The organism is Stenotrophomonas sp. ESTM1D_MKCIP4_1, from assembly GCF_003086895.1.
GTDB lineage: Bacteria > Pseudomonadota > Gammaproteobacteria > Xanthomonadales > Xanthomonadaceae > Stenotrophomonas.
Genome location: NZ_CP026004.1, coordinates 3,274,393 through 3,505,078, shown reverse-complemented (window position 1 = coordinate 3,505,078; position 230,686 = coordinate 3,274,393). Strand labels below are relative to the sequence as shown.

Annotated in this window: 204 protein-coding genes, 2 tRNA genes and 2 pseudogenes (2 of these 208 running past the window's edge); 134 read left to right on the top strand and 74 right to left on the bottom strand. The window is 66.1% G+C overall.

Annotation, left to right across the window (positions count from 1 at the left end; genetic code table 11):
- The 5 genes from C1924_RS15960 to C1924_RS15940 all read left to right on the top strand — a co-directional run.
- Positions 1–2,525 carry the 3' portion of a TcfC E-set like domain-containing protein gene (locus tag C1924_RS15960; protein WP_108766179.1) on the top strand. It extends 196 nt beyond the left edge of the window, so only the last 2,525 of its 2,721 coding nucleotides appear in the window; its start codon lies off the left edge, out of view; the stop codon is at positions 2,523–2,525.
- Positions 2,522–3,664 carry a CfaE/CblD family pilus tip adhesin gene (locus tag C1924_RS15955; RefSeq protein ID WP_254051157.1) on the top strand — a complete coding sequence of 381 codons (1,143 nt, stop codon included), beginning with the start codon at positions 2,522–2,524 and terminating at the stop codon, positions 3,662–3,664. Before C1924_RS15960 ends, C1924_RS15955 begins: the two co-directional genes overlap by 4 nt.
- Before the next feature lie 18 nt (positions 3,665–3,682).
- Positions 3,683–4,378, top strand: a complete 696-nt coding sequence (locus tag C1924_RS15950) for a fimbria/pilus periplasmic chaperone (RefSeq protein ID WP_108766178.1) — start codon at positions 3,683–3,685, stop codon at positions 4,376–4,378.
- A gap of 64 nt (positions 4,379–4,442) precedes the next feature.
- Positions 4,443–9,329, top strand: coding sequence for an ESPR-type extended signal peptide-containing protein (locus C1924_RS15945; RefSeq protein ID WP_108766177.1), 4,887 nt, complete (start codon positions 4,443–4,445; stop codon positions 9,327–9,329).
- Between the two features lie 63 nt (positions 9,330–9,392).
- Positions 9,393–10,136 (top strand): hypothetical protein, encoded by a 744-nt coding sequence (locus C1924_RS15940; protein WP_159094821.1) that lies wholly within the window; start codon positions 9,393–9,395, stop codon positions 10,134–10,136.
- A gap of 101 nt (positions 10,137–10,237) precedes the next feature.
- Here the strand turns inward: C1924_RS15940 and C1924_RS15935 are convergent, their stop codons facing one another.
- Together C1924_RS15935 and C1924_RS15930 are read right to left on the bottom strand one after the other, a co-directional pair.
- Positions 10,238–10,882 carry a hypothetical protein gene (locus tag C1924_RS15935; protein ID WP_108766175.1) on the bottom strand — a complete coding sequence of 215 codons (645 nt, stop codon included), beginning with the start codon at positions 10,880–10,882 and terminating at the stop codon, positions 10,238–10,240.
- Positions 10,883–11,120: 238 nt separating this feature from the next.
- Complete coding sequence (locus C1924_RS15930; RefSeq protein ID WP_108766174.1) at positions 11,121–13,541, bottom strand: penicillin-binding protein 1A; 2,421 nt, start codon at positions 13,539–13,541, stop codon at positions 11,121–11,123.
- A 219-nt stretch (positions 13,542–13,760) separates the two neighbouring features.
- Between C1924_RS15930 and C1924_RS15925 the strand changes: the two genes are divergently transcribed.
- From C1924_RS15925 to C1924_RS15855, 15 genes are all read left to right on the top strand, one after another.
- The gene (locus tag C1924_RS15925; RefSeq protein WP_108766173.1) at positions 13,761–14,819 is read left to right on the top strand and encodes a pilus assembly protein PilM; all 1,059 of its coding nucleotides are present in this window, start codon (positions 13,761–13,763) and stop codon (positions 14,817–14,819) included.
- Positions 14,819–15,694 carry a PilN domain-containing protein gene (locus C1924_RS15920; RefSeq protein WP_108766172.1) on the top strand — a complete coding sequence of 292 codons (876 nt, stop codon included), beginning with the start codon at positions 14,819–14,821 and terminating at the stop codon, positions 15,692–15,694. The genes C1924_RS15925 and C1924_RS15920 overlap by 1 nt, the downstream gene beginning before the upstream one ends.
- Entirely contained in the window at positions 15,691–16,344 is a 654-nt protein-coding gene (gene pilO / locus C1924_RS15915) for a type 4a pilus biogenesis protein PilO (protein ID WP_108766171.1), read from the top strand. The genes C1924_RS15920 and pilO overlap by 4 nt, the downstream gene beginning before the upstream one ends.
- Positions 16,341–16,877, top strand: a complete 537-nt coding sequence (locus tag C1924_RS15910; RefSeq protein ID WP_174208967.1) for a pilus assembly protein PilP — start codon at positions 16,341–16,343, stop codon at positions 16,875–16,877. Before pilO ends, C1924_RS15910 begins: the two co-directional genes overlap by 4 nt.
- Positions 16,878–16,898: 21 nt before the next feature.
- Positions 16,899–18,875, top strand: a complete 1,977-nt coding sequence (locus C1924_RS15905) for a type IV pilus secretin PilQ family protein (protein WP_108766170.1) — start codon at positions 16,899–16,901, stop codon at positions 18,873–18,875.
- A 233-nt stretch (positions 18,876–19,108) separates the two neighbouring features.
- Complete coding sequence (locus C1924_RS15900; RefSeq protein WP_108766169.1) at positions 19,109–20,125, top strand: MoxR family ATPase; 1,017 nt, start codon at positions 19,109–19,111, stop codon at positions 20,123–20,125.
- Between the two features lie 8 nt (positions 20,126–20,133).
- A complete protein-coding gene (locus C1924_RS15895) occupies positions 20,134–21,063 on the top strand; it encodes a DUF58 domain-containing protein (protein ID WP_108766168.1) in 930 nt (309 codons plus the stop codon).
- The gene (locus tag C1924_RS15890; protein WP_108766167.1) at positions 21,060–21,509 is read left to right on the top strand and encodes a DUF4381 family protein; all 450 of its coding nucleotides are present in this window, start codon (positions 21,060–21,062) and stop codon (positions 21,507–21,509) included. The genes C1924_RS15895 and C1924_RS15890 overlap by 4 nt, the downstream gene beginning before the upstream one ends.
- Positions 21,506–22,510, top strand: coding sequence for a VWA domain-containing protein (locus C1924_RS15885; protein WP_108766166.1), 1,005 nt, complete (start codon positions 21,506–21,508; stop codon positions 22,508–22,510). The genes C1924_RS15890 and C1924_RS15885 overlap by 4 nt, the downstream gene beginning before the upstream one ends.
- Positions 22,507–24,333 carry a VWA domain-containing protein gene (locus C1924_RS15880; RefSeq protein WP_254051155.1) on the top strand — a complete coding sequence of 609 codons (1,827 nt, stop codon included), beginning with the start codon at positions 22,507–22,509 and terminating at the stop codon, positions 24,331–24,333. Before C1924_RS15885 ends, C1924_RS15880 begins: the two co-directional genes overlap by 4 nt.
- On the top strand, positions 24,330–26,024 hold the full coding sequence (locus C1924_RS15875; protein ID WP_108766164.1) for a BatD family protein: 1,695 nt from the start codon (positions 24,330–24,332) through the stop codon (positions 26,022–26,024). Before C1924_RS15880 ends, C1924_RS15875 begins: the two co-directional genes overlap by 4 nt.
- A 57-nt stretch (positions 26,025–26,081) precedes the next feature.
- Positions 26,082–27,416: a dicarboxylate/amino acid:cation symporter gene (locus C1924_RS15870; RefSeq protein ID WP_108766163.1), complete on the top strand. Its 1,335-nt coding sequence runs from the start codon at positions 26,082–26,084 to the stop codon at positions 27,414–27,416.
- A gap of 156 nt (positions 27,417–27,572) precedes the next feature.
- Positions 27,573–29,570 carry a transketolase gene (gene tkt, locus C1924_RS15865; RefSeq protein WP_108766162.1) on the top strand — a complete coding sequence of 666 codons (1,998 nt, stop codon included), beginning with the start codon at positions 27,573–27,575 and terminating at the stop codon, positions 29,568–29,570.
- A 262-nt stretch (positions 29,571–29,832) separates the two neighbouring features.
- Entirely contained in the window at positions 29,833–30,111 is a 279-nt protein-coding gene (locus C1924_RS15860) for a type II toxin-antitoxin system RelE/ParE family toxin (protein WP_108767092.1), read from the top strand.
- Between the two features lie 11 nt (positions 30,112–30,122).
- Positions 30,123–30,410 carry a HigA family addiction module antitoxin gene (locus C1924_RS15855; protein WP_108766161.1) on the top strand — a complete coding sequence of 96 codons (288 nt, stop codon included), beginning with the start codon at positions 30,123–30,125 and terminating at the stop codon, positions 30,408–30,410.
- 21 nt (positions 30,411–30,431) lie between these two features.
- Here C1924_RS15855 and C1924_RS15850 read toward each other — a convergent pair whose 3' ends face one another.
- The 3 genes from C1924_RS15850 to C1924_RS15840 all read right to left on the bottom strand — a co-directional run bounded on the left by C1924_RS15850 (position 30,432) and on the right by C1924_RS15840 (position 33,632).
- On the bottom strand, positions 30,432–30,983 hold the full coding sequence (locus C1924_RS15850) for an NADAR family protein (protein ID WP_108766160.1): 552 nt from the start codon (positions 30,981–30,983) through the stop codon (positions 30,432–30,434).
- Between the two features lie 104 nt (positions 30,984–31,087).
- Complete coding sequence (locus C1924_RS15845; protein WP_108766159.1) at positions 31,088–33,040, bottom strand: acetyl-CoA hydrolase/transferase C-terminal domain-containing protein; 1,953 nt, start codon at positions 33,038–33,040, stop codon at positions 31,088–31,090.
- A 34-nt stretch (positions 33,041–33,074) separates the two neighbouring features.
- Entirely contained in the window at positions 33,075–33,632 is a 558-nt protein-coding gene (locus C1924_RS15840) for a flavin reductase family protein (RefSeq protein WP_108766158.1), read from the bottom strand.
- Positions 33,633–33,753: 121 nt separating this feature from the next.
- On the opposite strand from C1924_RS15840, the gene C1924_RS15835 reads away from it, so the two are divergent.
- Genes C1924_RS15835 through C1924_RS15825 form a run of 3 tightly spaced genes read left to right on the top strand, consistent with a single transcriptional unit; the run spans position 33,754 to position 35,934 of the window.
- Entirely contained in the window at positions 33,754–34,119 is a 366-nt protein-coding gene (locus tag C1924_RS15835) for a BlaI/MecI/CopY family transcriptional regulator (protein WP_108766157.1), read from the top strand.
- Complete coding sequence (locus tag C1924_RS15830; protein WP_108766156.1) at positions 34,112–35,365, top strand: TonB family protein; 1,254 nt, start codon at positions 34,112–34,114, stop codon at positions 35,363–35,365. Before C1924_RS15835 ends, C1924_RS15830 begins: the two co-directional genes overlap by 8 nt.
- A gap of 8 nt (positions 35,366–35,373) precedes the next feature.
- Complete coding sequence (locus tag C1924_RS15825) at positions 35,374–35,934, top strand: hypothetical protein (protein WP_108767091.1); 561 nt, start codon at positions 35,374–35,376, stop codon at positions 35,932–35,934.
- A gap of 42 nt (positions 35,935–35,976) precedes the next feature.
- On the opposite strand, the gene C1924_RS15820 is transcribed toward C1924_RS15825, so the two are convergent.
- Positions 35,977–36,777 (bottom strand): MBL fold metallo-hydrolase, encoded by an 801-nt coding sequence (locus tag C1924_RS15820; RefSeq protein ID WP_108766155.1) that lies wholly within the window; start codon positions 36,775–36,777, stop codon positions 35,977–35,979.
- A 10-nt stretch (positions 36,778–36,787) separates the two neighbouring features.
- Complete coding sequence (locus C1924_RS15815) at positions 36,788–37,606, bottom strand: S1/P1 nuclease (protein WP_108766154.1); 819 nt, start codon at positions 37,604–37,606, stop codon at positions 36,788–36,790.
- Between the two features lie 113 nt (positions 37,607–37,719).
- Here C1924_RS15815 and C1924_RS15810 point away from each other — a divergent pair, with 113 nt between their 5' ends.
- Positions 37,720–38,847, top strand: a complete 1,128-nt coding sequence (locus C1924_RS15810) for a GGDEF domain-containing protein (protein ID WP_108766153.1) — start codon at positions 37,720–37,722, stop codon at positions 38,845–38,847.
- Positions 38,848–39,032: 185 nt separating this feature from the next.
- On the opposite strand, the gene C1924_RS15805 is transcribed toward C1924_RS15810, so the two are convergent.
- On the bottom strand, positions 39,033–39,662 hold the full coding sequence (locus tag C1924_RS15805) for an OmpW family outer membrane protein (protein WP_108766152.1): 630 nt from the start codon (positions 39,660–39,662) through the stop codon (positions 39,033–39,035).
- A gap of 193 nt (positions 39,663–39,855) precedes the next feature.
- Between C1924_RS15805 and gap the strand changes: the two genes are divergently transcribed.
- The 8 genes from gap (at position 39,856) to C1924_RS15765 (ending at position 50,777) form a co-directional block, all read left to right on the top strand.
- Entirely contained in the window at positions 39,856–40,860 is a 1,005-nt protein-coding gene (gene gap / locus C1924_RS15800) for a type I glyceraldehyde-3-phosphate dehydrogenase (protein WP_079222994.1), read from the top strand.
- Positions 40,861–40,983: 123 nt separating this feature from the next.
- Positions 40,984–43,629: a DUF2339 domain-containing protein gene (locus C1924_RS15795; protein ID WP_108766151.1), complete on the top strand. Its 2,646-nt coding sequence runs from the start codon at positions 40,984–40,986 to the stop codon at positions 43,627–43,629.
- Complete coding sequence (locus tag C1924_RS15790; protein WP_108766150.1) at positions 43,626–45,002, top strand: DUF3999 domain-containing protein; 1,377 nt, start codon at positions 43,626–43,628, stop codon at positions 45,000–45,002. Before C1924_RS15795 ends, C1924_RS15790 begins: the two co-directional genes overlap by 4 nt.
- A gap of 155 nt (positions 45,003–45,157) precedes the next feature.
- Positions 45,158–46,333, top strand: a complete 1,176-nt coding sequence (locus C1924_RS15785; protein ID WP_108766149.1) for a phosphoglycerate kinase — start codon at positions 45,158–45,160, stop codon at positions 46,331–46,333.
- On the top strand, positions 46,330–46,998 hold the full coding sequence (locus tag C1924_RS15780) for an HAD hydrolase-like protein (protein WP_108766148.1): 669 nt from the start codon (positions 46,330–46,332) through the stop codon (positions 46,996–46,998). Before C1924_RS15785 ends, C1924_RS15780 begins: the two co-directional genes overlap by 4 nt.
- Positions 46,999–47,210: 212 nt before the next feature.
- A complete protein-coding gene (gene pyk, locus C1924_RS15775) occupies positions 47,211–48,677 on the top strand; it encodes a pyruvate kinase (protein WP_108766147.1) in 1,467 nt (488 codons plus the stop codon).
- A gap of 225 nt (positions 48,678–48,902) precedes the next feature.
- Positions 48,903–49,907, top strand: coding sequence for a class I fructose-bisphosphate aldolase (locus C1924_RS15770; RefSeq protein WP_108766146.1), 1,005 nt, complete (start codon positions 48,903–48,905; stop codon positions 49,905–49,907).
- Between the two features lie 135 nt (positions 49,908–50,042).
- Positions 50,043–50,777 (top strand): hypothetical protein, encoded by a 735-nt coding sequence (locus tag C1924_RS15765; protein WP_108766145.1) that lies wholly within the window; start codon positions 50,043–50,045, stop codon positions 50,775–50,777.
- 66 nt (positions 50,778–50,843) lie between these two features.
- Here the strand turns inward: C1924_RS15765 and C1924_RS15760 are convergent, their stop codons facing one another.
- Together C1924_RS15760 and cysK are read right to left on the bottom strand one after the other, a co-directional pair.
- Complete coding sequence (locus C1924_RS15760; protein WP_108766144.1) at positions 50,844–51,440, bottom strand: O-acetyl-ADP-ribose deacetylase; 597 nt, start codon at positions 51,438–51,440, stop codon at positions 50,844–50,846.
- A 269-nt stretch (positions 51,441–51,709) separates the two neighbouring features.
- Complete coding sequence (gene cysK / locus C1924_RS15755) at positions 51,710–52,669, bottom strand: cysteine synthase A (protein WP_108766143.1); 960 nt, start codon at positions 52,667–52,669, stop codon at positions 51,710–51,712.
- 207 nt (positions 52,670–52,876) lie between these two features.
- Between cysK and C1924_RS15750 the strand changes: the two genes are divergently transcribed.
- From C1924_RS15750 to C1924_RS15715, 8 genes are all read left to right on the top strand, one after another.
- Positions 52,877–53,860, top strand: a complete 984-nt coding sequence (locus tag C1924_RS15750) for a LysR family transcriptional regulator (protein ID WP_108766142.1) — start codon at positions 52,877–52,879, stop codon at positions 53,858–53,860.
- A gap of 814 nt (positions 53,861–54,674) precedes the next feature.
- Positions 54,675–55,781: an efflux RND transporter periplasmic adaptor subunit gene (locus C1924_RS15745; RefSeq protein WP_108766141.1), complete on the top strand. Its 1,107-nt coding sequence runs from the start codon at positions 54,675–54,677 to the stop codon at positions 55,779–55,781.
- Entirely contained in the window at positions 55,778–58,903 is a 3,126-nt protein-coding gene (locus C1924_RS15740; RefSeq protein WP_108766140.1) for an efflux RND transporter permease subunit, read from the top strand. Before C1924_RS15745 ends, C1924_RS15740 begins: the two co-directional genes overlap by 4 nt.
- Positions 58,896–59,492 (top strand): GNAT family protein, encoded by a 597-nt coding sequence (locus C1924_RS15735; RefSeq protein ID WP_108766139.1) that lies wholly within the window; start codon positions 58,896–58,898, stop codon positions 59,490–59,492. Before C1924_RS15740 ends, C1924_RS15735 begins: the two co-directional genes overlap by 8 nt.
- A gap of 422 nt (positions 59,493–59,914) precedes the next feature.
- Positions 59,915–61,423 (top strand): alanine/glycine:cation symporter family protein, encoded by a 1,509-nt coding sequence (locus C1924_RS15730; protein ID WP_108766138.1) that lies wholly within the window; start codon positions 59,915–59,917, stop codon positions 61,421–61,423.
- Positions 61,424–62,260: a TrmH family RNA methyltransferase gene (locus C1924_RS15725; protein ID WP_108766137.1), complete on the top strand. Its 837-nt coding sequence runs from the start codon at positions 61,424–61,426 to the stop codon at positions 62,258–62,260.
- Positions 62,261–62,596: 336 nt separating this feature from the next.
- Positions 62,597–63,583, top strand: a complete 987-nt coding sequence (locus tag C1924_RS15720; RefSeq protein ID WP_108766136.1) for a hypothetical protein — start codon at positions 62,597–62,599, stop codon at positions 63,581–63,583.
- Between the two features lie 12 nt (positions 63,584–63,595).
- Positions 63,596–65,047: an alanine/glycine:cation symporter family protein gene (locus C1924_RS15715; protein ID WP_108766135.1), complete on the top strand. Its 1,452-nt coding sequence runs from the start codon at positions 63,596–63,598 to the stop codon at positions 65,045–65,047.
- 60 nt (positions 65,048–65,107) lie between these two features.
- On the opposite strand, the gene C1924_RS15710 is transcribed toward C1924_RS15715, so the two are convergent.
- The 4 genes from C1924_RS15710 to C1924_RS15695 form a co-directional block, all read right to left on the bottom strand.
- Entirely contained in the window at positions 65,108–66,529 is a 1,422-nt protein-coding gene (locus C1924_RS15710; protein ID WP_108766134.1) for a M28 family peptidase, read from the bottom strand.
- 198 nt (positions 66,530–66,727) lie between these two features.
- Positions 66,728–67,132: a large-conductance mechanosensitive channel protein MscL gene (gene mscL / locus C1924_RS15705; RefSeq protein ID WP_108766133.1), complete on the bottom strand. Its 405-nt coding sequence runs from the start codon at positions 67,130–67,132 to the stop codon at positions 66,728–66,730.
- A 70-nt stretch (positions 67,133–67,202) separates the two neighbouring features.
- Complete coding sequence (locus C1924_RS15700; protein WP_108766132.1) at positions 67,203–67,925, bottom strand: fumarylacetoacetate hydrolase family protein; 723 nt, start codon at positions 67,923–67,925, stop codon at positions 67,203–67,205.
- 69 nt (positions 67,926–67,994) lie between these two features.
- Positions 67,995–68,279, bottom strand: coding sequence for a hypothetical protein (locus tag C1924_RS15695; RefSeq protein WP_108766131.1), 285 nt, complete (start codon positions 68,277–68,279; stop codon positions 67,995–67,997).
- A 179-nt stretch (positions 68,280–68,458) separates the two neighbouring features.
- On the opposite strand from C1924_RS15695, the gene C1924_RS15690 reads away from it, so the two are divergent.
- Positions 68,459–68,794, top strand: a complete 336-nt coding sequence (locus C1924_RS15690; RefSeq protein ID WP_108766130.1) for a Rieske (2Fe-2S) protein — start codon at positions 68,459–68,461, stop codon at positions 68,792–68,794.
- Positions 68,795–68,936: 142 nt separating this feature from the next.
- Here C1924_RS15690 and C1924_RS15685 read toward each other — a convergent pair whose 3' ends face one another.
- The 4 genes from C1924_RS15685 to thiS all read right to left on the bottom strand — a co-directional run bounded on the left by C1924_RS15685 (position 68,937) and on the right by thiS (position 72,703).
- On the bottom strand, positions 68,937–70,784 hold the full coding sequence (locus tag C1924_RS15685; protein WP_108766129.1) for an SLC13 family permease: 1,848 nt from the start codon (positions 70,782–70,784) through the stop codon (positions 68,937–68,939).
- 27 nt (positions 70,785–70,811) lie between these two features.
- Positions 70,812–71,546, bottom strand: coding sequence for a tRNA (guanosine(46)-N7)-methyltransferase TrmB (gene trmB, locus C1924_RS15680; RefSeq protein WP_006387461.1), 735 nt, complete (start codon positions 71,544–71,546; stop codon positions 70,812–70,814).
- Complete coding sequence (locus C1924_RS15675) at positions 71,546–72,355, bottom strand: thiazole synthase (protein WP_108766128.1); 810 nt, start codon at positions 72,353–72,355, stop codon at positions 71,546–71,548. Before C1924_RS15675 ends, trmB begins: the two co-directional genes overlap by 1 nt.
- 147 nt (positions 72,356–72,502) lie before the next feature.
- Entirely contained in the window at positions 72,503–72,703 is a 201-nt protein-coding gene (thiS, locus tag C1924_RS15670; protein ID WP_108767090.1) for a sulfur carrier protein ThiS, read from the bottom strand.
- Between the two features lie 206 nt (positions 72,704–72,909).
- Between thiS and C1924_RS15665 the strand changes: the two genes are divergently transcribed.
- From C1924_RS15665 to C1924_RS15630, 8 genes are all read left to right on the top strand, one after another.
- Complete coding sequence (locus C1924_RS15665; RefSeq protein ID WP_108766127.1) at positions 72,910–74,742, top strand: autotransporter domain-containing protein; 1,833 nt, start codon at positions 72,910–72,912, stop codon at positions 74,740–74,742.
- 141 nt (positions 74,743–74,883) lie between these two features.
- A tRNA-Gly gene (locus C1924_RS15660) sits at positions 74,884–74,957 on the top strand.
- 160 nt (positions 74,958–75,117) lie between these two features.
- Positions 75,118–75,996 carry a 30S ribosomal protein S6--L-glutamate ligase gene (gene rimK, locus C1924_RS15655; protein ID WP_108766126.1) on the top strand — a complete coding sequence of 293 codons (879 nt, stop codon included), beginning with the start codon at positions 75,118–75,120 and terminating at the stop codon, positions 75,994–75,996.
- A 266-nt stretch (positions 75,997–76,262) separates the two neighbouring features.
- A complete protein-coding gene (locus C1924_RS15650) occupies positions 76,263–76,742 on the top strand; it encodes a hypothetical protein (protein WP_108766125.1) in 480 nt (159 codons plus the stop codon).
- Positions 76,743–76,838: 96 nt separating this feature from the next.
- A complete protein-coding gene (locus C1924_RS15645; RefSeq protein ID WP_108766124.1) occupies positions 76,839–77,318 on the top strand; it encodes a hypothetical protein in 480 nt (159 codons plus the stop codon).
- A 138-nt stretch (positions 77,319–77,456) separates the two neighbouring features.
- The gene (locus tag C1924_RS15640) at positions 77,457–78,134 is read left to right on the top strand and encodes a response regulator transcription factor (RefSeq protein WP_005410804.1); all 678 of its coding nucleotides are present in this window, start codon (positions 77,457–77,459) and stop codon (positions 78,132–78,134) included.
- On the top strand, positions 78,097–79,464 hold the full coding sequence (locus C1924_RS15635; protein ID WP_108766123.1) for a HAMP domain-containing sensor histidine kinase: 1,368 nt from the start codon (positions 78,097–78,099) through the stop codon (positions 79,462–79,464). Before C1924_RS15640 ends, C1924_RS15635 begins: the two co-directional genes overlap by 38 nt.
- Positions 79,465–79,682: 218 nt before the next feature.
- Positions 79,683–80,099, top strand: a complete 417-nt coding sequence (locus C1924_RS15630) for a hypothetical protein (RefSeq protein ID WP_108766122.1) — start codon at positions 79,683–79,685, stop codon at positions 80,097–80,099.
- A 176-nt stretch (positions 80,100–80,275) separates the two neighbouring features.
- Here C1924_RS15630 and C1924_RS15625 read toward each other — a convergent pair whose 3' ends face one another.
- The 4 genes from C1924_RS15625 to C1924_RS15610 all read right to left on the bottom strand — a co-directional run bounded on the left by C1924_RS15625 (position 80,276) and on the right by C1924_RS15610 (position 84,187).
- Positions 80,276–81,328, bottom strand: coding sequence for an AI-2E family transporter (locus C1924_RS15625; protein WP_108766121.1), 1,053 nt, complete (start codon positions 81,326–81,328; stop codon positions 80,276–80,278).
- A gap of 105 nt (positions 81,329–81,433) precedes the next feature.
- Positions 81,434–82,045: a dephospho-CoA kinase gene (gene coaE / locus C1924_RS15620; protein WP_108766120.1), complete on the bottom strand. Its 612-nt coding sequence runs from the start codon at positions 82,043–82,045 to the stop codon at positions 81,434–81,436.
- 10 nt (positions 82,046–82,055) lie between these two features.
- On the bottom strand, positions 82,056–82,919 hold the full coding sequence (locus C1924_RS15615; protein ID WP_108766119.1) for an A24 family peptidase: 864 nt from the start codon (positions 82,917–82,919) through the stop codon (positions 82,056–82,058).
- 8 nt (positions 82,920–82,927) lie between these two features.
- On the bottom strand, positions 82,928–84,187 hold the full coding sequence (locus C1924_RS15610) for a type II secretion system F family protein (RefSeq protein WP_108766118.1): 1,260 nt from the start codon (positions 84,185–84,187) through the stop codon (positions 82,928–82,930).
- A gap of 356 nt (positions 84,188–84,543) precedes the next feature.
- Here C1924_RS15610 and C1924_RS15605 point away from each other — a divergent pair, with 356 nt between their 5' ends.
- From C1924_RS15605 to pilB, 6 genes are all read left to right on the top strand, one after another.
- Positions 84,544–84,948, top strand: a complete 405-nt coding sequence (locus C1924_RS15605; protein ID WP_108766117.1) for a pilin — start codon at positions 84,544–84,546, stop codon at positions 84,946–84,948.
- Between the two features lie 99 nt (positions 84,949–85,047).
- Positions 85,048–86,970, top strand: coding sequence for a hypothetical protein (locus tag C1924_RS20365; protein ID WP_159094820.1), 1,923 nt, complete (start codon positions 85,048–85,050; stop codon positions 86,968–86,970).
- Complete coding sequence (locus C1924_RS15600) at positions 86,970–87,440, top strand: GtrA family protein (protein ID WP_108766116.1); 471 nt, start codon at positions 86,970–86,972, stop codon at positions 87,438–87,440. Before C1924_RS20365 ends, C1924_RS15600 begins: the two co-directional genes overlap by 1 nt.
- On the top strand, positions 87,437–88,981 hold the full coding sequence (locus C1924_RS15595; protein WP_108766115.1) for an NAD(P)/FAD-dependent oxidoreductase: 1,545 nt from the start codon (positions 87,437–87,439) through the stop codon (positions 88,979–88,981). The genes C1924_RS15600 and C1924_RS15595 overlap by 4 nt, the downstream gene beginning before the upstream one ends.
- A 101-nt stretch (positions 88,982–89,082) precedes the next feature.
- Positions 89,083–90,060 carry a UDP-glucose 4-epimerase GalE gene (galE, locus tag C1924_RS15590; protein WP_108766114.1) on the top strand — a complete coding sequence of 326 codons (978 nt, stop codon included), beginning with the start codon at positions 89,083–89,085 and terminating at the stop codon, positions 90,058–90,060.
- A gap of 113 nt (positions 90,061–90,173) precedes the next feature.
- Entirely contained in the window at positions 90,174–91,901 is a 1,728-nt protein-coding gene (pilB, locus tag C1924_RS15585) for a type IV-A pilus assembly ATPase PilB (RefSeq protein ID WP_108766113.1), read from the top strand.
- Positions 91,902–92,227: 326 nt separating this feature from the next.
- On the opposite strand, the gene C1924_RS15580 is transcribed toward pilB, so the two are convergent.
- The gene (locus tag C1924_RS15580; protein ID WP_108766112.1) at positions 92,228–93,601 is read right to left on the bottom strand and encodes a sigma-54 dependent transcriptional regulator; all 1,374 of its coding nucleotides are present in this window, start codon (positions 93,599–93,601) and stop codon (positions 92,228–92,230) included.
- Positions 93,602–93,655: 54 nt separating this feature from the next.
- Positions 93,656–95,269: an ATP-binding protein gene (locus tag C1924_RS15575; RefSeq protein ID WP_108766111.1), complete on the bottom strand. Its 1,614-nt coding sequence runs from the start codon at positions 95,267–95,269 to the stop codon at positions 93,656–93,658.
- A gap of 383 nt (positions 95,270–95,652) precedes the next feature.
- Between C1924_RS15575 and sucC the strand changes: the two genes are divergently transcribed.
- The 3 genes from sucC (at position 95,653) to C1924_RS15560 (ending at position 99,562) form a co-directional block, all read left to right on the top strand.
- Positions 95,653–96,822, top strand: coding sequence for an ADP-forming succinate--CoA ligase subunit beta (sucC, locus tag C1924_RS15570; RefSeq protein ID WP_108766110.1), 1,170 nt, complete (start codon positions 95,653–95,655; stop codon positions 96,820–96,822).
- 21 nt (positions 96,823–96,843) lie between these two features.
- A complete protein-coding gene (sucD, locus tag C1924_RS15565) occupies positions 96,844–97,719 on the top strand; it encodes a succinate--CoA ligase subunit alpha (RefSeq protein WP_108766109.1) in 876 nt (291 codons plus the stop codon).
- A 208-nt stretch (positions 97,720–97,927) separates the two neighbouring features.
- A complete protein-coding gene (locus tag C1924_RS15560) occupies positions 97,928–99,562 on the top strand; it encodes an NAD+ synthase (RefSeq protein WP_108766108.1) in 1,635 nt (544 codons plus the stop codon).
- Between the two features lie 259 nt (positions 99,563–99,821).
- Here the strand turns inward: C1924_RS15560 and C1924_RS15555 are convergent, their stop codons facing one another.
- Positions 99,822–100,709: an outer membrane protein assembly factor BamD gene (locus C1924_RS15555; RefSeq protein ID WP_108766107.1), complete on the bottom strand. Its 888-nt coding sequence runs from the start codon at positions 100,707–100,709 to the stop codon at positions 99,822–99,824.
- Between the two features lie 113 nt (positions 100,710–100,822).
- Between C1924_RS15555 and rluD the strand changes: the two genes are divergently transcribed.
- The 3 genes from rluD (at position 100,823) to C1924_RS15540 (ending at position 103,112) form a co-directional block, all read left to right on the top strand.
- Positions 100,823–101,812, top strand: coding sequence for a 23S rRNA pseudouridine(1911/1915/1917) synthase RluD (gene rluD, locus C1924_RS15550; protein WP_108766106.1), 990 nt, complete (start codon positions 100,823–100,825; stop codon positions 101,810–101,812).
- Complete coding sequence (gene pgeF / locus C1924_RS15545) at positions 101,812–102,579, top strand: peptidoglycan editing factor PgeF (RefSeq protein ID WP_108766105.1); 768 nt, start codon at positions 101,812–101,814, stop codon at positions 102,577–102,579. Before rluD ends, pgeF begins: the two co-directional genes overlap by 1 nt.
- Before the next feature lie 110 nt (positions 102,580–102,689).
- Positions 102,690–103,112, top strand: coding sequence for a thiol-disulfide oxidoreductase DCC family protein (locus tag C1924_RS15540; RefSeq protein WP_108766104.1), 423 nt, complete (start codon positions 102,690–102,692; stop codon positions 103,110–103,112).
- A gap of 56 nt (positions 103,113–103,168) precedes the next feature.
- On the opposite strand, the gene C1924_RS15535 is transcribed toward C1924_RS15540, so the two are convergent.
- The 5 genes from C1924_RS15535 to C1924_RS15515 all read right to left on the bottom strand — a co-directional run bounded on the left by C1924_RS15535 (position 103,169) and on the right by C1924_RS15515 (position 111,423).
- Positions 103,169–104,470: an OmpA family protein gene (locus C1924_RS15535; RefSeq protein ID WP_108766103.1), complete on the bottom strand. Its 1,302-nt coding sequence runs from the start codon at positions 104,468–104,470 to the stop codon at positions 103,169–103,171.
- A 380-nt stretch (positions 104,471–104,850) separates the two neighbouring features.
- Entirely contained in the window at positions 104,851–106,215 is a 1,365-nt protein-coding gene (gene otsA, locus C1924_RS15530; RefSeq protein WP_108766102.1) for an alpha,alpha-trehalose-phosphate synthase (UDP-forming), read from the bottom strand.
- Positions 106,212–107,993 (bottom strand): glycoside hydrolase family 15 protein, encoded by a 1,782-nt coding sequence (locus tag C1924_RS15525; RefSeq protein WP_108767089.1) that lies wholly within the window; start codon positions 107,991–107,993, stop codon positions 106,212–106,214. Before C1924_RS15525 ends, otsA begins: the two co-directional genes overlap by 4 nt.
- 40 nt (positions 107,994–108,033) lie before the next feature.
- Positions 108,034–108,792, bottom strand: coding sequence for a trehalose-phosphatase (otsB, locus tag C1924_RS15520; protein WP_108766101.1), 759 nt, complete (start codon positions 108,790–108,792; stop codon positions 108,034–108,036).
- Positions 108,793–108,990: 198 nt separating this feature from the next.
- On the bottom strand, positions 108,991–111,423 hold the full coding sequence (locus C1924_RS15515; RefSeq protein WP_108766100.1) for a TonB-dependent receptor: 2,433 nt from the start codon (positions 111,421–111,423) through the stop codon (positions 108,991–108,993).
- 243 nt (positions 111,424–111,666) lie between these two features.
- Here C1924_RS15515 and C1924_RS15510 point away from each other — a divergent pair, with 243 nt between their 5' ends.
- From C1924_RS15510 to C1924_RS15495, 4 genes are all read left to right on the top strand, one after another.
- Entirely contained in the window at positions 111,667–112,143 is a 477-nt protein-coding gene (locus tag C1924_RS15510) for a DUF3574 domain-containing protein (RefSeq protein ID WP_174208966.1), read from the top strand.
- A gap of 36 nt (positions 112,144–112,179) precedes the next feature.
- The gene (locus C1924_RS15505; protein ID WP_108767087.1) at positions 112,180–113,037 is read left to right on the top strand and encodes a hypothetical protein; all 858 of its coding nucleotides are present in this window, start codon (positions 112,180–112,182) and stop codon (positions 113,035–113,037) included.
- Between the two features lie 111 nt (positions 113,038–113,148).
- On the top strand, positions 113,149–114,867 hold the full coding sequence (locus C1924_RS15500) for a thiamine pyrophosphate-dependent enzyme (RefSeq protein WP_108766099.1): 1,719 nt from the start codon (positions 113,149–113,151) through the stop codon (positions 114,865–114,867).
- A 653-nt stretch (positions 114,868–115,520) separates the two neighbouring features.
- A complete protein-coding gene (locus C1924_RS15495) occupies positions 115,521–117,119 on the top strand; it encodes a hypothetical protein (RefSeq protein ID WP_108766098.1) in 1,599 nt (532 codons plus the stop codon).
- 83 nt (positions 117,120–117,202) lie between these two features.
- Here the strand turns inward: C1924_RS15495 and C1924_RS15490 are convergent, their stop codons facing one another.
- Positions 117,203–117,913, bottom strand: coding sequence for a glutathione S-transferase (locus tag C1924_RS15490; RefSeq protein WP_108766097.1), 711 nt, complete (start codon positions 117,911–117,913; stop codon positions 117,203–117,205).
- A gap of 164 nt (positions 117,914–118,077) precedes the next feature.
- Here C1924_RS15490 and C1924_RS15485 point away from each other — a divergent pair, with 164 nt between their 5' ends.
- Both C1924_RS15485 and C1924_RS15480 read left to right on the top strand, forming a co-directional pair.
- Positions 118,078–118,902 (top strand): DUF3014 domain-containing protein, encoded by an 825-nt coding sequence (locus C1924_RS15485; protein WP_108766096.1) that lies wholly within the window; start codon positions 118,078–118,080, stop codon positions 118,900–118,902.
- A 67-nt stretch (positions 118,903–118,969) separates the two neighbouring features.
- Positions 118,970–120,322 carry an aspartyl protease family protein gene (locus tag C1924_RS15480; protein WP_108766095.1) on the top strand — a complete coding sequence of 451 codons (1,353 nt, stop codon included), beginning with the start codon at positions 118,970–118,972 and terminating at the stop codon, positions 120,320–120,322.
- Positions 120,323–120,328: 6 nt separating this feature from the next.
- On the opposite strand, the gene C1924_RS15475 is transcribed toward C1924_RS15480, so the two are convergent.
- The 4 genes from C1924_RS15475 to C1924_RS15460 all read right to left on the bottom strand — a co-directional run bounded on the left by C1924_RS15475 (position 120,329) and on the right by C1924_RS15460 (position 125,821).
- The gene (locus tag C1924_RS15475) at positions 120,329–121,456 is read right to left on the bottom strand and encodes a cytochrome c peroxidase (RefSeq protein ID WP_108766094.1); all 1,128 of its coding nucleotides are present in this window, start codon (positions 121,454–121,456) and stop codon (positions 120,329–120,331) included.
- A 37-nt stretch (positions 121,457–121,493) separates the two neighbouring features.
- The gene (locus C1924_RS15470; protein WP_159094819.1) at positions 121,494–124,292 is read right to left on the bottom strand and encodes a TonB-dependent receptor; all 2,799 of its coding nucleotides are present in this window, start codon (positions 124,290–124,292) and stop codon (positions 121,494–121,496) included.
- Positions 124,293–124,355: 63 nt separating this feature from the next.
- Positions 124,356–125,318 (bottom strand): FecR domain-containing protein, encoded by a 963-nt coding sequence (locus C1924_RS15465; RefSeq protein WP_159094818.1) that lies wholly within the window; start codon positions 125,316–125,318, stop codon positions 124,356–124,358.
- A gap of 8 nt (positions 125,319–125,326) precedes the next feature.
- Positions 125,327–125,821, bottom strand: coding sequence for a sigma-70 family RNA polymerase sigma factor (locus C1924_RS15460; RefSeq protein WP_108766091.1), 495 nt, complete (start codon positions 125,819–125,821; stop codon positions 125,327–125,329).
- Positions 125,822–126,074: 253 nt separating this feature from the next.
- Between C1924_RS15460 and clpB the strand changes: the two genes are divergently transcribed.
- The 3 genes from clpB (at position 126,075) to C1924_RS20360 (ending at position 130,549) form a co-directional block, all read left to right on the top strand.
- Complete coding sequence (clpB, locus tag C1924_RS15455) at positions 126,075–128,660, top strand: ATP-dependent chaperone ClpB (RefSeq protein WP_108766090.1); 2,586 nt, start codon at positions 126,075–126,077, stop codon at positions 128,658–128,660.
- A 160-nt stretch (positions 128,661–128,820) separates the two neighbouring features.
- Positions 128,821–130,107, top strand: coding sequence for an aminotransferase class V-fold PLP-dependent enzyme (locus tag C1924_RS15450; protein WP_108766089.1), 1,287 nt, complete (start codon positions 128,821–128,823; stop codon positions 130,105–130,107).
- A gap of 295 nt (positions 130,108–130,402) precedes the next feature.
- Positions 130,403–130,549, top strand: coding sequence for a hypothetical protein (locus tag C1924_RS20360; protein ID WP_159094817.1), 147 nt, complete (start codon positions 130,403–130,405; stop codon positions 130,547–130,549).
- 165 nt (positions 130,550–130,714) lie between these two features.
- Here C1924_RS20360 and ybaL read toward each other — a convergent pair whose 3' ends face one another.
- Entirely contained in the window at positions 130,715–132,412 is a 1,698-nt protein-coding gene (ybaL, locus tag C1924_RS15445; RefSeq protein ID WP_108766088.1) for a YbaL family putative K(+) efflux transporter, read from the bottom strand.
- Between the two features lie 219 nt (positions 132,413–132,631).
- Positions 132,632–135,019: a TonB-dependent receptor gene (locus tag C1924_RS15440; protein ID WP_108766087.1), complete on the bottom strand. Its 2,388-nt coding sequence runs from the start codon at positions 135,017–135,019 to the stop codon at positions 132,632–132,634.
- 336 nt (positions 135,020–135,355) lie between these two features.
- Here C1924_RS15440 and C1924_RS15435 point away from each other — a divergent pair, with 336 nt between their 5' ends.
- Entirely contained in the window at positions 135,356–137,221 is a 1,866-nt protein-coding gene (locus C1924_RS15435) for an ABC-F family ATP-binding cassette domain-containing protein (protein ID WP_108766086.1), read from the top strand.
- 84 nt (positions 137,222–137,305) lie between these two features.
- Here C1924_RS15435 and ampR read toward each other — a convergent pair whose 3' ends face one another.
- The gene (ampR, locus tag C1924_RS15425) at positions 137,306–138,169 is read right to left on the bottom strand and encodes a LysR family transcriptional regulator AmpR (protein ID WP_108766085.1); all 864 of its coding nucleotides are present in this window, start codon (positions 138,167–138,169) and stop codon (positions 137,306–137,308) included.
- Between the two features lie 176 nt (positions 138,170–138,345).
- Between ampR and blaL2 the strand changes: the two genes are divergently transcribed.
- Positions 138,346–139,260, top strand: coding sequence for a L2 family extended-spectrum class A beta-lactamase (gene blaL2 / locus C1924_RS15420; protein ID WP_108766084.1), 915 nt, complete (start codon positions 138,346–138,348; stop codon positions 139,258–139,260).
- A gap of 63 nt (positions 139,261–139,323) precedes the next feature.
- Here blaL2 and ggpS read toward each other — a convergent pair whose 3' ends face one another.
- Both ggpS and C1924_RS15410 read right to left on the bottom strand, forming a co-directional pair.
- Positions 139,324–141,573, bottom strand: coding sequence for a glucosylglycerol-phosphate synthase (gene ggpS / locus C1924_RS15415; protein ID WP_108767086.1), 2,250 nt, complete (start codon positions 141,571–141,573; stop codon positions 139,324–139,326).
- Between the two features lie 65 nt (positions 141,574–141,638).
- Positions 141,639–142,880 (bottom strand): MFS transporter, encoded by a 1,242-nt coding sequence (locus tag C1924_RS15410; RefSeq protein ID WP_108766083.1) that lies wholly within the window; start codon positions 142,878–142,880, stop codon positions 141,639–141,641.
- Between the two features lie 134 nt (positions 142,881–143,014).
- Here C1924_RS15410 and C1924_RS15405 point away from each other — a divergent pair, with 134 nt between their 5' ends.
- The 3 genes from C1924_RS15405 (at position 143,015) to C1924_RS15395 (ending at position 146,611) form a co-directional block, all read left to right on the top strand.
- A complete protein-coding gene (locus C1924_RS15405; RefSeq protein WP_108766082.1) occupies positions 143,015–144,244 on the top strand; it encodes a cation:proton antiporter in 1,230 nt (409 codons plus the stop codon).
- Positions 144,245–144,347: 103 nt separating this feature from the next.
- The gene (locus tag C1924_RS15400) at positions 144,348–145,901 is read left to right on the top strand and encodes a glycosyltransferase family 39 protein (protein ID WP_108767085.1); all 1,554 of its coding nucleotides are present in this window, start codon (positions 144,348–144,350) and stop codon (positions 145,899–145,901) included.
- Positions 145,902–145,969: 68 nt separating this feature from the next.
- Positions 145,970–146,611, top strand: a complete 642-nt coding sequence (locus C1924_RS15395) for a hypothetical protein (protein ID WP_108766081.1) — start codon at positions 145,970–145,972, stop codon at positions 146,609–146,611.
- An 83-nt stretch (positions 146,612–146,694) separates the two neighbouring features.
- On the opposite strand, the gene C1924_RS15390 is transcribed toward C1924_RS15395, so the two are convergent.
- Positions 146,695–147,432, bottom strand: a complete 738-nt coding sequence (locus C1924_RS15390) for a DUF3011 domain-containing protein (RefSeq protein WP_108766080.1) — start codon at positions 147,430–147,432, stop codon at positions 146,695–146,697.
- 159 nt (positions 147,433–147,591) lie between these two features.
- On the opposite strand from C1924_RS15390, the gene aspS reads away from it, so the two are divergent.
- The 22 genes from aspS (at position 147,592) to C1924_RS20355 (ending at position 168,423) form a co-directional block, all read left to right on the top strand.
- On the top strand, positions 147,592–149,343 hold the full coding sequence (gene aspS / locus C1924_RS15385) for an aspartate--tRNA ligase (RefSeq protein ID WP_108766079.1): 1,752 nt from the start codon (positions 147,592–147,594) through the stop codon (positions 149,341–149,343).
- Positions 149,344–149,359: 16 nt separating this feature from the next.
- Positions 149,360–149,677, top strand: coding sequence for a DNA primase (locus tag C1924_RS15380; protein WP_108766078.1), 318 nt, complete (start codon positions 149,360–149,362; stop codon positions 149,675–149,677).
- A gap of 32 nt (positions 149,678–149,709) precedes the next feature.
- Entirely contained in the window at positions 149,710–150,231 is a 522-nt protein-coding gene (locus C1924_RS15375; protein WP_108766077.1) for a GNAT family N-acetyltransferase, read from the top strand.
- A 77-nt stretch (positions 150,232–150,308) separates the two neighbouring features.
- Positions 150,309–150,938, top strand: coding sequence for a cobalamin adenosyltransferase (locus C1924_RS15370; protein WP_108766076.1), 630 nt, complete (start codon positions 150,309–150,311; stop codon positions 150,936–150,938).
- A 162-nt stretch (positions 150,939–151,100) separates the two neighbouring features.
- On the top strand, positions 151,101–151,832 hold the full coding sequence (locus C1924_RS15365) for a YebC/PmpR family DNA-binding transcriptional regulator (RefSeq protein WP_108766075.1): 732 nt from the start codon (positions 151,101–151,103) through the stop codon (positions 151,830–151,832).
- Positions 151,833–151,937: 105 nt separating this feature from the next.
- Positions 151,938–152,459 (top strand): crossover junction endodeoxyribonuclease RuvC, encoded by a 522-nt coding sequence (ruvC, locus tag C1924_RS15360; RefSeq protein WP_108766074.1) that lies wholly within the window; start codon positions 151,938–151,940, stop codon positions 152,457–152,459.
- A gap of 13 nt (positions 152,460–152,472) precedes the next feature.
- Complete coding sequence (ruvA, locus tag C1924_RS15355; RefSeq protein ID WP_005410756.1) at positions 152,473–153,066, top strand: Holliday junction branch migration protein RuvA; 594 nt, start codon at positions 152,473–152,475, stop codon at positions 153,064–153,066.
- Positions 153,067–153,115: 49 nt separating this feature from the next.
- Positions 153,116–155,035: a potassium transporter Kup gene (locus C1924_RS15350; RefSeq protein WP_108766073.1), complete on the top strand. Its 1,920-nt coding sequence runs from the start codon at positions 153,116–153,118 to the stop codon at positions 155,033–155,035.
- 502 nt (positions 155,036–155,537) lie between these two features.
- Positions 155,538–156,578: a Holliday junction branch migration DNA helicase RuvB gene (gene ruvB / locus C1924_RS15345; protein WP_079222898.1), complete on the top strand. Its 1,041-nt coding sequence runs from the start codon at positions 155,538–155,540 to the stop codon at positions 156,576–156,578.
- The gene (ybgC, locus tag C1924_RS15340) at positions 156,568–156,999 is read left to right on the top strand and encodes a tol-pal system-associated acyl-CoA thioesterase (RefSeq protein WP_108766072.1); all 432 of its coding nucleotides are present in this window, start codon (positions 156,568–156,570) and stop codon (positions 156,997–156,999) included. Before ruvB ends, ybgC begins: the two co-directional genes overlap by 11 nt.
- Before the next feature lie 10 nt (positions 157,000–157,009).
- Positions 157,010–157,789, top strand: coding sequence for a protein TolQ (gene tolQ / locus C1924_RS15335; protein ID WP_079222896.1), 780 nt, complete (start codon positions 157,010–157,012; stop codon positions 157,787–157,789).
- 24 nt (positions 157,790–157,813) lie between these two features.
- On the top strand, positions 157,814–158,242 hold the full coding sequence (gene tolR / locus C1924_RS15330) for a protein TolR (RefSeq protein ID WP_108766071.1): 429 nt from the start codon (positions 157,814–157,816) through the stop codon (positions 158,240–158,242).
- A complete protein-coding gene (tolA, locus tag C1924_RS15325) occupies positions 158,232–159,290 on the top strand; it encodes a cell envelope integrity protein TolA (RefSeq protein WP_108766070.1) in 1,059 nt (352 codons plus the stop codon). The genes tolR and tolA overlap by 11 nt, the downstream gene beginning before the upstream one ends.
- Before the next feature lie 176 nt (positions 159,291–159,466).
- Positions 159,467–160,786 (top strand): Tol-Pal system beta propeller repeat protein TolB, encoded by a 1,320-nt coding sequence (gene tolB / locus C1924_RS15320; RefSeq protein WP_108766069.1) that lies wholly within the window; start codon positions 159,467–159,469, stop codon positions 160,784–160,786.
- Between the two features lie 63 nt (positions 160,787–160,849).
- A complete protein-coding gene (gene pal / locus C1924_RS15315; protein WP_108766068.1) occupies positions 160,850–161,368 on the top strand; it encodes a peptidoglycan-associated lipoprotein Pal in 519 nt (172 codons plus the stop codon).
- Between the two features lie 3 nt (positions 161,369–161,371).
- Positions 161,372–162,193, top strand: a complete 822-nt coding sequence (gene ybgF, locus C1924_RS15310; protein WP_108766067.1) for a tol-pal system protein YbgF — start codon at positions 161,372–161,374, stop codon at positions 162,191–162,193.
- Between the two features lie 177 nt (positions 162,194–162,370).
- Positions 162,371–163,072, top strand: coding sequence for a 7-carboxy-7-deazaguanine synthase QueE (queE, locus tag C1924_RS15305; RefSeq protein ID WP_108766066.1), 702 nt, complete (start codon positions 162,371–162,373; stop codon positions 163,070–163,072).
- Positions 163,073–163,150: 78 nt separating this feature from the next.
- Positions 163,151–163,816 carry a 7-cyano-7-deazaguanine synthase QueC gene (gene queC / locus C1924_RS15300; RefSeq protein WP_108766065.1) on the top strand — a complete coding sequence of 222 codons (666 nt, stop codon included), beginning with the start codon at positions 163,151–163,153 and terminating at the stop codon, positions 163,814–163,816.
- A 1,005-nt stretch (positions 163,817–164,821) separates the two neighbouring features.
- Positions 164,822–164,897: transfer RNA gene (locus C1924_RS15295), tRNA-Lys, on the top strand.
- 527 nt (positions 164,898–165,424) lie between these two features.
- Positions 165,425–165,697: a hypothetical protein gene (locus C1924_RS15285; protein ID WP_159094815.1), complete on the top strand. Its 273-nt coding sequence runs from the start codon at positions 165,425–165,427 to the stop codon at positions 165,695–165,697.
- Between the two features lie 100 nt (positions 165,698–165,797).
- On the top strand, positions 165,798–166,787 hold the full coding sequence (locus C1924_RS15280) for a hypothetical protein (protein ID WP_159094814.1): 990 nt from the start codon (positions 165,798–165,800) through the stop codon (positions 166,785–166,787).
- Positions 166,777–168,423 (top strand): hypothetical protein, encoded by a 1,647-nt coding sequence (locus C1924_RS20355; protein ID WP_159094813.1) that lies wholly within the window; start codon positions 166,777–166,779, stop codon positions 168,421–168,423. Before C1924_RS15280 ends, C1924_RS20355 begins: the two co-directional genes overlap by 11 nt.
- Positions 168,424–168,479: 56 nt before the next feature.
- On the opposite strand, the gene C1924_RS15270 is transcribed toward C1924_RS20355, so the two are convergent.
- The 16 genes from C1924_RS15270 to C1924_RS20620 all read right to left on the bottom strand — a co-directional run bounded on the left by C1924_RS15270 (position 168,480) and on the right by C1924_RS20620 (position 175,828).
- Positions 168,480–169,625 carry an integrase gene (locus C1924_RS15270; RefSeq protein ID WP_216821552.1) on the bottom strand — a complete coding sequence of 382 codons (1,146 nt, stop codon included), beginning with the start codon at positions 169,623–169,625 and terminating at the stop codon, positions 168,480–168,482.
- Entirely contained in the window at positions 169,625–169,840 is a 216-nt protein-coding gene (locus tag C1924_RS15265) for a hypothetical protein (protein WP_099819101.1), read from the bottom strand. Before C1924_RS15265 ends, C1924_RS15270 begins: the two co-directional genes overlap by 1 nt.
- A complete protein-coding gene (locus C1924_RS15260; protein ID WP_108766059.1) occupies positions 169,837–170,127 on the bottom strand; it encodes a hypothetical protein in 291 nt (96 codons plus the stop codon). The genes C1924_RS15265 and C1924_RS15260 overlap by 4 nt, the downstream gene beginning before the upstream one ends.
- Complete coding sequence (locus C1924_RS15255; RefSeq protein ID WP_108766058.1) at positions 170,124–170,777, bottom strand: hypothetical protein; 654 nt, start codon at positions 170,775–170,777, stop codon at positions 170,124–170,126. The genes C1924_RS15260 and C1924_RS15255 overlap by 4 nt, the downstream gene beginning before the upstream one ends.
- A 125-nt stretch (positions 170,778–170,902) precedes the next feature.
- Positions 170,903–171,097 (bottom strand): hypothetical protein, encoded by a 195-nt coding sequence (locus tag C1924_RS15250; protein WP_159094812.1) that lies wholly within the window; start codon positions 171,095–171,097, stop codon positions 170,903–170,905.
- Positions 171,094–171,801 (bottom strand): hypothetical protein, encoded by a 708-nt coding sequence (locus tag C1924_RS15245; protein WP_108766056.1) that lies wholly within the window; start codon positions 171,799–171,801, stop codon positions 171,094–171,096. The genes C1924_RS15250 and C1924_RS15245 overlap by 4 nt, the downstream gene beginning before the upstream one ends.
- A gap of 11 nt (positions 171,802–171,812) precedes the next feature.
- Positions 171,813–172,190: a hypothetical protein gene (locus C1924_RS15240; RefSeq protein ID WP_108766055.1), complete on the bottom strand. Its 378-nt coding sequence runs from the start codon at positions 172,188–172,190 to the stop codon at positions 171,813–171,815.
- A gap of 5 nt (positions 172,191–172,195) precedes the next feature.
- A complete protein-coding gene (locus tag C1924_RS15235) occupies positions 172,196–172,699 on the bottom strand; it encodes a hypothetical protein (protein ID WP_108766054.1) in 504 nt (167 codons plus the stop codon).
- A complete protein-coding gene (locus C1924_RS15230; protein ID WP_108766053.1) occupies positions 172,696–172,935 on the bottom strand; it encodes a hypothetical protein in 240 nt (79 codons plus the stop codon). The genes C1924_RS15235 and C1924_RS15230 overlap by 4 nt, the downstream gene beginning before the upstream one ends.
- Positions 172,932–173,258 carry a hypothetical protein gene (locus C1924_RS15225; RefSeq protein WP_108766052.1) on the bottom strand — a complete coding sequence of 109 codons (327 nt, stop codon included), beginning with the start codon at positions 173,256–173,258 and terminating at the stop codon, positions 172,932–172,934. Before C1924_RS15225 ends, C1924_RS15230 begins: the two co-directional genes overlap by 4 nt.
- Entirely contained in the window at positions 173,255–173,527 is a 273-nt protein-coding gene (locus C1924_RS15220; RefSeq protein ID WP_108766051.1) for a hypothetical protein, read from the bottom strand. Before C1924_RS15220 ends, C1924_RS15225 begins: the two co-directional genes overlap by 4 nt.
- 14 nt (positions 173,528–173,541) lie before the next feature.
- The gene (locus C1924_RS15215) at positions 173,542–173,862 is read right to left on the bottom strand and encodes a hypothetical protein (RefSeq protein WP_108766050.1); all 321 of its coding nucleotides are present in this window, start codon (positions 173,860–173,862) and stop codon (positions 173,542–173,544) included.
- A 2-nt stretch (positions 173,863–173,864) separates the two neighbouring features.
- Positions 173,865–174,014 carry a hypothetical protein gene (locus C1924_RS20430; RefSeq protein WP_174208965.1) on the bottom strand — a complete coding sequence of 50 codons (150 nt, stop codon included), beginning with the start codon at positions 174,012–174,014 and terminating at the stop codon, positions 173,865–173,867.
- On the bottom strand, positions 174,011–174,331 hold the full coding sequence (locus tag C1924_RS15210; protein WP_159094811.1) for a hypothetical protein: 321 nt from the start codon (positions 174,329–174,331) through the stop codon (positions 174,011–174,013). Before C1924_RS15210 ends, C1924_RS20430 begins: the two co-directional genes overlap by 4 nt.
- Positions 174,328–174,552 carry a hypothetical protein gene (locus C1924_RS15205; RefSeq protein WP_108766048.1) on the bottom strand — a complete coding sequence of 75 codons (225 nt, stop codon included), beginning with the start codon at positions 174,550–174,552 and terminating at the stop codon, positions 174,328–174,330. The genes C1924_RS15210 and C1924_RS15205 overlap by 4 nt, the downstream gene beginning before the upstream one ends.
- Before the next feature lie 577 nt (positions 174,553–175,129).
- Positions 175,130–175,828: a S24 family peptidase gene (locus C1924_RS20620; RefSeq protein WP_254051152.1), complete on the bottom strand. Its 699-nt coding sequence runs from the start codon at positions 175,826–175,828 to the stop codon at positions 175,130–175,132.
- Between the two features lie 563 nt (positions 175,829–176,391).
- Here C1924_RS20620 and C1924_RS15190 point away from each other — a divergent pair.
- The 29 genes from C1924_RS15190 to C1924_RS15040 all read left to right on the top strand — a co-directional run bounded on the left by C1924_RS15190 (position 176,392) and on the right by C1924_RS15040 (position 204,202).
- Complete coding sequence (locus C1924_RS15190; protein WP_108759573.1) at positions 176,392–176,922, top strand: hypothetical protein; 531 nt, start codon at positions 176,392–176,394, stop codon at positions 176,920–176,922.
- 73 nt (positions 176,923–176,995) lie between these two features.
- Positions 176,996–177,154, top strand: a complete 159-nt coding sequence (locus tag C1924_RS15185; RefSeq protein WP_216821550.1) for a hypothetical protein — start codon at positions 176,996–176,998, stop codon at positions 177,152–177,154.
- 175 nt (positions 177,155–177,329) lie between these two features.
- Complete coding sequence (locus C1924_RS15180; protein WP_108766047.1) at positions 177,330–179,744, top strand: DUF5906 domain-containing protein; 2,415 nt, start codon at positions 177,330–177,332, stop codon at positions 179,742–179,744.
- Between the two features lie 342 nt (positions 179,745–180,086).
- On the top strand, positions 180,087–180,731 hold the full coding sequence (locus tag C1924_RS15170; RefSeq protein ID WP_108759570.1) for a hypothetical protein: 645 nt from the start codon (positions 180,087–180,089) through the stop codon (positions 180,729–180,731).
- The gene (locus C1924_RS15165; protein WP_254051151.1) at positions 180,728–182,659 is read left to right on the top strand and encodes a phage terminase large subunit family protein; all 1,932 of its coding nucleotides are present in this window, start codon (positions 180,728–180,730) and stop codon (positions 182,657–182,659) included. The genes C1924_RS15170 and C1924_RS15165 overlap by 4 nt, the downstream gene beginning before the upstream one ends.
- Complete coding sequence (locus C1924_RS15160; RefSeq protein ID WP_216821548.1) at positions 182,656–182,973, top strand: hypothetical protein; 318 nt, start codon at positions 182,656–182,658, stop codon at positions 182,971–182,973. The genes C1924_RS15165 and C1924_RS15160 overlap by 4 nt, the downstream gene beginning before the upstream one ends.
- Before the next feature lie 79 nt (positions 182,974–183,052).
- Positions 183,053–183,265 carry a hypothetical protein gene (locus C1924_RS15155; RefSeq protein WP_108766045.1) on the top strand — a complete coding sequence of 71 codons (213 nt, stop codon included), beginning with the start codon at positions 183,053–183,055 and terminating at the stop codon, positions 183,263–183,265.
- 13 nt (positions 183,266–183,278) lie between these two features.
- On the top strand, positions 183,279–184,757 hold the full coding sequence (locus C1924_RS15150) for a phage portal protein (RefSeq protein ID WP_254051150.1): 1,479 nt from the start codon (positions 183,279–183,281) through the stop codon (positions 184,755–184,757).
- A gap of 2 nt (positions 184,758–184,759) precedes the next feature.
- Positions 184,760–186,742 carry a prohead protease/major capsid protein fusion protein gene (locus C1924_RS15145; protein ID WP_108766043.1) on the top strand — a complete coding sequence of 661 codons (1,983 nt, stop codon included), beginning with the start codon at positions 184,760–184,762 and terminating at the stop codon, positions 186,740–186,742.
- A gap of 20 nt (positions 186,743–186,762) precedes the next feature.
- Positions 186,763–187,128 carry a DUF2190 family protein gene (locus tag C1924_RS15140; protein ID WP_108766042.1) on the top strand — a complete coding sequence of 122 codons (366 nt, stop codon included), beginning with the start codon at positions 186,763–186,765 and terminating at the stop codon, positions 187,126–187,128.
- A gap of 79 nt (positions 187,129–187,207) precedes the next feature.
- Positions 187,208–187,639 carry a structural protein P5 gene (locus C1924_RS15135; RefSeq protein WP_108766041.1) on the top strand — a complete coding sequence of 144 codons (432 nt, stop codon included), beginning with the start codon at positions 187,208–187,210 and terminating at the stop codon, positions 187,637–187,639.
- Positions 187,639–187,980, top strand: coding sequence for a hypothetical protein (locus tag C1924_RS15130; protein WP_108766040.1), 342 nt, complete (start codon positions 187,639–187,641; stop codon positions 187,978–187,980). Before C1924_RS15135 ends, C1924_RS15130 begins: the two co-directional genes overlap by 1 nt.
- Positions 187,977–188,468, top strand: coding sequence for an endopeptidase (locus tag C1924_RS15125; RefSeq protein WP_108766039.1), 492 nt, complete (start codon positions 187,977–187,979; stop codon positions 188,466–188,468). Before C1924_RS15130 ends, C1924_RS15125 begins: the two co-directional genes overlap by 4 nt.
- Positions 188,468–189,235: a hypothetical protein gene (locus C1924_RS15120; protein WP_108766038.1), complete on the top strand. Its 768-nt coding sequence runs from the start codon at positions 188,468–188,470 to the stop codon at positions 189,233–189,235. The genes C1924_RS15125 and C1924_RS15120 overlap by 1 nt, the downstream gene beginning before the upstream one ends.
- Complete coding sequence (locus tag C1924_RS15115; protein ID WP_108766037.1) at positions 189,232–189,558, top strand: hypothetical protein; 327 nt, start codon at positions 189,232–189,234, stop codon at positions 189,556–189,558. The genes C1924_RS15120 and C1924_RS15115 overlap by 4 nt, the downstream gene beginning before the upstream one ends.
- 55 nt (positions 189,559–189,613) lie before the next feature.
- Entirely contained in the window at positions 189,614–189,991 is a 378-nt protein-coding gene (locus C1924_RS15110; protein WP_108766036.1) for a hypothetical protein, read from the top strand.
- 34 nt (positions 189,992–190,025) lie between these two features.
- A complete protein-coding gene (locus C1924_RS15105; RefSeq protein ID WP_254051149.1) occupies positions 190,026–190,781 on the top strand; it encodes a hypothetical protein in 756 nt (251 codons plus the stop codon).
- Positions 190,778–191,209, top strand: a complete 432-nt coding sequence (locus C1924_RS15100; protein ID WP_108766034.1) for a hypothetical protein — start codon at positions 190,778–190,780, stop codon at positions 191,207–191,209. Before C1924_RS15105 ends, C1924_RS15100 begins: the two co-directional genes overlap by 4 nt.
- A gap of 180 nt (positions 191,210–191,389) precedes the next feature.
- Positions 191,390–194,371: a phage tail length tape measure family protein gene (locus C1924_RS15095; RefSeq protein ID WP_108766033.1), complete on the top strand. Its 2,982-nt coding sequence runs from the start codon at positions 191,390–191,392 to the stop codon at positions 194,369–194,371.
- A complete protein-coding gene (locus tag C1924_RS15090; protein WP_159094810.1) occupies positions 194,364–194,780 on the top strand; it encodes a hypothetical protein in 417 nt (138 codons plus the stop codon). Before C1924_RS15095 ends, C1924_RS15090 begins: the two co-directional genes overlap by 8 nt.
- Entirely contained in the window at positions 194,780–195,259 is a 480-nt protein-coding gene (locus C1924_RS15085; RefSeq protein ID WP_108766031.1) for a DUF1833 family protein, read from the top strand. Before C1924_RS15090 ends, C1924_RS15085 begins: the two co-directional genes overlap by 1 nt.
- Positions 195,256–195,585 carry an NlpC/P60 family protein gene (locus C1924_RS15080; protein WP_108759553.1) on the top strand — a complete coding sequence of 110 codons (330 nt, stop codon included), beginning with the start codon at positions 195,256–195,258 and terminating at the stop codon, positions 195,583–195,585. Before C1924_RS15085 ends, C1924_RS15080 begins: the two co-directional genes overlap by 4 nt.
- Positions 195,578–198,100: a phage tail protein gene (locus C1924_RS15075; protein ID WP_108766030.1), complete on the top strand. Its 2,523-nt coding sequence runs from the start codon at positions 195,578–195,580 to the stop codon at positions 198,098–198,100. Before C1924_RS15080 ends, C1924_RS15075 begins: the two co-directional genes overlap by 8 nt.
- Positions 198,100–198,750 (top strand): hypothetical protein, encoded by a 651-nt coding sequence (locus C1924_RS15070; protein ID WP_108766029.1) that lies wholly within the window; start codon positions 198,100–198,102, stop codon positions 198,748–198,750. The genes C1924_RS15075 and C1924_RS15070 overlap by 1 nt, the downstream gene beginning before the upstream one ends.
- A complete protein-coding gene (locus C1924_RS15065; protein ID WP_108766028.1) occupies positions 198,747–199,133 on the top strand; it encodes a hypothetical protein in 387 nt (128 codons plus the stop codon). The genes C1924_RS15070 and C1924_RS15065 overlap by 4 nt, the downstream gene beginning before the upstream one ends.
- A 9-nt stretch (positions 199,134–199,142) precedes the next feature.
- On the top strand, positions 199,143–201,305 hold the full coding sequence (locus C1924_RS15060; RefSeq protein WP_159094809.1) for a hypothetical protein: 2,163 nt from the start codon (positions 199,143–199,145) through the stop codon (positions 201,303–201,305).
- A gap of 3 nt (positions 201,306–201,308) precedes the next feature.
- Entirely contained in the window at positions 201,309–202,082 is a 774-nt protein-coding gene (locus C1924_RS15055) for a hypothetical protein (protein ID WP_108766026.1), read from the top strand.
- A gap of 202 nt (positions 202,083–202,284) precedes the next feature.
- Entirely contained in the window at positions 202,285–203,076 is a 792-nt protein-coding gene (locus C1924_RS15050; RefSeq protein ID WP_108766025.1) for a DNA adenine methylase, read from the top strand.
- 376 nt (positions 203,077–203,452) lie between these two features.
- On the top strand, positions 203,453–204,202 hold the full coding sequence (locus C1924_RS15040; RefSeq protein ID WP_108766024.1) for a DUF5343 domain-containing protein: 750 nt from the start codon (positions 203,453–203,455) through the stop codon (positions 204,200–204,202).
- Positions 204,203–204,650: 448 nt separating this feature from the next.
- On the opposite strand, the gene C1924_RS15035 is transcribed toward C1924_RS15040, so the two are convergent.
- A complete protein-coding gene (locus C1924_RS15035) occupies positions 204,651–205,901 on the bottom strand; it encodes a Y-family DNA polymerase (RefSeq protein ID WP_108766023.1) in 1,251 nt (416 codons plus the stop codon).
- Positions 205,885–206,367, bottom strand: coding sequence for a translesion error-prone DNA polymerase V autoproteolytic subunit (gene umuD, locus C1924_RS15030; protein ID WP_108766022.1), 483 nt, complete (start codon positions 206,365–206,367; stop codon positions 205,885–205,887). Before umuD ends, C1924_RS15035 begins: the two co-directional genes overlap by 17 nt.
- Before the next feature lie 362 nt (positions 206,368–206,729).
- Between umuD and C1924_RS20710 the strand changes: the two are divergent.
- Positions 206,730–207,090 (top strand): annotated as a pseudogene (locus C1924_RS20710) (addiction module antidote protein).
- A 17-nt stretch (positions 207,091–207,107) separates the two neighbouring features.
- Here the strand turns inward: C1924_RS20710 and C1924_RS15020 are convergent.
- From C1924_RS15020 to C1924_RS15010, 3 genes are all read right to left on the bottom strand, one after another.
- Positions 207,108–207,521: a hypothetical protein gene (locus tag C1924_RS15020; protein ID WP_108766021.1), complete on the bottom strand. Its 414-nt coding sequence runs from the start codon at positions 207,519–207,521 to the stop codon at positions 207,108–207,110.
- A 120-nt stretch (positions 207,522–207,641) separates the two neighbouring features.
- The gene (locus tag C1924_RS15015; protein ID WP_108767083.1) at positions 207,642–207,959 is read right to left on the bottom strand and encodes a hypothetical protein; all 318 of its coding nucleotides are present in this window, start codon (positions 207,957–207,959) and stop codon (positions 207,642–207,644) included.
- A 78-nt stretch (positions 207,960–208,037) separates the two neighbouring features.
- Positions 208,038–208,388, bottom strand: a complete 351-nt coding sequence (locus C1924_RS15010) for a hypothetical protein (RefSeq protein ID WP_108766020.1) — start codon at positions 208,386–208,388, stop codon at positions 208,038–208,040.
- Positions 208,389–209,205: 817 nt separating this feature from the next.
- Between C1924_RS15010 and C1924_RS15005 the strand changes: the two genes are divergently transcribed.
- Together C1924_RS15005 and C1924_RS15000 are read left to right on the top strand one after the other, a co-directional pair.
- Positions 209,206–210,057 (top strand): alpha/beta hydrolase-fold protein, encoded by an 852-nt coding sequence (locus C1924_RS15005; protein ID WP_108766019.1) that lies wholly within the window; start codon positions 209,206–209,208, stop codon positions 210,055–210,057.
- A gap of 14 nt (positions 210,058–210,071) precedes the next feature.
- Complete coding sequence (locus C1924_RS15000) at positions 210,072–210,500, top strand: SMI1/KNR4 family protein (protein WP_108766018.1); 429 nt, start codon at positions 210,072–210,074, stop codon at positions 210,498–210,500.
- A 122-nt stretch (positions 210,501–210,622) separates the two neighbouring features.
- On the opposite strand, the gene C1924_RS14995 is transcribed toward C1924_RS15000, so the two are convergent.
- Positions 210,623–211,045, bottom strand: coding sequence for a response regulator (locus tag C1924_RS14995; RefSeq protein WP_108766017.1), 423 nt, complete (start codon positions 211,043–211,045; stop codon positions 210,623–210,625).
- An 81-nt stretch (positions 211,046–211,126) separates the two neighbouring features.
- Positions 211,127–211,883 (bottom strand): annotated as a pseudogene (locus C1924_RS14990) (CPBP family glutamic-type intramembrane protease).
- A 147-nt stretch (positions 211,884–212,030) separates the two neighbouring features.
- Between C1924_RS14990 and C1924_RS14985 the strand changes: the two are divergent.
- Together C1924_RS14985 and C1924_RS14980 are read left to right on the top strand one after the other, a co-directional pair.
- On the top strand, positions 212,031–212,333 hold the full coding sequence (locus C1924_RS14985; RefSeq protein WP_108766016.1) for a zf-TFIIB domain-containing protein: 303 nt from the start codon (positions 212,031–212,033) through the stop codon (positions 212,331–212,333).
- Positions 212,334–212,617: 284 nt separating this feature from the next.
- Positions 212,618–213,580: an IS110 family transposase gene (locus tag C1924_RS14980; RefSeq protein WP_108763628.1), complete on the top strand. Its 963-nt coding sequence runs from the start codon at positions 212,618–212,620 to the stop codon at positions 213,578–213,580.
- 54 nt (positions 213,581–213,634) lie between these two features.
- Here C1924_RS14980 and C1924_RS14975 read toward each other — a convergent pair whose 3' ends face one another.
- The 6 genes from C1924_RS14975 to C1924_RS14950 form a co-directional block, all read right to left on the bottom strand.
- Entirely contained in the window at positions 213,635–214,147 is a 513-nt protein-coding gene (locus tag C1924_RS14975; RefSeq protein ID WP_108767082.1) for a GNAT family N-acetyltransferase, read from the bottom strand.
- A gap of 68 nt (positions 214,148–214,215) precedes the next feature.
- Positions 214,216–215,199, bottom strand: a complete 984-nt coding sequence (locus C1924_RS14970; protein ID WP_108766015.1) for a copper resistance protein B — start codon at positions 215,197–215,199, stop codon at positions 214,216–214,218.
- Positions 215,196–217,031: a copper resistance system multicopper oxidase gene (locus C1924_RS14965; RefSeq protein WP_108766014.1), complete on the bottom strand. Its 1,836-nt coding sequence runs from the start codon at positions 217,029–217,031 to the stop codon at positions 215,196–215,198. Before C1924_RS14965 ends, C1924_RS14970 begins: the two co-directional genes overlap by 4 nt.
- Positions 217,032–217,088: 57 nt before the next feature.
- Positions 217,089–217,469, bottom strand: coding sequence for a CopL family metal-binding regulatory protein (locus C1924_RS14960; RefSeq protein WP_108766013.1), 381 nt, complete (start codon positions 217,467–217,469; stop codon positions 217,089–217,091).
- A gap of 127 nt (positions 217,470–217,596) precedes the next feature.
- Positions 217,597–219,402: a DNA helicase RecQ gene (gene recQ, locus C1924_RS14955; RefSeq protein ID WP_108766012.1), complete on the bottom strand. Its 1,806-nt coding sequence runs from the start codon at positions 219,400–219,402 to the stop codon at positions 217,597–217,599.
- Positions 219,403–219,756: 354 nt separating this feature from the next.
- The gene (locus tag C1924_RS14950; RefSeq protein ID WP_254051147.1) at positions 219,757–220,311 is read right to left on the bottom strand and encodes a Dps family protein; all 555 of its coding nucleotides are present in this window, start codon (positions 220,309–220,311) and stop codon (positions 219,757–219,759) included.
- 86 nt (positions 220,312–220,397) lie between these two features.
- On the opposite strand from C1924_RS14950, the gene hrpA reads away from it, so the two are divergent.
- Complete coding sequence (gene hrpA, locus C1924_RS14945) at positions 220,398–224,480, top strand: ATP-dependent RNA helicase HrpA (RefSeq protein WP_108766011.1); 4,083 nt, start codon at positions 220,398–220,400, stop codon at positions 224,478–224,480.
- Between the two features lie 70 nt (positions 224,481–224,550).
- Here the strand turns inward: hrpA and C1924_RS14940 are convergent, their stop codons facing one another.
- The 4 genes from C1924_RS14940 to C1924_RS20350 form a co-directional block, all read right to left on the bottom strand.
- Entirely contained in the window at positions 224,551–225,075 is a 525-nt protein-coding gene (locus tag C1924_RS14940; RefSeq protein WP_108766010.1) for a hypothetical protein, read from the bottom strand.
- 58 nt (positions 225,076–225,133) lie between these two features.
- A complete protein-coding gene (pgaD, locus tag C1924_RS14935) occupies positions 225,134–225,586 on the bottom strand; it encodes a poly-beta-1,6-N-acetyl-D-glucosamine biosynthesis protein PgaD (protein ID WP_108766009.1) in 453 nt (150 codons plus the stop codon).
- A complete protein-coding gene (gene pgaC, locus C1924_RS14930; RefSeq protein WP_108767080.1) occupies positions 225,583–226,839 on the bottom strand; it encodes a poly-beta-1,6-N-acetyl-D-glucosamine synthase in 1,257 nt (418 codons plus the stop codon). Before pgaC ends, pgaD begins: the two co-directional genes overlap by 4 nt.
- Positions 226,840–226,992: 153 nt before the next feature.
- Positions 226,993–227,175, bottom strand: coding sequence for a hypothetical protein (locus C1924_RS20350; protein WP_159094808.1), 183 nt, complete (start codon positions 227,173–227,175; stop codon positions 226,993–226,995).
- Positions 227,176–227,365: 190 nt separating this feature from the next.
- On the opposite strand from C1924_RS20350, the gene C1924_RS14925 reads away from it, so the two are divergent.
- On the top strand, positions 227,366–229,537 hold the full coding sequence (locus C1924_RS14925; RefSeq protein ID WP_174208964.1) for a bifunctional (p)ppGpp synthetase/guanosine-3',5'-bis(diphosphate) 3'-pyrophosphohydrolase: 2,172 nt from the start codon (positions 227,366–227,368) through the stop codon (positions 229,535–229,537).
- A gap of 30 nt (positions 229,538–229,567) precedes the next feature.
- Positions 229,568–230,686 carry the 5' portion of a hypothetical protein gene (locus C1924_RS14920; protein WP_108766008.1) on the top strand. The gene runs 453 nt beyond the window's last position, so only the first 1,119 of its 1,572 coding nucleotides appear in the window; the start codon lies at positions 229,568–229,570; the stop codon falls past the right edge of the window.

The window sequence follows — 230,686 nt, the reverse complement described above, 5'->3', positions numbered from 1 at the left end:
AGCTGGAAGACCCCGCGCGCGTGCTGCAGGCGCTCGATCTGTCGCCTGAAGCACAGGCCGCACTGCTGCCTGCACTGTCGCAGCCACTGCCGCGCAACAGCCATCTGGCCTGCCGCTTTGGTGGCGCCGAGGCTGGCTGCGGCTACCTCGATCCGCCGGAAGATCCCCACGCTGTGCGCGCGCTGTACGACGAAGGCGAGGGCGCGGTGCGCCTGTTCGTGGCCAAGCAGTGGATCACGGCCGAGCCTGCGGCAAGCCGTTTCCACCAGATCAGCAGCAATGCCGAAAACGCGTTCCTGCATCAGCAGACACTCAACCTCAGCGGCGGCCGTGGCTACCAGGCGCTGACCGCGCAGGGCGCCGGTGCACTCGGCCTGTTCCAGCGCGGCCACGTGGCAGTGGATTGGAACTTCAACAGCCAGCAGTACCGCGGTGGCCGTCGGCGCCACGATTTCCAGTTCGACAACGCCTATTACCGCCATGACCTCGGCCCGCAGCACTACCTGCAGGCCGGGCGCATGGACCGCCGCAACCTGTCCAGCCCGCAGGGCGGCACCTTCAGTTTCAGCATGCTGCCGATGGACCGCTTCGCCGGCCTGCGCATCGGCACCACCCAGGCCTATGTGGATACCGAAGCGGCCATACAGACCACGCCGCTGACCGTGCTGCTGGCCCGGGACGCGCGCGTGGATGCCTTCGATGGCGAGCGCCTGCTGCAGAGCTTCTACCTGCAGGCCGGCATCAACGATCTGGACACGCGGCGTTTCCCGTTCGGCAGCTACACCGTCACCCTGCGCATCTACGAAGACGGCGTGCTGGTGCGTAGCGAAGACGCGCCCTTCGACAAGGGTGGCGACTGGGCCAACAGCAGCGTGCAGTGGTTCCTGCAGGGTGGCCGCCGCAACGAGCGCCGCAGCGACCGCTTCGATGGCGAGATGGCGGCGATGGCCGGCCTGCGCGTGCCGATGGGGCGCGATGCGGCCGTGACCGCCGGCGTGGCCGACCTGGGCGGCTTCAGCTACGGCGAGCTGCGCGTTGACCTGCGCCACATGTTCAAGACCCAGGATGTGCGCGCCAGCTTCAGCGGCATGCGCGGCAGCGATGGCAGCAGCGGCCAGCAGCACCAGCTGTCCTACCGCCGCAAGGCGTCCTGGAACGTCTACCAGCAGCGCCTGCGCGGGCGTGCCTGCCAGTTTGAAAACGATACCCGCGACCGCCTGGCCTGCGCTGATTCGCTCAGTGCCTCGATGTCGCTGCCGGTGGCCGGTGGCAGCGCCTATCTGGCCTTCACCCGCCGACAGACCTGGAGCCGCGGCACCGTGCTCAACAACGATCCCGACGACCCGATGGCCGCGCTCGACCCGCTGCTGCCGTGGGAACCGCGCTACAGCCGCGAACCCAACCTCACCCGCACCTGGCAGGCCAGCTACAGCCGCGTGCAGCGCTGGCAGGAATTCAGCGTATCCACCCGCGTGGGCGTCTGGCAGCAGGGCACGCAGAGCAGCCTGCGCGACAGCCACGACCGCGGCATCTTCATCAACCTCAGCCTGACCCGCCTGCAGCGCCGTGACATTGGCAACTCGCAGCGGCGCTACGCCATGGATGTGCGCCAGCCGCAGCACGCGCGCCCGGACGTGAACTACAGCGCGGCGCAGACCGTGCGCCAGGAAGTGGATGCGCAGTACCGCGATGCCACCTTTGAACTGCGCGGCAACAACAGTGATCGCTACAGCGCATCGCTGGGCGGGCAGACCCAGAACAAGTACGGCCACACCGGCGCCAGCGTCGCGACCTTCCGGCAGCGCGGCGGCAGTGAGCTGACCTACAGCGCCACGCACAGTTCCGGGCTGGCACTGGGCCGCCGCGGCCTGTACTGGGGCGGCGGCCTGGGTGCCGAGGCCGGCCTGGCCGTGCAGGTGGATGGCACCGACGATCTGGAGCTGACCGGCGTGGCCGCCGAACTGCAGGTGGGCGGACAACGCCGCCAGCGCCTGGCGCTGGGCGAGCGCCGCCTGCTGCCATTGCCGGCCTACCAGCAGCATCAGGCCGAAGTGCAGGACGCCAGCGCACTGAACAGTGATGCCGCCATCCGCGTGACCGGTGTGGGCGGCGCGCGTCCGCTGTTCCTCGCACCCGGCCGCCTGATGCGCATGGCCGTGCCGATTGAAGTGACCTACACCTTCATCGGCAATGCCCGCGACGTGGCCGGCGTGCCGCTGGGCGGCGCCCGCATTCTCAATGCCCCCGTGCCCGGTACCGGCAGCAACGGCGGCTTCGTGGCCGATTTCCCGCGCCGCGAACGCACCCTGTACCTGCTGCAGGACGACCGCCTGCTGCAGTGCCCGCTGCAGGTGCGCGAACGCCGCAGCGTGGTGATGCTGGTGGGCGCGGTGCAGTGCGAGCCGCTGGCCGTGGCGCAGCTGCCGGCTGACATCCGCCAGCAGGCACGGGTAACCCGGCTGCTGCAGGAACAGGCGTTGATTGCAGGCACGCAGCAGACCGCTGCGGCAGGAGGTACGCCATGAAGCGCGCGCTGCGTGGATTGATGTGGGTGATGTTGAGCACGGCGTTGGTGGTGATGGCGCCGCGGGCGCTCGCGCAGCGGCCGCCGGACCAGGCGCCCGTAGATGTAGGCCAAGACTTCAACCTGTCTTGGGATCGGTCAGCCGTCCCCAGCATGATTGAGTTGGTACCTCAAAAGACAGTGATTGCTAATGATCGAACAGGGCTGGATGGCTACGGAAAGCTGTTCTACACGTGCGTCTCCAGTGCGGATACGCAGCAAGGACGATGCCCCACCTCCGACACGATGGACCCCGCTGCAAACAGGGCGAGCACTATTGCTTTGCAATTCCGCGAAAAGCGTAGCGGAATGCGGATCGATGTGGATGTTGAAGGTGAACTACTACGGATTCAACCGACTGCGGCGTGCTTTTCAGACTATTGGGACCAGACGGCCCACTACCTCTGGTCTTCCCAGACGGCCGAGTGCAACTTTAGGGATCCCGCCGGGACTGCTCTTGGCCTACGTATTCAACAAAGAGAGCTTGAAAAGCTGGTGGCCGGGCATTGGGTTGCCACGCTTTCGATCGATCTTCGCAAGCCCCCGAGTCAGTTGCTACTGAAGAATGATTTTCGGCTTGAGCTTGCGATAACTGATCGTGATGCAGTAGCCATCTACTTCCCACAGTTCGACGAGATCGCCCCCCACGTTGGCATGAACCTGCGCTACGACCCCATCGCGCAGACGGTTGGCGGAGGCACCACGGTCGACATGTGTCTGTACGACGGACTCGGCTCGCAGGCAGCTTACCTCGGCGTCACCGTGCGCGATTCGGGTGCGCGTGCGCCGGGGCCATTGGGCTTCAGTGCATGGCACCGTGACAGCGGCGGCAGTGGCGACAGCGAGCGCCTGGATTACACCGTCACCCTTGATCACAGCGGCGCGCTCATCCCCATGCGCAATGGCATCGAAGAGCAGCTCACCGGCATCGACAGCGCCAAGCTGAAACTGGTGCTGCTGCCCGGCATGAGCCAGCCCGTGTTCTGCGTGCATACACCGCTGCGGCTGAATATGCCGCGCGTTCCCATCGCCGAAAAGCAACCCGGCTATTACCGCGGCGATCTCAAGGTCGAGCTGCGCGTGCCCACGGGCGTGCCCTGATCCCCAGCAGGAACTTCCATGAAACGACACTCTCTCTATCTGCTTCCGTTCTGCCTGCTGCTTGCGCTGCCCGCACAGGCCAACCTGACCGTGCATCCCATGCGCACCTCGGTGGATGCCAAGCGCGGCACGCAGATCCGCGTGTACTCGCAGTCGACGCAACCGCAGTACATCCAGGCCTCGCTGCGGCGCATCGACGATCCTGCCGGCGCAGACGAAACCGAAGTAGACGTCCAACCGGATGAGGCAGCTATCGCCGTCACCCCCGGCAAGTTCGCGCTGTCCGGTGGCGGCAACCGCCTCATCCGGGTCATCCCGCTGCAGCCGGTGGAACGGGAGACCGCCTACCGGGTGTACTTCGAAGGTGTGGCCGGCCCCGAAGAAGATCGCGGCGGCACCGCTGAAGCAGCGTCCGCCAACGTAGGCGTCAGCCTGGTCTGGGGCGCACTGGTAAACGTGCTGCCGCCCGAAGGTACCGTGCAGCCCCGGGTACAGGGCAACACCCTGCACAACGATGGCACGTTACGCCTGGGCGTTACCAGCATCGCTGATTGCATGGGCAGCCGCTGCACCGCGCACGAAGTCTCCAGAAGTCTCTATCCCGGCAGCTCGCTGCAACTGCCTTTCACCGTACAGGCGGGCCACACGGTGCAACTGCGCTACCGGCTCACCCGCGATGGCTATCGCGAACACGTGCAGACCCTCTCCCCCTGATGCGCTCCCGCCGTGCGAACGCGGCGGCGGGCTCTCTTTGTCTTTCCTGTTAAGGAGTATTGCAATGAACAAGATCTACCGACGTCTGTGGTCCAGCGCACGGCAGTGCTGGGTGGTGACCAGCGAACTGGCTTCGCCGCGCGGCAAGCCGGCATCCACGCTGCGCCGACAGGCAACGCTGGCGCTACTGCTGTCGGCCTGCCCTGTGCTGCAGGCTGCTGCGGCGAACGACGCAATCTTCATTGAATGCAGCCGATACGACGTCCTTCTGAACTGTGTGCCGACCTGGGGGCACGATTCGGAATTCCAGCAGGTTCTCGCCACGATGAGGTCGGGGCACTTCCTTGCAATGGGAAACGGAGCCACTGTTGATGGCTCCTACTCCATTGGATTCGGCCATCGCGTCAGCATGCAGGGGGATCGTATCGCGGCGTTTGGCTATGGCGCGGCCGCAAAGCAGGGTTACTCCACCGTGGTAGGTGCCTATGCCAGTTCCAACGGAATTGGTACCGTCGCCATTGGCCACTGGACCAATGCCAATACAGAAAATTCCATCGCAGTCGGCAGCAACGCCAGCACCGCAAGTGGTGCTGGCGTCTCCCGCATCGCCATCGGGGGCAATGCCAAAGCGGGTACCGATGGATGGACCGGCGCGGTCGCGCTCGGCGGCAACGCCAAGGCGAGCCACGACAGTATCGCGCTAGGTCATCAGGCTGAGACCACGGCAAGCGGAGCCATCGCGATGGGCCGCGACGCGAAGGCCTCAGCGGTTGGTTCGATTGCACTGGGGCACAACTCGCAGGCGACGGAAGCGAATACAGTTTCCGTCGGCACCAGCACGTCAAAGCGACGCATTGTCAATATCCAGAACGCGCGTCTGAGTAGCGACAGCACCGATGCAGTCACCGGTCAACAGCTGTATGCCACCAACCAGCGGCTGGATACGGTCAACGGCCTGGTCAGCCAGACCGCTTCCAATGGCCAGATCCGCATCGGAGCCGCAAACACCGGCAATGTGGTCACCATCAGCAACAAGGACGGTGCGCTGCGCTATCTCAACGGTGTGCGAAATGGGACGATCAGCGCCACCAGCAACGACGCGGTAAACGGCCAGCAACTGTTCGCCACACGCCAGGTGCTTGATCCGCTGGTGAAGCTGGTAGCCGGCGGTGCAATGGGGGGTAAGGAGAACGCCCGTGCGCAGGGCGAGGGTGCCCTGGCGATGGGCGCAGAGGCTATCGCCAACGGCAACCATGCGACGGCGCTGGGTCTGGATGCACAGGCCACCGCCAACCAGGCGACAGCCATTGGTCGGCAGAGCCGGGCGAGCGGGGTGTTCTCCGCAGCCCTGGGTAACAACGCGCAGGCCACTGCACAGAGCGCACTGGCACTAGGCGACCGCGCCGTCGCCTCGCACAGCGGTAGCGTTGCGCTGGGCTTGCAATCGCAGACGACCGGTAGCAATCAGGTCTCTGTGGGCAACAGTGGCCTCAAACGGCGCATCGTGAATGTTGCTGATGGTGCGGTAAACGCCAGCAGCCATGACGCTGTGACGGGTAGGCAGCTCAATGCCACGAATGTCGATGTTGCCTCGGTGCGTGCGGTGGCGACGACGGCACAGACTGCCGCCGCAGCGGCCAAGGTCGCGGCCGATGATGCGCTTGGCAAGGCCAATGCCCTTGGTGGTCTGGTCAGTCAGGCCGGGGGCGATGGCAACGTGCGTCTGGGGGGCAGCAATACAGGCACCGTACTGGATGTTCGCAACCAGTCGAATACCAACCGCACCCTGGTTGGACTGGCAGACGGTGCAGTCAATGCAACCAGCACTGAGGCCGTGACCGGCAGGCAGTTGCAGGCCACTCATGATCGCATCGATACAGCGCAATCCCGTGCGAACGCTGCGCACAGCAGCGCCACGGCTGCGCAAGCTACTGCCAACCAAGCCAAGATCAAGGCAGATGCCACCGGCAATGCGTTGGCTACGGCCGGTGCCATCGAGGACCGTAACCGCGCCACCGCTACCGGCAATCTGGCCATGGCTCTGGGGCAGGCTGCCAAGGCCGATGGCGTGGCAGCATTCGCCATGGGGAACAGTGCGAATGCAACCGGTGACAACGCGATGTCTCTGGGTAGCGCATCCTCTGCTACGGCAAAGGCTGCGGTCGCGCTCGGCGGCAATGCCAAGGCCAGGCACGAGAACTCGGTGGCGCTGGGTGAGCGCTCGGAGACCAGCGGTGCCAACGAGGTGTCGGTGGGTAACGCTGCGACGGATCTGAAGCGCCGAATCGTCAACGTGGACGAAGCAGGTCTGACCGACAGCAGCAACGATGCGGTGACCGGCAAACAGTTGTTCGCTACCAACGAGAAAGTTCAGGCGAACGCGGGTGTGCTTGCAGGCCACACCCGCGATCTGGCAGCGCAGTCTGGCCACATTGCCGACAATCGGCGCGATCTGGATGCATTGCGTTCGGAGTTTGAGGACTTCGATCCGGACTTGGATCATGTGGTGAAAATTTCTGCCGATGGGAGCGTGGATATCGCCGGTGGGAAGTTGCGCGGAGTGGCTGCGGGTGACATCAGCTCTGCAACTAGTACGGATGCTGTGAATGGTGGGCAGTTGTTCGCTACGAATGAGAGAATTGGCTCAATTGAGCGGTTGAATCAGTTCCTGTCCATTGGCGCTGGAGGCGACCAAGATGCGTCTATCGCGGGTCAGATATCGGTCGCAATTGGTGACTCCGCTCTTGCCTCGCCTAAGGGGGAGGGCGCGGTCTCCGTTGGTGCTTACTCAGCTGCACTTGGAGACAATTCGGTCGCCATTGGTCGAGCAGCGTCGGTACGCGAGAATGCAGACAGTGCATTCGCTCTCGGCACACAGTCCCTCATTGAAGCTAGCGGAGGGCTAGCGCTTGGTGCGCGTAGCCGTGTGTCGACCGGAGCCTTCGGCAGTGTGGCGCTTGGGAATTTCTCGGTCGCGGATGAGCCTGGGACAGTGTCCGTAGGACATTCGACACTGCAGCGCAGAATCACCAATGTTTCCGACGGGAAGTCCTTGACAGACGCGTCCACCATTTCCCAACTTGGCGCAGCCGTTCGTGCACTTGGTGGCGATGCGAAGGTCGATGCCAATGGCAACATCATCGCTCCCAACTACAACGTCCAAGGCGGCACTCAGAACAACGTCGGAGATGCCTTGGCCGCACTCGACAGCGCCGTGGTCACTGCGGACAGCCGCGTGGATAGCTTGGAAGGCAAGCTGCGATCTGCATTCCTGGATGGCCCGTCGGTGCGTGCCGATGGTCTGAACCAGCTGGCGCTTGCAGGCGCCCACGGCTCGGTGCTGACCAATCTGGCCGACGGCCGCATTGCTGCCGGCAGCCGTGATGCGGTGACCGGTAGCCAGTTGTTTGAGGCAAAGCAGGAGATCGACCGCAATCGTAGTGACCTGGACGATCTGCGCGGTGAACGCGATGAACTGCTGTCGCATGGAATGATGGCAGCGGGGCAGGGCAATGTGATCGACTATGGCGGCGCGCGGTTGACGGGTGTTGCTGATGGGGTGATCTCTGCGGATAGCCGTGATGTGGTCAATGGCCGGCAGCTGTTTGCTTCCAACCAGCGCATCGCTGGCCTTGAGAGTGGCAAGCGGTTTATTGCCATTTCATCGGACGATGAGAGTGTGAATGCAAAAGCAGGCGGGTTCTCGACGGCCATCGGTGATGGAGCCAGAGCAGGCGGCGTTACTGCGGAGGGAGCTACAGCAGTTGGCTTTTACGCTACCGCGTTGGCTGGAAATTCGATTGCTCTGGGTAGCAGTTCATATGTGCTCCCTGATGCAGAGTACGGGTTCGCCTTGGGGGCTACTTCGGAAGTGCACAGTCGCCATGGACTGGCGCTTGGAACCAGAGCACTGGTGCTCGAAGGGGCAGATGGGTCCGCCGCGCTTGGAAGTGGTTCCATTGCTCGTGAAATGGGTGTCATCTCGGTCGGCTCCGATAACACTAGACGCCGCATCGTCAACGTTGCCAACGGCCGCAACGCCACCGACGTTGCCACCGTAGGCCAGCTCCGCGGTGCCCTCGCCACGGTCGGCGGTGATATCGACGCCAACGGCAACATCATCAATCCGTCCTTCAACGTCCAGGGCGGCCAGCAATCCACCCTCACCGACGCCCTGTCCACCCTCGACTCCGCCGTCGTCACCAGCAGCAACCGCGTCGACCGCGTCGAGTCCCAGCTCAACGCGGTATTCCAGGACACCCCCACCGTCCGCAACGACGGCCTCAACCAGCTCACCTTCGCCGGTGCCAACGGCATGGTGCTGTCCAACGTGGCCAACGGCGCCATCGCCGCGGGCAGCCGCGATGCGGTCAATGGTGGCCAGCTGCACTCCATGCAGCAGCAGCTGAACGGCCGCATGGATGGGCTGGAGCATCGCATTGACGGCCAGCCGCAGTCCCGCACCTTGGCCACCGTTGCCGGCGACGAGCCGTCCGCGCCGACGCCGCCGGCAAACGCCGGGGACAAGGCGCTGGCTGACACCGGCAACGCACCGAAGTCCTCGCCGCAGCCGCAGGCCGATGCCCCCAAGCCGGAAGCACCCACCCCGCAGGTGGACACCGCCGAACTGGAGAAGATGCTGGCCCGTGCCAACGAGTACAGCGATGGCATCTCCCGCGAGGTGGATGCGCGCCTGGACAAGATGGACAAGCGCTTCAACCGCATGGCAGCCATGACCAGCGCACAGAGTGCGATGGCCATGAACACTGCCGGCCTGAATACCTACAACCGCCTCGGCGCGGGCGTGGGCTACAGCGAGGGTGAATCGGCCATGGCCGTGGGCTACCAGCGCGTGTTGAACGACAAGGGCTCGGCCACCTTCAGCCTCAATGGTGCCTTCACCAACAGTGGTGAACGCAGCATGGGCGTGGGTGTGGGCATCGGGTGGTAAGCCGTGCTGCCCCGGTGTGGTGCGCCAAAACCCGCCCCCAGCGCCGGGGCACTCAAGAAGGAGATGGCGATGTACAGCCGATTCAGCCGATTCATGACGTACCGGCGCTTTTACATCTGGCGCGCGCGTTTCAATTATCTGGTGCACAACGTCAACGGATGGACCCTGGTGTACGTCCTGCTGTTCCTGGGCTTGTTGTATTCCTGTTGGATCATCTGGAAACTCAGCAACCCGCCGGTGCCGCGTGTGCATCCGGAGGCGGCAAAGGTGCAGGTACGGATGATGAGCGAGCAGGCATCGCATCGCGTCGCCGTCGCCAACAACGGTGGCGGAAACCCCGGCGCGGTGGTCAGCACGCCGGAGGAACTGCGAGCGGCGGCCCTGCGTGCGATGAAGGCCCGCAGCACGTACCTCGGCGCGGAATCAAAGCAGTTGCAGGCCCATATGCTTGCGGATATTTCCGATTACATCCGCGTGTCGGGGGTGTGTGCGCCGTATCTGTGCTGGCATGTGAGCGAGAACGTGTCCCGGTTGCGCAGGGCGGGGCAGCGTTCGGCGGATCTGGATGCGGCCCTGCGGCCGATGCTGGATGCGCCGGATGGCGACCTGCCGCTGCTGGAGGGCGATCAGGATCGGTTGCAGACGGTGTGGTCTGACACCTACCAGGATGTGGTCTTCCACGGCTGGGCACTGGGCGATGTGCAGGTGATGCACGCGAAGATGATGAAGGAGTATCCCGAGCGGGCACCGATGCCATGGATGGCGCGGTTGATGGACAAGGCGGTGGATCCGCTTTACGCCTTGTAAGGTGGCCAAATAGCTCTCCCCTCTGATGGATGCCGACGGAAGTTGGCATCCATCAGGGCGGGGCACCGAGGCGCCCCCGCCGGGCTGCCGCTGGGGCTGGCTCAGCCGACGAGGTAGTCCGTGATTTCGGTCTCGGCCAGCAGTTGCCGTAGCTGGCTGATCGACGCACGTCGCATCGGCTTCTCATCCACGGGCGACAGGGGGGCCTGGCGCAATGCATCGTAGGGCAGCACGGCGAGGTCGAAGGTCAGTTCCTCGGCGCTGAACACCCACACCGGTACGTCCAGGCTGCGTTCGCGGTCCAGACGCAGCCGGCGCACGCGCGATTCGGCGGGGATGCCATGTTCGTCCAGGAAGCGGTGTACGGCTTCCGGATCGTCGCTGTGCAGGTGCAGCTGCACCGGGCTGTTGGCATCGGCGGTTCCATCGAGCACCGGCCCGATCAGACGCGGGGCGAAGCCGTGCAGGAATTCCAGTGCGTTCACTGCGGCCTCGCGGCGGCGCTGCAGTTCGTTGCCGTGCTGTGCCCCGGCGAACAGGCGCTGGTACTCGCGCAGGGCGTCTTCGATCTCGACGTTGCGGGGCAGGGAGGCATCGTCGTGGATGCCGAGGCGGCTGGCGGCCTTCAGCTTGGCCTGGTGGTAGTCGCGGATGCCGCCTTCGGCCATGAGGCGGGCGGCTTCGTGGGCGAGGCGGTGGCGCCGCTCGCGGGTCTGGCTGGCAGCATGCTGACGTGCTCGATGCATGCGAAGACTCCTGAGGCGACCTGGCCACAGAGTAACGCAGGGATGTGACATCTGCGTAGGTGCGCGCCTTGGTGGTGGCCAACCTTGGTTGGCCATCAGCGGGAGCGCCAACCACAGTTGGCATCTACCGGTAGAGCCGAGCCCATGCTCGGCTGCATAAAGGCAGTGCCAACCAACGGTTGGCACCTACCAGGCAGAAGCAGTGCCAACCAACGGTTGGCACCTGCCAACACCGGCCTTAGAAGATATCGAACGCGGCGGCGTCGGCCTGCGGGGTGTTCTGCAGGTTGAGGTCGTAGTCGGTCAGGCGGTCCATGTCTTCCACCTTCACCCACTCCACCGCGCCGTTGAGCGTGGCCTGGACCATGCCGGCAGGCGGCTCGTTCTCCGCCAGCGGCACGTCCTTCAGTGCCACGCGCATGTAGTCGATCCAGATCGGCAGGGCGGCCTTGCCGCCGTACTCGCGGTAGCCCAGCGAACGGAAGTCGTCGCGGCCCACCCAGACTGTGGTGACGTACGGGCCGCCGAAGCCGGAGAACCAGGCGTCGCGGTGGTCGTTGGTCGAACCGGTCTTGCCGCCCAGGTCGGCGCGGCCCAGCACCTTGGCGGCCGTGCCGGTACCCCGCTGCACCACGTCGCGCATCATCGACACCAACTGGTAGGCGGTGCGGGCATCAATGGCGCGCGGGGCGGTGCGGGCGTCCGGGTTGGCCGGCGCAGCCGGGGTCTCGGTGGCCGGCTTGGCCGCGGCAGTAGCATCGGGCTTGGGTGCCGGGGCACCGAAGTTGAAGCCATCCACCACCTGGTTCACCGGCTGGTCGCTGGTGCCGGCGCAGTCGCGGCAGGCCAGGGCCGGGTTTTCCTTGAACACCAGGGCGCCGTCGCGGTCGTTCACCTGGTCGATCAGCCAGGTGTCCACGCGCGAGCCGCCGTTGGCGAACACGGCGTAGCCGCGGGCCACCGAAAGCGGGGTCAGCGAGGCGGTGCCCAGCGACATCGACAGGTTGGGCGGCAGTTCCGATTCGGCAAAGCCAAATTCGCTGATGTACTTGCGCGCGTAATCCACGCCCATGCCGTCCAGCAGGCGTACCGAGACCAGGTTGCGCGACTGCACCAGTGCTTCGCGCAGGCGCATCGGGCCACGGAAGCCGCCGCCGTCGTTCTGCGGCGCCCAGGTCTTGCCACGGCGGTCGCGGAACACGACCGGGGCATCGAGCACGATCGAGGCCGGGTTGTAGCCCTTGTCGAACGCGGCCGCATAGACGAACGGCTTGAAGCTGGAACCCGGCTGGCGGCGAGCCTGGGTGGCTCGGTTGAACTTGTTGCCGGAGAAGCTGAAGCCACCGACCAGGGCCTTCAGGGCGCCGCTGTGGGCATCCAGCGAGACCAGCGCGGACTGGCCGCGTGGAATCTGGTCCAGCAGCCAGGTGCCTTCCTTGTCGCCGGCGCGCACGCGCACGATGTCGCCGCGCTGCACCAGCTTGGCCGGGGTCTTGTTGGTCCACTTGGCGGCGCCAGCCGGCAGCACGATCTCGCTGCGGTTGGCCAGAACCACGGTGGCGCTGCCGTCGGCGCCGGTGCTGGCGACGATGGCCGGCAGCAGGCCGGCCTGGCCGGCGATGCCGCGCAGGTGCTCGGCCAGGGCGGCGGCATCATCACCGGCGCCCAGCTGCACCTGCTTTTCCACGCCGTGCCAGCCGTGGCGGTGGTCGTACAGCATCAGGCCATCACGCACGGCCACATTGGCCGATTCCTGCAGGGTCGAATCAATCGTCGTGGTGACGTGATAGCCCTTGTTGACCACATCACCGCCGAAGCGGGCGATCATTTCCTGGCGTACCAGCTCGGCCACGTACGGGGCATCCACCTGTACCGGCGGCTCATGCGGGGTGGCGTGCATCGGCACGGCCTTGGCCGCGTCGGCCTCGGCCTGGCTGACGAACTTTAGGTCGGCCATGCGCTGCAGCACGTAGTTGTCGCGACGCTGGCGGGCACGTTCCGGGTTGGAGATGGGGTTGCCGGAGGAGGGGAACTTGGGGATGCCGGCCAGCGAGGCCATCTCATCCAGGTCCAGCTCGTTCAGCTTCTTGCCGTAGTAGAACTCGGCGGCGGCGGCCACGCCGTAGGCACGGTTGCCGAAGAAGCTCTTGTTCAGGTACAGCTCGAAGATCTCGTCCTTGCTCAGCTCGGACTCGATCTTGCGCGCCAGCAGGATCTCGGCCAGCTTGCGGGTGTAGCTGTACTCGGAACTGAGGAAGAACTGGCGGGCGACCTGCTGGGTGATGGTCGATCCGCCCGGCACGCGCTTGTCGTTGGTGGTGGCCAGCAGCCAGACCGCGCGGGCGATGCCCTTGTAGTCCACGCCGCCATGCTCGTAGAAGCGGGCGTCCTCGGTGGCCAGGAATGCCTTCTTCAGCTTGTCCGGCACGTCCTTCATGGTGATGGGGGTGCGCCGGGTCTCACCGAAGACGGCCATCAGCTTGCCGTCGGCAGCATAGACGTACATCGGCTCCTGCATTTCCACGTCGCGCAGGGTCTGCACGTCGGGAAGCTTGGACGAAACGGCATAGTAGAGGCCGCCCACGGCGGCGGCACCGACCAGCGCCAGGACCAGGACAACAACAAAGATCCAGCGCAGCCAGCGGCGGAGACGAGTCATCGGTGTCAGATTCCGATTGCGAATTTCGTGGTCGCAGAGTATAGATTACGCAAGGTGGCGGCTGGGGCCGGTACCGGGGAATGCAAGGGGAATCGCCAGGGGCTGCGTGTTCATCCTGTGAGGGATTTCACAGCAGGGCGGTTGCCATTCGCTAAAAATACGTTATTAATGCGCGGACGCAGATCTTGCGTCCAAGTGCCCGTCGGCAGGGGAGAAACCGTGGGGCTCATCCCAAAAAGTCAGTCGCCGCTCATTGGCGTCGACATCAGTTCGACTGCGGTGAAGCTGTTGCAGCTTTCCCGCAGCGGCAATCGTTTTCGCGTGGAACACTACGCCGTGGAACCATTGCCGCCGAATGCTGTGGTTGAAAAGAACATCGTCGAAGTGGAGGCCGTGGGTGAGGCCATCCGCCGGGCGATGAACCGTTCCGGCAGCAAGGCCAAGCTGGCCGCGGCCGCCGTGGCTGGTTCGGCGGTGATCACCAAGGTGATCCCGATGCCGGCCGACCTCGACGAAAGCGACATGGAAGCCCAGATCGAGCTGGAAGCGGTCAACTACATTCCGTACCCGATCGAGGAAGTGAACCTGGACTTCGAGGTGATCGGGGCGATCCCGAACAACCCGGAAATGGTCCAGGTGCTGCTGGCGGCCTCGCGCTCCGAGAACGTCGAGCTGCGCCAGTCGGCGCTGGAGCTGGGCGGCCTGCAGGCCAAGGTGATGGACGTGGAGGCCTTTGCGGTCGAGAACGCCTTCGCCCTGGTGGCCAGCGAGCTGCCGGTGTCCCACGACGGCGTGGTGGCCCTGGTCGACATCGGCGCCACCATGACCACCCTCAATGTCCTGCGCGGCGGCCGCAGCCTGTACAGCCGCGAACAGGTGTTCGGTGGCAAGCAGCTGACCGACGAGATCATGCGCCGTTACGGCCTGAGCTACGAAGAAGCCGGCCTGGCCAAGCGCCAGGGCGGCCTGCCGGAAAGCTACGAAGTGGAAGTGCTTGAGCCGTTCAAGGAAGCAACGGTCCAGCAGATCAGCCGTCTGCTGCAGTTCTTCTACGCGGGCAGTGAATTCAACCGGGTCGACCACATCGTGCTGGCCGGCGGGTGTGCCGCCCTGGCCGGTCTGCCGGAGATGGTCGAAGAGCAGCTGGGCGTGCCCACCGTGGTGGCCAACCCGCTGGCACAGATGACCCTGGGGCCGAAGGTGCAGGCGCAGGCGCTTGCCCAGGATGCCCCCGCGCTGATGATCGCTACCGGTCTGGCACTGAGGAGCTTCGACTGATGGCACGCATCAATCTATTGCCCTGGCGCGCCGAGCGGCGCAAGCAGCGCCAGCGTGAGTTCGGCGTCATGCTGGGCATGGCCGCGCTCGGTGGCCTGCTGCTGTCGCTGTTGATCTGGTTCTACTACGACATGCAGGTCAGCGGGCAGCAGGACCGCAACGCTTACCTGCAGGCCGAGATCGAGAAGGTCCAGAAGCAGAACGAGGAGATCAAGCGCCTCGACGAGCAGAAGAGCCGTCTGCTGGCCCGCAAGGCGGTGATCGAACAGCTGCAGGCCAAGCGTTCGCAGATGGTCCATCTGTTCGACGCGCTGGTCCGCACCATCCCCGATGGCGTGGTGCTCACCTCGCTGCAGCAGGACGGTGACATGCTCACCCTGGAAGGCCGCACCCAGTCCAACGCACGCGTTTCGGCGTACATGCGCAACCTGGACGTGTCCGGCTGGATGACCAACCCGGAACTGTCGATCATCGAAGCCAGCACGCCGGAGAAGGACAAGGACATCCACCCGGGCGGCCCTGTGGCCGACATCAAGGCGCTGCCGTACGTGTTCAAGGTGACGGTGAAGCTGCCGGCGCAGAGCGACGAGACGACCACGCCCGGCCTGAACCCCGATGGCAGCGTGAGTGCGCCCGGCGCTGCGGCACCTGCCGTGGCTCCGTTGGCGGCTGGCGCGGACGCGTCGGCACCGGCACCGGGCCAGGCACCTGCCCCGGCCGGCGCGACCCCGGCACCCGCTGCCGCACCCGCAACGCCTCCGGCAACCCCGCCTGCTCCAGCGGCCAATCCGCCGGCTGCGCCCAAGACTGAAGGGAGCCGACTGGCACAACCGCCGCAGGCCTTCCATGCCCCGCTGCAGGGGGACCGCGCATGAGCAAGAAAGTCGACCTCAAGAGCCTGGATTTCAACGACATCGGCAACTGGCCGCGGAACGCGAAGATCGTGTTCTGCACGCTGATCGCCCTGGTCATCATGTTCGTTGCGTACATGCTGCTGATCAGCGGCAAGCGCGAGGAACTGGAGGGCCTGGAATCGCAGGAAGCCACGCTGCGCCAGCAGTTCAGCACCGAACAGGCGCGTGCGGTGAACCTGGAACCGCTCAAGCAGCAGCTGGCGCAGATGGAGCAGGTACTGCAGCAGATGCTGCGGCAGCTGCCCAGCAAGACCGAGATGCCCGATCTGATCATCGACATCTCGCAGACCGCGCTGTCCAGCGGCCTGACCAACCAGCTGTTCGAGCCGGAACAGGAACAGATCAAGGAGTTCTACGCCGAGAAGCCGATCAAGCTGAAGATGGTGGGCAGCTACCACCAGTTCGGCGCGTTCGTCAGTGGCGTGGCCTCGTTGCCGCGCGTGGTCATCCTGACCATGCACGACATCAACCTGAAGCCGGCCGACAAGACCGGGGGCAGCATCCGTGCCGGTGCACTGGAGCTGTCCGGTACGGTCAAGACCTACCGTTACCTGGATGAGTCGGAGATCGCCGAACAGCAGGTTGAACCCGGCAAGGAGGCACAGAAGTGATCCGTTCCTTCATTGCACGGGGTGGCATGGCGATGGCGGTGTTGTTGCTGGCCGGCTGCGGCCGCGGCATCACCAGCACGCCGGGCGACGCCCCCAATCTGGAAAAATGGGTTGAAAGCGAGCGCGCGCGACCGGCGCAGCCGCTCGAACCGCTGCCGGTGATGCAGCAGTTCGAGACCTTCGAGTACTCCGCGCAGGGCATGCGCGATCCGTTCACTGATGCCTGGGCCAATCCGCAGCAGGGGGCTGGGGGAACCCGTCCGGACCCGAACCGGCGCAAGGAGCCGCTTGAAGGCTTCCCGCTGGATGCGTTGGACATGGTGGGCACCATCGGTACAGGCGGCAGCACGGTCGCGCTGGTGATGGGGCCGGACAAGGTGACCTACCGGGTGCGCCCGGGCGGGTACCTTGGGCAGAGCGACGGGCGGGTCACCGCGGTCTACGAAGACCGCGTGGAGCTGATCGAACTTGTGCCGGACGGTGCGGGGGGCTGGCTGGAACGTCCGGCCACGCTCGCGCTCGATGATCAATGATCGTTTACTGGGGATAGCACGATGACTTTTCACCAAGCCAAGGGGCTGCGACCCATCCGGCGCTCTACCTTGAACCGCATCAGCGCGCTGGGAGTCGCGCTGATGCTGGCCTGCGCTCCGGCGCTGGCTGCCGCACCGGCCGAAAAGCCGGCCAGCACCGCCGTCGCACCGCAGGCCACCGCGCCGGCGTCGCTGTCGGTGCAGCGGATCGATTTCAAACGCGGCGATGACGGCAGCGGCCGCCTGATCGTCCAGTTCGACGGCCAGGGCGCAATCCCTGACCTGCGCACGCAGGACAACAGCGTGGTGGTCGACGTGGGCAACGCCCGCCTGCCGGCCAACCTGCAGAAGCCGCTGAACGTCACCGACTTCGCCACGCCGGTGCAGCGCATCGACGCCAAGCCGTCCGGCGCGGGCACCCAGCTGGTGCTGAGCACCGGCGGTGCGGTTGAATCGCTGGCCTACCAGAGCGGCAACGAGTACGTGGTCGAAATCAGCGCGCGCAAGGCGCCGGCTGCGGTCGGCGCGGTCACCGCTGGCAGCGTCACCCAGGCCGCCAAGGGCGTGCCGCAGCGTGGCTACAGTGGCAAGCCGGTGACCTTCAACTTCCAGGACGTGCCGGTGCGCACCGTGCTGCAGTTGATCGCCGAAGAGTCCAACCTGAATGTCGTCGCGTCCGATTCGGTGCAGGGCAATGTGACCCTGCGCCTGGTCAACGTGCCGTGGGACCAGGCACTGGACATCGTGCTGCGCGCCAAGGGCATGGACAAGCGCCAGGACGGCAGCGTGATCTGGGTCGCGCCGCAGGCTGAACTGGCCAAGTTCGAACAGGAAAAGGAAGACGCACGCATCGCCATCGAGAACCGCGAGGATCTGGTGACCGATTACGTGCAGATCAACTACCACAGCGCCTCGCAGATCTTCAAAGCACTGACCGAAGCCAAGGGCATCGGTGGTGGCTCGGGCGGTGGTGGTTCCGGTGGCAACGGCAGCGCCAGCCAGGAGGAAAGTGGTTTCCTCTCCGCGCGCGGCCGCATCGTCGCCGACGAGCGCACCAACACCCTGATGATCAGCGACATCCCGAAGAAGATCGCGCGCATGCGCGAGCTGATCAACGTGATCGATCGCCCGGTCGACCAGGTGCTGATCGAAAGCCGCATCGTCATCGCTACCGACACGTTTGCCCGTGAGCTGGGTGCCAAGTTCGGCATCAGCGGCAGCCGCGACAACGTGTACTTCGGTGGCAACCTGGCTTCGACGGCGGCAACCCGCCAGTCGCAGGTGGATACCGCCAACACCAACGCAAATGCCGTGCGCGAGTGGATTGCCGGTGGCAGCGTCGGCCCGGCGCCGATTCCGATCTCTCCGACCATTTCCCGTGGCCTGAACTGGGAACTGCCGGTGGCCTCCACCAGCAATCCGGGTTCGCTGGCGCTGTCCATTCTCAACGCGGGCTACCTGCTGGACGTCGAACTGTCGGCCATGCAGGAAGAGTCGCGCGGCGAAGTGATCTCCAACCCGCGCGTGGTGACCACCAACCAGCGCGAGGCCCTCATCAAGCAGGGTAAGGAAATCGGCTACGTGACCATCAGCGGCGGCGGTGCTGGTGGTGGTGCGCAGACCCCGAACGTGCAGTTCAAGGAAGTGGTTCTGGAACTGAAGGTCACCCCGACCATCACCGACGACAACCGCGTGTTCCTGAACATGGCGGTCAAGAAAGACGAAGTGCAGCGCTACATCACCCTGGCTGGCTACGGCGAAATTCCGGAAATCAACCGTCGCGAGGTCAACACCGCCGTGCTGGTGGAAGACGGCCAGACCGTGGTGATCGGTGGCGTGTACGAGTTCACCGACCGCAGCAGCGTCAGCAAGGTGCCGTTCCTGGGCGATGTCCCGTTCCTGGGCAATCTGTTCAAGAAGCGTGGCCGCAACAAGGACAAGGCCGAACTGCTGGTGTTCGTGACCCCGAAGGTGCTGCGCGTGGCCAAGAAGAGCTGAGCCTGCCACCACCGGATGTACGGGAGGGGCCGCCACGTGCGGCCCTTTCTCGTTGTGGATCCACGCCACAGACCCCAGTAGATCCACGCCACAGACCCCAGTAGATCCACGCCACAGACCCCAGTAGATCCACGCCATGCGTGGATGCTGTTCAGCCACCTTTGATGCCATCCCCGGACCGGCCTGCGATGATGGCGGGAACCCGTGCCGCTCCGCGCCGGTCAAAGGCCCCCATGAACCTGCCACCGCCGATGCCCGAATCCGCCTCCCCGACCACTACCTCCGCGCTGCATGCGGCCTTCACCGGTCTGCGCGATGCGCTCTCGGCCGAGATCGTCGGCCAGGCCGCGCTGGTGGAGCGCCTGCTGATCGCCCTGCTGGCGGATGGCCACCTGCTGGTCGAAGGCGCCCCCGGTCTGGCCAAGACCACCGCCATCCGCGCGCTGGCCTCCCGCCTCGAATCGGATTTCGCTCGTGTCCAGTTCACCCCGGACCTGCTGCCGGCCGATCTGACCGGCACCGAGATCTGGCGCCCGCAGGAAGGGCGTTTCGAGTTCGTACCGGGCCCGATCTTCCATCCGATCCTGCTGGCCGACGAAATCAACCGTGCCCCGGCCAAGGTGCAGTCCGCGCTGCTGGAAGCGATGGGCGAACGCCAGGTCACGGTGGGCCGCCATACCTATGCGCTGCCGTCGCTGTTCCTGGTGATGGCCACGCAGAACCCGATAGAGCAGGAGGGCACGTTCCCGTTGCCCGAAGCACAGCTGGACCGCTTCCTGATGCACGTGCGCATCGGCTACCCCGACCAGGCCGCCGAATCGGAGATCCTGCGCCTGGCGCGTGAGCGCGCCCGTGGCGCCCTCGGCGAAGCCGCGCCCGCGCCGGACAAGCTGCCGATGCAGGTGGTGTTCGATGCCCGCCGCGAAGTGCTGGACCTGCACATGGCGCCGGCCCTGGAGCGCTACCTGATCGAGCTGGTGCTGGCCTCGCGCGATCCGTCGCGCTACGACGCCAGCCTCGGTCGACGCATCGCCTGGGGCGCAAGCCCGCGTGGTTCCATCGCACTGGAACGCTGTGCACGCGCGCGTGCGTGGCTGGCCGGTCGTGACTTCGTGACCCCGGACGACGTGCGTGCCGTGGCTGCCGACGTGCTGCGCCACCGCGTGCTGCCCAGCTACGAAGCCACCGCGGAAGGCTGGGATGGCGAGCGCCTGGTGCAGGAACTGCTGGCCCGCGTGCCGGCCCCCTGAGCCTGCGCATGTCCCCTCCATCCGTACCACAGCCTGCCAGCGTGGTTGAAGGCGATGGCCTGCGCCCGCAGCTGGCGGAGCTGGTGGCCCTGCGCCGGTTGGCCCAGCGGCCACCGCCGCCGCGCCGTGGCCGCGTGGGCAATGCCGGGCAGGCGCCTTCACCGATGCGGGGGCGCGGCATGGAATACGCCGAATCACGCGAATATGTGCCCGGCGATGATGCGCGGCACATCGACTGGCGGGTGACCGCGCGCACTGGTCGCGCCCACACCAAGCTCTTCCAGGCCGAACGCGAGCGGGTCAGCCTGATCGTGGCGGACACATCGCCTGCGCTTTACTTCGGCACGCGTGTACGCTTCAAATCCGTGCAGGCCGCGCGCGCGGGTGCGGTAGCCGCATGGTCCGCACAGCGGCGTGGCGATCGTATCGGTGCCCTGCGTGGCAGTGACCGCGAAGCCCCGGTTGCACCGGCCGGCGGACCGCGTGGCGTGCTGCGCGTGCTCGATGCACTGACCCGCTGGTATGCACAGCCGCCCGCCGATGATCTTGGGCTGGAACGCGCCCTGGACCACGCCGGCCGCGTGCTGCGCCCCGGGGCGCGCATGCTGGTGCTGGCCGACCCCCAGCAGGCCCTGCGCATTGCGCCGGCACGCTGGAGTGCACTGGCCCAGCACCACGACCTGAGCCTGCTGCTGCTGGTTGATCCGCTGGAACTGCAGCCGCCCTCGGCGCCACTGCAGTTCCTGGCGGCACAGCAGCGTATCGGCCTGGACCTGCGCCGCAGCGAAGTGCAGGCACACTGGCGCGCGCACTTCGTCGAACCGCTGCAGGCGATGCGCCAGCAGCTGGCCGCACGCCGGGTCGACGTGCAGCTCCTTTCCACCGATGCGCCCAGCGATGCCTGGCTTGCCCCCGCGCCGACCGAGGTGCCGGCATGAGCGCGGCCCTGCCACTGCGCGATGTCGCGCTGCCGCCCGCGCCCTCGTGGTGGCCGCCCGCACCGGGATGGTTGATGCTGTCTGCCGCGCTGCTGCTGGTGCTGGGCATCGTTGTCTTCTTCATCCAGCGGCGGCGTCGACGGCGCCAGCGCTGGCTGCAGCAGTTCGACGACGAGCTGCACGCGGCGCCGGGTGCAGCGGCCGAACTGGCGGCCATCGCCGGGCTGCTGCGTCGCGCCGCCCGCCTGGCCCAGCCGGGCAGCGAGGCACTGTACGACCACGCGTGGTGGCAGCGTATCGACCCGAAGGAAAACCTGGCTGAGCCGCAGCGACGCCTGCTGGCTGAAGGCGCCTACCGGCCGCAGGTGGCGGCGGACGAGGTGGCCGATGTGCGCCGCTGGGCACGCGAACGCTACCTGCAACTGCTGCAGGAGCGCCGCCGATGAGCCTGCTGGCAAGTTACTGGCCCTGGCCGGATCTGCAGCTGGCCTGGCCTCTTGCGCTGCTGGCGCTGCCCGTGCCGCTGCTGATGTATTTCTGGCGACGTCGTGCCGAGCCCGGCGCCGCCCTGCGCGTGCCGTACGCCGCTGCCGAGCTGCAGGCACTGGCCGGCGGCGGGCGGGTGGATGCATCGTGGCTGCGCACGGTGATTCTGTGGCTGGCCTGGGCCGCGCTGTGCGTAGCAATGGCGCGGCCACAGCAGCTGGGTGAGGCGATCACCCCGCCGCAGCAGGGCCGGCAGATGATGCTGGCGATGGATGTGTCGGGCAGCATGAGCGAGCCGGACATGGTGCTGGGTTCGCAGGCGGTGGAACGGCTGACCGCGGCCAAGGCCGTGCTGGCCGACTTCCTCGACCGCCGCGCGGGCGACCGAGTGGGCCTGCTGGTGTTCGGTGATCGCGCCTACACGCTCACGCCGATCACCGCCGACCTGGCCAGCGTACGCGACCAGCTGCGTGACAGCGTGGTCGGCCTGGCTGGACGCGAAACCGCCATCGGCGATGCCATCGCGCTGGCGGTCAAGCGATTGCGCAGCCAGCCCGAAGGCCAGCGCGTGCTGATTCTGCTGACCGACGGCGTCAGCAATGCCGGCGTGCTGGAACCGCTGCGTGCAGCCGAACTGGCCCGTGCCGAAGGCGTGCGCGTGCATACCGTGGCCTTTGGCAGCGACGGCAGCATGCGTCTGTTCGGCATTCCCATCGCCAGTGACCGCGACCCGGTGGATGAAGCCACCCTGCGTAAAATCGCCGAGATGACCGGCGGCCGTTTCTTCCGCGCCCGCGATACCGATCAGCTGGCCGGCATCTACGCCGAACTGGACCAGCTGGAACCGATCGCGGCAAAGGGCCCGAGCCTGCGCCCGCGCAACGAATGCTATGCCTGGCCGCTGGCCCTGGCCGTGCTGTTGGGCGCGCTGGCATGGTTGTGGCCGGAGCGACGTCGATGATCGCCACGATTCTGCAGCGCCTGGAAGGCATCCTCCCGCAGTGGAGCGCACTGCATTTCCTGCGGCCGGAGTGGCTGTGGGCGCTGCTCGCGCTGCCGCTGATCATCGCTGCCACGCTCTACCGCCAACGGCGCAGCGACGCCTGGCGGCAGGCGGTCGACCCGCATCTGCTGTCGCACCTGCTGGCGGCCGGTGGTCGCCGCCGTGTGCGCCTGTCCTGGACCATCCTGCTGGGCTGGACGCTGGCGGCACTGGCCCTTGCCGGCCCGAGCTGGCGCCAGCAGGCGCAGCCGATGTACCAGGCCGGCACGCCGCTGGTGGTGGTCCTGGATCTGTCCAGCCGCATCACGGCCACCGATCTGCCGCCTTCGCGCCTGCTGCAGGCGCGGGCGAAGATCGGCGCCTTGCTGCGTGCACGCCAGGGCGGCCAGGTGGCGTTGGTGGTGTACGCCGATGACGCGTATACGGTCGCGCCACTGACCGATGACACGGCCAACGTGGCCCTGTATCTGGACGCACTGGCACCGGATGTGATGCCGCGCGACGGCCAGCATGCCGACCGCGGCGTCGACTGGGCCACCCAGCTGCTGCGCCAGACCGGCACGCTGCGCGGGCGCATCCTGCTCATCACCGACCAGGCCGACGCCGCCGCTGCACTCGCTGCAACGCAGGCGCGCAGTCTTGGCCTGCAGGTGTCGGTGCTGGGGCTGGGCACGCCAACGGGGGCGGCCTACCGCGATGGCAGTGGCCAGATCGCACAGGCCGCACTGGACGAAGGCGGTCTGCGCACAGTGGCCACCGCCGGTGGTGGCCAGTACGCGCGCATCGCCGCCGATGACCGCGACCTGTCTGCGCTGGATGTGCTTGATGCCCGTGATGGCAGCGCACGGCCGGGCACGGGGCAGGGCGCGCAGTGGCAGGACGAAGGCTACTGGCTGCTGCCGCCGCTGATGCTGCTGGCGCTGTTGGCGTTCCGCCGCCGCGCGGTGCTGGCTGCCGTGCTGGCGTTGGGCCTGTTGCCGCTGGCCGGCAACCTGCAGGCGCAACCGCGGGATACGCCGACGAAGGCCGCCGGCACGCTGTGGCAGCGTGCCGACCAGCGCGAGCACCAACGCATTGCCGAAGGCGTTCAGGCCTACCGCAACGGCGACTTCGATACCGCGCGTGCACGCTTCGAGGGCATCGACAGCGACGCCGGTCTGTACAACCTCGGCAACGCGCTGGCGCGACAGGGGGACTACGACGGCGCCATCGCCGCCTACGACCGCGCACTGGCCAAGCATCCGGGCATGGCCGACGCGGTGGCCAACCGCGCGGTGGTGGATGCCGCGCGCAAGCGCAAGCCGCCGTCGAACAAGGACCAGAACAACCGCTCCAACCCGGACAAGGGGCAGGGCCAGCAGCCGCCGCAGCAGGGCCAGCAGCAGGGCCAGCAGCAGGGCCAGCAGCAGGGCCAGCAGGGCAGTCCCGGGCAGCAGGATCCGAAGTCCGGGCCGCCGCCGGGCAAGCAGGGCCAGCAGCCACCGCAGCAGGGCACGCCCGGCGAAAAGAACAGCCAGGATGCCGGACCGCAGGCGGCCGACGCGCAGGCGCAGGCCAAGGCCGATGCCGAGCAGCGCCAGCGCATGCAGCAGGCCATGCAGCAATCGAAACCGGGCGAACAGGGCAAGCCCGCCGTGCGCGGCGATGGGCGCACGCCGCAGCAGCGCGAGGAACAGCAGGCCGTGGAGGCATGGATGCGGCGCGTGCCCGATGACCCGGGCTCGCTGCTGCGGACCAAGTTCCAGCTGGAAAACGAACGTAGAAAAAGGGAAGGACGATGATCGGCGCGTCGCGGGGGACACTTCAGGGGCTGGTGCTGTTGGCGATGCTGCTGATCGGGCTGCCATCGGCCGCGCTGGCGCAGACCCGCGCGTGGCTGCAGCCCACCCGCACCACGCTGGGCGAGCCGGTCACGCTGCAGGTGGAAACCGACCAGGGCAGCCCGGACTACACGCCGTTGCAGGCGGATTTCGTACTGGGCGCGCAGAGCAGCAACCGCCAGGTGCAGTGGAGCAATGGCGCCATGCAGCAGCGCAATGTCTACACGGTGACCCTCACCCCGCGCCGCAGCGGCACCCTGCTGGTGCCCTCGCTGCAGGTCGGCAGCCAGCGTACCGAGCCGCTGCAGCTGCAGGTGGGCACTGGCACGGTGGCCACCGCACAGAGCAACGCCGCCGCCTTCGTCGAAACCGAAGTGGATGATGCGCATCCCTACGTGCAGCAGAGCGTGGGCGTGGTGGTGCGGCTGTACTTCGCCTCGCAGCTCGCTTCCGGCGAACTGGTGCTGGATACGCCCCAGGGTGCCTCGCTGCAGCGGGTGGGCGAGGACCGCACCGATGTGCGGCAGATCAACGGCCGTCGCTACAACGTGGTGGAGCGGCGCTTCCTGCTGATTCCCGAACGCAGCGGGCCGCTGCGCCTGCCTGGTGCGCGCTTCACTGGGCGTACTGCCGGTGGCTTCTTCGATGATTTCTTTGGCGCCGCTGGCGATGGGCGCATGAATGCCGTCGCCCCCGAACGCACGCTGCAGGTGCGCGCGCAGCCGGCGCAGGCGCCGCAGCCGTGGTTGCCGCTGCACGGCCTGCAGCTGCGCTACACCAGCGCGCCCGACAGTGCGCATGCCGGCGAAGCGGCCACGGTGGTGGTCGAAGCGCTGGCCACGGGAGCCACCCGTGCCCAGTTCACCGATCTGCCGGTGCCCGACCTGGGCGATGCCGGCCAGGTGTTCGCCGAACCGGCCCAGTACGATGAGACCTTCAGCGGCAGCACGCCACGCCTGAAGATCACCCGGCGCTATTCGATCGTGCCGCGCCAGGCCGGCACGCTGGTGGTGCCGGGGCCCAGAGTGACCTGGTGGAATGTCGACGATGGCAGCGCCCAGCAGGCCACGTTGCCGGACCTGCGCCTGGCGGTGGCTGCCGGGCGGGGCGGCACTGCGGCCGCCCAGCCCATCGACACCCAGGCCGCTCTGCCCGGCGATGCAGCGCCGCCGGACGCACTAACCGCGGTGCCGGCCGGTGTGGCCGACGCACGCCCGTGGCCGTGGATCGCGGCCGCCGTTGGCCTGGCCGTGCTGTGGCTGCTGACCCTGGCCTGGGGGTGGCGCCGTGGCCGTCGCACGTCGCCGGCCGCGCCGCTCACGCCTGCTGCTGCCAGCAGCGGCGGCACAGCGCGTGGCAGCGTGGCCGAACTGCGCCGCGCGCTGGATGGCGAGGGCTTCGACCAGGTGCAGGCCCAACTGTGTGCGATGGTCGGGGTTGATCGGCTGGAGCAGGTCATCGAACGCTTGGCCGATCCTGTGCAGCGCCAGGTATTGCTGGACCTGCAGGCCGCGCGCTGGGGCGGGCAGGGCGAGGTGTCCGCGCTGCGTGCGCGCCTGCGCGAGAGCTTCCGTGACGGACCGCACTGGTTGGCACCGCAGCGCACCGCCGACACTGGCCTGGCACCGCTGTATCCCACGCAGCGACCCTGAACCGGCGCGGCTTGCGCGCTTTGTTAGAGTAGATTCATTTTTCGAGGAACGCCGCGTATGACAGCAGCTGCTGCCGACAAGAAGAAGTTGCCCCTGCACTGGAAGATGGGCATCGGCTTTGCGGTCGGCCTGGTCCTGGGACTTACCGTGCATGCCCTGGGTGGCAGCGTCGATGGTCTGCAGGCCGGTGCCAAGTGGGTCATGGACTACATCACCACGCCGGCGTCGGGCCTGTTCCTCAACCTGATCTTCATGCTGATCGTGCCGCTGATCTTCTCGGCGCTGATCATGGGCGTGTCCGAGATGGGCGACATCCGCGCCCTCGGCCGCATCGGCTGGAAGACCCTGGCCTACACCGTGCTGCTGTCCGGCATCGCCGTGGGCATCGGCCTGGTGCTGGTCAACGTGCTCAAGCCGGGTGCCGGCGTGGACCCGCAGACCGCCGCGCTGATGCTCTCGGAGAATGCCGAGCGCAGCAAGGAAATCGTGGCCGGCATCCATGGCACGCCCAAGGGCATGGACATGCTGCTGTCGATCGTGCCGAGCAACGTGCTGCAGGCTGCTTCGGACAATGGCGCCATCCTGTCGCTGATGTTCTTCGCGCTGATGTTCGGCATCGGCATGGTGCTGACCGACGAGGCCAAGGTCGCTCCGCTGCGTCGCGCCATCGAGGGCGTGTTTGAAATCTCGATGACCCTGATCAACCTGGTCATCCGCCTGGCCCCGTATGCGGTGGCCTGCTTCATGTTCAACCTGGCTGCACTGTTCGGCTTCGAGCTGATCATCCGCCTGGGCGCGTACGTGGGCGTGGTGGTGCTGGCGCTGGGCCTGCACATGGTGGTGACCTATGGCACCGCCGTGTGGCTGTCGGGCCGCTCGCCGCTGTCGTTCTTCCGCGATACCCAGGAAGCCACGGTGATGGCGTTCTCCACGGCGTCCAGCAACGCCACCCTGCCGACCGCGCTGCGCGTGGCCGACCAGATGGGCCTGCCGCAGCGGGTGTCGCGCTTCGTGCTGACCGTGGGTGCCACGGCGAACCAGAACGGCACCGCGCTGTTCGAGGGCGTGACGGTCATCTTCCTGGCCCAGTTCTTCGGCGTGGACCTGTCTATCGGCCAGCAGTTCATGGTGATGGCGGTCTGCATCCTGGGCGGCATCGGCACTGCCGGCGTCCCCTCCGGCTCGCTGCCGGTGGTGGCGATGATCTGTGCGATGGTGGGCGTGAACCCGCTGGGCATCGGCCTGATCCTGGGCGTGAACCACTTCCTGGACATGTGCCGTACTGCGCTGAACGTGACCGGCGACCTGGCCCTGACCACCCTGGTGGCCAAGGGCGAAGCGCCGGATACCCCGGCCGAAGCCGCGGCCGCCGCCGCCCGCCTGGACAACTGATTCCGACGACGCCTGAACGGGGTCGGATCCCTTTCCGCCAGGAAAGGGCTCCGGCCCCGTCCTGTTCCGGGACGACGTTGACCTGACCCTGCCCGGCGTCTGTGGGACAATGACGCGCCCGCAGTTTCGCGGCCGCCTCCCGATTCCGACAGAACCATGACGCAGCCTACCCGTCGCCAGTTGGCCAACGCCATCCGCTTCCTTGCCGCTGATGCGGTTGAAACCGCAAATTCCGGCCATCCCGGCATGCCCATGGGCATGGCCGACATCGCCGAAGTGCTCTGGAACGACTATCTCCGGCACAACCCGAACAACCCGCAGTGGTTCAACCGCGACCGCTTCGTGCTGTCCAACGGCCACGGCTCGATGCTGCAGTACGCGCTGCTGCACCTGAGCGGCTACGACCTGCCGATCGAGCAGCTCAAGCAGTTCCGCCAGCTGGGCAGCCACACCGCCGGCCACCCGGAGCGCCACGAGACCCCGGGTGTGGAAACCACCACCGGCCCGCTGGGCCAGGGTTTTGCCAATGCCGTGGGCTTCGCCCTGGCCGAGAAGCTGCTGGCACAGCGCTTCAACCGCCCGGAACTGGAGATCGTCGATCACCGCACCTGGGTGTTCATGGGCGATGGCTGCCTGATGGAAGGCGTGTCGCATGAAGCGGCTTCGCTGGCCGGTACCTGGGGCCTGCACAAGCTGGTCTGCTTCTGGGACAACAACCACATCTCCATCGACGGCAACGTCGAGGGCTGGTTCACCGACAACACCCCCGAGCGTTTCGAGGCCTATGGCTGGAACGTGGTGCGCGATGTCGACGGCCACGACCCGGAAAGCATCAAGGCCGGCATCGAAGCTGCCCTGTCGCAGAGCGACAAGCCGACCCTGATCTGCTGCCGCACCATCATCGGCTTCGGTTCGCCGAACAAGGCCGGCAAGGAATCCAGCCACGGCGCCGCGCTGGGCAAGGACGAACTGGCGGCCACCCGCAAGGCGCTGGACTGGAACTACGGCCCGTTCGAGATTCCGGAAGAGATCTACGCCGGCTGGCGTGCCGGCGGTACCGGCACCCTGCGCCAGGCCGAGTGGGAACAGCAGTTCGACAAGTACGCCGCGCAGTACCCGGCTGAAGCCGCCGAACTGACCCGTCGTTCGCACGGCGCGCTGCCGGCCGACTTCGTGGCCCAGGCCGATGCCTACATTGCCAAGGTCGCCGCTGAAGGTGCCACCATTGCCTCGCGCAAGGCCTCGCAGCTGGCCATCGAAGCCTTCGCGCCGCTGCTGCCGGAAATCGTCGGCGGCTCGGCCGACCTGGCGCACTCGAACCTGACCCTGTGGAAGGGCAGCAAGTCGGTGGCCACCGACGACGCCAACGCCAACTACGTGTACTACGGCGTGCGCGAGTTCGGCATGACCGCCATTGCCAACGGCCTGGCCCTGCATGGCGGCTTCATTCCGTTCGACGCCACCTTCCTGGTGTTCAGCGATTACGCCCGCAACGGCGTGCGCATGAGCGCGCTGATCCCGGCCCACGCCATCCACGTCTACACCCACGACTCGATCGGCCTGGGCGAAGACGGCCCGACCCACCAGCCGGTGGAGCACCTGGCCTCGCTGCGCTACATCCCGAACAACGACGTGTGGCGCCCGTGCGATGCCGTCGAATCGGCGGTGAGCTGGAAGGCCGCGATCACCCGCCAGGACGGCCCGAGCTGCCTGGTGTTCAGCCGCCAGAACCTGCCGCACCAGCCGCGCAGCGCCGAGCAGATCGCCCAGATCGAGCGCGGTGGCTACGTGCTGGCCGATGCGGCCGGCACCCCTGACGTGATCCTGATCGCCACCGGTTCGGAAGTCTCGCTGGCCACCGAAGCCAAGGCCCAGCTGGACGCCGCCGGCCTGAAGACCCGCGTGGTTTCCATCCCGTCCACCGACGTGTTCCTGCGCCAGGATGCGGCCTACCGTGAATCGGTGCTGCCCAATGCGGTTCGCAAGCGCGTGGCGATCGAAGCCGGCGTCACCGGTTTCTGGCGCCAGTTCGTCGGCCTGGACGGTGCGGTGATCGGCATCGACACCTTCGGTGCCTCGGCCCCGGCGGACAAGCTGTTCAAGCACTTCGGCATCACCACCGACCACGTGGTGGCGGCGGCGAAGGCGCTGTAAGCAGCCCTGCGAAGCAGGAAAGGGAAAGGCCGGCGCAAGCCGGCCTTTCTCGTTTCCGGGTGAACGTATTGCCTTTGCCGGAACGTTTCATCGATGAACCGGTGATGTCGCGTTGGCCTCTTCCGCATTTACCGCGCTTTCTGCGAAAACAACGACCTTCGTGGCATTCGCCGGGCAAGCCTGGTCCGGGTGATGGAGGAATCGTGCACAGGACGCATATCCCATTTGCAGGATGTAAGGTGATGCCTTACAGTTGGCGAGCGTGATCGTCAGCTTCCGGCACAAGGGGCTGAGAGCGCTCTACGATCGGGCTGACGCGTCAGGCGTCCGCGCGGACCATGTGGGCCGCTTGCGACGCCTGCTCCATCAGCTGGATCAAGCCAATCTCCCCGGCGATATGGGAATACCAGGCAATCGTCTGCACCCATTGCAAGGGAACTACAAAGGCTATTGGTCCGTGAGCGTTTCGGCGAGCTGGCGCCTGGTCTTCCGCTTCCGGGGGATCGATGTTGAATTGGTCGATTACCTTGATTACCACTAGGAGCACGTGCGATGCCGATGCATGACCCGCCTCACCCTGGGCAATCGCTACGCGAGGACATCCTGCCCGCGATCAACATGTCCATCAGTGCACTCGCGCTCCACCTGGGGTACTCACGTGGGCAGCTGTCGACGATCATCAATGGCCATGCCGGCATTTCCGCAGAGCTGGCGTACCGTCTGGAACTGGCTGGCCTGGGGAACGCACGGATGTGGCTGGCGATGCAGGCAGCCTATGATCTATGGCAGGCAGAGCATCGGGAGCATCCTCCGATCAAGCGTCTGCATGTCAGCCAGTAGATCCACGCCATGCGTGGATGGTTACGACAACGCGTCGCGGACATCCATCAATGCAAACCCCAGCAGGTTCAACCCGCGCCACTGCGCTGGGTTGTGCGCGTCGGCGTGGTCCTTGGCCAGGCCGATACCCCAGATGAAATCCACCGGGCTGGCTTCGACCAGCACCCAGCCGGCGGTGGCGCGCAGGAACGCGCCCAGTTCCGGGTTCTGTGCGAACTTGGCCCTGTTGCCTTCCACCACCAGCGCGTAGCGCGCCTGGGTCCAGCGTGCTTCATCGAAGCCTTCGATCCTGCGGCCCAGTGCCTTGGCCTTGTCCGGCGTGGTGCTGGCGAGGATCTCTCCGAGAAGGTCGGTCGCACCGAACAGGCGCGCCTTGCCGGCCATCATGTAGTGCTCGGCGGTGCGGTAGTGCACGCCATCGACATCGAAACCTGCCGCATACCACTGGCTGAAGCAGGACGCAGAGACACCGCTGCGCGGCGGCTGGTGGCCCCAGAAACACAGATAGCGCAGGTCTTCGCCCGCAGCCTGGCGCTGCTGCAGGTCATGCAGGAAACGGGAATCGTCGCTCATCGTCACAGCATACCGCGTCAGCGACGACGCCCCTGTAGCTGCCAACCTTGGTTGGCATCGCGGTCCGCGTCCGCCGGGCGTGGCCCGGCACGACCATTGCGCGGTTACGCAGTGCGGGCGAGGGCCAGCCGCAGCAGGCGTGCATTCACGCGCTCGCCCAGATCCTTTGGCGCCTGCAGGCCCATGCGCTGCAGGTACACCGCATCGCCATCACCGGCAGGTTGCCGCAGCGCAGCCCAGACAGTGCGCAGCATGTCAGCGCGCGTCTGCGTGTTCGATTTCAGCCAGCCCAGCGCCTTCACCAGCACCTGCTCGATCTCGTTGAAATCGCTGCCCAGCGGATAGTCGGGCAGCGTGCCATCGGCACGGAACGGTGCCAGCGCCGCCGCCAATGCCTGCGGGGTGTTGCGCTGCGCACGGTGTGGATCCACCTGCCGCCCGGCACGCAGCTTGCGCGAGGCATAGGCCTGCTGCAGAAGCCCGGCCTGGAACGGCGCTTCGGTGATCGCGGCCATCGCCTGCACGCAGTCGTCGTCGGTCAATGCGCGCAGATCGGCGATGCCGTACTCGTTGAGGTAGATGTCGCGCAGGTGCCGTGGAATGGTGGTGTGGCCGTAGTTCCAGCGCACGTTCGAGGCACGCTGGCCCTTGTCGTCGCGCGCGGCGCGGAACATCAGCACGCTGCGCGCCTCGGGCAGGGCATGGGCCATCGCCACGAAGTTGTACTGGCCGCCCACGCCGGATACCACGCGGCCATCCTCCAGCGCATCGGAGACGGCTGCACCCAGGGCGGTGGCCATCATGCAGGAGTTGAAGAAGCGCGCATGCCGGCGCTGCAGCCGTTCCAGCGTTTCGTTGCCGCCATACAGCTGGTTGATTTCGCTGATGCGGCGCATGCCGATCGCCCGGCATTCGTTTTCGGGCAGCGTGCGCAGCCAGTCGTAGAACTCGGGCGAACCAAGGTAGAACGCGCCGTGCAGGTACTCACCTTCGGCGTCCAGCGTGGCATGGTCGATGGACAGCGTGCTGCCATTCTCGATGCGCTGCATCAGCGCCAGATCGTCGTGCACCTTGCGCCGGATGACGCCGGTCTGCACCAGCCGCCGGAAGCCTTCGTTGAGCATCTCGCTGCAGCCATACAGGCCCACCTCGAAGGGATCGAGGCCGCCGATCTCCTGCACCAGCGGGTGGCTGGCCAGCTGCGGGTCCAGTGCGTTCAGTACGCGGCGGTAGCGCGCGTTGTCGGTGTGGCGCAGTACCAGCGCATGGCTCAGAGCATCGGCCAGCGTGCCGATGCCGATCTGCAGCGTGCCGCCGTCACGCACCAGCGTGCTGGCGTACAGGCCGATGGCGTAGTCCGCATCGGCCACCGGCTGCCGCGGCAGGCCGAACAGGGCCGGGTAGGGCGGCGGCGGGGTAATGACCAGATCGAAGAAGGACACATCCACCGTGGCCGTACCGCCCAGGTAAGGCAGCTGCGGATCGATCTCGGCCACCAGCAGGGGCCGCGGCAGGCCGCGTGCAGCCATCGCATCCAGGGTGTCCTGGGTGATGTCGTTGTTGCACGACAACGACAGCCGACGGTCGTCCGGGCGCATCGCCACCTTCTGCACGATCACCTGCGGCGCGCGCTGCGCCACGGCATCGGCCGCGTGCGTGTAGTTCAGGCTGGTGTAGCTGGACTGCGCCTGGCGTGAGCCGAGCAGCCCACCGGACTGCATGTAGAACTCCTCCACCTCCACATGCGCCGGCAGTGCATCACGGGCGATCGCATCGGCATAGGCCAGGCGCGGGAAGTCCTCACCGAAATGGCGCTGCACGAACGGCGCCATGAAGCGCGCCTCCAGGCCGTCGCCGCGTGCCTTCGGCGGATTCAGCGACAGCGCGGTGTACAGCTGCAGCGGCCGCGACGGATCCCCTTCCACGCGCGCATACAGGGCATTGAGCAGCCGATGCGGCTTGCCCAGTGCCAGCGGAGCGCCCACCCGCAGCGGCCCTTCCACGCGCGCGAACAGCCAGTCTACGGCGGCGTCCAGGTCGGTCAGGTGTTCGGTCATGCGTGGCGGTCCTGCGGCAAGGGGAGTGCTGGCATTACAGCATGTCGGGCTTGAACCGCCGTCGACGCGAGATTTCCGCGCCCGCCACCATGAACCGGCCATCGCCCCGGTAGTGGAAGGTACGCGGCAGCTTCGGCCGTGGCGCGACGTGGGCGCGCACGATTTCCCAGATGAAGAGGTTGCTGGCTTCGATCTGGCTGTCGTCGTGAAGCCGGCACTCGAAGCTGGAATGGCACTGGCCCACCAGCGGCGCGGCGACCTCGCGCGCGGGCACCGCATCCAGGCCGAAACGCGCGAACTTGTCGACCTCGCGGCCACTGCAGTTGCCGATATCCACCACGGTGTCCAGCAGCTCCACGCCGGGAACGTTGATCACGCACTGCCGGCTGTCGCGGGCCAACGCAAAGCTGTGGTTCTCGTTCCACAGGTAGGTGGCCACCAGCGAGGGCGAGAAGCCCATCACCATGTGCCAGCCCATCGTCATCAGGTTGCGTTGCCCGTGGGCCGCGGTGCTGACCAGCACGATGGGGCCGGGTTCAAGGAAGCGGCGGGCCTGTTCCACCGGGAAATCCAGTTTGCGCAGCGGCTTCATGCGGGCTCCAGCGGGGCAGGAGCGACCGATGCTGGGGCAGGCGCGATGAACCTGCAGTCGAGGGGGTTGACAACCGGATCGATTACGAGCGTAATCGGGCTGTCGATTACGGATGTAAATCATGAGCCCGATCAGCGAAGCCGAAGCCGTTGTGATGGAGGTGCTGTGGCAGCAGTCCCCCCGCAGCGCCGAAGACGTGGTGGCCGCGCTGGCCCACCGCGAGTGGGCCGAGCCGACCATCAAGACCCTGCTCAACCGCCTGCTGACCAAGGGCGCGATTGCCGCAGAGCGTGATGGCCGCCGCTACCTCTACCAGCCGCTGCTGCAGCGCCAGGCCTGGGTGGAGGCGCAGAGCCAGGATTTCATCGGCCGCGTGTTCGACGGCCGGGTGGCGCCGCTGGTGGCCCATTTCAGCGAGCGTGGCCAGCTGACGGCGCAGGACATCGCCGAACTGAAGAAGCTGATCCAGGAGATGGACGATGAATGAGCTGCTCGAAGGACTGTGGCGGGCCAGCCTGTGGCTGGCGATGGGCGTTCTGTTGCTGGCAGCGGTGCGACCGCTGCTGGTGAAGCTGGGCGGTGCTGGCCTGGCCTACCGCAGCTGGTGGCTGCTGCCGCTGCTGCTGATGGCCGTGCTGCTGCCACTGCCGGTGCTGCCGGCCCTGCAGCATGTGCCCACGCTGCCGCTGAAGGTCGTGCCCATGGGCGTTGAGGGCGTCCCGGCGCAGCTGCCGATGTGGCCCTGGTTGCTGGCCTTGGCCTGGGCCACAGGCGCCGGGCTGTGTGCGCTGCGCGAACTGCGTGCGCAACGCCGCTTCGAGCGCCGGCTGGGAACGCTGCGGGCGCGGGCCGATGGCAGCTGGCAGGCCAGCGCCGATCCGGGGCTGCCCGCACTGGTCGGCCTGTGGCGGCCGCGCATCGTGGTCGGGCCGCACTTCGACCAGCAGTTCGATGCCGAAGAACAGGCGTTGATCCTGCGCCACGAACGCAGCCATCGCGGTAATGGCGACCACTGGGCCAACGGCGCACTGCTGCTGGCACGCACCGTGTTCTGGTTCCACCCGTTGTTGCCCTGGGCCGCGCGCCGCTTCCTGCGCGACCAGGAACTGGCCTGCGATGCGCGTACCGTTGCCGCGCAGCCGATGCAGCGCCGCCTTTATGCCAGCACGCTGCTCAAGGCGCAGCTGGTCCACCCGGTTGCACCGATGGCATGCCATTGGCGCAGCCAACCCGTGTTGAAGGAGCGTATCGCCATGTTGAAGCAGTCGAAGCGGAAGGCAGTGTCGAAAGTGACCGGTCAGATGTTGCTGGTGGGGTTGTGCATGGGTGGGGCCGCGCTGGCCTGGGCGAGCCAGGGGGCGGCGACGGGGGTACCGTCGATCAGTGCCGAGCCGTTCCAGTACGCCCAGGCGGATGCTGCCAAGGATGGGCTGGACACGCCGATCCAGGTACAGAACATGTCACCCCCGAGCTATCCGGTGGGCGCGTTCGAGAAGGGCCAGACCGGTGTGGTGAAGCTGATCGTGGCCGTGAATGAAAAGGGCGTGGCCACCGATGTGCGTGTGGAAAGTGCGACCAATCCGGGCGTGTTCGAGGCTGCGTCGATCGCAGCGGCGCGCAGCTGGACGTTCAAGCCGGCAACGAAGGATGGCAAGCCGGTGGCCGCCAAGCTGCGCATTCCGATCACCTACGCCATGGACAACACCGAGGCGAACGGCGGCCAGACGCAGTGAAGGCAGCACTGAAGCGCGCACCGCTGTGCATCACAGCGGTGCTGCTGGCCGGCTGCGCTACCCAGGAACGGCTGACCACGGTTGAAACCCGCAACGAGAGCGTCGGCCACCAGCGCCTGAGCCCCGAGGGGGGCGGCGGCGGTGGCCAGATCCAGCCCTACACGCTGGCCGCCACGGAAGGCTATCGGATGCCGCAGCTGTACGCGGGTCCGGACCCGGAAGTGGGCGAGCGTGACCCACGCACCGCGCTGCCACCCACCACGGTCTGCCTGCAGGTGGTGGTGGATGCGGAGGGCAAGGTCGATCGCACCCAGCCATTGACCGACCGCAGTGCCTGCACTGCAGGAACGTTGACGGAAAATGCCCCGCTGCTGCAGGCGGCGCAGGAGGCCGTTGCCCACTGGAAATACTTCCCGGCAGCGGTCTGCCACTTTGCGCCGGGCAAGGTGCCGGATGAGCGTGGTTGCGAGGGGGCCGAGCGCGTCAATCCGGTAGCCGTCACCCTGCAGTACGCGTTCACCTTCGAGATCGCGAAGGGCCAGCACGTAGTGCGCACGCAGGGCCGGTAGCGCCGGGCGGTGCCCGGTGGCGCGCACAGGGCGGGGCTGCGGTCAGGCCCCGCCCTGGATGTTGGCCTTCACCGCCGGCTGCATCAGCTTCGGCTCGGCCAGGGTTGCATCACGTGCCTGCCGGACGCTGACGAACGCCGCTTCATCCACGCCTTCGTGCACGTGGATGTTGTGCGCGCGCTGCGCACCGATGGTGGTTTCGTTGGCGACCGCGCGGCCGCCCGGACCATAGTCGTGGCAGACGAACACGCGGGTGGCAGCCGGCAGCGCCAGCAGGCGCTGGATCGAACGGTACAGCTGCGCGGCGTCACCGCCGGGGAAATCGCAGCGTGCGGTGCCGCTGTCGGGCATGAACAGCGAATCGCCAGGGAACAGCGCATCGCCGATGAGATAGGCAATGCTGTCGCTGGTGTGGCCGGGCACTGCGATGATGCGGCCCTGCAACCGGCCCAGCGCGAAGGTTTCGCCATCAGCGAACAGATGGTCGAAATGCGTGTCCAGCGCGGGCCCATCCAGGCCGTAGCGGGGGGCGAACGTAGCCTGCACCGCGCGGATTCCCTCGCCGATGGCCAGCGTCGCCTGCGGGAAGTGCGCCTTCAACCGCCGCCCGGCCGACACGTGGTCGGCGTGGGCGTGGGTTTCCAGCAGCCAGCGCAGGTGGAGGCCCTGCCGGTCGATGGCTTCCAGCAACGGGCGCACCGGCGCATCGCTGCTGGCGTCGGTGTCGGGGTCGTAATCCAGCACCGGATCGATCAGCGCGGCCTCACCGCTGGCCGGGTCGCTGACCAGGTAGCTGAAGGTGTTGCTGTCGCGGTGGAAGAAGGATTGGACCTGGGCCGACATCGGAACCTCCTCAGCGCGTGCCGAGCACGCGGTTCAGCAGTTGTGCCAGATTCTCGCCGGCCAGCCGCAGCTGCGCTTCGGCGACCGGGCGATAGCGCGCGGTGTATTCATCGCCGATCTTGTGCGCAGCCGGGTACACGCCCGGCTGCACCGAGATGCGGCAGCTGGCCTCGGCCCAGCTCTGCGGGTCGCGCTGCGGGTTGGACTGGCGCGCCAGCTTCGGTGCAGGCAGCGCACGCAGCACCGGCAGGTAGCCGGCGTCATCCAGCTTGCGCGTGTTGAGCATGCCGCTGTCCCACAGCGAGTGCAGGTTGGTGCCGCGGTTGCCGAACTGCAGCTGGAAGTCGTTGCCACCCTTGTCGTGGCCGTAACCGGCGTGCATCGGCTGGTGCACGTCGCCCACCAGGTGCACGACGAACTTCAACGCCTGCAGGCGCTCGCCGTCGGTCAGGCTGCGGTCGCCCAGGATGGCACTCTGGGCCTTCAGCGCTTCGACGATGCAGTTGCCGTTCTTGCAGTGCTTCGGCGGCTCGTAATGGCAGCCGTCTTCGGCGATGTTGACGTAATGCCAGCCGGCGGAGCGACGGCCCAGGCCGGGGTCCTTGGCGCGCAGCTGGTCGGCCCACGGCGCGATGCTGGCCAGGGTGGCACCGGGTTCGGTGGCCAGCAGGCGGTCGACCTCGGCACGCGCGGTCGGGGTGAGGCGGGTATCGGCCACTTCGGCCACCAGGCGATGACCCTGCGCGCCCCAGGCATGGGCGGGGGCGGACAGGGTCAGCAGGGCCGGCGCAAGGGCGGCAGCGAGAATCAGGGAGTGCAGGGCTTTCATGCGCCCATTCTAGCGGGGGTGGTGGAAACGAAGCTTGACGCCGCGCGGCCAGTCGCCACGCGGTCTTGATGCCGCCGCCACTACGTTGGTGGGGATGGGCATGGGAGGGGCCGATGGCGATCACGGACAGGCGCATCACCGCAGGGCATCCAGGCGATGACGGCTTCGCCTCCGCATTCAATACCCAGGTGCGGTGGCGCATGCGCTGCGCGTGCGCGCTGGCGGCGGCATTGTCTGTGGGCTTTGCCGTGCTCGATCAGTTCTGGCTGCCGCCCGAGGTCAACGCGGTGGTACTGCGCTGGCGGCTGGGGGTGCTGCTGCCGGTGCTGCTGCTGGGGGTCCTGCTGACGTTCGTTCCCCCGTTCAGGCAGCGCCTGCAGGCACTGGGCGGCTGCGTGGTGCTGGTTGCCGGGCTGGCCCTGGTGACGATGATCTGGACCGCCCATCGTGCCGGTGTGGATTACCCCTATGAAGGCATCAGCCTGTTCCTGCTGCTGAACTACTTCCTCTGCGGCCTGCGCTTCGGCGTGGCCACGCTGACCGGCACGCTGATCACCGCCGCCTTCGTCCTGGCCGAAATCCAGGTAGGCCGGCAATGGGCGCAGATGCTGCAGGGGGTGATGTTCGTGCTGGCCAGCAACCTGGCAGGCATTGTCGGCAGCTACATTTCCGAACGGCAGGCGCGGGCCACGTGGCGGGCCGAGCAGCAGCTCGATGCCATGGCCAACCATGATGGCCTGACCGGCTTGCTGAACCGGCGCGCGTTCGACCGCCGTGCACGCGAGGTCTTCCAGGGCTACCTGCGCACGCCGCATGCGCGCGGCGCACTGCGCATCGCGATGATCGACATCGACTTTTTCAAGCGCTACAACGACCGTCACGGCCACCCGGCCGGCGACACCGTGCTGCATGCGGTGGCCGTCACCCTGGCAGCGCAGTTGCGCGATGCCGGCTCGGTCGTGGCCCGCTATGGCGGCGAGGAGTTCGTCGCGCTGGGGTACTGGACACCGGGGACGCCGGAAACCGCGCCTTTCGAGCAGATGCGGCAGCAGGTGCAGGCCCTGGCCATCGCCCACGTGGATTCAGAGGCCGCGCCGGTGGTGAGCGTCAGCATCGGCGTGGCGCGCTGGCACGATGACGGCGGCGACACGCTGGAGCGCGCACTGGCACGCGCCGACGAAGCCCTGTACCGCGCCAAGGCGGGCGGCCGCAACCGCGTGGAAGTGGCCACAGACGTGTAGATCCACGCCATGCGTGGATGCAAACAGACGTGTAGATCCACGCCATGCGTGGATGCACACAGACGTGTAGGTCCACGCCATGCGTGGATGCACACAGACGTGTAGATCCACGCCATGCGTGGATGCTCCAGGAAAAAAGCCCCGGCACACACACCGGGGCAATCTGCTGCGAGGGTCTGGGGGTCTTAGAACTTGAAGACGTACGACACGCCGTACACCAGCGGGTCGATGTTCACCGTGCCGATCTTCTCGCCGTCCAGCTTCACCTTGCTGTCGATATCGATCCAGCGCATGTCCACGCGCAGTGCACCCTTTTCGCCAATGGCGAAGTCCACGCCGGCATGCGCGGCCAGGCCCCAGGAGTCTTCGAGCTTCAGCTTGCTGCCGGCCAGCGCGCCAGTGGTGTCTTCACTGAAGAAGGTGGTGTAGTTCAGGCCCGCACCCACGAACGGCGAAACCTTGCCCTTGCTATTGAAGTGATACTGCAGGGTCACCACCGGCGGCAGCTGCTTGCTGCTGCCCACCCGGCCCAGGCCGTTGATGTTGATGTCGTGCTTGAACGGCAGGGCGGCCAGCACTTCGATGCCCAGGTTGTCGGCGATGAAGTACTCACCGGTAATGGTCGGCTTGACGTCGTTGTCCACGTCCACCTTCAGGGTGCCACCGGCCAGCGAGCCGTTGTTGGACTTCGGGGCGACCTGGTGGACGCCTGCGGAGACGGTCCAGTCACCCTTGGACTGGGCCATGGCCGGGGTGGCGGCCAGGGATACGGCGGCGGCCAGGCCGGCCAGGATCAGGGGGGAGGTCTTGCGCATCGGGGTGTTCTCGTTACGGGGTAGATGCGGCCAGTCTCGGCCTCACGCCGCGCTAACGCTTTGATCCGGATCAAATCCTGTCTGGGCGCCTGCCGGGCCGCGGCACTGGCCGGCGGTGGCCAGGGCCGTGCTGGTAGACTTGGGGGCCCTATCCACCCCGCCGCACCTGTCGCGGCTGCAGGAGCTTCTGAACATGGCAATCAAGGTTGGTATCAACGGTTTCGGTCGCATCGGTCGCAATGTGCTGCGCTCGGCGGTGCTGAACTTCGGCGATGACATCGAAATCGTGGCCATCAACGATCTGCTGGAGCCGGACTACCTGGCGTACATGCTGAAGTACGACTCCGTGCATGGCCGCTTCAAGGCCGATGTGGCGGTGCAGGGCAACGATCTGCTGGTCAACGGCAAGAAGATCCGCCTGACCCAGGAACGCGACCCGGCCAACCTGAAGTGGGATGAAGTCGGCGCCGACGTCGTCCTGGAAGCCACCGGCCTGTTCCTGACCAAGGAAACCGCGCAGAAGCACATCGATGCCGGCGCGAAGAAGGTCATCCTGTCGGCTCCGTCGAAGGACGACACCCCGATGTTCGTGTTCGGCGTGAACGACAAGACCTACGCCGGCCAGGCCATCATCTCCAACGCGTCGTGCACCACCAACTGCCTGGCCCCGCTGGCCAAGGTCATCAACGACAAGTGGGGCATCAAGCGCGGCCTGATGACCACCGTGCACGCAGCCACTGCCACCCAGAAGACCGTCGATGGCCCGTCCAACAAGGACTGGCGCGGTGGCCGTGGCATCCTGGAAAACATCATTCCGTCGTCCACCGGCGCGGCCAAGGCCGTCGGCGTGGTCATCCCGGAACTGAACAAGAAGCTGACCGGTATGAGCTTCCGCGTCCCGACCTCGGACGTGTCGGTGGTCGACCTGACCGTCGAGCTGGAAAAGGAAGCCACCTACGCCGAAATCTGCGCCGAAGTGAAGGCACAGAGCGAAGGCGCGCTGAAGGGCATCCTGGGTTACACCGAAGACAAGGTGGTGGCCACCGATTTCGTCGGTGAAACCCACACCTCGGTGTTCGATGCCGACGCCGGTATCGCCCTGGACGGCACCTTCGTCAAGCTCGTGTCGTGGTACGACAACGAGTGGGGCTACTCGAACAAGTGCCTGGAAATGGCCAAGGTCGTCGCGGCCAAGTAAGGCCCACGAAGATCCGTACACGAACCCCGGCTTGCCGGGGTTCGTCGTTCATGGGCCCGGCTGACGTAGCATGGGCCACGGACCGCTGCCGCTGGGGCGCGGCTGCGTTGGGGTAGACGAAGAATGGAAGCACTGATCGTCCTGGTGGTTTTGGCCCTGCTGGCGATACCGCTGCTGCTGGTGGTGGCGCTGGTGATGATTGCCGGCCTGCGCCGGCGCGTGGCCGCACTGGAAAGCACCTTGGCCCAAGGCGTTCCCGCCGTTGCCGCCGCGCCACGCGCGGTCGAGCCGGCCGCCGCCGCAGAACCTGCTGCACCTTTGGCCGAGGCCAGCGAACCGCCATTCCTGCGCCCGGCTGCTGCTGCCCCGCAGCCGCTGTCGCCCGCACCGGCTGTTGCGCAGCCCGCCGCCGTGCCGCCGCCGGTCCCGGCGCCGCCACCCCTGCCGCCGGAGCCTGTGCAGCCCAACGTGATCGAACGCGCCGTGGGCGCGGTCAAACGCTGGTTCACCGAAGGCAATGTGCCGGTGAAGATCGGCATGCTGGTGCTGCTGGCCGGCGTCGCCGCGCTGCTCAAGTACGTCAGCGATCAGGGCTGGCTGGTGCTGCCGATCGAGCTGCGCCTGGCCGCCATCACGGTCGGCGCGCTGGGCCTGCTGGGCTTCGGCTGGTACCAGCGCGAGCGCCGCCGGCTGTTTGCCCTGGCCTTGCAGGGCGGCGCCATCGGCGTGCTGCTGCTGACCATCTTCGCGGCCTTCAAGCGCTTTGAACTCATCAACCCCGGCTTCGCCTTCGCCAGTTCGATCCTGCTGGTGGCCGGGCTGTGCGTGTTGGCCGTGGTGCAGAACTCGCGCACGCTGGCGGTGCTGGGCATCCTCGCCGGCTTCATGGCGCCGCTGTGGCTGTCCACCGGCAGCGGCAACCATGTGGGCCTGTTCAGCTACTACGCGGTGCTCAATGCCGGCATCTTCGCCATCGCCTGGTTCCGCCCGTGGCGTGCGCTCAATCTGCTGGGCTTTGCCTTCACCTTCGGCATCGGCACCTTCTGGGGCGTGCTGCAGTACCGCGCCGACAAGTTCACCAGCACCGAACCGTTCCTGCTGCTGTTCTTCGCCTTCTACCTGCTGATTCCGCTGCTGTACGCGCGCCGCCAGCCGGCCGAGCGCCGCGATCTGGTCGACGGCAGCCTTGTGTTCGGCACGCCACTGATCGCGTTCTCGCTGCAGGCCGGCATGCTGCATGAGCAGCCGATGACGCTGGCGTTGTGCGCGCTGGGCCTGGCGGCGATCTATGCGGTGCTGGCGCGCGCGCTGATCCATCGCGCGTCCTACCGCGTGCTGGCGCAGTCGCACGCGGTGCTGGCGGTGGGCTTTGCCACGCTGGCGGTGCCGCTGGCGCTGTCGGCGCGCGCCACCGGCGCGGTGTTCGCATTGGAAGGTGCGGGCCTGGCCTGGCTGGGGCTGCGCCAGCAGCGCTGGCTGCCGCAGGTGGCTGCCGCGCTGCTGCAGCTCGGGGCCGCCTTCGCGTTCGTGGTGGGCGCCGACTACTGGCACGCGGACGCGCGGTTCCTGCTCAACCCCACCGCCATCGGCGCGCTGCTGCTGGCGCTGGCCGGCTTCGCCAGTGCATGGAGCTACCAGCGCCGCGCGCGGCACGACGTGGCGCTGGTCTATTACCTGTGGGGCCTGCTGTGGTGGCTGGGCGGCTTCATTCATGAGATCGGCCGCTTCATCGAGCGCACTGCGCAGGCTGACGCCCTGCTGGTGCTGGCCGCACTGACCGCCTGGCTGGCTGCGGAAGCGCAGCGCCGCCAGCCCGCGCGCGCGCTGGGCGTGACCGCCCTGGTGATGCTGGCGACAGGCTTCCCGCTGGCCCTGCTGCAGAGCGATGCGCACCAGCAGCCGTTCGCCGGGTACGGCGCGCTGGGCTGGGCGGTGTTTGCGGTGCTGGGCGTGCGCACCCTGCTGTGCCTGCGCCAGGGCGGCGATGGCGTGGCCCGCATCGCCCAGTTCCTGTGGTGGCTGCTGTGGCCTTCGCTGCTGTCCCTGCTTGCGTTGTGGGGCGGCGATGCCGCGCATCTGGCGCAGGGTTGGACCGCGTTGCTGGTGACTCTGCCGTGGCTGCTGCTGGCGGCCGTGTCGCTGTGGCGCTGGGCATGGCTGCGCTGGCCGCTGGGCGACGCCTTCGATGCGGCACGCACGTCGCTGCAGAGCGTGGTGTTCGCTGTGCTGGCCTGCGCATGGTGGATCGGTATCAGCCTGGCCGGCGATGCCGCGCCGCTGCCGTGGCTGCCGGTACTCAACCCCGCCGAACTGTCGCAGTGGCTGGGCCTGCTGTTGGCCGCCCGTTGGCTGTTCGGCGGCCAGGCCCCGGCCGCGCTGCAGCGCCTGCGCGTGCCGTTGCTGGCGTTGGCCGGATTCATCGCGCTCACCAGCACGGTGCTGCATGGCGTGCACCACTGGGGAGGCGTGCCGTGGGCGCCGTCGATGGCCCGCGAAAGCCTGGCGCAGACCAGCCTGACCGTGCTGTGGAGCGTGCTGGGCGTCATCGCCTGGGTCTGGGGCTCGCGTCGTGGCCAGCGCATCCTGTGGATGGTCGGTGCCGTGCTGATGGCGGTAGTGCTGGCCAAGCTGGTACTGATCGACCGCCAGCACCTGGGCAACCTGTTGGGTATCGCATCGTTCATTGCCTACGGCCTGCTGTGCACGGTCGTGGGCTATCTGGCGCCGGCGCCCCCGGGCACCGCGCCAACCGTGGAGAACACGCAATGAAGAAGTGGAGTGCGGCACTGCTGCCGATGTTGCTGGCGTTGGCCAGCGTGGCATCCGCGCAGGCCACCGACTACCGCGCGCACTATGCCGAACAGTGGCCGTTGAGCCTGTCCAGCGCGCAGTCCGGCGCCTATCGCGTGGTGTTGGAGCCCGCCATCTACCGCCGCGCCGGCCGTGCCGATCTGGCAGATCTGCAGGTATTCAACGCCGCCGGTCAGGCATTGCCATCGGCGCTGCTCGCCCCGGACCAGCCGCTGGCCCAGCCGCCGGTGCAGCGGGAGCTGCCGTGGTTCGCGCTGCCGCGGTTGGCCGAAGCACAGCGCAATGATCTGCAGCTGCTGACCGAGCGCGATACCGACGGCCGCGTGCGCCGGGTTGAAGCGCGCGTGGGCGGTGGTGCGGTGGCGAACGGGCAGGGCGGCTGGCTGATCGACGCCAGCGTGCTGGGCCAGCAGCCGCTGGCCGCGCTGGTGCTGGACTGGGCCGACAGCGGGCAGCCGTTGCAGGCACAGGTGCAGCTGGATGCCAGCGACGACCTGCAGCACTGGCGGGCCGTGGCGCGCGATGTGCCGCTGGTGGATCTGCAGCGCGCCGGCAAGCGCCTGCTGCAGCGGCGGCTGCAGGTGGATGGCAATGCGCGTTACCTGCGCGTCCTGCCGCAGGGCGACGCGCGCCTGCCGGTGCTGCGCAGCGTGCTGGCCGAACTGCCACCCGCGCCGGCGACGGTGCCGTGGGAGTGGCTGTCGCTGCAACCGACCGCCGCGGGTACGGGCGAGTACACCTTTGAACTGGACGGGCGGTTCCCGGTCAGCAGGGCCGACGTGGCCAGCGCCGACAACAGCCTGGTGCAGTGGACGCTGTACAGCCGCGACGACCCCGGTGCCGAATGGCAGCGCCGCAGTGCCCCCTGGATCGCCTATCAGGTACAGCAGGGCGCACCGGGCCAGCGCCAGCAGTCTGCCGCGCAGGCACTGGGCGGCCCTTGGCGTGACCGCTACTGGAAACTGGTGGCCAGCCCGGTGGAAACCGCCACCGCGCCGACCCTGCGCCTGGGCTACCAACCCGAAGTGATGGTGTTCCTGAGCCAGGGCGCGGCGCCGTACGCGCTGGCGGTGGGCAGTGCAACCGCACGCCGTGCCGAAGCACCGATCGCGGTGCTGATCGAGGAACTGCGCCAACGCAACGACCCCGCGTGGCAGCCGACGCTGGCGCGTCTGGAAGGCGCACCGGAGACGTTGGCCGGCGATGCCGCGCTGAAGCCGCCGCGCGACTGGAAGGCCTGGCTGCTGTGGGCATTGCTGGGCCTGGGCGTGCTGGTGGTGGGCGGCCTGGCGCTCAGCCTGCTGCGGCAGAAGCCCGCGCCCTCGGCGTAACCGCCCGGCGGCCGCGCCCCGTAGAGTCGAGCTCGCTCGACTGCCCCACGCGTCAGTCGAGCAAGCTCGACTCTACAGGGCGGTGGCCACCGGCAGCCGATACAATGGCCGTCTGCCGTACTCCGGCATCCCGTCCCTGAGCCAAAGAGTTGCCCATGTCCATCGTCCGCATGACCGACCTCGACCTCTCCGGCAAGCGCGTGCTGATCCGCCAGGATCTGAACGTGCCGATCGAGAATGGCCGCATCACCTCCGAACAGCGCATCACCGCCTCGCTGCCGACGCTCAAGCGGGCGCTGGAGCAGGGCGCTGCGGTGATGGTCACCTCGCACCTGGGCCGTCCGAAGGAAGGCGTGTGGAGCGAAGCCGATTCGCTGGCACCGGTCGCCCAGCGGCTGTCCGAACTGCTTGGCCGCGAGGTTCCGCTGGTGCGCGATTGGGTGGACGGCGTGGACGTGCAGCCGGGCCAGCTGGTACTGCTGGAAAACTGCCGCATGAATGTCGGCGAGGGCAAGGATGACGAAGCCCTGTCGAAGAAGTACGCCGCCCTGTGCGACGTGTTCGTGATGGATGCCTTTGGCACCGCGCACCGCGCCCAGGCCTCCACCCACGGCGTCATCCGCTTCGCCCCGGTGGCTGCCGGCGGCCCGCTGCTGATGGCTGAGCTGGATGCGCTGGCCAAGGCACTGGATGCCCCGGCCAAGCCGCTGCTGGCCATCGTGGCCGGCAGCAAGGTCAGCACCAAGCTGGAACTGCTGGCCAATCTGGTCGGCAAGGTCGACCAGCTCATCGTCGGTGGCGGCATCGCCAACACCTTCATCGCCGCCGCTGGTTACAAGGTGGGCAAGTCGCTGTACGAGCCGGACCTGCTGGATACCGCGAAGAAGATCGTCGCCGACGCCCAGGCCCGTGGCGCCGCCATCCCGCTGCCGGTGGACGTGGTGACCGCCAAGCAGTTCCTGCCCGATGCGACAGCGGAAGTGAAGGCCGTCGATGCCGTGGCGGAGGATGATCTGATCCTGGACATCGGCCCGCAGACCGCCGCGCAGTACGCGCAGCTGATCGATCAGGCCGGCACCGTGGTCTGGAACGGCCCGGTGGGCGTGTTCGAGTTCGAGGCCTTCAGCAAGGGCACCGAAGCGCTGGCCCGCGCCATCGCCAGCTCCAAGGCGTTCTCCATTGCCGGTGGTGGCGACACTCTGGCGGCAGTCGACAAGTTCGATATTGCCGGTGATGTCAGCTACATCTCCACCGGTGGCGGCGCGTTCCTTGAGTTCCTGGAAGGCAAGACCCTGCCGGCCGTGGCTGCTCTGGCCGCACGCGGCGCATGAGCGCGGCGCTGCGCGCTGACGGAGAAGAGCGTGCCACGCTCTTCTTCGACATGGACGGCACCCTGATCGATTCGGAAGTGGGCATCACCCGCTGCATCGCCTATGCGCTGCAGAAGATGGGCCAGCCGGTGCCACCGCAGGCAACCCTGCTCGGCTGGATCGGCCCGTCCCTGCGCACCACCTTCACCCCGCTGTTCGGCGACGACGTGCGGGTGGAGGAAGCCGTGGCGTTGTACCGCGAGCGTTTCGACGTGGAAGGGTGGCGTGAGCACACCGTCTACCCGGAGATCGAAGCCACCGTCCGCGCGCTGCATGGCCGTGGCCATCGGCTGGCGGTGGTCACGGCCAAGAACGAACCGCACGCACGCCGCATCGTCGAGCACCTGGCGTTCGGCGAGCTGTTCGATGATGTGATCGGCTCCACACCGGATGGCTCGCGCAGCAGCAAGCCGCAGCTGGTGGGTGAGGCGCTGCAGCGTCTGCAGCTGGAACCGGGACAGTGCTGGATGATCGGCGATCGCCGCATGGACATCGAGGGCGCCCGCCACCACGGCCTGCGCAACGTGGGTGTGCTGTGGGGGTTCGGCGGCGAAGCCGAGCTGACCGAGGCCGGCGCCGGCCAGCTGGCCCGCGAACCGGCGCAGCTGATCACCTTGCTGGCCTGACCGACCCAGGGGTCGGATCCCTCTCCAGCGAAGAGGGCTCTGACCCCGTCGGCCATGCCCGTGCCGGGGCGGGAACCGATTACATCCGTTCCCTGTCCGGGCGCTGTCCGGTCCATGTCCCGAAGAGTCAGGCGCCACAAGGGTGTAACCGTATACATGGGGCGTGAAGGATGTGCTAATTTCCCCCCTTTCACGGGAGAGGCCCATTCACCATGTTCGAGCGTCAGCGTCGCACCAAGATCCTAGCCACCCTCGGTCCAGCGACCGACCCGCCGGGCGTGCTGGAGGATCTGTTCCGCGCCGGCGTGAACGTGGTGCGCCTCAACTTCAGCCACGGTGATCCGTCCGGCCAGGCCAAGCGTGCTGCCGACGTGCGTGCCGCCGCGGCCCGCGTGGGCGTGGAAGTGGGCATCCTGGCCGACCTGCCGGGCCCGAAGATCCGCATCGAACGCTTTGCCGAGGGCAAGGTTTACCTGAAGGCCGGTGACCGTTTCGACCTGATCGCCAGCGAAAGCGCCGGCCCGGGCGATGCCTCCCAGGTGGGCGTGAGCTACCTGGGCCTGCCGCAGGACGTGGGCCCCGGCGACGTCCTGCTGCTCGACGATGGCCTGATGCAGCTGCAGGTGGTTGAAGTGCAGGGCGACCGCATCATCAACACCGTGCTCAACGATGGCGCGCTGTCCGACCGCAAGGGCCTGAACAAGCAGGGCGGCGGCCTGTCGCTGGGCGCGCTGACCGAGCGCGACAAGGAACTGATCGGCATCGTTGCCAAGATCGGCGTCGACTTCATCGCAGTGTCCTTCTGCCGCAACGCGCAGGACATGAACGATGCGCGCCAGATCGCCGAATCGCACGGCTGCTATGCCGCGCTGGTGTCCAAGATCGAACGCACCGAAGCCATCGAGAATCTGGAAGAGATCGTCGAAGCCAGTGACGTGGTGATGGTGGCCCGTGGCGACCTCGGCGTGGAAATCGGCGATGCCGAACTGCCGGGCCTGCAGAAGAAGATCATCAAGGCCTCGCTGGCGCAGAACAAGGTGGTGATCACCGCCACGCAGATGCTGCAGTCGATGGTGGAAAGCCCGATCCCGACCCGTGCCGAGGTGCTGGACGTGGCCAACTCGGTCATCGACGGCACCGATGCGGTGATGCTGTCGGCCGAAACCGCCGCCGGTGCCTACCCGGTGAAGGCGGTCGAGGCGATGGCCCGCATCTGCCTGGGCGCCGAGCGCCAGTTCCAGACCGAGACCGACTTCAACGCCTCGCCGCGCAACCTGGAACGTGCCGACCAAGCCATCGCCATGGCCACCATGTTCCTGTCGCAGCACGTGGGCGTGCGCGCCATCGTGGCGATGACCGAATCCGGCGGTACCGCCCGTTACCTGTCGCGCTTCCGCGCCAAGGCCCCGGTGTTCGCGGTGACACGCCATGACGGCGCCCGCCGCCAGATGGCGCTGATGCGCGATGTGTACCCGATCAACTTCGACAGCCGTGGCCTGACCCCGCGCGAAGCGGCCCGCGGCAGCATCCGCCTGCTGGTCGAATCGGACCTGCTGCAGGCCGGTGACCGCGTTGTGTTCACCAGCGGCGAGCACATGGAAACCCTGGGCGCCACCAACACCCTGCGCCTGCTGGAAGTGGGCGAAGACGGCCGCGCCAGCGGCCTGGGCGATCTGTAAGCCCTGACGGCATCGGCTCGGCACTGCCGGGCCGGGGCCAGAGCCCCTGCGGGGATCTGACCCCACGCCGACCTGGGGTCGGATCCCGCAGGTGCTCCGACCCCACAGCGCAGGACATGTTTTGTCCTGCGCACATCTGGAAGCGTTTCCATCCTGTCCTCCACGGCGAGGCAACGGGCAGCGGGGCTATACTTACGTTTTTCCCGCACCCGCCACAGGAAATACATGAGCATCGAACAGCTGGCTGAAACCGCCCAGGCCATGGTCGCCCCGGGCAAGGGCATCATCGCGATCGACGAATCCACCGCTACCATCGCCAAGCGTTTCGCCGGCGTCGGTATCGAGAACACCGAGGAGAACCGTCGTGCCTACCGCGAGCTGCTGCTGACCACGCCGAAGCTCAACGAGCACATTTCCGGCGCCATCCTGTACGACGAAACCATCCGCCAGTCGACGAAGGACGGCGTGCCGTTCGCCAAGTACATGGCCGACCACGGCATGATTCCGGGCATCAAGGTGGACAAGGGTGCACACCCGCTGGCCGGCTGCCCGGGCGAGCTGGTCACCGAAGGCCTGGACGGCCTGCGCGAGCGCCTGCAGGAGTACTACAAGCTGGGTGCGCGCTTCGCCAAGTGGCGTGCGGTCATCAACATCGGTGACAACACCCCGTCGGGCACCTGCATCGAGTCCAACGCCCATGCGCTGGCCCGTTATGCCGCGCTGTGCCAGGAATGCGGCCTGGTGCCGATGGTCGAGCCGGAAGTCATCATGGACGGCGACCACGACATCGAGACCTGCTACGAAGTCACCGAAGCCACCCTGCGTTCGCTGTTCGACGCCCTCTACCAGCAGAACGTGCTGCTGGAAGGCACCATCCTGAAGGCCTCGATGGTCATCTCCGGCAAGGGCTGCGATGAGCAGGCCGACGTCGAGGAAGTGGCCGAGTCGACCGTGATGTGCCTGAAGAGCACCGTGCCGGCCATCCTGCCGGGCGTGGTGTTCCTGTCCGGCGGCCAGACCGACGAGCAGTCCACCGAGCACCTGAACGCGATGAACCAGCTGGGCAACCTGCCGTGGCCGCTGAGCTTCTCCTACGGCCGTGCCATGCAGCAGGCGGCGCTGAAGCTGTGGGCCAAGGACATGAAGGGCAACTACGCCGCTGCACAGAAGACCGTGTACGAGCGCGCCAAGGACAACGGCCTGGCCGCGCTGGGCAAGTGGAACGGCTGAGCCGTCCCATTCCCTGCATGACGTGACACGCAGACGCCGGCATCCTGCCGGCGTCTGCTTTTGCGGGTATCGTTGCTGCTCCCTCGCGCAAGGCCTGTGCGCCTGGGGTATACGGAAAGGCCAGGGAGATGCTCAATGCGTACCACCACCCTCGCGCTGGGCCTGGCCACCGTGCTCTGCGCGGCAGGCTGCAACCGTATCGGCCCACCGGGGCCATCGGGCACGGTGCCGGTCCTGCAGTTCGACAAACCCGTATCCGGCGAAATCACCTCGCGCAGCGGCGTGAACTTCAACGATGGCAGCCACCATCAGCTGTACCAGATCACCCTGCAGGACAAGCAGCGGGTCGGTATCACGATGACCGGCGCGCTCAGCGGCGCGATGACCATTTTCCATGATGGGAAAGTGATCACCCGCAGCCACACCGGCTATGAGGGCGGCAACGCCGCTGTCGCGTTCCGTGCCGCAGGTGCGGGCACCTACCAGATCGCAGTGAATGCTTTCGGGCCGGAGTCCTACGGTCTGTTCCGGCTGCGTGCCGAAGTGCTCGCGCCTTACGATGGCAAGCCGATCATCAACACCGGGCGTATTGCCGACCTGTTGCTGGACCCGTCGCAGACGTACACCCTGCAGGTGGACACACCGGGCCACTACGGCATCGACCTGCGCTCGGAGGCGTTCGACACCGTGCTGGCGCTGGAGGGTGAGGGCGAGGATGTCGAGAACGACGATGACGAAGACGGTGAGGGAACCGACTCGCGCATCCGCCTGGCATTGCAGCCCGGCCGCTACACCCTCACTGTCAGCAGCCTGGACGCTGGGGACACCGGCGATTTCACGTTGGACGTCCAGCGCACCGAAGCGCAGTAGATCCACGCCATGAGTGGATGCCGTGATGCGTGGATGCCGTGTCGCATCCACGCTCATTGCAGCGCCTCAATGCGCCGCGGCAAATCCGGTATCGCCCAGCGGCGGTAGCGGCACGATGCGTTCGGCTTCCACCGCCTGGCCGGCGGCAGCCAGTGCCTGCTGGTATGCCTTGGCGGTCGCGGTGTTGAAAGCGACCAGCACGATGCGCATCGGCTGCGCATGGCTGCGCTGCCACGCCAGTGTTTCGGTCACTGCCACCTGCGCGGCCTGGTACAGCGGGTAGCCATAGACACCGCAGCTGATGGCCGGGAACGCGATCGACTGCACGCCCAGCGACTCGGCCAACTGCAGCGATTTCCAGTAGCAGTTGGCCAGCAGGGCCGGCTCGTCGCGCTGTCCGTCATGCCACACCGGGCCGACCGTATGCAGCACATGCCGCGCGGGGAGGGCATGGGCACCCGTGGCGCGCACTTCCCCGGTCGGGCAGCGCACGCCCGGCCGCAGTTCCGGCAGGCGCTCGCACTCGGCAAGCAGATCCGGCCCGGCCGCGCGGTGGATGGCACCGTCCACGCCACCCCCGCCGAGCAGGGTTTCATTGGCCGCGTTGACGATCGCATCCACCGCCAGGGTCGTGATGTCGCCCTGCCACACTTCGATCTTCATGCGTCCGTCTCCTGCCTGTTGTTGTTGCGCGCCGTGCCCGCGCTGGCTGCACCCACCGTAGTGGAGAGGGCATCCATGCTGCGTCATGACCGTCTCACGCGCTGCGATTTACGGCCTTCACGCACGATGGGGGGCAGCACCTTCACGCAGGCTGAAGCAGAAAGGGGTCAGATCCTTTTCCGCATGGAAAAGGCGCTGACCCCTATCTTCGGTTTACGTTGGTCTGGGGTCAGAGGCTTTCCCTGCGGGAAAGGGATCCGACCCCGGGCTTACGGCAGGCCGGCCAGCCAGTCGTCGTCGGATCCTTCGTTCACATCGGCGAACAACGGCGTGGAGAAGTAGCGTTCGCCGGTGTCCGGCAGCATCGCCAGAATCACCGACCCGGCTTCGGCGCGGCTGGCCACATCCAGCGCGCTGGCCACCGTGGCGCCGGCCGAGATGCCGACGAAGAGGCCTTCCTCGGCCGCCAGGCGGCGCGCGGTGGCGATCGCGCGGTCATCTTCGACCGTCAGCAGTTCATCCACCACGTCGCGGTTGAGCACGTCCGGCACGAAATCCGGGGTCCAGCCCTGGATCTTGTGCGGCTTCCAGTCATCCCCCTTCAGCAGCGCCGCGCCGGCCGGTTCGGTGGCCACGATGCGCGTCTGCGGCCGGGCGACCTTCAGCACTTCGCCAACGCCGGTGAGGGTGCCACCCGTACCCCAGCCACTCACGAAGTAGTCCAGCCGCTTGCCGGCAAAGTCGCGCAGGATCTCCGCCGCCGTGGTGTTGCGGTGATAGGCCGGGTTGGCCGGGTTGGCGAACTGGCTGGCCAGGAACCAGCCGTGCTCTTCGGCCAGCTCGCGCGCCCTGCGTACCATGCCGCTGCCACGCTCGGCTGCCGGGGTCAGGATGACCTTGGCGCCATAGGCACGCATCAGCTTGCGCCGTTCCACCGAGAAGGTCTCGACCATGGTGGCGACGAACTTGTAGCCGCGCGCCGCGGCCACCATGGCCAGGGCCACGCCCGTATTGCCCGAGGTGGCTTCCACGATCGTGTCGCCGGGCTTGAGCAGGCCGCGGGCCTCGGCATCGAGGATGATGGCCAGGGCCAGGCGGTCCTTCACCGAGCCCCCCGGGTTGAACGACTCGACCTTGGCGTACAGGGTCACGCCCTGCGGGGCCAGGCGCTGCAGTTTGACGATGGGGGTGTTGCCGACGGTGTCGAGGATGGAGTCGTACAGGGCCATGGAAGCGCTCCGGAAGCGGGCCGCGCCGGGGGCCGGCGGGGCGGAAGAGGGAGGCTGGCCGTTCAGGCCAGCGGCTGCCGGCTGACCGTAGCGCCCGCATATGACGCCCGGAAATGACCAGATGCCTTTCTTAAACAACGTTTGGTTATAAGCTGGTGACGGTAATAGACCCTAGAGTGGACATCCGCCCCTGCGCCCCCGCCCGCCATGACGCTTACCCAGCTGCGCTACCTGGTTGCCATCGCCGATGCCGAGATGAACATCACGCTCGCGGCATCGCGCGTGCACGCCACCCAGCCCGGCCTGTCCAAGCAGCTCAAGCAGCTGGAGGACGAGCTGGGCTTCCTGCTGTTCGTACGCAAGGGGCGCAGCCTGGAATCGGTCACGCCGGCCGGGACCGAAGTGATTTCCCGCGCCCGCGCGGTGCTGGCCGAGGCCAACAACATCCGCACCTACGCCGCGAACCAGCGGCGCGAGAGCCAGGGCCAGCTGATCCTGACCACTACCCACACCCAGGCGCGCTTCGTGCTGCCGCCAGCGGTGGCGGCAATCAAGCAGGCGTACCCGCAGGTGAGCGTGCACCTGCAACAGGCCGGTGAGGCGGATGCGCTGGACCGCCTGAACCAGGGGGATGCGGATATCGCGATCATCAGCACGGCCGGTGGTGAGCCGACCGATGGCATCGCGGTGCCGTTGTTCCGCTGGCGGCGGCTGGTGGTGGTGCCCAAGGGCCACCCGCTGGACCGCGCCGGTCGCGCCCCGGACCTGGCCGCGCTGGCCCGCCAGCCGTTGATCAGCTACGAATCCTCCACCCGCCCCAATTCTTCGCTGCAGCGCGCCTTCGCGGGCAGCGGCCTGGTACCGGACCTGGCGTTGACCGCGCTGGATGCCGACCTGATCAAGACCTATGTACGCACGGGCCTGGGCGTGGGCCTGCTGGCCGAGATGGCGGTCAGTTCCAACGACGAAGACCTGCGCGCGTGGCCGGCGCCGGAACCGATCACCGAGTGCATCGCATGGGCGGTGCTGCCGCGCGACCGGGTGCTGCGCGATTACGCGCTGGAGCTGGTGCATGTGCTGGCGCCACAGATCGATCCGCGCGACCTGCGGCGGGTGCTGGATGGCAACCAGGCCGCCGCATGGCCGGTGCCGCCGACGTGGGAATCGCTGACCCAGACCATCACGGTCTGAGGGGTGGGGTTTCGGCAGGGCTTGCAGCCCTGCACCTGCTGACGTCAACGTCAAAGGCAACAGCGGGCATTCCGTGGGATGGCGGGGCGGTGTGGGTGGTCAGGACACGCCGTAAACCCATCCATGGGGGCTCGATGGCGCCATCCATGGCGCCAACGGTCCTGCCCACCCACACCGCCCCACCTCTGACAGTTGGCTGGCGGCTGTATCTGTCAGATATCGATATTCATCTGGGGTCAGGGCTTGGCCAGTAGATCCACGCCATGCGTGGATGAAATCCGTCAGATATCGAATGAATTCATCGGTGCCGACCAACGGTCGGCACCCACCATCAGCAGCAGGTTCCTACAGCTCGCAGGAAACTGTCGAAGGCGGGGTGGGTCCGGTTGAGGGGGCGTGAGCGCCATGGATGGCGCGACCGAGGCTCCATGGACGGATTCACGCCGTCCCCCTCAACCGGACCCCCCCCCGCCATCCCACGGATAGCCCGCTTCTGCTGTTGCTTCGGCTCTGGCTTCTGCAGGTGCAGGGCTGCAAGCCCTGCCGAGACCCAAAAAAAACGGGGCCGGACCCCGCCAGGGCCGACCCCCGCCTGGCGCCCTCTGCCAAGCAGACTCGACTGTACGATGACAGCGCACGACAAAGTGCCCCTGGATACATCCCGACATACGTCGACACTGCCCCCGGGAGCCTTGCACGGAAGGGGTTCATGGCGCTACCGCATGGCCCGTTCCACGCCGGTAAACGCTTGGCACATATCGTCTTCGCAGCCCCTTGCCTACACTCGGCGGCCGTGGATCAACCAGGACCTTTCATGTTGGCTCGTATCACTTCGACCCTGGCCCTTGGCCTCTGCCTGGCCGTCCTGGCCGGGTGCGCAGGCAAACAGGAGGCCGCCGCGCGTCGGCAGGGCGAAGCGGTGCCGGTCACCGCGCAGGTCGTGCAGCCCTCGCAGTGGAACGACACCCTGCAGGCGCTGGGTACGGCCAAGGCACGTGAATCCATCAGCGTCACCGCCAAGGTCAGCGAGATCGTCGAGCGCGTGCACTTTGAAAGTGGCCAGCAGGTTGCCGCGGGTGCTCCCTTGGTAACCCTGCGCGGGCAGGCCCAGGAAGCCGCGCTGGTGCAGGCGCAGGCAACCTTCCACGAAGCCGACCAGCTGTACAAGCGGCAGCGTGAGCTGGCCATCCAGCGCCTCGTGTCCAGCGCCACCCTCGATACCCAGAAGTCGATCCGCGACGCCGCCGAAGCGCGCGTGGCGCAGATGCAGGCGGACATCGGTGACCGCCGCGTGCGTGCGCCGTTCGCCGGCGTGCTGGGCATCCGCCAGGTCAGCCCGGGCACGCTGCTGACCCCCACCACGGTCATCGCCACCCTGGATGACCTCGAGCGCATGCACGTCGATTTCCAGGTGCCGGAAGTGGAAATGGCCGCGCTTTCCCTCGGCGACAAGGTCAGCGCAACGAGCGTGGCCTGGCCGGGGCGCACCTTTGAAGGTGACGTGACCACCATCGATGCGCGCATCGATCCGGCCACCCGCGCGGTGACCGTCCGCGCCGACTTCGCCAACAGCGACCACGCGCTGCGCCCGGGCATGCTGCTGGACGTGCGCCTGTTCCGCCCCGAGCGCCCGGCGCTGGTGGTGCCGGAAATCGCCGTGGTGCAGGTCGGCCGCGATACCTTCGTGTACCGCATCAAGGCCGATGACACCGTCGAACGCGTGGACGTGACCACCGGCGCACGTCGTGCGGGCGTGGTCGAGATCCGCCAGGGCCTGCAGGGCGGTGAACGCATCGTCGTCGATGGCACCGGCAAGCTGCGCGCCGGCCTGAAGGTCGCGGCGACCAACGCGGCGCCGGCCAGCGGTACCGCACCGGTCGAAGCGCCGGCTGCAGCTGCGGCTGAGGGCAACGGCGGATGAAACTGTCGGACATCTCCATCCAGCGGCCGGTGTTTGCCGTAGTGATGAGCCTGCTGCTGGTGGTGCTGGGCATCATGTCCTTCACCCGCCTTACCCTGCGTGAGCTGCCCGCCATCGATCCGCCCATCGTCTCGGTGTCGGTGGATTACACCGGCGCCTCGGCGGCGGTCATCGAAAGCCGCGTCACACAGGTGCTGGAAGACGCGCTGGCCGGCATCGAAGGCATCGATACGATCAACGCGCGCAGCAGCAACGGCCGCTCGCAGGTCAGCATCGAGTTCACCTCCAACCGCGATATCGAAGCGGCCGCCAACGATGTGCGCGATGCGGTCAGCCGCGTGGCCGATCGCATGCCGGAAGAGGCGCGTCCGCCGGAAATCGCCAAGGTCGAGAGCGATGCCGATCCGATCATCTGGTTCAACATGTCCTCCACCACGATGGACACGCTGGAACTGAGCGACTATGCCGACCGCTATGTGGTCGACCGCTTTTCCAGCCTGGACGGCGTGGCCCAGGTCCGCATCGGTGGCCGCCAGCGCTATGCCATGCGCATCTGGCTGGACCGCGACCAGTTGGCCGCGCGCGGGCTTACCACGGGCGACGTGGAAACCGCGCTGCGCAACGAGAACGTGGAACTGCCGGCCGGCCGCATCGAATCCACCGACCGCGACTTCACCCTGCGCGTCGAACGCAACTACGTGAAGCCCGAGGATTTCGCCACCATCCCGCTCGGCAAGGGCAGCGATGGTTACGTGGTGCGCATGGGCGATGTCGCGAAGATCGAGCTGGCGTCAGCCGAACGCCGCGCCTACTTCCGCAGCAATGGTGAACCGGGCGTGGGCCTGGGCATCGTCAAGACCTCCACCGCCAACTCGCTGGATGTGGCCCGCGCCGCGCGCGCGGAAGCAGAGAAAGTGGCCGCGACGCTGCCAGAAGGCACGCAGATCGTGGTGACCTTCGACAACACTACCTTCATCGAAGCGGCCGTCGACCGCGTCTATGCGACGCTGGTTGAAGCGATGCTGCTGGTGCTGGCCGTCATCTGGCTGTTCCTGGGCAGTTTCCGCGCGGCGCTCATTCCAGCGGTGACCGTGCCGGTGTGCCTGGTCGCAGCTTTCATCGCGCTGTACGCCTTCGGCTTCTCGATCAACCTGCTCACCCTGCTGGCGCTGGTGCTGTGTATCGGCCTGGTGGTGGACGATGCCATCGTGGTGGTGGAAAACGTGCAGCGCCGCATCGACCTGGGCGAACCGCCGCTGGTCGCATCCAAGCGCGGCACCACGCAGGTGGCCTTCGCGGTCATCGCCACCACCGCCGTGCTGGTGGCCGTGTTCCTGCCGGTCGGCTTCCTGGAAGGCAACACCGGCCGCCTGTTCCGCGAACTGGCGGTGGCACTGGCCGCAGCGGTCGCACTGTCGGCATTCGTCGCGCTGACGCTGACGCCGATGATGGCCTCCAAGCTGCTCAAGCCGCATACCGGCCAGGCGCCGCGAGGCCTGCATGGCTTCATCAACCGCAACCTGGAACGCGTGGCCTCGGGCTATGGCCGCGTGCTCGACCACCACGTCGACCGCACCTGGATCTACCTGGTGGTGATGGCGCTGGCGCTGGCTGCCAGCTGGGGCCTGATGAAGATCCTGCCGTCCGAGCTGGCCCCGGCCGAAGACCGTGGCTCGTTCCAGATCATGATCGATGGCCCGGAAGGCGCCGGCTACGACTACACCGTGCAGCAGGTGCAGCAGGTCGAAGCGCTGCTGGCCCCGCACGTAGGTGCCGACAAGACCATCGCCCGCGCCAACCCGCGCGTGCCCGGTGGTTTTGGCGCCAGCGAGGAAATGCACACCGGCCGGGTCAGCGTGTTCCTGCAGCCGTGGCGCCAGCGCAGCGAAAACACCGTGGACGTGGCCAACGACCTGCAGAAGGAACTGGACACCCTGCGCGGCGTGCGCGTGCGCACCCAGGTCGGTGGCGGCCTGGTGCGCAGCGGCGGCCAGCCGTTCCAGATCGTGCTGGGTGGCCCCGAGTATGCGGAAATCGCCCAGTGGCGCGACCGCATCCTGCTGCGCATGGCCGACAATCCGGGCTTGGTCGGCCCCGATTCGGACTACAAGGAAACCCGTCCGCAGATGCGGGTGAACATCGACCGCCAGCGTGCGGCCGATCTGGGCGTGCCGGTCACCGCGATCGGTTCGGCACTGGAAACCATGATGGGCTCGCGCCGCGTCACCACCTTCGTCGACAACGGCGAGGAGTACGACGTGCTGGTGCAGGCCGGCCGCGATGGCCGCGCCAGCCCGGCCGACCTCGCCGCCATCCGCGTGCGCGCCAATTCCGGCGAACTGGTGCCGCTGTCCAACCTGGTCACCCTCAGCGAAGTGGCCGAGGCCGGCACCCTGAACCGCTTCAACCGCCTGCGTTCGATCACCATCAGTGCCGGCCTGGCGCCGGGCTACCCGCTGGGCGAGGCCATCGCCTGGGCACAGCAGGTCACCCGCGAGGAGCTGCCGCAGTACGCCCAGATCAACTGGAAGGGCGAATCGCGCGAGTACCAGAGTGCCGGCGGCGCGGTGCTGCTGACCTTCGCCATGGCGCTGCTGGTGGTCTACCTGGTGCTGGCCGCGCAGTTTGAAAGCTTCATCCACCCGCTCACCATCATGCTGACCGTGCCGCTGGGCGTGCTCGGCGCGCTGGTGGGCCTGTGGGTGAGTGGCGGCACGGTGAACCTGTTCAGCCAGATCGGCATCGTGATGCTGGTCGGCCTGGCGGCCAAGAACGGCATCCTCATCGTTGAATTCGCCAACCAGCTGCGTGATGACGGGCGCACGGTGCGCGAGGCCATCATCGAATCGGCCGTGGTGCGCCTGCGCCCGATCCTGATGACCTCGATCGCCACCGTGGTGGGTGCCATCCCGCTGGTGGTGGCCGGTGGCCCCGGTTCGGCCAGCCGTGGCACCATCGGCATCGTGATCATCTTCGGCGTCACCCTGTCCACCTTCCTGTCGCTGTTCGTGGTGCCCGCGTTCTACGCGCGCCTGGCGCCGTACACCCGTTCGCCGGAAGCAGTGAAGCGCGAACTGGAAAAGCAGGAAGCCGAATCGCCCTCGGTCGGCGGCCATGCCTGACCGACGTGGCGACGGCCCGGCCGACGGGGTCGGATTCCTTTCCCAACGGGAAAGGGCTCTGACCCCGGATCTGCAGGGCGAGGGCTTCCGGCTGCGCCTCTGGCACCCCGACGATCTCCAATCGCTGCTGCAGCACGCCAACAACCCCGATGTCTCGCGCGGCCTGCGTGACCGCTTCCCGTACCCGTACACCCGCGAGGACGGCGAGGCCTTCCTGGCCGGCCGCGTGCTGGCCCCCGGCACCCTCAATCTGGCGATCGAGATCGACGGCCACGCCTGTGGCAGCATCGGCGCGCAGCCGGGTACGGCCGAGCGCGGGCATACCGCCGAATTGGGTTATTGGTTGGGTCAGGCGCAGTGGGGGCAAGGCGTGATGACCCGCGTGGTGGGCCTGTTCGCCCCTTGGGTGATGGACGAGCTGCACCTGTTCAGGCTGCAGGCCGAGGTCCTGGATTTCAACGAAGGCTCGGCCCGCGTGCTGCTGGCAAACGGCTTCACCGAAGAGGGCACCGCGCGCTGCGCCGTCTACAAGCGCGGCGTCCTGCACGACCTGCGGCGCTTCGCCCGGGTGCGGATGCACCTGCCCTGACCGGCCAGGGAGGGGAAGGGGGGTAGAGTCGACTATCAGTCGACCATCGCGCGCAGCGCGGGCTCTTCTGCAGCCGGGGCAGACGGCAGTCGACTGACCGGCCGGGAGGGGATGGGGGTAGAGTCGACTGTCAGTCGACCATGGCGCGCAGCGCGGGCTCTTCTGCAGCCGGGGCAGACGGCAGTCGACTGACAGTCGACTCTACCGGTGCAGGCGGGCAGACGGCAGTCGACTGACAGTCGCCTCTACCGGGTGTCCGGGCATCCGGGCATCCGTGCGTTCCGTCGCCAGCGGCCAGCCGGCCCGTCCCGCAGCCCGCGTTCCTCCTGGCGCTACCGCAGCGACCCTGGATCAGCGAGAATCGGGGCGTCCCTTCCAGCCGACGGGACGTCCTTACAACCCGCCGACTGGAGAGAGCGCGCGTGGAAGCTACCGTACACTTCATCAACAGCATCATCTGGAGCAAGGCGCTCATCGCCGTGTGCCTGGGCGCCGGCCTGTTCTTCAGCCTGCGCACCCGCTTCATGCAGATCCGCGGCTTCTTCGAGATGTGCCGCCTCACCGTTCAGGGCGAAAAGTCCGAGGCGGGCGTGTCTTCCTTCCAGGCCCTGGCCATGTCGATGGCCGGCCGCATGGGCATCGGCAACATTGCCGGTGTCGCCACCGCCATCGCTTTCGGTGGCCCGGGCGCCATCTTCTGGATGTGGGTGATGGGCTTCCTCGGCGCGTCCACCTCGTACGTGGAATGCACCCTGGCGCAGATCTACAAGACCAAGGACGCCGAAGGCCGCTACCGCGGTGGCCCGGCGTACTACATCGAAAAGGCCATGGGCCTGAAGTGGTACGCGCTGGCGTTCGCGATCGCCACGATCATCGCCGCCGGCTTCCTGATGCCGGGCGTGCAGGCCAACGCCATCGCTGACAGTGTCATCAACGCGTGCCGTGGCACGGCCATGTGTGGCCCGCTGGATGGCCAGGTGATGGGCATGAGCTCGGTCGAAGCGCTGAAGCTGGGCATCGGCATCGCCGTGGCGCTGCTGCTGGGCGTGGTCATCTTCGGTGGCGTCAAGCGCATCGCCAACTTCGCCGAAGTAGTCGTGCCGTTCATGGCCGCCGCCTTCATCCTGATGGCCATCGTCATCATGATCATCAACTACGACCGCGTGCCGGAAATGTTCGGCATCATCTTCGACAGCGCGTTCGGCACCCACGCCGCATTCGGCGCGATGATGGGCCTGGCGGTGGAATGGGGCATCAAGCGCGGCATCTATGCCAACGAAGCCGGCCAGGGCTCGGGCCCGCACGCCGCAGCCGCGTCCGAGGTCTCGCACCCGGCCAAGCAGGGCTACGTGCAGGCGTTTGCCATCTACTTCGACACCATGATGGTGTGCACGGCGACCGCGTTCCTGATCCTGGCCAGCGGCACCTACAACGTGTACTCGCCCGTGGAAGGCGCCGCGCCGATCTTCCAGGGCCTGGCGGGCATTCCGGAAGGTGCCGGCTACGCGCAGGCGGGTGTGGAAGCAGTGCTTCCCGGCTGGGGTTCGGCGTTCGTCTCTATCGCCATCTTCTTCTTCGCCTTCACCACCATCATGGCCTATTACTACATGGCCGAAACCAACCTGACCTACGTCAACCACAACAAGAAGCGTCCGCTGACGGTGCTGGTGCTGCGCCTGGGCATCCTTGCCATGGTCGTCTTCGGCGCATTCCACAATGCGACCCTGGCCTGGGCGCTGGGTGACATCGGCGTCGGCCTGATGGCCTGGTTGAACATCATCGCCATCCTCATCATCCAGAAGCCGGCGATGCTGGCCCTGCGTGACTACGAACGACAGAAGAAGCTGGGCCTGGATCCGGTGTTCGACCCCGATGCCCTGGGCATCAAGAACGCCGATTTCTGGCGCCAGCGCAAGCAGGAGAGTGTGTAAGTGAACAACCCTTGGAACAACCGCCGCCCGTCTGCCCGTCCGCCGCGCGCAACGCCATTGCCGCGTCCGGAGGCGCCGGCCACGGGCGGTGGTGGTGGCCGTGGCGGCAACGATGAGCTGCGCCTGTTCGGCCTCAACGCCGTGCTGGCCGCCTTCGAGGAGCGCCCGCAGGCGCTGCGCAAGCTGTACCTGCTGGAGGCGCGCATTCCGCGCCTGCAGCCGCTGCTGAAGTGGTGCGTGGCCAACCGCGTGGGCTACCGCGTGGTGGAAGACGGCGATCTGAACAAGCTGGCCGGTACCACCCACCATGAAGGTGTGGTGGCCGACGTGCTGCGTGCGCCGGTGCTGCCGCTGGCGCAGTGGCTGCAGCAGCTGGGCGATGGCCCGGCGCTGGCGCTGTGGCTGGATGGTGTGGGCAACCCGCACAATCTGGGCGCGATCCTGCGCTCGGCCGCGCACTTCGGCGCCAAGGCCCTGCTGCTGCCCGCTGGCAGCACGCTGGCCCTGTCCGGCGCCGCCGCGCGCGTGGCCGAAGGTGGTGCCGAGGCCTTGCCGCTGGTGCAGCTGCCCGATGACGCATCTGCCATGGCGCAGCTGCGCGCGGCCGGTTTTGGCCTGGCGGCGACCCTTGTTGAAGGGGGGCAGGACGTGTTCCGCGCCGAACTGCCGGCGCGCCTGGTGTACGTGATGGGCGCCGAGGGCGAGGGCATGGACCGTGCGCTGGCCAGCCAGTGCGACCAGCAGGTGTCCATCCCCGGCAGCGGTGCGGTGGAAAGCCTCAACGTCGCCTCGGCCACAGCGGTACTGCTGGCACAGTGGGCCAGCCGCCGCGATTGATCCCGCGACCGGGGTCGGATCCCTCGCCATCGGCGAGGGCTCTGACCCAAGCAGCCCCCGACCGGGGTCGGATCCCACGCCACCGGCGAGGGCTCTGACCCCCGCAGCCCCCGACCGGGGTCGGATCCCTCGCCACCGGCAAGGGCTCTGACCCCAGCAGCCCCCGACCGGGGTCGGATCCCACGCCACCGGCGAGGGCTCTGACCCCCGTATGGCTGTTAAGCGCTCTTTGCAGTCCGCAAAGAATCTTGATGATTTGAAACTTTCCTCATTGGCCCGCCATTTCCGGCAACGCAGGGTGGAACTCCATCCCTCGATGTTCCCGGAGTGGCTGTCATGTTCCAACCGCAACGCACCCTGTCCGTCTCCTTCCTGCTGGCCGCTGCGCTGGTCAGCACCAGTGCTGCCGCAAGCGAGCGCAGCCTGGAAAACGTCAACTTCATGGGCCCGTTGATCACGCCCAATCCTGCCGGCCTGCCGGAGGGCCACTGGTTCATCGAACCCTATCTGGTCCGCGTCGACAGCAACGCGCACTACGACGCCGAAGGCCGGCGCCAGCGCAGCGCGCAGGACAGCGGTGCGTGGGCGGTGGTGCTGCCGGCGATGTATGGCTTCAGCGATCGCCTGATGGGCCAGGTGAACCTCAGCACATCGCGCGCCGAATCAGGCGCGGGGCACAGTCGTGGCTTCCGTGCCGGTGATACCACCGCACGCCTGCAGTACCTGCTGCAGGCCCCCAATGCCGATGGCACCCGGCCGGCCGTCTCGCTGGCCGTGTCGCAGCGGTTCAGCACCGGCAGCCACGACCGCATCACGGGTAACCCGCTCAACGCCCAGGGGGATGGCGTGCAGCGCACCACCGTCGCGCTGGGCGTGCAGCAGGTAGTGTGGATGCCGAACGGGCGGCCGCTGCGCTGGCGCGGGCAGCTGATGGCCGGCCCGGCGCCCGCGCGCACGGCGCTCTCCGGGGCCAGCATCTACGGCACCGAGGCTGGGTTCCAGGGGCATATCGCCCGTGGCTCGGTGCTGGGTTTTTCCATGGCCGGCGAATACAGCATCAATGAGCGCTGGGTGGGTGTGATGGAAGTGGCTGCCAGCCGCGAGACCGGGCAGCGCCTGACCGGCTTCGCGCCCACCGACGATGGGGGCGTGCGCGCCATCAACGAGCTGCGCCCGGCCAGCCGTTCGCTCACCCTGGCCCCGGCGGTCGAGTACCACTTCAGTCCCTCACTGGGGCTGATCGCAGGCGTGGAGTTCAGCGTGGCCGGCCGCAACACCGGCCGCATCATCAGTCCGCAGATTGCCGTGGGCATGTTCTTCTGACTCGGGGGCGGTATGACCATTGAATCGATCATCAACACCCTGCTCGGCATTGTCTGGAGCCCTTGGCTGGTGGTGCTCTGCCTGTTCGCAGGCCTGTACTTCAGCGTGCGTACGCGTTTCATCCAGCTGCGCGCGCTGCCTGACATGCTGCGGCTGATGTTCCGCCACGAACGCTCCGAGGCGGGCGTATCGCCCTTCCAGGCGCTGTCACTGTCACTCTCCAGCCGGGTGGGGGTAGGCAACATCGCGGGTGTCGCCATGGCCATTGCTTTTGGCGGTCCCGGTGCGATTTTCTGGATGTGGATCGTGGCCTTCCTGGGGGCGTCCAGTGCCTTCATCGAATCGACGCTGGCACAGATCTACAAGGACCGCGATGGCAACGGCCAGTACCGGGGCGGGCCGGCGTACTACATCGAAAAAGGGCTGGGCCAGCGCTGGTACGCCGTCTTGTTCGCGCTGGTCACCGTGCTGGCGGGGGCGATGCTGGCCGGCACGCAGTCCAATGCCATCACCAGCGCGGTGAACGAAGCCTGGGGCATTCCGGTGCTGGGCACCACCGCCGTGCTGTTGGCCGTGTTGGCGGCGGTGCTCTACGGCGGTGTGCGGCGCATCGCACGGGTGGCCGAATGGGTGGTGCCGATCATGGCCGTGGCCTACCTGCTGGTGACCGCCGTGGTCATGCTCATCAACGTGGACAAGGTGCCCGAGGTCTTCGCCCTGGTGCTGCGCAGCGCGTTCGGCATGGATGCCGCATTCGGCGCGATGATCGGCACCGCCATCCAGTGGGGCGTGCGACGCGGCGTCCTGTCCAACGAGGCAGGCATGGGCAGTGGCGCCCATCCCGCCGCAGCGGCGGAAGTCTCGCATCCGGTCAAGCAGGGGCTGGTGCAGTCGTTCTCCGTCTACATCGACACGCTGGTGGTGTGCAGTGCAACGGCCTTCCTGATCCTGTCCACCGGGCTGTACAACGTCTACGATCCGGCCGTGAACGGGGTTCCCGACGAGGCGCGCCTGCTGTTGGCCAACCTGCCGGGCGTCGAGGCCGGGCCACGCTTCGTGCAGCATGCCGTGGAATCGGCACTGCCAGGCTTCGGTCGATCATTTGTCGCGCTGGCGATCCTGCCGTTTGCCTTCACGACGATCCTGGCGCTGTACTACATGGCCGAAACCAATGTCAGCTACCTCTGCCGCGACCGGCCGGGACGCGCCACGATCACCGCGTTCCAGCTGCTGTTCCTGGCCGCCACCGGCTACTCGGCACTGAACACTGCAACCGTGGCCTGGGCACTGGGGGATATCGGTGTCGGCATGATGAGCTGGTTGAACATCATTGCCATTCTGCTGTTGCAGAAGCCGGCCTTGGCAGCGCTGCGCGATTACGAACAGCAGCGCCAACGAAAGCGTGATCCGTTGTTCCACCCGAACAACATCGGCGTGCGCAACACGCGCGTCTGGAGCAGCTGACCGGACCGGGGTCAGATCCCTCGCCCATGGCGAGGGCTCTGACCCCACGGGATCACCCCATCACTCGTTCGGCGGCGTGGTCGCCTTGGCTTCGCTGCCAAAGGTGCCATCGGCTTCTGCGGCCAGATACGCAAACACCGTGTAGGCCGCCACGTTCTGCGCCAGTGCCTTGGGGTCGATCTTGTCCAGCGTATCGTCGGCGGTGTGGTGCAGATCGAAGTAGTCCGTCCCATCCTGTGCCAGCCATGCCCATGCGCCGCCCTTGGCTGCCAGCGGGCCGACGTCCGGACCGGGGCCACCCTTGTCGGCCATGTATTCAATGCCCAGTGGCTTCATCACCTCGGCAATCTGCGCAGTCGCTTCGCGCGAGCCTTCCGGGTTCGGCGAGCCCGTATTGAACGCATAGATGCGGCCGGCACCGAAATCGCTCTCGGCGGCCAGCTGATGCCGCGCCACATCCTTGGCGTGTGCTTCGGCGTAGGCCTTGCCACCGTAGAGACCCTGTTCTTCGTTGGCGAAGGCGACCACGCGGATGGTGCGCTTGGGGGCCTGCTTCAGCTGCCCGATCAGATGGCCCGCCGCCATGGTGATGCCGACGCCCGCGCCGTCATCAATGGCGCCGGTGCCCAGGTCCCAGGAATCGAGGTGACCCCCGATCACCACCACTTCCTTGGGAAGGGTGCGTCCGGTGATTTCACCGATCACGTTGTAGGAGGTTGCCGTGCCATCCCAGCCGCAGTCCAGCGCCACCTTCACCGTGGTGCTGCCGCGCGCCACCAGGCGGGCCAGCTGGTCGGCATCGGGCACCGACAGCGCCGCCGACGGCACCGGGGTCAGGCCTTCATCAAAGCGGGTGATGCCGGTGTGCGGCACCCGGTGAGAATCGGTACCGGCCGAGCGCATCAGGAAGCCGACCGCGCCCTTGCGGATCGCCTCGGACGGGCCCTTGCTGCGGATCGCACCGCCACGGCCGTAGTCGCGGCCATCGCGGAACGGCAGCATCTGGTAATCGACGAAGGCGATCTTGCCCTTCAGCGAACCCTCCGGCGCCGCCTGCAGCGCCGCCAGGTCGGCAAAGCGCACAACCTCGGCTTCAACCGCGCCGCCCGGGCTGCCACCCAGCGCGGTGATGTGCAGAGGCTGCGGGTTGCTGCCGGTCACAGCGGCGTGTTCACTGCGGCGTTCCCACTTGGGGAAGGTCACCGGCTCCTTCCACACCTTGTCGAAGCCGAGGGCTTTGAACTTGGCCTCAGCCCAGGCCACCGCGCGCGCGTCGGCTTCGCTGCCGGCGATGCGCGGCCCGATCTCGGTGGTCAGCGATTCAACCACCTTCCAGCCGGTGTCATCGGCCAGGGCCTGATCGCGCAGCTGGGCGGCCGTGGCCAGCGAGGCCGGGGGCAGGGTGGTGGTGCGCGGTGCCGCGAAAGCCGGTGCGGCCAGCAGGGCAAGGGAGGATGCGATGGCAAGGACGCGGCGACGCATGGACAGCTCCGGGAAGGGAATCAGCCTTGGAGCTTAACAGTCGCCCAGCGACGCGCATGGGCGGGAGGTCACGGCTGCGGCGAACGCTGTTTTCCGCCATGAACGGCAAAGTGAAAGCCCTGGTAGAGCCGGCCGCTGGCCGGCTCCCCGCATGGTGCGATGTTGCCGGCCAGCGGCCGGCACTACCGGTGGGTGCCCTTATTTCTTCAGGCTGTCGCGGATTTCGCGCAGCAGCACCACTTCTTCCTTCGGTGCGGCCGGGGCGGCTTCCTTCTTGCGCGAGAGGCGGTTGATCACCTTGATCACCATGAAAATGGCGAACGCCACGATGATGAACTGCACCAGCGTATTGAGGAAATCACCATAGCCGATCACCACCGCCGGAATTTCCTTGCCATCCGGTCCGATGCTGGCGGCCGACAACGTCCAGGCCAGATCAGAGAAATCCACCTTGCCGATCAGCATGCCCAGGGGCGGCATGATGATTTTTTCCACCAGCGCGGTGACGATCTTGCCAAAGGCCGCGCCAATCACCACGCCCACGGCGAGGTCGATGACGTTGCCGCGCATCGCGAATTCCTTGAACTCGGTGAGCATTCCCATTCTTGTTCTTCTCCTGAGGGCGAGGGGACAGGCAGCAGGTTAACGCAGCGGGTGTCAGCCGGGGATGATGTCAGCCGGCGATGACGCCGTGACGCTCGGCCACGTTTTCCAGTCGTGCACTGAAACGGTCGCCTGGCTTCAAAGCGGCCACGCCCGACGGCGTGCCCATGAAGACCAGATCGCCGGCACGCAGCTGCCACAGCTTGGACAGCTCATGCAGGATTTCCGGCACGTTCCAGATCATCTGGTCGAGCAGCGACTGCTGGCGCACTTCGCCGTTGACTTCCAGCGACAGATTCAACGCGGCCAGGTCGCCCACTTCACCGGCATGCACGATCTCGCTGATCGGCGCGGAGGCGTCGAAGCCCTTGGCAGAATCCCACGGGTGGCCCTTTTCCTTGGCGGCGGCCTGCAGGTCGCGGCGGGTCAGGTCCAGGCCCACGGCATAGCCGTAGATGAGGGAGTCGGCATCGGCCACCGCCAGTTCGCCGGCCGGTGCATCAACGCCGATCGCAACCACCAGCTCCACTTCGTGGTGCAGGTTGCTGGTAGCCGGAGGGTAGGGGATCACATCGTCATGGCCGACCACGATGGCATCGGCCGGCTTGGTGAAGAACATCGGGCGGCCGCGATCGTCGGCGGCCGGCACTGCAGCGCCCATCTCACGCGCATGGTCGGCGAAGTTGCGGCCGACGCAATAGATGCGGTGGACCGGGAACGTGCCACCCCCCACCACCGGTACGCGCGGCACGACGGGGGTCGGGATGACATCGGAAACAGCAGCAATGGACATGCGGGGGTTCCAGTAGGAAGGCCCCTGCAGTCTAGAACGGTGCGGCGCCCACGTCAGCGGGCGAACGCATCAGCGCGACATCGGCAAAGCTGACTTGCGCACGACGCGGTATTCGCCTTCCACCACGTTGGCATCGGCGGCACGACGCGCGGCGGTCGGCTTGCGCAAAGCAAGCAGCTTCCAGGCCAGGCCGATCAGGATCATCGCCGCACCGACGAACACGCCGATGAACACCATCGCTGCCAGGATCGCCAGGCCGAGCAGGCCCACGGCAACGCGCACCAGCGGGTGGCGTGGCTTGCGCGGCGCGAACAGGGTGCGGAACTGGGTGAAGGCGGAAGCGCGAGTAAACATGGCGGCTCGATAGGGCTGGAATCAGCGAAACCAGAGTATCGGGATGCGCCACTGTCATTGAGTGAAAAACTCGTTAAATATAGCCGAGGCTTATTACGGATCAATGACTTGTGTTCATGTCGCAGCCAGTGACCTGAGCGGGCGTGCGACAATCCGGCTTTCCGTCCGAGCCTTCCGCCATGACTGCCGCCACTGCCCTGATCGCCCTTGAAGCCCTTGCCGATGGGGCGTTTGCCGAGGTCGAAGCGGTGGTCGAGGGCGATGCGGAATCGCTGGTGCTCTACCGCGATGGCGCGCAGGTGCGTGCATTCCTGAACATCTGCCCGCATGCCGGCCGTCGTCTGGACTGGGCGCCGGGTCAGTTCCTGAAGAGCCGTGAAGGCCATCTGGTGTGCGCCGCCCATGGGGCCTCGTTCGCCCTCGACAGCGGCGACTGCATCGCCGGCCCTTGCAAGGGCGACCGCCTGCGCGCGGTGCCGGTGGACATCCGCGACGGCCAGGTCTACCTGGCCTGAGGCCAGATCCGGGGTCGGATCTGTTCCCCGCAGGAAAACGGCTCTGATCCCGTCGGGGCATCAGTGCAGAGGCATCCACGCATGGCGTGGATCTACTGCAGGTTGCCGGTCAGCGGCCGGCACCACCGCAGGCACAGGGTGCTCAAAACATCAGGTTGATCATCACCACCACCACGCAGGTGTAGATCAGCGACAGCGGGCCGCCGACCCGCCACATCTCGCGCGGGGTGTAGTTGGCCGGGCCGGTGATCATCGAAATGACCGGGTTGGAGGCCGTCATCAGGTTGTTGGACGCCGACAGCGCCACGATCAGTGCGAATGCGGTCGGGTTGCCGCCTGCGGCCAGCGCAAGGTTCACCGCGATGGGGACCATCACGATCGTCGCCCCCACATGGCTGATCACCAGCGAGAAGGCGGTGGTGAGCAGCGCCAACGCCACTTCCAGCACCCACAGCGGAATGCCGGTAGGCAGCTTGTCGATGGTGTGGCCGGCCACCCAGGCCGCCGCGCCACTGGAATCCATCGCCCAGCCGAGTGGAATCAGCCCGGCCATCATGAACACTGTCTTCCAGTTGATCGAGGCATAGGCCTCGTCCATGCGCAGCACGCCGGTCAGCAGCATGCCGGCCACGCCGGTCATCAGGGTCAGTGCCACCGGCAGCTTGCTGGTCAGCGCGATCAGGATGGTGAGGGCGAAGATCGCCATCGCGATCTTGAACTTGTGCGGGCGCTGCTCGCCGGTCGGGTAGTCGGTCACCACCACGAAGTCGCGGCTCTTGGCGGCCTGCGCCAGGTCGGTCCAGATGCTGTGGAAGACCAGCATGTCACCCGCGCGCAGCTGCACGTCGCGGACGTCCTCGCGGATCACCTGCTTGTCGCGGTTGATCGCCAGCAGGCTGATGCCGCGTTCCTTGCGCAGACGCAGGTCGGCAGCGCTCTTGCCGATCACGTTGGACGTCGGTGGCACCACGGCCTCGGAAATGCCCGCGCGGCTGGGGTTGAACAGATCGCCCAGGTGTTTCAGCCGCGAGGACATGCGCAGGAACTGGTTCTGTGCGAAGTCGTTCACGTCCTGCCGCGGGCCCATCGCGCCCAGCACGCTGCCCACCCAGATGCGCATCTCTGCCGGCGGCGCCAGGCGGGTGTCGTTGCCGGTCTTCAGCGCCAGCAGCAGCGGCGCATCGTGCAGCGTCTCCGCCTCGCCCAGGGTCATGCCCACCAGCGGGCTCTCGGCGGTCACCACCAGCTCGAACACATCGCCTTCGATGCCGTAGGTCTTGGCGAAATAGCTCTCGGTGCGCGCCGGGGTTACGCCGTCATTGACCAGGTTTTCCTCTTCGATCAGTTTGCGGTCGCCGAAGTAGCGGAAGTACAGCAGCGAGGCGATCAGCAGGGCCACACCAATGGGCAGCGGCGCGAACATGCGCAGCGGCTCGATGGTGGCCAGGCCCGAGGGCAGGTTGTTGTTGGCCGAGGCCAGCAGATCGTTCAGCAGGATCAGCGGCGAGTTGCCGACCATGGTCAGTGCGCCACCCATCACGATGGCCGCCGAGATCGGCAGCAGCAGCCGCTGCAGGGTCAGGCCGGTACGTGCGGCCAGCCGCGAGGCCACCGGCAGGTAAAGCGCCATCACCGACGGGTTCTGCATGAAGGACGAGTTCAGCCCTGCGATGGCCGTGGTCATCATCAGCAGCCGCTGTTCCACGCCGTGGCCGCGCCGCAGCAGCCAGGCCGCCAGCCGGTTCAATGCCCCGGTGCGGTCCAGGCCGGCACCGAGGATGGTGGTGGCGATGATGCTCATCACCGCGTTACCGGAGAAGCCACCGAAGATTTCTTCAGGGGCGATCAGCCCGGTAACGCCGAGCACCACCAGCACCACCAGCGCAACCACATCCGCACGGATGCGCTCGAACAGGAACATCGCCATCGTGAAGCCGACCAGCCCGAGCACGAGCTTCATGTCGTTGGTCAGCGTCAGCGCGGTATCCATGTGGGGCGCAGTGTCCTCGGGCGTGGGTCAGGTGCGGTCGTACAGCAGGTCCCAAACACCGTGGCCGAGCTTCTGGCCGCGGGTCTCGAAGTGGGTCTGCGGGCGCCAGTCCGGGCGCGGCACGCTGCCACGCGGGCCCGCGCGGTTCACCAGCCCGGCCGTGGCGTCGAGCACGTCCCACATCTGCTCGGCGTAGTCTTCCCAGTCGGTGGCGCAGTGCAGGCGGCCGCCGGGGCGCAGTTTGCGCACGATCAGCTCGGCAAACGCCGGCTGCAGCAGGCGGCGCTTGTTGTGGCGCTTCTTGTGCCACGGGTCCGGGAAGTAGATGCGCACTTCATCCAGCGCGCCATCGGCGATCTCGTTCTGCAGCACTTCCACCGCATCGTGGTGGTACAGGCGCACGTGGTCGGCGTTGTCATCGGCCAGCGCGTTCAGCAGGCGGCCCACGCCGGGGGCATGCACTTCAATGCCGATGTAGTCGCGCGACGGATCATGCTGGGCGGCGAAACGCATGGCCGCCCCGTTGCCGAAGCCGATTTCCAGCACCTTGTGCGCCGGGCGGCCGAAGGTGGCATCCAGGTCGCGCGGCTGGCCGTTGTAGTCGATGCCGAAGCGCGGCCAGCGTTCGTCGAACGCGCGCTGCTGGGCGGGCGTGAAGCGGCCCTGGCGCAGCACGAAGCTGCGCACCTCGCGGCGGCCCTCGCTGACGGTGAAGGGCTTGGGCGGGGCCTTGGAACCGGCGCTGTCAAAAGGATTGGTCATCAGCCGATCAGCCCATCCACCGGGGAGGAGGCGCTGGCGTAGCGCTTGCGCGGGATGCGCCCGGCCAGGAACGCCTCGCGGCCGGCCTCGACGGCCTTGCGCATGGCGCTGGCCATCAGCACCGGGTGGCGTGCGCCGGCGATGGCGGTGTTCATCAGCACGCCATCGCAGCCCAGTTCCATCGCAATGGCGGCATCGGACGCGGTGCCCACGCCGGCGTCGACGATGATCGGCACCTTGGCGTCTTCGATGATCTGCAGCAGGTTGTACTTGTTCTGGATGCCCAGGCCCGAACCGATCGGCGCGGCCAGCGGCATGACCGCCGCGCAGCCGATCTCTTCCAGGCGCTTGGCCAGGATCGGGTCGTCGGAGGTGTAGACCATCACCTCGAAACCGTCCTTGACCAGCTGTTCGGCGGCCTTGAGGGTCTGCACCACGTCCGGGTACAGCGACTTCTGGTCGCCCAGCACTTCCAGCTTGGTCAGGTTGTGGCCGTCCAGCAGCTCACGGGCCAGGCGGCAGGTACGTACGGCGTCTTCGGCGGTGTAGCAGCCGGCGGTGTTGGGCAGGATGGTGTAGCGGTCCGGCGGCAGCACGTCCAGCAGGTTCGGTTCGCCCGGGTTCTGGCCGACATCCTTATTGAAGAATGGGGTGCGGCGGATGGCCACGGTGACGATCTGGGCGCCCGCAGCCTCGGTGGCCAGGCGGGTTTCTTCCAGATCCTTGAACTTGCCGGTGCCGGTAAGCAGCCGCGAGCCGTAGGTCTTGCCGGCGATCACCAGCGAATCGGGGGAGACAGGGAGGTTCATGACGCGATTATCGCTTATCCGCCTGAAGATGGGGTCACGCAGAAGGCGGGGTCGGATCCCTTTGCCAGCGGCAAAGGGCTCTGACCCGTAGCGTGAGGGTTCGGGGTCAGAGCCCTCCGCGCAGCGAAGGGATCCGACCCCGGTACCTCAACCGCCGCCCAGCGCGTGCACGATCTCCACGATGTCGCCTTCGGCCAGCACGTGCTCGCCATGGCGGCTGCGGCTGACGATCCCGCCATTCACTTCCACCGCCACCCGGCGCTGCAGCAGCGCCTCGGCGGCAAGCAGGTCGAGGACGGTCGCCGAAGCGGGCAGGGTGCGGGGTTCGCCATTGAGCTGGATGTTCATGCGGGCATTGTCGCCGATGGCCCGTCGGGATCGGAACAGTTGCATCCTGGCCCGCACGCCACCTCCAGCACACCCTGTCAGCCGGGGATCGGGCGACAATTCATGCGGCGGCGCAGCGTGAGCAATCGGCAGCACGGTGAAACCATTCACCGTGCGCCGGCGTACGTGTGCGCTGGATCCCCAACATTTCCCCCAGGAGTTTTTACATGCTGCTCAGCAAACGCCCGATCCGCTCCCTGATGGCGGCCGCGATCGCGCTCGCGGCGCTGCCGGCCATGGCAGGCGAATCCCCCTTCACCCGCACCGTGTTCTTCGGCGACAGCCTGACCGACAGCGGCTACTACCGCCCGCTGCTGCCGGCCGACGTGCGCCCGGTCACCGGCCAGTTCACCACCAACCCCGGCTGGGAATGGTCGCAGTTCGTCGCCGACTACTACGGCACCAATGCCAGCCCCAACGGCAACGGCCAGACCGGTGACAACTACGCCGTGGGTGGCGCCCGCGTGGGCACCGACCTCACCCAGCCGGCCTTCGGCAACGTGGCCGTGCCGTCGCTGAAGACGCAGATGGCCAACTATCTGGCCGCCAACGGTGGCAAGGCCGACCCGAACGCGCTGTACACCGTGTGGGGCGGCGCCAATGATCTGTTCTCGATCACCGCCCCGGCCCAGGCGCCGGCTGTGATCGGTGCAGCCGTCACCACCCAGGTCGGCATCGTCGCCAGCCTCAAGCAGGCCGGTGCGCAGTACGTGATGGTGCCCAACCTGCCCGACGTCGGCATCACCCCGGGCTTCATCGACCGCGGCGCGGCCGGTCAGGCGCAGGGCACCGCCCTGTCGCAGGCGTACAACAACGCCCTGTACGGTGGCCTGAAGCAGGCCGGCATCGAGTTCATCCCGCTCGACACCTACACCCTGCTGCACGAAATCATCGCCAACCCGGGCATGTACGGCTTCAGCAACGTCACCGGCCGCGCCTGCCTGGTGGCCTCGTCGCTGACCTGCAGCCCGCTGGCCTACGCCACCCCGAATGCGGCCAGCACCTATCTGTTCGCCGATGACGTGCACCCGACCTCGGCCGCGCACCAGATGCTGGGCCAGTACGCCATCTCGATCCTGGAAGGCCCGCGCCTGCAGCAGATCCTGACCCATTCGGCGCAGACCATCGGTCGCTCGCGTGCCGACCAGGTCAGCCTGCACCAGGCCGGCCGTCCGGCCGATGGCATGTCCTGGTGGGGTGGCGTGCGTGGTGACATGCAGCGCTACGACCACGCCGATGTCTATGACGGCATGGCCCCGGCCGGCCTGTTCGGCATCGATTGGGCGCGTGACGGCATGGTCGTCGGCGGCTTCGCCGGTTTCGGCCGCATGGACGCCGACTTCGGCAACAGCCGTGGCGACTTCACCCAGAAGGACACCACCGCCGGTCTGTTCGCTGGCTGGTACGGCGACCGCATGTGGGTGAACGGCCAGGTCAGCTACACCTGGCTGTCCTATGACGTGAACCGCAAGGTCCAGCTCGGCCCGGCCACCCGCGAACATGGCGGCTCGCCGGATGGCAGCAACCTGACCGCAGCCCTGAACGCCGGTTACGAGTTCGGCACCGAGGGCAGCTTCCGCCACGGCCCGATCGCCTCGGTGATCTGGCAGAAGGTGAAGATCGACGGCTACACCGAAACCGCCGATGCCAACACCCTGGCTACGGCCCTGGGCTACGGCAAGCAGGACGTCGATTCCACCGTCGGCCGCATCGGCTGGCAGGCCCGCTTCGATGGCGGCAGCGTGAAGCCGTACGTGCAGGTGACCTACGACCACGAGTTCGAGGACACCAAGCAGGCCAGCGCATGGGTGCAGAGCCTGCCGGACGTGGGCATGTACCGCGTGCCGGGCATGGACTTCGACAAGAACTATGCAACCGCCATTTTCGGCGCGCGCATGGAACTGTTCGGCCTGCAGAGCAACATCGGCCTGAGCGCCACCACCCTGCAGAAGCGTGCGCAGGATGCGACGCTGTTCGCCAGCTTCAGCGGCAGCTTCTGATCCAGAACGGGGTCAGAGCCCTTTCCTCGCGGAAAGGGATCTGACCCCAACGCGCTAGGGGTCGGATCCCTTTCCGCCAGGAAAGGGCTCCGACCCCATTGCCCAACACCGGCCGCTCCGCATAGACTTTCACCCTGCACTGCGGGCGTAGCTCAATGGTAGAGCTGTAGCTTCCCAAGCTACTGACGTGGGTTCGATTCCCATCGCCCGCTCCAGTTTTCAGAACCCCGGTAACGGCCGCGCCGTTGCCGGGGTTTTTTTTATGCCCGCCATGCGAATCCGCTGCGGACCACGCCGACACGCCCGTGCCGGCAGCATCATCCCGCCGCAACGCCGCCGCGCTATGCTGCGCGCCTGCCGTCCACTGCCGCCGCGATGAAGCTCGCCATCCTGTCCCGCAACAGCTCGCTGTACTCCACCCGCCGGCTGGTCGAAGCGGCGCGCGCGCGCGGTCATACCGTGCGCATCCTCGACCCGCTGCGCTGCTACATGCGCATCGCGGCCGATGGCTTTTCCATGCACTACAAGGGCCGGCCGATGACCGGCGTGGATGTGGTCATTCCGCGCATCGGCGCCTCCATCACCCGTTACGGCACGGCCGTGCTGCGCCAGTTCGAGCTGATGGGCGCCCGCACACCCAATCCGTCCGACGCGATCCTGCGTTCGCGCGACAAGCTGCGCGCACACCAGCTGCTGGCAGCCAAGGGCATCGACATGCCGGTCACCGTGTTCGGCGACAACCCGGACGATACGGTCGATCTGTTGTCCATGCTCGGGCCGCCGCCGCACGTGGTGAAGCTCAACGAGGGCACCCAGGGGCGCGGTGTCATCCTCACCGAAAAGGCCAGCGCGTCACGCGGCATCGTCGAGGCCCTGCGCGGCCTGTACGCCAACTTCCTCATGCAGGAGTTCATCGGCGAGGCCAAGGGCGCGGACCTGCGCTGCTTCGTGGTGGGCGATCAGGTCGTGGCGTCGATGCAACGGCAGGCCCCGGAAGGGGACTTCCGCTCCAACCTGCATGCCGGGGGCACGGCGGTGCCGGCCAAAGCCAGCCGGGCTGAACAGCAGGTGGCGGTGCGCTCGGCCAAGGCGCTGGGCCTGACGGTGTGCGGGGTCGACCTGATCCGCTCCGAGCGCGGCCCGCTGGTGCTGGAGGTCAACTCCACGCCGGGCCTGGAGGGCATCGAGGCGGCCTGCCAGGTGGATGTGGCCGCGCGCATCATTGCGCATGTCGAGAAGATTAAAAAGCCTTGATTATCAATTGGTTGTGGATTTCATGAAGATTCCCGGCGGCGTTTAACACGGCTTTAATCGGTGCCGGCGTAGGCTTCAGCGAACCGCAGCTCTGCCTCTCAGCAGGATCGGTAATCGGGATACGACTTCAGGCCCAGGCGGCTAGACCGCCTGGGTCTTTTTTTATGCCCGCAGCCCCTGGCCGGCCCTGCCGTTGGTCCCTTGTGGCGGGGCAGGGCGGCTCGTAGAGTTGGGCCTTCGTTCCGGGATGGATCGGGAGGTTGGCGATGTACCGCATCACCATGATCGTGTTGTTGCTGGGTGTGTCCGCGGCCACCCTGGCTGCATCGGAAAAGCCCGCGATCCAGATGGATCGGCAGGCCCCGCTGGCCGAGCAGGTGCGCCAGGTCGAAAAGGCGCTGGACAATGGCGAGTACGCTGAGATTTCAGCCGACGACCGGGCCCAGGTCCGCCAATCGCTGGAGCGCATCACTTTGCGCATGGGTGACCACCGGACGGTGCAGGAACTGCCTGCGGCGGTCCAGAACGAGGTGTTCAACGACCAGGAACGGATCAACACCATCCTCACCCGCGCCCACGCGGACAGCCGGCTGGTCTGCCAGCACACCCGCACTACCGGCAGCAACATGCCCAAAAGCCGCTGCCTGACCGTGGCTGAGCGGCGCCGGATCGAGGAGAAGGGCAAGGCGCTGCTCAACGATGAGCGCAGCTACAAAACCCTCTCGCCGCCGCCCGCGGGACGCTGACCGAGGGCCGTCGGTCACCCTGCCGGTGGTCCCTTGTCGGCGTGCCTGCGGGGCCGTAGAGTCGAGGATTCTTCATGGACGATAGGAGGGGGAACGATGCATCGCAAGACCACGCTTGGCCTGGCCTTGAGCCTGGCAATGACCTTGGCGTTCACGGCACATGCCCGCGTCGACAAGGACGCCGAGGTCAAACTCGACTCAACCGCGCCGGTGGCCGAGCAGATCGCCGCCATCGAAAAAGCGCTGAGTTCCGAGGATTACAGTGAGATCAGCATGGAGCAGAAAAGCACCGTGCAGCAGGCGCTGGGGCGCATCCGGCTGAAGATGGGGGACCATCAGCGGGTGGATGAAGTGAGTCCGCAGGCCCGCGTCGAGATCTTCAACGATCAGGAAAAGGTCAACACGATCCTGACTCAGGCCCGCGCCGACAGCCGCATGGTCTGCCGTCGCGAGCGCTCCACGGGCAGCAACATGCCGCAGCGGGTATGCATGACGGTAGCGCAGCGGCGCGAGGCCGAAGAAGCCGGCCGCAAGGCACTGCGCGACAGCCCGGCCCTCAACAATTACAGGCCGTGAGCAGGGCCGTAAGTGTCCCGCACGAAATGTTAAGACTGCTACCTGTATCGTTCAGCAGGTAGACGTGGCGTCCACCTGCTCAGGCGCATCCTGAGTGGGTGGGCATCCCCGACGACCCTTACTGAACCAGAGGTCACAGTGCGTATTCTCGTAATCGAAGACAACAGCGACATCGCAGCCAACCTTGGCGATTACCTCGAGGATCGGGGGCACACGGTGGACTTCGCTGCTGACGGGGTCACCGGCCTGCATCTGGCCGTGGTGCACGAGTTCGACGCGATCGTGCTGGATCTCAACCTGCCGGGCATGGATGGCATCGAAGTCTGCCGAAAGCTTCGCAACGAGGCCCGCAAGCAGACCCCGGTGCTGATGCTGACCGCGCGCGATTCGCTGGACAACAAGCTGGCCGGGTTCGATTCGGGTGCCGATGACTACCTGATCAAGCCGTTCGCCCTGCAGGAAGTGGAAGTGCGCCTCAACGCCCTGTCGCGCCGCGGCAAGGGTGTGCAGACCCGCGTTCTGGAAACCGGCGATCTGGAATACAACCTGGACACGCTGGAAGTACGCCGCCAGGGCAAGCTGCTGCAGCTCAACCCCACCGCATTGAAGATCCTGCAGGCGCTGATGGAAGCCGCTCCGGCCGTGGTCACCCGCCAGGAGCTGGAAACCCGCGTATGGGGCGAAGAACTGCCCGATTCCGATTCCCTGCGTGTCCACATCCATGGCCTGCGCGCGGTGGTCGACAAGCCGTTTGAAGTGCCGCTGATCCAGACCCGCCATGGCATCGGATACCGCATCGCCACCCCGGAAGCCTGATTCGGTGGCAACCAAGGGTGAGCGTCGGCGCACGCCCTATCGGCGGCGCCTGCGCAGTCGAATCATCGTCTCCTTCGTGTTGTTGGGCTTCTGCCTGACGACACTGTTCGCGTTCGCCACCAACTGGGCCCGCATGCGCGTGGAAACCCAGCTGGTGGAAGACGTGATGAACCGCAACATCGACGAGTACGCGCGTCGGTACTACGAGGACCCGCTGCGCAGCCCCGACCTCCCGGTGCAGCAGATCCGCGCATTCGCCTACCCCAAGGACAAGTTCGAGCGGGTGCGGGAAGAGCGTGCGCAGTGGGCGGCATTCAACGACGGCATCCATACGGTCACCGGTGACGAGCACGGTGAGCAGTACTCGTACAAGCTGGCCGTGCGCAAGACGCCCGACGCCTGGTTCTTCCTCGCCTATGACATGACCGACAGCGTGCGCGGTGGGCAGCAGCTCAACCGCGCGCTGGTGCTGTCGGTGCTGTTCTTCAGCCTGTTGTCGCTGGTGCTGGGCTGGTGGTCGGCGTCGAAGGTGATGAAACCGGTGTCCGACCTGGCGGCGCGGCTGCGCGCCTACCGCGGTGGCACGAGCGAGCCCGAGCCGCTGGCACCGCGTTTCCCCGACGACGAGGTGGGGCAGCTTGCGCAGGCCCTGGACGACTATTCCTCGCGCCTGACCGAAGTGGTGCAGCGTGATCGTGAGTTCAATGCCGACGTCAGCCACGAGCTGCGCACGCCGCTGGCGGTGATCCGTGGCGCCACCGAACTGCTGCTGACCCGGCCCGGCCTGGACGAGAAGGTGCTGCAGCGCCTGCAGCGCATCCAGCGTGCCGAACAGCAGTGCAGCGATCTGATCGGCGCCTTGCTGCTCCTGTCGCGCAATGAGCGCGGGCAGGGCACGAGCAATGTCGCCCGCGTGGCCGATCAACTGCTTGATGCGCACCGTGCGCAGCTGGGTGGCAAGCCGCTGGAGCTGGTGCTGGAAGGCGAGCGCGATCTGGTGATCGACGCCCCGGAGGCGGCCCTGTCGGTGGCGCTGGGCAACCTCATCGGCAATGCCGTGAAGTACTCGCAGGACGGCAGCGTGCGCGTGCACGTGAGCAGTAATGCGGTCTCTGTGACTGACAGTGGACCTGGCTTGAGCGAGGAAGATGCCGCCAAGCTGTTCCAGCGTGGTTATCGCGGCACCCATGCGGGTCATTCGCAGGGCGGCGGTATCGGCCTGTCGATTGTCAGCCGTCTGTGCGACCTGTACGGCTGGCAGGTAAGCGTGCGCCCTGGGGGGGATCGTGGCGTCATCGCGACCCTGACGTTCTCGCCGAAGCCGTTCTGAGCGATGCAGTGGTCATCCACGCATGGCGTGGATCTACTGGGGCTTGAGGTCATCCACGCATGGCGTGGATCTACTGTCGTAACCGGCGTGCATGTTGCTGGGTGTCGTCGGCGGAAATCGATTCGTTCCCGTTGCACTGTCCGCTCTGACGCATTTGCCTCCTGACATTCGCCCGCACGAATGGCCAGATGCCCTGTCATCTGCAAGGAGCCTTGGCCATGTCACACCGCACTGATTACCCCAACCTGCACCAGCTGATCGGCGATTCGATCGACTTTCTATCCGCGGAGGTCGCTGAACGCATCGAAGGCGTCCTGAAGGATCCCGGAGACCTGATGCCCATCCTGCAGGAGAAACTGGAGGCCGACCGGGCCACTGCGCAGGCGGCGGAACGTGCCGGGCTGACCACCCAGCAGAGTGGTACGGCCGCCAGTCTCAGGCGTACCGTTTCCGGCATCAGCACGCTGGCCCGGCTGATGCATGCCGCGCACATCGCGCGGACGCGCGGCGGCCCGCTTCAGGCCGTGCCGTCAGAGACGATGGAAGGACTGTTGGTGGCCACCCGCGAGCTGACCCGGCACGTGCAGCAGCAGCTGCATGCGGAGCGGATCCGTGGGGAGTCGACGCTCCAGTAGCGTCGAGCCCATGCTCGACTGCTTCTCGGCGGTTGTGCATTGACTCGGGCGCTGCACCGGCAATCAAGCGGTGGGTGGTAGATGGTGGTCGGTGGTCGGTGGTCGGTGGTTGGTGGTTGGTGGGTGCGGACCGTTGGTCCGCACCGCCGGTGCGGTCATCCACGCATGGCGTGGATCTACCGGGCCTTCGTGGTCGCGGGGTCGCCGGGGATGGGCGTCGCCGTCCCCAGGGCCTCAACCACATACAGGCGCTTGACCAGCACATACAGCACCACGGTCAGCGGCGCGGCCAGCAGTATGCCGGCCGGGCCCAGCAGCGAGCCGATGCCGAACAGCGAGAACAGCAGCAGGGCAGGCGGCAGGTCCACCGCACGCTGCTGGATGAGGGGCTGCAGCAGATGCCCCTCCACCTGCTGCACCAGCACGAACAATGCCACCGTGGCCAACGCAATTTCCGGGCTGACGGTGAAGGCCAGCAGGATGGCGGGTACCGCTGCCAGGATGGGACCAACGATCGGTACGAAATCCAGCAGCGCGGTGATGATGCCCAGCCCGAACGCGACCGGCACGCCCAGCGCCCACAGCCCCAGCCCGGTCAGCAGGCCGACCACGGCCATGGCCAGCAGCTGGCCGCCCAGCCAGGCCTTCAATGCATTGCCGCTGGCGTGGAATGCGTCGTCCACGGCCGGACGCTGCCGCGTCGGCAGCAGCTTCAGCAGTCCGGTGCGGTACAGCGCGGGCTGGGCCGCAAGATAGATGCCGCCGATCAGCACCAGGAACAGGTCGGCCACGCCACCGGTGGCCGACATCGCCAGTGATCCGGCGCGCGCGGCCATGGTCGATACGCTGGATTGGGCGTTCTGGGTCAACTCATGGACCGTGGGTCCGATCGGACTGTCCGCCAGCCAAGTCTGGAAGTTTTCCCAGGCGGCTGGCAGCGTCTGCCGCAGGGTGGCCATCTGCGCACTCAACTGCGACCCGAACAGCCACATCGCCAGCCCGAACAGCACCACCAGCAGCAGCACGGTCAGGCCCAGCGCCCAGCCTTCCGACAGCGCTGTGTACCGAAGCGCCACACCCATGATGGCGCGCAGCAGGGCCGCGACCACCACCGCCCCGAAGACCAGCAGGACCAGTTGCGACAGTTGCCAGAGCAGCAGGCCGAGGGCGACCAGCGCCAAGGTGACCACCACGCGGGCGGTATAGGAACGAAGCGAAGCGTTGGGCACGGGGCGGTCTCACAGGCTGGCGCAATGACAGGCGCGAGACCTTAGCCGGATGCGTGAGAAGGCCGCGTGTGCCTGGCCGGCTGCAGCCGTGCCGGTGCTGCTGCCTCAGCGCGTGGCGCGTTGCAGATAGCGCGCGTGCAGTGCTTCCACCTGCGCCTGCAGGTCATCCGGGTGCCCATCATTGAGCACCACATCATCGGCCAGTGCCTGGCGCTGCGCGCGGCTGGCCTGGGCGGCAATCATCTGGTCCGCCAGCGCCGCATCAATACCGTCGCGCTGCATCAGCCGCGCGTGCTGCACGGCTTCCGGGGCATCGACCAGCAGCACGCGGTCCAGCCAGGGGTAGGCCTGGCGGCCGCCCACTTCGGTCAGCAGCGGAATGGCCGCCAGCGCGTAGGGGCTGGTGGCCTGCTCGCACTGCTGCTGCATCAGCTGGCGGATGGCCGGGTGGGTGATCGCCTCCAGGGCCACCCGTTCGGCCGGGTCGGCGAAGATATGAGCCCGCAAGCGGGCCCGATCCAGGCTGCCATCGGCCAGCAGCATGTCGGCACCGAAGCGCTCGGCGATGGCGGCCAGGGCCGGGCTGCCGGCCGCAACCACCGCACGGGCGGCGAGGTCCGCGTCGGCCACCACAATGCCCAGCGCCTCGAAGCGCCGGGTCACCTCGCTCTTGCCGGCGGCGATGCCGCCGGTCAGGCCAACCACGTAACGGCTCATGGCGGCAGGGTCAGCGCAGCCCGCTCATTACCAGATACTGGTTCACCAGCGGCTCGCCCCACATGAAGTACACCCAGCCGGCCAGCGCCAGATAGGGTCCGAAGGGGATCGGCGTGGCTTTGTCGCGGCCGCGGGCGTACAGCCAGATCGAGCCGATGATGGCCCCCAGTACCGACGACAGCAGGATGATGGGGAGGATGCCCTTCAGCCCGCACCAGGCGCCCAGCGCAGCCAGCAGCTTGGCATCGCCGCCGCCCATGCCATCGCGGTTGGTTGCGATCTTGTAGGCCCTGGCCACCAGCCACAGCACGAGGAAGCCTGCGGCTGCGCCGATCAGCGCCGGTTTGGCGGGCATGTACAGGTTGTCCATGCTGCCCACCAGGCCCAGCCACATCAGTGGCAGGGTGATCTGGTCCGGCAGGTACTGCGTACGCAGGTCGATGCCGGAAAGGGCGATCAGGAAGCAGGTCAGCACGATGGCCCCGAAGCCCTGCCAGCCGAAGCCGAACTGCCAGACGCAGGCCAGCACCATCACCGCGGTCAGCGCCTCCACCAGCGGGTACTGGATGGAGATGGGCGCCTTGCAGTGGCGGCATTTGCCGCCCTGGATGATCCAGCTGAACAGCGGGATGTTCTCGTACCAGGACAGCTTGTGCTTGCAATGCGGGCAGTGCGAGGGCTCGACCACGATGCCGGGTGGAGGCGGGTCGTAGATGTCCGGCTGCTCCAGGACCTCACGCGCCTCGCGCTTCCACTCCCACATCATGCGCCGGGGCAGGCGCAGGATGACCACGTTCAGGAAACTGCCGATTAGCAGCCCCAGGGCGGCCGCGGCGGGGTAGCCGAGGCCGGGATGCTGGTCGAGAAATGCCATTGTTACCTTTAGCCGACGACGGCGCCGAGTTTGAAGATGGGCAGGTACATCGCGATGACCAGGCCGCCGACAATGGTACCAATGAACACCATGATCATCGGTTCCAGCAGGCTGCTCAGGGCATCCACCGCGTTGTTGACTTCCTGCTCGTAGTACTCGGCCACTTTGAACAGCATGGCATCCAGGGCGCCGGCCTCTTCGCCGATACCGGTCATCTGGATGACCATGTGCGGGAAGAGGTTGGCCTGCTTCATGGCCATGTTGACCGGGTAGCCGACCGACACGTCATCGCGCATGCGCAGTACGGCGTCGGTATACACGCGATTTCCCGTAGCACCTGCCACGATTCCTAGGCCCTCAACGAGAGGGACGCCAGCCTTGAACGTCACGGCAGTTGTGCGGGCAAAGCGCGCAATGGCGCTGTTATGCATGACTTGCCCTATCACGGGCACTTTGAGAATAAGCCGATCAAGCGTGTGTTGCATTTTTTGAGAGCGCTTGTAGGCCATGATCGTGCCAACAACAATGGCTATCAGAAGAATGAATAGTGGAAGCCACCAGCTGACCATGAAGCGTGACATGTTGACTACCAGTTGGGTGAAGGCTGGCAGATCGGCACCGAAGCTCTGGAAAACCTCCTCGAACTGAGGTACTACCCATATCAGTAGAATGGAGCTAACCAAGAGCGCTACCGCCATTACCATGGCGGGATAGAACATTGCCTTCTTGATCTTTCCTTTGAGGGCCTCGATGTTTTCTTTGTACGAAGCAATGGTGTCAAGCACAGTCTCGAGGACGCCGGCGCTTTCACCAGCGCGAACCAAGTTTCGGTACAGCTCATCGAACTGTACTGGGTGCTTGCTGATTGCTTCATTCAGGGATGAGCCTCCCTCAATGTCGGTTCGGATGCTATCGACCATCTTCTTCATTCGCGGATTCTTGTGTCCGCTGCCGATGATTTCCAGAGCCGAGACGATCGGCACACCAGACTTCATCATCGTCGCCATCTGTCGGCTGAAAAAGGCGATGTCCTTTGCATTGACAGGTTTGCCTGAAGCGCCAAACAGGGGCTTGGCCTTCATCTTGACCTGTCCCGGATTGATACCTTGACGTCGGAGCTCCGCCCGCAGCAAGTTCGCGTTCTTGGCGAGTTGTTCGCCTTTCATTTTCACGCCCCGCTTGTCGGTCCCCTCCCAGACAAACGGCTGCAGCTCCATGGTGCTACGCGCCACGGGTTCCTTCTTGATCGCACTGCGACTGACAGACATGTTGGCTCCCCAAGGCCCGCCTTCCCCAGGCGGGCATCATTGTCTGGGATGGTAGCGGGTTCAGGGCCGTCCGTGGAAGTTGGCAGCGTGATCGTGTGCAGCATTCCTGCGAGCCATGGCACAAAGTGACGCATTGCGTCACTTTGACGCCTTCGTCGCATTTCCTGTTCAGGGGGCTTCACATACAAGAATTTGGTGCCATCATTGGCTCCGGGGAGATCCAGGGGGAGGCGTGCCGGAGTTGGCACGCAACCTGCGTCGATTCACCCGCAGGGCGCGGGAACCGCTCATCTGGCCACCGGCCGGACCATCCAGGCGCACTGAACTCAACCACCACCAAACTTGGGGACGTACACATGAAGAACCAGAAGGGCTTCACCCTTATCGAACTGATGATCGTCATTGCGATCATCGCAATCCTGGCTGCGATTGCGCTGCCGGCATACAGCGATTACACCAAGAAGGCCAAGGTTGCAGAAGTGATCCTGGCTGCTTCTTCTGCGCGCACCGCAGTGTCGGAGTACGCCGCTGGTAATGGTTCGCTGCCGCCGACCGATTGGAAGACTGAGGTCCAGTCTTCTAAGTTCGTCAGTGGCGTCGAGTGGAAGAGCAACACCATCGTCGCAACCTCCACTGTGCCGGGTGCCACTGGCACGATCACGCTGATCCCGACTCTGCAGTCGAATGGTCAGGTGACCTGGGTCTGCGGTAAGACGGGCGACGTTGACGCGAAGTACCGTCCGGGCACCTGCCAGGGTTAAGGTGTGATTGCGTTGGCCTGGTTAATGGGTCATTGCGCATGAGCCAAATGGTATTTCAACAGGCCCCGCTATGCGGGGCTTGTTTTTGAGGGGGTGGGGATGAAGTTGTTGCGTGTAGCGGCGCCGTGGTGCTTCGCACTGGCGCTGATACTGTTCATTCGGCCGTACACGGGCATACGGCACGACGCGACTCTTTACTTGGTGCAGGGGCTTCGGGAAATTCATCCTGAAGTGTTCAACAAAGACTTGTTCTTTATCGCTGGTAGCCAAGCTGACTTTACGCTGTTCCCAAAGTTGCTTGGGTTGCTGCTTGGCTGGTTTGAGCCATCGCTGGTTTTCTTGGTCTTGGCGCTTGTAGGGCGGGTGGTTTTCTACCTCGCCACGGCATTTTTGATTTGGGCTGTATTTCCGCCAAAATTTCGATGGCTTTCCTTGCTCGCGGTTATCGTCATGCCGACGGGTTACGGCGCGTTTGGGATTTTTTCTTATGCAGAGCCATTTCTAACTGCACGGCCAATAGCGGAAGCCTTCAGTCTGGTTGCCATCGGATTGATGGTTCGGGGAAGAAAGTTTCCCGCGCTTGTTGCATTGACTGTTGGATTTCTTCTTCATCCACTGCAGGCAATTGCAGTCGGTGTCGTGGTTTGGTGTTGGCTTGTGGGTCAAGATCGGCGATGGCTTTGGTGCTTGTTTGGCGGGTTGCCGATATTGGTTCTTGCTGCCTGCGGCGTGCCGCCGTTCTCTGGGCTTTTTACTAGCATTGACCCGGAATGGCGGGGGTTGATTGAAGGCCTCAGCGAGCAAGTCTATTTGAGTGCCTGGACGCCCAGGGACTGGTGCATTGTCGTTGCAGATTTTTATTTGGTCAGCGTTGCGTGTCGTTCAGTTGGTGAATCTCCTGCACTTCGAGGGCTTTGGAGGGCGTCGATAATTTCTGGGGTTATCGGCTTGTCTTTCAGTGCTTTGTTCTCTGATTACTTTAGTTTAATGCTTCCTACGGGTTTGCAGTTGTGGCGCGTGCTTTGGGTGCTGCACTGGGTCGCTGTGGCGTCACTCCCTATTATTGTATGGAATGAATGGAATGCGACTGGCAAGGATAAGGTTGCTACAGCTCTGTTGGTGGTGATTGCCATAATTGGTGCAAGCGTTCCAAAGATAACGTTGCCTTGGGCAATATTGGGGCTTGTTCCGCTGCACATGATTTGGCCGCTGGTTCGGGCGAATGTATCCCCGGCCGTTAGGGTGTTTGTTCTTGCTGGTCTTGGCGCAGCGTTAATAGCTGCGTTTATCCGCTACGAGACTAAGGCGTGGTTACTTTATGCGGCGCTTGGTGCAGAATCTGGCATGGTTCGACAGGATGTAATTGCCTTCTCCTATCCACTGGTGTCGGCCGGATTCGTAGTTCTTGCGTGCTGGCTTTATCGAAAATCAGGCGAGGCGCTGCGAATGGGGTTTTCGGTGGTCTCGTTGTTGGCTTTGCTTTGGTCGGCGTCACTTTGGGATTCTCGCAGTCCATGGACGCTGGCAATGGAGACTGAGAAGCCGGATTTTGCGCGACTTATTCCGGAAGAGGCAGTTGTGTACTGGCACGATGCTGACAGGAGTCCGTTGGGGCCTTGGTTGTCCCTTGGGCGGGCTAACTACTTTAGCGGCTTTCAGTTGGCGGGTCAGATGTTCAACCGAGACACGCCTTTCATAGGCAGGACGCGTGAGCTTCAGATAGATCCGGTTGTGGTGCAGGGGGATGTCTGCGATCTGATCGGTCGAGTAGGGGGCGGAAGTAATTGCTTCATCACCAAAGAGGGATTGGCTCACATGTGCACTCCAGTAGAAGGGCGCTTGGGCCCCGATTACTTTGTCCTTCCATTTGATCAGCGTGAGAAAATTCGCGGAACTTGGGAGGTCAGGAATCCTCATACAGGTGCGATTCTGGAAAAGCTCTATCTATACAAATGCAGTGACTGGGTCTCAATCCTTGCTGGTCACTCGGGTAGTGTCCGCCCTCAATCCGGGGCGGCGTAATGAAGAGTGTATTGCGAGCAGCGCGGCTTAAGTTGCCTCGTGGAGTGGTCGGGGAGGGGGTTGCTTATTTGTGCGCGTCAGTTTTGGCGCTGGTTGTGGATTTTTCCGTATTTTTGCTGCTTTCAAGTTTCGGTCTTCATTGGGCTTCGTCCGCAGCAGGAGGCTTCATTTCGGGGTCGGTGGTCGCATACCTTGTTAGCATCAAGTACGTCTTTTCGCAGCGTTCGATGGAGTCGCGGTGCGCTGAATTGCTGGCCTTCGTATCAATCGGAGGCGTGGGACTGCTAGTCGTTCAGGGTGTGATGCTGGTAAGTGTCAATGGGTTGGGCGTTTCGGCGCTTGTGGCCCGATTGATTGCGGTTTTGTTTTCTTTCTTTTCAAATTTTGCACTGAGAAAGTTGATCGTTTTTCGCGCGCGTGAGCGTGATCGTAGTCAGGGCCTTGGGGAAGGTGAAGGGGAAGTGGCATGAGCAAGCATGTAGTAATCATCGGTGCAGGTCCTGCAGGGTTGACGGCGGCGCTGGAACTGGTCGGTCAGCCTGGCGTGACGGTGACGGTGCTCGAGGCGGACGACTGTGTGGGGGGCATTTCGCGCACGGTCAATCACAATGGAAACCGTATCGACATCGGTGGCCACCGGTTCTTCTCGAAGTCGGACTGGGTGATGCAATGGTGGGCAAACCTGATGCCCATCGAGCACAGCGGCGATGTGCCGTTGAACCTGCGTTACCAGGGGCGGGCGCGGGAAGGGCTGCCTGTTGGCGCCGCCGTGTCTGAAGGTGGTGAGCCGACGGCCATGCTCGTGCGCAACCGCTTGTCACGGATCTACTTCAATCGGCGTTTCTTCTCTTATCCGCTGAAGTTGAATGCCGACAGCTTCCGCAACCTGGGAATCGGCAAGTCCGCCCTGTTTGGTTTCAGCTATGTGCGTGCGCAGGTCAGCAAGATCGAGCCGGAAACGAGTCTGGAAGACTTTCTGATCAACCGCTTCGGCCAGCGCCTGTATCGCCAGTTCTTCAAGGAATACACCGAAAAGGTGTGGGGCGTGCCCTGCAACCAGATCAGTGCCGAATGGGGCGCGCAGCGCATCAAGAGCCTGTCCATCACCAAGGCAGTGTTCCACGCCATGCGCGGCATGCTGGGCCTGAATGGCAAGGTGGCGCAGACATCGCTGATCGAGAACTTCCTGTATCCGAAGCATGGCCCCGGTGAAATGTGGGAGACCGCCGCCCAGTTGTTCCAGGCGCGTGGCGGCACCCTGCTGATGAAGCACAAGGCAGTTGGCTTGGCGATGGAAGACGGCCAGGTGCGCAGCGTGACGGTGCAGGGGCCTTCCGGAGAGGCGTTCAAACTGGACTGCACGCACGCAGTGTCCACGATGCCCGTGCGCGATCTGGTGGCGGCGTCGCGGCAGAGCTGGGGCGAAGACATTGCTGCCATTGCCGATAATCTGCAGTACCGCGACTTCATCACGGTAGGGTTGCTGTACCGTGCCAACGAATTGCCGCGGGCGCTCGGCGACAACTGGATCTACATCCAGGAGCCGGGAGTGAACGTGGGCCGCGTACAGGTCTTCAACAACTGGAGCCCGTACATGGTGAAGGACGCATCCATGGTCTGGATGGGTCTGGAATTTTTCTGCCGGGAAACCGACGACCTGTGGAAGATGCCCGATGCTGAACTCCAGCAGCTGGCGCAGCGCGAGATGCTGCAGATCGGGCTGGTTTCCGCCGCGACGGCTCAGGATGCCGTGGTCATCCGGGTGCCTAAGGCCTATCCGGGCTATTTCGGGGAGGCGTACGCACGCTTCGACGAACTGCGCTCGGCGCTGGATGCCGTGCCGAATCTGTTCCTGGTGGGACGCAATGGCATGCACCGCTACAACAACCAGGATCATTCGATGCTGACCGCCAAGGAAGCCGCCGACCAGATCCTGAGCGGCGTGGTGGACAAGAGCCGTTTGTGGTCCATCAACGTGGATGACGAGTACCACGAAGAAGCCAAGGCGTAAGCGTCGCCCGCTGTTGAACCCGCCTCCGGTGCCGGAGGCGGAGGCTCGGGGCGTCAATGGCTGGGTCCTCGTGGTCTTCCATGAGATGCAGGGGTGATCGAATGTGGAATGTCCTGGTCTGTGGCGGCGCCGGATACATCGGCAGCCACATGTCGCAGTGGCTGGCCGAGCGCGGCCATGCGGTGACGGTGCTGGACAATCTGTCCACGGGGCACCGCGAAGCGGTGAAATGGGGAGAGCTGATCCAGGCCGACCTGCTGGACCCGGCGTCGCTGGCGCGGGCTTTCGAGGGGCGCCGCTATGACGTGGTCATGCACTTTGCCGCAACCTCGCTTGTGGCGGCGTCGGTGGCCGATCCCTTGGCGACCTACCAGAACAACGTCACCGGCACGCTGAACCTTCTTCGGGAAATGCAGCGGCGGCAGGTGGGACGGATGGTGTTCTCGTCCACGGCGGCCGTGTTCGGGCAGCCTTCATCGGCGCTGATCGACGAACTGCAGCCGATGCATCCAATGAGTCCCTACGGTGCAAGCAAGCTTATGGTGGAGCGCATGCTGGCGGACGCCTGGGCAGCCTATGGTCTGTCCTCGGTGGTGCTGCGCTATTTCAATGCTGCCGGGGCATTGGCCGAGCATGGAATAGGGGAGGCACATGCGTGCGAGACCCACCTGATTCCGAATGTACTCAGGGCGGCGAGTGGCCATGCGCCGCCGCTGAAGGTGTTCGGAAATGATTACGCGACTGCCGATGGCACCTGCATCCGCGATTACGTGCATGTCCAGGATCTGGCGTGCGCGCACGGGCTGGCGATGGAGCTGCTGGAGCGCGCTCCCGGTGCCCACGATTTCAACCTGGGCAGCGAGCACGGCGACTCGGTCCTGGAGGTGATCGCGGCAGCGGCTGCGGTGGTGGGGCGACCCGTGCCCTACGAGGTGGTAGGGCGCCGGCCCGGCGACCCTCCGCGGCTGGTGGCGTCGAGCGCCAAGGCGAAGCAGGTGCTGGACTGGGAGCGCCGCTGGAGTTGCCTGGGGGGCATCGTGGAAAGCGCGTGGCGCTGGCATCGCGACCAGCCGTTCTAGGCGGCCGTCGGTTCCCCTCTCATGCCTTCACGGGGCGGCGGAGTTAGTATATTGACACTGTGTAGAACAGGTGGCCCCCGACTGCGGGGTGCCTGGCCCCCTAGAGGAATTGCATGAACGCCGTAACCACCGCCAATCTCGTCGGCATCACCGGCCTGGCCCGCCGCCTGGTCCAGGATGGCGCGCTGGATGAGGCTGCCGCCCGGGATGCCATGGCCAAGGCCGCTGCCGCCAAGCAGCCGCTGCCCACCTGGTTCGCCCAGAACAAGCTGGTCAGTCCCGCGCAGCTGGCGGCGGCCAATTCCGTCGAGTTCGGCATGCCGCTGTTTGACGTGTCCACGTTCGACAGCAGCCAGAACGCGATGACGCTGGTCAGCGAGGAGCTGCTGCGCAAGCACAACGTGCTGCCGCTGTTCAAACGCGGTGGCCGGTTGTTCGTGGGCACCAGCAATCCGACCCATTCGCTGGATGAGATCAAGTTCCACACCAACCTGGTGGTGGAGCCGATCCTGGTGGACGAAGACCAGATCCGGCGCACGCTGGAGCAGTGGCACGCCAGCCATGACACGCTGGGTGATTCGCTGGGCGGTGATGACGAGGCGATGGCCAACCTCGACATCTCCGGCGGCGACGAGGACATGGGGTCGACCGACAGTGGTGTTGACGCCAAGGGCGACGACACCCCGGTGGTGAAGTTCGTCAACAAGGTGCTGGTCGATGCGATCCGCAAGGGCGCGTCGGACATCCACTTCGAGCCCTACGAAGATGATTACCGCGTGCGCCTGCGCATCGACGGCCTGTTGAAGATGGTCGCGCGCGCGCCGGTGAAGTTGAACCAGCGTATCGCCGCGCGCCTGAAGGTGATGGCGCAGCTGGACATCGCCGAAAAGCGCGTGCCGCAGGACGGACGCATCAAGCTGAACCTGTCCAAGACCAAACAGATCGACTTCCGCGTCAGCACGCTGCCGACGCTGTTCGGCGAGAAGGTGGTGCTGCGTATCCTCGATGGCAGCGCAGCCAAGCTGGGCATCGACAAGCTGGGCTACGAGCCGGACCAGCAGAAGCTGTTCCTGGAGGCGATCCACAAGCCTTACGGCATGGTGCTGGTGACCGGCCCGACCGGTTCGGGCAAGACGGTGTCGCTGTATACCGCGCTGGGCATCCTCAACGACGAAACCCGCAACATCTCCACCGCCGAAGACCCGGTGGAAATCCGCCTGCCCGGCGTCAACCAGGTGCAGCAGAACAACAAGCGCGGCATGACCTTCGCCGCCGCACTGCGCTCGTTCCTGCGACAGGATCCGGACATCATCATGGTCGGCGAAATCCGCGACCTGGAAACGGCCGAGATTGCGATCAAGGCGGCGCAGACCGGCCACATGGTGCTGTCCACGCTGCATACCAATGATGCGCCGCAGACCATCGCGCGCCTGATGAACATGGGTATCGCGCCGTACAACATCACCAGCTCGGTGACGCTGGTGATCGCCCAGCGCCTGGCGCGCCGGCTGTGCAACAACTGCAAGCGTCTGGCCAACCTGCCCGCGCATGCGCTGCTGGCCGAAGGCTTCACCCAGGAACAGCTGGATGCGGGTATCGAGCTGTACGAGGCGGTGGGCTGCGATGAATGCACCGAGGGCTACAAGGGCCGTACCGGTATCTACCAGGTGATGCCGATGACCGACGAGATCTCGACGATCATCCTGGCCGGCGGCAATGCGCTGCAGATTGCCGAGGCAGCGCAGGCGATCAAGGTGAATGACCTGCGCCAGTCGGCGCTGAAGAAGGCTGCGGCGGGCGTGACCAGCCTGGCCGAGATCAACCGCGTCACCAAGGATTGATGCGGTTGCCCCGGTAGATCCACGCCACGCGTGGATGGCGCGGTGCCGATGGGGTCAGAGCCCTTTCCTGCGGAAAGGGATCCGACCCCGGTAGATCCACGCCACGCGTGGATGGCGCGATCCCGATGGGGTCAGAGCCCTTTCCTGCGGAAAGGGATCCGACCCCGGTAGATCCACGCCATGCGTGGATGGCGGGGTTCCCGATGGGGTCAGAGCCCTTTCCTGCGGAAAGGGATCCGACCCCGGTAGATCCACGCCATGCGTGGATGGCGGGGTTCCCGATGGGGTCAGAGCCCTTTCCTGCGGAAAGGGATCCGACCGCGGCTTCATTCCATTCCCAGCTTCTTCAGCTTGTAGCGCAGCGCCCGGAAGGTGATGCCCAGCTGCGCGGCGGTGCGGGTCTTGTTCCAGCGGTTCTCTTCCAGCGCACGCTGGATCGCACTGCGCTCGAGCTGCTCGATGTAGGAGGGCAGGGCGGCGCTGCCCGGCTGCAGGTCCACCACCGCTTCAGGGGCGGCAGGGCCTCCGGCCGTACGCGGGGCGTGCTGCGGCAGGCGCAGGTCGTCGACGCCGATGCGGTCTTCCTCGGCCAGGGCCAGGGCGCGCTCGAGGATGTTCTCCAGTTCGCGCACGTTGCCCGGGAAGCCGTAATGGGCGAGCGCGTCCAGCGCCGAGGGCGCCAGCAGCGGGGTGCTGCGGCCATGGCTGCGCGCCAGCCGCGAGAGGATGGAACCGGCCAGGTCCGGCAGGTCCTGGCGGCGCTCGCGCAGCGGCGGCACCTTCAGTTCGATGACGTTGATACGGTAGTAGAGATCGTGGCGGAAGCGCCCATCCTCCACAAGTTCGGCCAGATCCTTGTGGGTGGCCGAAAGAATGCGCACATCTACCGGTTCCTCGTTGGCCGCGCCCAGGGCGCGCACCGACTTTTCCTGGATGGCGCGCAGCAGCTTGACCTGCATCTGCAGGGGCAGCTCGGCCACTTCATCCAGAAACAGGGTGCCACCATGCGCGGCCTGGAACAGGCCGGGCTTGTCGGCATGGGCGCCAGTGAAGCTGCCCTTGCGGTGGCCGAAGAACTCGCTTTCCATCAGCTCGGCCGGGATGGCGCCGCAGTTGACCGGTATGAACGGGCCCGCCGCACGGGCACCCTGCGCATGGATCGTACGCGCGACCAGCTCCTTGCCCACCCCGGATTCGCCCAGGATGTAGACCGGCGCCTGGCTGCGGGCGACTTTGCCGATGGTGGCGCGCAGCACGTCCATCGCCGGCGAATGGCCGAGCAGGCGTCCAGCCTGTTCGGTGGCTGCCGCCGCGACCGGCCGTTCGCTGTTGTTGAGTTCCAGGGCGTGCTTGACCAGCCCACGCAGCACGCCGATGTCCACCGGCTTGCTGACGAAATCGAAGGCGCCGGCCTTCAGTGCTTCCACGGCCAGGTCCATGCTGCCGAACGCGGTGATCATCGCCACCGGCGTGCGCGGGTAATGCTGGGCAATCTCGCTGACCAGTTCGATGCCGTTGCCGTCGGGCAGCCGCATGTCGGTGATGCACAGGTCGTAGGGGTTGCTGGCCAGCAGTTCGCGGGCTTCGGCGAGGTTGGCGGCAGTGCTGATGCGCAGGCCCATGCGGCCAAGGGTCAGCACCAGCAGTTCGCGGATGTCGCGTTCGTCGTCGACGACGAGGGCGCTGCGGGTTTCATTCATGGGCAGAGAAGATAAACGAGGGGGCTGGAAGCGACAATTGTTTGACGCGGCGGATCAATGCGGAAGCAGGGCGTGAGGGCCGGGCAGGACCAGGCGGAAGCACGAGCCGCCGGCCGGGACCGGGATGTAATCCAGCCGGGCCTGGTTGGCGCGGCACAGTTCGCGGGCGATGTACAGGCCCAGGCCGGTGCCGTGCTCGGAGGTGGTGAAGAAGGGGCGGAACAGCTGTGCGGCCACCGCCTCGGGAATGCCGGGGCCACGGTCCATCACATCGATCACTGCGCTGCGTTCGTGCTGGGCCACCCGCAGGCGCACGCGCGCCGGCTGTTCGCCGATGCGGCCGTACTTCAGCGCGTTGTGCACCAGCACGGTAAGCACCTGGTAGAGGTGGCGGGTATCGACCAGGGCCGGTACCGAGGTGTCGTTGATGATCGGTTCGATGCTGTCTGTTTCCAGCGTCTGGCCCTGCTTGTACTCCAGCACGAAGCGGCGCACGAAGGCGGCCAGGTCGACGTTTTCGGGATTGGCGCGCTCGCGCCGGGCCAGCCCCAGCACGCTTTCAACGATGCCGTTCGTGCGCTGGCACTGCTGGTGGATGATCTGCAGCAGGCGGCGATCGCTTTCGTTGAAGCCGGTGCCTTCTTCCAGCAGCTGCACGGCGTAGTTGATGGCCGCCAGCGGGTTGCGGATCTCATGCGCCAGGCTGGCCGAGAAGCGGCCCATGGCCGAGAGGGTGAGCGACTCGGCGCGGCGCGAGACGACGCTGGAATCGTCCAGGAAAACCAGGGCCAGTTCGCTGCCGGCCAGCAGGCGGGCAAAGCGCGGCTGCACTTCCGGCTGGTCGGGGTTGAGCTGCAGCGGCAGTTCCTCCTGGGCCCAGCCGTTGCGCCAGCGGCTCAGGCGCCGGGCCAGTTCGGGGGCGATGCTGGCCAGATCCAGCTGCCCGGTTTCGCCCACGCCATCGTTGTCACCCAGCAGCAGGGAGGCGGCTTCGTTGGCCAGGGTGATGCGGTTGTCGCCATCGACGACGATCACCCCGGTGCGCATGCGGCGGATGATCAGTTCGTTGATCTGGAACAGGTTGGCCACTTCATCGCCGCGCTGGTTGGCCAGCTGCTGGTTGCGGCGCGCGCGGCTGCCGACCTGGTAGCTGATGAAGGCCAGGGCCAGGTAGCTGGTGGCGAACATGGCCAGTTCGGCCAAGGTGCGGGTGGGGTCGCCGCCCTCCAGCACCTTCCAGAGGTACTCGGCAGCGGTGGCGACGCTGGCCACCAGGGCCAGCAGCAGGCCCCAGCTGAGTGGCAGCAGGGTGGCCGCAGCGGCGATGTTGAACAGCAGCGACATCGAGATGCCGGCACTGGCGCCGGGCAGGGCATGGGCCAGCAGGATGGCGGCAATGATGTCCAGCAGCACGCCGGTCACCACGATGGGCAGCAGCCAGCGCTCGCTGCGGCCAACCACCAGCAGCAACAAGGAGAGTGCCAGATAGGACGCCCCGACCAGATAGGCCAGGCGCGGGTGGTGTGCCTCACCGACCATCACCGACAGCGGGCTGTACAGCAGCGCGGCGATGACCGAAGCGATCAGCACGCGGTACAGCGCGAAGAAGTACAGCTCGCGCCGTGGAATCGATTCGATGCGGTCGATCAATGAAGCGCTGGGTGACACGCCGGAACTCCCCTTCTGGCTGCCTTGAACTGGGTTTTGGCGGCGGTTGCCTGCAGCGTACCCGATGTTCCCCCGATCATCGGATGCGACGCTACCGGACCGAGTATAGGCTCCGCCGGGCGCGTCGTGGGACCGTTTTCAGGCCTCCGGCAGGCTGCTTTCCTGCGCACTCGGGGCGGCCCGGTCCCCGCCGGGCACTCCGCTGGGGCGGCGCAACTGTCTGAATGAACGCGGAAATCTGCCCGGGTCCGGCTCGTTGTACCGGGTTCTTTGCGCCCCGGCGCTGGCTCGGCCACAATAGTGGGCCCGCCGCGGTCCATGCCGGCGCCCCGCCGGGGCCCCTGAGGAATTGCGTGCGGTCGTTCCTATTCCCACGGTGACGCATGAATTTCCACGAATACCAGTCAAAACAGCTGCTTGCCGAGTACGGCATCCCGGTCCCGGCCGGCAAGGTCGCGGCGACCCCGGACGAAGCAGTCGATGCTGCCAACTCCCTGGGCCAGGGCCCCTGGATGGTCAAGGCGCAGATCCACGCTGGCGGCCGCGGCAAGGCTGGCGGCGTCAAGTTCTGCAAGACCACTGACGACGTGAAGGCCGCTGCGGCCAAGATGCTCGGCACCAAGATGGCCACCTACCAGACCGCAGGCGTTGAACTGCCGGTCAACCTGGTGCTGGTGACCACCGCCGGCGAGATCGTCAAGGAACTGTACCTGTCGGTGCTGGTTGACCGTGGCACCAAGACCATCACCTACATCGCCTCTTCGGAAGGCGGCGTGGAGATCGAGCAGGTCGCCGCTGAAACCCCGGAGCTGATCCACTCGCTGAACGTCGACTTCGTCGAAGGCGTGCAGGGCTACCACGGCCGTGATTTCGGCTTCAAGCTGGGCCTGACCGCCAAGCAGGCCGGCCAGTTCGCCAGCATCATGGTGAACCTGTACCGCCTGTTCAACGAAAAGGACCTGGCCCTGGTTGAAATCAACCCGCTGGCCATCCTGGACGACGGCAACCTGTACGCGCTGGACGGCAAGTTCGACAGCGACGACAACGCCGCCTTCCGCCAGAAGGCCCTGGTCGCCATGCGCGACAAGACCCAGGAAGATCCGACCGAAGTGATCGCTTCGGAACTGGACATCAACTACGTCACCATGGACGGCAACATCGGCTGCATGGTGAACGGCGCCGGTCTGGCCATGGCCACCATGGACGTCATCAAGCTCAACGGCGGCGAGCCGGCGAACTTCCTGGACGTGGGCGGTGGCGCCAACAAGCAGCGCGTCATCGAAGCCTTCAAGCTGATCCTGTCCTCGGACAAGGTCGAAGGCATCTTCGTCAACATCTTCGGCGGCATCGTCCGCTGCGACATGATTGCCGAAGGCATCATCGCCGCTGTGAAGGAAGTGGGCGTCAAGGTTCCGGTCGTGGTGCGCCTGGAAGGCACCAACGTGGAAGAAGGCAAGCAGCTGCTGCGTGACAGCGGCATGGCCATCATCCCGGCTGACAACATCAACGATGGCGCCAAGAAGATCGTTGAAGCTGTCAAGAACGCCGCCTGATACCGACACCAAGGAATTCCAATGTCTGTTTTGATCAACAAGAACACCAAGGTGATCGTGCAGGGCTTCACCGGCCAGCAGGGCACCTTCCACGCCACTCAGATGATCGAGTACGGCACCCAGGTTGTGGGCGGCGTGACCCCGGGCAAGGGTGGCACCACCCATATCGACCTGCCGGTCTTCAACACCGTTGCCGACGCCGTGCAGAGCACCGGCGCCAACGCTTCGGTCATCTACGTGCCGCCGCCGTACGCCGCTGACGCGATCCTGGAAGCTGCTGCTGCCGGCATCACGGTCATCGTCTGCATCACCGAAGGCATTCCGGTGCTGGACATGCTGCGCGTGAAGAACGTGCTGACCCGTTCGCATCCGGACACCGTGCTGATCGGGCCGAACTGCCCGGGCGTCATCACTCCGGGTGAGTGCAAGATCGGCATCATGCCGGGCCACATCCACAAGCCGGGCAAGATCGGTATCGTGTCGCGTTCGGGCACCCTGACCTATGAAGCGGTCAAGCAGACCACCGAAGTCGGCCTGGGCCAGTCCACCTGCATCGGCATCGGCGGTGACCCGATCAACGGCCTGAACTTCGTCGACTGCCTGAAGCTGTTCAACGAAGATCCGCAGACCGAAGGCATCATCATGGTCGGCGAAATCGGCGGTGACGCTGAAGAAGCCGGCGCCGAGTACATCAAGAACCACGTGAAGAAGCCGGTTGTCGGTTTCATCGCCGGTGCGTCGGCTCCGGCCGGCAAGCGCATGGGCCACGCCGGTGCGATCGCCTCGGGCGGCAAGGGCACTGCGGAAGGCAAGTTCGCCGCCATGGAAGCTGCCGGTGTTGTCACCGTCCGCTCGCCGGGCGATCTGGGCGCCGCCATCGCCAAGCTGGTCAAATAAGATTGTTGCCGGCCTGCGGCCGGCGCGATTGGTAGAGTCGACTGTCAGTCGACTGCTTGAAACAGAAAGGCCGCCTCCAGGCGGCTTTTCTGCGTCTGGAGGTGTCCCGGTCGGCCCATCCACGCATGGCGTGGATCTACTGGGGAGGGTCAGGCGAGCGCTTGGCGCGGCGCTACAATGGGCCATTGCAACCACAGGCTGGATTCCCATGGCTTCGATCCGCATCGCGATGGCGCAGTTCGACTTCCCCGTCGGCAATGTCGCCGGCAACACCGAGCGCATCATCGAGATGATCGGCCAGGCGCGCGAGGAGTACGGCGCCGAGCTGGTGATGTTCCCCGAGCTGGCGGTGAGCGGTTACCCGCCGGAGGACCTGCTGCTGCGCCCAGGCTTCCTGTACGAGTGCGAGCAGGCCATGGGCCGCATCGCCGCAGCCTGCCGCGGCATCACCGCCGTGGTCGGCTGGCCGCAGGCGGCCGGTGCAGTGGTCTACAACGCCGCCAGCGTGCTGCGTGACGGCCTGATCGAGCGTACCTACCGCAAGCGCGAGCTGCCCAACTATGCGGTGTTCGACGAACGCCGCTACTTCGATGTGGACCCGGACGGCGGCAGCTGCGTGTTCGACGTCAACGGCGTGCCGGTGGGCCTGTTGATATGCGAGGACCTGTGGTTTGCCGAGCCCATGGCCGACACCGTGCGCGAAGGTGCGCAGCTGGTGGTGGTCCCCAACGCCTCGCCGTACGAACGGGGCAAGCATGCCCAGCGTGATGCCGTGCTGGCCGCACGCACCCGTGAGAGCGGGGCGGCGATCGCCTACCTCAACGTGGTCGGTGGCCAGGATGCGCTGGTGTTCGATGGCGCGTCGGTGGTGGCGGATGGCGACGGCACGGTGCACCCGGCGGCGGCCGCCTTCGTCGATCAATGGCTGGTGGTGGACTACGACAGCCAGACCCGCCGCTTCCTGCCGCACGTGTGGATGGACGATGGTGACGAGAGCATGGACGCGCTGGCCTGGCGCGCGGTGACCCGCGGCATCCAGGACTACTGCCGCAAGAACGGCTTCAGCAAGGTGTGGCTGGGCCTGTCCGGCGGCATCGACTCGGCACTGGTGCTGGCCCTGGCAGTCGACGCCATGGGCGCTGAGAACGTTACCGCCGTGCGCCTGCCGTCGCGCTACACCGCAGGCCTGTCCAACGACCTGGCGGCCGAGCAGTGCCAGGCGCTGGGCGTGAAGCTGGAGGCGGTCTCCATCGAGCCGGCCTTCAAGGGCCTGATGGAGTCGCTGGCGCCGATGTTCGAGGGCACCACGCCGGATGTGACCGAAGAGAACCTGCAGTCGCGCAGCCGTGGCGTGATCCTGATGGCGCTGGCCAACAAGTTCGGCGGCCTGCTGCTGACCACCGGCAACAAGAGCGAGTACGCGGTGGGCTACGCCACCATCTACGGCGACATGTGCGGTGGCTACGCGCCGCTGAAGGACCTGTACAAGACGGAAGTGTTCGGCCTGTCCAAGTGGCGCAACACCGTCGGCGGCGCGCCGGTGATCCCGCCGGCCGTGATCAGCCGCCCGCCGTCGGCCGAGCTGCGCGACAACCAGCTGGACCAGGATTCGCTGCCGGCCTACGACGTGCTGGACGGCATTCTGTACCGCTATGTGGACCAGGAGCAGTCGCGCACGGAGATCGTGGCGGCCGGCTACGACGCGGCCGTGGTCGACCGCGTGCTGCGCCTGGTGCGCATCAGCGAGTGGAAGCGGCACCAGGCCGCGCCGGGCCCGAAGGTGTCGCGCCGGGCGTTCGGGCGTGAGCGGCGGTATCCGATCAGCAACGGGTACAAGAGCTGAGGGGCGCTATCGCGCCATCCACGCATGGCGTGGATCTACCGGGTCATCCACGCATGGCGTGGATCTACCGGGCCATGCACGCATGGCGTGGATCTACCGTCATCCACGCATGGCGTGGATCTACTGGGTCATCCACGCATGGCGTGGATCTACCGGGTCATCCACGCATGGCGTGGATCTACTGGGCTATCCACGCCGTGCGTGGATGGGGCATTCCCATCGTCCCAAAGAAGAAGGGCCCCTTGCGGGGCCCTTTTTCTTACTTCTTTTCCAGCCGCGCGTTGCGCTGGCCGGTGCTGGCCGACTTCTCGCCGGCAAACGGGTTCAGCTTGCGGATCATCCACGGGTACTTCGGCCACTTGCCTTCCAGCCACGGGTGCTGGGGCTGGTTCAGGGTCAGCACGCGACGGGCGTCGTCAGCCAGGGTCTTGTTGCCCAGGTGGGTGTAGGCCTCGCCCAGCACCGCCACGGCGTCGTACTGGAACGCGCTCTGCGGGTAGGTTTCCAGCAGGAAGTTGGCGCGGCCGGCGGCCGAAACGTACGCCTCGCGACGCAGGTAGTACAGGGCGTTGTCCAGCTCGTGCTGGGCGAACACATCACGCAGCTCGATCATGCGCTGGCGCGCGTCGGCGGCATAACGGCTGTTCGGGTAACGGTCGACAACGATGTTGAAGTCCGAATAGGCCTGGTGCGGGGTGGACAGATCGCGACGGCTCGGGTCCAGTGACCATACGCGACGCAGGAAAACCGTATTGCGGTTGGAGTTGGCCAGGCCGCGCAGGTAGTACAGATAGGCGATGTTGCGGTGGGTCGGGTAGGTACGGATGAAGCGGTCGATGCTGGACACCGCGTCATCGTGCTTGCCGGCCTTGTACTGCGCGTAGGCGGTTTCGATCATCGCCTGTTCGGTGTACGGGCCGTACGGGTACTGGGCCACCAGGCGGCGGAAGCTGGCTTCGGCGCCGCTCCAGTTGCCACCCTGCATGAGCTTGTGGCTCTTGTCGTACAGTTGTTCGACCGGCGTTCCTTCATCGGGGCGATCACCCTTCTTGGCGCCGCGATGGCAACCGGTGGCGGCGATGACCAGCACCAGCAGCAGGGCGGTGAGGCGGACGGGCGCGGAGAGCATGGAGGAGCGTCGGATCATGGGGTCAAGGCGGGACGCGTCTGGAATACGAAGGGTCGATGATAGCCTAGTGTCCTGTCCAGCGACTGAAACCGGTCGGCCGGACCCCAAAAATTTGAAGATACCCCCCTGCCATGTCTGAACAACCCTCCGAATCGGCCCGCCAGGCCATCGTCCCCGACACCTCCGCCGGCCGTCGTTTCGACGCGGTCGTGGCCGAGCTGTTCCCCGAATACTCGCGGTCGCGCCTGACCGAATGGATCAAATCCGGCAATGTGCTGCTGGATGGTGCCCAGGCCCGGCCGCGCGACCCGCTGCGCGGTGGCGAGGCCGTCACCCTGAACGTGGTGCTGGATACCCAGACCGACGCCCAGCCGGAAGACATCCCGCTGGACGTGCTGTTCGAGGACGAGCACCTGCTGGTGATCAACAAGCCGGTCGGCCTGGTGGTCCATCCGGGCGCCGGCAACCACAGCGGCACCCTGGTCAATGCGCTGCTGTACCGCGACCCGTCGGTGGCGGTGCTGCCGCGCGCGGGCATCGTGCACCGCCTGGACAAGGACACCAGCGGCGTGATGGTCGTGGCGCGCACCCTGGAAGCGCAGACCGCGCTGGTCGAGCAGCTGGCCGCGCGTGACGTGCACCGCCAGTACCTGGCCATCGTGATGGGCGCGATGGTGGCGGGCGGTACCGCCGATGCCCCGATCGACCGCCACCCGCGCGACCGCCTGAAGATGGGCGTGCGCGAGGACGGCAAGGAAGCGATCACCCATTACCGCCTGCGCGAGCGTTTCCGTGCGCACACCGCGCTGGAATGCCGCCTGGAAACCGGCCGCACGCACCAGATCCGCGTGCACATGGCGCACATCCGCCACCCGATCATCGGCGACCCGCTGTACGGCGGCGCGCTGAAGCTGCCCAAGGGCGCCAGCGATGAACTGGTCGCGGCCCTGCGCGGCTTCAAGCGCCAGGCCCTGCACGCGGAGACCCTGGAGTTCGTGCACCCGATCACCGGTGAGCAGGTACGCAATACGGCGCCGGTGCCGGCGGACATGCTGCAGCTGATGAAGGTGCTGCGCGAGGACAGCGCGGCCTTCGCCGAGCGCGAGCGGGACCGCTGGTGATGGACGCCGCGCTGCCGCTGCTGCAGGCCGACTGGCCGGCGCCCCCGGGCGTCCACGCGCTGACCACGCGTCGGCACGGCGCGGGCATCTCGCCGGCGCCGTTCGCGCAGTTCAACCTGGGCAACCGGCACGCGGCCGATGGCGATACCCCGGCCAACGTCGAGCACAACCGGCAGCTGCTGCAGCAGGGCCTGGCGCTGCCCTCGGCGCCGCACTGGCTGCGCCAGGTGCACGGCACCACCGTGCTGCGTTTCGACGCGGCGCCGGTGGCCGGTGCCAGCGAACCGGTGGCCGATGCCGCAGTGACCTCAGTGCGCGGCGTGGTGCTGGCCATCCTCACCGCCGACTGCCTGCCGGTGGTGTTCGCCGCGGCGGACGGCAGCGAAATCGGCGCGGCGCATGCTGGCTGGCGTGGCCTGGCTGACGGCATGCTGGAACACACGGTGGCCGCCATGAACACCCCGCCCGCGCAGCTGCGCGCCTGGCTGGGCCCGGCGGCCGGCCCGCAGGACTATGAGATTGGCGAAGAGGTCTACCACGCCTTCGTCGGCCACGACCCCGGCGCGGCTGCGGCCTTCATCGCCACCCGTGAGGGGCACTGGAAGGTGGACCTGTTTGCGCTGGCCCGGCAGCGGCTGCAGGCCGCCGGGCTGGATGCGGGGAACATCCACGGCGGCACGGTGTCGACCATGGCCGACCCGGACCTGTACTCGCACCGCCGCGACCGCCGCACCGGGCGGATGGCCACGCTGGTGTGGATGGCATGAAGCCGACTGGCGGTGCTCTGGGGTCAGAGCCCTTCCCTGGCGGGAAGGGATCCGACCCCATGACCGGAGCGGGGTCAGAGCCCTTTTCTGCCGAAAAGGGATCCGACCCCATGGCTGGCGCAGCCTCTGACCCCCATCCCTCGGCCGTGATCGTCTTCGATGGCGTCTGCGCGCTCTGCAGCCGCTGGGTGCGTTTCCTGCTGCGCTTCGACCGCCAGGGGCGCTACCGCTTCGCGGCGATGCAGGGTGCGCAGGGCAGTGCGCTGCTGCGTGCCAACGGGCTGGACCCGCACGATCCCCTGTCCTTCCTGCTGGTGGATGCGCAGGGCGCTTGGAGCGACACGGACGCGATCCTGCGCGTGCTGACGGGTCTGGGCGGCGTGTGGCGCGTGGCGGGCCTGCTGCGCGTGCTGCCGCGCCGTGTGCGCGACGTGGCGTACCGCGCTCTGGCGCGCAACCGTTATCGCTGGTTCGGCCGGCATGACGCCTGCTACCTGCCGACCCCGGAACAGGCGGCCAGGTTCCTGGATTGAAGGCCGCCGGTTTTTTGTAGAGTCGAGCCGTGCTCGACTCTACAGTCGGCGGTGGCTCATTCCAGCAGCTGGTAGGCGATGCGCCGGTTGCGTGCGCGCCCCGCATCGCTGCGGTTGTCGGCGATGGGCTGGTCCTGGCCGTAGCCCACGGGCACCAGCACGGCAGGTGCGCCGCGTTCCTGCAGCGCCTGCACCACGGCATCGGCCTGCCGCTGGCTCAACTGCTGGTTGGAACGGGCGTCGCCGTGGCTGTCGGTATGGGCCGCGACTTCCACCCGCGTGCCGGCTGTCGCGCTGCGCAGCGTCGCAGCCACCGCATCCAGCGTCTCGTAGGAATCACCCGTCAGCTCTGACGAACCTGGATGGAATTTCAGGCGCGTGAGGTTGAGCGCGGCCATGCGGTCGGCGTGGCCGGCATCGGCTGGCAGCTGCGCCAATGCGGCAAGCCCCGGCCCCCACAGCCCGCGCATCTGCAACGCAGGAAAATCCTGGCGCAGGCGCTGCGATATCGCCTGTCGCTGTGCGTCGGCCAAGGCCGTGGTGTCGATGCGCAGCTGCGGTCCATCGAACTCCAGGCGCAGGCCATCCCCCTGCAGGTGCGGCAGATCGCTCACCAGCCTGTCCAGCCAGCGCGGCGGCTGCGCGCGTGGGTTGAGCGCGATGCCGCCGCTGAGGTTCTGCTGGCCGTGGATGGCCTTGAGGGCATTCCACAGGCGCCTGCGGTCGGATTCACTGGGCAGGCTGCCCTGCACCTGGACCCGCTCGCCATCCTGCTGCAGGAACACACGCGATGCGTGATCGTAGGAAAGCTCCTGCGTCGTCCACAGCGGCGTGCGTGCCTTGAGCAGCACCCAAGTGGTGAGGGTGAGCACGGTGAGGGCGGCCAGGATCCACAGCAGGCTGCGCAGGGCCATGCCGTACGTGGCGTGCGATGGCACTGCGCCGGACATCCGCCGGCGCCAGGCTGGCGCAACGCCACCGCCAGACCGCGCTGCCGGCATGCGGTAGGGCCCCGCGGCAGTCGACACCAGGGCAATCACGCCAGGCAGCAGCTGGCAGACCACCACCCGGAACGCGCCGGCTGACATGCCGCAGCGATGGGCGAGCAGGGCCAGGGTGTGCGTCCCCAACGCACGTTCCAGTTCGCTGGCAATGATGGGCTGGCGCAGCTGCCCGGTGTGCCGCCAGGAATGGAAGCGTGCGGCCAGGCCTGTCGCCTCGAACCGCTGCTGCAGACCGTCCAGGCCACCGGGATGGGACGTGACCCATGCGGAAAGTACGTCGATCACCCAGCGGGAGCGATGCCCCAGTTCCAGGTGGGTGGCAGCCTCTTCAACGAAACGGTCGTAAGCGCTCATGCAGAATTCCCAGAAATGTGATGTACGTCGAGGCGCACGTGTGGTAACTGCGGGCGATGGCCTCGGGGGCGCCACTCTGGGGAAATCGCGTCAACGACAAATGAAATGTCGGGGCTGCTTCGGCTTTCGTTTGCCCATGGATGCATCTCGATGAGGCGCAGCGATGAGCGCACGCCTTGGGGCAAGCGGCTTCCGGAAAAAAGCGGGTTGATTGCGACATCAGATGCCGCAGCTCACCTGGGTTGCATGGACGGCATCCTGCGCACTGCGATAGTGCTGAAAACGACAAATCTGCAGGGCGCAGCGCGGTGATCCGCGCGTGCAAAAAAAAGCCGGGCAATCGCCCGGCATGCACAGTCAGGTTGCAGGTGAATGGGGAATTACGCTTCAAGCGCCTCAAGATAACTGCGGCGCCAGTGGTTGATGTCGTAGGTGCGCAGGTGGTCCATCATCGCGTGCCAGCGTTCCTGGCGTCGGCGCAGCGACATGGTCGCCGCGGTGGCGATGGCATCGGCCACGCCGTCCAGGTCGTGCGGGTTCACCAGCAGCGCCTGCTTCAGTTCGTCGGCCGCGCCGGCCAGCAGGGACAGCACCAGCACGCCAGGATCCTCAGGGTCCTGCGAGGCCACGTATTCCTTGGCCACCAGATTCATGCCATCGCGCAGCGGAGTCACCAGGCCCACCGCTGCGGCGCGGTAGAAGCCGGTGAGCGTGGCGTGGGTGAAGTTCTGGTTGACGTAGCGCAGCGGCGTCCAGTCGGGCTCGGCGTGGCCGCCGTTGATGTGCCCGGCGATCTGCTCGAGCTGGCTGCGCAGCTGCCGGTATTCGGTCACGTCGCCACGTGATACCGGGGCGATCTGCAGGTAGGTGAGGGAACCGCGCTGGTCGGGGTGACGTTCCAGGTAGCGTTCAAAGCCAAGGAAGCGCTCGGGCAGGCCTTTGGAGTAATCCAGGCGGTCCACGCCGATGGCCAGCTGGCGGTTGCGCAGGCTGCTGCGCAGGTCCTTCACCGACGCCTTGCTGGCGGCGGTGGCCGCCTGGCGGGCGATGAGTCCGGTATCAATGCCGATCGGGAAGGCGGCCGCGCGGAAGCGGCGGCCGCCCGGTGCTTCCAGCCGGCCGTCTTCCAGTACGCGGCCACCGCCGAACAGGCGCAGGTAGGTCTGGAAACGGTCGGCGTCGCGCTGGGTCTGGAAGCCGACGAGGTCGTAGGCATAGAGCGCCGAGAACAGCCGCAGATGGTCCGGCATGGCCTGCAGCAGGTCGGCCGACGGCATCGGGATATGCAGGAAGAAGCCGATCCTGCAGCCGATGCCGCGCTCGCGCAGCATCGCGCCCAGCGGAATCAGGTGGTAATCGTGGATCCAGACGATGTCATCCTCGCGCAGCAGTGGCGCGAGCTTGTCGGCGAACAGCGCATTGACCTTGTGGTAGGTCTCGCGGGTGCCGCGGTCGTAGTCGACCAGGTCCAGGCGGAAGTGCAGCAGCGGCCACAGCGTGCGGTTGGAGAAGCCGTTGTAGTAGCCATCCACATCGCGCTTGGCCAGGTCCATGGTGACGTACTCGATGTCACCTTCCTTCTGCTGGTGCAGCGTGCCGCTGGCATCTTTCGCGTTCTTGCCGCTCCAGCCGAACCACATGCCGCCGCGCTCCTTCAGCGCGGCCAGCAGGCCGACGGCCAGGCCTCCGGCGCGGCTTTCGCCCGGCACGGCGACCCGGTTGGATACAACAACCAAGCGGCTCACGATGCCTCCTGCCAGGAACGCGACAGGCGCATGGCCGCGGTGATCAGGCCGACGTGCGAATAGGTCTGCGGGAAGTTGCCCCACGCTTCGCCACCATCGAAGGCCAGGTCTTCCGAGAGCAGGCCCAGGTGGTTGCGCTGCTTCAACAGCAGCTCGAACATCTCGCGCGCTTCATCCATGCGGCCGATCGCGGCCAGTGCATCGATGTACCAGAAGGTGCAGATGGTGAAGCTGGTTTCCGGTTCGCCGAAATCATCCGGGGCGATGTAACGGTACAGCGAATTGCCATGCTTCAGATCGCGGCCGATGGCCTCGACGGTAGCGACGAAGCGGGCATCCAGCGCATCGATGAAGCCGATGTCGGCCAGCAGCAGCAGCGAGGCATCCAGCCGGTGGCCATTGAACGTATCGGTGAAATGGCCCAGTTCATCGCTCCAGGCATCGGCCATGATGCGCGCATGGATGCTGTCGGCACGCTCGCGCCAGTAGTTCGCACGGTCGTCGCGCTTCAGCCGCACCGCGATCTTGCACAGGCGGTCGCAGGCGGCCCAGCACATGGCGCTGGTGTAGGTATGCACTTCGGTGCGCCCACGGAATTCCCACAGGCCGGCATCGGGCACGTCGTGCAGGGCGAAGGCCTGCTCGCCCAGCGGTTCCAGTCGCGCGAAGGTGTGTGCATCGCCCGGATCCTGCAGGCGGCGGTCGAAGAACAGCTGGGTGGAGGCCAGCACCACGCTGCCGTAGACATCGTGCTGGCGCTGTACCCAGGCCAGGTTGCCGCGGCGCACCGGGCCCATGCCGCGGTAGCCGGACAGGCTGGGCACTTCGTTCTCGTCCAGCTTGGCCTCGAAGCCGATGCCGTACAGCGGCTGCAGCGTGCCGTCGGTGGTTGCCAGGTTGAAGATGTAGCCGAGGAACTGCTCCATGGTGCGGGTGGCACCGAGGCGGTTCAACGCGCGCACCACGAAGGCCGCATCGCGCAGCCAGCAGTAGCGGTAATCCCAGTTGCGCACGCTGCCGGGCGCCTCGGGAATGGAGGTGGTCATCGCCGCGATGATCGCGCCGCTGTCCTCGTACTGGCACAGCTTCAGGGTGATCGCACTGCGGATGACCGCATCCTGCCATTCCAGCGGAATGGACAGGTAGCGCACCCACTCGCGCCAGTAATCGCGGGTGCGCTGGAAGGCTTCCTGCACGTAGCCGCTGATGGAGCGGTTGAGCGATTCGTCCACCCCCAGGATCAGATGAATGGGGTGGTTGAGCACGAACGGCAGGCCATCGCGCACCATGCGCACGGGCACGTCGGTGGTCAGCCGCAGCACATGCTCGGGCAGGATCCAGCGCACGTGGTTGCTGCCCCAGGTCGATTCGGGCACGCGTGCGCCCCAGTCGGCCAGCGGGCGCGCCAGCACGGTGATGCGCGGGCTGCCGGTCAGTGGCCGTACCTGGCGGATCAGGCTGACCGGGCGATAGAAGCGGTCGTTCTGGCGCCAGCGTGGGGCGAAGTCGAGGATTTCCAGCGAACCGCCGTGGTGGTCGTGCAGCACGGTGCGCAGGATCGCGGTGTTGGTCAGGTACTCCTGCTCGCTGCTGGCGAAATCCTCCAGCTCGATGGCGAAGTCGCCGCCGGTCTGCTGGTTGGGCCCCAGCAGGGCGCAGAAGGTGGGATCGCCGTCGAAGGTGGGCAGGCAGCTCCAGACAACGCGGGCATGTTTGTCGACCAGGGCGCCGAAGCTGCCGTTGCCGACCACGCCCAGATCAAGATCGGGTTGGGTCATCACGCGGTACATCTCGGTTGCGGCCGTGGGGGTGGCCGGGTCAATACGCATTCTCGCGCAGCCATGCGTGCACGCTGCGTATGTCAGGCAGCGCGAACACGGCCGCGCTGGGCTCCCGTTCGCCGATCAGCACGCTCCAGCCATGCTGGCCGTTGGCGGCCTCGAAGCCGAATTCATCGGTCAGGTCATCGCCCAGGAAGACGGGCAGTCGGCCGCGGAAGGGCAGGTACTGCATCAACCGGCGCACGGCACGGCCCTTGTCGGTGCCCACGGGCACGAACTCGACCACGTGGTCACCGGGCTGCAGTCGGTAGCCGGGGCGGCCGCGCGCATGGCGTTCGGCGAAGGCCCGGACGTCGCTGGCGGCATGCGGTGCGCCGCGCCAGTGCAGGGCCAGGCCGGCGCCTTTTTCTTCCACCAGCACGCCGGGGTAGCCGTGGGCGAAGCGCATGGCCTGCTGGTGCAGGGCGTGCAGCCATTCGGCGGTGTCGTCGTCCTGTTCTTCCCGCAGCACGCGCCCGTCCTGGCCGCGGAGTTCGTGGCCGTGCAGGCCGGCAGCCGGCAGTTGCAGGGGGGCGAACAGCTGGTCCAGCTGTTCAAGGGGACGTCCACTGACGAGGGCGACCGCACCTTCAAGGCGGTCACTGACACGGCCGATGGCTTCACGCACATCCGGCAGGAGCTGCACGGCGTCCGGGCGCGCAGCGAATTCTATGAGGGTGCCGTCGACATCGAGGAACAACGCACAGGCGTCGTCCAGCAATGGCGGTGGCGGACGCAGGGGGAGCGGTTCAGCCATGCCGGCCAGCTTGCCAGCGGCAGCGTGTAGGGCAGGTCGAGGCGAGGCTACGAATTGGATGGTGCCGCTGGGAAACCACGACAGGGTAGAGTCGACCGTTGGTCGACTACCGCGCGCAGCGCGGGATTCTGAGCAGTCGACCAACGGTCGACTCTACCCCGGCCGGCCCATCACATCGATGGGCCGGCCGGTTGCAGATCAGAACGAATAACGCACGCGACCGTAGTAGTACGCGCCGTTGCTGCCGATGGGCGACAGCACGTCGTAGGGCAGGTTGCCGTAGTAGTAGATATCGTCGTTGGACTTGTCCGGATAGTTGTCCGTCAGGTTCTGCCCACCGATGGCGACGCTCCACTGCGTGTTGAAGCGGTACTCCACTTCCGCATCCAGCTGCCACTCCGCCTGGTAGGTCTGGCGCGGAATGTAGCCATCGCCGAAGTTGAAGACGCGGGTAGCGCTGCCGTAGCGGTTCACCCGGCTGCTCAGCGACCAGTGGTCGTTGCTCCAGGCGGCCGAGAAGCCGGCACGGCTGCGCGGGGTGGCGTCGGTCAGCGTGTTGGTTTCTTCGATGCCGAACAGCACGTAATCCGCATCCAGCGCCTGCAGCTGGGCCGGGGTGGCCAGCACGTTCTTCAGGGTGGTCTTGGTGTAGGCGTAGGTGCCGGTCAGCAGCAGCTGGCCATCGCCCAGTGCTTGGCGCCAGTTGGTCACCAGTTCCGCGCCACGGGTGCGGGTGTCGGCCGCGTTGACGAAGAAGCTGGCGCTCTGCAGGCCGGTGACCCCGTAGTTGGCGGCCACGAAGTCGGTCAGTGCATCACCGGTGATGCTTTCCGACAGCGCGATACGGTCGTCGATGTCAATCTGGAAGAAGTCCAGTGACAGGTCGAAGTGCTCACCGATGCGGCTGGTGAAGCCCAACGAGGTGTTGAGCGACTTCTCCGGCTTCAGATCCTGCGCGCCCAGGCCGCGGGCAATCGGGTTGTTGACCGACAGCAGGCGGCCCTGCACCAGCTGGCCGGCGGCGTTGTAGCCGGTCGACGTGGATTCGTAGCCGATCTGCGCCAGCGACGGCGCACGGAAGTTGTTGGAGATGGCACCGCGCAGAGCGAAGGCCGGGGTGAACTCATACCGCAGGCCGAGCTTGCCGGTCAGTTCACCGCCGAAATCATCGCTGTGCTCGTAGCGCGCGGCCAGGTCGGTGGAGAAGTGGTCGCCGAACTGGCTGGCGAGGCTGGCATAGGCACTGGCCACATCACGGGCCAGCGAGGTGGCATCCTGCGGGGTCAGGCCGCCGCCGGCCTGCGAACCGGTCGGGCGGTCGGTGTACGGGCCAGCAGCGTAGCTGGACGGATCGCCTGGGCGCGTTTCGTAGCGCTCGTGGCGCACTTCCGCACCCAGGCCCAGGGTGTGGGTGATGCTGTCGCTCTGCGAGAACACGCGGCTCAGGTCGAGATTGCCCACGGTCTGCGCGTACTGGTAATCGGCGGTCTTGAAACGCGTCGGGCTGGTCGGCCCCAGCGAGGCATTGAGCGAATCGCGCAGGCGGTAGGTGAAGTCGTTCTGGCCGTAATCCACGCTGCCGTCATAGCTCCACTCACCCCACTGGCCGCGCACGCCGGCCACGGTCTGCACATCGCGGTTCTCGCCTTCGGAAATCGGGCGGTAACCGTTCGGGTAGACCTCCTTCCAGTTGGCGTCGCTGTCGGGGTAGCGGAAGTAGTTGGCGCCTTCGGTGTCACGCTGGTTGAAGGTGCCGAACGCGTAGAACGTGGAGGTCCTGCCCACCGGAATCTCGGTGTTCAGCCACAGGTTGATGTCCTTGCTGGCGCCATCGCCCAGCACGTAGTTGCGCTTGCCCTGCAGTGCCAGGTTGGCTTCGGTCTGGTCCCACGGCGGGATCAGGTCATAGCCGGCGCGGTTGGTGCCGTTGCGCTTCTTGTATTCCAGGCCCACGCGCAGGAAGCCCCCCTCCTCGCCCAGCGAGGTACCGACCTTGGCGCTGATGTTGCCGGTCTGGCCATCGGTGAGGGTGCGGCCGATCGGTTTAAGGTCGGTGTGGTTGGCGCCGTAGCTGGCTTCGATCTCGCCGCCGTCGCCGCCGTTGTCCAGGATCACGTTGATGACGCCGGCCACCGCATCGGAACCGTACAGCGCACCGGCGCCATCACGCAGCACTTCGATGCGCTTGATGGCGCTGACCGGAATCGAGTTGAAGTCGACCGGGGTGGTGCCCTTGCCGATCTTGCTGTCGGTGTTGACCAGCGCGGTGTGGTGGCGGCGCTTGCCGTTCACCAGCACCAGCACCTGGTCCGGCGACAGGCCGCGCAGCTGGGCGGCACGCACGTGGTCGGCGCCGCCGGAGTTGGACTGGCGCGGGAAATTGAAGGACGGCAGCAGGGCCTGCAGCGCGCTGCCCAGTTCGCCGTTGACCACGCCGGCCTTGCGGATGTCCTCGGCGGTGAGCACGTCCACCGGCGAGGTGGATTCGAGCACGGTACGGTCGGCGGCGCGGGTGCCGGTGACGATCACCGTGTCCAGGTTGGTGGCCGCATCCTGGGCAGAGGCCAGGGTGGGGGACAGGGCGAGCGCGATGGCGAGGCCAAGCGGCGACGCAGACAGGCGGGGGGACATGCGGACTCCAGCAACAACGACGTGGGGAAGGGAAGGGGGAGGAATGGTTTCACTTACATCCATCCGGATGAAGCGATATATTATCTTGGCGTGAGGAGGGGGTGTGACGCAAGCCCCGCTTCTGATCGCATCAGCTGATGCCCGTGTGGCATGAGCGATTGGTTGCAACCGCAACCGAAACGCAGGTGTACCCTCCGTGCCCCTTCGTCGTGCTTTTCCCCCTTCCCCGGAGTGCTGTCCCCCATGAAACACCTTGGCCTGATCTTCGCCGTGCTGCTGGCCACCAGCGGCTGCGCCAGCCTGTCCTCCAAGGCGCCCGGCGCCTATGCCACCACCGCCGAGATGCAGGGCGATGCCGCGCGGCCGTCCAATGGCACGGGCTGGGTGCGCAGCGAGCTGTACTTCGGCGTGGGCGAAGAGCAGGGCGCGGGCGATCGTCCGCAGGCGGACACCATCAGCGAGGCGCAGTGGCGCGCGTTCCTGGACAAGGAAGTGACCCCGCGCTTTCCCGATGGCCTGACCGTGTTCGATGCGTACGGCCAGTGGCTGTTCCGTGGTGATGCCTCGCCCAACCGCCTGCGCACCAAGGTGCTGGTGGTGCTGCACGAGGACAGCCCGCAGCGCCGCGCCGACATTGAAGCCATCCGCTTGGCGTGGAAGCAGCAGACCAGGCACCAGTCCGTGTTGTGGTCGCGGCAGGCGGTTGACGTATCGTTCTGACCTGAAGGCGCCAGGGCGGCGCCACAGGCGGCAATGATGAAACACAGGGATGCGATGTGGGGCCTGCTGCTGGCAGGCCTGCTGGTGCCGGGTGCGCAGGCGGCCGAGCAGTCGGAGGGTCCGCTGCGCTTTGCGCCGGCACCGGGCGTACAGGTGCAGGCCGAGGTGATGGAGGGCGGCAGCATTGCCGTGCGTGTCTCGCCGTGGGGCCGGCGCCTGGAACTGCCGGGCGCCGCAGATGCCGATGGCAACTCGCGGTTGTCAGCCGAAGACATTGATTTCGATGGGCGCCCCGAACTGGTGGCGCGCGCGTCGGTCGGCATGGTCAACGAAGCAGTGGCGGTCTATCGCTTCGATGCGGCCAGCGGCGGATTCCGCGCGCTGGAGGCCGATACCCACGGGCGCGACAACTGCGGCAGCCTGATGGGCCTCACCGTCGACGCCGCCACGCGCACACTGAGCAGCAGCTGCCGCAGCGGTCCGATGTGGTACACCGATCTGTATCGGTTCGCGGGCCAGACGCTCTATCTGTACCGTGCGGAGGATGTGCTGCAGCTGGGCGATGCCTTCGATGCGGCGCTGGATGTCGACAAGAGCCGCGAAGGGGGACCGCTGGCGGTGTGGCGCACTTACGATGCGCAGGGCCGCGTGCTGGACAGTGCCATCGGCGATGGTCTGGCCGCGCCCTCGGGCCCTGCCCCCGTGCAGGGCATCCAGGCCACCGTGCGGCCGGCACGTCTGTTCCTGTTCCAGCGGCCGGGCGCGGCCCGCACCTCGCGTTACCTGGTGCAGGGCGATCGCGTGGAACTGCGCGATGCAGCCGACGGCTGGGTGCAGGTGCGCTACCAGAATGCAACGCATGGCGCGGTGCTGGGCTGGATCAACGTGAACTGAACACCGTGCGCGCCCTATACCGATGTATGGGGCGCAGCGTGCCCATGCCCACGGAAGCGTCACTTTGCCGGGTCTAGCCTCGGGGTCATCCCCCCAAGCAAGGCTTTTCCCATGAGCAAGCGCGTTGCCGAGATCGTTGTTGAAACCCTGCAGCAGGCCGGCGTACGGCGCTGTTACGGCATCGTGGGCGACACCTTGAACCACGTGACCGATGCGATGCACCGTAGTGACATCGACTGGGTGCATGTGCGGCACGAGGAAGTGGCCGCCTTCGCCGCTGGTGCCGATTCATTGGTGAGCGGCCAGCTCACGGCGTGCGCCGGTTCCTGTGGACCGGGTGGCCTGCACTTCATCAATGGCATCTTTGAAAGCAACCGCAACCGCGCGCCGCTGGTGCTGATCGCCAGCCAGATCGTCACCAGTGAACTGGGCATGGAGTTCCCGCAGGAAGTGGATTTCAAGTCGGTCTACGCCAGCTGCAGCGTGTTCTGCGAGCAGGTGCACAGCCCGGAACAGGCCCGCCGCGTGGTGGCGCTGGCGTGCCAGGCGGCCATCAGCCGACGTGGCGTGGCAGTGGTGATCCTGCCGGCGGATATCAGCGAAGCCGAGGTGAAGCACGATGTGCCGTTCTCGGTGCACTACACTCAGCCGGTGCTGCGCCCGGCCGATGCCGAACTGCAGCGCATCGCCGAACTGCTGGGGCAGGGCAAGCGTATCGGTATCTATGCCGGCGCCGGTTGCCAGGGCGCGCACGCACAGCTGCTTGAACTGGCGCGTCGATTGCAGGCGCCCGTGGCCCACACGTCGCGCGCGAAGGATTTCGTCGAACCGGACAACCCCTACAACATGGGCATGACCGGCATCTTCGGCATCGAATCGGGTTTCCACACGCTGATGGCGTGCGACACCCTGCTGCTGCTCGGTGCCGATTTTGCCTGGGGCCAGTTCTACCCGGACAAGGCCACCATCATCCAGGTCGATCGTGATGGCAGCCACCTGGGGCGCCGCCATCCTGTGGATCTGGGCTTGGTGGGTGACATTGCGCCCACCCTCGATGCGCTGCTGCCGCTGCTGCCGCCCCGCGAAGACAGTACGTTCCTGGACGAGTGCATCGCGCGCCGCGACAAGGCCCTGCAGAAGCGCGAGCAGGAAGAGCAGGCCGGCGAGGGCGAACTGATCCACCCGCAGCACCTCACTGCGCTGCTGTCCCGTCATGCCAGCGACGATGCGCTGTTCACCGCCGACGGTGGCTCGCCGATGGTCTGGGTACTGCGCCATATCCGCGTGAATGGCCGCCGCCGCACCTTGACCAGCCTGCTGCACGGGACGATGGCCAATGCGATGCCGCAGGCGCTGGGCCTGCAGAAAGCGTTCCCCAGCCGCCAGGTGATTTCCCTGTCCGGTGATGGTGGCCTGGCGATGCTGCTGGGCGATCTGCTGACGGCCGTGCAGGAAAACCTGCCCATCAAGGTCGTGGTCTTCAACAACGGCTCGCTGAACTTCGTCGAGCTGGAGCAGAAGGTGGAAGGGCTGCTGGACAACTACACCGACCTGAAGAATCCCGACTTCGGCCGGCTTGCCGAGGTGATCGGTTTCCACGGCCGCACGGTGACCCGCAGCGAGGATCTGGAAGAGGCGGTGCTGGATTTCCTGTCCCAGCGCGGTCCGGCGCTGCTGGACGTGCATACCAGCCGCGCCGAGCTGGTGATGCCGCCGCAGATCGAAGCCAAGCAGGTGGCCGGCACGGCGCTGTATGCGGCCAAGGCGGTGTTGAACGGCCGCTTCGACGACGTGAAGCATCTGCTGGTGGACAACTTCCTGAAGAAGTGAGGGCAGGGCTGCGCCCTGCACCCGCAGAGGCCAGAGCCAAAGCGGAAGCCGGTTTCCTGAGCGATGGCGGGGTGGGTCCGGTTGCGGGGGACGGCGCAAGTACATCCTTGTAGCCTTGGCCGCGGCATCCATGCCGCGGACACCCCCGCAACCGGACCCACCCCGCCTTCGACAGTTGGCCGCGAGCTGTTGAAACGGCATGGGGTCGGATCCCGTTGCTGCGCAACGGGCTCCGACCCCGGAGTGATTTCGATATCTGCGAGATTCATCCACGCATGGCGTGGATCTACCCGATCCCGGTTTCACCAGTAGATCCACGCCATGCGTGGATGACCGAGCGCAGCGACCGGCTCTTGCTTTTGATCTTTTGATTCTCTTCCGTGGCTGCCGCGCGCAGGAAACCAGGAGGGGCCGGGCGGGTAGGTTGCGCAGGGGCGTGAGCCGCATGGATGCGGCGACCGAGCTTACAGGGACGTACTTGCAGCGTCCCCTGCGCGGCCTACCCGCCCGGCCCAGCCGCGGATCCCGCTCCGACGACCAACCCAGACACGAGGGGCACCCCCGTTGGCTGGAACCCATCATTCCACCCGGGAATTGGCGCCCAGGCCCCGCTGGGCCTACCATCGGCGGTCCCCACCCCCACCGCCCCTTCCATGTCCGCTCCCGCTCCCGCCGCGTCACGCCGCTGGTTCGTCGCTGGCGACTTCAATGGCTTCTTCGGCCTGGTCGTCGACAACCTCTCCATCCTTGGCTTCATCGCCATGGCCCTCATCGGCATTTTCCAGTTCCCCGCCGACGTGGTCTTTGGCCGCATGTTCCCGGGTACCGCCTTCGGCGTGCTGGTCGGCAACCTGCTGTACACCCTGATGGCGCGCCGCCTGGCGGCACGCACCGGCCGCGACGATGTCACCGCCATGCCGCTGGGCCTGGACGCACCGACCAGCATCGGCATGGCCCTGCTGGTGCTCGGCCCTGCGTTTGCGGCGTTCAAGCAGCAGGGCATGGACCCGCACGCGGCAGCCATCGCCACCTGGCAGCTGGGCATGGCCGCGCTGGTCATCATGGGCGTGTTGAAGCTGATCCTGTCCTTCTTTGGCGAAGCGGTGACGCGCGCGCTGCCGCGTGCCGCGCTGCTGGGCTCCATCGCCGGCATCGCACTGGTGCTGATGGGCCTGCTGCCGCTGCTGGAAACGCTGCGTTCGCCGCTGGTCGGCTTCACCACGCTGGGCCTGCTGCTGTACGTGCTGATCGCCAAGGGCAAGCTGCCGATTCGTGGCCCGGGCGTGCTGCTGGCCTTCGTGTTCGGTACCGTGCTGTATTACGGGCTGGGCCTGGCCGGCCTGGGTGTGCCGGGCTTCGCCATTCCGGCTTGGGTGCCGCCGCAGGTGGTACTGCCGCTGCCCACGCTGGGCTTCATCGATGGCCTGCCCACGGCGATGACCTACCTGCCGCTGCTGCTGCCGTTCGGCCTGCTGATGGTGGTCGGTGGCATCAACGTGTCCGAGAGCGCACGTGCGGCAGGCGATGACTACCGCACCCGCGACATCCTGCTGGTGGAAGCGGTGGCCACGCTGGTGGCCGGTGTCTGCGGCGGTGTTGCGCAGACCACGCCCTACATCGGCCAGCCCGCGTACAAGCACATGGGCGCACGCAGCGGCTACACGCTGCTGACCGGCCTGTTCGTCGGCATCGGCGGCATGCTCGGCATCATTTCCGGCCTGGTGCAGTGGCTGCCGCTGGCCGTGCTGGCACCGATCATCGTGTACGTGTCCATCGACATCACCACCCAGGCATTCCAGGCCACCCCGCGCCAGCATGCCGGTGCGATGGTGCTGGGCTTCCTGCCCTCGGCGGCCTACCTGCTGGCGATCAAGGCGCCGGGCTGGATACCGGCCGAGCAGATGGGCGCGCTGCTGACCCAGGTGGATGGCCATGGCCTGCCGGAACTGGCGGTGATCTTCGCGCTGGGCAACGGCTTCATCATCACGTCGATGCTGTGGATCGCCACGGTTTCGGCAATGGTGGACGGCCGACTGCGCCGCGCCTGCGGTTTCCTGCTGGTGGCAGCCGGCCTGACCCTGTTCGGCCTGATCCACTCGGTGGACCCGCGCGGTGGCATCTACCTGCCGTGGGATCTGCAGGGCCTGGCGCGCATCATCAGCTGGCAGTTTGCGGGTGCCTACGTGGCGCTGGCCGTGCTGCTGGGGCTGCTGTCACTGCAGAAGCAGCCGGTGAAGCCGTTGGTTGATTAACCACGCTCCGAGGTAGTGCCGGCCGCTGGCCGGCATCTGCAACCTGCGTCGGGTTCAAGGGGATTGCCGGCCAGCGGCCGGCACTACCTTTCTGCGTCCAGCTCGGGGTAATGGCGGAAGATGCCGTTGGTGTTGAACGCCAGCCGCCGCTCCGAGGCCAGGTACGCGGCGATGTTCGGCCGCTTCGACACCCGCTCCTGCAGCGCCCGCAGCAGGGGCAGGGTGGGCGACAAGGCCTGCATCCGCTTCGGGAACATGTAATCCAGCCCGTTCAGCAGCTGGAACAGCGAGAGATCCACATAGGAATGCTCGCGCAGTGGGTGGCGGCCACCATTGGCCTCGATCACCTGTTCGAAATAGCCAAGGAACTTCGGCAGGCGCTCGCTGCGCATCGCCGTGGCGCGCGCCTTGGCCTCGGCCTTCTGGTCTTCGTAGTACTTCGATGCGGCAATCGGATGGTGGGTGTCGTGTACTTCCGCCACCAGATCGGCGATGGTCAACTGCAGCTGCAGGGCCTGCATCCGCCGTGAAGCAGCCTGCGGCACCAGATCCAGCGTCGGGCCGAGGAAATCCAGGATCGCCGCGACCTGTGCGATTACCTGGCGTCCGGCTTTCAGGAACGGAGGTGCGAAGGGTTGGCCGCCTTCGGTCTGACCCTGCAGGAACGGCTCCATCACTGCATCGCCATGGATGCGTGCCATGTCCTCGTACGCGGCACCAGCATCTTCCAGTGCCAGCCGCACGAACTCGCCACGGCCCTGGATGCCGGTCCAGTAATACAGCGCGTAGTGCATGTCGATCTCCGCGAAGAATTTCCTGCAGCCTCGCGGGTCGCACGCAAAGCAGGCGTGAGCATGGCGTTCATGCCAAGCACAACGCAGGCCAAACAGCGGGGGAACCGCCTGCAGTGAAGCGGGTCATACTCGGGTCGTGCACGTGAAAAGCGAGGTACTGCGTCATGCAGAAAAGTGGAAAGGCGGTGTGGCCCTGGGTACTGGGTGTGGTGGTGGTGGGCGGTGCGGGCGCGTGGTTGTTCCGCGATCAGTGGCAGGGTCTGGCCGATCGCGTGGAGGTGCCAACCCAGGCTGCACAACCGTCGGCCGCTGCGCCACCGCCGGCACCGGCCGCTGAACCGGCCGCCACGACACCGGCCATCCAGCATCCGCTGGACACCGACGCCGCTGCCGATCCGGCATTGCCGAAGATGGAAGACAGCGATACCGCAGCATGGACCGCGCTGAGTGGCCTGTTCCAGGGCGAAAGTGGACTGGCGCTGCTGCTGCGTGACCACCTGATCCAACGCCTGGTCACTCACGTCGACAACCTGGACAAGACCAGCGTGCCGCCGTCGGCCCTGGCCACGCGGCCGCTGCCCGGCGGCCTGCAGGTGGAAGCCGGCGAGAACGGCGAGCAGATCGCCGCAGGCAACGCGGCGCGCTACGCGCCCTATGTGCAGGCGTTCACCGCGCTTGACCCCGCTGCCGCGGGCACGGCGTACAAGCGCTTCTATCCGCTCATCCAGCAGGCCTACGTCGACCTCGGGCGGCCGCAGGGCTACTTCAACGACCGCCTGGTGGCGGTGATCGATCATCTGCTGGAAACCCCGGAACCGGCGCGGCCGATCGCGGTGGCACGTGATGAGCGTGGCCGCTATCGCTTCGCCGATCCCGATCTGCAGTCGCGATCGGTGGGGCAGAAGGCCCTGCTGCGCATGGATGCCACGCAGGAGCGTGCGGTGAAGCAGCAACTGCGCGCGATCCGCAGTTCGATCACACGCGGCTGATCGCCACAGCGGAAGATGTCATCGCCAGCGTGGTAGGGTCGGGATCGGGTAGACAGGAGTAACCTCGATGCATCCAGTGTGGTTGGGAGTGAGTGCGTTGTTCGCCACGGCAGTGGCATCGGCTGCGACCGTGGACACGCGCGATGGCGAATTGAACGACCCCTATGGCTACACCCGCGGCGTGCGCCTTGCCGAACTGGGCAGACTTCAGACCTTGGGCAGGATGCCGGGGGTGAAAGGCAAGCTGGGCCAGGCCGGTTTCTACCGCGTGCGCGGTGAGCTGGACCGCTCCAGCCTGGCGGCCCAGGAGTGCCTGAAAGGCGTGGCCAGTGAACCGGCCGACAGTGTGAAAGGGGTCGAGTACCTGTGTTCGGCCACCCTGGCCGGCAATCTGCTCCTGCAGGGCGATATCGCCGGGTGGGCAACGCAGATGCTGCAGGTTCGTACGCTGCTGGAGCGTGATATCCGGCCGATGCTGAAAGGCCAGGTGGGCGACATCCATCTGGCCGGCATCAGCGAACCGCATTTCGAGCGGTTTACCGCCTGGCCGCGCAACGCCATGGTGGCGCAGGCACCTGGCAGTGACATCAGTGTGCCCCTGCAGTTGAACAACGAACTGCCGACGCTCAGCTTGAAACTGCGCGCTGCGGCCGGTGAGCGCGAGCTGCGCGTGCATCTGGACAGCGGCGCGGCGCACTCGCGCATCGGGCGTGCGCTGGCGGCCGAGCTGGGGCTGAAGCTCACCGAAGGTTTCATGGCGGTCGATGGCAAGCCCGGCCAGCTGTATGCGCTGGCGGCACCGGTCGAGCTGGACATCGGCGGCGTGGCGGTGCGCGATGTCTCGTTCGCGGTGCTGGGCCAGGACGACCTGCCTCGCATCGGTCTGGACGTGCTGCGCGCGCTGGGCCGGGTGCGCATCAACAAGGACGCGCTGGTGATCCAGGCCGCGTCCACCCCGGTGCCGTGCACGCGGCGGATGGCCACGCTGTCGACGCTGTGGGGTGATGCGTACGATGTCCGTTATCCGATCCGCGCCGGCAAGCAGAACGTGCTGGTCAAGGTGGACACCGGCTTCAACGGCGCCTTCCAGGCGCGTGGCGTGCTGCCTTCCCGGCCGCCAGCGTCAGCCGTGCGGCGCAAGAACGTGATCACCACCGAAGGCAGCGAAGACATCGAGTACATCGAGGTCACGACACCGGTGATGATCGGCGGGGAAGTACTGAACCTGCCGTTGGACATGGGCCTGGCACCGGGGCCGAATCCCCTGTTCAACCCGGACTGGCGCGTGGGCGTTGCCGCGACCCAGCGCTACAGCCTGTATGTGGACGTAGCCGGTACCTACGGTTGCCCGGTAGCCGTTGCGGCGGCGGCGCCATTGCTGCCGTCGAAGCCGGTTGCCGCGCCGCCCGCCGGCGGCTGACCACCGTTACAGGGTCTGCAGGAACGCTTCTATGTCCTGCAGATCCTGGCGGCTCAGCCCGCGCGGCCGCAGCAGCGGATCAGGCTCCGGGAACGGCGCCGCACCCGGTGGCAGCGAGGCCGGTGCCCGCGGGCGTGCGCCGCCCACGTTGTAGAACGCCAGCACGCCCGACAGGCGCGGGATCAACCCGTTGTGCATGTAGGGCGCCGTGTTGGCCACGCCACGCAGCGAGGGCGTGCGGAAGCGGCCGCTGTCGGCGGGATCGCCGGTGACTTCGTAGCGGCCCAGGTCCTGCCGTGGGCGACCGTGGAAATGCAGGCCCAGGTTGTGGAAGCCGTTGTCGGTCAGCGCCGCGCCGTTGTGGCAGTTCATGCAGCCGGCCTGGGTGCGGAACAGGTGCAGGCCACGCAGCTGGGCATCGTCCAGTGCGCGCGCATTGCCACGCAGGAAGCGATCAAAGCGGCTGCTGCGCGGTGACAGGCTGCGCTCGAAGGCGGCGATGGCCTGGCCGAGCTGGGCGGCGTCGATGCGCGGCTGCGCGAAGACCTCGTTGAAATCACGACGGTAGGACGCGTCACGGCGCAGGCGGCGCACGGCACCCTGGGTAGTGAAACCCATTTCGATGGGATCGGCGATGGGATGCAGCGCCTGGTCTTCCAGCGTGGCGGCGCGGCCATCCCAGAACAGCGGTGCCACATGTGCGCTGGCGGCCACGCTCGGTGCGTTGCGACGGCCGGCCTGGCGATCGTGGCCGAATGACACCCGGCGGCCATCGGCCCAGCCCAGGTCAGGGTCGTGGCAGCTGGCACAGGCCAGTTGCCGCGACTTCGACAACACCGGATCGAAGAACAGCCGACGCCCCAGCGCGACCTTGGCCGGCGTTGATGGATTGTCCGCCGGATCCACCGGTGCCGGCAGCGGCGCCAGTTCCTGCCAGGCCACGCCGGGCTCGACTTCCGGCGCGGGCCAGCGCGTGCTGGGGCTGCTGTAGAGCGTGCGCAGGCAGGCGCTTTCCGGACGTGCGGGCAGCACCTCGGGGCAGGGCGTGTCCTGCGCGGGCGCAGGCATGCCCGCGCCGCCCAGCAACAGGGCAGCGACGGGCAGGGCCAGGCGCAAGGGATGCGGACGTTTCATCGGCAATGGCCCGGCAGATTGCCGCCGGGCCGCAGACTCAGAACGAGTAGCCCAGTTCCAGCCAGTAGCTGCGACCGGGTTCGTAATAGGTAGTCGTCGGTGCGGTGCCGGTGATGCGGTTGCTGCGGTTGAGTACGTTCTGTACTTCCACCCGCACGTAGGCTTCCTGGTTGGCCCGTACTGCAAAGGCGTACTGCAGGGTCGTGTCCCACGTCCAGCCGCTGGGGTTGCGCACGTCCTCATAGACCACCAGCAGGTCATCGCCATGCTGTTCGTACTGGCTCGTCTTCAGCAGACCCTCGTACCCTGCGCGGAAACTGAAGAAGTTGGACCAGGTCAGCCCGGCGGCAGGAATCTCGGTGCGGGTCGCCAGACGCGCCGACCACGGGCGCACGTAGTCGCGGGCAGGCAGATCGTAGCGATGGATGGCGTTGCCGTGGTAGCTGACCAGCTCGTAGAAGTCGCCGATCAATGTGGCGGTGGTGGCGTCTTCATAGGTGTTGTAGCTGCGCCTGGATTCGGTGTGGTCAAGGGCCAGCTGCGCGGTGGACCGCGTGCCCCACACCGTCAGCGGTTCCTGCGGCGATACCGAAAGCGTGTAGGTGCCGCTGCTGCTGCGTCCCGCGTTGGCATATTCGTACAGCGCCGTCTTGTACACGGTCGTGTCGTAGGAATCGGTGATGCGCTTGCGGACGATGTCGCCACGGTTTCTGCGGTCGACGTACTTGACGTTGATGTCCAGGCCGGCGAACTGCTGGCGCCACGCCACCGACCATTCATCGGTGTACGGCGTATCCAGGTCGGCCAAGCGATTGGCTGTGGTCGCGCGCGTGCCCACGATGCTGTCCCATGGGGTGGCGCTGCTGGTGCGGTTGCGCTCTTCCTGCAGGGCTTCGCGGCCTTCGCTCAGCAGATAGGTGAAGAAATTGCGTCCATAGTAGCGGTTGCGGCCAACGCTCAGCACGCTGTTGCCGGTGCCGCCGATGTCCCACGACGCGGCAAAGCGCGGCGAGAGCGTGGTGCCCTTCCAGAAATCATTGCGGTCCAGGCGCACGCCCGGGCGCAGGCTGAAATTGCCGATGCGGATGTCATCCTGCAGGTAGGCATCCCACTCGGTGCCGGACACCTTGAAAGCGCCTGCATGGTAGAGCACCAGCTTGCTGAAGTACTGCCCCTGTCCGGCCACCAGGGCCGAGGTGCGCGTGAAGACCGGCGACAGCGAGCAGGAGTCGGTGTCTTCCACGCCGGTGCTCAACATGCAGCTCGTGGTCGCCGTCGGCGCCTGGTAGTTGTAGTGATCGTTCAGCCGCTCATAGGCGGCATCGCGTCGCTGTACGCCCGCACCGAAGGTCAGGTGATGTTCGGTGGCGCCCCACTGGAAGCGCTCGCGGCTGGCGGAAAACCGGTAGCCGATCTTGCGGTCATGCTGGTCGACATTGCCCCAGCTGCCTTCCTGGCTGTAGGTGTTGACACCCCAGTCCTTCTCTTCTGAACGGGCCCAGAGTTTGTAGTAGTCGTAGTCGCTGCTGCGCGAGCTTTCCAGGTCGCTGTAGGTCAGTGCGTTGCCGAACGACCACGTGCCGGTATCGTAGTCGGCGCGCAGTGATACCACCGGGCCGCCGGACTTGAGGTTGAACCAGGCATTGCGCGTGTTGACCACGAAGTAGGTGTCGTCGGTGGGCGAGTAGCTTACGTTTGCCCGCAGCTGCAGGCCTTCACCGTTGTTCCAGTCCGCCGCCAGACTCGCCGCCGTGGTTTCGCGTACCTGCGTGCGCTTGAAGTCATCGGTCGGGCTCACCTTGCCGGCGCTGTAGGCACGCAGCGGGATCTCCGAGCGGGTGCGGGTGACGGTGCCGATCAGTCCGATGCCATTGCGCGTGCGCCCTTCCAGACGCGCGCCCAACTTGTACTTGTCATACTCCTGCTGGAAGCTCGGCTGGGCCGACTCTTCGTAATTCTCGGCCTGGCCGGGATTCATGATCAGCTCGTTCCACGCCGATCGGGCCATGCGGAACCACACCTTGCCCGACAGGCTTTCACCGGCCGTGCGGCTGGTGGCATCGATCACGCCGCCGGTGAAACCGCCGTACGCCGCAGGCACGTTGCTGTCATAGATGGTGACCTTCTCCAGCAGGTCCGGATCGACGGTGATGCCCTGTGCGGCGCTGGGGACGTTGATGGTCGAGTACGCATCGCCGTTGTGGCCGGGCGCTGCGTTGCTGGCTGGGTCGAGATCGTTGTTGAAGTTCGCACCGTCGATGAGGAACAGGTTCTGGTAGAACGGCGCGCCGTTGATGGAGAAGTCCACCGGGCGGATTTCACCGCCGTTGCGCGCGCTCCAGCCGGTATTGCTGAACTGCACGGCGGGGTTGATGCGCAGCAGGGAGCCCAGGTCTCCGTTGCCCTTGGCGTAGCCCTGCAGGTAGTCCTGGTCCAGGGTCATGCCTTCGGCGTACAGGAAGTCGCGCGAGGCAACGCTGCCGACCCGCAGCGGGCGCATCTGGCGCACCGTCGACGCTGGCGCGGGGGCGGCCTGCAGCGTGTAGCTGCCATCGGCGCGGCGGACCGCACGCAGGCCGCTGCCCTGCAGCAGCGCGGCAAAGCCAGCGTCCACATCCAGCCCTGCCGCCGCAGGTGCGGCCTGGCGGCCGCGGGTCAGTGCAGGGTCGAAGGACAGGGCAACCCCGCGTTCGGCGGCGAAGCTGCTCAACGCGTTGCCCAGCGGCGCGGCCGTGGCGGGTACTGCCGCAGGCGCGTCAGCTGCGGTCTGGGCGAATACGGGGGTGGCAACGAGGGCGGCGGCCAGCAGGCTCACGCGCAGGCGATTGGAGTTCATGGGCATGGAGAGGGGAGGGATAAGAGGTTTCATTCCCTCTGCCCCCCGAAATGGGAAAAAGTGTCATCCGCGCGTATCGGCGGGTCGCAGCTGGGTCCACAGGCCCTGCTGGACGTGCACGGCGTAGGTCGCCGCGATCATCGACAGGCTGCGGTCCAGGTCATCCAGCGGGTAGGCACCGGACACGGGCAGGGCGGCGATGGCCGGGTCCACGCGCAGCCAACGGCGGTGATAGCGGCCCAGTTCCTGCACCAGTTGCTGCAGTGGCAGGGAATCGGCCACCAGCATGCCGTGGGTCCAGGCGTCCACACCGGCGCTGGCCGGCTGTGGCGGGGGCAGCGACTGCTGGCTCCAGCGCAGCTGCTGCCCGGCATCAACCTGGCGCTGAAGTGTGCCGATGTCAATGCGCACTGCCCCCCGCTGCACCACTAGAAGCGCGTCCTCGGTGAACAGGCGCACGCTGAAGCGGGTGCCGAGTGCCTGCAGCATGCCCTGCGGCGTAGCGACCCGGAACGGCCGCGCAGGCCGATGCGGATCGGTCGCCGTCTCCACCAGCACCTGGCCGCGCCGCAGCCGCAGCAGGCGCTGCTGGCCATCGAAGGCGATGTCCACGGCGGTGTCGGTGTCCAGCTGCAGCACGCTGCCATCGTCCAGCATGTGGCGGCGGCGTTCGCCCACGGCGGTACGCACGCTGGCATCCCAGGCGGCATCGTCGTACAGGCGCCACGCAAGCCAGCCACCCAGCGGCGCGACCAGCAGGGCGGCGATGCTGCGCAGCACGGCGCGGCGTCCTGGCGACGCCGGGCGCTGCAGGGCGCCGTGGGCGAGGGCAGGGGGCACCTGGCCACTCAGTGCCAGCAACCGTTCCGCACGCTGCCAGGCACGCGCATGGTCGGGGTCGGCATCGTGCCAGCGCTGCCACTGCGCGCGCTGCAGGGCATTGCCGTCCTCGTGCAGGCGCATCAGCCAGTCGGCGGCCTGTTCCAGTACGCGTGGCGACAGCGCCCGCTGGCCTGCAGCATCCACGGCCATGCTCAGCAGGCGTGCGCCAGGCAGCCCATCAGTGCGCGCTTCATGTGCCGCTTCACCGTGGACAGCGACAGCCCCAGCTGCTCGCTGATGACCTCGTAGCGCAGGCCATCGAACTGCGCCAGCAGGAACACCTGGCGCGCCATCGCCGGCAGGCCATCGAGCATCGCATCGATCTGCTGCAGTGCTTCGCGCACCAGCGCCTGTTCCTCCAGCGAGGGCAGCACCGGTTCGGGGAACTGCGCCAGGTACTCCAGGTAGGCGCGTTCCAGTGCCTGGCGGCGGAACCAGTTGGCGGCCAGCCCGCGCGCCACCGTGGTCAGGAACGCGCGCGGCTCGCGCAGCGCGGCCAGATCGCGGCCCTGCAGCAGGCGCGCGAACGTGTCCTGGGTCAGGTCATCGGCTACATCGCGATTGCCCACGCGGCCACTCAGCCAGCCCTGCAGCCACCGATGGTGGTCGCGGTACAGCGTGCCCAGTTGCTCGTGGTGTGCGTGCATGCGGAAAGGCGCGGTCGCGCACGGATCGAAATGAGAATGATTCGCAAGTATGGCATCCGTTACGCCGCTGTGCCAGTCCCCCGCTGATGGTGTGCGTTGCATCAACGCGCTGCCGACGGCGGCAGGTGCATGCTTGCCGCACGCTGACCGAACCAGCCGTGCAGTCGCAGCCACCCTTGAAACTGGATGGGGCAACCGCATCTTCCCTGCATCGCCGGCGCGGGCCGGCACTGATGACCGATGAGGATTCGCAATGCGGATGGACAAGCTCACCTCGCGTTTCCAGCAAGCGCTGGCCGACGCGCAGTCGCTGGCCGTGGGCCGCGACAACAGCATCATCGAACCGGTTCACCTGTTCAGCGCGCTGCTGGACCAGCAGGGTGGCAGCACGCGCCCGCTGCTGGCCCAGGCCGGCGTGAACGTGCCGGTGCTGCGCGAGCGCCTGACCGAGGCGCTGGATGCACTGCCGAAGGTGTCCGGCCAGGCCGGCAACGTTTCGATGGGCAATGACCTCGGGCGCCTGCTCAACCACACCGACAAGCTGGCCCAGCAGAACGGCGATGCCTTCATCGCCAGCGAGTGGTTCGTGCTGGCCGCACTGGAAGACAGCGGCACGCTGGGCATGGCGCTGCGCGCCGCCGGCGCCGACAAGGCTCGCCTGCAGACGGCCATCGACAAGCTGCGTGGCGGCGAGAACGTGCAGTCGGAAAATGCCGAAGAACAGCGGCAGGCGCTGGAAAAGTACACCATCGACCTGACCGCGCGCGCCGAGAGCGGCAAGCTCGACCCGGTGATTGGCCGCGATGAGGAAATCCGCCGCACCATCCAGGTCCTGCAGCGCCGCACCAAGAACAACCCGGTGCTGATCGGCGAACCCGGCGTGGGCAAGACCGCCATTGTCGAAGGCCTGGCCCAGCGCATCATCAACGACGAAGTGCCCGAGGGCCTGCGTGGCAAGCGCGTGCTGTCGCTGGACATGGGCGCGCTGATTGCCGGTGCCAAGTTCCGTGGCGAGTTCGAGGAGCGCCTGAAGGGCGTGCTCAACGACCTTGCCAAGAGCGAAGGGCAGATCATCCTGTTCATCGACGAGCTGCACACCATGGTGGGTGCGGGCAAGGCCGATGGCGCGATGGATGCGGGCAACATGCTCAAGCCGGCGCTGGCGCGCGGTGAGCTGCACTGCGTGGGCGCCACCACGCTGGATGAGTACCGCAAGTACATCGAAAAGGATGCCGCGCTGGAGCGCCGCTTCCAGAAGGTGTTCGTGGGTGAGCCGTCGGTGGAGGACACCATCGCCATCCTGCGCGGGCTGAAGGAAAAGTATGCGGTGCACCACGGGGTGGAGATCACTGATCCGGCCATCGTCGCCGCGGCCACGCTGTCCAACCGCTACATCACGGATCGCCAGCTGCCCGACAAGGCCATCGACCTGATGGACGAGGCCGCTTCGCGCCTGCGCATGGAGATCGACTCCAAGCCGGAAGAACTGGACCGCCTGGAACGCCGGGTGATCCAGCTGAAGATCCAGCGCGAAATGCTGAAGAAGGAAAAGGACGAGGCCTCGCGGCAGCGTCTGGCCGATCTGGAAAACGATATTGACGGTCTGGAGCGCGAGTTCTCCGATCTCAATGAAATCTGGAAGTCGGAAAAGGCCGCACTGCAGGGCGCGACCAAGATCAAGGAACAGGTCGAACAGGCCAAGCTGGACCTGGAAGCCGCACAGCGCCGCCAGGATTTCGCCCGCATGAGCGAGATCCAGTATGGCCTGCTGCCGCAGCTGGAAAAGCAGCTCGCCGCTGCACAGGAGGCCGAACACAAGGACTTCAAGCTGGTGCAGGACCGGGTGACCGACGAGGAAATCGCCGAGGTCGTGTCGCGCTGGACGGGTATTCCGGTCAACAAGATGCTGGAAGGCGAGCGCGACAAGCTGCTGCGCATGGAAGACGTGCTGCACAACCGCGTGGTTGGCCAGGAGGAGGCGATCAAGGTCGTCTCCGATGCCGTGCGTCGTTCGCGCGCCGGCCTGTCCGATCCGAACCGTCCGGGTGGCTCGTTCCTGTTCCTGGGCCCGACCGGCGTGGGCAAGACCGAGCTGTGCAAGTCGCTGGCCGAGTTCCTGTTCGACAGCGCCGACGCGATGATCCGCATCGACATGAGCGAGTTCATGGAGAAGCACAGCGTCGCCCGCCTGATCGGTGCGCCCCCGGGTTATGTCGGCTATGAAGAGGGCGGTTACCTGACCGAGGCCGTGCGTCGTCGCCCGTACTCGCTCATCCTGCTGGACGAAGTGGAAAAGGCACACCCGGATGTGTTCAACATCCTGCTGCAGGTGCTGGACGATGGCCGCCTGACTGATGGCCAGGGCCGCACCGTGGACTTCCGCAACACCGTCATCGTGATGACCTCCAACCTGGGTTCGCACCAGATCCAGGACATGGGCAGCGATGACAGCCCGGAAGCCTACACGCAGATGAAGGCGGCGGTGATGGGCGTGGTGCAGGCGCACTTCCGTCCGGAGTTCATCAACCGTCTGGATGACATCGTGGTGTTCCACCCGCTGGACAAGCAGCAGATCAAGCAGATCGCGCGCATCCAGATGCGTGGCCTGGAAAAGCGTCTGGCCGAGCGCGGGCTGAAGCTGATGGTGTCCGATGCGGCGTTCGACCTGCTCGGCAACGTGGGCTTCGACCCGGTGTATGGCGCGCGCCCGCTGAAGCGTGCGATCCAGGCACAGCTGGAGAACCCGTTGGCGCAGAAGATCCTCTCGGGGGCCTTCGTCAACGGCGACACCATCGAGGTCGGCAACGACGGCGGCCATCTGGTGTTTGCAAAGGCGTGATCCATCGGTGATGCAGACGAGGGCGCCGCGCGGTCATCGCGCGGCGCCCTGTGTCTTTCCGGCCGCTGATAACCCGTGGTATGGGCCACATCGCCAGCAGGTCTGAGCCGCGTCCGGCCACTGCCCTATGGTGGCCGTTTCCCGGATGGAGTCTGGTGCGATGAGTGACCCGCAGTGGCAACTGGAAACCCTGGCCGTGCACGGCGGCTACCGGCCCGACCCCACCACGCGAGCGGTGGCGGTGCCGATCTACCAGACCGTGGCCTACGCCTTCGATGACACCCAGCACGGCGCGGACCTGTTCGACCTGAAGGTGCCGGGCAACATCTACACCCGCATCATGAACCCCACGACCGATGTGCTGGAACAGCGCCTGGCTGCGCTGGAAGGTGGCATTGGTGCGCTGGCGCTGGCATCGGGGCAGGCGGCCATCACCTATGCCATCCAGACGATTGCAGAGGCCGGCGACAACATCGTGGCAGCCAGCGCGTTGTACGGCGGCAGCCTCAACCTGCTGGCGCATACCCTGCCGCAGTACGGCATCACGGCGCGCTTTGCCGATCCGGCGGACCCTGCCGCGTTCGCCGCGCTCATCGACGCGCGCACCAAGGCGGTGTTCGTTGAATCCATCGGCAACCCGCGCGGCAACGTCACCGACATCGCTGCGATTGCCGAGGTGGCCCACGCTGCGGGCGTGCCGCTGATTGTCGACAACACCGTGGCCACGCCGTTCCTGCTGCGCCCGTTAGAGCATGGCGCCGATATCGTGGTGCATTCGCTGACCAAGTATCTCGGTGGCCATGGCACCAGCCTGGGCGGGGCCATCATCGATTCGGGGCGCTTCGACTGGGCCGCGCAGCGCACGCGCTTTGCCCGCCTGAATGAGCCGGACCCCAGCTACCACGGCGTGGTCTACACCGAGGCCCTTGGCCCAGCGGCGTACATCGGCCGCGCGCGGGTGGTACCACTGCGCAATACCGGTGCCGCCCTGTCGCCATTCAACGCGTTCCTGATCCTGCAGGGCATCGAGACCCTGGCCCTGCGCATGGAGCGCATCAACGCCAATGCCCTGGCCGTGGCGCAGTACCTGCAGGCACATGCGAAGGTGGCGTGGGTACGCTATGCCGGCCTGGCCGACGACCCTGAACATGCCGCCGCGCAGCGCTACCTGGGCGGGCACGGCTCGGGCGTGCTGACGTTCGGCCTGCCTGGTGGCCGTGAGGCAGGCGCGCGCTTCCTGGACGCGCTGAAGCTGTTCACCCGGCTGGTCAACCTGGGCGACGCGAAGTCGCTGGCCACCCATCCGGCCTCGACCACGCACCGCCAGTTGAATGCCGACGAACTGGCCCGTGCCGGGGTCAGCGAGGACACCGTGCGCCTGTCGATCGGCATCGAACACATCGGTGACCTGCGCGCCGACCTGGAACAGGCGTTGGCGGCCGCCTGATAGCCACCGCTTTGGTCGTCATCGCCAGCGGCGATCACCACCCGGGCCAGGATGCGTTACGGTGGAACTGCCTCTCCAAGGCGTGGCAAGACTGGCAATCCCAGCAGTACAGATCCCCGACGGGTGCGGGCCCGCCGGGGATTTTTTTGTGTGGATCCACCGAGTCGGGGTCGGATCCGTTTTGCGGGCAAAACGGCTCTGACCCCCAGGAGGTCGGGGACGCCCGGTTGACCCGGCGGCCACATTCAGTCCCAATGCCGTTACGACGGAGTTTCACAATCAGGACGTGAATCGGGTGAAGAAATCGACCCTGGCAGTCGCAGCTGTCCTCGCCTTGCTGTTTGCCTCCTGGCACAACCGCACCGCCTTGTTTGAAATCTACGACCAGGCCAGCGCGACCTCGCAAGGCCTCCAGGCAGAGCACGCCGCAAATCCAAACTGAGAGCATCCACGCATGGCGTGGATCTGCCGATAAGGGGGCGGATCCGTTCTGCGGGCAAAACGGCTCTGACCTCACGCACCGTGTCGACCAAGGTCGACACCTACCAAAGCAGAGCCAGGTCAGAGCCCGTTGCGCAGCAACGGGATCCGACCCCGCGCATACCCCTCACACCACCGGGATGCTGTGCTGTCCCAGGTTCCGGTAGGGCGGGGTGGACATGATCATCTCCGCCAGCGAATAGGCCAGCTCGCGCTCGGCCATCACCGTGCCATCGGCACCGTGCTCCAGCAGGTGCTTCACTTCCGCATCGCTGTGCGCGCGCGCCAGCAGGGTCAGGTCCGGGTTGATCGCGCGCAGCTTGGCCAGCGCCTCACCGGCTTCCAGCGGCTGCGGAATGGCCAGTACTGCGATCTTCGCCCGCTCCGGATGGGCCTCGGCCAGCACCCGGTCGGCAGCCGCGCTGCCGCGGATCGCTGCCAGGCCCTTGGCGTGCGCCTGCTCGACGTGTTCCTTGTTGTCATCGATCACCAGCACCGGCACGCCGCGGTCGCGCAGCACCTGCGCCAGCTCGCTGCCCACCCGGCCATACCCGATCACGATGGCGTGGTCATGCAGGTCGCGCGAGGGGCCGGTCGCCTCTTCCGGTTCGGGCGCCTGCGGCGACTGCTCCTGCTTGGCCTGCCAACGGTCCAGCAGGCCGAACACCAGCGGATTGAGCATGATCGACACCAGCGCACCGGCCAGCACCAGCGACTGGCCTTCCTTGGGCAGGATCTGCAGGGCCACGCCCAGGCCGGCGATGATGAAGGCGAACTCGCCGATCTGCGCCAGACTGGCCGAGATGGTCAGCGCGGTGCTGGTGGGGTGGCCGAAGGCGCGCACGATGAAGAACGCGGCCGCCGACTTGCCGAACATGATGATGGCCACCGTTGCCAGCACCTGCCAGGGGTGCTGCACGATGATGTTGGGGTCGAACAGCATGCCCACCGAAACGAAGAACAGCACCGCGAACGCATCGCGCAGGGGCAGCGAATCATGCGCCGCCTTGTGGCTCAGTTCCGATTCGTTGAGCAGCATGCCGGCGAAGAATGCGCCCAGCGCGAAGGACACGCCGAACAGCATGGCCGAGCCGAACGCCACGCCCAGCGCGATGGCCAGCACCGACAGGGTGAACAGCTCGCGCGAACCGGTGCCGGCGATGCGTTCCAGGATCCACGGAATGACCCGGCGGCCGACCACCAGCATCACCGCCACGAACAGGCCCAGCTGCACGAAGGTCCAGCCGATGTCGGCCAGCACGCTGCCGACGCTGTGGGTTTCCTTGGCGGCGTCGGGGCCGAACACACCGGCCAGCACCGGCATCATCACCAGCGCCAGGACGCAGGCCAGGTCTTCAACGATCAGCCAGCCCACCGCGATCTTGCCGCGCATGGTTTCCAGCAGGCGGCGTTCTTCCATCGCCCGCAGCAGCACCACGGTACTGGCGGTGGCCAGCGAGAAGCCGAAGATGACCCCGTGCAGGGCCGGCCAGCCCATCAGCCAGGCCACGCCCCAGCCCAGCAGGGTGGCCACGGCGATCTGGCCGATGGCGCCGGGGATGGCGATGGCCTTCACCGCCATCAGGTCCTTCAGCGAGAAGTGCAGGCCGACGCCGAACATCAGCAGCATCACGCCCAGTTCGGCCAGCTGGTTGGCCAGCGCCTGGTCGGCCACGAAGCCCGGAGTGAACGGGCCGACGCAGATGCCAGCCACCAGGTACCCGACCAGAGGAGACAAGCGCAGCTTGTTGGCCAGCGCGCCGAAGATGAAGGCGAGCCCCAGGCCAACGGCCACGATGTTGATCAGGTCGGTGTCATGGTGCATCGGCACTCGCAGGCAATCGGGGGGATGCTCCGATTTTCACCGATGAGGCCAGATACGGCAAACCCGCCGGCCACGTGCCGCGGCCGGCGGGTTTGCCCACGCATTTCTCCTCTACCCCCGCCTTCGGCGCGCCCCTTCAACAAGAAGGGGCTTTCCTCCAGATGCGGCAAGGGTCTGCCGGCCAGCGGCCGGCACTACCAGCGAGGTGCCCGTTACCGCTTACCAGTTGTACTTGATGCGGCCGTAGACATACGCGCCATTGAAGCCGAACGGCGAGTAGTTGCTGTAGGGCAGCATGCCGAAGGTCGAGTTCTGCAGGTCCGCGGTGCGGTCCGGGTACTCGTCCAGCAGGTTGTCGGCGCCCACGGTGAGGGTCCAGTTGCTGCTCGGCTTGTAGCTCACCGATGCGTCCAGCACCCACTTGTCGCCGTAGGTCTGGTCGCGCAGGGCGGTGGCCGAGTTGCGCACGGTGAATTCGCCGTAGCGGGTCGCGGCCAGGCCCAGTTCCCAGTGGTCCGAACGCCAGGTGCCGCTCAGCACGGTCTTGTCGCGCGGGTAGCTGTCTTCGATGCGGCCGATCTCATCACGGCCGATCAGCGACTGGGTCAGGCCCAGCGTGCTGAACACGGCCGGCGTGCCGCCCACGCGCTGCACCTTGGTGTCGTTGTAGCTGTAGGCCGCAGTCAGTTCCAGGCTGCTGGCGGCGAACGGCACGGTGTAGCTGGACACGAAGTCGACACCGCGGGTGCGGGTATCCAGGCCGTTGGTGAAGTACGAGAACGCGGTGACCTGCGGCAGGCCCAGGGTGCCCAGCAGGGCGCTGGTGGCGGCGTTGGTGGTGATGCTGGAGGACAGCGCGATGCGGTTGTCGATGTCGATCTGGTAGGCATCGACGGTGACGTACAGGCGGTCCACCGGCTGCAGCACCAGGCCCAGGCTGTAGGACGTGGAGGTTTCAGCCTTCAGCGGCGAAGCGCCCAGCGCCTGCGCGGCGGCGCTGGTGGTGGGGAAGGTGCCGCGCTCGACGAACACGCCGTTGAGGAACTGGCTGGTCACTGCCTGGTAGCCCTGCTGGGCCAGCGACGGGGCGCGGAAACCGCTGGAGGCGGTGGCACGCAGCGCGACCTTGTCGGTGAAGGCATAGCGCGCCGACAGCTTGCCGGAGAAGCGGTCACCGAAGTCCGAGTAATCCTCGTAGCGGCCGGTCACGCCGGCAGAGAATTTCTCGGTCAGGTCGGCTTCCAGGCCGGCATAGACCGCGTAGTTGTGGCGGTCGGCGTGCACTTCATTGGTGGGGGTGAAGCCGGCGAAGCCCTGCGCACCGGTGCCGGTGTAGGAATTCAGTTCGCCCGGATTCTGGTCCCACTTCTCCTTGCGGTACTCACCACCGAAGGACAGGGTGACCGGGTAGGCCAGGCCCCAGTCCAGCGACTTGGTCACATCGGCGTTGAAGATGTCCTGCTGGTACTTCAGCGTGCCGTCGTAGAATGAACGCGGGCTGGTGGCGCCCAGGCTGTAGTTGATGCTGTTGCGGGTGTGGAAATCCAGGGTGTTCTCGCCGTGGTTCAGGCTCAGGTCCCAGGTCCAGCCGCTGTCGGTGTTGCCCTTCACGCCAGCCACCAGCGAGCGGTCCTTGGAATACTGGTTGATCTCCGGCACGTAGCCGTCCGGGTAGATCTGTGCCAGCAGCGCGGTCTGCCCGCTGTGGTTTGGCGAGCGGTAGAAGGCGAACGAGGTGATGTCGCGGTTGCTGAGCAGCGCGCTGGCGTAGCCGGTCACGTGGTCGCTGAAATCGAAGCTGCCGTTGAGCGAGGCGGCGGTGGCATCCACGCGCGGATCGCCGACGATGAAGGTGGTCTCGCCAATGCCGGGGTAGTTGCCGGTATTCGGCGTGGTGCCGCGGTACGGGCCGGCACGGTTGCTCTCATCCTGCTGGCTGATCTGCCCGGCCACGTGCACGCGGCCGCGGCCATTGGCGAATTCCACGCCGGTATCGCCGGAGAGCTGGTACTTGTTGCCGTCACCGGCCGAGTACTGGCCATAGTCCACGGCCAGGCTGCCGCCACTGCCACTGCCCTTGAGCACGATGTTGATGACGCCGGCAATGGCGTCCGAACCGTACTGCGCCGAGGCGCCGTCGCGCAGCACTTCCACGCGTTCGATGGCGGCAATGGGAATGGCGTTGATGTCCACCGCCGAAGAGCCGCGGCCGATGCTGCCATTGACGTTGATCATCGCCGAGGTGTGGCGGCGCTTGCCGTTCACCAGCACCAGCACCTGGTCCGGCGACAGGCCGCGCAGCTGCGCCGGGCGCACGCCGCTGGTGCCGTCGGTCAGGGCCGGGCGCGGGAAGTTCAGCGACGGCAGGGCGCGCGACAGCGCAGTGGCCAGTTCGCTGGTACCGGTGGACTGCAGGATTTCCGGGGTGATGATGTCGATCGGCGACTGCGACTCGGCGACCGTACGGTCGGCCACGCGGGTACCGGTGACGATCACCGTATCGAGGGTGTTGGCGGCGCTGCCGGTCTGCTGGGCGGCGGCGGCGAACGAAGCGCCACCGAGTGCGACAGCGATGGCGGCGGCGATCAGGCTGGTCTTGCGGTTCATCGGGGTGGGGCTCCGGTTGGCGGGATCTGGCACCGGAATCGACATCACGGGGGTGAGGCGGACGACGGTTGTTGCGGTGCGCAATACAGCAATTAACGGGAATTTAAGCAGCTGTCAAATGCGCGTCATGTAAAAAAACGTTGCAAAAGCAATCATTTAGCCGTGGCGGGCATTGGCGGGGGAGGGGCCCGGGAGGCGCGCGGACTCGACGAGGGAGAGATGTGGAGCGACCGCGTCGCTTCCCGGGGCGCGTCAAGTATTCGTTAACGCTAGAATTGCGTCGCAGGAACAGTGCTCACCAGCACATTCCATTCGGTTATATGGACGCCTTCCCCCATGATTTCGCTTCGTAATTTCGCCTTGCGCCGCGGCGAGCGGCTGCTGTTGTCCAATGTCGACCTGACGCTGCACGCCGGTTACCGGGTGGGTGTGGTCGGCCGCAACGGCGCTGGCAAGTCCAGCCTGTTCGCGGCGGTGAAGGGCGAGCTGGAGGCGGACAAGGGCGACGTCGACCTGCCCGGCAAAGTGCGCATCGCCAGCGTTGCCCAGGAAACCCCGTCGCTGCCCGACCCGGCGCTGAGCTTCGTGCTGGGTGGCGATACCGAGGTGGCCGCTGTACTGGCCGCCGAGGCCGACGCTACCGCCCGCGAGGACTGGGAAGCCGTGGCCGAGGCGCATACGCGCATGGCCGAACTGAATGCCTATGACGCCGAAGCGCGCGCCGGCAAGCTGCTGCATGGCCTGGGCTTCCCGGCCGAGACCCACCACCGCGCGGTGTCCTCGTTCTCCGGCGGCTGGCGCGTGCGCCTGAACCTGGCCCGCGCGCTGATGATGCCCAGCGATCTGCTGCTGCTGGACGAACCGACCAACCACCTCGATCTGGACGCGGTGTACTGGCTGGAACAGTGGCTGCTGAAGTACCCCGGCACCCTGCTGCTGATCTCGCATGACCGCGAGTTCCTCGACAACGTGGCCACTCACACCCTGCACCTGCATGGTGGTGGCGCCAAGCTCTACCCGGGCGGTTACACCGATTTCGAGCGTCAGCGCGCCGAACAGCTGCGCCAGCAGCAGATCGCGCACGAAAAGGAGCAGGCCGAGCGCGCCCACCTGCAGAGCTTCATCGACCGCTTCAAGGCCCAGGCCAGCAAGGCCGCACAGGCACAGAGCCGCATGAAGCGCCTGGCCAAGCTGGCCGGTACCGAAGCGGTACGCGCCGAGCGCGAGTTCCGCATCGAGTTCGCGCCGCCGGCCAAGCTGCCGTTCTCGCTGATCCGCCTGAACCATGTCGAGGCCGGTTACGGCAAGGACGCGGTCATCCTCAACAACGTGGGCTTCGGCCTGGAGGCCGGCCAGCGTATCGGCCTGCTCGGCCCCAACGGCGCCGGCAAGACCACCCTGGTGAAGACGCTGGTGGGCGAGCTGAAGCCGGTTGCCGGCGAGCGTTCGGCGCACCCGGACCTGAAGATCGGCTACTTCGCCCAGCACACGGTGGAATCGCTGCATGAAGGGCAGTCGCCGATGGAGCATTTCCGCGAGATCGCCCCGGATGCGCCGAACCAGTCGTTCCGCGATTTCCTCGGCAAGTGGAACTTCCCCGGTGACCGCGCGTTCGAGCCGGTCGATGGCTTCTCCGGTGGCGAACGCGCCCGCCTGGCGCTGGCGCTGATCGCCTGGCAGCAGCCGAACGTGCTGTTGCTGGACGAACCGACCAACCACCTTGACCTGGAAATGCGCGAAGCGCTGGCCGAAGCGCTGGCAACCTTTGAAGGCGCCATCGTGATGGTCTCGCACGACCGGCACCTCATCGGCCTGGTCTGCGATACGTACTGGCGCGTGGCTGATGGCGTGGTCGAACCGTTCGACGGCGACCTGGATGCCTACGCCGCCTGGCTGCGCACCCGCCCGCAGGCGCAGGGCACCAAGGCGCGCATGGAACAGGTGGAAGAGCCGGTGGTGGTCAAGACCGCTCCGGTGGCGCAGGTCGTGCAGAAGAAGCCTGCCAATCCGCACAAGCTGGCCGCCGCCGAAACCAAGGTGGCCGAACTGGAGAGCAGCCTGGCCGAACTGGACCGCCAGCTGGCCGACCCTGCCAACTACGCCGACGCCACCCGCATGGCGGTGCTGGGCCGCGACCGCGAAACCACCGCCGCGCAGCTGGAAAAAGCCGAAGCGGCGTGGATGGAACTGCTGGAAGGGTAACGGGTAGTGCCGGCCGCTGGCCGGCAACGAATTCGCTCGCGAGGATCAATGGCAGCCGGCCAGCGGCCGGCTCTACCACGCACGTCATCCCTGCGCCTGCAGCCATTCGCGGAAGCGCCGGGCGGGCTCTCGCTCGGCGCGTGAGCGCAGCCGGGTGAGCCAATAGCGGCCCAGGTCCAGCGTGGTTGCGAAGGGCTGCAGCAGGCGGCCTTCGGCCAGTTCCTGCTCGAACATGCGCAACGGCAGCAGGGCCACGCCCGCACCGCCGGCCGCGGCCATCGCGACGGTCAACGACGAATCGAACACCGGCCCGCGCGCCTCCACGCCGCTCACCCCGGCTGCCTGCAGCCAGCGCGGCCATTCGTCGCTGCGGTAGGACCGCAGCAGCGGCACGGTGCCCAGGTCACGCGGCTGCTTCAGGCGCCGTGCCAGGGCGGGGGCGCACAGCGGCGCGAAGGGCGCATCGAGGATCGCCGTGCAGGCCTGGCCCTGCCAGTCGCCATCGCCGAAGCGGATCGCCAGGTCCAACCCTTCGCCCGCCAGATCAATGCGGTTGTTGTGGGTCTGCAGGCGCAGTTCGATATCCGGGTGCGCGGCCTCGAACGCCGCCAGGCGCGGCAGCAGCCAGCCGGTTGCAAACGTCCCCACTACGCCCAGCGTCAGTACTTCCCGCGCCGGCCCGCCGGTGTAGCGGGCGATGCTGGCCGAGATGCGCTCGAAGGATTCATGCAGCACCGGGAACAGTGCGGCGCCCTCGTCGGTGAGTGCCACGCCACGCGGCAGGCGGTGGAACAGGCGGATGCCCAGCCGGTCTTCCAGCCCGCGGATCTGGTGGCTGAGCGCGGCCTGGCTGACGCACAGCTCCAGCGCAGCGCGGGTGAAGTTCTGGTGCCGGGCAGCGGCCTCGAAGGCACGCAGGGCGTTGAGCGGCAGAGTGGGATGCAGCATCGGGAGGTGTGAGGCAGGCTGATGGGTGCATCGTAGCCTGTTACCCGGTGAAGCCGTCAAAGAACGGGTTGAATGCGACAGGCATTAATTATCCTCATGCCTGACCCTGAAAATTCGCGTTGGTTGCCTGCCCGCTGCGCTTTCAATAATCCGGATTCCTTTCCCGGAGCCCGCCCATGCACGCCCGCCGTCGATTCCTCCAGCTCAGTGGTGCCGCCGTTGCATCCTCCCTGCTTGCGCCCGCCGTGGCGCGGGCCGCCGCGCCTGCTTCCGCCAGCCGGGCCACGCCTGCCGCCATTGCCGGTGCGGTGGATTTCGCCGCGCTGGAAAAGGCCAGTGGCGGCCGCCTGGGCGTGACCGTGCTGGACACCGGCAGCGGCCGCCGCCTCGCCGGGCACCGCCAGGACGAGCGCTTCCCGATGTGCAGTACGTTCAAGTCGATGCTGGTGGCCCACATCCTGAGCCTGGCCGACGCCGGTCGCCTTTCGCTGGACACCCGCGTGCCGATCACCGAACGGGATCTGTTGTCCTACGCCCCGGTGGCCCGCCGCCACGTCGGCAAGGATCTGAGCGTGCGCGACCTGTGCCGGGGCACGCTGACCACCAGCGACAACACCGCTGCCAACCTGCTGCTGGGGGTGAACGGCGGCCCGGCGGCGCTGACCGCCTTCCTGCGTGCGCAGGGCGATACGGTCACCCGCAATGATCGCTACGAGCCGGACATGAACCGGTTCGCGAAGGGTGACGCGCGCGACACCACCAGCCCGGCGGCGATGGCGGCCAGTCTCGCCCGGTTCGCGGTGGGCGATGGTCTTCTGCAGGCATCGCGGCTGCAGTTCGCCGATTGGCTGGTCGACAACCAGACCGGCGATGCCTGCCTGCGCGCAGGCCTGGGTCCGCGCTGGCGCGTGGGCGACAAGACCGGCAGCAACGGTGAGGACACGCGCAATGACATCGCCGTGCTGTGGCCGCGAGCGGGCGATACGCCGTGGGTCATCACCGCCTATCTGCAGGGGGCCAGCGTGGACGAGGAGCAGCGTGCTGCGGTGCTGGCGCGTGTCGGCGCGCTGGCCGATGCACTGATCGGCTGAGGCGCAGGGCGGAGGCGTGGGGTCGGAACCGCTTCCCTTGGAAACGGATCCGACCCCGCTGCGTCAGCTGGCCGGTGTGCTGCTGCCTTCCACGGCCGCCAGGAAATCACGGCCCCAGCGATCCACGTCGTAGTACTCCACGATGCCCTGCAACTGGCGCAGCCGCGCGCTGGCTTCCTCCTCGGGCATCGACAAAGCCTGCAACAGGCCGGCGGCCAGATCGGCAGGGTCGTGCGGGTTGGTCAGCACGGCGCCCTTCAACTCTGCCGCCGCACCCGCGAACTCGCTCAGTACCAGCACGCCAGGCGTGCCTTCGATGCCCTGGGTGGCAATGAATTCCTTGGCCACCAGGTTCAGCCCATCGCGCAGCGGCGTGATCCACATCACCTGCGCGGCCGCGTAGTGCGCCACCACCTGCTCGAATGGCAGGGCCTGGGCGAAGAACCGCACCGGGGTCCAGTCCAGCCGCGAGAAGCGGCCATTGATGCGGCCTACCGCCTGTTCGATCTGGTTCTGCAGCGTGCGGTACACGGTCATCTCGCGCGCGGCGGGCACGCAGACCATCAGCAGGGTGACCTTGCCGCACTGTTCGGGGTGCTGTTCCAGCACACGCTCGAAGGCCTCCAGCTTGGCCAGGGTGCCTTTGGTGTAGTCCAGTCGTTCCACCGACAGCACCAGCTTGCGCGCGCCGATCTCACGGCGCAGCTTGAACAGATCATTGCGTACCTCGGCGCGCGCCAGCAGCGTGCGGATGCGGCGCACGTCGGTGCCGACCGGGTGCGCACCCAGCGCCACGTCGCGGTCGCCCACCCGCAGGCGGGTGGTCATGGTGTCCAGGCCAACCGCGCAGCCGTAGGTCAGGAAGCGTGGCGCACAGCTTTCCCAGGCCAGGCGCTCGGCGGGCATGGCGCCGCGCACCACGTCCACGAAGTTCTCCACCTGGCGCGGAATATGGAAGCCGATGTAATCGCAGCACAGCAGGCTGCCGATGATCTCGCGCCGCCACGGCACCACGTTGAACACATCGGCCGAGGGGAAGTAGGTGTGGTGGAAGAAGGCGATCTTCAGGTCCGGGCGCAGTTCGCGCAGCGCGGCCGGCACCATCCACAGGTTGTAGTCGTGGATCCACACGGTGGCGCCGTGCGCCGCTTCGTCGGCCACCGCCTCGGCGAACCGGCGGTTCACCTTCAGGAAGACCTGCCAGTCGTCTTCGCGGAACCGCGCGCGTTCCCAGAACACGTGCAGCATGGGCCAGAACGCTTCCTTGGAAAACCGCTTGTAGAAGATGTCCACATCCTGGCGGCTGAGCGGCACCCGGGTGGCACGCAGGGTCGGGTAGCGTTCCGCATCCACCTGCACATGGCGCTGGAACGGGCGGTGCTTGGGATCGTCGATGCCCCAGGCCACCCAGCTGCCGCGCTGGCCGCCCTCGAAGAAGCTCAGCAGCGACGGAATGATGCCGTTGGGCGAGCGTGGCGGCCGCTGCACCAGCGTGCCGTTTTCGATGGCTTCATCAAACGGCAGGCGGTGGTACACCATCACCAGTTCGGCGCCCTGTGCGCGGGCAGCCGCAGGTGCGTGCAGGAAGGGATCATCGGCGGCCAGCAGGCCGAAGTGCTCGATGGCTTCCAGGATGCCGCCGCAGCCCGGCTCGCGGGCATGGTAGGTGTGGGCCAGGTCGGCGGTGGCCGCCGTCAGTGCCGGTTCTGATTCACCCACGCACACACCGCGGAAGCCGGCCTGGTACATGGACAGGTCGTTCAAGGTATCGCCGGCCACCAGGATGCGCTCGCGCGGCAGTTCCAGCAGGCGCGCCAGTGCGGCCAGGGTGCGGCCCTTGTCGGTATCCGGCGGCAGGATGTCCAGGTAGCGATCAGCCGAATACAGCACGTCGCAGCCCAGCGCGTGCGCGGTCTGCTGGATCTGCTCGCGCAGCGGCGCCAGCGTGGCCGGATCGCAGAAGTAGGAGCAGCGCCGCTCCTGCGGAACATCCTGGCGCTGCAGCGCGGTGAACGGCCGCATCGCTTCGGCCACCACCTGTTCGCCCGGCCAGTGCGCGTCGATCATCGACTGCAGGGGTTGCAAGGGTTGCAGGGTATGGCCGTGGACCACGGTGGCGCCCACATCGCAGACGATGTAATCGGGCCGCGGAATGGCCGGGTCGGAGAGCAGTGGCATCACCGCTTCCAAGCCGCGCCCGGTGATGAACACCAGCGCGATGCCCGGGTGCTGGTCCACCAGCCGGTACAGGCGGTGGCGCTGGGCGGCGCTGCCGGCCAGGAAGGTGCCGTCCAGGTCGGTGGCCAGGATCAGCTGCGGCCCAGCGGCCGCGGTGTCGGAAAGAACGGGGTTCGGAATCAGGGTCGGGGACTCGACAGTCAATGCACTTCCTTCGTGGATACGGGGGGAGATTCGGTTTCCGGCATCAGTTCCAGCGCCGCAGGCGTGGTCCGCAGCATCGGCCGGAACGGTGCGGGATGCGTGCGCAGCCGCGCGTGGCGCAGCAGGCGCAGGGCGGTGAAGGCGGCCAGGGCGGTGAGCACCGCAGTGAAATACAGCGGCAGGGCCGGCGCGCCGTAGCGCTGCATCAGCACGCCGGCCAGCGCTGGGCCGATGGCCGCGCCGATGCCGTGCACCAGCAGCAGGCTGCTGCAGCCTGACAGCAGGTCGGGCGTGGGCAGGTAGTCCAGCATGTGCGCGACGGCGAACGGGTAGAGCGCAAAGGCGAGGCCGCCGTAGCAGAACACCAGTACGAATATCAGGTGTACCTGCTGCACAAGCGGCGGCAACGCGGCCAGTGCGGCCACGGCGGCAGCCACCAGGCTCAGGCACAGCAGGCCCAGGCGGCGATCATGGCCGTCGCTGATGCGGCCCAGCGGCCATTGCAGCAGCGCACCGCCGGCGATGGCTGCCAGCATGAACAACGGCACCTGCGTGCCGCGCAGGCCGATCTGTTCGGCGTAGACCGGCAGCAGACCCCAGAACGGCCCCATCGCCAGCCCGGACAGGCCAGCGGCCACCGTGGCAACCGGCGCCAGGGCGTACAGGCGTGCCAGCTTCAGCCGCGGCACGCTGGGCACCTCCGGTTGCTGCAGGCGGGTGGCAGTGACCGGCAGCATCGCCGCGCACACCAGCAGCGCGGTGAACGAGAACATCGTCGCCGCTCCGGCATCGCCGGCCAGCAGCAGTACCTGGCCCAGCGCCAGCGCCGACAGATTCACCATCATGTACACCGAGAACACCCGGCTGCGCCGCTGTGGATCAGGTTCGGCGTTCAGCCAGCTCTCGATCACGGTGTACAGGCCGACCAGCGCCACGCCGGTCACCACGCGCAGCAGCATCCAGCCGGCAGGGCTGATCCACAACGGGTGCAGCAGCACGGCCATGGTCGCCAGCGCCGCGTGGAAGGCGAATGCACGGCTGTGGCCGATGCGGCGGATCAACGGCGGGGCGGTGAAGGTGCCGATGAAATAGCCGGCGAAGTAGGCCGACATCACCCAGCCCAGGGTGCCGGCACTGAAGCCTTCCTGCCCGCCGCGCACGGCCAGCAGGGTGCCCAGCAGCCCGCTGCCGGTCAGCAGCAGCGCAACCCCCAGCAACAGCGCCGTCAGCCGCCACATGGGTGCGGCCTCGATGGAAGACGTGGAGAAAACACCTGTCCCACCCTAACACACCCGTATTTCAGACCCGTTCGATTTGCAGCGGCGCAGGTGCTCGCGCATGCTGCGCGCGTTCGTTCCACACGGAAGTCACGATGAGCCATGAACTGATCTACCTGCTGCTGATTTTCGCGCTGCTGGTCATTCCGCGCGCGCTGCAGCGCTTCAGCCTGCCGGCGCCGCTGACCTGCCTGCTGTTCGGCATCATCGCCATGCTGTGGCTGGGCGAACGTTCGCACGATGCGGTGATCGGCCTGCTGGCCACGCTGGGCATCTCCTCGCTGTTCCTGTTCGCCGGGCTGGAAGTGGATCTGGCTGCGCTGCGGCGCGGGCTGTGGCCACTGCTGGCGCATCTGGTCATCCGCAGTGCAACGCTGTTCGGCGTGGGCTGGGTGGCCTGGCGCTATGCAGACCTGCCATGGCAGGCCGCCGGCCTGCTGGCACTGGCGCTGCTGACACCCTCCACAGGCTTCATCATGGATTCGCTGTCGCGGCTTGGCCTGAGCGACGACGAGCGCTTCTGGGTCACCAGCAAGGCCATTGCCGGCGAACTGCTGGCGCTGGCGGCGCTGTTCGTGGTGCTGCAGGCGGGCGATCCCTGGCACATGGCACTGTCCAGCGGCGCGCTGCTGGCGATGCTGATCGGCCTGCCGCTGCTGTTCATCGCGCTGGGGCGCTGGGTGGCGCCGCACGCGCCGGGCTCGGAGTTTTCGCTGCTGGTGATGGTCGGCATGGTCGCCGCGTACATCACCTATCTGCTGGGCGTGTACTACCTCGTCGGCGCGTTCATCGCCGGCCTGGTGGCGCGCCTGCTGCACCAGCGCATGCCCTTGCTGGCGTCGCATGAGAACCTGCACGCGCTGCGGTTGTTCGCGTCCTTCTTCGTGCCGTTCTACTTCTTCAACGCCGGCACCAAGGTGCCCAGCGAAGCGCTGAGCTTCGAGGCGCTGGGGCTGGGCATCGTCATCACCCTGGTGGTGCTGCCGCTGCGCATCGGTGTGGTCTGGCTGCAGCGCCGGGTGATGTTCGGCGAGAGCTTCCGCAGCAGCCTGCGGGTTTCCGTGGCGCTGGCCCCCACGTTGATCTTCACCCTGGTGCTGGCGGCGATCATGCGGGAGCGCTTCCAGATTCCGGCGGTGCTGTTCGGTGCGCTGCTGTTGTATGCAGCGTTGACCACGCTGCTGCCTTCGCTGGTGTTCCGCACGCCGTTCGATGTCGATCCGATCGAGCAGGAGCCGCCCGGCGAGGGCGCCTCAGCCCCGGTCGCCGCGACCGAAGTCGTGCCTGCGACGCTGCCGGACCAGGCCGTGCCGCCGCGGCAGTGATCAGGCACCGCATGGGGAATATTGCGCTTCGCGCCCGCAACGCTGACACTGCGCCCCCTTGAGGCCGCCCGGTGCTGGGTGGCCCGTCCCGGGAGTCACGCGTCTGATGCAGGAAGCCAGCCCAGCCCGCCGTCTGTTGCCCGCCAGGATTCTGCTGGCGTATTCGATCGTGGCCCTCCTCGTGATGCTGGCCTGCAGCTGGTCGATGCCCCCCATCGAGGCCTCCGGATTCCGGCAGACCCAGACCGCACTGAGCATCGACTGGATGATGCGTGGGGGCCCCTTCCTGGCCTACCTGACGCCGGTGCTGGGTGCGCCGTGGTCGATACCCTTCGAGTTCCCGTTGTTCCAGTGGCTGGCCGCGATGCTGGCCAAGGCCACCGGCTTGAGTGCCGACAACAGCGGTCGCCTGCTCTCGACCCTGTTCCACCTGGGGTGCATCTGGCTGGTACACCGCATCTGCTGGGAAGTACGCCGCGATCGGGTGCTGGCCCTGTGCGTTGCGGGAGCGTTCGCGGTTTCGCCGTCGGCCCAGTTCTGGGGCCGTTCGGTGATGATGGAATCCACCGCAGTGTTCTTCGGCCTGTTGTTTGTCTGGTCGATGGCGCGCCTGTATCGGCAGCCGCGCGCCTGGGTGGGCGCAGTAGCCATCATCGCCGCGGTTCTCGGTGCGCTGGTCAAGATCACCACGTTCTTCGGCTTCGCGGCCTTCACCCTGCTGACCGTGGCCTGGGTGGTGCTGCGCGAGCATGGCTGGCGCCCACGGTGGCTGGCCGCGCACTGGACGCTGCTGGGGTGGGGCGCACTGGCTGCGTTCGCTGCCTTGGCCGCCATCCTGTGGTGGCTGCAGCACGCGGATGCGCTGAAGGCACAGTCGGTGCTGGGTGCACAGGTGACGTCCGCAAACCTGGGCGCGTTCAATTACGGCAGCCTGCAGCAGCGCCTGGATCCGGCCACATGGAGCGCGCTCTTCAAGAAGCGCTTCTCCGCGCCGGTCGGGTCGAACTGGGTGTTCGTCCTGTTCATCGCTGCCGGCCTGTCGATCCGGCGCATCCGCGTCCCGGTGCTGGTGCTGCTGCTCGGCTACCTGCTGCCGATGGCGGTATTCACCAACCTGCAGCTGGTGCACCCGTACTACCAGGTCGCGCAGCTGGTACTGGGCACCTCCATCGTCGGCCTGGTGCTGTGGTGGCTGGTCGAGCGCGGGGAGGCGGCCGGCACGCCACGTCGGGCCATCGCACTGGCCGTGTTCCTGTGCCTGTTGTCCGCAGGCTTCGGGCTGGTGAAGTCGTTGAAGGACATGAAGGAAGCGCGCGAGCCGACCCGCATCTCGCAGATCGCTGCGCTCATCCGCGCCGGCACGCCGGAGCAGGGCGTGGTGGTGGCCTTCGGTGACGACTGGTCCTCCGAGTTGCCCTACCGTTCCGGCCGTCGTGCCGTGATGATTCCCGATTGGGCTGCAGATACGGCACTGGCGGCGTTGGCGCACACCGACGATGCGCTCGGCGGCCTGCCGCTGGCGGCCCTGGTCGAATGCCCCAACAACGTCGGCACCTCGCCCGAGCGCGCGCAGTGGCAGGCGGCGATCGTGCAGCGCTACGCGCAGGGCGTGCCGGCGCAGGAGATCGGCGGCTGCCGGTTGTGGCTGCACCGCTAGCCGCTCGCGGCGTGCAGGGTGGGGCGCTGCGGTTTGCGCCCACCGCCCATGGCCGTTAGGGTTGGGGCATGAATGTACGTGCCCCTCTGCTTTCCATTGCCGCACTGTGCAGCCTGGCCGCCTGTTCGCAGCAGCCACCTGCCATCAACCACGATCTGTCCACGGCCCCGGCCGATGCCTTCATGGCCGCCATTGCCGCCCACTGCGGCCAGGCCTACGCCGGCAAGGTGGTGGAGGACACGCCGGCGCCGACCGGCCAGGATCCCTTCGCTGGCCAGCGCCTGGTGATGCACGTGCGCGGTTGCGCCGACCCGGGGCATGAGCTGCGCATCCCGTTCCATGTCGGCAATGACCATTCGCGGACCTGGATACTCACCCGCACCGAAAACGGCCTGAAGCTCAAGCACGACCACCGTCACGCCGATGGCAGCCCGGACGCCATCACCCTGTACGGCGGTGACAGCAAGCCGCCGGGAACCGCGGAACGCCAGCAGTTCCCGGCCGACGGCGATTCGGTGGCGATGTTCCGGCGTGGCGACATGCTGGCCTCGACCCACAATACCTGGGCGATGGAAGTGCAGCCGGACCAGCGCTTCGTCTATGAATTGACACGCCCGGAAGGGCGCCGCTTCCGGGTGGAGTTCGATCTGAGCAAGCCGGTGCCGCTGCCGCCGGCGCCGTGGGGCGACAGCGCCCCGCCGGCCCCCTGACCCAGGCCCGGGGTCAGATCCCGTGCCGCAGGCGCGGGCTCTGACCCCAGACGGAGAGCCGGCCAGGGCTCTGACCCCTTTCCTCAACGGGTACCGAACCGGGCCCGGCAGCCGTTGCTCACCCACACCCGGCCGCGCGAATAGCCCCAGCTGCGGCCTTCCTGGCAGGCGCTGCCGGACAGCTGCTGCTGCAGCACCGGGCGGCCCTGGCGCTCATCCCAGTCACAGTTCTGGGTGCGGTTGTCGTTGCTGCTGCAGGTGATGGAATAGTTGCTGTTGCCGCCGCCCCAGCCGCCGCCGTGGCCACCACCCCAGCCCCCGCGCGACTCGGCGAACTCGCCGCGGCAGCCGCGGTTGACCCAGATCGCGCCGTTGCGCACGCCCCAGGTCTGGCCCTCCACGCAGGCCGAGCCGGAAATCTGCCGGACCAGGGTGGCGCCGCGCCAGTTGGTGGGGCAGGTGCGTTCGCGGTTGTCCTGGCTCTCGCAGCGGATCGTGCCGCCGCTGCCGCCCCAGTTGCCGCCATTGCCGCCGCCCCAGCCGCCACGGCCCTCGACGAACTCGGCGCGGCAGCCATTGGTGACCCAGATGCTGCCGTTGCGGCTGCCCCAGGTACGGCCCTCCACGCAGGAGGAGCCGGACAGCTGGCGCACCATCTGCGCATTGCGCCAGCCGGTGTTGCAGACCCGCTCGCGGTTGTTCTGGCTTTCGCAGCGGACGACGCCGTTCTGCGCAGCGGCAGGGGCGGCGGGGAGGGTCAGCCCGGCAAGGGCGCCCACGGACAAGGTCAGGGCCAGACTGGCCAGGGACAGCGGTTTCATGGCGAATCCCTATACGGTGTGTGGTGCGCGACTATAAGGACCGGGCGGATAAAGCCCGTGTGACTGTCCGGATTTGCCCCGGCCGGGGCCTCGGCCGCAGAATACGAGGCTTTCCGGCCCCCGTCGGGCGCCGGCGTTCTCCAGCGGAGCTTTCCCCCCATGCGTACCCACTTCTGCGGCCTGGTCAATGAGACCCTGATTGGCCAGACTGTCACCCTCGCCGGCTGGACCGACGTGGCCCGTAACCAGGGCGGCGTCTGCTTCATCGATCTGCGCGATCATGAAGGCATCGTGCAGGTGACCGTCGAGGTCGACAACGCCGAAGTGTTCGCCGTGGCCGCTTCGCTGGGCTATGAGGACGTGCTGCAGGTCGAAGGCGTGGTGCGCGCCCGCCACGCGGTGAACGACAAGATCACCACCGGCAAGGTGGAAGTGATCGCCACTGCCATCACCGTGCTGAACAAGGCCGCCCCGCTGCCGTTCCATGCGCACGAGAACCCGGGCGAAGACACCCGCCTGAAGTACCGCTACCTGGACCTGCGCCGGCCGGAAATGCAGCGCATGCAGCGCACCCGCATCAAGCTGGTGCAGGCCCTGCGCCGCCACCTGGATGAGCGCGGCTTCCAGGACATCGAAACCCCGATCCTGACCAAGGCCACCCCGGAAGGCGCCCGCGACTTCCTGGTGCCCGCGCGCATGCACCCGGGTGAGTTCTACGCCCTGCCGCAGAGCCCGCAGCTGTTCAAGCAGATCCTGATGGTGGCCGGCTTCGACCGCTACTACCAGATCGCGCGCTGCTTCCGCGACGAAGCCCTGCGTGCCGACCGCCAGCTGGAATTCACCCAGCTGGACATGGAATTCGCCTTCGTGCGCGAGCGCGACGTGCAGGACTTCGTCGAGTCGATGATCCGCGCCATCTTCAAGGAAGTGGTCGACGTCGAGCTGGCCGCCACCTTCCCGCGCATGACCTGGGCCGAGGCGATGCGTCGCTACGGTTCGGACAAGCCGGACCTGCGCATCGCGCTGGAACTGGTGGACGTGGCCGAACTGGTCAAGGACAGCGAGTTCGCCGTGTTCACCGGCCCGGCCAATGATGCCGAAGGCCGCGTGGCCGCGCTGCGCATTCCGGGCGGCGCCACCCTGTCGCGCAAGCAGATCGACGAATACGCCGCTCACGCCGCCAAGTACGGTGCCAAGGGCCTGGCCTACATCAAGATCGCCGACAACGGCGAAGTCAGCTCGCCGATCCAGAAGTTCTTCAGCGAGGCATCCTTCGCGGCCCTGGTCGCCCACGTCGGCGCCGGCAACGGCGACATCGTGTTCTTCGGTGCCGGCGGCTACAACAAGGTGTCCGACTTCATGGGCGCCCTGCGCCTGAAGGCCGGCAAGGATTTCGGCCTGGTGGCCGACGGCTGGGCCCCGCTGTGGGTCACCGACTTCCCGATGTTCGAGTGGGACGAGGAAGAACAGCGTTACGTCGCCCTGCATCACCCCTTCACCGCGCCGGCCGTGGACGACATCGCCGACCTGCGCGCCAACGCCCGTACCGCCGTTTCGCGCGGCTACGACATGGTGCTCAACGGCAATGAAATCGGCGGCGGCTCGATCCGTATCCACCGCCCCGACATGCAGAGCGCCGTGTTCGAGCTGCTGGGCATCGGTGCAGAAGAAGCCCGTGCCAAGTTCGGCTTCCTGCTGGATGCGCTGAACTACGGCGCGCCGCCGCACGGCGGCATCGCCTTCGGCATCGACCGCATCGCCGCGCTGATGGCCGGCACCGAGTCCATCCGCGACGTCATCCCGTTCCCGAAGACCACCGGTGCGCAGGATCTGATGACCGATGCGCCGTCGCCGATCGTCGACACGCAGCTGGCCGAAGTGCACATCCAGGTTCGCCCCAAGACCAACTGATCAGGAGATCCAGGCAATGACCGAGTTTGCGTTTTCGCTGGAGTGGGAAAAGCTGGGCAATGAAGGCTCCGAGGCCAACCTGGTCACCGAGCGTGCACGTGTCTTCGGTGGTTGGCTGGTCCGTGTCGGTACCAACCCGGCGGCGATGGCCCTGACCTTCGTCGCCGACGGCGAAGGCCGCTGGGATGGTGAAGACTTCGGCGTCGAGGATTACGAAGACGACGAAGAGGAAGAGTTCGACGAGGACGAAGAAGAAGGCGAGGACGAGGACGAAGAGGAATACGAGGAAGAGGACGAGGAAGAGGACGAAACCGAGTCGCCGGAACGGGCTTGACCCCGACCGTCGCCCTGGCGTCAACTCGACCCATGTATTCCATCCGCCGCGCCACCGTGGACGATGCGCCGACTCTGTCGGCGCTGGCTGCCCGCACGTTCACCGAGACCTTCGGCCATCTGTACCCGCCGCAGCACCTGCAGGACTTCCTCGACACGTCCTACACGGTGGAGCGGCAGCGCACCATCCTGTCCCACCCCGATTACGCGGTGTGGCTGCTGGAGCTGGACGGGGAGGCGGTCGGCCATGCCGCCGCCGGCCCCTGCGGGTTGCCGCACCCGGACGTGAAGCCCGGCGACGGTGAGCTCAAGCGCCTGTACCTCATCAAGACCCAGCAGAGCTGTGGCTGGGGCAGCCGGTTGCTGGAAACCGCACTGGCCTGGCTCGAGCAGGAGGGTCCGCGCACCCTGTGGCTGGGAGTCTGGTCGGAAAACTTCGGGGCCCAGCGCTTCTACGCCCGTTACGGCTTCGAGAAGGCCGGCGAATACCTGTTCCCGGTTGGCGAAACCAACGACCTGGAATTCATCCTGCGCCGGGCCCCGCGCCCGGCGTGAGTTGTTCACCGGCGCTTGCCGGTCGATTCTGTTCAATCACCGTACGACCCGCCCCGCTGAACGCCAGGCTGCATCGCATGACTCCCCCCGTACTGCTTCTGCACGGCATCTGGAACGCCCGCGCCTGGGTCGGGCCACTGGCCTGGCGCCTGCGCGCGCGGGGTTTCCAGGTGCACACCTTCGGCTATTCCTCGGTGTTTGGCGGCCCCGACGTGGCCGTACCGCAACTGCTGGAGCGTCTGGCCGACGCTGGCCCGCTGTCGCTGGTCGGCCACAGCCTGGGTGGCCTGCTGGCGCTGGAGGCACTGCGCCGCCAGCCGCAGCTGGATGTGCAGCGGGTGGTCTGCCTGGGATCACCGCTGCGCGGCAGCGGCACGGCCCGGTCGCTGTCCGAACATGGCTGGGGCCTGGCCCTGGGCCGCAGCAGCGAACTGCTGCTCGATGGCCTGCCGGACTGGCAGGGCAGGGCGAAGGTCGGTCTGATCGCCGGTTCGGTACCGCATGGGCTGGGCAGCTTGCTGGGCGCGCTGGATGACGTATCCGACGGCACCGTGGCCCTGGCCGAGACCCGCCTGCCGGGCCTGGCCGACCACTGCGTGGTGCGCACCAGCCACAGCGGCCTGGTGGTATCGCCCGACGCCGCGCGGCAGACCGCGCATTTCCTGCGCCACGGCCAGTTCGACCACAGCCGCGCCGCCGCCGCCTGAACCCGTGGGTGCGAACCTCTCCCTCTGGTGGGTGCGAACCGTTGGTTCGCACGCTCCCCACCGGCCATGCCCCGGCGGCATCTCTGCTCCCTAGACACGGTTGCCGCCGCCGATCAGGTAGAATCCGCGCCTTGATCCTGAAGCAGCCAGACGGTAGCACCCATGGGTAGAGGCCCCTCCATCGAAGCCCGCAAGAACGCGTCCGACGCGAAGCGTGGCAAGATTTTCACCAAGATCATCCGCGAGATCAGCGTTGCTGCGCGCGGCGGTGGAGGCGACCCCAACAACAACCCGCGCCTGCGCGTGGCCATGGACAAGGGTCTGGGCGTGAACATGTCCAAGGACGTGATCGAGCGCGCCATCAAGAAGGCCACCGGTGAACTGGAAGGCGTCGATTACGAGGAAATCCGCTACGAGGGCTACGCCCCGGGCGGCGTGGCCGTCATCGTCGACTGCCTGACCGACAACCGCGTGCGCACCGTGGCCGATGTCCGCCACGCGTTCAGCAAGTGCGGCGGCAACATGGGCACCGAAGGTTCGGTCGCTTTCATGTTCAAGCGCCTGGGCGTGCTGCACTTCGCTGCGGGCGCCGATGAAGAAGCCATCACCGAGGCCGCCATCGAGGCCGGCGCGGATGACATCGTGGTCTACCCGGACGACGGCTCGATCGACGTGGTCACCAGTCCGGACGCGTTCAACGCGGTCAAGGACGGGATGGCCGCCGCCGGCCACGTCGCCGACCACGCCGAGATCACCTTCCGCGCGGACAACGACATCAAGGTCGAAGGCGACGTCGCTCTGCAGGTCAAGAAGCTGCTGGACATGCTGGAAGACCTGGACGACGTGCAGGACGTGTACTCCAACGCCGAACTCGGCGCCGACGCCTACGCCTGAACCGTCCTCGACGGTCTGGGCGCGGGCCGTTGAACGGTCACCGCGGACAGTCATGAACCCATTGCCCTGCCAGCGTTTCCCGTTCCGCCCGGCCAGGAGCGCCGCATGACCCGCATCCTCGGCATCGACCCCGGTTCGCAGCGGACCGGGGTCGGCATCATTGACGTCGATGCCACCGGCAAGGTCAGCCACGTGCATCACCAGCCGCTGGTGCTGCTGGGTGCCGACGATTTCCCCCAGCGCATGAAGCTGCTGGTGCTGGGCCTGGCCGATCTGTGCCGGGAGTACCAGCCGGACGAAGTGGCCATCGAAAAGGTCTTCATGGCCCGCAACCCCGATTCGGCGCTGAAGCTGGGCCAGGCCCGTGGCGCGGCCATTTCGGCCGTGGTGCTGCGCGACCTGCCGGTGCACGAATACGCCGCCAGCGAGATCAAGCTCGCCGTGGTCGGGCGCGGTGGCGCTGAAAAGCAACAGGTTCAACACATGGTCGGGCTCATGCTCAACCTGAAAACCAAGCTGCAGGCCGACGCGGCCGACGCGTTGGCGGTGGCGATCACCCATGCCCACGTAAGGGCGACGGCCAACCGCCTGGGGCTCAGTGCCCGCCAGGCGTGGGGCCGCAAATGAGGAGCTGCACGCAATGATCGGTCGACTGCGCGGCATCGTCGCCTACAAGGCGCCGCCGTGGCTGGTGGTGGATGTGAACGGGGTGGGCTACGAACTGGAGGCGCCGATGAGCACCTTCTACGACCTGCCCGAGCTTGGCCGCGAGGTCACCCTGTACACCCACTATTCGCAGAAGGAAGACAGCGTTTCGCTGTATGGCTTCCTGCGCGAAGGGGAGCGCCGGCTGTTCCGCGACGTGCAGAAGGTCAGCGGCATCGGCGCGAAGATCGCGCTGGCCGTGCTGTCCGGCGTCACCGTCGAGGAATTCGCACGCATGGTGCAGGCCGGTGACATCACCGCGCTGACCCGCATTCCCGGCATCGGCAAGAAGACCGCCGAGCGCATGGTGCTGGAACTGCGCGACCGCGCCGCCCAGTTCGGTGCCGGCGGCGCACTGCCCACCGGCAGCGGCCCGGCCCCGGCCGATCCGCTGTCCGACGCCACCGTGGCCCTGCAGCAGCTGGGTTACAAGCCGGCTGAAGCGGCGCGCATGGCCCGTGATGCCTTCAATGAAGGCGACGAAGTGGCCACTGTCATCCGCAAGGCCCTGCAATCGGCGCTGCGCTGAAGCGTACCGCCTCCCACCTTCCAACCGCCTGAGCTTCGCCAGGAGAGCCATGTCCAGCAGTCAAACCCCGCACGCAGCCGCCCCCGGCGGCCATGGTCACGCCCCCCCGGCCGGGGGACTGGCGCTGATCATCGGTGCGATCGGTGTGGTCTTCGGCGATATCGGTACCAGCCCGCTGTACACCCTGAAGGAAGCGTTCTCGCCGCACTACGGGCTCAACAGCGACCATGACACCGTGCTGGGCGTGCTGTCGCTGGCGTTCTGGGCGCTGAACATCGTGGTCACCCTGAAGTACGTGACCATCATCATGCGCGCCGACAACGACGGCGAGGGCGGCATCATGGCGCTGATGGCACTGACCCAGCGCACCCTGCGCAACGGCTCGCGCTCGGCCTATGTGGTCGGCATCCTCGGCATCTTCGGCGCCTCGCTGTTCTTCGGCGATGGTGTCATCACCCCGGCCATTTCCGTGCTGGGCGCGGTGGAAGGCCTGGAGGTGGCCGCCCCGGGCCTGCACGCCTTCATCGTACCCATCACCGTGGTGGTGCTGCTGGCCGTGTTCGCGGTGCAGCGCTTCGGCACCGAGAAGATCGGCAAGCTGTTCGGGCCGATCACCTCCATCTGGTTCATCTCGCTGGCCGCCATCGGCATCTACAACATCTTCGATTCGCCGGAAGTGCTGAAGGCCTTCAATCCGTGGTGGGCCATCCGTTTCTTCATGGACCACAGCTGGCACGGCATCTTCATCCTGGGCGCGGTGGTGCTGGCCGTTACCGGTGGTGAAGCGCTGTACGCCGACATGGGCCACTTCGGTGCCAAGCCAATCCGCCACGCCTGGTACTTCTTCGTGCTGCCGTGCCTGGTGCTGAACTACCTGGGGCAGGGCGCTCTGGTGCTCAACCACCCCGAGGCGGTGAAGAACCCGTTCTTCGAGGCCGTGCCGGACTGGGCGCTGTACCCGATGATCATCCTGGCCACCATGGCCGCGGTGATCGCCTCGCAGTCGGTCATCACCGGCGCGTTCTCGGTATCGCGCCAGGCCATGCAGCTGGGCTACATCCCGCGCATGCGCATCAAGCACACCTCGCACGACACCATCGGCCAGATCTACATCCCCGGCATCAACTGGGGCATCGCGGTGATGGTCATCGGCCTGGTGCTGGCGTTCCGCAGCTCGTCCAACCTGGCCGTGGCGTACGGCATCTCGGTGTCGGCCACCATGCTCATCGACACCCTGCTGCTGGCCCTGGTGGCCCGCTCGCTGTGGCCGAAGGCGCGCAACTGGATCCTGCCGCTGTGCGTGGTGTTCTTCATCATCGACCTGGGCTTCGTCATCGCCAACGGCGCCAAGCTGCTGCAGGGCGCCTGGTTCCCGGTGGTGCTGGGCATCTTCCTGTTCACCATGATGCGCACCTGGCGCCGTGGCCGCGAACTGCTGCGCGATGAGATCCGCAAGGACGGCATCCGCATCGACACCTTCCTGCCGGGCCTGATGCTGGCGCCGCCGGTCCGCGTGCCGGGCACGGCGGTATTCCTCACTGCCGACCCGACCGTGGCCCCGCACGCGCTGATGCACAACCTCAAGCACAACAAGGTGCTGCACGAGCGCAACGTGTTCCTGCACGTGGAAACCCTGCCCATTCCCTATGCAGTGGAAGGGCAGCGGCTGAAGATCGAATCGGTGGGCGATGAGTTCTACCGGGTCTACGTGCGTTTCGGTTTCATGGAAACGCCGGACGTGCCCTTGGCACTGATGCGTTCGTGCGACCACGGCGGCATCTATTTCGACCCGATGGACACCACCTTCTTCGCCAGCCGCGAAACCATCGTGGCCACCGCCAACCGCGGCATGCCGATCTGGCGCGACAAGCTGTTCGCGCTGATGCATCGCAACGCCGCCCCGGCCACCGGCTTCTTCCGCATTCCGGGCAACCGTCTGGTGGAACTCGGCGCGCAGGTGGAGATTTAATCTCCACCTGCGCTACGCCCCACGATTTGCTACGCAAACCGCAGGCCCCGCGCGCATTCCACCTTATCCCCCCGCCTATCGGCGCGCCCCCTTGAACAACAAGGGGGCTCCTCTTGCGGAGATGCTGCGTGCCTGAAACTGAGCCCGCTCTCCTGCTCTGTTCCATCCACGCATGGCGTGGATCTACCGTGTCGACCAAGGTCGACACCTACCAGATCCGACCCCGCGCCCACCAACGGTCGGCACCCATCAAAGCAGAACGCCGTTCCGACAGACCGCAGCAAACTGTCGACGGCGGGGTGGGTCCGGTTGCGGGGGCGTAAGCCGCATGGATGCGGCGACCGAGCTTACATGGACGTACTTGCAGCGTCCCCCGCAACCGGACCCACCCCGCCATTCCCCAGGAAGCCCGCTTCGGCAGTTGCTCTGGATGTTGCCGTTGCCTCTGCGGGTGCCGGGCGCAGCCCGGCAGAAACCCGTACTTTTGCCGCATAATCAGCAAATGACTGACGACCGCATCATCGGCGCCGGCGCCACCCGCGAGGATGACGCCGCCGACGCCAGCATCCGACCCAAGCGACTGGCCGATTACCTCGGCCAGGCCCCGGTGCGCGAGCAGATGGAAATCTACATCCAGGCCGCCAAGGCCCGTGGCGACGCGCTCGACCACGTGCTCATCTTCGGGCCGCCCGGCCTCGGCAAGACCACCCTCAGCCACGTCATCGCCAACGAACTGGGCGTGGCGCTGCGGGTCACCTCCGGCCCGGTGATCGAAAAGGCCGGCGACCTGGCCGCGCTGCTGACCAACCTGCAGCCGCACGATGTGCTGTTCATCGACGAAATCCATCGCCTGTCACCGGTGGTCGAAGAAGTGCTGTACCCGGCGATGGAAGACTTCCAGATCGACATCATGATCGGCGAGGGCCCCGCAGCCCGCTCGATCAAGATCGACCTGCCGCCGTTCACCCTCATCGGTGCCACCACCCGCGCCGGCCTGCTGACCGCGCCGCTGCGCGACCGCTTCGGCATCGTCCAGCGCCTGGAGTTCTACAGCGTCGAGGAACTCACCCGCATCGTGCGCCGTTCGGCGGCCATCCTGGCCATCGACTGCACCGCCGACGGGGCAGGGGAGATCGCCCGCCGTGCGCGTGGCACCCCGCGTATCGCCAACCGCCTGCTGCGCCGCGTGCGCGACTACGCCCAGGTCAAGGCCGGCGGCCACATCGACGAAGCCGTCGCCCAGGCCGCCATGAAAATGCTCAAGGTCGACCCGGAAGGCTTCGACGAGCTTGACCGGCGCCTGCTGAAAACCATGGTCGACTACTTCGATGGCGGCCCGGTCGGCATCGAATCCCTCGCCGCAGCCCTGTCCGAAGAGCGCGGCACGCTGGAAGACGTGGTCGAGCCCTACCTGATCCAGCAGGGCTTCCTGGTGCGTACCGCGCGTGGCCGCATGGCCACCCACAAGGCCTACCGGCACATGGGCCTGAAGCCCAAGAACCCGCCGCAGGACCTGTTTGCGGAGGTTCCCGATGTCGGTTGAGCCCCGATTCAGTTGGCCGACACGCATTTACTGGGAAGATACGGACGCTGGCGGGGTGGTCTACCACGCCCGCTACGTGGCCTTCATGGAACGGGCCCGGACCGAATGGATGCGCGCGCTGGGCTACGGCCAGGAGCGCATGCGCAGCGAGCACGGCATGGTGTTCGCGGTGCGTTCGATGCAGATGGACTTCATCAAGCCGGCCCGGCTGGATGACGCCCTGCAGGTGAGCGCCACCCTGGTCCAGCTGAAGAAGGCCAGCATGGTCTTCGACCAGCGGGTCGAACGCGACGGCGAACTGCTGCTGTCTGCCCAGGTCCGCATCGCTGCACTGGACGCGGCCAGTTTCCGCCCGCGTGGCATGGACGACATCGTCCTGGCCGCGCTGCAACCCCACCTCCACCCCGAATCCGAACTTTGAGGAACAACGGATGATCGCAACGCTCCTGGCCCTGCAGGCCACGGTCACCGAGGCACTGCCGGCCGATGTCAGCAACGCCGCGACCCAGACCCTTGCCCAGGCCACCACCGGCGGCGGCATCAACTACCTCGAACTGATGGCCAAGGCCAGCCTGCCGGTGAAGATCATCGTGCTGCTGCTGCTGGTCGGCTCGTTCGTCAGCTGGGTGATCATTTTCCGCAAGGCCCGCGTGTTCAAGCAGGCCACCCGCGAAGCGGACGAGTTCGAGAACCGCTTCTGGTCCGGTGCCGACCTGGGCAAGCTGTACAGCTCGGCCACCGACCGCAGCCGCAACGTGGGGGGGCTGGAAGCCATCTTCGAGGCCGGCTTCCGCGAATACAGCCGCCTGCGCGACAAGCGTCGGCTGGATGGCCGCGCGCAGCTGGAAGGCGCCCAGCGCGCCATGCGCACCACCTACACCCGTGAAGTGGACCAGCTCGAACGCAACCTCGAACTGCTGGCCAACATCGGCTCCACCGCCCCGTACGTGGGCTTGGTCGGCACCGTGTTCGGCATCATGGTCACCATGCACGACATGATCAGCAGCGGTGCCCAGGCCGGTATCGCCGCCGTGGCGCCGGGCATTTCCGAGGCCCTGTTCGCCACCGCCATCGGCCTGTTCGTGGCCATCCCGGCGGTGTGGGCCTACAACCGCTTCACCACCCGCGTGGAACGCATGTCGGTGCGGTTCGAGACCTTCGCCGAAGAGTTCAGCTCGATCCTGCAGCGCCAGAGCGCTGGCGACGAGTAAGCGACTGACCCGGGAGTCCAAGCCATGTCCGCTGCCATCGGCCGCCGCAAGCGCCGCAAGCTGAAATCGGAAATCAACGTCGTTCCCTACATCGACGTCATGCTGGTGCTGTTGATCATCTTCATGGTCACCGCGCCGCTGCTTACCCTGAGCTTCGATGTCGACCTGCCGCAGTCCAACGCCAAGGCGCTGGAAAGCAAGCAGGATCCGCTGATCGTCTCGGTGCGCCAGGACGGCCAGCTCAGCCTGAAACTGCCCGACGCCAAGGAGCCGGCCGCCGTCAGCGCCGAGGAACTGGAAGGCCGCCTGGCCGGTATCGCCGCACAGGACAAGAATGTGCGCGTGATCGTCGCCGCCGACCGTGCCGTGGCCTATGAAAAGGTCATCGCTGCGATGGATGTCATCAAGCGCGCCAAAGTCGACAAGGTAGGCCTGGCCACCGATGCACGCTGACACCCTGCCACCGCCGCACAAGCAGGAACCGGGCTGGGGCCTGCCGTTGGCCCTGGCCGTGCTGGTGCACCTGCTGGTCGCGCTGGTGTTCATCGTGGCCTGGCTGTGGTCGCCGGAGCGCAATACCGAAGCCGCCGCCGGCGATCCGTCGGTCGAGGCCAGCCTGTCGCTGTCTTCGTCCGAGGCCGCCGCCGCGCGCCAGGCCCTGCGCCAGTCGGAGAAGCTGGAAGACCTGCCCGCACCGGTGCCCGAGCCGGTGCCGGTCGCCGTGCCCGAAGACACCATTCCGCCGCCGCAGCCCATCGAGGAACCGCGCCCGCAGGATGCGCCCACGCCGCAGCAGCAACAGGCGCAGGAGCGCGTGGCCCAGCCGGACACCAAGGACCAGGAAGCGGCCAACGCCCTGGCCATCTCGCAGGAAAAGGCCAAGCAGGAGCAGGAAGCCAAGCGCCGCCAGGAGCAGATCGATCTGACCGAGCGCAAGCGCCAGGAAGAAGCCGAGCAGAAGGCACGCCTGGCCAAGCAGCAGGAAGAGGACGCCAAAAAGAAGATCGCCGAGCAGCAGAAGGTGGCGGCCGACAAGGCCGAGGCCGATCGGCAGAAGAAGATCGCCGACATCCGCGCCAAGCGCGAGCAGGCTGAAAAGGAAGCCAAGCTGGCCGAGCAGAAGCTGCGCCAGGTGGCCGCCGCCCGCAATGCCGCAGGCGCCGCTGCAGCCAGCAACAGCAGTCAGGCCCAGCCGGCCGGTGGCGGCGGGGGCACCAGCGATGATCTTTCGGCCAAGTACGCCGCGGCGATCCAGGCCAAGGTGCGCGATGCCTGGACGCGTCCGGACAGCGTGCCGCTGGGCCAGCGCTGCCAGGTGACCATCACCCAGATTCCGGGCGGCCAGGTGCTGCAGGCCAAGGTGGGCGCCAACTGCCCGTATGACGAGGCCGGCAAGCGCTCGATCGAAGCGGCGGTGCTCAATGCCCAGCCCCTGCCGTACCGGGGCTTCGAGTCGGTGTTCAACCGCACGCTCAACCTGACCTTCACTGCGCAGGACTGAGGGCGGGTCCATGGACAGCCCCGTCCGCACGTCACGCGGCGGGGCGCTGAAGTTAACTGCGCGTGACAGTCCGCTGGCACTGACCCGGAATTCACGTACCCTTGGTTCATGATTGCGAAGCGGTTCACTCCCGTTTTGTTATCCATCTGTCCGGTTTCCCCTTTATTGAGCGCTCCATGAAGAAGATGCCTCGCTGGCTTGCCGTGTTTGCGGCCCTGTTGTTGCCTTTCGCTGCCGTCGCGCAGCAGAAGGGGCTGGATATCGACATCATCGGCGGCAATGCCTCCGCGCTGCCGATCACCGTCGTGCCGATGCCCTACCAGGGTTCGGCGGGCGCCCCGCAGACCGACGTGGCCGGCGTTGTCCGCGCCGACCTGGAGCGTTCGGGCCAGTTCCGCACGCTGCCCGAAGCGCAGATCGTGGAAAAGCCGACCCGTGGCGGTGAGATCCAGTTCCCGACCTGGCGCGCGCTGAAGCAGAACTACATCGTGGTCGGCCGGGTGATGGACGCCGGTGCCGGCGCCTACCGTGTGGAATATGAACTGTTCGACGTGCCCAAGGGCGAGCGCCTGCTGGGCCTGGCCATGACCGCACGCGGCAATGCCATGCGTGATGTGGCCCACCAGATGGCCGATGCCATCTACGAAAAGATCACCGGTGTGCGCGGCGCCTTCTGGACCCGCATCGCCTACGTCACCGCCAGCGGCAAGGGCGATGCCATGCGCTATGCGCTGATGGTGGCCGATTCGGATGGCTACAACCCGCAGACCATCGTCCGCTCGGCCGAGCCGCTGCTGTCGCCGTCGTGGAGCCCGGATGGCGGCAAGCTGGCCTATGTCAGCTTCGAGCGTGGCAATTCGGCCATCTACATCCAGAACATCTCCACCGGCGCCCGTGAGCTGGTTACCAGCTTCCGCGGCATCAACAGCGCCCCGGCGTTCTCGCCGGATGGCCGCAAGCTGGCCCTGACCCTGTCCCGTTCGGGCAACCCGGAAATCTACGTCATGGACCTGGGCAGCAAGCAGCTGACCCAGCTGACCAATCACTTCGCCATCGATACCGAGCCGACCTGGGCCCCGGACGGCAGCGCGGTGTACTTCACCTCCGACCGTGGCGGCCGTCCGCAGGTCTACAAGGTGGGTGCGGGCGGCGGCAGCGCCGAGCGCGTGACCTTCCAGGGCAACTACAACGCCAAGCCTTCGGTGTCCTATGACGGCAAGAAGATCGCCGTGGCACAGGGCTCGGGCAACAGCTACAAGATCGCGGTGATGGACAGCTCGCTGGGCTCCCCGCGCTGGAACACCCTGTCGGTCGGCTCGCTGGACGAGTCGCCGAGCTTCGCCCCCAACGCCAGCATGGTGCTGTACGCCGCTCGCGAAGGTGGCCGTGGTGTGCTGTATGCCGTCTCGGCTGATGGGCGCGTCCGCCAGCGCCTGGTCCTGGCCGATGGTGATGTGCGCGAACCGGCATGGTCCCCATACCGTACCCAGCGCTAAAAGAGTGTTAATATTTTCGCTGTCTTGACCCCTCATCGGCCTAGGAGCCACAAAGGTATTGCCATGAACAAGTCCACCCGCGTTCTGCTTGTTTCCCTGCTGTCCGTGGCCGTCCTGGCCGGTTGCTCGAAGAAGGTGAAGGAAGAAGCCCCGGCTTCGGTCGACACCGGCACCTCGACCACCGCTCCGACCGGTCCGTCCACCTCCGGCCTGTACGGCCCGGGCGACCTGGACACCGACGCCTGCCTGCGTCAGCGCGTTGTCTACTTCGATCTGGACAAGGAAGACGTGAAGCCGGAATTCCAGGCGATCATGGCTTGCCATGCCAAGTACCTGCGTGACCGTCCGTCCTCGCGCATCACCCTGCAGGGCCACACCGACGAGCGCGGTTCGCGCGCGTACAACCAGGCCCTGGGCGAGCGTCGTGGCAACGGCGTCAACTCGGCCCTGCAGGCCAACGGTGGCTCGGCTTCGCAGCTGACCGTCGTGTCCTACGGTGAAGAGCGTCCGGTCTGCACCGAGTCGAACGAGTCCTGCTGGTCGCAGAACCGTCGCGTCGAAATCGTCTACACCGCGCAGTAATCCATGCGCATCGGCATCAAACTGATGCTGGTCGTTGCGGCAGCCCTTGTGGCTGCCGCACCGGCGCATGCACAGCGACAGAGCCTGGCCGACCGTGTCGGCGCGCTCGAGCAGCAGATGTACAACAACAGTGCCAACCAGGACCTGTTGAACCAGATCAATCAGCTGCGGCAGCAGGTCACCAGCCTGCAGTCGACCCTCGAGCAGATCCAGCACGAAAACGCCCAGCTCAAGCAGTCCGCCCAGGACCAGTACCTGGATCTGGACAGCCGCCTGAACCGGTTGGAAGGGGGCAATGCAGCGCCGCCGGCCCTGCCGCCCGTTCCGGCAACCACGTCGAAGGCCCCCGCGGCCCCGGCGCAGCCCACTGCAGCGGCCACTTCCGAGCGGCCGCCATCGGTGCATGGCGACCCGGGCAGCCTGGCGGCCACCGGTGACGAACGCACCTCGTACAACGTCGCCTTCGATGCGCTCAAGGCCGGCAAGTACGACGATTCGGCGCAGCTGTTCCTGAGCTTCCTGGAGCTGTACCCGAACGGCGTCTACACCCCCAACGCGCTGTACTGGCTGGGTGAGAGCTACTACGCCACCCGCAATTTCCCGATGGCCGAGACCCAGTTCCGCGAACTGCTCTCGCGTTATCCCACGCACGACAAGGCCTCTGGCGGCCTGCTGAAGGTTGGCCTCTCGCAGTATGGCGAGGGCAAGGTCGACCTGGCCCAGCAGACCCTGGAAACCGTCGTGGCGCAGTACCCGGGCTCGGACGCCGCGCGCACCGCGCAGGACCGCCTGCAGTCCATCCGCCTGGGTCGGCAGATCCGCTGACCTGCCTGCCGGGCGTACAATGCGCAACCTGTAGAGCCGAGCCCATGCTCGGCTGCTTTCGTTTCCGGCGGCGGTAACGCTGCCCGGTTGCCTGCTGTAGAGCCGAGCCATGCTCGGCTGCATTCGTTACCAGCCACGGTAGCCCCCAGCCACGTGTTCCATGAAGAAGTCCCCGCCATGACCGCCGTTACCCCGTCCGCCGCCGTCGCGACCCCCAGCGAAATCGTGCAGTCGCCGCTGCCCCGGCTGAAGATCACCGAGATCTTCACCTCGCTGCAGGGCGAAGCCGATACCGCCGGCTGGCCGACCGTGTTCGTGCGCCTCACCGGCTGCCCGCTGCGCTGCCAGTACTGCGACACGGCCTATGCCTTCCACGGCGGCACCTGGTGGGATATCGACGACATCGTGGCCGAGGTGCTGGCCCAGGGCGTGCGCCATGTCTGCGTGACCGGCGGCGAACCGCTGGCGCAGAAGCGCTGCCTGGTGCTGCTGGAAAAGCTGTGCGATGCCGGCATGGACGTCTCGCTGGAAACCTCCGGCGCACTGGATGTCAGCGCGGTCGACCCGCGCGTTTCGCGCGTTGTGGACATCAAGACGCCGGGCTCGGCCGAAGCCGCGCGCAATCGCCTGGAAAACCTGCCGCTGCTGACCGCGCGCGACCAGATCAAGTTCGTCATCTGCAGCCGCGAGGATTACGACTGGGCCAAGGGCATGCTGGCCGAACACGCGCTGGTCGAGCGCTGCACCGTGTTCTTCTCGCCCAGCAAGGGCGAGATCACCGCCCGCCAGCTGGCCGACTGGATCGTGGAAGACCGCTTGCCGGTGCGTTTCCAGATGCAGTTGCATAAAATTCTGTGGAACGACGAGCCGGGCCGATGAGCCTGGGCGTTGTGCCCTGATGTAGTTCCGGCGCGGGACAGCGTGCTGGCTTTCCCCTCCCAACCGGACATTTTTTCCATGAAGAAGGCAGTCGTGCTTCTCTCCGGCGGCATGGATTCAGCCGCCGTCATCGCCATGGCCCAGGAACAGGGCTTTGCCGTGCATGCCCTGAGCGTGCGCTACGGCCAGCGCCATACCTCCGAACTGGACGCAGCGGTACGCGTGGCCAAGGCCCAGGGCGTCATCGCCCACAAGACCGTGGACGTGGACCTGCGCAGCATCGGCGGTTCGGCCCTGACCGATGACATCGACGTACCCGAAGCGGGCGGCGAGGGCATTCCGGTGACGTACGTGCCGGCTCGCAACACCATCATGCTGTCGCTGGCCCTGGGCTGGGCCGAAGTGCTCGGCGCCAACGACATCTTCTGCGGCGTCAACGCCGTGGATTACTCGGGCTACCCCGATTGCCGCCCCGAGTTCATTGCCGCCTTCCAGGCGCTGGCCAACCTGGCCACCAAGGCCGGCGTGGAAGGAGCGGGCATCACCGTGCACGCACCGCTGCAGTTCCTCAGCAAGGCGCAGATCGTCAGCGAAGGCGTGCGCCTGGGCGTGGATTTCGGCTTGACCGTGTCCTGCTACAACGCCGATGCCAACGGCGCCGCCTGCGGCCATTGCGATGCCTGCCGCCTGCGCGCACAGGGCTTCGCCGACGCCGGCGTAGCCGACCCCACGCTGTACGCCTGACGGTAGTGCCGGCCGCTGGCCGGCATTCCCGGCGGATGCGAACCGGCCCTTGGTGGGTGCGAACCGTTGGTTCGCACGCTCTCCGCCTGGCCTGGGGCGGTGATACCGGCTCCCGCTGGTAGGTGCGAACCGTTGGTTCGCACGCTCTCCGCCGTGCATGGCCCAGCGCTGCCGGCTCCCCCTGGTAGGTGCGAACCGTTGGTTCGCACGCTCTCCGCCAGACATGGCCTGGTGCAACCGGCTCCCTCCGGTAGGTGCGAACCGTTGGTTCGCACGCTCTCCGCCAGACATGGCCTGGTGCAACCGGCTCCCTCCGGTAGGTGCGAACCGTTGGTTCGCACGCTCTCCGCCTGGCATGGCCCGGTTCAACCGGCTCCTTCTGGTAGGTGCGAACCGTTGGTTCGCACGCCCTCCGCCGTGCATGGCCCGGCGCTGCCGGCTCCCTCTGGTAGGTGCGAACCGTTGGTTCGCACGCTCTCCGCCTGGCTTGGGCCGGTGCTACAGGCTCCTTCTGGTAGGTGCGAACCGTTGGTTCGCACGCTCTCCGCCTGGCATGGCCCGGTGCTGCCGGCTCCCTCTGGTAGGTGCGAACCGTAGGTTCGCACGCTCTCCGCCTGGCATGGGCCGGCGCTGCCGGCTCCCTCTGGTAGGTGCGAACCGTTGGTTCGCACGCTCTCCGCCTGGCATGGCCCGGTGCAACCGGCTCCCTCTGGTAGGTGCGAACCGTTGGTTCGCACGCTCTCCGCCTGGCATGGCCCGGTGCAACCGGCTCCCTCCGGTAGGTGCGAACCGTTGGTTCGCACGCTCTCCGCCTGGCTTGGGCCGGTGCTACGGGCTCCTTCTGGTAGGTGCGAACCGTTGGTTCGCACGCTCTCCGCCTGGCATGGCCCGGTGCAACCGGCTCCCTCCGGAAGGTGCGAACCGTTGGTTCGCACTCCATGGTGTTCCCACCAGACCATCAAAGTAGGGTAAAATGCCGACCCCGCCGAAAGGCAGGGCATGCAGGGGCCGTTAGCTCAGTCGGTAGAGCAGAAGACTTTTAATCTTTTGGTCGATGGTTCGAATCCATCACGGCCCACCAATGCAATCAGTCACATACGGCGCCCAAGCGGGCGCTTTTTCTTTGCCTCCGTAATTGCCTCCGTAATTCGCGGACTCGGCAGGGTACTGGTCGCGCCCCGACGATCACCACTGGCGCAGATTTCGGTCCTTGGTCATCACTGAATGGTCCCTTTCTATTCAGCTTCGCTAAGAGGATGCAGCTAATTCTCTTGGGGGATTGCGACCAATTTGACCTATTTTTTATTTACAATTCGCTACAACGTGTTCAACCCCATACCTACGCGAGAACGAGATGTCAACCACTCTGTCCACCTTCAAGTTTGATCAGCGCTTGACTGAGACCATTGAGGAGCTCAAGCAAAGCACGGACGCTACTTCGAAGTCGGAGATCGTGCGACGAGCAATCGCTCTCCTAAAGGTCGTCCAGGACGCGAAGGCCAAGGGTGAGCGAATCGTCCTGGTCACTGAGGACGGAAGTAAGGAACGTGAGATCGTCCTTCCATGACGGCTCCGCACGTGGGTCCAGAGCAGTCTAGGCCTGCCCGCGTGCAGGATGCTGCTACGAAGATCTCGGAAGTCGAGAAGACCATAGGACAAGCGACTGAGTTTCCGCATGATCATGCTCGGTTCTCGCTTGCGAAATGGATTCTTGGCGTTCTTGCGGTTCTGACTTTCACAACACTTGCTTGCTTGATTTTCGCGCCGGACAGTCGCATCGCGGCGATGCAAGATTTCTTCGCTTTTGTGAAGGCGACTGTTCCGCCGTTGGTGACCTTGGTAGCTGGCTTCTATTTCGGGCAAACCGCGAAGCAAAGCTGACAGGCGAGCTCCATAAATCTATTAGAGAGTGAAGACAGTGGATGTCCTTCAATTAGGCCCGGCCGACAAGTTGGCCGGGCGCCTTCTAAACGACCGATGGATGGTTGCTGATCGCTTGATGAGAGATTCAGGCGATGATGAAGGCAGTAGGTGCGCCTGCTATAGAGCAGTGGCTGCCGGCACCGGCAGGCTAGCCTTTATTAAAGCATATGATTTTAAGCATGACGAATTGGCGGGTAATACGGAGCGCCTCGAGAGACTTCTAAGCGAGTTCAATAACGAGAAGCGTGTTCACGAGCATTGTAAAACTCGCAAGCTGAGCCGGGTCACCCAAATTTTTGATCACGGAGTGGTCATGGTTGAAGGTGAGCCTGTCCATTTCATAGTGTGCGAGTTCGCAGATAAGTCACTGCGCAACTATCATCCGCCAGGTCAGGAGGGTGTTCCTGCTTGGGAGCGTCTCGTCGCCTTACGCCAAACTGCCTCTGCCCTCGTTCAACTTCACGGGGTGGGGGTGGCGCATCAGGATGTAAAACCGAGCAATGCCGTATATTTTGAGGATGGCCGGATCAAGATTACGGACCTCGGAAGTTCCTCTTGTATCCATCTGCCTGCTCCGCCTCACGATGAGGAGCCATACGCTGGTCAGCTCAGTTATGCGCCCTATGAGTTGCTCTACGAGAAATCATTAACGAGCAATATTCCTTGGCAACGTCGCCGCTATGGGTGTGATGTTTTCCTCTTGGGGAATCTGATTTTCACATCATTTGTGGGCGGTTCCTTAACTGCCCTCATGTTGCATTGCGTTGCAGATGAACTAAGGCCAAGTGGATTCACGGGTGCCTATAGCGAGGTTATGCCCGATTTGTTGGCCGCGCACGCACTTCTCATTGACCCGGCCATAAACGCAGTCGCTCCAGCTTCGATCGCTAGCCATTTGGCGAGCTTGGTCTCGTCCCTATGTCACCCGGACCCGCTGCAACGTGGACTCGGGAGACTCAATAGTAAGGGTGAGAGAGCTTACGAGATGCACAGAGCAGTCTCGATGTTGGACTACTTGGCGTTGAAGGCTAAAAGAGATGAAAGATAGCTCCCGCAAGGATGAAGAGGACACCTGGGCAGAAGAAAACCTTGCTAGCCGAAGAATGGTTCCGAGGTGGCATTCGCCTGAGGTCGCGGCGGCAAAGGGTGAGCGGAACTCCAATTTGCAAGGCACGTCAAAGGTACCTGCACGTGCTGCTCGCTGGGTGTCTCAACTTGAAAGTGGCCTGGAAATTTCCGGTGACCCGCATCTGACCGTTGAGATAGCTGAGTCACATTTCATCGGGGGCGCGAGTGGCCAGATCACGTGGGCTCCAGAACTGTCGCGGCTCCAACGACTTTGGTCGTCTGCGCGATCTTCTGGATTGGACGATAACTATCAGCCATCAAATCCGGCCGAGCAAGCCAAGGCTGGGGTCGCGAAAGCAAGATCGACGCTCAAGGCTCAACCACGCCAACCTTTGGCTTGGTCAGAGCTTTCGAGAAGCCACCTAATTCTTGGTCAAGAATTAAGCGCGGTCCAAGCAATGTGGACAGCTCTACACTTGGCGCCTAATAACGCTTATATCACTCGAGCTGCTGCGAGGCTGTTTGTTCAGATTCAAGATCCAGAACAGGCTCTCTATGTCATCCGTCGCAGCGCCTTGGCGAAAATAGATCCCCGCATTTTGGCTGCCGAGATATCGATAGCTGACTCAAATCGAATGAAGGGAAGCTGGTCTGCAAACGCTCTGCGTATGTTGGGTGATTCTAACTATCGCCCATCATTTCTCAGTGACCTCACTGCAGCTATGGCTACGTTAGAAATGACTAACGGTAAGCACAAGCGGGCTCGGCAGCTTTTTGCAGAGAGCATGAATGCCCCTTCTGAAAACTCTTTGGCGCAGACGCAGTGGGCAAGCGAAAAAGATCACAAGATTGTGATCCCGCAGGCAGCTTGGGAAGTTCCAGGGAGTGACGAAGCTAGAGCTATGGCGGCCCGGGTTAGGCATGATTGGGATGCGGTGCTGGACGCTTCGGAGAGCTGGTTGTCCTCCGAGCCATTTGCATCGCGTCCTGCTGCAATGGCTTCGTTTGCGTCCTTCTCGGTGGATCAGAATAAGCGATCGGAGCGCATCGCTAGTCGGGCCCTTGTTTCTCATCCGGATGATGCGCTCTTGCTTAACAATCGATCTGTTGCGAGATCTTATTTGGGGGAAATTTCAGGCGCGATTGAAGATGTTGCCAGGGCCCTTAAGCACAACGAATTGGACGAGGATTACCCGGTTTTGTATGCCACGTTGGGCCTGGCTGCGTATAGAAATGGAAATTTTGATACCGGGAGGGAGTGCTATGTTCGTGCAATCGAGGATCTGACCAAGGAAAAGCGACTGAAGACGGCTGCGTCAGCGTCACTCTTCTGGATACGAGAAGAGCTTCGGATCAACCCATCATCTGAGTCTACGCTGGCTCTATTTGACCAGATCAAGAAGATGATGCCCAGGATTACGAAGGGTGAAAAGAATCCTGAGATTGATTCAATGCTTGAGTACTTAGATGCCTTTGCAGGGGTTGCCAATATTGATTTGCCTCAGGTAGTCGTAGAAAGAGACGGTGCTGAGGAGATCATGGAGCTCGCTGATACTTACCTTCCCAATAGAAATGGGGATACATCGCCGGCGGAGCTCGTCTCACGTGCTATTTAGAGCGGGCGGCATCTGGCTCTGTGTTTCCGGTAAAGACGTGCGGTTCGGTTTAAGTGCTATTCCGACGCTGGCCTCACCTTCGGAATGCTCTTGTCATAGACCTTCATCATTGCGTCGGTGACGCCCAGGGCGTCCTGCCTCTCGGCACGGTTTCCCACCGTGTCGGTGCCACCTTTTCGTTTGAGATCGTGCAGGCTGAAGCGTTCCTCGGCCACGATGACCCCGGAGCTGATAGCGAGTTGGATGAAGCGCTGCCAGGTGCTGTCCAAGCTGGTCTTTTGTAGCGGCTCGCCATGCTCTGCAAGGAACAGGTGGCGCTGTTCGGCCCGCATCTGCACCGGCAGTCTGTGGCGCGCGATGATGGCTTCGCGGCGCGTGATCGCGGCATCCCACGCGCTCCGCAGCCGTGGGGTCCACTCCACCAGGTTGTCGCGGCTGCGCTTCCGGCGATTCGTGTGCAACCCCTCGGTCGTGCCTTGCGCCTCGGTCAGCGTGAGCGTCTCAATGCCGCGCAGTCTGCAGAGGTAGCCCAGCTCCATGATCATCCACAGATAGGCCGGTACCGAACCCTCGGTTCGGGCTGTTCGCATGGAGCGCTCATGGGCGAATGCCAGCAGCTTTGCATAGGCTGCATCGGTAGGAAGACGCTGGCGCTTACGCTCCTTCGCCTGTTCCAAGCCCTGTGCAGGATTGTGGTCAACGAGTCCTCGATTAAGCGCCCATCGGAACACCAGGCGCGAGTAGCGCAGCACCTTATTTGCCTTGGTGGGCGTGCCTGCTGATTCGATCTTGTCGACCAAGCGCTGAAAATTGTGGTTGCGCAGCTTTGCCACTTGGAGCTTGCCGAATGGCACGCCAAGGTTGGTGGGATAGTTGATCAACACGTTCCGCGCTGACTCGTAGTCGTCGCGGGTGCCTGTGGCCAGGCCTTTGAATTTCGCGCTGTCGTGATACTGGGCGCATACCCATTCCACGGTCCCGGTGCTCTCGCCAGTCTCCATGATGCCGTGCAGCTCAGATAGCTTGGCGTCAGGGCCGGCAACTGTGCGGCGGGTCTTCCTGGGCCCGTCGATGCCAGTGGCCGTGTCCAATACGTACCATCGCCCACGGCCGGTCGCATCCCAGTACATTCCCTTGGGAATCTTGACCTGGTCAATGTGTGGCGGGATCGATGGATTGTGCTTTCTCGGTCGAGGTGCCATCAGATGACGTCATTTCCATAGGTGTCGTTGGAGGCCTGTTGCAGGCCGAGTGCTGCGTTCATCGCGGCTGCGGTGGTCCAGATGCCGCCCTTACCGTCGTACCTGTAGCGAATCCCTTCCTTGCGAGCCCACGCTTCCACAGTGGAGAGGCGCGGTCGTTCGCCGGGCCGACAGAGTTCCTGCAGATCCTGAAATTGGAGAACCTCTCCGATCATCGAGCCTCCTGGCCTGAGCGTCGGGGCGGATCAATCCCATAGGTCGCCGCCAACGCATTGGTCCACCGATACGCGGTCGCCCGACACACGTTGAACCTGGTGCACACGGCATCGATTGTCGGGAAGCGTGCCTGCTCATGCGCCCATTTGGAGAACTCCAGCACCGTGCGCAGGTGGCCGTAGCTGGCGAGGTCGTGCTTCACCTTGCGGATCTTAAGGACTGGGGGCATTGCGGCATCTGCGGAGAAGGCGGCCGCACCAATGCCCAGCGAAGATGAGAGGTTCATGCGAACAGGTCCAGTTGGCCCGGCAGCGCCGGGGGAGGGGCAGCGACGGCCAAGCAGGCGGGCCTTACGCGGATCAGGCACTCTCCCTCGCCACGCATTTGCCACGGTCTGCCGGCGATTGGCACAAGGTCGTGGAAGCCGCCACCTCCGCCCACGCGGTCCTTGATCTTGACTTGGTAGTAGTCCCTGCCGCCGAACTGTGTGTGGTGCCCGGGACGCGACAGCACGGCGACGACAGTGAAAACGGGAGTCAGAAGGTTCCATCCGCTGGCCCGCACTTCATCTTCGTAGTGCCAAGAGCCATCCAGATAGCGGTCCATGGATAGAACCTGGTCGCCCACCGCGAATGGCTCTAGGCTCTCGACATCGCCGTGCGCGGACATGTGAACCGGCGGGTAGAGTTCGCGGATCGAGAAGCACAGGCCGCGGCCGTTTACGTCAGTAAAGTCTGTGATGGGGAAGTAGGCGAGCGCAATCCCGCCATCCCGCAGCAGATAGAAGGCAGTTCCGCACGGGGTCGCCCCGGCCACCTCGTGCTTTCGTAAGGACTGGCGCGACCATCCGCCTTCCAGCAGATCGAGGACGACACGCTCTGCGAGATCCATTCCGATCTCCCGGTGCATCACGCGCTCTCGCTGTGCCTCAGCCATGAGCGCACCTCCGCCAGCACCGCGCTGCGGCCCTTCCAGCCTGCCGCCCCAGCCACAGGGCGGTGATACCGAGCAGGAACACGCCCAGCACGATGGCGAACCGCAGGGCCACGGTTGCGAGGTGGTCAGCCATTGCGCACCTCGGTGAGTGAGACCGATGCCGGATTTCCGACATCGGACAGCAACGGCGCACCGTTTCCGCGCAGCTGGAGCAGCCGGTTGGCCACGTCCATCTTGCTCATGCCCGGCTGCCCGAACAGGGCATCGGCGATCTGTGCGTCCAAGCGCTGGGATGCGCCGTCTGCCATAGAGGTATTCATGCGCGGACGTCCATGGCTTCGAGAGCGGCGATAGCCAAGGGGCGCACGAACCACGCAGCCAGGCCATCCTCCGTTTCGCCCAGCCACACCAAGCGCCAATCCACGCCCGGGGCCTCCGGGTTCCAGTCGATCATCTGCTGGGTGTTGGCGTACACGCCGGTACCGACGGATTCCTCCTCGAACTCTGCCTCCACCACGACCAGGTCGAAGCCCTGGGCGTAGAACAGCGGCAGGAGGGAGGATTCGCGGCCATCAGCCCACGCAGGCACATCCGGATGGCACATGACTTCGCCATGGCCGTCCCGCGCCGGCAGCCGTGCAGGGTCATACAGCCCGCGCCACGGATCTGCCGGATCGACGCCGGTACCAGTCTGGCCGCGCACCAGCTGTAGCAGCTGCGAGGCCTGCGCCAGCCGGGCCTTGGTGATATCGCAGAGCGGCGCGTCGCCATCTTGGAAGCTGCTGCGGAGCGCGTTGTACCAAGCCGCTACCGGTGCCTCGAACACGCGCAGATCCTGCACGCGGGGCAGGCGGGCGTACAGGTCGAGCAGCGCGGTCGATGCTTGAGCCAGAGGAACTACCTTTGCAGCGTTGGGAATCCACACCGCCTCAACGGCGATTGCCTCAAGGGTGCGGACGGCCTCGCGCAGCTCCGGGCACGCGTAGGCGATGGGAAGCTCTTTCGTCTGTTGGGTCGCGGTCATTGGGGTTCCTGCTAGAAGTCGACGTCGGTGTTGACGAATGCGCCGCCCAGCGGCGCGGGGTTGGGGGCCGCTGCAGCGCCAGCCGGGCGAGGGGAGATCGGCCCTGCGCGGCGATACCGGCGGTGGGGATCGGCCGCGTATCGGCCATCGTTCAGGCGGATCACCTGGTACTGTGGGAACGCGTCCGCCGGCAGGTAGGCTCTGGCCTCCGCAATGAGGTCGATGTAGCGCCCCTGCCACTCCGCGGGCATCGACTGCAGGGTCCGCCGGGTAATCACGTGGTACGCGGCGCGGGACTGTCCGAATGCCTGGTGAGCAGGACCGGTTGCATAAAGCACTTTGCGGGCCGTGGCGGCGTCGGAGGAGCGATCTGTGGAAGGGGCACTCATCAGGCTCAGTCCGCGCTTTGGGTCGGCAGGCGATCCATGTAGCCGCCGTGGTTGGCCGCATGGCGGCTCAACGTGGGGCGTAGCGGCGTGGTGCCCAGCTGCTCGATACGCCCGCCGTTGGCGCGGAACGCAGCCAGATCCTCGGCCAGCTGGTCGCGCTCGTAATCCTTGTGCCGCACGGTGGTTGACGCATCACTCGCGCGGCCGTTCTCGGGCAGCGCAGTGACCAGGGCGCGAAACGTCCGGCGTTCGCGGGGCTCGGCCGCGCGCAGCGGGGCAATGGCGTGCTGTACGTGACCCGCGAGGCGCCAGATGCCGATGCGGCCGGAGCGCGCGCAGGTGGCCTGGCCGCTGCGTGCCAGCCCGGTCAGCGTGTGGCTGATGACGTGGCTCGACTCATTGATGCGCCCGACAGTCCTCAGCTGTTCAATGGTTGCACCCTGCGGGAACTGCGCAAGAGCCTTGCGCACCTGGTCGGCGCGGCCGGTGTGCTGGGGGCGAGTACTCATGCGCGCGCTCCTGCAACCATCTGGCGCATGGCGTTGCCCAGGTGCAGTACGCGCGACGACTGATGCGCGACGGCATCGGCGTTGTTGGTCAGCACCAGGGTGTCGTCCAACGGGTAGGCGGTGTGCCCATCCCAGTCGTCCAGCACGTCCTTCATTCCGAAGTGTTCACGCAGCTCCTGCGCGTTGGCTGTTTTGCCGCAGCGTTGCGGCCCATAGATCACGACAGAGCGGCTCATGCGCGGATTCCTTTCGTGCTGCGCGTAGCGCGGTGGTTGGGGGAGATTGACCGGACGCGCACGCCCTGCCGGTCAAGCCAGCGGTGTGCGGCCTGAGCGGCCAGACGGTTGAAGGGGAAGGTCGTGCCGCCCAGGCGCAGCGAGTTATGCGATACCCCCACGCTCCGGCTGGCGCTGGCGGCGAGCTGCAGGAGCGATTCGCGGGGCGCGGCGGTGTACAGCCCGGCCCAGATCCAGCCTTGGCACACCATCAACACCAGCGACTCGCCCTGGTGGCCGGTGGCGAACTGCTGCTCGACCGGAAGGGTTGCTGCAGCGCTCATGCGGACAGCGCCAGGTCGCGGGCCTTGGCAATCTCAGCCTCGGCAGCGGCAAGGCCGGCGGCGGTCAAGGTCGCCGTGCGCGGAAGCTCCGGGTCGTCGAAGCGCACCAGGACGCGCTCATCCAGCCAGTTCATGACGCGGCGGGTGAAGACCTTCTCCGGTCGGTTCTTGGGCGCGAAGCCCGCGCGGGTGCGGTGAAGCGCGTGGTCCGAAGCGGCATGCGCTGCCAGCAGCGCTGCGCGTTCTTTCGGCTTGAGTGCGGCGGCCATGGCGTGTCTCCTGGTCAGGCTGCGATGGAGGTGGAAGGGGCGGCTGAAGCGAGCTCGGCCAGCACTTCGCCGCGGTGGCGGGCGAGGTGGGAAATCGGAATGCGGTAGTGCGCCAAGGTGGGATCGGTCCAGCGCAGCTCGGCCAACGCGGCGCGGTCGTAGGGGACCGGCCGGGTGGCGATGCCGCAGCGGTGGCACTCGATGTGGACCAGGTCGGGGCAGGCCGTGCCCAGGCGATGCCCTGTGGGCGCGCCGCTGGTGGTGACGATCTGGGGCCGGTGGCCGTGGCCACAGGTGGGGACCGATGCAGGCACTGGGCGGGAGGTCTGGCGCATGGTCAGCCCCTCACCGAACTGCTGGCTGCCCAGCGGGGCTTCGCGGCATCGCGGTCGGCGTGAGCGTCATGGATCTCGGCGACGCGCAGCGGCACGACGACGGCGGCCAAAAGCGCAACTGCCAGCCACGTGATGCGGAGACGGCGGCTCATGCTTCACCGCCTTTGACGCGGGCCAGCGCCGCTGCAAAGGCCAGCATTGAGTCCTCGCACTCGCGCCGAATCAGGTTCTGCGCCTGAAGGCCCTTGGATTCCCCCAGGGCGCGAAACGCGGTGGTCAGGCGATCACCCTGTTCAACCAGACTTGAGAAGGCCGAGTGCGCTGCGGCCAGGTCGACCGACTGGACTTTCAGCATCGATTCCCCGACACGGACCATGAAGTCGGTCGTTTCACCTGCCACTGCGCCGAAGTCGGCATTCACCCTAGAGATCCGGGCCAAAGTTTCCAGCGCGCTCTCATGACGTTTCATGCCCGCACCTCAGCCGACATATCCCGCGAGCAGGCTTCCAGGCGAAGGCTGGCAACGCCCATGCGGCGCGAGCGGCGCAGCTGGTTGCGGCTGTGCTCGCCCTTGCTGCGGGTCCACAGGGTCCGGGCGGTGCTGTGATCGCGGGCCGCCAGCGCCAGCAGGGCCTTGACGGCCAGCAGCGGCAGCAGAGTGGGGCTCGGATCGGCGTGGCGATGAGACATGGCGCGCTCCTGGTCAAGGGAGGGCGCCGGCGGGTCATCTGCCTAGGGCGGCTGCTGCCGCGAGAGGGGGAGCGGCAGGGTGACGACCCGCCGGTCGCCCGTCAGCAAGACCGCTGACGAGCGAAGTAAACCACAGCTTTATTTCGGATGTAAAGCGTAGGTTTATGAATTGGTGCCTAGCTCAGCGCCATCCACAGTACAGGAGCCCCTGTTCTTTGAAATTTCCCTGCAGGTAGCTGCTGTCCTCTATCAAAGGGCCAGGTGTGGATGCAGGCGAGGCATGTCCAACTACTACGAAGCGCTTCCATCCAACGTAGGCGCCGAGCAAGTTCTTAGCGTTCACCTCGCCGCAGAGCGCGAGCCGATTCTTCTCAGTGCTTGACCAGACGATCCGTTCTTTGCGGAAACGAGCGCTTTCTGCATCCGATAGAACATCGTCGAACGACGCTCGCGCAGCAGACCTGAACTGGTATTCCTGCACCTGCGAGCACGCAGTGAACGCGCACGCAGTAGCAGCCAGTGCCAAAATTTTGAACTTGAGGGCAGAGTTCGGTCGCATGAGCCTTGGCCGCTCCGGTTAGTTCAACCGGTCGATTCGGTTTCGCAGGTACACCTTCCCGCCGATAAGTGCGCCTGTCGGTAGGGGAAACGCCGGGTACAGGCCCGCGTTTGCACTCACCACATAGACGGCTTCTCCGCGATCCTGTAGTGCTTTGATTTGTTGGCCGTTGCCAGTGTTGATCAGGTAGATGCCGTCGCCATCGAAGGACGTGATTCCGGTGTCGACAATCAACGACTCGCCAGGCTGAACTACCGGAATCATAGAGTCACCTCGACCGGTCACCAGGACGAGTCGTCCAGGCGCCGGCACAAAGCCGACAACCGATCGAATGTATGCAGGTGTGAAGTCCATCGATTTGATGATCTCCGGGTAGTCATCATTGACCCGTCCGTCCCCCATGTCGGCTTCCCCATCCAGTTGCATGACACGCACATGCTCGCCTGCATGTCTCTCACCTAGTGAGATTGCTTCGCGCACGTCGTCGCCCTGGCTCTCTTTGTCGTCCACTCCAGCATCGAGGAAGTACTCCACGCGGCGGCCGGTATGGCGAGCGAGCGCGGGAATGTAGGCTTTGTCGATCGCGCCCTTCCGCTCCCAGCCTGTAATGGCTTGTGGATTGATTCCGCACTCTTTGGCTACCCGCGCTTTCGTGCCGCGCGGGGAGTGTTCGAAGGCGAAGCGAATCCGCCGGGCTAGTTCGTTATTGTCAAGCATTGCTTGATGATCGGCGGATGGCGGCTACTTTCCAATAAACCGGGGCTTTACAGCAAAGATAAAGCTGTGCTTTACTGCTGGCATGAGCGCAATTCTGACCGCGGTTGAGAAGACACAGGGGGGCCAAGTGGCACTGGCCCGAATCCTTGGCGTATCGCCCCAGCAACTGAATCAATGGGTCAAGGCATCGCGGCCGGTGCCGGCGAAGCATGCGCTGGCTATTGAGAGGGTCACGGGAGTGTCGAGGCATCTGCTTCGCCCAGACGTTTTCGGGGTGCTCGATCAAACCGGAGTGCCTAGCTGATGGCTGGGACGGGGGCAACCTGCGTCCGAAGTCGTGGGGCTGAGCGACTGGACTATGCGCAGCGCGGGGCTCGACGGGGCCGCGTCAAATCCAAAGAAGATTGCGGCAATGTCCGTCACTCCATGATTGACATCGAAATGGCGCATTGCGATGAAGCGCACGTGCCGTGGATGTTCAGCGGTCTTCGTCATGCGGATCATGTTGCTTCAGTCTGGGGGCTGTCTCCCACGATGAAATGCGCTGAAATTCAGGGGGAAGCATGACCTGCCTCCGCTCTGACCTGTACTGGCGGGATGCGCTGCACAACGCAGTGGCGCGCGCCCCAGGTGGCCTGCAGGATGCTGCCGCGCATATCAGTAAGCGCCGAGGTAAGTCGATATCGGCCGAGACGCTCCGTAAGAAGCTGCGGGGCATCGATGGTGAGTCGGTCTCCATGGAGATGGCCGAGATCCTGACGGACTACCTGCAGCAGTTCGTGGCCACTCAGGAGGCTGCTACCGATTGGGTGTGCTCCCTCGCAGGCCAGTACAACCTGATGGTGGACTACGTACCGCCGCCGCCCGAGGGCGGTTGGCCCGACGAGCTGGCCGCGATCCAGGCAAAGCTGCTGGAGCTGCACAAGCTGACAGGCGCGCTGGCCGGTGCCGGTATCGACGCACTGGCAGACAGGCGCCTTACCGTCCCCGAGGCGGATCGAATCCAGGACCTGTCGCGGGATGTGCGCAAGCTCTGCTACCGCCTGGAGCGCAATGCCTGCCGTGCTGCTGGTCAGCAGGGGATGGAGGACTGACGTGACCACACACCACGCCCATCGATCACGGTATCGACGGCGTGGCATAGCCAGCGCGTCTGCACGGCAGGCGATGGAACTGGCGGCTCTGGCGCTGACTGATGCGGTGCCCGGATTGATTGGTGAAGAAGCATTGGCAGAGCGCGAGCGCATCCGCCAGCGGCAAGAGCAGCAAGACAACCGGCAGCGCAGCCTGCCTTTGGGGAACCCTGATGTACCACGCAAGCATTGATTCGGCCCCATCCCCCCGGGTGGCTCGTGAAAGACCGCGTTTCGCCCGCGCTACTGAATCGGCCTTGGCATTGAGAGCGATTCTCGATTCCAGCGATGGGTCCTCCCTGGGCATCCCCGTCGCGGGTAATTCGGACCCCGTTCTTTGGGTAGACAGCAGGGCTGGAAACTACTGAATGTCTGAGAACTATGGGGATGTGCTGCAGCAGCTGCAGTCAGCCGGCCTGCTGGTCACCGAGCTGGACACCACCGGACGCATGATTCGCTGCCGTGTTGAGGGCTCACGCGAGCGCCGCGGCTGGTACGCGCTCCACGAACTGAATACGTCAGCCGGCGAAGTGCTGGTTGTCGGAACCTACGGCGTTTGGCACGGCAACGAAAACGGCGCAACGAAGGTCGATCTGCGCAAGCGCGATAAGACCTTCTCCGATGAGCAGCGCGAAGCGCTGCGCAACAGGCTGGCCGAGGACCGCCGCCGTGCAGAATCTGCCCGCCAGACTCAGGCAAAGCGGGCGGCAGAGCGTGCGTCGTCTGCCTGGGCAAAGGCCAACGCCGTTGGCGAAGCCGACTACCTGGTCAGCAAGGGCGTGCAGGGCTTCGGCCTTCGCTATGGCACTACCGGCGCGGCACTTGTCCCGCTGCTGGACGTCAACGGCCAAGTGCACGGCCTGCAGGTGCTGCGCAGCGCCAGGCTGGCTGCGGCAGGGCGCAAGCCAGCGAAGGAGTACTGGCCGGCCGGTATGGTCAAGAAGGGCCACTTCCACCTGATCGGCGGAAGCCCGCAGTGGATCCTACTAGTGGCCGAGGGCTATGCCACGGCGGCCACGCTGCACATGGCGACGGGCTACCCGGTGGCCGTGGCGTTCGATGCTGGCAACATGCTGGCCGTCGCCTCGGCCCTGGCGAAGCGCTATCGCGGCATCAAGATGCTGCTGTGCGCCGACGACGACGTGTTGCAGAAGTGCCGGCACTGCAAGAGCCGCCTGGTGCTGGCCGACCATCCGCAGTTCTGCCCATCGTGCGCGCAGCCGCATGGCGCGTCTAATGCCGGCCTGCTGGGTGCCGAGGCTGCAGCGCTGGACGTGGGCGGAGCAGTGCTGCACCCGGTCTTTTCCGATGAGCCGAGCAGGCGTGAGCGCTTCATCGACAGCGGCCGCAAGGTCAGCGACTTCAACGATCTGCACGCGCAGGAGGGCCTGCATGTCGTGCGGGCGCAGGTCGAGGCCCGTCTTACGGAGCTTTCATGGCGGGTGCCTGCAGAAAAACGCGCGCCTTCCATCACCAACGACGGGGGCGAGGGGAATGATCGCTTGGCTCCCATCCATTCGCTGACCGAGCTGCTCGAGCGCTTCGCGCTGGTCTATGGGCAGGGCGGCACGGTGTTCGATCACAAGGAACACATGCTGGTGGCGCTGGGTGACATGCGCGATGCCTGCGTGCGCAAGGAACTGCACCGGGCATGGATGGAGCACTCGGATCGTTCGATCGTACGTGTGCGCGAAGTCGACTTTGACCCGTCGTGCGAGAAGCCTGGGGTGACCTGCAATCTCTTTGCTGGTTGGCCGACAGTGCCGCAGGAAGGCAACTGCGACCGGCTGCTGCAGCTGCTCTGGCACATGTGCGGCAACGAGGCCAACCAGAAGGCGCTGTACGACTGGGTGGTCAAGTGGCTGGCCTACCCGCTGCAGCACCCTGGCGCCAAGATGAAATCGACCATCGTCATCCATGGTCCGCAGGGGACCGGCAAGAACATGTTCTTCGATGAGTACATGAAGCTCTACGGAGAGTATGGGCGGGTGCTTGACCAGGCGGCGCTGGAAGACAAGTTCAACGACTGGGCGAGCCGCAAGCTGTTCCTGCTGGCCGACGAAGTGGTTGCACGCACCGAGGTGTACCACCTGAAGAACAAGCTCAAGGCGCTGATCACGGGCGATCGCATTCGCATCAACCCGAAGAACATCCAGGCCTACGAGGAAGACAACCACGCCAACCTGGTGTTCCTCTCGAACGAGGCGATGCCGGTCGTGCTGGAAGAGGATGACCGGCGCCACGCGGTGATTTGGACCCCGGAGAAGCTGAGCCTGGAGTTCTACACCGAGGTGCTGGCCGATATCCGCAATGGCGCGACCGCAGCGCTGCACCACTATCTGCTGCAGGTTGACCTGACCGGGTTCACCAACGGCACGCATCCGCCGATGACGCATGCGAAGGAAGAGCTGATTGGCCTGAGCCAAGACAGCCCACAGCGCTTCCTGGACGAGCTCTACGGCGATGACATCCCGGGGCTGAAACCCATGCCGGCGCTGTCGAAGGAGTGGTACGAGGTCTACAAGGCCTGGTGCGCGCGCGAGGGTCTGCCGCGCCCGGCGCCGTCACCAAAGTTCATCAACGCGCTGGTCCGCAAGCGGCAGATCACCCATCCCGACAGGGCACGCAAGCGGTATCAGATCGAGCAGTCCGTGAATGGGCCTCATGGCTTCCTGATGCTCGGCGATTGCGCGGTGCCTGACGGGAAGACAGAGGCGGCGTGGCTGGGCGACCAGGTCGTGTCATTCCGGCGCATGTATTCCGACTACAAGGGGCGTGCGTGATCACTACGGCTATCAATGTGCGGTGTGTGCGGGATGTGCGGGCAGATGTGCGGGCATCGAATTGCCGTGAATCGCTTGCGGCAGTAGCAGTGTGCGGGACGTGCGGGCATCGGCCTACATGGGCGGGCGCGGGCGCGAACGGTTGTCCCGCCCCCACGCCGCAATGCGCCTCGCGTGCGTATGTAGGTGGCCGCACATCCCGCACACCCCGCACACGCCTTGTGCCGCAGCGATCTAGCGGCTATCGCATCCCGCACACGCCGCCGCACAGCCCGCACATGCTCGCGCGCGCGCGCTTTTCCGCTTTAACGATCTTCGAAGGAAATGGAGTAGGGGGAATCAATGGCTGAGGAAGACGTGACGATCACTGGCAAAGAGCTGGCCTCGCTGATCGGCTGCAAGCCGTCCTACGTGGTAGAGCTGAGGAAGAAGGGCAGGGTGGTGGTGGGTGAGGGCAGCAAGGGATTCCTGAAGGCCGCCTCCCTGGAGCTCTACGCTCGCACCGCAGACCCGGTTTATGCCGGTGTCGCCCAGCGCCATGCGGATGAGCGTGGCAGCTCGCTGGTGGGGAGTGGGGAGGGAGCCCGTGCCGTCGAGGCGGACATCGATTATGAGGAAGAGGACGGCGACGACGACGATGCCAGGGCTGCACGGCCGGGCCGCCCCCAGACGCCGGATTCCGCGCGCAAGGCCAAGGCGCTGGCCGACAAGGCAGAGACCGACGCGCACATGGCGCACATCGCGCTGCAGAAGGAGCTGGGGCTGCTGCTGCCGCGCGCGGACGTGGAGGCATTCCTCGCTGAGCATGCAACGACGTTCCGGGGTGCGATGGAGCGCCTGGCCGACACGCTGGCGCCGCAGCTCGCTGCAACGCTGGACGAGGCCGGCTGCCGGCGGCTGGTCTGGGATGAGGTGAGCCACGCCCTGGAAGAACTCAGCCAGGGCTTCCGCACGTTGGCGGCCAAGGCAGCGGAGGCTGCGGAATGATGGAGGCACAGAGCTGCCTGGCGTCGGTGCTGGCGCGCTCGCTGCAGCCGCGGCGGCCCATGAGCGTTTCGCAGTGGTGCGACGAACACATGCGTCTGTCCACCAAGAGCGGCAGCAAGCCCGGGCGCTGGGTGACGGACCGCAACCCGCCACTGCGTGAGCCGATGGACAACATGTCCGCCCGCAGCCCGGTGCATGACCAGGTCTGCATGTTCCCGATCCAGTTCGGCAAGAGTCAGCTGGCGACCAATGCCATGGCCTACTGGATGGACTATGCGCCGGGCCCGATGATGTATGCGCTGCCGGGTGAGGTATCCATGAACAAGTGGATCGCCCAGAAGCTCAACCCGATGATCGAGGTGTGCGCAGCGGTCAAGAAGGCGCTGACCAGCACCGCCAGCCGTGACAGCGCGAACCAGCGCACGTTCAAGGACTTCGCTGGCGGCCAGCTATTCGTGGAGCACATGGGTAGCCCGCAGCGCCTGAAGTCCTCGACGGTGAAGTACCTGCAGGTGGATGAGATCGATGAGGCTCCGCAGCAGCTCTCCACCGGCGACGATCCGGTGAAGATGCTGGACGGCCGCACGTCCTCCTTCCCGACCACCTACAAGCGGCAGTACATCAGCACGCCGGGCATCGCCGGACTTAGCCGGATAGCGAAGCTGTACGAAAAGAGCGACCAGCGCCGCTATCACGTGCCGTGCCCCCACTGCGGCCATTACCAGGCGCTGCAGTGGAGTGGCCTGGTGTGGTCGCCCGACAAGAGCCATGCGTGGTACGCCTGTTGCGAGTGCGGTGTCGCCATCGAGGAACACTTCAAGACCGACATGATCGTCAAGGGGCGATGGGTCGCGGCCAACCCGGATTCGCCGATTCGCGGCTACACCATCAATTGCCTGTACTACCAGTTTGGCCTCGGGCCGCGCTGGTTGGACCTGGTGAAGGAGTGGCTGGAGGCGCAGGGTGATCCTGCCTCCCTCAAAACCTTCGTGAATGACCGGCTGGCCGAGACGTGGGAAGACCCGTCGATGCGCGCGGTCAAGCACAACGTGATCAAGGATCGTGCCGAGCCGTACGCACTGCGCCTGGCGCCGCTCGGGGTGCTGGCGATCACAGTGGGTGTCGATACCCAAGATGGCCGTCTGGCGGTCCACACCGTTGGCTGGGGGCGTGGCATGACCGCATGGACGCTGGATTACGTGGAGCTGCAGGGAGATCCGGCCGAGGACGCAGTGTGGGTTGCGCTGACGGATCTTCTCAATCGCGCCATTGAGCGGGTGGACGGTGCTTTGCTACGACCGATGGCGGTTGCCACAGACGCGGGTGGGCACCGCACGGAGGCGGTCAAGAACTACGTGCGCCAGCGACGTGTCACCCGACCCATGTGTATTTTCGGCGCTGTTCCCAACAACGCCCCGGTGTTGTCGAAGGGGAAGCTGGTCGACGTGACCTGGAAGGGCAAGACCGACAAGCGCGGCATCACCATCCACCATGTGGGCACGGTTAATGCAAAGCACTACCTGTACAGCAGGCTCTCGGCCGATGCGGAACGTGAGGTAGCAACGCGCATGGTTCACTTCAGCGACCAGCTGCCTGAAGAGTTCTTTCCAGGCTTGGTTTCGGAGGTCTATAACCCGGTGAAGAATCGGTTCGAGAAGAGGGTGACCCGTAACGAGCCTTTGGATACCTGGGTGTACGCGTATGCGGCGGCACATCATCCCGAGGTCCGCTTGAATCGCTTCACCCGTGCGGATTGGGATCTGGTTGAACAGCGCTTGCTGTCGTCGGCCACTCCGGTGGCCGATGTTCCACGCGAGACGAATGTGGAGCCGGTCTCGCCGGGTGAGGATGCCGATTCCCGTGAAACATCCCTTCCGCCGAGGAAGGTTCGCTCCACGCCGGCGCAACAGTTCCGGAGGCAATGGTGAGCCGGAACACTGTTCGCCAGCGCATCCGTATCAACGAGCTGACTGATGAGCTGACCATTGGGGCGGCGCTGCGTCTTCGCTGCGATAGCGACGATATCCGCGAGGTGGTGGCGGCAGTCGTCGCCTACCTGGTCGAGGAGTATCCGGCCCAGGACTTGTACATCCCGGCCAGCCTGCAGGCACCCACATACCCTGTGGGCGAAATCAGGAAGGGGTTGGAACAGCAGGAATCGGTGCGCTCCCTCTGCAAGCGGTTCCGAATTGATCGGCGGACGCTGTACCGATTGCTGGATGAGCCCTCTGCGAACGGGTGAAGGGTGCGGGTGAGTTCCCCGAGACTCACCCGCACTTGGTACGGAAACTGGCATCCATGGAAACGCGGATGCCCCTTCAATGAGCTGGACCCAAGACGATGTGAAGCGCCTCAAGGTGGCCATCGCCAGCGGACAGCTTTCGGTGCGCCACGGGGACAGGCAGGTCACGTACCAGTCCGTCGAGGCAATGCTGACGGCGCTGGATCGTATGGAGTCTGAGCTTGCCGCTGCTGCACCTGCGCGGAAGCCGGCCACGCGCCGCTATCGGTTCACCACGTTGAGGGGCTTCTGACGTGGGGACTTCCTTGCTTGATCGTGCCATCGCTGCAGTCGCCCCCGGGTATGCGCTGCACCGGCATCGGGCGCGCGTGATGCTGGATGCGGCCAGAGCCTACGAAGGTGCTTCACGTGGTGACGGCTGGCGGGTCCGCCGCGCCGGTGCCAGTGCCAACACCGATCACATGGCCGATGCGCGCGAGCTTCGCAATCGCGCTCGTTCGCTGGTGCAGAACGTCCCTTACTGTGCACGGTCGCTGCAGGTGCTGGTGAGCGCGACCATCGGCACGGGCATCACTCCGAAGGCTGAGGGTCCAGACGCTGCGCGCCTGGACAAGCTGTGGTCGCGCTGGGCGGATGTCGCTGATGCTGACGGCAAGTCAGATATCTACGGGCTGATGGCAACGGCATATCGGGCGATGGAGCAGGACGGTGAAGTCCTTATTCGTCGTCGCACGCGTCGCATGTCGGATGGCCTGGCGGTTCCGCTGCAGCTGCAGGTTCTGGAGATCGACTGGCTTGACGGCAGCAAGAATGGCTCGCTGCGTGGCGGTGGCCAGATCATCAACGGCATCGAGTATGACGTGCTCGGCCGTGTCAAGGCGTATTGGTTGTTTGCTGCTCACCCGGGTGAGGCGGTACGTGGCTCCGTTCGTCTGACCAGCGCGGCAGTTCCCGCAGCCGACATCATCCATCTGTTCAATCCCGTTCGCCCTGGTCAGGGGCGTGGCATCAGCCGGTTCGCGCCGGTCATTGCGCGCGTGCGCGACCTGATGCTGTACGAGGACGCCGAACTGGCGCGCAAGAATCTTGAGGCCCGCCTGGGCGTCATTGTCAGTGGCGATCCAGAGGCCATGTCGAACAGCGATGACGACGGTCCTTCCCAGCTGAGTGGGGACCGGGAGTCGATGACTGACCTCGGGCCGCTGCCCAGTGGCGGTATCACGCATGTGTCCGGTGCTACCGGCTTCCAGACCATTGAGCCGAAGCCCGCTGGCGGCTATGTGGAGTACTGCAAGTACAACGCGCACATCATCACTGCGGGCATTGGGGTTCCTTACGAGTCTGCAACGGGCGACATGCGCGAGGTCAACTTCTCCAGCGCACGCATACGCCAGATGGAGTTCCGTCGTGACACTGAGCAGGTTCAGTGGCTGGTTCTGATCCCGCAGATGTGCAAGCCCATCTGGCGTTGGTTCGATGAGGCTGCGGCGTTGGGTGGCGAAGTGCGCAACCCCGGGAGCTCTGCTGACTGGAGCACTCCGCGCTGGGACTACGTCAACCCCAAGCAGGACATCGACTCGGAGATTGCAGGCATGAGCGCCGGGCTGCTGTCGCCGAGCGAATCCCTGCGGCGACGTGGGTATGACGCCGATGCGGTCTTTGCCGAGATGGGCAAGGACTACGCCCGCATGGAGCAGACCGGAGCGCTCAAGCTCATGAGTTTCCTGCAATCCAGTGCTGCCAGGTCAATGCCGGCCGCAGCCCCTTCACCCAACGAGGAATAGCCATGCCCCAGGCAACCCAGCCTTCGGCCATCGAGGGAACCCGGCTGATGCCGCAACAGCTCCGCGAAGCGCGACTGCTGCCCACCAGTTTCAACAAAGAGGCGCGCACAGTCGAGTTGGTGTGGACCGAAGGCGCGCGCGTCCGTCGCTACGACTGGTGGAACGACACGGCCTATTGGGAAGAACTGGTCGTTGACGATGCGTCCGTGAACATGTCGCGGCTGGAGTCGGGCGCGGCGCCTGTCCTGGATAGCCACGGCACCTGGACCCTGAAGTCGCAGATGGGCGTGGTCGAGCGCGCCTGGCTCGCCGATGGCAAGGGCCACGCCGTCATCCGCCTCTCCGAGCGCGAAGAGTTGGCGGGGGTCGTCGCTGACATCAAGGCCGGGATCATCCGCAATATTTCGGTCGGCTACAGCGTCCAGCGCTATGAAGTCGAGCGCGCGGTGAACCCCGGCGACCTTCCCGTGTACCGCGCAGTTGAGTGGACGCCGACCGAAATCAGCTTCGTTACCGTGCCCGCCGACCAAGGCGCAACCACCCGCAACAACCAACCCGCGCAGGGAACCCCCTGCGTGTTCACTCGCAGCGCATCGTCGCAGGAGACCGTTATGCCCCAGCCCACCGCCCGTGCCGCCGATCCGGTGGTGCAGCAGGAGCCCACCCCCAGCACCTCCACCCCGCCCGCAGCAGCGCCTGCAGTGCCGGCTCAGCCGCCCCATGCCGACACCCGCGCGGCGGACATCGTCGAACTTGCCCAGCGCCACGGCCAGAGTGAGCACGCCGCAGGCTGGATCAGGGCTGGTCACAGCCTCGATCACGTGCGCGGCATCATCCTGGACAGCCTGGTGCGTGCGGACAACGCTGCCGGCGGCAACATCAACCGCATCAGCGTTACCCAGGATGAAAGCGAGCTGCAGCGCGCTGCGGTCACTGACGCGCTGCTGTCGCGCGCGCAGGTCATCGATCCGACCACCAAGCGTGCGTTCGTTCTGACCGGGGACAACCCGGTGCGCGGACTGACGCTGATGGACCTCGCCCGACGCAGTCTGGAACGCAGTGGCGTGCGTACCGATGGCATGTCGAAGCTGGAGCTGGTGGGGCGCGCCTTCACCCAGACCGGCAGCGATTTCCCGATCCTGCTGGAAGCGACCATGCACAAGGCGCTCCAGTCGGCCTACGCGGTGGCCCCGGACACCTGGTCACGCTGGTGCGCCACCGGCACCGTCAGCGACTTCCGCGAGCATTCTCGCTACCGCGTGGGCAGCCTCGGCAACCTGGATGCCCTGACCGAGGCCGGTGAGTTCAAGAACAAGACGATTCCGGATGGCGAGAAGGCCACGATTACTGCCGGCACCAAGGGCAACATCATCAACCTGACCCGCCAGGCCATCATCAACGATGACCTGGGTGCGTTCATCGGACTGGCAACGGCCTTCGGCCGCGCGGCCAAGCGCACCATCGAGGCGGACGCCTACGCGTTCCTGGCCAGCAACCCCAAGCTGCAGTCCGGCAAGGCTTTGTTCCATGCCGATCACGGCAACCTCCTGGCTGCGGCGCTGCCGGGCGTGGAATCGGTGGATGCGCTGCGCGTGAAGCTGGCTGGCCAGAAGGATGTGGGCGGCAATGAGGTGCTGGATCTGACTCCGGCTCTGTGGCTGGGCCCGACCAAGTACGGCAGCGCCGCACGCGTGACCAACAAGGCCGAGTACGACCCGGACGCGGAAGGGAAGCTGCAGCGCCCCAACGCAGTGCAGGGCCTGTTCCGCGACATCGTGGACACCGCACGGATCAAGGATGACAAGTGGTACCTGTTCGCCGATCCCGCCGAGTGCCCGGTGATCGAGGTGGCCTTCCTGGACGGTGTCACTGAGCCGTTCCTCGACTACGAAGAAGGCTTCACCGTGGACGGCGTGCGCTGGAAGGCTCGCCTGGACTTCGGCCTGGCCGCCCTCGACTACCGCGGCGCGCAGCGCTGCGGCTAACCCTTCTGGAGCACAACGACATGGCAAAGAACTTCGTTTCCGATGGGGACGTGATCCCTTGGACCAACAACAGCGGGCAGGCCGTGGCTTCCGGCCAGGTGGTGGTCATCGGCCACCAGCTGGGTGTCGCTCTGGTGGCGATTGCCTCGGACGCGACTGGCAGCGTGGCGCTGGGTGGCGTCTTTACCGTGCCCAAGGTGCCGGCTGCGACCTTTGAGCAGGGCGAGAAGCTGCTGTGGGACGCCAGCGCCAACGCGTTCGACGGGAGTGCCGCGGCCGCTGCGGCCGGCGATGTCACTGGCGCGGCGTTCGCCTGGGCTGCAGGGACTGCCGGGCAGGCCACCGCTGAGGTGCGTCTCACGCCGGGCAACGCCTCCAAGGCGTAACCAACAGGCCGGCACCGCTCACATACGCCCGGGTGGCGTGAGCGGTGCCGGTTCTTCCACAGCGACAACGGGGGATCGCATGGGCACCACCAGCACGCCGCGCGGCGTACGCAACAACAATCCTGGAAACATCGACCGCACTGGTACGCCGTGGCAGGGTGAAGATCGGTCCGCTGCGGCTATCGCGCGCGAGCAGCGCTTCTGCGTGTTCCTGACGCCGCAGGCCGGGTTCCGCGCCCTGGCGAAAACCCTGCTCACCTACCAGCGCAAGCACGGCCTGCGCACGGTGAAGGAGATCATCGGGCGCTGGGCCCCGCCGGTGGAGAACAACACCGGTGCTTACGTTCAGCAGGTTGCCGCGGCGGTGGGCGTTGCGCCCTCGGAAGTCATCCGCCTGGACAACGCGGTCACCCTGAGCCGTCTGGCTACCGCTATCGCCAAGCATGAGAACGGTGGCATGTACTGGCGGCCCGACGTGGTCGACGCCGGAGTTGCTGAGGCGCTGCGCTGATGGTCGGTGGCGGCGTTACCGCAACGGCACCCTGGTGGGCGGCTGGAAGCGTCGTCGCGCTCTGGCTGTTTCGCGAGGCGTGGACGGCGTTGCTGGCGCGACGTAAGGATCGCACCGAGACCGATGCCAATGTCGATCTGCTCAATGGGCTCATCCAGCGCGTGAAGTCACTGGAAGAGTCGCAGGCCCAGACGACTCTGAAACTCACTGAAGAGATCAAGCTGCGCATGACCGCGCAGGAGCAGGCCCATCGGCTGCGTTTGCGGATCATGTCGCTGGAGGCGGCGATGCGCGGTGTTGGTGCGGTCATCCCCCCCGAAGACCCGGTGGAATCCACATGATCCGCGCCCTCATCGTTGCCATCCTCCTGCTGCTGGCCGTCGTCGTCTGGCAGCGCGGCTCGGTCTCCATCGCGCACCGTGCGGCCGACCAGGCCGCGTCGAGCCGTGACGTTATGGAAGCTGAGCGTGACGCTGCCCGCGCTGAAGCCAATTCCACAGCAGAAACCCTGAAGGCAGAGCGCAGCAGCGCCGCCGCCGCGAACGCCCTGGCCTCCCAGTACGAAAAGGAAAAGAACGATGCACAGACGGCATCTGATCGCCTTGTTGCTGATCTTCGCGCTGGCAACCAGCGCCTGCACCAGCGTTGGCAAGCGTCCCTCGCCACCGCAGAGCTGTCCGCGGCCGCCGATGCCGCCAGCCAGCCTGATGGTCGAGCCGACGACCGAATTGAAAGTGTCGGCCGAGCTGTTGGGGCCGCCGCCCAGTGCGACGCCCAGGTGAGGGGGCTGCAGGCCTATGCGCGACTGTGTAGCGCGGGGGTCGAATGATGAGCCAGATCAGGATTGCCGTTGACGCTGACAACATGCTGGGGCGCCAGTTCCGCGAGCTTGAGCGGCAGAATCTGGCGTTCGCTGTGATGCAAGCCTGCAACGCTACGGCATTCGACATCCGGCAGCAGTGGGAGGCAACGGCTGGACGGGTGTTCGACCGGCCTACGCGCATGACGCAACGCGCCGCGCAGTACCGCAAGGCCACGAAGTCCAAGCTCTTCGCTGAGGTCTATCTGCGAGATGAGGCCAGCAACGGAACGCCGCCTGCCAAGTACCTGCTGCCGCAGGTGGATGGCGGTACGCGCCGAAAGAAGGGATTCGAGGTTCTGCTGCAGCAGCGCGGCGCCATGCCCCCGGGCATGTTTGCGGTGGCCGGTGATGGCGCGGATCTGGACCAGTTTGGCAACGTGCGCCCACGGCAGGTGAGCCAGATCCTCTCCCAGCTGGGCGCTCGCCAGGACGCGCTGCAGAATCAGACAGATACCAGCAAGGCCCGGCGGCGATCCAAGCGCAGGCGCGGCGGCGAGTACTTCGCGCTGCAGGTGCAGCGTGGGAAGCTCCGGCCCGGCATCTACGAGCGCATTGCGACCGCGTGGGGCTCAGCGGTCCGCAGCGTGTTCATCTTCACGCGAGCTGCCAACTACACGCCCCGTTACAACATCTTCGGCCTGGCGCAGCGGGCGTGGGACAAGCTGATGCCGTTCCACTTCAACCGCGAACTGTCCAAGGCCCTGGAAACCTCCAAGTACAGGGGGCGCTCATGAGCCAGAAAGCATTCCTGGCTGACTTTGATCGTCAGGCGGTGGCAGCGTTCGGTGCCGCTGGAATCGCCGACGTTGATGCTGTCTACATGCCCCGTGGGGGCGGTGCTGGCGTCCCTTGTTCCGTGATGGTCGACCGTGGCACGCAGGCCTTCGGCGATGACCTGATGCCGGTGGCAGCCAGTGACGTTGTGATCAGCCTGTTCCGTGCGGAAGTGGTTGGAGAGCGCGATGGCGTGGTCGAGGTGGACGGTGATCGCTTCAGGCTGAAGGACAAGCTCTCTGATGACGGATCGCGGGTCCGCTGGGCGGTGTCCAATGCCTAGCCCGACGCCGCGCCGCAGGCTTCTCGAAGCATTCGCCGGGAACCTGGAACAGGCATTGAAGGCCGCCGACTACTGGACCGATGCCGGCCTGGTCGTGACGCTCGAACCAGGTCAGCTTGATCCGGAGGATGTGGACGATGGCTTGGCCGTCTACATCGAGCGTCAGGAGCGCTCGCCGGAGCCGGCAACGGCCCGAACGCACCGACTGACCACCATCGGTGTCCTGGTGAAGCGGGTCGCCCACAGCGCCGCAGAGGCCCGGCTGGATGAGGTGGTGGATGACATCGAACGGAGCCTCGATGGCCGGCCCAGCACGTGGCCGGCTGGCTTTACCGCCCCGCAATACCAGTCGATGGAACCCATGAGGGCACCGGCTGGCGCCGACTGGGTCGGCGCACTGCTCCGCTACACCTCGACCATTCCTATTCGTTGACGGCCGCCCTGCGGCATTACCCGGAGAAATACCCATGACCATGAAAGACCAGAGCTACCTGGGCAGCGGCAAGGTGCTGGCACGCGAGTACGGCGTGCCGGGCCCGTTCATTGATGTCGGGAACTGCTCGGCACTGAATTTCAGCCCCCAGACCAATGCAATCACCCTGGCGGATCACACCCAGCCGGGCGGCGGTGAACGCAACCGCGTCGACAGGCTGACCGGTGTCGAGATGTCCTATACGTTCCACGACTTCGCGCCCGAGAACCTGGCGCGTGCGCTGCGCGGCACCGTCACCAACGTGATCGCCGGTAATGCCGCGGATGAGGCCGTGGTTGGTTACAAGGGAGGCCTGGTGCCGCTGCTGCGGATCGCGAAGGCCATCACGACAGTCAAGCCGGCAAGCGGTTCCACCAGCTATGAAGCCGGCAAGGACTATGTCCTTCAGGATGGCGCGCTGTTCATTCCCGCCGACAGCACCATCGCGGATCCGGTTGATGGAGTCGCTAACCTGAAAGTCACCTACACGTTCGGCGCGCAGTCGGTCCTCCAGCCCATCGTCACTGCGGCAAAGCAGTACCAGCTGCTCTTCCTGGGCCTCAACGAGGCGCAGAGCGGTAAGGCGGTTCGCATCCTGGCGCACCGCGTGTCGGGTGGTGTGATGGCGCAGTTCTCGGCCATCGGCGATGAACACGGCGCTGGCGAGGTGACCGGTGCCCTGATGACTGACTCGACCAAGGGCGCCGGCCTGTCGCGGTACTTCGAAGTGGTGCAGGAGGTGATCGCGTGAGCGACGGCCGCGCCGACGAGATGGAGGTGCTGGCAGCCGCCAGCACCTCGGTTCAGTACCAGGGCGAAGTGCTGGTGATTTCCCCGCTTGCCGTTGGCCTCATCCCTTCGGTGGTCCGCGAGCTGCGTCCGGTGGTGGCGGCTCTTCGCTCAGCCGGGTCGGCAGATATCGCTTTGGAGATCGAAATCAGCCCCGAGCTGGTGATGGATCTCATCGCTGACCACGCCGGGCCGATTTTCGCCGCGACTGCAATCTGCGCGGGTCGAGATGTGAAGTTCGTGGAGAAGGGCGATGCGGCCGAGTTCATCGGCCTGGTCCTGAAGGTGGTGGAGGTGAACCGGGATTTTTTTACTCGGCAGATCAGCCCGCTCCTGGCCGGCCTGCGCACGCGGATTCGTGGGGCTGGGCCGACGCCATCCAGCTCCTGATCCAAAGCGGTCACGCCCTGGGCTGCATCAAGGGGTACACCCTGGCGCAGTTCAGGGCGTTCACCGAGGCGGCTGCCCAAGCGAGGCGCCGCTGGCTGGCCGAGGAGCTGATGAACCTCCGTGCCGCGCAGTTCGATGCAACCGAATACACGGCATACCTGAACAAGCTGACGGACTGAAATGTCAACGACTGCCCCGAATCTCCGCGTACGCATTTCTGCCGACATCAACGACATCAAGCAGGGCTTGGCGTTGGTGCGTTCGGAGGTGGCTGCCTTCAAGAAGGAGGCGGCTAAGTCCATCGACCTCAAGGGCATCACGGATGGCTTTGGGCAGCTGCGCAACCTGGTCGGTGGGCTCTTTGCTGGTGTGACGGTCGGCAGTGTCTTCAGTGCGCTGATCACCGAAACCCGTGACGCTTCGAACGAAGTCGCCCAGCTGAGGGCGGTTCTGGCGTCGACAGGGCAACAGGCAGGATTCACCGAGCAGCAGCTGCTGAAGATGGCCAACGGCATGGCCGATGCCACCACGCATTCGGCTGGTGAGATCGTTAATGCCCAGACCCGGCTGCTCTCCTATACCGGGATTGTTGGCAAGCAGTTTCCCCAAGCTCTGCAGATGGCCATCGATCAATCCGCTCGCCTGGGCGAAAACATCGAGCAGTCCGCTGAAACGATCGGTAAGGCGTTGGACAAGCCGTCGCAGGGCGTCACAGCGCTGACGAAACAGGGCTTCAAATTCACCGAGCAGCAAAAGCAGCAGATGAAGGTAATGGAGGCCACCGGTCGGACTGCGGAGGCTCAGCAGATCGTCCTGGGCGCGATGGCCGAGAGCTATGCCGGTGCCGCTGCGGCGGCCAGGAACACCTTTGGTGGCGCCCTGACCGCTGTTGGAAACTCGCTGCGTGACCTCCTGGACGGTTCTGGAAGCGCCAACCTCAGTGGGGTAACCCAAGCGCTCAACGAGCTTGCCCAGGCGCTGGCAGGGCCGGAGATCAAGGCGGCGTTTTCGCAGATCGCGACTGGCGTGCTTGGCGCGGTCGCGGCGTTCGCCAAGTTCATGGCGCAGGATGGTGTTGGCTACCTGCGTCGAATCATCAGTACGTTTGTCGAGGTGGTAAGGCACGCTGATTTGCTTGCCGTGGCGGTAGGCACCATGCTCGCCGGGCGCGCGGTGCCCGCGCTCATTGCGGGGGTCCGAATCGCTATCGGCTGGCTGGTGAGCCTGCGGGCCGGTCTATTCGCATCGACTACGGCCGCACAAGGTCTCAAGGCGGCACTGGCTACGGTTGGTGGTCCAGTTACGCTTGCGATCACTGGACTGACGACCGCGCTCTACTACCTGTATCAGCGCACCCAGGACGCGAAGGAGGCAGCGGAGGAGCACGCGCGTGTCCTCAAGCAGGTTAAGGATCTGAGCAAGCAGTCGCGCGACGCGGCTTTCGAGCTCGCTGCAGCAAAGCGGAACGAGGCCATTGAGACCCTGCGCGCTGCGAAGGCCCACTTGGAGGCTGCGCGGTACGAATCGCAAGCTACCGGGTTCGCTGCGGGTGGCGGCGGACCGCTTGGTGGAGCGCGGGTATCGCTCGGTGAGAACGATCCCCGTGTGACGCGTGCGAAGGCCATGGCCGATGTGGCGCAGAAGAGCCTCGATGAGATCGATGCGGCTCTGTTCGACATCATGACCACCGGCATTGACCAGATCCTCAAGCCGGTGGTGGAGGGGGCGGAGGGCGGTGCTACCGCCATTGCCAAGTCCAACGCAACCATGCTTGACGCGGTACGCCGTTCGCTGGCGGAGCTTGATCGCCTGTACGAGGCGAATGGCGTGTCCATCGCGGACTACTTCTCCAAGCGCCTTGCCCTGCAGCAGCGGGCTATCGATCTGGAGCTCGAGCAAGCAAAAAGCGAGCAAGCCCTTGCGACAGATGCGGCTGCGCGGAGGCGTAGCGAGGAGCAGATTGTCAAGCTGCAGCGCGACCGGGCCGAGCTTGCTGTGCAGGCGGCGCAGGATCAGCAGAAGGCCGAGGAAGGGCTTGCGAAATCGCTGGGCGAGGTGAAGGGCCGGCTGCTTGAGCTGGACGGCGAAACGGGCGCGGCCGAGAGGCGGCAGCTGGAGGCGCAGTACAAAGGCCTGCTGGAGCGGCTTCGCGCAGAGGGCGATAAGACCGGCCAGGCGTTGGTGCGCAGCCTGATCGATCGCCTGGTGGCAAAGTCCAAGACCGATGAACTGCGCGAGGCGATGGGGCGTATCTCCTCCCAGCTGCAAGGGCGTGAGACGGCTATCGGAGCTCAGGTCGGCGGCCGGATGTTGGGCTATGGCGAGGGTGAGGAACAGCTCGCCCAAGCCCGTGCCAAGGCCCTGGCAGATCTCCAGGCGCTTCGGGTTGCTGCCGTCGATGCCATGGCCGGCTACGCGCAAGGCTCGCCAGAGCACACCGCCGCTCTAGCCGGGCTGCAGGAGATCGATACGCAGATCGGCACCATTGCCGCGTCCCAGCAGATCTGGCGCCAGAAGATCGAGGACACCGCGGGCAGCGCGTTTGGGGACTTCCTGGCGGACCTGACCACCGGCACGAAGTCTTTCAATGAGTCGTTCAGCGACATGGTCAAGAGCTTCGTGGCTGGTGTCGCCCGGATGGTCGCGCAGGAAGCAGCGTTGAGGGGCATTTCCGCCTTGTTCGGTTCGTGGGGGCAGGGTGCGTCCGGCAGCGCACAAGGCACATCAACCGTAGTTGCCGGAAAGAGGCACACGGGCGGTCGAGTGGGTACCGGTGGCCCGCGCGTCAGCTTGCCGATCAGCCCGATCGCATTGGGCGCCGCCCCACGCTTCCATACCGGCGGCCAGCATGGTCTGCGTGCCGATGAGCGCCTCACCGTCCTGCAGACCGGCGAGCGGGTTCTGTCCCGGCGCCAGACGGTCGCCTACGACGCCTCCATGCGCGGCGGCAGCGGGACTGCGGCCCGAGGGGATGTGAGCGTCTACATCGATGGCGTCAAGAATGACTCCGGTGCTGTCCAGGCGGAGTTCGATGGCTCCGGCGGCGTGGACATCAAGGTATCTCTGCGCGAGCTGATGCGTGGCGAAATCCGCGGCGGATCCTTCGACAACGATTTCCGCAGCCGATACGGGCTCACCTACCGGGGGAACAGAGGTGGTTGATCTCTACATGCCGTCGAGCATCCCTGACCCGTCCAACGACAGCCTGGAATTCGCGCCCTACGGCGAGGACGTGTTGCGTTCCACGATGGGGGCAGGGACAAAGACGCGCCCGGCCCGAACCAATTCCCTCGAAACCTTCCGCTGCCAGCTGTATCTCGAGCCGGCGCAGCTCAAGACGCTGATGGATTTCTACAACATCAGCGCCCGGCGGGTGCTTCCCTTCTACTGGTGGGATTGGCGGTGGCCTGGTGATGGTCAGCACTACGCCACCTACAAGTTCATGGCTCGCCCGAGCTACGCCAAGTGGGAGGACATGTGGCGAGTGGACGTCAATTTCCTGATTGTTGCCAGCTATGAAGGGCAGTTCCTGCTCGACTTCTACGACTCCAACAACTGGCCGACGACCTGATGCCCCGAGTCCTCTCAGCTGCTGCCGCCAGATCAATCCTGGCAGAAGACACGGCCGAAACCTGGCTGTGCCTGCTGACCATCACCCACCCGGATCTGCAGACGATCCGGATCGTCAACAACACCGAGCCCGTGGCACGGGGAAGTACCGTCTGGCAGCCGTACCCGTTCGAGGCATCGTTTCCCGACGACACGGACGATGCGACCCCGAACGTGTCGCTGCGCATCGACAACGTCGACCGTGACATCACCCGGCAGATCAAGGCGCTGCAGGGACCGCGCCCGCAGGTCCGTCTGGAGGCCGTGCTGGCGAGCCAGCCCAGCACCGTGGAGATGGGGCCGTTCAACTTCACCGTGCTGCAGGTGGACTTCAACATCATGGAGCTGAGCGTGCAGATCGGCTACCAGGAAGACTTCCTCAATCAAGGCGTGCCCGCTCAGACCTACACGCCATCCAATTCGCCCGGGCTGTTCGTATGAGGAAGTGGATCGGCATCCCGTACAAGGGCGACAAGTTCTGCCGCGAATTCGCCCGCATGGTTCTGGCCGAGCAGGGAATCCCCATGCCTGATGTGTCGGCACCGACCGATGCAACTGGCTGGGCCGAGGTCGAGATGCCGGAGCGCTTCGACGTGGTGGTGTTCAACAGCGCGGGCAGGCCGTGGCACGTCGGCGTGTGTATGGGCAGCGGCGATTTCCTGCACGTCGAGCTGGGCCGCACCAGCCGCATCGAGCGGCTTGGCTCTCCCATGTGGGAGGCGCGCATCGCCGGCTTCTATCGCTACATGGGGAAGAAAGATGAATGAAGTTCCGCTGCACCTGCGGGGGCACGAGTTCGATGCGCCAGGCGTGGTCTATGCCCAGCCCGGGCAGACGCTGCTGCAGATGCTCAGGGATGCCGCCGGCGGCGCGGAGATCTCCGCCGACATCGTGGTGCGCGTGGGTGGTTACCAGGTGCCCCGCGACGCCTGGGCGCGGCTGAGGCCAAAGGCCGGTGTCCGTGTGGATGTTCTGCGGCAGGGTCTGGCCAAGGGCGGTGCGCGGCAGATCCTGGCCGCGGTGGCGATGATCGTGGTGGCGTACTTCGCACCCGGCTGGGGTGCCGCGCTGGCAAAGGGCGCGGGCTGGAGCGCGGCCGCCGGCAACGCGATCGCCTCGGGCATCACCCTTGCCGCTTCGCTGGCGGTGAACTCGCTCGTGTCCGTCCCGACCGCCGCCGGCGGCGGATCGGAGACGCAGAAGGCGTGGAACGCACTGACCGGCAACTCCAACCAGATCAATCCGTACGGGGTCATTCCGCTGGTGCTGGGCGAGCACCGCCTGTTCCCGCCGCATGCGGCCATGCCCTACACCGACGTGGTCGGCTACACCGCCTACCAGTGCTGCATGTTCGACCTGGGCTTCGGCGTCATCACCGTGTCCGACATGCGCATCGGTGACACCCCGGTGGAGAGCTTCAATGCGTTCTGGTGGGAGCTGAACTGGCCGGGCTCGGCACCGGCCAAGCTCTACACCAACGACATCGATGAGCAGGCCGTCAACGCGACGATGAACAGCGAGGGCGACCAGGTGACGCGCACGACCGCGCCTGGCGTGGATGCCATCAGCCTGGACCTGCTGTTCTCCAACGGCCTGAAGGTGTTCGGCGACTCGCTGGACAAGGGCTGGCCCATGTGGGTGCTGTGGCGGGTGGAGTACCGTGCGGTGGGCACCACCGCTTGGCTGCCGCCGCCAGCACCGCGGCTGTCGAAGCTGGTCAGCAGCTGGACGCCCGGTGCGAGCGAGTACCCGACCACGGCGCCGGCCCCAGGCCTCTTCCTGACCTGGGACCAGGTCCGTGATCCATTCGCCTCGGGCATCGCCTGGGATGTGGCCAATGGCCAGTACGAAGTGCGGGTCACGCGGGTGGCGCGGAAGAACCAGACCAACCGGACGTGGGCCGACGGGGCGATCTGGACCTCGTTCCGCAGCATTCGCTACACCAACCCCAGCACGACCGGCACCCTGAAGCTCAACGTTCGGGTGAAGGGCACCGATCAGCTGTCCGGGACGCTGCAGTCGTTCAGCGTGCTGGCCCAGCCGCACATCCCGGTTTACCGGCGCAGCTCGAACAGCTGGGCGAACCAGATGTCGCGCAACCCGGCGTGGGTGGCCTACTGGCTGATGACCCAGAGCCCGGCACTGGCCGAGCACGTGCCGGCGTCGCGCATCGACCTCAACTCCTTCGCCGACTTCGCAGCCTTCTGCGATGCCAACGAGCTGGAGTGCCGAATGGTGGTGGATGCCCAGCTGACCGCGAGGGATCTGCTGAGCAAGGTGCTGGGCACCGCTCTGGGCGACATCGGCAACCGGGACGGCCGCTACTGCGTGGTGTTCGACCGGAACGTCAGCGAGGCAACCGCGGAGCTGTCGCCTCTGGACATCAAGGAATTCAGCGCCAGCCGGCAGTTCATCAAGGTGCCCCATGCGCTGCGGGTGCAGTTCAAGAACCCGCAGGCGGACTGGCAGGACGACGAGATCATCGTGGTGCAGGACGGCTACAGCTACCGCGGGCGCGATGCACGTGGCCAGGCCTCGACCGATCCGGCTTCCACGCTGTTCGAGACGTTCCAGCTGGAGCAGGCCATGCTGCCCCAGCAGGCATGGCGCCTGGCGCGCTACCACCTCGCTCAGGGCCTCTACCGCAGCACCGTCTACAGCTTCACCACCGATATCTCCGGGCTGGGAATCGTCCGTGGAGATGTGGTGGACGTCGCCCACGACGTGGCCGAGTGGGGCACGGGTTGGGGCCGAGTGGTCAGCTTGACCACCGGAACCCCCGACGGGGCCGAGGGCGCCACCCTGAAGCTCGACACGGAGATCTACAGCGACCCCGCCAAGCTCTACGGCATCCAGACGCGCACGGCCAGCGGCGGCAAGCGCAAGGTGAACTGCAGGCCGCACAGCGCGTACACCGATACGTTCTACCTGGAGAGCAGGCCGGCCGGTACGGCTGCCGGTGATCGTGTGGTGCTGGGCGAACGCGGGGTCGAGATGACCACCCTGATCATCACCGGGGTGAGGTACTCCGAAGACCTGTCGTCCTCGTTCACCGCCGTGGCGTACGACGCCCGCGTCGATCCCTACTGGAAGAACCCGCCGGCGGAGATCATCAGCGAGGTCAGCGGGCGCAACTACGGCCTGCCGGCGGCGCCGCAGGTGACCGTCGCGGTGTCGTCGCCCGTCAACGATGAGGTGGACGACGCGGGTATTCCTACCGCTGTCGTGCGCATCGGCACGGCGCCGCGGCACGGCTACGCCACAGTGACGGAGGCGCTGTAATGTCGGTTCCAATCGCCTCGTACGAACTGCGATTCCGCGCGGTCGGCGCCCCCGACGCAGCCTGGCAGTACCGCAGCCAGGTTGCGGGCACGGTGTTTGTGGTGCGAGAACTGCAGCGCGGCACGCCCTACGAAATGCAGATGCGCTCGGTTGGCACCAACGGCCGCGCATCGGCCTGGGTGGATGTTGCTGTTGACGTCCCGGACACCAACCGCATCGGCGCCGCTGCGCTGCCCAACATCGGCAATCAGCAATCGATGTGGGACATGACCACCTCGGTGACCTTCGCCGCGTCCAGTGACGCTGCAGGTGCGTCGGTGGCCACCGTCAGTGTGACGGCCGGCACGCTGATCATCGGCTCGGTGCAGGTGTCCTACGCCGCCAGCAGCGCCACCCTGACCGGCACGGCCGGGCAGAAGGTCACCGTCTACCTCTACTACGTCGATCCGCAGCTGGTGGGCGGCAGCCGGCAGCTGATGCTGACCACGAACATCGTCGAAACCGCGAACGCCAACGGCAACGTGGCGATCAGCTCGCTCCAGATCACTTTCCCGGCTGCAGGTGCCTCTGGCAGTGGTGGGGGCGGAATCGGCGGTGGCGGCGGCAGTGGTGGATCCAGAAATCCCGCATTTGAGGAAGTCCCGAGATGAGCTATGTGAAGAAAGAGGGCGTGCCGGTTGCCGAGGGCGAGACGGCGGTCGAGTTGGACACCGGAGAGCTGGTGGCCGTGGTGTGCACGCGAACCTTGCTCGGCGGCCAGATCCTGTTCCGCGGCAAGGCGCGTGCCGTGACCACCGGCGGCGAGCCGGTTGTCGGTGCCGATGGACTGCCGATCGCGCGTGAGTTCCAGCACACCGACCCGAGGCCGGATAAGGCCAGCGAGGTGGCCAGGGATGTCCTGCTGGCCCTGCTGGGCGAGCCGCCGGAGCTGGTTGCCTGGTCTGGCCAGGTGCTGCTGGACGTGAGCATTCGCCAGGCGCTGCAGCTGGCCAACATCAATACCGGGGCGGTGGACGCCTCGACTGTTCTGTAAGGGGGAGAGATGACGACGATTGATGGGCGGCAGGTCATTCCTGCATCTGATCTGCCACAGCGATATGCGGGCGTGGATGATGGACTGGTCGGCGTGGTTCGCGCCGGCGACGTGTTGGCGACCTTCCGGCTTAGCGAGCTGCCGACACCCAAGCAGGCCCAGGCGCAGATCGATGCGCTGACCGCGGGACAGCAGTCGAACGCGATCTACGCGGACACGCTGCCCCAGCTCCAGGCCATCGCGGGCACCTATGTAGGTCAGGGAGCTTTTGTAAACAACGGCTCGGGCGCTGGGCAGTACATCTGGAATGGCTCGTCCTGGGTATTCTCCCGTGCCGACCTGCTGAGCCAGAAGGCCGATCGCTCGGAGCTGTTGCTCAAGGCCTCCAACTCGCTGCTGGCCACCAAGATTGATGCCGTCATGGTCCCGTTCGAACAGTTCAGTTTCTATGCTGCGAGCGATGACCTAGTGCCTATCGGCGCGATTGACCCGGTGACCGGGGTGCCGCTGGCTGCGTTCCGCGTGTCCACTGGCGAATTGCTCGCCTGGTTCGCCCCGGACAATCCCAGCATCAACAGCATCGCGCTGACCAATCTGGCCAAAGCCGTTCCAGAAACGGCGCGCCTGTTCACTGTCGATGGGGACATTGTTCCGCTGCTGGCCACCCGTGATCCGACTGATGGCAAGGTCTACCCACTGGTCTACTACAGCATCAGCGAGGATCGGCTCTACCCGGGTGGTGGGAGCCAGGGTGCGGTCCCTGAGGATGACAACGTCGCCTACATCGAAAACGGCACGTTGCGCAGCGTGGGCGGACTGGGTGATCGAATCGTGGATGCCGATGCGTCGCGTTTCTGGCTACAGGTGCAGACCGAGGGCGGCACCGGCAAGGGAGTGTTCCGGGATCCGCAGGGCGCGGCGCACGCCGTGCGCATTGGGTTCGGATCGGCGAATCGATACCCGGTCGATGTGGTGCGCGGCATCTCCGGCGCGGGACAGTCCAATGCCGCTGGCCAGGCCGGATCATCCAACAGGTCCATCGTCTACGGTGAGCTCTACGAGTTCCCCAGCAAGCTGCTGATGCCGGCCACTGCTGCGAACAACGTCTGGATGGGAACACCCACCCAAGGCGGGCTTTCCACTGAACTGCTGCCCTCCTCAATCACTGGCCTTGCCCGCCTGCGTAGTGCCATCGCCTCGACCAACCAGCACGGTACCGTGGCCGAAGAGGCTGCGGGACGTAGCTACGTGCGTCGGGCGGCGGCGGAGTTGAACGGCTGGGCTCCGTCCGTGGTGGTCTGGACGAACGGTGAAGGAGGGCAGTCGATCCAGAACATGATGCCTGGCGCGCCGGCCGGCTACTTCTACTTCGCCAACGTCATCGCCACCGTTACCCGCATCACCCAGATCCTTGCCGCGCAGGGCAAGCGCTTCGCACACGCATGGCTGAACATGGCGCAGATGGAGAGCAACTCGAGCGACGCTCTGATCGGCGACAAGCACTACAGTCTGCTTCAGGCCCACCAGGCTGCCATCTATCCGATCACCGGGCAGACCATTCCGCTGCGCATGATGACCAGCCAGATGAGCAGTTTCATCGGAGGTTCTCAGTCGCCCCGGTCGGTGCTGGATAAGGCGCTGACCATCGAACAGAAGTGGGGCGACTTCTGGTGCCTCGGCCCCACCTACTGCTATCCCTTCCACAGCGATTTCCTTCACAACACCAGCATCGGCCATGCCATGCGCGGTGAGTTCTTCGACCGGGCCGTGGAGGTGATGGAGCGCACTGGGTACTGGCGCCCGCTGCACATGGTCTCCGCCACCAGGCTCAGCGCGACCCAGATCCAGATCCAGCTGAGTGAGCCTGCAGTGAGGGACGCATCGTGGGCGGTGCCTGACATTGCGAACGCTGGCATCTCCGTCGACGTGGGCACGGTCGAATCAGTCACCGTCAGCGGCAGCCAGATCACCATCACGGTGCCGGATGCCGCAGCAGTTTCACAGGTCGGCGCCGCGGTCGTCGGGCACACCAGCGGCGTACCGCGAGAGGCTGCAACCGTCCCCCGTTCAACCATCCGGAGCGTCGCATCCATCGGGCAGTGGAGCCCAGAGTGCGGCGGTCTGCGGATGCACAAGGCGCTGTGTCACCAGCTCATTTCTATCGGAGGTTGATTCATGCTTCAGGTACTTCTTCCCACCCTCGAAGGCATCCCCCGCCGGCCCGGTGTTCCGCCGCTGAACCCGTCCAGCCTGAAACCCGTCTACCCCATTCGTGGCGAAGATGGGGCGCTGGATCACTTCCTGTTCGGCGGCAGCGACGACTCGCTGTATGGCCTGAAGGGAATTGCGGCGTTCGCTCCAGCTGCTGCTGCTCCTGTCTTCCAGGACAACTACCTCACCACGGTCGACGGCGTGCTGAATGGCCTGGCCAGCAACATCGCAGAGTCGCCGGCATTCACGGTATGCATGGTCACCCGCTACGACGTGCAGAACGGCAAGGCAGTTATCTACGCCGGGACGACCCAGGCGGCGAACGGAGACGCAAAGGGCTGGGGCCTGTTGCGCGGGCCCACCTCGGACACCATCCAGCACCTGCTGCGTCCGAATGGGTCAGGTACGGCGATGCCGGCAAGCAACATTCCCGGCGCGTTGGGCAAGTGGATCTTCCTCTGCATGCAGGTGGATGGCCCCGCGAAGACTTGGCGCTGTTCCGTCGGTGGCGCAACCGCAGTCAGCGGGACGATGGCGTCCGCCTATGCTGCTTCGGCCCGGGGCCTGGGTATCGGCAACGCGTACTACGCGCCGCCCACTGGCACGCCATACGATCGCGGCGTGTCAGTAGCCGAGGTCATTGCCTACGACCACATCGTCTCCCCGGAGGACTTGGCTGCCATCTACGCCAGGTCGAAGAACGTTCGTATGGCGGATCGAGGGATCGAGGTTTTCTAACCCAAGGCGCGCCTTCGGTCAGCTATCGCAGAGTTCGAAAGTTGAAATAGCGTCAATGAAACAGGGCACTGCCCGGGCGCCGGCAAGCACCCGGGCAGTGCCGCAACACAGGTGATCTCAGCACCTGGCATTGGCCGCGTCCCTGTCGCCCTCGAGAGCGGCTGGGATTGTCGGCCTTACCCATCGCAAAACCTGAGATCCAATGACCAAGCCCATCATTTCCTGGCCGGGCGGCAAGCGCCGCCTCCTGAAGCACCTGTATCCACATTTCCCTGAGCACGACTGTTACGTGGAGGCGTTCGCCGGCGGCGCCGCCTCCTTGCTTATGCGCCCGTACCCGGCGGCGACTGAAGTACTCAACGACATCAACGGCGACCTGGTCGGGCTGTATCGCTGCGTCCGGCATCACCTGGACGAATTCGTGCGCATGTTCCGCTGGTCGCTGGTGTCGCGGCAGATGTTCGAGTGGGCCCAGATGGAGCGCCCCGAGACCCTGACCGACATCCAGCGGGCGGCCCGCTTCTACTACCTGCAGAAGCTGGCATTTGGCGGCAAGGTGCAGGGGCAGACCTTCGGTGTGGTGACCACGGGCGGTCCGCGGCTCAACCTGCTGCGGATCGAGGAAGAGCTCAGTGCGGTCCATCTGCGCCTGGCCAACACCATCATCGAATGCCTGCCGTGGCAGGAGTGCGTGCGCCGCTATGACCGGCCCGGCACGCTGTTCTATCTGGACCCGCCTTATTGGGAGACTGAGGGCTACGGCGTCGACTTCCCCTTCAGCGAGTACGAGGCGATGGCAGAGCTGATGCGAAGTGCTACTGGCCGGTTCGTAGTGTCGATCAATGACCACCCGCAGATCCGTGAGGTATTTGACGGGTTCGGCTTGGTGCCCCTGCAGCTCGACTACACCATTGGCGGCGGGCAGGGGCGGGGGCGCAAGTTCGGCGAGCTGATCATCAAGAGCTGGGACGATCGGCAGGCCGCTCTGCTGTAGCGGTGAGGCGACAGGGTCCAGCAGCCCCTCGGCGTTGTTGCGAGGGGTGTTGACCGCACGGCTTACACGGTACGCCTCCATGGCAGGGGCTTGGCTGGACAGCAGCAGCGCCATGGCGTCGGTGGTGGCCCCGCAGGTAGATCTGGCCGAGCCAGCTCTCCAAAACGCCTGCGACAAGTGTCTCCGTTGCCTTGACCAACCGCTGTAGCGTTACGAACCGGCTACAAAAGTTTGTCCAAATAAGATTTATAAAATTCTAACCCATTGAAATAACGGGTAAAAAGCTAAAAATCTCACGAATTGAGATTCGTTTTCCGTGAGTGGTTGATTTTCGTAAAGGGCGCAAGTAGGATTCCCCCATGATTCGGAGGCAGGTATGGCTGAACAACTCGACCCGACGAAAGGTGTTTCACCCGCATACGGTTCTTTCAAGACGCTGGTGAGCTTCGCGAACTCGATTCGTGATGGGGGCCATGTCCCTATGCAGATCGATAGAACGTTGATGGGCAGCCTGTCTGGATCTGGCAAATCTGAGACGATGACTGCGCTCAAGTTTCTCGGCTTGGCGGCAGGCGACAAGCCTGTGAAGCCTACGGCTCTGTTTGAAGAGTACGTGATGGCCGAAGATGCCGAGCGCCCGGCGGTGCTTAGGAAGATCCTTGAGGATGCCTACGCATTTTTACTCAAGGCACCGGACTTCGACATTGAGCGCGCCAGTACCGGACAGGTCTCTGATTTGTTCCGTCAGCAAGGCGTTCAGGGCAGCACCGTTGTGAAGGCAATAAGCTTCTTTCTGTCGGCAGCAAAGGAAGCCGGAATTAAGGTCTCGCACAACGTAAAGCCGCCCAAACTTACGTCTGGTGTCTCGAAGGCGAAGAAAGAAAAGCGGGTCGATCCAACCCCGGAGCCTGCTGTCGCACTACCTGCGGCTGTCACGGACGCTCAGCGTCCCAACACTCACAGGTTTGAGATACCGATCCCTGGCAAGCCAAGTGTTTCCGTAATCGTGCCTGACGATATGGATGCTGATGATTGGGAGATGCTCAGCCAGATGTTTGGAATCTATGTTGCGAGGTGGAAGAAGTACCCAAATGGAAGTGGATCTTCGGCCGATCAATTTCTATAACGGTAGGCCAGCATCCACGAAGCAAAAAGGGCGATGGCCGGCAAGCCATCGCCCTCATATACAACGATTTTTTAACAAATGACAAGGTGGTAAGGCACCCCTCTGTCACCTGAAGCGTCCTAGCGGGGACGGCGAAACGATATCTGGATTGCCGGCTTCAGGCAACTATTGCCTTCAATCTTGGTTGAAGGAAATCAAGACGATGGAACCGTTCGTCGCTCCACCTGGCTACACATGGGTGTTCTGCATGTCGTTCAGGCACTACATCACCGGGAAGCCGGTTTTCCGTAAGGATGGAAAGCCGTTTGCGTTCTTGGTCCGCCGAAAGTAAGACTCGGCCGACCACTGCGGAAACTGAAAGCCCCTCCCTTCACCGGGAGGGGCGATGCCGTCGCTCTAGAGCCTCGCACCGGCCAACCCGGTCGCTGGGTGCTTTTACCTCCCCAACTCAGCAGCGCGCTATGGGTATTTCCTGAACGGAAGTGGTGTAGTTCGGCGACAGCATGTGCTGCCGCATGCCCCACGCTGGCCGCGCCTGCCAACCCGATGCGCCAAGGCCGGCAGTGCCGCGCCCGAACTTCTGGTTGATCCGGTCCATTGTGGCCATCAGCCTCTCGTTGCCGACCACCGTCGGCCCGAACAGATCCGCCTGCAGCTCATCCGGCCTGGCCAGGTCGAGCAGCGCCACGCCGGCTTTCTTGTATCCGATCCCGTCGCGGAGCAGGCCGCGCAGCAGCTTGCGCACGATACCCAGCACCACGGTGGTGTCTGCGGTCGACGCGGGCAGTACGACGGTCCTGCTTGCGTTGTGCTGCCGCAGCTCCGGCCGAAACACGTCGGAATGGGCGAACACCCACACGCCGGCGGTGACCAGGCCCCGGGCACGCAGCTTTTCGCAGGCGCGCACAGCGAAGGTGGCCAGCGCCTGGGCAACGGCTTCGTGGTCCTCGACTCGGTCAGCGAACGATCGGCTGACCATGATCTGCTGCCGGTCTGGCTCCACCTCTTCCAGCTCCATGCAGGGATGCCCCTGCAGCTCGCGCTGGGTGCGCGCCAGCGTCACCCCGAAGGTGGCCAGAATGTCGTCCGCCGACGCGTCGCGCAGAGCAGCCGCGGTGCTGATGCCCATGGCTTCCAGTCGCGGCGCCAGCCGGCGGCCAACGCCCCACAGATCCCCGACGGGGAATGTCCGCAGCACCGAGTCTCGGTAGGCTGCGTCGCCAAGGTCGATCACGCCGTCGGCGCTCTTGGCCACCTTGTTGGCCAGCTTTGCCAGCGTCTTCGTCGGCCCGATGCCGATGCAATTGGGAATTCCGGTCCATCGGTGCACACGTTGCCGCAGATCCCGGGCGAATCGCTCGCGGTCCCGCACGCCCGCCAGATCGATGAAGCTCTCATCTATGCTGTAGACCTCGACGCGGGGCGCGGCCTCTCGCAGGATGGTGACGACGCGGGCGCTCATGTCGCCGTAAAGGCCGAAGTTGGCCGAGCGCATCTGCAGTCCATGGCGACGCACCAGGTGCTTCAGTTCGTGGGCCGGCTGGCCCATCTTGATGCCCAGGGCCTTGGCCTCGGCCGAGCGCGCGATTGCGCAACCATCGTTGTTGCTCAGCACCACCAGCGGCACGCCGCGCAGCGCCGGCTGAAACACGCGCTCGCAGCTGGCGTAGAAGTTGTTGCCGTCAACGAGTCCGAACATGGCTGCCTCGGCGCTTAACCTGGCGAACCACGCCAACTACGGCGAACACCTCGACCTCGGTCGGCTGCTCCAGCACGATGGGTGGGAAGTCTGGGTTGGCCGAGTGCAGCTCCATATGGTTCTCGAACAGCTGCAGCACCTTGCAGGTGGGCTGGTTGCCATCCCAGATAGCAATGACCAGGTCGCCGGCCAGCGGCGTGACTGACCGGTCCACCACCAGGATGTCCCCATCGCTGACGCCGGCGCCGCTCATGGACCAGCCATCGGCCCGGTACAAGAACGTGGCGGCCGGGTTTCGCACGAGCAGGCGGTGCAGATCGATCGCTTCATCCATGAAGTCGTCGGCGGGCGACGGGAAGCCCAGCCGCGCGCGCGCGGAGGCAAGGGGCACGAACTGCGCCGGGCCGTCGATCAGGGCGGGCCCGATGGGCCGCGCCAAGGTGTGAGGGAAGGGGAGGGACTGCATGGAGCGTACTCTGGGGGCGGCAGGTCTCACCCGCTGCGATGGCGTGATCTTAGTACAATTACTAACGGGATGTAGTGTCTCGAGTGCTGTCGGGAGGTGGGTCGGCCTCCAGAAAACTGAATGACTACCCTTTGCAGCGCAAGGGCTTTGGAGGCCAGGGTCCACAATTCGGGCTGGAGCATGTGATTGATTTTATTGGTAAGTATGGCGGACTTTTAATCTTTTGGTCGAAGGTTCGAATCCTTCACGGCCCACCACTGCATCAATGAATCAGGCGCCCGCTGGGCGCCTTTTTGTTGCTTCCTCAAAACTCAAGAAGCTTTGCAGGTCGTATCTGCTGCGGTGTCGAGTGACAAACCGTGATGGTGCATCCAGGCCCCGCGCTACCGCGTGTACTGCAGCTTGGACACCTTGTGAAGAAGAGTGCCAGCAAGACCCAGGTGGAGACCTATGACGTCGCCGAGCACCTGCGCACGCCTGCGGAAATGGCGGCCTATCTGGACGCATGCATCATCGAAAGTGGCGGTGATTCTGCGTTCATTGCCAAGGCGCTTGGCAATGTTGCCCGCGCACAGGGCATGACCAACGTGGCCCGCGATGCAGGCGTCTAGCGCAAAAGCCTCTACCGCACCCTGTGAGGTAACCGCCGTCCCGACTTCGCCACCCTCTCTCCTCAAGCTGACCAGAGCCTTGGGTGTGCAACTGCACGCCAGCGCCGTCTGACTCCGCAGTCCCCGACCTTACCGACCGTTCTTGCCTGCGGCCGGATCTGCGCCGGTAGCCATTCCATCCACCTTCGGTTGCATTGCAGCCGCCGCAGCTGCTGCCTCAATGGCCTCGGCCTCTGCTGCCGCCACTGCCGCCGCCGTACTCCCAGCGGCCGCGGGCTGCAGCTTCCCTCCCGCCGCCTCCGCATTTGCCGCCGCTTCTGCCATCCGCGCAATCTCAGCATTAACCGCATAGCGGCGGGCCTCCTGCTCGAGTTCCATCCAGGCATGAAAGCTCTCGGGATGTCTTGCGGCACAGGCCTGACCCACCAGCAGTACGGCACTGTCAGTCAGTCCGGGATGGATGTTAGCCAGCACGCAATCGCCGTAGGGCGCGGATGCGGCAGGGCCTGCGGCCATTGCGGCGAAGATGAGTGCATTCAACATGCCAACCTCCTTGTAAGCAGAATGCTGACTCTACATCGGTACGGCGCACGTCCGGTGAGAAAAGCCCTGGCGTGCAGCTGCATGCCACTGCGGCCTGAAGCAGCCAGATCGATCAGCGATCTAGTCTGATTCCGCAGCCATGGCGCGATCTGCTGCCGCCTGCGCGGCAGTAGCCGCCGCGTTCGCTGCTGCACTGGCAGACCGCACCGCTGCAGTACGATCTGCATCGAACCGCGCCTGCCGCTGGGCACTTTGTCGCCGTTCCAGTTCAATCGCGGCGGCAAAACTGTCGGGGTACTTCGCGGCACACGCCTGTTGCACCAACAGCACCGCGCGGTCGGTCAAACCGGGCTGGATGTTGCCCAGCAGGCAATCGCCATACGGCGCGGATGCTGCAGGGCCTGCAGCCAGTGCGGCAAACATCAGTACATTCAACATCTGAACCTCCTTGTAGTCCTGCATGAGGCCATGCACCGGCCCGACGCAATGGAGGGCCGGTGTATGGCAGATGTGCAGTTACTGTGGCCGGATATCCCGGCACACCAGTTCGGCCAATCCCCGGCACGCGAAGAACAGGCCGTCCACCACGCCTTCATCCACGTGCCTGTCGGGCGTGGACATCTGCCGGCAGCGGTCAGCGGCGTGCAGAAGTTCCGCCACGGTGAGCATGCCGACAGCGGCGCGTTCCACGCGCGCCAGGTCCTGCACGCGGCCGGGCAGCAATGTGGTCTCGGGCCAGAGCAGGCCGTCTGCGCCTTCGCCATCGCGGATGCGCTTGAGGCACCCCAGCAGGGTGCTCAGCTCGGGGGCGGGGTTGTGATCGTCATTCACACTTTCGCGGTTGGAGTACGGGGCATGTCGGGTCATCGTGGCTTCCTCTCGATGGAGCAGAAGGGCCACCGCGCAAGGCGGGTGGCGGACGGTGCGTGGCTGCAAGCCCGGATGACAGTAAGCAGTTAACCGGCGGGTCCGAAAACCCCCACGCACCGCCCGCCATAACGGCCGACGGATCACCCGCCGGCACCATCCAGAGACAGTGCCGACGGGTGAGCGCAAACAACGTGCTTACAGTCATTACGGGCTTGCAGGCCCGGTGCCACCCGTTGTCGGTGGCACGGCATGTTGGTTGCACCCGCGCTGAAATCTCAATCTGAAAATTGGGAAAGTGGTGCTCGACCGCACCTGCGCGACAGCAGTGTGTCAGGCTGTCACGACGCAGCAAACGACAGCACGCGACGCATCCATTCCAACGCTAAGCCAACCACGCACGAATGTGCCGCGATCAGCACTGTGGAGGCGATCTGCTGTGACCCGTCGCGGGTAAAGCTGGCTTCACTTTTTCTGCAGATGTGGGGCGCGGCAAACGTGCCTGGGGCATGATTTTCGGTGCAGATGCGACAGGGGGGCGTGCGAATTGGGTCATCCACGCATGGCGTGGATCTACTTCCGCCTGAGAAAGAATGCAGCGATCGCTGCGGCGATGCCGACCGGGATCAGGACGACCGCCAGAAGAATGATCCAATGCCAGATGCTGAAGCTACCCATATTCCAACTCCTTGTAGGGAATGGTGCAGGGTAGCATCGGTGGCTGAAGGCATTGCCCGATGCAGTTCACGCATTGCACCGGGGCCAACATGCCCGCAGTGGCGCTATGCTCGGCATCTTTCCCAGGATGGGTCGCTCCATGCGCTTGATCGTGCTGTCGCTGTTGTTGTCCGCCGTTGCCGCTGCGCCGCTGATGGCGGCCGAACCGATGCCGCGCATCCAGGCGGCGCCGGCTTCACCGCTGGTGATCGGCGAGACGTTCACGATTGAATCGAAGGCGCTGGGCGAAACGCGCCGTATCAACGTGTACCGCCCGCAGCCGTGGGATCTGGACCCGAAGGCACCGCTGCCGGTGCTGTACATGCCGGATGGCGGCATCGGCGAGGACTTTCTGCATGTGGCCGGGCTGGTGCAGGTGCTGAGTGGCAACGGCAGCATGCGGCCGTTCCTGCTGGTGGGCATCGAGAACACAGAGCGCCGCCGCGACATGACCGGCCCCAGCAGCGACCCGCAGGACCAGAAGATCGCCCCACGCATCGGGGGTTCGGCGGCCTACCGCGCGTTCCTGCGCGATGAGCTGATGCCGCAGGTACGCCAGCGCTACCCGACGACCGACGAGCGTGCGCTGATCGGCGAGTCGCTGGCCGGCCTGTTCGTGGTGGAAACGCTGTTGCAGGAACCGACGCTGTTCAACAGCTACATTGCGTTGGACCCCAGCCTGTGGTGGAACAAGGGCGCGCTGCTGGCATCGGCGCAGCAGCGGCTGTCGGCCGTAACCAAGGCCGGCCCGCGTGTGTTCCTGGCCAGCAGCGGCCAGCCGGAGCTGGCGCAGACCACGGCACAGCTGGCCACGCTGCTGCAGCAGGCCTCGCCGTCACCGCTGGTGAAGTACCAGCCGTTGCCGGAAGAGACCCACGCAACGATCTACCACCCGGCTGCGCTGCAGGCGCTGCGCACGCTGTTCCCCGCGCCTGCGCCGGCCACGCCGTGATGCAGCGGGAGCCGATGCCCGCCGAACTGGTTGCCAGGGTGGAATCCCTGCTGGCCGAGCATCCCAGCCTGCGCGGGCAACCGGCAACGGACGCCGAGATCGAAGCGGCCCAGCAGACACTCGGTATCGTGTTTGCGCCGCAGTACGTGGCCTTCATCAAGCACTTCGGCGGTTCGTTCGGTGGCGTGGATATCCACGCGTTCGCGAACGGTTCGTTGATCGGGCGTTGTACCGTGACCGAGCTGACCCTGCGTTTCCGTGAGCGTTACGGCGACGACGTGTCGGATCATCTGCGCACTGCGCTGGCCATTTCCGATGATGGTGCAGGCAATCCTGTCCTGATTTCCACGGAGGGCGAAATCATGCTTTACCTGCATGACGAGAACGAGGTGGAAGTGCTGTTCCCCTCGTTGTACGACATGATGGACGCGTGGGTACCGTGATCCTGCATCTGACGACGGACTGAAGGAACGCTTCATCCATCGCGTTCGCGAGCATCGGCTGGTAGGGGAACGCCTAGTTCATCCACGCATGGCGTGGATCTACTGTCGGGTGGATCGATGCGTCAGGCTGCCTGCGCTTCCGGTCCGGTCAGCACGCCGGCATCGGCATGGCGGAAGCACAGCCGGATGGCGTCGAGCAGTTCGCTCATGTTGTACGGCTTGGGCAGGAAGTGGATGCCATCGCGCAGCTGCGGCAGCACGGCGTGCTGGTCCATGCCGGAGGTGACCAGGATGGGCAGGTGCGGGTACAGGCCACGCGCGCGGTTGGCGGCCTCGATGCCGCTGACCAGGCCCAGGTTGACGTCGGTGAACAGCAGGTCGAAGCGCTCGCCGGCTGCCAGCAGGCCCAGCGCGGCTTCGGCCGAGCTCACGCCCACCACCTGGCAGGCCTGGCTTTCCAGCGCCAGCCGGCTCAATTCGCGGGTTTCCTCGGCATCCTCGATCAGCAGGACGCGGGGTTCAACGTGGCGCTTGGACAACAACATGACGCGACAACTCCGGACAGCAACGGTGAAAAGGCGCGCAAGTATGCTTGACGCATGAGTGATACCGGTGTGCAGGGGTGGCTAAGGGAGCGTTACAGCACGCTTTCGCCGCGCATACAGGCTCAATACGACAACAGCGAGCAGGGCGGTACCGATGCGCAGGCTGGTCGCCTGCCAGCCGAGCGCAGCTGCGTCATCCAGGCTGAATACGTTCCAGGCCAGGTTCATCGACACGTGCAGGGCCAGGCCGCACCACAGGGTGTCGCCATCCAGATGGTCGAGCCAGGCGAAGATGAAGCCGCCCAGCGCGATGACTGCACCGACGAACAGGGCCGTGCCGCCGCCGTCCAGACCGCCGAAGCCCAGCCAGTGCACCATGCCGAACAGCAGCGCCTGCGGCAGGGCCAGCAGGGGCCAGGGGCCGCGGACGATCTTCATCAAGAGCACGAAGCCCAGGCCACGGAACAGCACTTCCTCGGCCAGCGGGAACAGCAGGGCCAGCATGGTGGCATCGAGCGGGGTAAGTGCGGTGTTGGGCGTGCCCAGCGCCGCAAGGCCGAGCCAGCAGGTCAGGCTGGCCAGCAGCACCCACGCCGGCCCGCTGGCGCCGTTCCAGCCCAGGCCCAGGCTTGCGGCGCGGGCGCAGCAGGGCAGCCAGCAGCAGCGCCACCAGTACGGCCAGGGCGTTGTCGAGCAGGCTGCCGCCATAGGGAATGGGCAGGGCGGGGATGGGCAGGCCCGCTGCGGCGGTGATGTCGCGCAGATTCAGGCCGAGGCCGACGCCGAGCAGCACCAGCAGCAGGCGCACGGCGGTGGGCAGGCGGGAGGGCGTGGGCATGCGCGCATTCCTTGCGGGACAAGCCTGCAGTGTGGGCGGCGGACACCGCGCGGGCACGCGCCGTAAGTCCTTGTGCCATCGGTCATGTTGCCGAACAGTCATCGAGGCACAGGTACAGTCGAAGGCTGACCAACAGGAGTGACGCCCATGCAGTGCCCCGTGTGTACGACCCAGACCCTGCAGATGGCCGAGCGCCACGGCATCGAGATCGACTACTGCCCGGGCTGCCGCGGCGTGTGGCTGGACCGGGGCGAGTTGGACAAGATCATCGAGCGGGCCGGTGCTGCCGTGCAGGCGCCGGTGCAGGCCGCGCCGCAGGTGGCGCCGCAGGTGGTGCACCGGGATACCCGCCATCTGGGCCAGCGTTATGACGACAACCGTGGGCAGCATGGCCACGGGTACAAGAAAAAGAAGAAGGAAAGCTTCCTGTCGGAGCTGTTCGATTTCTAAGGGTGGATGACGGGTAGAGTCGAGCTTGCTCGACTGCTTCTGCGGCAGTCGAGCAAGCTTGTATGTTCCTCCCGGCTCCTACGAGGTATGTAGGAGCCAGGGTGGAGGGACCGTCAAGCAAGCATCTGCGGAATCGAGCCGACAGACGAGTCGAGCGATCCCCATCCCGCACACGAACGTCGATAAAGGATCGTACGGCCCCCAAAAGGGGATCGTCGATGTAGGCAAGCTAACGTCGGTGCGGTACCACCCCAGCCCCTTAAAGATAGCTGGGAGCAGTGCAAATGTCCGATTCTCTTGTGATTGGTCTGGATGTGGACTCCAAGGAGCTCGTGCCAGCGGTGGCCGACTGCAAGGCAGGTGACAGAATCCCGAACACCAAGGCTGGCATCGCCAGATGGCTCAAGACGCTCCCGCCGCGATGCCGGATTGGCATGGAAGCGACCGGCAAGCACTATGAGTTGGTGGCGCGTATGGCTATTCAAGCCGGTCACGTGGTCTACGTGATCAATCCTCGCTGGATCAAGAACTACGGCAAGGCGACCGGCGCACGCGGCAAGACCGATGCGATGGATGCCCAGGTGATCGCCCGGTACGTGAAGAAAGAAAGCGACCGCTTGCGTGAATACGTGCCACGCAGCGACGAGCAGCAGCAGATGCACGACCTGCTGCGCAAGCGACAGACGCTGGTGGAGACCCGGGCGCGTTTGGAACAGTCCTTCGAGGTCACCAAGAGCGCCCCAGGCGAACTGGCAGATATCCTTCAGGCAATGGCCAGCACGCTGTCGGAACTGGAAAGCCAACTGCAGCAGTTGTGCCGAGATGGAGAGCACGAAGCGCTCTACAAGCGTCTGCTGACCATTCCGGGGATCGGTCCGGCCGTGGCGGCGCATCTGGTCTACTACATGACGCGCTGGCCGCTGGCCAACGCCAACGCATGGATCGCCTGCACCGGCCTGGACCCTCGGCCCAACGAATCCGGCGGCAGAACGGGGCGGCGTCGACTGTCCAAACAAGGCGCGCCCGTACTGCGCCAGATGCTGTACATGGCGGCTATGGGTCTCAAGCGTTGCCGCGGCGGGCAGCCGCTTTACGACGATCTATCAGGGCGCGGACACCCAAGCACAGCCGTATTCAACATTCTGGCCAGAAAGCTGGCCAGGATTGCGTGGGGTGTATTCAAGAGCGGCAAGGATTTCGATCCAGCCCTGTTGAAGGTGGGCCAAGCCCGCTTCCAGCAGGCTTGACTGCGAACATAGGATCTCGACTCTACGGATCAGGGCAGTAGAGCTTGCGCGGCGCTACGTGCGGCGCAGGATGTACTCGCGGTCGCGGGTGCTGCCGACGATGAAGTCGTACTCGCCGGCCTTTTCGCAGCCGTAGCGTGAGTAGAAGCGCTGGGCGGCGATGTTCTCTTCCCATACGCCCACCCACAGGGTGCGGCGCTGTGGCTGGTCCAGCCAGGCGATGAAGGTGTCCATCAGGCGTGCGCCATGGCCGCCGTTCTGGTGGGCGGCCAGGATATACAGCCGCTTCAGTTCGATGTCGCCGTCGCGTGCTTCGGCATGCGGCAGGGTGTTGGCACCGGCGGCCAGATAGCCCACTACATCGCCGCCATCGAGCAGCAGCCAGACGGCGCTGCGTGGGTCGGTGAGTTCCTCGCGTTGCGGCGTGCTGCCGTAGTGCGCCTGCAGGAATTCGTCCAGTTCCTGCGGTGGGTACGAGTCCCCCCAGGTTTCGGTGTAGGTGGCAATGGCAATGGCCGAAAGCGCTTCGGCGTCGGCCAGGGTGGCGCGGCGGATCTGCAGGGACATGGCGATGTGTGGGATGGAACGCGACGCAGTGTAGCGGGCCCCGGCAGGTGCCGGGGCCATGCAGTGCCTCAGAACCACATGCGCACACCGGCCACCCAGCGCGTGTCGCGCGCGTGGTCACCGGCATGGTCGGCGCCATCACCAAAACGGCGCTCGTGGCTGATGCCGATGTACGGCGCGAAGCGACGGCTGAACTCGTAGCGCAGGCGCAGGCCGGTTTCGACCTTGTCCAGGCCGCGGCCGATGCCGTGTTCGGGTTCGTCCTTGGCGGCCAGCGTGGCTTCCACCAGCGGCTGCAGGATCAGCCGGTTGGTCAGCAGCACCTCGTACTCCACTTCGGCCTTGGCCAGCACCTGCCCACCCGAGCCCAGATAGAGCGTGGCCGAGCTTTCAAACTTGTACGGCGCCAGGCCCTGGATGCCGATGGCGGCCCAGGTGCGCGAATCTGCGGGGCGGAAGTCCTGGCGCATGCCCACCAGCACGTCCCACCACGGCGACACGCTGCGGCCGTACAGGGCTTCCAGCGAGGAGGACTCGGTGCGGCCGCCACTGCGCTCGCCCTCGCTGCGCAGCCAGAGGCGGTTGATGTTGCCGCCGATCCAGCCGGTGGCTTCCCAGGCCTGGCCATCGCCGTTCTTTCCGTCCCACTGCTCCAGGCGGTCCACCAGCAGCAGGCTGTTGATGTCCGGGGCGTGCTCCATCGCGCCATGGTCGATGGGCGGGAATGCGGCAGCGCGGTCGGCATCGGTCGGAACCGGGATCGGTTCGCGCGGTTCGCTGGGGGCGGGCATGTCGTGGCCCATCGCCGCATGATCCATCTGCGAGTGATCCACCGCGCCGTGATCCATGCTTGAGTGATCCATGCTCGAGTGGTCCATCTTCGAGTGGCCCATCGTTGAATGGTCCATCTGCGAATGATCGACCGGCTTCGGTGCGGCCATGTCATGGCCGGCATGGTCGCCATGCGACTGTGCGAAGGCGGGCAGGGCCGCGGCGACGCCGATGGCCAGCACGCTGCCTGTGATCGTGCGTTGAGAGAGCAGGCGGCTCATTCTTCGATCCTCACTTCGCGCATCATCCCCGCTTCCATGTGGTACAGCAGATGGCAGTGGTAGGCCCAGCGGCCCAGTGCATCGGCGCGGACGCGGTAACTGCGGCGGGTACCGGGCGGCATGTCCACGGTGTGCTTGCGCACCTGGAATTCGCCCTGTGCGTTTTCCACGTCGCTCCACACACCGTGCAGGTGGATGGGGTGCTGCATCATGGTGTCGTTGACCAGCACGATGCGCATGCGCTCGCCGTAGTTCAGCCGCAGCGGTTCGGCGCTGGCGAAGGGAATGCCATCGAACGACCAGGCGAATTTTTCCATGTGGCCGGTCAGGTGCAGTTCGATCTCGCGGCTGGGTTCGCGGCCGTCGGGGTCCTCGAACAGGCTGTGCATGGCGCCGTAGGTGAGCACCTGGCGGCCGTTGTCACGCAGGCCGATGCCGGGGTCATCCAGCTTCGGGTCGGTGGCCGAGCTCTGCATGTCCACCAGCGGGTTGTTGCGCTCGCTGGCGGGGTGCTTCGGGGCTTTGCTGGCGGTGTCGCCGCCGTGAGCGCCGTGACCCATGCTGGCACCGCAGCCGCCTTCCATGCTCTTCATCGCGGCCATGTCGTGGCCACCGTGGCCACCCATGTCATGGCCCGACATACCTGGGAGATGGGCCATGTCGTGGCCCATGTCCGACATCGTCAGCAGCGGGCGCGGGTCGCGCTGCGGAACCGGGGCCTGCAGGCCATGGCGCACGGCGAGGGTGCCGGCGGCGAAGCCGGTGCGGCCCATGTCCTGGCAGAAGATCGTGAACGCATCCTGGCCGGTGGGCTCCACCAGCACGTCAAACGTCTCGGCCGGGGCGATGCGGAATTCATCGATGCTGACCGGATGGATGTACTGGCCGTCGGCGGCGACCACGGTCATCTTCAGGCCGGGAATGCGCACGTCGAAGTAGGTCATCGAGGCGCCGTTGATGAAGCGCAGCAGCACCTTTTCACCGCTGCGGAACAGCCCGGTCCAGTTGCCGGCCGGGGCCGTGCCGTTCATCAGATAGGTGTAGGTGTGCGCGTTGACGTCGGAGATGTCAGTGGGCGTCATCCGCATGCGGCCCCACATGCCACGGTCGGCAATCGCCGCCGACCAGCCATCGCGGCGCACGTCGCGCACGAAGTCGGGCAGGGTGCGCTTGTAGTAGTTGTCGTGCTCGGCGAGTTTCTTCATGCGCCGGAACAGCGCGCGCGGATCCATGTCGGTCCAGTCCGAGAGAAGGATGACGTGCTCGCGGTCGTGGTGGTACGGCGCCGGTTCGGCCGGGTCGATGATGAGCGCGCCATACAGGCCGGCCTGCTCCTGGAACATCGAATGGCTGTGGTACCAGTAGGTGCCCGACTGCTTCAACTGGAAGTGGTAGTGGTAGGTCTCGCCGGGGCCGATGCCGTTGAAGCTGAGGCCGGGCACGCCGTCCATGTTGGCTGGCAGCAGGATGCCGTGCCAGTGGATGGAGGTGGGGTGGCGGTCGAGCGTGTTGCGCACGAACAGGTCCACCGTCTGGCCCTCGCGCCAGCGCAGGATGGGCGCGGGCAGCGAGCCGTTGACGGTGATGGCCGGGCGGGTGCGGCCGGTGAAGTTGGCCAGCGACTCGCCGATGGCCAGCTCGACGCGGGTATCGGTGAGCACGGCCGGTGCGCCGGCCAGGCGTGGGGTGGCGCTGGCAGCGGCGAGGGCACGCTGCGGTACGCCGAGGGCGGCAGCGCCGGCGACCACGCCGCCAGCGGCGAGGCCCTGCACGAACAGGCGGCGCGACGGCAGGGGCAGGGCGCCCGTACCGGGGGGAATGCGGGTATTCATGGGTGACTCCAGACACGGGAAGGCGCCGGCAGCAGGCCGGCAGCGGTACGCGTGGAATCAGCCGATGGGAGGGCGTGAAATGGGAGGCAGCGGCGGTGCCGGGCGGCCGGCGCCGGGCATCGGCTGCGGGGCCAGCGACAGCGCCGGGCCAGCCACGAACGCGTGTGGCTGCACCGCCAGCAAGGGATGCTGGGCGCAGCTGCGCACGCAGTCCTTGATCTGGCAATGCGCGTCGTGGGCATGTGCTTCGGCCTGCGGCGCGGGTTCGGCCTTCATGCCGACGTGGTGGTGGCAATCGGGCTCGTCCGCCTCGGCGGTGGCCATGGCATGCGCCATCTGCCCCATCCGCTCGTGCCCGCCGGCCATGGCCGCGTTCAGCCCGTTGAGCAACAGGCTGAGCATGAGCACGACACGGAGCAGGGTCGAGGCGAGGGACATGGGCGTCAATCTAGCGGCAAGCGGGGCGCGATGCACATCTGGCTGAATGGATGGTTCAAGGTTGGAGCAGGACGAGGGTAGCGCCGGGTCACGCCCGGCGAGCGCGCAGCGCGGCGCGGGAAAACGGTCACCCCTCCTCGCGCACGATCTCCACCAGGCGCGGGCCGTAGCGGCTCAGCTTGGTGCCACCGATGCCGCCAACCCGGGCGAGTTCATCCAGGCTGGTGGGGCGCTGTTCGGCGATGTTACGCAGGGTGCTGTCGTGGAAGATCACGAAGGCCGGTACGTTCTGTTCCCGGGCCAGTTCGGCACGCAGGCCACGCAGGGCGTTGAACAGGGCCAGGTCCTGCGGCAGCACCGACAGACCGGTGCGCTGGGCGCTGCGCTCGCGCCCGCCGGTAGCACTGGCGGCATCACGGCGCATGCTGACCTGGCGGCGGCCGGTCAGCACGTCACGGCTGGCGTCGGTCAGGCGCAGGCCGCCGTGGCCCTCGCTGTCCACTTCCAGCATGCTGGCGGCCACCAGCTGGCGGAACACGCTGCGCCAGGTACGCGCATCCAGGTCGCGGCCGATGGCGTAGGTGCTCAGCTTGTCGTGGCCCTGCTGCTTGATCTTCTCGTTCTCGCTGCCACGCAGGATGTCGATCAGATGGCCGACGCCGAAGCGCTGGCCACTGCGGTAGACGCAGCTCAGCGCCTTCTGCGCGGGAATGGTGGCATCCCAGGCGGCCGGCGGGGTCAGGCAGTTGTCGCAGTTTCCGCAGGGCTGGGGATAGGTTTCGCCGAAGCCGGCCAGCAGCACCTGGCGGCGGCACTGCATGGATTCGCAGTAGCCCAGCAGATGGTCCAGCTTGCCGCGTTCAAGCTGCTTGCGCTCTTCGCTGGCCTCGGACTGCTCGATCATCTGCTTGAGCAGCACCACGTCGCCCAGCCCGTAGCACAGCCAGGCCTCGGCGGCCTCGCCATCACGGCCGGCGCGGCCGGTTTCCTGATAGTAGCCTTCCATCGACTTGGGCAGGTCGGTATGCGCCACGAAGCGCACGTCCGGCTTGTCGATACCCATGCCGAAGGCGATGGTGGCGCACATGACGATGCCGTCTTCGCGCAGGAAGCGGCGCTGGTTGTTCGCCCGCACCTCCGGCGGCAGGCCGGCGTGGTAAGGCAGGGCATTGAAGCCCTGGCCGCAGAGGAACTCGGCGGTTTCCTCGACCTTGCGCCGCGACATGCAGTACACGATGCCGGCCTCGCTGCGGTGGCCGCGCAGGAAATCGGTCAGCTGCTTGCGGGCGTTGTCCTTCTGCACCACGGTGTAGCGGATGTTGGGGCGGTCGAACGAGCTGACGAAGTGCCGGGCCTGCGCCAGATCCAGGCGCTCGGCGATCTCGCGCTGGGTGGGCGGGTCGGCGGTGGCGGTGAGGGCGATGCGCGGAATGTCCGGCCAGCGCTCGTGCAGCACGGTGAGCTGGCGGTACTCCGGGCGGAAATCATGGCCCCACTGCGACACGCAGTGCGCTTCGTCGATGGCGAACAGGGCGATGTGGCTGCGCGAGAGCAGGGACAGGAAGCGCCCGGTGAGCAGGCGCTCGGGGGCGACATAGAGCATGTCCAGTTCGCCGGCCAGCAGCTCGCGTTCGACGCGGGCGGCGGTTTCACCATCCAGGGTGGAGTTCAGGTATTCGGCGCGCACGCCAAGCTGGCGCAGGGCTTCGACCTGGTCCTGCATGAGCGCGATGAGCGGGGAGATGACGATGCCACATCCGTCACGCAGCAGGGCCGGGACCTGGTAGCACAGCGACTTGCCGCCGCCGGTGGGCATCAGGACCAGGGCGTCATGGCCGGCAGCCACATGCTCCACGATGTCCTGCTGGGGACCACGGAAATCGTCGTAACCAAAGACGCGTTGAAGCAGATCGTGCGCGGGACGGGAAGCCATCCGGCTAGTTTACCCCGGCGGGGGTGGTAGGGGTTCGGCAGGGCTGCGCCCTGGGAACGCGCCATCGCATGCGCGCTGACTCAGGGGGCTCTGCCCCAGACCTGGCCCGGTGGCCGTAGATCCACGCCATGCGTGGATGAATCTGTCAGATATCGATAAGCAAAATGGGGTCGGAGCCCGTTGCGTGGCAACGGGATCCGACCCCAGGACGTCCCGACCTGCTGCCAGCCCAGACAGCCCCCTCTGTTGAGGGGGGCGCGCCGACAGGCGCGGGGAGAGGCCGGCATGTGATGCAGGGTCCATGATTCCGTGCAGCGGAATCATGGAAACCTGCAGGGGCGAAGCCCTGAAGGGTTACTGCAGCAGCGAGCGCAGCATCCAGGCGTACTTCTCGTGGGTCTGCAGGCGCTGGGTCATCAGATCCTCGGTCGGGGCGTCGTCGGCATCGTCAGCCACATCCAGCACTTCACGGGCCGTGCGGCAGACCGCTTCGTTGGCAACGACCAACTGGCGTACCATCTCACGCCAGTCCGCACTGTCGGTCAGGCCCGGCTCCTCGGCGATCGAGGTGAGCGCAGCGAATTCCCGGTAGGAGCCCGGGGCATTGAACCCCAGCGCACGGATACGCTCGGCCACATCGTCCAGGGCCGCCCACTGCTCGGTGTACTGGGTCTCGAACATGGTGTGCAGCGAGTTGAACATCGACCCGGTCACGTTCCAGTGGAAGTTGTGGGTCTTCAGGTAGAGCGTGAACGCATCAGCCTGGAACCGCGACAGACCGTCGGCGATCTTCTTGCGGTTGCCCTGGGTGATCCCGATATCGATGTTGGGGGCCGACGGTGCCGCCGCAGCCAGCTTCTGCTTGCCGGTCCTGCTCTTGGGCGGGGTCGTGCTCTTGGTCTTCGCCATGGGGTTCCTCCTTGTGGAATCGTTGGCCTTCACAGTAAATCAGTCTCGATGACTGGTCGCTTTCAAAGTTTTGAACGAACCGATTGATGAACGCTATCGATAAAAATCCGCCGCCCCGCCTGCGCCACCAGCGCGCCGCCATCGACGGCGCCATGAGCCGCGACCGGGGCCGTTTGCTGGGAATGCTCTCGCGTTGCCAGGCCAAGCCACAGGATGCGGCCCTGGCCGCGACCTTCGAGCAGGCCTTGCAGGCGTCGGTGCAGCGCCGGCAGGTGCGGGCGCAACAGCAGCCGGCCATTACTCTGGACCCGCAGCTGCCGATTGCGCGTGAAGCCGAGGCGATCATCGGCCTGATCCGCGACCACCAGGTGGTGGTGATTGCCGGTGAAACCGGCTCGGGCAAGACCACCCAGCTGCCGAAACTGTGCCTGGCCGCCGGCCGGGGCCAGGCCGGCATGATCGGCTGCACCCAGCCACGCCGTATCGCCGCACGCGCGGTGGCCAGCCGCGTGGCGCAGGAACTGCACAGCGAGCTGGGCCAGCTGGTGGGCTACCAGGTGCGCTTCAACGACAAGGTCAGTGAAGACAGCCGCATCAAGTTCATGACCGACGGCATCCTGCTGGCGGAGATCGCCAGCGACCGCTGGTTGTCGAACTACGACACGATCATCGTGGACGAGGCGCACGAACGCAGCCTCAACATCGATTTCCTGCTGGGCTACCTGAAGCAGCTGCTGCGCAAGCGCCCGGACCTGAAACTGATCGTCACCTCGGCCACCATCGATACCGAGCGTTTCGCCCAGCATTTCGACAATGCACCGGTCATCAGCGTGGAAGGCCGCACCTTCCCGGTGGAAGTGCGCTACCGCGCGCTGGAAGGCGAGGGTGAGCAGGAGGGCGAGCGCACCGTCAACGATGCCATCGTGTCGGCCATCGACGAGATCACCCGCCTGGATTCCCGTGGCGATGTGCTGATCTTCCTGCCCGGCGAGCGCGAGATCCGCGATGCGCACCAGTCGCTGGAACGGCGCAAGTACCGCAACACCGAGGTGCTGCCGCTGTACGCACGGCTGTCCAACCAGGACCAGGACCGGGTCTTCAACCCGGGCCCGAACCGGCGCATCGTGCTGGCCACCAACGTGGCGGAAACCTCGCTGACCGTGCCGCGCATCCGCTACGTGGTGGATCCGGGCTTCGCCCGCGTCAAGCGCTACAGCCCGCGCAACAAGCTGGACCGCCTGCATATCGAGCCGATTTCGCAGGCCAGCGCCAACCAGCGCAAGGGCCGCTGCGGCCGTATCGCCGAGGGCATCTGCTACCGGCTGTATGCCGAAGCGGATTTCCAGGCGCGGCCGGAATTCACCGATCCGGAAATCCGCCGTTCCAGCCTGGCCGGGGTGATCCTGCGCATGCTGCAGCTGGGCCTGGGCCGCATCGAGGAATTCCCGTTCCTGGAAGCGCCGGACGAACGCGCGGTGGCCGATGGCTGGCAGCAGCTGACCGAACTGGGTGCGATCGACGCCGAGCGGCGCATGACCACCATCGGCAAGCAGATGGCCCGCCTGCCGGTGGACGTGAAGCTGGCGCGCATGCTGGTGGCCGCGCAGGCTGCGGGCTGCCTGCGGCCGATGCTGGTGATCGCCTCTTTCCTGGGCATCCAGGACCCGCGCGAACGCCCGCCCGAAGCGCGCGGCGCGGCTGACAGCGCGCACGCTCAGTTCGCCGATGGGCGCTCTGAATTCGTGGGCGTCCTGCGCCTGTGGGATGGCTACCGGCAGGCCCACGAAGACCTCACCCAATCGAAGCTGCGCGACTGGTGCGGCCGCCATTTCCTCGGCTTCCTGCGCATGCGCGAATGGCGCGAACTGCATCGCCAGCTGCGCCTGCTGTGCGAGGAACTGGGCTGGAAGGAAGAAGCCATCGAGGCATCGATGGCACCGTTGCTGGCCGGCAGCAGTGCGCCGGCCCCTGCGCGCGACGATGCCGCCGCGGTGAAGGCGACCCGTGGCCAGCTGCACCGCGCCGCGCGCCTGGCCCGCGAGGGCAAAGCCGAGGCGGCACCGGCCCCGGTGGCCGTGCGCGCGCAGAAGGAACAGGCGCCGGCCGGCGGCGGGTTCAGTGAGCGCGTGCGCGCGGCCGCTTACCAGACCCTGCACCGCGCGTTGGTGGCGGGCCTGCCGACGCAGATCGGCCACCGCACCGAAAAGGGCGATTTCCAGGCCCCGCGCCAACGCCGCTTCCTGCCGTTCCCGGGCTCGGCGCTGTCCAAGCGGCCGCCGCCGTGGCTGCTGGTGGCCAACCTGCTGGATACGCAGAAGGTGTGGGGCATGACCCTGGCCGCCATCGAACCGGACTGGGTGATTGCCGAATTGCCGCACCTGCTGCTGCGCAAGCACTTCGATCCGCACTGGTCGCGCGCGCAGGGCCAGGTGCTGGCCTCCGAGCAGATCAGCCTGTTCGGCCTGGTGCTGGCACCGAAGAAGCCGGTGCACTACGGTCGCATCGAACCCGGCGAGGCGCATGACATCTTCGTGCGGCAGGCGCTGGTGACCGGTGAGATCAACACCCGCGCCAGTTTCGTGGCCGACAACCAGAAGGTGCTGGAACTGGCACGCGAGGAAGAGGCCAAGCTGCGCCGTGCCGGCATCGTGGCTGACGAAGATTGGCAGGCCCGCTGGTACCTGGACCGGGTGCCGCCGCAGATCCATTCGGCAGCTGGCCTGGACACCTGGTGGAAGGCACTCCCGCCGGAGCAGCGCAAGACCCTGCACTGGTCGCTGGTGGACCTGCTGCCCGGCGAAGGCAGCGAACAGGAGCGCTACCCGAAATACCTGCCGCTAGGCCAGGCACGGCTGCCGCTGCACTACCGCTTCGAGCCGGGCGCCGACGATGACGGCGTGACCCTGGACGTGCCGCTGCACCTGCTCAACGCGTTGGACCCGGTACAGCTGGGCTGGCTGGCGCCCGGCTTCGTGGCCGACAAGGCGTCGGCGCTGATCCGCAGCCTGCCCAAGGCGATGCGCCGCAATTACGTGCCGGCCCCGGATTTTGGCCGTGCCTTCTTCGAGGCATTCCCGCAGCCCAGCGCCGATGCCATGACCGGCGAACTGGCGCGCTTCCTGTCACGCGCGACCGGCGCCACGGTGACCGCGCTCGACTTCGAGCCGGGTTCGATCGAGCCGCACCTGCACATGAACCTGCGCCTGCGCGACGAGCACGGCAAGGTGCTGGCAACCTCGCGTGATCTTGATGCGTTGCGCGCGAGGTTCGGCAGCCGGGCTGGCGATGCCTTCGCGGCACGCGCCGGGCGCGAGATGGCGGCTGATGGCCTGCGTACCTTCCCGGCTGCGCCGATTCCGCTGCAGGTGCCCGGCGAAGCCGGCGTGCCGGCCTACCCGGCGTTGCTGGATGAGGGCGACAGCGTGGCACTGCGCATCTTCGCCGACCGCCAGCAGGCGCAGGAAGCCCATCCGCTGGGCGTGCGCCGCCTGCTGGAGATCGCCCTGGCCGAGAAGGTGAAGCAGGCACGCAAGCAGCTGCCGGTCGCCCCCAAGACCGGCCTGCTGTACGCGGCCATCGAATCGCAGGAACGCCTGCGTGGCGATCTGGTGGATGCGGCGATGAACGCGGTGCTGGCCGAGGGCCTGGAGGACATCCGCGATGCGGCCGCGTTCGAGCAGCGCCGCGACCATGCGGCCAAGGCGCTGTTCGGCGAGGCGATGTCGCGGTTGAAGCTGGCCGAGACCATCCTGGCGCTGGTGGCCGAGCTGAAGCCGCTGCTGGAAGCGCCGCTGATGGGCTGGGCACGCGGCAACCTGGATGACATGGAGGCGCAGCTGGTGGGGCTGATCCACCCCGGCTTCCTGCGTGATACGCCGGCCGATGCGCTGGCGCAGTATCCGCGCTACCTGAAGGCGATGATCCTGCGCACCGAACGGGCCAAGCGCGATCCGCCGCGCGACCAGGCCCGCATGCTGGAACTGCATCCCTTCCTGGAAGCGCTGCGTACCGGCGAGGAGCAGGGCCTGCGTGAGCGCGCGCAGTGGCAGGCGCTGCGCTGGGACCTGGAGGAGCTGCGCGTGTCGCTGTTCGCGCAGGAACTGGGTGCACGCACCGGCATCTCGGCCAAGAAGCTGGCGCAACGGGTGACCGCACTGCGCCAGCTGTAAACCGATCGCGCCGGGCATCGCCCGGCGCATCCCCGCAACGGTTGGCGCCGGGCCATGCCCGGCGTCGCCGTTATTTGGTACGGCGCACCTTGGGCTGGGTGTTCACGCCATCGACCTTCATGTACCACACGCCCATGATGCCGGGCTGGATGCTGACCTTCGGCGATTGCTTGCGCACGCCGGACACGCTGGTGGCGTCGACCTGTTCCCAGACCTGGCCGTTGTCCAGGGTGTAGATGCGGCCTTTGCCGAAACCACGGAATTCGCCCTGCAGCACGCCGGTCACCGGCTCGCTGCTGCCGAAATCGAAGAACCCGCGGTTCTTGACGATCACCTCCTGGCGGCCCTGCTCGCGCGCTTCTTCGCGTACGGCGGCGACGGCCCGGGTGGTGGCGGCCTCGACCTTGCCCTGCAGCCAGCGGTTGAGCGTGGCAAGCTCGCCGGCGCTGAGTTTGTCCAGGCCGGCGGCCTTGAATTCCTGCGGGCTCATCTGCGTCTGCAGATCCCCCTCGACGACACGTTGGGCCAGTGCAGGCACTGCGAGCGTACACAGGGCGAGGGCAACACAGAGCGGGCGCAACGAGCGCAGGGACATGGCGTTTCTCCTGGATGTGGCCCGAGTGTAGAGCAGCGCACGCGGGCCAGCACCTGCCCTACGGCAGGCGCTGCGTCGGCCACGCGCGCACCGGGCGTGCCTGGTCGTCCATGCGCACGGTCACCACCCGATGCCGGCGCAGGGTATGCATCACCTGTGCGGGGGCCTGCAGCCGCGCCCGCACTGCCGCGTCGGCCACATCGGAGCGGCGTTGGCGGTCGTCTGCATCGGCGAAACGGGCACGGTTGTACTCGGCCCAGCCGATCAGCAGCAGCCCGCAGAACAGGGCGATGATCGGCAAGGCCGCCAGGAAGAAGGGATCGACCGCGTTGCGCAGCAGGAACAGGCGCTCCCAGCCGGCCCGCAGGCCCACCAGCCAGGCGATGAGCGTGATCAGCGGCACCCACAGCCAGGCGTAGGCGGACCAGGCCAGCAGCGTGGCCGCGCGCTGCAGGAACCGTTGCTGGCGTGCCAGCCGCTCGGGCCGCACGATGACAGGAGGCGGGGTCATGAGAGCCCCCTGTCCGGGCTGATCCAGCGTGCGCGGCGTTGCTGCCGCCAGGACAGCAGGGTGCGCGGCAGCGCGACCACGGCGGCCGCCATGCCGATGGTCCAGAAGGCCAGCGGGTACCAGATGACCCAGTAGAACTTGCGCGCCAGGCCGGGTTCATAGCGGCGTTCGATCAGCAGGCTGGTGCCGAACTGCAGCAGGCACACCAGCGCCAGCACGACGCCATGCCAGCGTGGCAGCAGGGTATCCACGTACAGCGCGGCGGGCAGCGGCATCACCTTGCCAAGCAGCCACAGCACCACGATGGCCAGCATGGTGTAGGCCCACGCCAGGCTCAGCGCATATTCCAGCAGCACGCCCCACATCCGCCGCCGGCGCCAGGACAGCACCTTGCGGCCGTGCTGCAGCAGCACCTCCACGCCCCCGCGGGCCCACCGCAGGCGCTGGCGCCAGAGGCCGCGCAGGGTTTCCGGCATCAGCACCCAGCACAGCGCGTTGGGTTCGTAGCGGATGTCCCAGCCATCCAGCTGCAGGCGCCAGGAGATGTCGATGTCCTCGGTGACCATGCGGTCGTTCCAGAAGCCGACCCGATGCAGCGCGGTGCGACGGAACGCGCAGATGGCGCCGGACAGGGTGAACAGCCGGCCATACACGCGCTGGGCACGCTTGATCAGGCCGATGATGGCGGAGAACTCGCCCACCTGCATGCGTGCCAGCAGGGTGGTGCGGTTGCGCACGCGCGGGTTGCCGGTGACGGCGCCGACACGTGGGCCGTCGATCAGGTGGCCGACCATCCAGCGCGTGGCATGCCGGTCCAGCAGCACATCGGCATCCACGCAGACCAGGTATTCCGAGCGCGCGGCCAAGGCACCGATCCGCAAGGCATTGGCTTTGCCCTGGTTCTGTTCCAGATGCACCACGCGCAGGTTCGGGTACTGCGGCAGCAGGCTTTCCAGCACGGTGGCGCTGTCATCGCTGCTGCCGTCATTGATGGCGATGATGTCCAGCGGCGCATAATCCTGCGCTGCGATGGCATGGATCGTATCGGCGATGTGCACCGCTTCGTTGAAACAGGGCACCAGCACGCTGACCGGCGGCTGGCTGCGCAGCGGCGGCGGCGCGTCAGGGCGCGGTGCCCTGCGTTCGCGGCGCAGATAATAGTAGATGCCGCCGACCATCCAGAAGAAGGCCATGACGACCGGATAGAAGAACGCGAAGTTGAACAACAGCGTGACGAGTGAAACGTTTTCCATCCACGACATCGGCACTCCCCGCAGGCAGGCTGCGGTCCACCGCCGCAGCGGACTCGACCATGCCCAGCGATGTGTAAACCCGGCGTGGTTGCCTGAACCGATCAGTCAGGAAGCAACATGACGATCTGCCGCATTGCTGGCCGCCAGTCGCCGTTATTCGCGACTGAATGAACTCGAAGATCTTGTCGGCAATGATGTAACTGTTCGCGGCGGTTTCCAGGGCAGCAGCGAAGGCAGGCCGCCGAGTGCAGCCAGTGACAGCGCCGCTGGAAGCGCGGCAGAAAGCGCGGCAGCAAGCGCGGCAGCAAGCAGGTGGACGACGATGCGCAGGCTCACGCCCGTGTTCCCGGTGGAATGCCACATGAGTAATTCACCCTGGCTTATGCACTCAAGCGCCAATCCCGCCAGAAAGGCCGCATCCAATGGGCCGGGCGTTGGCCGGATGTGGTGCCCGTTGCTGGAGAAAAGCGGCGCCGACGATTGTTCCTGAACGGGCGGAGCGTTACCGTAGAGCCTTCTGTCTTTGATGTCCGATGCTGTGAACCGCGCGTCTGCCCCCGGCCTGGAAGCCTTGTTGAACCGCCCCTCGGCGGCGGTGCTGCCCGCGCCGCTGCGCGAGGCCCTGCTGCAGCTGTGGGACGCCGCAGAAACATCGCATGAGATGCGTGGCAGCAGCCCGCAGATCCTGGCCGACACGCTGGACGCGCTGGCCCTGCTGTCGGCCGACGAAGGCGCGGTGCTGGCTGCGCTGCTGTTCGACCTGCCGGGCCTGCGCGCGCATCTGGATACGCTGCCGCTGGGCAACCACCGGACAGCGGTGGTCGGTCTGCTGGATGGCCAGGACGCGGCCGATCCGGTCTGGGCGCTGCATGCCGGGCGCGAGGCCGGCCGCAACAGTGAAGGCCTGCGCCGCTTGCTGCTGGCCATCATCCACGACCTGCGGGTGGTGCCGATCCTGCTGGCGCGCCAGCTGGCGCGCATGCGTGCGGCCGACAAGCTGGATGAGGAGCAGCGCCGTGCGCTGGCCCAGCTGACCCGTGACATCCACGCCCCGCTGGCCAACCGCCTGGGCATCTGGCAGTTGAAGTGGGAGCTGGAAGACCTGGCCTTCCGCCACCTGGAGCCGGAAACCTACCGCCGGATCGCGCGCGAAGTGGACGAAACACGCATCGCGCGCGAGCGTTACGTCGAGCACGTCAAAAAGACGCTGTCGCGCGAACTGGCCGCGCAGGGCATCCACGCCGAGGTGAGCGGGCGTCCGAAGCACATCTACAGCATCTGGCGGAAGATGCAGAAGAAGCGGCTGGCGTTCGACCAGCTGTACGACATCCGTGCCGTCCGGGTGATGGTCGACGACGTGGCGGCCTGCTATGCCGCACTCGGTGTGGTGCACGCACTGTGGGCGCCGGTGCCGAGTGAGTTCGACGATTACATCGCCCGCCCCAAGGCCAACGACTACCGGTCGCTGCACACCGCCGTGGTGGGCCCGGAAGGGCGCACCATCGAAGTGCAGATCCGCACCCACGACATGCATGCGCAGGCCGAGCTGGGCGTCGCCGCGCACTGGAAGTACAAGGAAGGCGGCAAGGGCGGGGAAAAAGCCTTCGACCGCAAGATCACCTGGATGCGCCAGCTGCTGGAACAGGCGCAGGAGGGGCAGGGCAACGAACTGGCCGGTGCGCTGGATGCCGAACTGACCGAGGACCGGGTCTACGCGTTGAGCCCGAAGGACGAGGTGCTGGACCTGCCGCAGGGGGCAACCCCGCTGGATTTCGCTTACCAGGTGCACACGATGGTCGGCCACCGCTGCCGTGGTGCCAAGGTCAACGGACGCATCGTGCCGCTCACTTACCGCCTGCGCAGTGGTGACCGGGTGGAGATCCTGACCGGCAAGGAGGCGGACCCGCGCCGTGACTGGCTGATGCCGGCCCTGGGTTTCCTGGCCAGCAACCGGTCGCGTGAAAAGGTGCGCAGCTGGTTCCACAAGCTCGACCGCGCGCGCAACGTGCAGGCCGGCCGGGAGCTGCTGGAGCGTGAGCTGAAGCGGCTGGGCCTGCAGCATTCGGACCTGGCGGCAGCGGCGAAGAAATTCCACGCCGACAGCGTTGACGATCTGTACATCCAGGTGGCGCTGGGCGATACCGGGCCCAACCAGGTCAGCCGCGCGTTGCTGGAAGCCGAACGTGCCGCCAGCCAGCCGGCGCCCGCGCCGACCCTGCCGCGGCCGACCGCGCGCCGCGAGAACCTCGGCAGTTCCAAGTTCACCGTGCAGGGCGTGGGCAACCTGCTGGTGCAGCTGGCGCGCTGCTGCCAGCCGGTGGCCGGCGAGCCCATCGTCGGATACCTGACCCGCAGCCGCGGTGTCACCGTGCATCGCGCAGACTGCGCGGCGCTGGCACGGCTTGCCGCCGCCAGCCCGCAGCGCATCCTGCCGGTGGAATGGGGCCAGGCCGGCGGGGGTTACGAAGTGGATGTGGTGGTCAATGCGGTGGACCGTCGCTGGCTGCTGAAGGACATCACCAATCTGATCGCACAGGAAGACGCGTACGTGCTCGACATCCACAGCGACAACGTGCGCAACAGCGGCCGCGCGCACCTGCGCCTGCGCCTGAAGGTGAGCGATTACGGCCAGCTCTCCAACCTGCTGGGCAAACTGGATGCACTGCCGGGCGTGAGCGAAGCGCGTCGTCTGGGCTGAGCTTCACGCTGCCCCGGCTACCCTGCACGCATGGAACGCGAGCCCCCGCATCGCCGCCACGGCGCTGACCACCCCACGCTCGATCGCGTCCGCCGCGAGGGGCGTTGGTGGTGGCTGCAGGCCCGCCATGCGCGCCGGGTCTGGCGCTGGGCGCTGCTGGCCGCAGTGGCGGTGTTCGTGGTGCTGGTGCTGCTGCGCAGGCCACTGGCTGACTGGTTCTGGGATGAGCCGCAGATCGAACAGCTGTTGGCCGAGGGCGACCGTGCGTTGGCTGCAGGGCGCTTGACCGCCGAGGATGGCAGCGGCGCACGCGAGCGCTACCAGGCTGCGCTGGCGCTTGATGGTGATCGCCTGCAGGCGCGACAGGGCCTGGCCAGCACGGGGGCGGCCGCGTTGCGACAGGCGCAGGCGCGGTTGCAGGCCGGTGACCTGGACGGCAGCGCGCAGGCACTGGTGCTGGCCCGCGAGCTGCAGGTGCCGCAGGGCGAGGCCGATGCCGTGGCGCAGCAGCTGCAGGCTCGGCGCAGTGCCGGTGCGGGCATCGGCGCGTGGCTGGCACAGGCCCGCAACGCCTTCGCCGCTGGCCGGCTGGATGAGGGCGACAGCAGCGCGCTGCCGCTGTTCCAGCGCATTCTGGCCCTGCAGCCGGACAACCTGCCGGCCCTGGAAGGGCGCGAGGATGCACTGAGCGATCTCCTGCAGCGGGCCAGAGCGCTGGCTGCACGCGGCGAGCTGGCGCAGGCGGCGGCGCTGCTGCAGCGCGCACGCCAGTTTGATGCCGGACACAGCGATCTGCCGGCCAGCCAGGAAGCACTGGCACGCGCGCTGGACCAGCGCCTGCGGCAGGGCCAGCGTGCGCTGAAACAGCAGAAGCTGGATGCGGCGGCCGATGCCTTCGACGCCGTGCTGGCGGTGGCGCCGGATGATCCCACCGCCGTGCGCGGCCGTGAGCAGACGGCGCAGGCGCTGCTTGCGCGCAGCCAGCGCCAGGCCGCTGCGTTCCAGTTCGAGGCGGCCGAGGCCGACCGTGCGCGTGCCGCTGCACTGGGCGCCTCGCCGGCCGCCCTGCAGCAGGCCGGGCAGCGCATCCAGCGCGGGCAGCAGGCGCAGCAGGCGCAGCGCCAGCCGACGTTGAGTGCGGCCCAGCGC

Coding starts and splice junctions, on each gene's coding strand:
- C1924_RS15955 (WP_254051157.1), top strand. CDS start 2,522: ATGAAGCGCGCGCTGCGTGGATTGATGTGGGTGATGTTGAGCACGGCG.
- C1924_RS15950 (WP_108766178.1), top strand. CDS start 3,683: ATGAAACGACACTCTCTCTATCTGCTTCCGTTCTGCCTGCTGCTTGCG.
- C1924_RS15945 (WP_108766177.1), top strand. CDS start 4,443: ATGAACAAGATCTACCGACGTCTGTGGTCCAGCGCACGGCAGTGCTGG.
- C1924_RS15940 (WP_159094821.1), top strand. CDS start 9,393: ATGGCGATGTACAGCCGATTCAGCCGATTCATGACGTACCGGCGCTTT.
- C1924_RS15935 (WP_108766175.1), bottom strand. CDS start 10,882: ATGCATCGAGCACGTCAGCATGCTGCCAGCCAGACCCGCGAGCGGCGC.
- C1924_RS15930 (WP_108766174.1), bottom strand. CDS start 13,541: ATGACTCGTCTCCGCCGCTGGCTGCGCTGGATCTTTGTTGTTGTCCTG.
- C1924_RS15920 (WP_108766172.1), top strand. CDS start 14,819: ATGGCACGCATCAATCTATTGCCCTGGCGCGCCGAGCGGCGCAAGCAG.
- pilO (WP_108766171.1), top strand. CDS start 15,691: ATGAGCAAGAAAGTCGACCTCAAGAGCCTGGATTTCAACGACATCGGC.
- C1924_RS15905 (WP_108766170.1), top strand. CDS start 16,899: ATGACTTTTCACCAAGCCAAGGGGCTGCGACCCATCCGGCGCTCTACC.
- C1924_RS15900 (WP_108766169.1), top strand. CDS start 19,109: ATGAACCTGCCACCGCCGATGCCCGAATCCGCCTCCCCGACCACTACC.
- C1924_RS15895 (WP_108766168.1), top strand. CDS start 20,134: ATGTCCCCTCCATCCGTACCACAGCCTGCCAGCGTGGTTGAAGGCGAT.
- C1924_RS15890 (WP_108766167.1), top strand. CDS start 21,060: ATGAGCGCGGCCCTGCCACTGCGCGATGTCGCGCTGCCGCCCGCGCCC.
- C1924_RS15885 (WP_108766166.1), top strand. CDS start 21,506: ATGAGCCTGCTGGCAAGTTACTGGCCCTGGCCGGATCTGCAGCTGGCC.
- C1924_RS15880 (WP_254051155.1), top strand. CDS start 22,507: ATGATCGCCACGATTCTGCAGCGCCTGGAAGGCATCCTCCCGCAGTGG.
- C1924_RS15875 (WP_108766164.1), top strand. CDS start 24,330: ATGATCGGCGCGTCGCGGGGGACACTTCAGGGGCTGGTGCTGTTGGCG.
- C1924_RS15870 (WP_108766163.1), top strand. CDS start 26,082: ATGACAGCAGCTGCTGCCGACAAGAAGAAGTTGCCCCTGCACTGGAAG.
- tkt (WP_108766162.1), top strand. CDS start 27,573: ATGACGCAGCCTACCCGTCGCCAGTTGGCCAACGCCATCCGCTTCCTT.
- C1924_RS15855 (WP_108766161.1), top strand. CDS start 30,123: ATGCCGATGCATGACCCGCCTCACCCTGGGCAATCGCTACGCGAGGAC.
- C1924_RS15850 (WP_108766160.1), bottom strand. CDS start 30,983: ATGAGCGACGATTCCCGTTTCCTGCATGACCTGCAGCAGCGCCAGGCT.
- C1924_RS15845 (WP_108766159.1), bottom strand. CDS start 33,040: ATGACCGAACACCTGACCGACCTGGACGCCGCCGTAGACTGGCTGTTC.
- C1924_RS15840 (WP_108766158.1), bottom strand. CDS start 33,632: ATGAAGCCGCTGCGCAAACTGGATTTCCCGGTGGAACAGGCCCGCCGC.
- C1924_RS15835 (WP_108766157.1), top strand. CDS start 33,754: ATGAGCCCGATCAGCGAAGCCGAAGCCGTTGTGATGGAGGTGCTGTGG.
- C1924_RS15830 (WP_108766156.1), top strand. CDS start 34,112: ATGAATGAGCTGCTCGAAGGACTGTGGCGGGCCAGCCTGTGGCTGGCG.
- C1924_RS15820 (WP_108766155.1), bottom strand. CDS start 36,777: ATGTCGGCCCAGGTCCAATCCTTCTTCCACCGCGACAGCAACACCTTC.
- C1924_RS15815 (WP_108766154.1), bottom strand. CDS start 37,606: ATGAAAGCCCTGCACTCCCTGATTCTCGCTGCCGCCCTTGCGCCGGCC.
- C1924_RS15810 (WP_108766153.1), top strand. CDS start 37,720: ATGGCGATCACGGACAGGCGCATCACCGCAGGGCATCCAGGCGATGAC.
- C1924_RS15805 (WP_108766152.1), bottom strand. CDS start 39,662: ATGCGCAAGACCTCCCCCCTGATCCTGGCCGGCCTGGCCGCCGCCGTA.
- gap (WP_079222994.1), top strand. CDS start 39,856: ATGGCAATCAAGGTTGGTATCAACGGTTTCGGTCGCATCGGTCGCAAT.
- C1924_RS15795 (WP_108766151.1), top strand. CDS start 40,984: ATGGAAGCACTGATCGTCCTGGTGGTTTTGGCCCTGCTGGCGATACCG.
- C1924_RS15790 (WP_108766150.1), top strand. CDS start 43,626: ATGAAGAAGTGGAGTGCGGCACTGCTGCCGATGTTGCTGGCGTTGGCC.
- C1924_RS15785 (WP_108766149.1), top strand. CDS start 45,158: ATGTCCATCGTCCGCATGACCGACCTCGACCTCTCCGGCAAGCGCGTG.
- C1924_RS15780 (WP_108766148.1), top strand. CDS start 46,330: ATGAGCGCGGCGCTGCGCGCTGACGGAGAAGAGCGTGCCACGCTCTTC.
- pyk (WP_108766147.1), top strand. CDS start 47,211: ATGTTCGAGCGTCAGCGTCGCACCAAGATCCTAGCCACCCTCGGTCCA.
- C1924_RS15770 (WP_108766146.1), top strand. CDS start 48,903: ATGAGCATCGAACAGCTGGCTGAAACCGCCCAGGCCATGGTCGCCCCG.
- C1924_RS15765 (WP_108766145.1), top strand. CDS start 50,043: ATGCGTACCACCACCCTCGCGCTGGGCCTGGCCACCGTGCTCTGCGCG.
- C1924_RS15760 (WP_108766144.1), bottom strand. CDS start 51,440: ATGAAGATCGAAGTGTGGCAGGGCGACATCACGACCCTGGCGGTGGAT.
- cysK (WP_108766143.1), bottom strand. CDS start 52,669: ATGGCCCTGTACGACTCCATCCTCGACACCGTCGGCAACACCCCCATC.
- C1924_RS15750 (WP_108766142.1), top strand. CDS start 52,877: ATGACGCTTACCCAGCTGCGCTACCTGGTTGCCATCGCCGATGCCGAG.
- C1924_RS15745 (WP_108766141.1), top strand. CDS start 54,675: ATGTTGGCTCGTATCACTTCGACCCTGGCCCTTGGCCTCTGCCTGGCC.
- C1924_RS15740 (WP_108766140.1), top strand. CDS start 55,778: ATGAAACTGTCGGACATCTCCATCCAGCGGCCGGTGTTTGCCGTAGTG.
- C1924_RS15735 (WP_108766139.1), top strand. CDS start 58,896: ATGCCTGACCGACGTGGCGACGGCCCGGCCGACGGGGTCGGATTCCTT.
- C1924_RS15720 (WP_108766136.1), top strand. CDS start 62,597: ATGTTCCAACCGCAACGCACCCTGTCCGTCTCCTTCCTGCTGGCCGCT.
- C1924_RS15715 (WP_108766135.1), top strand. CDS start 63,596: ATGACCATTGAATCGATCATCAACACCCTGCTCGGCATTGTCTGGAGC.
- C1924_RS15710 (WP_108766134.1), bottom strand. CDS start 66,529: ATGCGTCGCCGCGTCCTTGCCATCGCATCCTCCCTTGCCCTGCTGGCC.
- mscL (WP_108766133.1), bottom strand. CDS start 67,132: ATGGGAATGCTCACCGAGTTCAAGGAATTCGCGATGCGCGGCAACGTC.
- C1924_RS15700 (WP_108766132.1), bottom strand. CDS start 67,925: ATGTCCATTGCTGCTGTTTCCGATGTCATCCCGACCCCCGTCGTGCCG.
- C1924_RS15695 (WP_108766131.1), bottom strand. CDS start 68,279: ATGTTTACTCGCGCTTCCGCCTTCACCCAGTTCCGCACCCTGTTCGCG.
- C1924_RS15690 (WP_108766130.1), top strand. CDS start 68,459: ATGACTGCCGCCACTGCCCTGATCGCCCTTGAAGCCCTTGCCGATGGG.
- C1924_RS15685 (WP_108766129.1), bottom strand. CDS start 70,784: ATGGATACCGCGCTGACGCTGACCAACGACATGAAGCTCGTGCTCGGG.
- trmB (WP_006387461.1), bottom strand. CDS start 71,546: ATGACCAATCCTTTTGACAGCGCCGGTTCCAAGGCCCCGCCCAAGCCC.
- C1924_RS15675 (WP_108766128.1), bottom strand. CDS start 72,355: ATGAACCTCCCTGTCTCCCCCGATTCGCTGGTGATCGCCGGCAAGACC.
- thiS (WP_108767090.1), bottom strand. CDS start 72,703: ATGAACATCCAGCTCAATGGCGAACCCCGCACCCTGCCCGCTTCGGCG.
- C1924_RS15665 (WP_108766127.1), top strand. CDS start 72,910: ATGCTGCTCAGCAAACGCCCGATCCGCTCCCTGATGGCGGCCGCGATC.
- rimK (WP_108766126.1), top strand. CDS start 75,118: ATGAAGCTCGCCATCCTGTCCCGCAACAGCTCGCTGTACTCCACCCGC.
- C1924_RS15650 (WP_108766125.1), top strand. CDS start 76,263: ATGTACCGCATCACCATGATCGTGTTGTTGCTGGGTGTGTCCGCGGCC.
- C1924_RS15645 (WP_108766124.1), top strand. CDS start 76,839: ATGCATCGCAAGACCACGCTTGGCCTGGCCTTGAGCCTGGCAATGACC.
- C1924_RS15635 (WP_108766123.1), top strand. CDS start 78,097: ATGGCATCGGATACCGCATCGCCACCCCGGAAGCCTGATTCGGTGGCA.
- C1924_RS15630 (WP_108766122.1), top strand. CDS start 79,683: ATGTCACACCGCACTGATTACCCCAACCTGCACCAGCTGATCGGCGAT.
- coaE (WP_108766120.1), bottom strand. CDS start 82,045: ATGAGCCGTTACGTGGTTGGCCTGACCGGCGGCATCGCCGCCGGCAAG.
- C1924_RS15615 (WP_108766119.1), bottom strand. CDS start 82,919: ATGGCATTTCTCGACCAGCATCCCGGCCTCGGCTACCCCGCCGCGGCC.
- C1924_RS15610 (WP_108766118.1), bottom strand. CDS start 84,187: ATGTCTGTCAGTCGCAGTGCGATCAAGAAGGAACCCGTGGCGCGTAGC.
- C1924_RS15605 (WP_108766117.1), top strand. CDS start 84,544: ATGAAGAACCAGAAGGGCTTCACCCTTATCGAACTGATGATCGTCATT.
- C1924_RS20365 (WP_159094820.1), top strand. CDS start 85,048: ATGAAGTTGTTGCGTGTAGCGGCGCCGTGGTGCTTCGCACTGGCGCTG.
- C1924_RS15600 (WP_108766116.1), top strand. CDS start 86,970: ATGAAGAGTGTATTGCGAGCAGCGCGGCTTAAGTTGCCTCGTGGAGTG.
- C1924_RS15595 (WP_108766115.1), top strand. CDS start 87,437: ATGAGCAAGCATGTAGTAATCATCGGTGCAGGTCCTGCAGGGTTGACG.
- galE (WP_108766114.1), top strand. CDS start 89,083: ATGTGGAATGTCCTGGTCTGTGGCGGCGCCGGATACATCGGCAGCCAC.
- pilB (WP_108766113.1), top strand. CDS start 90,174: ATGAACGCCGTAACCACCGCCAATCTCGTCGGCATCACCGGCCTGGCC.
- C1924_RS15580 (WP_108766112.1), bottom strand. CDS start 93,601: ATGAATGAAACCCGCAGCGCCCTCGTCGTCGACGACGAACGCGACATC.
- sucC (WP_108766110.1), top strand. CDS start 95,653: ATGAATTTCCACGAATACCAGTCAAAACAGCTGCTTGCCGAGTACGGC.
- sucD (WP_108766109.1), top strand. CDS start 96,844: ATGTCTGTTTTGATCAACAAGAACACCAAGGTGATCGTGCAGGGCTTC.
- C1924_RS15560 (WP_108766108.1), top strand. CDS start 97,928: ATGGCTTCGATCCGCATCGCGATGGCGCAGTTCGACTTCCCCGTCGGC.
- C1924_RS15555 (WP_108766107.1), bottom strand. CDS start 100,709: ATGATCCGACGCTCCTCCATGCTCTCCGCGCCCGTCCGCCTCACCGCC.
- rluD (WP_108766106.1), top strand. CDS start 100,823: ATGTCTGAACAACCCTCCGAATCGGCCCGCCAGGCCATCGTCCCCGAC.
- pgeF (WP_108766105.1), top strand. CDS start 101,812: ATGGACGCCGCGCTGCCGCTGCTGCAGGCCGACTGGCCGGCGCCCCCG.
- C1924_RS15540 (WP_108766104.1), top strand. CDS start 102,690: ATGGCTGGCGCAGCCTCTGACCCCCATCCCTCGGCCGTGATCGTCTTC.
- C1924_RS15535 (WP_108766103.1), bottom strand. CDS start 104,470: ATGAGCGCTTACGACCGTTTCGTTGAAGAGGCTGCCACCCACCTGGAA.
- C1924_RS15525 (WP_108767089.1), bottom strand. CDS start 107,993: ATGACCCAACCCGATCTTGATCTGGGCGTGGTCGGCAACGGCAGCTTC.
- otsB (WP_108766101.1), bottom strand. CDS start 108,792: ATGGCTGAACCGCTCCCCCTGCGTCCGCCACCGCCATTGCTGGACGAC.
- C1924_RS15515 (WP_108766100.1), bottom strand. CDS start 111,423: ATGTCCCCCCGCCTGTCTGCGTCGCCGCTTGGCCTCGCCATCGCGCTC.
- C1924_RS15510 (WP_174208966.1), top strand. CDS start 111,667: ATGAAACACCTTGGCCTGATCTTCGCCGTGCTGCTGGCCACCAGCGGC.
- C1924_RS15505 (WP_108767087.1), top strand. CDS start 112,180: ATGAAACACAGGGATGCGATGTGGGGCCTGCTGCTGGCAGGCCTGCTG.
- C1924_RS15500 (WP_108766099.1), top strand. CDS start 113,149: ATGAGCAAGCGCGTTGCCGAGATCGTTGTTGAAACCCTGCAGCAGGCC.
- C1924_RS15495 (WP_108766098.1), top strand. CDS start 115,521: ATGTCCGCTCCCGCTCCCGCCGCGTCACGCCGCTGGTTCGTCGCTGGC.
- C1924_RS15490 (WP_108766097.1), bottom strand. CDS start 117,913: ATGCACTACGCGCTGTATTACTGGACCGGCATCCAGGGCCGTGGCGAG.
- C1924_RS15485 (WP_108766096.1), top strand. CDS start 118,078: ATGCAGAAAAGTGGAAAGGCGGTGTGGCCCTGGGTACTGGGTGTGGTG.
- C1924_RS15480 (WP_108766095.1), top strand. CDS start 118,970: ATGCATCCAGTGTGGTTGGGAGTGAGTGCGTTGTTCGCCACGGCAGTG.
- C1924_RS15475 (WP_108766094.1), bottom strand. CDS start 121,456: ATGAAACGTCCGCATCCCTTGCGCCTGGCCCTGCCCGTCGCTGCCCTG.
- C1924_RS15470 (WP_159094819.1), bottom strand. CDS start 124,292: ATGAACTCCAATCGCCTGCGCGTGAGCCTGCTGGCCGCCGCCCTCGTT.
- C1924_RS15460 (WP_108766091.1), bottom strand. CDS start 125,821: ATGCACGCACACCACGAGCAACTGGGCACGCTGTACCGCGACCACCAT.
- clpB (WP_108766090.1), top strand. CDS start 126,075: ATGCGGATGGACAAGCTCACCTCGCGTTTCCAGCAAGCGCTGGCCGAC.
- C1924_RS15450 (WP_108766089.1), top strand. CDS start 128,821: ATGAGTGACCCGCAGTGGCAACTGGAAACCCTGGCCGTGCACGGCGGC.
- ybaL (WP_108766088.1), bottom strand. CDS start 132,412: ATGCACCATGACACCGACCTGATCAACATCGTGGCCGTTGGCCTGGGG.
- C1924_RS15440 (WP_108766087.1), bottom strand. CDS start 135,019: ATGAACCGCAAGACCAGCCTGATCGCCGCCGCCATCGCTGTCGCACTC.
- C1924_RS15435 (WP_108766086.1), top strand. CDS start 135,356: ATGATTTCGCTTCGTAATTTCGCCTTGCGCCGCGGCGAGCGGCTGCTG.
- ampR (WP_108766085.1), bottom strand. CDS start 138,169: ATGCTGCATCCCACTCTGCCGCTCAACGCCCTGCGTGCCTTCGAGGCC.
- blaL2 (WP_108766084.1), top strand. CDS start 138,346: ATGCACGCCCGCCGTCGATTCCTCCAGCTCAGTGGTGCCGCCGTTGCA.
- C1924_RS15410 (WP_108766083.1), bottom strand. CDS start 142,880: ATGTGGCGGCTGACGGCGCTGTTGCTGGGGGTTGCGCTGCTGCTGACC.
- C1924_RS15405 (WP_108766082.1), top strand. CDS start 143,015: ATGAGCCATGAACTGATCTACCTGCTGCTGATTTTCGCGCTGCTGGTC.
- C1924_RS15395 (WP_108766081.1), top strand. CDS start 145,970: ATGAATGTACGTGCCCCTCTGCTTTCCATTGCCGCACTGTGCAGCCTG.
- C1924_RS15390 (WP_108766080.1), bottom strand. CDS start 147,432: ATGAAACCGCTGTCCCTGGCCAGTCTGGCCCTGACCTTGTCCGTGGGC.
- aspS (WP_108766079.1), top strand. CDS start 147,592: ATGCGTACCCACTTCTGCGGCCTGGTCAATGAGACCCTGATTGGCCAG.
- C1924_RS15380 (WP_108766078.1), top strand. CDS start 149,360: ATGACCGAGTTTGCGTTTTCGCTGGAGTGGGAAAAGCTGGGCAATGAA.
- C1924_RS15375 (WP_108766077.1), top strand. CDS start 149,710: ATGTATTCCATCCGCCGCGCCACCGTGGACGATGCGCCGACTCTGTCG.
- C1924_RS15370 (WP_108766076.1), top strand. CDS start 150,309: ATGACTCCCCCCGTACTGCTTCTGCACGGCATCTGGAACGCCCGCGCC.
- C1924_RS15365 (WP_108766075.1), top strand. CDS start 151,101: ATGGGTAGAGGCCCCTCCATCGAAGCCCGCAAGAACGCGTCCGACGCG.
- ruvC (WP_108766074.1), top strand. CDS start 151,938: ATGACCCGCATCCTCGGCATCGACCCCGGTTCGCAGCGGACCGGGGTC.
- ruvA (WP_005410756.1), top strand. CDS start 152,473: ATGATCGGTCGACTGCGCGGCATCGTCGCCTACAAGGCGCCGCCGTGG.
- C1924_RS15350 (WP_108766073.1), top strand. CDS start 153,116: ATGTCCAGCAGTCAAACCCCGCACGCAGCCGCCCCCGGCGGCCATGGT.
- ruvB (WP_079222898.1), top strand. CDS start 155,538: ATGACTGACGACCGCATCATCGGCGCCGGCGCCACCCGCGAGGATGAC.
- ybgC (WP_108766072.1), top strand. CDS start 156,568: ATGTCGGTTGAGCCCCGATTCAGTTGGCCGACACGCATTTACTGGGAA.
- tolQ (WP_079222896.1), top strand. CDS start 157,010: ATGATCGCAACGCTCCTGGCCCTGCAGGCCACGGTCACCGAGGCACTG.
- tolR (WP_108766071.1), top strand. CDS start 157,814: ATGTCCGCTGCCATCGGCCGCCGCAAGCGCCGCAAGCTGAAATCGGAA.
- tolA (WP_108766070.1), top strand. CDS start 158,232: ATGCACGCTGACACCCTGCCACCGCCGCACAAGCAGGAACCGGGCTGG.
- tolB (WP_108766069.1), top strand. CDS start 159,467: ATGAAGAAGATGCCTCGCTGGCTTGCCGTGTTTGCGGCCCTGTTGTTG.
- pal (WP_108766068.1), top strand. CDS start 160,850: ATGAACAAGTCCACCCGCGTTCTGCTTGTTTCCCTGCTGTCCGTGGCC.
- ybgF (WP_108766067.1), top strand. CDS start 161,372: ATGCGCATCGGCATCAAACTGATGCTGGTCGTTGCGGCAGCCCTTGTG.
- queE (WP_108766066.1), top strand. CDS start 162,371: ATGACCGCCGTTACCCCGTCCGCCGCCGTCGCGACCCCCAGCGAAATC.
- queC (WP_108766065.1), top strand. CDS start 163,151: ATGAAGAAGGCAGTCGTGCTTCTCTCCGGCGGCATGGATTCAGCCGCC.
- C1924_RS15280 (WP_159094814.1), top strand. CDS start 165,798: ATGGTTGCTGATCGCTTGATGAGAGATTCAGGCGATGATGAAGGCAGT.
- C1924_RS20355 (WP_159094813.1), top strand. CDS start 166,777: ATGAAAGATAGCTCCCGCAAGGATGAAGAGGACACCTGGGCAGAAGAA.
- C1924_RS15270 (WP_216821552.1), bottom strand. CDS start 169,625: ATGGCACCTCGACCGAGAAAGCACAATCCATCGATCCCGCCACACATT.
- C1924_RS15265 (WP_099819101.1), bottom strand. CDS start 169,840: ATGATCGGAGAGGTTCTCCAATTTCAGGATCTGCAGGAACTCTGTCGG.
- C1924_RS15260 (WP_108766059.1), bottom strand. CDS start 170,127: ATGAACCTCTCATCTTCGCTGGGCATTGGTGCGGCCGCCTTCTCCGCA.
- C1924_RS15255 (WP_108766058.1), bottom strand. CDS start 170,777: ATGGCTGAGGCACAGCGAGAGCGCGTGATGCACCGGGAGATCGGAATG.
- C1924_RS15250 (WP_159094812.1), bottom strand. CDS start 171,097: ATGAATACCTCTATGGCAGACGGCGCATCCCAGCGCTTGGACGCACAG.
- C1924_RS15245 (WP_108766056.1), bottom strand. CDS start 171,801: ATGACCGCGACCCAACAGACGAAAGAGCTTCCCATCGCCTACGCGTGC.
- C1924_RS15240 (WP_108766055.1), bottom strand. CDS start 172,190: ATGAGTGCCCCTTCCACAGATCGCTCCTCCGACGCCGCCACGGCCCGC.
- C1924_RS15235 (WP_108766054.1), bottom strand. CDS start 172,699: ATGAGTACTCGCCCCCAGCACACCGGCCGCGCCGACCAGGTGCGCAAG.
- C1924_RS15230 (WP_108766053.1), bottom strand. CDS start 172,935: ATGAGCCGCTCTGTCGTGATCTATGGGCCGCAACGCTGCGGCAAAACA.
- C1924_RS15225 (WP_108766052.1), bottom strand. CDS start 173,258: ATGAGCGCTGCAGCAACCCTTCCGGTCGAGCAGCAGTTCGCCACCGGC.
- C1924_RS15220 (WP_108766051.1), bottom strand. CDS start 173,527: ATGGCCGCCGCACTCAAGCCGAAAGAACGCGCAGCGCTGCTGGCAGCG.
- C1924_RS15215 (WP_108766050.1), bottom strand. CDS start 173,862: ATGCGCCAGACCTCCCGCCCAGTGCCTGCATCGGTCCCCACCTGTGGC.
- C1924_RS20430 (WP_174208965.1), bottom strand. CDS start 174,014: ATGAGCCGCCGTCTCCGCATCACGTGGCTGGCAGTTGCGCTTTTGGCC.
- C1924_RS15210 (WP_159094811.1), bottom strand. CDS start 174,331: ATGAAACGTCATGAGAGCGCGCTGGAAACTTTGGCCCGGATCTCTAGG.
- C1924_RS15205 (WP_108766048.1), bottom strand. CDS start 174,552: ATGTCTCATCGCCACGCCGATCCGAGCCCCACTCTGCTGCCGCTGCTG.
- C1924_RS20620 (WP_254051152.1), bottom strand. CDS start 175,828: ATGCTTGACAATAACGAACTAGCCCGGCGGATTCGCTTCGCCTTCGAA.
- C1924_RS15190 (WP_108759573.1), top strand. CDS start 176,392: ATGACCTGCCTCCGCTCTGACCTGTACTGGCGGGATGCGCTGCACAAC.
- C1924_RS15185 (WP_216821550.1), top strand. CDS start 176,996: ATGGAACTGGCGGCTCTGGCGCTGACTGATGCGGTGCCCGGATTGATT.
- C1924_RS15180 (WP_108766047.1), top strand. CDS start 177,330: ATGTCTGAGAACTATGGGGATGTGCTGCAGCAGCTGCAGTCAGCCGGC.
- C1924_RS15170 (WP_108759570.1), top strand. CDS start 180,087: ATGGCTGAGGAAGACGTGACGATCACTGGCAAAGAGCTGGCCTCGCTG.
- C1924_RS15165 (WP_254051151.1), top strand. CDS start 180,728: ATGATGGAGGCACAGAGCTGCCTGGCGTCGGTGCTGGCGCGCTCGCTG.
- C1924_RS15155 (WP_108766045.1), top strand. CDS start 183,053: ATGAGCTGGACCCAAGACGATGTGAAGCGCCTCAAGGTGGCCATCGCC.
- C1924_RS15145 (WP_108766043.1), top strand. CDS start 184,760: ATGCCCCAGGCAACCCAGCCTTCGGCCATCGAGGGAACCCGGCTGATG.
- C1924_RS15140 (WP_108766042.1), top strand. CDS start 186,763: ATGGCAAAGAACTTCGTTTCCGATGGGGACGTGATCCCTTGGACCAAC.
- C1924_RS15135 (WP_108766041.1), top strand. CDS start 187,208: ATGGGCACCACCAGCACGCCGCGCGGCGTACGCAACAACAATCCTGGA.
- C1924_RS15130 (WP_108766040.1), top strand. CDS start 187,639: ATGGTCGGTGGCGGCGTTACCGCAACGGCACCCTGGTGGGCGGCTGGA.
- C1924_RS15125 (WP_108766039.1), top strand. CDS start 187,977: ATGATCCGCGCCCTCATCGTTGCCATCCTCCTGCTGCTGGCCGTCGTC.
- C1924_RS15120 (WP_108766038.1), top strand. CDS start 188,468: ATGAGCCAGATCAGGATTGCCGTTGACGCTGACAACATGCTGGGGCGC.
- C1924_RS15115 (WP_108766037.1), top strand. CDS start 189,232: ATGAGCCAGAAAGCATTCCTGGCTGACTTTGATCGTCAGGCGGTGGCA.
- C1924_RS15105 (WP_254051149.1), top strand. CDS start 190,026: ATGACCATGAAAGACCAGAGCTACCTGGGCAGCGGCAAGGTGCTGGCA.
- C1924_RS15095 (WP_108766033.1), top strand. CDS start 191,390: ATGTCAACGACTGCCCCGAATCTCCGCGTACGCATTTCTGCCGACATC.
- C1924_RS15085 (WP_108766031.1), top strand. CDS start 194,780: ATGCCCCGAGTCCTCTCAGCTGCTGCCGCCAGATCAATCCTGGCAGAA.
- C1924_RS15080 (WP_108759553.1), top strand. CDS start 195,256: ATGAGGAAGTGGATCGGCATCCCGTACAAGGGCGACAAGTTCTGCCGC.
- C1924_RS15075 (WP_108766030.1), top strand. CDS start 195,578: ATGAATGAAGTTCCGCTGCACCTGCGGGGGCACGAGTTCGATGCGCCA.
- C1924_RS15070 (WP_108766029.1), top strand. CDS start 198,100: ATGTCGGTTCCAATCGCCTCGTACGAACTGCGATTCCGCGCGGTCGGC.
- C1924_RS15065 (WP_108766028.1), top strand. CDS start 198,747: ATGAGCTATGTGAAGAAAGAGGGCGTGCCGGTTGCCGAGGGCGAGACG.
- C1924_RS15060 (WP_159094809.1), top strand. CDS start 199,143: ATGACGACGATTGATGGGCGGCAGGTCATTCCTGCATCTGATCTGCCA.
- C1924_RS15055 (WP_108766026.1), top strand. CDS start 201,309: ATGCTTCAGGTACTTCTTCCCACCCTCGAAGGCATCCCCCGCCGGCCC.
- C1924_RS15050 (WP_108766025.1), top strand. CDS start 202,285: ATGACCAAGCCCATCATTTCCTGGCCGGGCGGCAAGCGCCGCCTCCTG.
- C1924_RS15040 (WP_108766024.1), top strand. CDS start 203,453: ATGGCTGAACAACTCGACCCGACGAAAGGTGTTTCACCCGCATACGGT.
- C1924_RS15035 (WP_108766023.1), bottom strand. CDS start 205,901: ATGTTCGGACTCGTTGACGGCAACAACTTCTACGCCAGCTGCGAGCGC.
- umuD (WP_108766022.1), bottom strand. CDS start 206,367: ATGCAGTCCCTCCCCTTCCCTCACACCTTGGCGCGGCCCATCGGGCCC.
- C1924_RS15020 (WP_108766021.1), bottom strand. CDS start 207,521: ATGTTGAATGCACTCATCTTCGCCGCAATGGCCGCAGGCCCTGCCGCA.
- C1924_RS15015 (WP_108767083.1), bottom strand. CDS start 207,959: ATGTTGAATGTACTGATGTTTGCCGCACTGGCTGCAGGCCCTGCAGCA.
- C1924_RS15010 (WP_108766020.1), bottom strand. CDS start 208,388: ATGACCCGACATGCCCCGTACTCCAACCGCGAAAGTGTGAATGACGAT.
- C1924_RS15005 (WP_108766019.1), top strand. CDS start 209,206: ATGCGCTTGATCGTGCTGTCGCTGTTGTTGTCCGCCGTTGCCGCTGCG.
- C1924_RS15000 (WP_108766018.1), top strand. CDS start 210,072: ATGCCCGCCGAACTGGTTGCCAGGGTGGAATCCCTGCTGGCCGAGCAT.
- C1924_RS14995 (WP_108766017.1), bottom strand. CDS start 211,045: ATGTTGTTGTCCAAGCGCCACGTTGAACCCCGCGTCCTGCTGATCGAG.
- C1924_RS14985 (WP_108766016.1), top strand. CDS start 212,031: ATGCAGTGCCCCGTGTGTACGACCCAGACCCTGCAGATGGCCGAGCGC.
- C1924_RS14980 (WP_108763628.1), top strand. CDS start 212,618: ATGTCCGATTCTCTTGTGATTGGTCTGGATGTGGACTCCAAGGAGCTC.
- C1924_RS14975 (WP_108767082.1), bottom strand. CDS start 214,147: ATGTCCCTGCAGATCCGCCGCGCCACCCTGGCCGACGCCGAAGCGCTT.
- C1924_RS14970 (WP_108766015.1), bottom strand. CDS start 215,199: ATGAGCCGCCTGCTCTCTCAACGCACGATCACAGGCAGCGTGCTGGCC.
- C1924_RS14965 (WP_108766014.1), bottom strand. CDS start 217,031: ATGAATACCCGCATTCCCCCCGGTACGGGCGCCCTGCCCCTGCCGTCG.
- C1924_RS14960 (WP_108766013.1), bottom strand. CDS start 217,469: ATGTCCCTCGCCTCGACCCTGCTCCGTGTCGTGCTCATGCTCAGCCTG.
- recQ (WP_108766012.1), bottom strand. CDS start 219,402: ATGGCTTCCCGTCCCGCGCACGATCTGCTTCAACGCGTCTTTGGTTAC.
- C1924_RS14950 (WP_254051147.1), bottom strand. CDS start 220,311: ATGGCGAAGACCAAGAGCACGACCCCGCCCAAGAGCAGGACCGGCAAG.
- hrpA (WP_108766011.1), top strand. CDS start 220,398: ATGAACGCTATCGATAAAAATCCGCCGCCCCGCCTGCGCCACCAGCGC.
- C1924_RS14940 (WP_108766010.1), bottom strand. CDS start 225,075: ATGTCCCTGCGCTCGTTGCGCCCGCTCTGTGTTGCCCTCGCCCTGTGT.
- pgaD (WP_108766009.1), bottom strand. CDS start 225,586: ATGACCCCGCCTCCTGTCATCGTGCGGCCCGAGCGGCTGGCACGCCAG.
- pgaC (WP_108767080.1), bottom strand. CDS start 226,839: ATGGAAAACGTTTCACTCGTCACGCTGTTGTTCAACTTCGCGTTCTTC.
- C1924_RS14925 (WP_174208964.1), top strand. CDS start 227,366: ATGTCCGATGCTGTGAACCGCGCGTCTGCCCCCGGCCTGGAAGCCTTG.